This is a genomic window from Bifidobacterium sp. W8112, assembly GCF_016101425.1.
GTDB classification, from domain to species: Bacteria; Actinomycetota; Actinomycetes; order Actinomycetales; family Bifidobacteriaceae; genus Bombiscardovia; species Bombiscardovia apousia.
On the sequence record NZ_JACFQN010000001.1, the window covers coordinates 519,043 to 749,728 of the forward strand.

Annotated in this window: 191 protein-coding genes, 10 tRNA genes, 3 pseudogenes and 1 CRISPR repeat array (2 of these 205 running past the window's edge); of the genes and pseudogenes, 41 read left to right on the forward strand and 163 right to left on the reverse strand. The window is 61.2% G+C overall.

The features are described 5' to 3' along the window. A protein-coding gene (locus H3T92_RS02115) for an OsmC family protein (RefSeq protein ID WP_024626723.1) crosses the window boundary here: on the forward strand, positions 1–133 show its 3' portion. It extends 281 nt beyond the left edge of the window; only the last 133 of its 414 coding nucleotides appear in the window; its start codon lies off the left edge, out of view; the stop codon is at positions 131–133. 71 nt (positions 134–204) lie between these two features. Here the strand turns inward: H3T92_RS02115 and H3T92_RS02120 are convergent, their stop codons facing one another. The 4 genes from H3T92_RS02120 to manA all read right to left on the reverse strand — a co-directional run bounded on the left by H3T92_RS02120 (position 205) and on the right by manA (position 4,793). Continuing rightward, positions 205–1,251: a universal stress protein gene (locus H3T92_RS02120; RefSeq protein ID WP_101432730.1), complete on the reverse strand. Its 1,047-nt coding sequence runs from the start codon at positions 1,249–1,251 to the stop codon at positions 205–207. 171 nt (positions 1,252–1,422) lie between these two features. Next, a complete protein-coding gene (locus H3T92_RS02125; protein WP_232341825.1) occupies positions 1,423–2,136 on the reverse strand; it encodes a C40 family peptidase in 714 nt (237 codons plus the stop codon). Between the two features lie 69 nt (positions 2,137–2,205). Beyond that, complete coding sequence (locus H3T92_RS02130; protein ID WP_144085095.1) at positions 2,206–3,114, reverse strand: CHAP domain-containing protein; 909 nt, start codon at positions 3,112–3,114, stop codon at positions 2,206–2,208. A gap of 293 nt (positions 3,115–3,407) precedes the next feature. Further along, a complete protein-coding gene (manA, locus tag H3T92_RS02135; RefSeq protein ID WP_144085094.1) occupies positions 3,408–4,793 on the reverse strand; it encodes a mannose-6-phosphate isomerase, class I in 1,386 nt (461 codons plus the stop codon). A gap of 141 nt (positions 4,794–4,934) precedes the next feature. On the opposite strand from manA, the gene H3T92_RS02140 reads away from it, so the two are divergent. Then, entirely contained in the window at positions 4,935–5,222 is a 288-nt protein-coding gene (locus H3T92_RS02140) for a DUF2530 domain-containing protein (protein WP_144085093.1), read from the forward strand. Here H3T92_RS02140 and H3T92_RS02145 read toward each other — a convergent pair. Next, positions 5,155–6,405, reverse strand: coding sequence for a sensor histidine kinase (locus H3T92_RS02145; RefSeq protein ID WP_232341826.1), 1,251 nt, complete (start codon positions 6,403–6,405; stop codon positions 5,155–5,157). The two genes, H3T92_RS02140 and H3T92_RS02145, sit on opposite strands and share 68 nt — an antisense overlap. Positions 6,406–6,605: 200 nt before the next feature. Between H3T92_RS02145 and phoU the strand changes: the two genes are divergently transcribed. Next, positions 6,606–7,283: a phosphate signaling complex protein PhoU gene (gene phoU / locus H3T92_RS02150; RefSeq protein WP_101432733.1), complete on the forward strand. Its 678-nt coding sequence runs from the start codon at positions 6,606–6,608 to the stop codon at positions 7,281–7,283. A 93-nt stretch (positions 7,284–7,376) separates the two neighbouring features. Here the strand turns inward: phoU and H3T92_RS02155 are convergent, their stop codons facing one another. The 3 genes from H3T92_RS02155 to H3T92_RS02165 all read right to left on the reverse strand — a co-directional run bounded on the left by H3T92_RS02155 (position 7,377) and on the right by H3T92_RS02165 (position 10,554). Continuing rightward, a complete protein-coding gene (locus H3T92_RS02155) occupies positions 7,377–8,231 on the reverse strand; it encodes a carbohydrate ABC transporter permease (RefSeq protein ID WP_373924680.1) in 855 nt (284 codons plus the stop codon). Between the two features lie 53 nt (positions 8,232–8,284). Continuing rightward, positions 8,285–9,058, reverse strand: a complete 774-nt coding sequence (locus H3T92_RS02160) for a carbohydrate ABC transporter permease (RefSeq protein ID WP_198189320.1) — start codon at positions 9,056–9,058, stop codon at positions 8,285–8,287. Between the two features lie 137 nt (positions 9,059–9,195). Then, positions 9,196–10,554 carry an ABC transporter substrate-binding protein gene (locus H3T92_RS02165; RefSeq protein ID WP_101432734.1) on the reverse strand — a complete coding sequence of 453 codons (1,359 nt, stop codon included), beginning with the start codon at positions 10,552–10,554 and terminating at the stop codon, positions 9,196–9,198. 251 nt (positions 10,555–10,805) lie between these two features. Between H3T92_RS02165 and H3T92_RS02170 the strand changes: the two genes are divergently transcribed. Together H3T92_RS02170 and H3T92_RS02175 are read left to right on the forward strand one after the other, a co-directional pair. Continuing rightward, entirely contained in the window at positions 10,806–11,819 is a 1,014-nt protein-coding gene (locus tag H3T92_RS02170; RefSeq protein ID WP_144085091.1) for a LacI family DNA-binding transcriptional regulator, read from the forward strand. A 229-nt stretch (positions 11,820–12,048) separates the two neighbouring features. Then, the gene (locus tag H3T92_RS02175; RefSeq protein ID WP_232350332.1) at positions 12,049–14,280 is read left to right on the forward strand and encodes a hypothetical protein; all 2,232 of its coding nucleotides are present in this window, start codon (positions 12,049–12,051) and stop codon (positions 14,278–14,280) included. Between the two features lie 123 nt (positions 14,281–14,403). Here H3T92_RS02175 and H3T92_RS02180 read toward each other — a convergent pair whose 3' ends face one another. From H3T92_RS02180 to lysS, 4 genes are all read right to left on the reverse strand, one after another. After that, positions 14,404–15,144 (reverse strand): phosphoglyceromutase, encoded by a 741-nt coding sequence (locus H3T92_RS02180; RefSeq protein ID WP_024626731.1) that lies wholly within the window; start codon positions 15,142–15,144, stop codon positions 14,404–14,406. Between the two features lie 69 nt (positions 15,145–15,213). Then, entirely contained in the window at positions 15,214–16,161 is a 948-nt protein-coding gene (gene menA / locus H3T92_RS02185) for a 1,4-dihydroxy-2-naphthoate octaprenyltransferase (RefSeq protein ID WP_144085089.1), read from the reverse strand. Between the two features lie 66 nt (positions 16,162–16,227). Next, a complete protein-coding gene (gene menA, locus H3T92_RS02190; protein WP_144085088.1) occupies positions 16,228–17,208 on the reverse strand; it encodes a 1,4-dihydroxy-2-naphthoate octaprenyltransferase in 981 nt (326 codons plus the stop codon). 34 nt (positions 17,209–17,242) lie between these two features. Then, positions 17,243–18,871 carry a lysine--tRNA ligase gene (lysS, locus tag H3T92_RS02195; RefSeq protein ID WP_144085087.1) on the reverse strand — a complete coding sequence of 543 codons (1,629 nt, stop codon included), beginning with the start codon at positions 18,869–18,871 and terminating at the stop codon, positions 17,243–17,245. Positions 18,872–18,999: 128 nt separating this feature from the next. Here lysS and H3T92_RS02200 point away from each other — a divergent pair. The 6 genes from H3T92_RS02200 to H3T92_RS02225 all read left to right on the forward strand — a co-directional run bounded on the left by H3T92_RS02200 (position 19,000) and on the right by H3T92_RS02225 (position 25,590). Then, positions 19,000–19,073 (forward strand) — tRNA-Pro (locus tag H3T92_RS02200). 301 nt (positions 19,074–19,374) lie between these two features. Beyond that, complete coding sequence (locus H3T92_RS02205; protein WP_144085086.1) at positions 19,375–20,577, forward strand: AAA family ATPase; 1,203 nt, start codon at positions 19,375–19,377, stop codon at positions 20,575–20,577. Continuing rightward, positions 20,570–21,151, forward strand: coding sequence for a hypothetical protein (locus tag H3T92_RS02210; RefSeq protein WP_144085085.1), 582 nt, complete (start codon positions 20,570–20,572; stop codon positions 21,149–21,151). The genes H3T92_RS02205 and H3T92_RS02210 overlap by 8 nt, the downstream gene beginning before the upstream one ends. Positions 21,152–21,279: 128 nt before the next feature. Then, positions 21,280–23,319, forward strand: coding sequence for a DUF4037 domain-containing protein (locus H3T92_RS02215; RefSeq protein WP_144085084.1), 2,040 nt, complete (start codon positions 21,280–21,282; stop codon positions 23,317–23,319). Between the two features lie 12 nt (positions 23,320–23,331). Continuing rightward, a complete protein-coding gene (locus tag H3T92_RS02220) occupies positions 23,332–24,024 on the forward strand; it encodes a DUF4125 family protein (protein WP_144085083.1) in 693 nt (230 codons plus the stop codon). A 9-nt stretch (positions 24,025–24,033) separates the two neighbouring features. Then, a complete protein-coding gene (locus tag H3T92_RS02225) occupies positions 24,034–25,590 on the forward strand; it encodes an acyl-CoA thioester hydrolase/BAAT C-terminal domain-containing protein (RefSeq protein WP_260804367.1) in 1,557 nt (518 codons plus the stop codon). Here H3T92_RS02225 and H3T92_RS02230 read toward each other — a convergent pair. Together H3T92_RS02230 and H3T92_RS02235 are read right to left on the reverse strand one after the other, a co-directional pair. Then, entirely contained in the window at positions 25,540–25,800 is a 261-nt protein-coding gene (locus tag H3T92_RS02230; RefSeq protein WP_144085082.1) for a hypothetical protein, read from the reverse strand. The genes H3T92_RS02225 and H3T92_RS02230 overlap by 51 nt on opposite strands. A 139-nt stretch (positions 25,801–25,939) precedes the next feature. Further along, positions 25,940–27,844 carry a PspC domain-containing protein gene (locus H3T92_RS02235; RefSeq protein WP_198189322.1) on the reverse strand — a complete coding sequence of 635 codons (1,905 nt, stop codon included), beginning with the start codon at positions 27,842–27,844 and terminating at the stop codon, positions 25,940–25,942. 113 nt (positions 27,845–27,957) lie between these two features. Between H3T92_RS02235 and H3T92_RS02240 the strand changes: the two genes are divergently transcribed. Together H3T92_RS02240 and H3T92_RS02245 are read left to right on the forward strand one after the other, a co-directional pair. After that, positions 27,958–29,271, forward strand: a complete 1,314-nt coding sequence (locus H3T92_RS02240) for an ATP-binding protein (protein ID WP_232350333.1) — start codon at positions 27,958–27,960, stop codon at positions 29,269–29,271. A gap of 99 nt (positions 29,272–29,370) precedes the next feature. Continuing rightward, complete coding sequence (locus H3T92_RS02245; protein WP_198189324.1) at positions 29,371–30,072, forward strand: LuxR C-terminal-related transcriptional regulator; 702 nt, start codon at positions 29,371–29,373, stop codon at positions 30,070–30,072. A gap of 8 nt (positions 30,073–30,080) precedes the next feature. Here H3T92_RS02245 and H3T92_RS02250 read toward each other — a convergent pair whose 3' ends face one another. Beyond that, entirely contained in the window at positions 30,081–30,800 is a 720-nt protein-coding gene (locus tag H3T92_RS02250; RefSeq protein WP_198189325.1) for a hypothetical protein, read from the reverse strand. A gap of 172 nt (positions 30,801–30,972) precedes the next feature. Between H3T92_RS02250 and H3T92_RS02255 the strand changes: the two genes are divergently transcribed. Further along, positions 30,973–31,584 carry a Type 1 glutamine amidotransferase-like domain-containing protein gene (locus H3T92_RS02255; protein ID WP_198189326.1) on the forward strand — a complete coding sequence of 204 codons (612 nt, stop codon included), beginning with the start codon at positions 30,973–30,975 and terminating at the stop codon, positions 31,582–31,584. A 10-nt stretch (positions 31,585–31,594) separates the two neighbouring features. Here H3T92_RS02255 and H3T92_RS02260 read toward each other — a convergent pair whose 3' ends face one another. From H3T92_RS02260 to H3T92_RS02290, 7 genes are all read right to left on the reverse strand, one after another. Next, a complete protein-coding gene (locus H3T92_RS02260; protein ID WP_232341880.1) occupies positions 31,595–33,154 on the reverse strand; it encodes a ClC family H(+)/Cl(-) exchange transporter in 1,560 nt (519 codons plus the stop codon). 127 nt (positions 33,155–33,281) lie between these two features. Further along, positions 33,282–33,881, reverse strand: coding sequence for a YbaK/EbsC family protein (locus H3T92_RS02265; RefSeq protein WP_198189328.1), 600 nt, complete (start codon positions 33,879–33,881; stop codon positions 33,282–33,284). 10 nt (positions 33,882–33,891) lie between these two features. After that, on the reverse strand, positions 33,892–34,389 hold the full coding sequence (locus H3T92_RS02270) for a hypothetical protein (RefSeq protein WP_045924785.1): 498 nt from the start codon (positions 34,387–34,389) through the stop codon (positions 33,892–33,894). A gap of 189 nt (positions 34,390–34,578) precedes the next feature. Further along, positions 34,579–34,663, reverse strand: a tRNA-Ser gene (locus H3T92_RS02275). A 93-nt stretch (positions 34,664–34,756) separates the two neighbouring features. Then, positions 34,757–36,043, reverse strand: a complete 1,287-nt coding sequence (serS, locus tag H3T92_RS02280; RefSeq protein WP_198189329.1) for a serine--tRNA ligase — start codon at positions 36,041–36,043, stop codon at positions 34,757–34,759. Between the two features lie 143 nt (positions 36,044–36,186). Then, complete coding sequence (gene sdaAA, locus H3T92_RS02285; protein ID WP_101432753.1) at positions 36,187–37,062, reverse strand: L-serine ammonia-lyase, iron-sulfur-dependent, subunit alpha; 876 nt, start codon at positions 37,060–37,062, stop codon at positions 36,187–36,189. Between the two features lie 12 nt (positions 37,063–37,074). Next, on the reverse strand, positions 37,075–37,752 hold the full coding sequence (locus tag H3T92_RS02290) for a serine dehydratase beta chain (RefSeq protein WP_198189330.1): 678 nt from the start codon (positions 37,750–37,752) through the stop codon (positions 37,075–37,077). Between the two features lie 221 nt (positions 37,753–37,973). Between H3T92_RS02290 and H3T92_RS02295 the strand changes: the two genes are divergently transcribed. From H3T92_RS02295 to rpiA, 4 genes are all read left to right on the forward strand, one after another. Continuing rightward, positions 37,974–39,068, forward strand: coding sequence for a diacylglycerol/lipid kinase family protein (locus H3T92_RS02295; RefSeq protein WP_101432755.1), 1,095 nt, complete (start codon positions 37,974–37,976; stop codon positions 39,066–39,068). Between the two features lie 62 nt (positions 39,069–39,130). After that, a complete protein-coding gene (gene pgm, locus H3T92_RS02300; protein ID WP_198189331.1) occupies positions 39,131–40,804 on the forward strand; it encodes a phosphoglucomutase (alpha-D-glucose-1,6-bisphosphate-dependent) in 1,674 nt (557 codons plus the stop codon). Between the two features lie 60 nt (positions 40,805–40,864). After that, positions 40,865–41,908 (forward strand): ribonuclease H family protein, encoded by a 1,044-nt coding sequence (locus H3T92_RS02305; RefSeq protein WP_198189332.1) that lies wholly within the window; start codon positions 40,865–40,867, stop codon positions 41,906–41,908. Positions 41,909–42,015: 107 nt separating this feature from the next. Further along, positions 42,016–42,714 carry a ribose-5-phosphate isomerase RpiA gene (rpiA, locus tag H3T92_RS02310; protein ID WP_144085067.1) on the forward strand — a complete coding sequence of 233 codons (699 nt, stop codon included), beginning with the start codon at positions 42,016–42,018 and terminating at the stop codon, positions 42,712–42,714. Positions 42,715–42,799: 85 nt separating this feature from the next. Here rpiA and H3T92_RS02315 read toward each other — a convergent pair whose 3' ends face one another. Further along, positions 42,800–42,889: a 30S ribosomal protein bS22 gene (locus H3T92_RS02315; RefSeq protein ID WP_004268639.1), complete on the reverse strand. Its 90-nt coding sequence runs from the start codon at positions 42,887–42,889 to the stop codon at positions 42,800–42,802. 67 nt (positions 42,890–42,956) lie between these two features. Next, the gene (locus H3T92_RS02320) at positions 42,957–43,607 is read right to left on the reverse strand and encodes a hypothetical protein (RefSeq protein WP_198189333.1); all 651 of its coding nucleotides are present in this window, start codon (positions 43,605–43,607) and stop codon (positions 42,957–42,959) included. 90 nt (positions 43,608–43,697) lie between these two features. Between H3T92_RS02320 and radA the strand changes: the two genes are divergently transcribed. From radA to H3T92_RS02340, 4 genes are all read left to right on the forward strand, one after another. After that, positions 43,698–45,104: a DNA repair protein RadA gene (gene radA, locus H3T92_RS02325; RefSeq protein WP_198189334.1), complete on the forward strand. Its 1,407-nt coding sequence runs from the start codon at positions 43,698–43,700 to the stop codon at positions 45,102–45,104. A gap of 123 nt (positions 45,105–45,227) precedes the next feature. Beyond that, positions 45,228–46,091 carry an ABC transporter substrate-binding protein gene (locus tag H3T92_RS02330; RefSeq protein ID WP_198189335.1) on the forward strand — a complete coding sequence of 288 codons (864 nt, stop codon included), beginning with the start codon at positions 45,228–45,230 and terminating at the stop codon, positions 46,089–46,091. Between the two features lie 25 nt (positions 46,092–46,116). Further along, positions 46,117–46,974, forward strand: a complete 858-nt coding sequence (locus H3T92_RS02335) for an amino acid ABC transporter permease (protein ID WP_198189336.1) — start codon at positions 46,117–46,119, stop codon at positions 46,972–46,974. After that, positions 46,971–47,738, forward strand: a complete 768-nt coding sequence (locus H3T92_RS02340) for an amino acid ABC transporter ATP-binding protein (RefSeq protein WP_198189337.1) — start codon at positions 46,971–46,973, stop codon at positions 47,736–47,738. The genes H3T92_RS02335 and H3T92_RS02340 overlap by 4 nt, the downstream gene beginning before the upstream one ends. 21 nt (positions 47,739–47,759) lie before the next feature. On the opposite strand, the gene ribF is transcribed toward H3T92_RS02340, so the two are convergent. From ribF to nusA, 5 genes are all read right to left on the reverse strand, one after another. Beyond that, a complete protein-coding gene (gene ribF / locus H3T92_RS02345; RefSeq protein ID WP_198189338.1) occupies positions 47,760–48,893 on the reverse strand; it encodes a bifunctional riboflavin kinase/FMN adenylyltransferase in 1,134 nt (377 codons plus the stop codon). Positions 48,894–49,012: 119 nt separating this feature from the next. Continuing rightward, positions 49,013–50,071 (reverse strand): tRNA pseudouridine(55) synthase TruB, encoded by a 1,059-nt coding sequence (gene truB / locus H3T92_RS02350; protein ID WP_232341828.1) that lies wholly within the window; start codon positions 50,069–50,071, stop codon positions 49,013–49,015. Then, positions 50,055–50,558, reverse strand: coding sequence for a 30S ribosome-binding factor RbfA (rbfA, locus tag H3T92_RS02355; RefSeq protein ID WP_198189423.1), 504 nt, complete (start codon positions 50,556–50,558; stop codon positions 50,055–50,057). The genes truB and rbfA overlap by 17 nt, the downstream gene beginning before the upstream one ends. Positions 50,559–50,687: 129 nt before the next feature. Next, positions 50,688–53,459 carry a translation initiation factor IF-2 gene (gene infB, locus H3T92_RS02360; RefSeq protein WP_101432767.1) on the reverse strand — a complete coding sequence of 924 codons (2,772 nt, stop codon included), beginning with the start codon at positions 53,457–53,459 and terminating at the stop codon, positions 50,688–50,690. Between the two features lie 183 nt (positions 53,460–53,642). After that, positions 53,643–54,701: a transcription termination factor NusA gene (nusA, locus tag H3T92_RS02365; protein ID WP_101432768.1), complete on the reverse strand. Its 1,059-nt coding sequence runs from the start codon at positions 54,699–54,701 to the stop codon at positions 53,643–53,645. 140 nt (positions 54,702–54,841) lie between these two features. Here nusA and H3T92_RS02370 point away from each other — a divergent pair, with 140 nt between their 5' ends. Further along, positions 54,842–55,654: a hypothetical protein gene (locus H3T92_RS02370; RefSeq protein ID WP_198189339.1), complete on the forward strand. Its 813-nt coding sequence runs from the start codon at positions 54,842–54,844 to the stop codon at positions 55,652–55,654. A 432-nt stretch (positions 55,655–56,086) separates the two neighbouring features. On the opposite strand, the gene yicI is transcribed toward H3T92_RS02370, so the two are convergent. From yicI to H3T92_RS02425, 11 genes are all read right to left on the reverse strand, one after another. Then, positions 56,087–58,507: an alpha-xylosidase gene (gene yicI / locus H3T92_RS02375; protein ID WP_198189340.1), complete on the reverse strand. Its 2,421-nt coding sequence runs from the start codon at positions 58,505–58,507 to the stop codon at positions 56,087–56,089. A gap of 1 nt (position 58,508) precedes the next feature. After that, on the reverse strand, positions 58,509–59,432 hold the full coding sequence (locus tag H3T92_RS02380; RefSeq protein ID WP_144085057.1) for a LacI family DNA-binding transcriptional regulator: 924 nt from the start codon (positions 59,430–59,432) through the stop codon (positions 58,509–58,511). A gap of 111 nt (positions 59,433–59,543) precedes the next feature. Continuing rightward, positions 59,544–59,629 (reverse strand) — tRNA-Ser (locus H3T92_RS02385). A 108-nt stretch (positions 59,630–59,737) separates the two neighbouring features. Continuing rightward, the gene (locus H3T92_RS02390) at positions 59,738–60,700 is read right to left on the reverse strand and encodes a tRNA pseudouridine synthase A (RefSeq protein ID WP_144085056.1); all 963 of its coding nucleotides are present in this window, start codon (positions 60,698–60,700) and stop codon (positions 59,738–59,740) included. 78 nt (positions 60,701–60,778) lie between these two features. Next, positions 60,779–61,423, reverse strand: coding sequence for a 50S ribosomal protein L17 (gene rplQ, locus H3T92_RS02395; RefSeq protein WP_144085055.1), 645 nt, complete (start codon positions 61,421–61,423; stop codon positions 60,779–60,781). 128 nt (positions 61,424–61,551) lie between these two features. Further along, on the reverse strand, positions 61,552–62,547 hold the full coding sequence (locus H3T92_RS02400; RefSeq protein ID WP_015022327.1) for a DNA-directed RNA polymerase subunit alpha: 996 nt from the start codon (positions 62,545–62,547) through the stop codon (positions 61,552–61,554). 75 nt (positions 62,548–62,622) lie between these two features. Continuing rightward, positions 62,623–63,021, reverse strand: coding sequence for a 30S ribosomal protein S11 (gene rpsK, locus H3T92_RS02405; protein WP_015022328.1), 399 nt, complete (start codon positions 63,019–63,021; stop codon positions 62,623–62,625). Positions 63,022–63,101: 80 nt separating this feature from the next. Beyond that, positions 63,102–63,479 (reverse strand): 30S ribosomal protein S13, encoded by a 378-nt coding sequence (gene rpsM / locus H3T92_RS02410; protein ID WP_015022329.1) that lies wholly within the window; start codon positions 63,477–63,479, stop codon positions 63,102–63,104. A 132-nt stretch (positions 63,480–63,611) separates the two neighbouring features. Continuing rightward, entirely contained in the window at positions 63,612–63,725 is a 114-nt protein-coding gene (rpmJ, locus tag H3T92_RS02415) for a 50S ribosomal protein L36 (RefSeq protein WP_015022330.1), read from the reverse strand. A 25-nt stretch (positions 63,726–63,750) separates the two neighbouring features. Then, positions 63,751–63,969 (reverse strand): translation initiation factor IF-1, encoded by a 219-nt coding sequence (infA, locus tag H3T92_RS02420; protein ID WP_015022331.1) that lies wholly within the window; start codon positions 63,967–63,969, stop codon positions 63,751–63,753. 184 nt (positions 63,970–64,153) lie between these two features. Then, on the reverse strand, positions 64,154–64,615 hold the full coding sequence (locus H3T92_RS02425; RefSeq protein ID WP_144085054.1) for an Hsp20/alpha crystallin family protein: 462 nt from the start codon (positions 64,613–64,615) through the stop codon (positions 64,154–64,156). A 384-nt stretch (positions 64,616–64,999) separates the two neighbouring features. Between H3T92_RS02425 and gdhA the strand changes: the two genes are divergently transcribed. Then, complete coding sequence (gene gdhA, locus H3T92_RS02430) at positions 65,000–66,346, forward strand: NADP-specific glutamate dehydrogenase (protein WP_144085053.1); 1,347 nt, start codon at positions 65,000–65,002, stop codon at positions 66,344–66,346. A 457-nt stretch (positions 66,347–66,803) separates the two neighbouring features. On the opposite strand, the gene H3T92_RS02435 is transcribed toward gdhA, so the two are convergent. The 29 genes from H3T92_RS02435 to H3T92_RS02575 form a co-directional block, all read right to left on the reverse strand. After that, positions 66,804–68,819 (reverse strand): ABC transporter ATP-binding protein, encoded by a 2,016-nt coding sequence (locus H3T92_RS02435; RefSeq protein WP_198189424.1) that lies wholly within the window; start codon positions 68,817–68,819, stop codon positions 66,804–66,806. Next, positions 68,809–70,614: an ABC transporter ATP-binding protein gene (locus H3T92_RS02440; protein WP_415873689.1), complete on the reverse strand. Its 1,806-nt coding sequence runs from the start codon at positions 70,612–70,614 to the stop codon at positions 68,809–68,811. Before H3T92_RS02440 ends, H3T92_RS02435 begins: the two co-directional genes overlap by 11 nt. A 338-nt stretch (positions 70,615–70,952) precedes the next feature. Continuing rightward, positions 70,953–71,525 carry an adenylate kinase gene (locus H3T92_RS02445; protein WP_198189342.1) on the reverse strand — a complete coding sequence of 191 codons (573 nt, stop codon included), beginning with the start codon at positions 71,523–71,525 and terminating at the stop codon, positions 70,953–70,955. 243 nt (positions 71,526–71,768) lie between these two features. Continuing rightward, on the reverse strand, positions 71,769–73,097 hold the full coding sequence (gene secY, locus H3T92_RS02450; protein WP_024626782.1) for a preprotein translocase subunit SecY: 1,329 nt from the start codon (positions 73,095–73,097) through the stop codon (positions 71,769–71,771). Between the two features lie 185 nt (positions 73,098–73,282). Next, positions 73,283–73,747: a 50S ribosomal protein L15 gene (gene rplO, locus H3T92_RS02455; RefSeq protein WP_029676013.1), complete on the reverse strand. Its 465-nt coding sequence runs from the start codon at positions 73,745–73,747 to the stop codon at positions 73,283–73,285. 2 nt (positions 73,748–73,749) lie between these two features. Next, on the reverse strand, positions 73,750–73,935 hold the full coding sequence (gene rpmD / locus H3T92_RS02460; protein WP_045924814.1) for a 50S ribosomal protein L30: 186 nt from the start codon (positions 73,933–73,935) through the stop codon (positions 73,750–73,752). Next, entirely contained in the window at positions 73,935–74,696 is a 762-nt protein-coding gene (rpsE, locus tag H3T92_RS02465) for a 30S ribosomal protein S5 (protein WP_045924815.1), read from the reverse strand. Before rpsE ends, rpmD begins: the two co-directional genes overlap by 1 nt. Beyond that, positions 74,693–75,064, reverse strand: coding sequence for a 50S ribosomal protein L18 (rplR, locus tag H3T92_RS02470; protein ID WP_015022343.1), 372 nt, complete (start codon positions 75,062–75,064; stop codon positions 74,693–74,695). Before rplR ends, rpsE begins: the two co-directional genes overlap by 4 nt. 1 nt (position 75,065) lies before the next feature. Beyond that, positions 75,066–75,605 (reverse strand): 50S ribosomal protein L6, encoded by a 540-nt coding sequence (rplF, locus tag H3T92_RS02475; RefSeq protein ID WP_144085049.1) that lies wholly within the window; start codon positions 75,603–75,605, stop codon positions 75,066–75,068. Between the two features lie 16 nt (positions 75,606–75,621). Continuing rightward, a complete protein-coding gene (gene rpsH, locus H3T92_RS02480) occupies positions 75,622–76,020 on the reverse strand; it encodes a 30S ribosomal protein S8 (RefSeq protein WP_024626787.1) in 399 nt (132 codons plus the stop codon). 80 nt (positions 76,021–76,100) lie between these two features. Next, positions 76,101–76,286: a type Z 30S ribosomal protein S14 gene (locus H3T92_RS02485; protein WP_015022346.1), complete on the reverse strand. Its 186-nt coding sequence runs from the start codon at positions 76,284–76,286 to the stop codon at positions 76,101–76,103. A 1-nt stretch (position 76,287) separates the two neighbouring features. After that, a complete protein-coding gene (rplE, locus tag H3T92_RS02490) occupies positions 76,288–76,860 on the reverse strand; it encodes a 50S ribosomal protein L5 (RefSeq protein ID WP_024626788.1) in 573 nt (190 codons plus the stop codon). Further along, complete coding sequence (gene rplX / locus H3T92_RS02495; RefSeq protein ID WP_015022348.1) at positions 76,857–77,192, reverse strand: 50S ribosomal protein L24; 336 nt, start codon at positions 77,190–77,192, stop codon at positions 76,857–76,859. The genes rplE and rplX overlap by 4 nt, the downstream gene beginning before the upstream one ends. A gap of 1 nt (position 77,193) precedes the next feature. Next, positions 77,194–77,562, reverse strand: coding sequence for a 50S ribosomal protein L14 (rplN, locus tag H3T92_RS02500; protein ID WP_015022349.1), 369 nt, complete (start codon positions 77,560–77,562; stop codon positions 77,194–77,196). Between the two features lie 79 nt (positions 77,563–77,641). Next, on the reverse strand, positions 77,642–77,908 hold the full coding sequence (rpsQ, locus tag H3T92_RS02505; RefSeq protein WP_015022350.1) for a 30S ribosomal protein S17: 267 nt from the start codon (positions 77,906–77,908) through the stop codon (positions 77,642–77,644). A gap of 2 nt (positions 77,909–77,910) precedes the next feature. Beyond that, complete coding sequence (gene rpmC / locus H3T92_RS02510) at positions 77,911–78,174, reverse strand: 50S ribosomal protein L29 (protein ID WP_015022351.1); 264 nt, start codon at positions 78,172–78,174, stop codon at positions 77,911–77,913. Then, positions 78,174–78,593: a 50S ribosomal protein L16 gene (rplP, locus tag H3T92_RS02515; RefSeq protein WP_015022352.1), complete on the reverse strand. Its 420-nt coding sequence runs from the start codon at positions 78,591–78,593 to the stop codon at positions 78,174–78,176. Before rplP ends, rpmC begins: the two co-directional genes overlap by 1 nt. A 3-nt stretch (positions 78,594–78,596) precedes the next feature. Then, positions 78,597–79,442, reverse strand: coding sequence for a 30S ribosomal protein S3 (gene rpsC / locus H3T92_RS02520; RefSeq protein ID WP_029678066.1), 846 nt, complete (start codon positions 79,440–79,442; stop codon positions 78,597–78,599). After that, positions 79,442–79,801 (reverse strand): 50S ribosomal protein L22, encoded by a 360-nt coding sequence (rplV, locus tag H3T92_RS02525; protein ID WP_045924817.1) that lies wholly within the window; start codon positions 79,799–79,801, stop codon positions 79,442–79,444. The genes rpsC and rplV overlap by 1 nt, the downstream gene beginning before the upstream one ends. A 21-nt stretch (positions 79,802–79,822) precedes the next feature. Continuing rightward, positions 79,823–80,101: a 30S ribosomal protein S19 gene (gene rpsS, locus H3T92_RS02530; RefSeq protein WP_015022355.1), complete on the reverse strand. Its 279-nt coding sequence runs from the start codon at positions 80,099–80,101 to the stop codon at positions 79,823–79,825. Between the two features lie 15 nt (positions 80,102–80,116). Continuing rightward, on the reverse strand, positions 80,117–80,947 hold the full coding sequence (rplB, locus tag H3T92_RS02535; protein ID WP_015022356.1) for a 50S ribosomal protein L2: 831 nt from the start codon (positions 80,945–80,947) through the stop codon (positions 80,117–80,119). Positions 80,948–80,982: 35 nt separating this feature from the next. Further along, the gene (gene rplW, locus H3T92_RS02540) at positions 80,983–81,285 is read right to left on the reverse strand and encodes a 50S ribosomal protein L23 (RefSeq protein WP_015022357.1); all 303 of its coding nucleotides are present in this window, start codon (positions 81,283–81,285) and stop codon (positions 80,983–80,985) included. A 5-nt stretch (positions 81,286–81,290) separates the two neighbouring features. Then, complete coding sequence (gene rplD / locus H3T92_RS02545) at positions 81,291–81,965, reverse strand: 50S ribosomal protein L4 (RefSeq protein WP_015022358.1); 675 nt, start codon at positions 81,963–81,965, stop codon at positions 81,291–81,293. A 4-nt stretch (positions 81,966–81,969) separates the two neighbouring features. Beyond that, the gene (gene rplC, locus H3T92_RS02550) at positions 81,970–82,623 is read right to left on the reverse strand and encodes a 50S ribosomal protein L3 (RefSeq protein WP_015022359.1); all 654 of its coding nucleotides are present in this window, start codon (positions 82,621–82,623) and stop codon (positions 81,970–81,972) included. Positions 82,624–82,639: 16 nt separating this feature from the next. Further along, complete coding sequence (gene rpsJ / locus H3T92_RS02555) at positions 82,640–82,948, reverse strand: 30S ribosomal protein S10 (RefSeq protein WP_006295278.1); 309 nt, start codon at positions 82,946–82,948, stop codon at positions 82,640–82,642. 285 nt (positions 82,949–83,233) lie between these two features. Next, a complete protein-coding gene (gene adhE, locus H3T92_RS02560) occupies positions 83,234–85,999 on the reverse strand; it encodes a bifunctional acetaldehyde-CoA/alcohol dehydrogenase (protein ID WP_415873690.1) in 2,766 nt (921 codons plus the stop codon). Positions 86,000–86,303: 304 nt separating this feature from the next. Continuing rightward, on the reverse strand, positions 86,304–86,795 hold the full coding sequence (rpsI, locus tag H3T92_RS02565) for a 30S ribosomal protein S9 (protein ID WP_015022361.1): 492 nt from the start codon (positions 86,793–86,795) through the stop codon (positions 86,304–86,306). Between the two features lie 20 nt (positions 86,796–86,815). Further along, positions 86,816–87,265, reverse strand: coding sequence for a 50S ribosomal protein L13 (rplM, locus tag H3T92_RS02570; protein WP_198189344.1), 450 nt, complete (start codon positions 87,263–87,265; stop codon positions 86,816–86,818). A gap of 203 nt (positions 87,266–87,468) precedes the next feature. Further along, entirely contained in the window at positions 87,469–88,101 is a 633-nt protein-coding gene (locus H3T92_RS02575) for an AbrB family transcriptional regulator (protein ID WP_144085047.1), read from the reverse strand. Positions 88,102–88,209: 108 nt separating this feature from the next. Between H3T92_RS02575 and H3T92_RS02580 the strand changes: the two genes are divergently transcribed. After that, a complete protein-coding gene (locus tag H3T92_RS02580; RefSeq protein ID WP_198189345.1) occupies positions 88,210–88,845 on the forward strand; it encodes an IMPACT family protein in 636 nt (211 codons plus the stop codon). 48 nt (positions 88,846–88,893) lie between these two features. On the opposite strand, the gene H3T92_RS02585 is transcribed toward H3T92_RS02580, so the two are convergent. After that, positions 88,894–88,980 (reverse strand) — tRNA-Ser (locus H3T92_RS02585). 226 nt (positions 88,981–89,206) lie between these two features. Between H3T92_RS02585 and dinB the strand changes: the two genes are divergently transcribed. Next, complete coding sequence (gene dinB, locus H3T92_RS02590) at positions 89,207–90,478, forward strand: DNA polymerase IV (protein ID WP_144085045.1); 1,272 nt, start codon at positions 89,207–89,209, stop codon at positions 90,476–90,478. Here dinB and dapC read toward each other — a convergent pair. The 4 genes from dapC to H3T92_RS02610 form a co-directional block, all read right to left on the reverse strand. Then, the gene (gene dapC / locus H3T92_RS02595) at positions 90,475–91,629 is read right to left on the reverse strand and encodes a succinyldiaminopimelate transaminase (protein WP_144085044.1); all 1,155 of its coding nucleotides are present in this window, start codon (positions 91,627–91,629) and stop codon (positions 90,475–90,477) included. The two genes, dinB and dapC, sit on opposite strands and share 4 nt — an antisense overlap. A 70-nt stretch (positions 91,630–91,699) precedes the next feature. Further along, positions 91,700–92,017: a ferredoxin gene (gene fdxA, locus H3T92_RS02600; RefSeq protein WP_015022367.1), complete on the reverse strand. Its 318-nt coding sequence runs from the start codon at positions 92,015–92,017 to the stop codon at positions 91,700–91,702. 57 nt (positions 92,018–92,074) lie between these two features. Further along, positions 92,075–93,598, reverse strand: a complete 1,524-nt coding sequence (locus tag H3T92_RS02605) for an amino acid permease (protein WP_144085043.1) — start codon at positions 93,596–93,598, stop codon at positions 92,075–92,077. Between the two features lie 93 nt (positions 93,599–93,691). Continuing rightward, a complete protein-coding gene (locus H3T92_RS02610) occupies positions 93,692–94,921 on the reverse strand; it encodes an FAD-binding protein (protein ID WP_232341830.1) in 1,230 nt (409 codons plus the stop codon). Positions 94,922–95,291: 370 nt separating this feature from the next. Between H3T92_RS02610 and H3T92_RS02615 the strand changes: the two genes are divergently transcribed. The 5 genes from H3T92_RS02615 (at position 95,292) to H3T92_RS02635 (ending at position 102,646) form a co-directional block, all read left to right on the forward strand. Further along, positions 95,292–96,356 carry a uroporphyrinogen decarboxylase family protein gene (locus H3T92_RS02615; protein WP_198189346.1) on the forward strand — a complete coding sequence of 355 codons (1,065 nt, stop codon included), beginning with the start codon at positions 95,292–95,294 and terminating at the stop codon, positions 96,354–96,356. Between the two features lie 50 nt (positions 96,357–96,406). Then, the gene (locus H3T92_RS02620) at positions 96,407–97,597 is read left to right on the forward strand and encodes an ABC transporter substrate-binding protein (RefSeq protein WP_232341831.1); all 1,191 of its coding nucleotides are present in this window, start codon (positions 96,407–96,409) and stop codon (positions 97,595–97,597) included. A gap of 9 nt (positions 97,598–97,606) precedes the next feature. Then, positions 97,607–99,427 carry an ABC transporter permease gene (locus H3T92_RS02625; RefSeq protein WP_198189347.1) on the forward strand — a complete coding sequence of 607 codons (1,821 nt, stop codon included), beginning with the start codon at positions 97,607–97,609 and terminating at the stop codon, positions 99,425–99,427. Continuing rightward, positions 99,424–101,202 (forward strand): ATP-binding cassette domain-containing protein, encoded by a 1,779-nt coding sequence (locus H3T92_RS02630; protein ID WP_232341832.1) that lies wholly within the window; start codon positions 99,424–99,426, stop codon positions 101,200–101,202. The genes H3T92_RS02625 and H3T92_RS02630 overlap by 4 nt, the downstream gene beginning before the upstream one ends. A 112-nt stretch (positions 101,203–101,314) precedes the next feature. After that, positions 101,315–102,646: an O-acetylhomoserine aminocarboxypropyltransferase/cysteine synthase family protein gene (locus H3T92_RS02635; protein ID WP_198189348.1), complete on the forward strand. Its 1,332-nt coding sequence runs from the start codon at positions 101,315–101,317 to the stop codon at positions 102,644–102,646. A gap of 161 nt (positions 102,647–102,807) precedes the next feature. Here the strand turns inward: H3T92_RS02635 and rpmG are convergent, their stop codons facing one another. From rpmG to H3T92_RS02700, 13 genes are all read right to left on the reverse strand, one after another. Further along, positions 102,808–102,975, reverse strand: a complete 168-nt coding sequence (rpmG, locus tag H3T92_RS02640; RefSeq protein WP_015022386.1) for a 50S ribosomal protein L33 — start codon at positions 102,973–102,975, stop codon at positions 102,808–102,810. A 46-nt stretch (positions 102,976–103,021) separates the two neighbouring features. Next, positions 103,022–103,095: transfer RNA gene (locus tag H3T92_RS02645), tRNA-Met, on the reverse strand. Between the two features lie 4 nt (positions 103,096–103,099). Further along, positions 103,100–103,171: transfer RNA gene (locus H3T92_RS02650), tRNA-Thr, on the reverse strand. 1 nt (position 103,172) lies between these two features. Next, positions 103,173–103,254 (reverse strand) — tRNA-Tyr (locus tag H3T92_RS02655). A gap of 116 nt (positions 103,255–103,370) precedes the next feature. Then, complete coding sequence (gene nrdF / locus H3T92_RS02660) at positions 103,371–104,366, reverse strand: class 1b ribonucleoside-diphosphate reductase subunit beta (protein ID WP_024626806.1); 996 nt, start codon at positions 104,364–104,366, stop codon at positions 103,371–103,373. Positions 104,367–104,535: 169 nt separating this feature from the next. After that, positions 104,536–106,731: a class 1b ribonucleoside-diphosphate reductase subunit alpha gene (gene nrdE / locus H3T92_RS02665; RefSeq protein ID WP_198189349.1), complete on the reverse strand. Its 2,196-nt coding sequence runs from the start codon at positions 106,729–106,731 to the stop codon at positions 104,536–104,538. 51 nt (positions 106,732–106,782) lie between these two features. Further along, positions 106,783–107,280 carry a class Ib ribonucleoside-diphosphate reductase assembly flavoprotein NrdI gene (nrdI, locus tag H3T92_RS02670; protein WP_144085036.1) on the reverse strand — a complete coding sequence of 166 codons (498 nt, stop codon included), beginning with the start codon at positions 107,278–107,280 and terminating at the stop codon, positions 106,783–106,785. Between the two features lie 175 nt (positions 107,281–107,455). After that, a complete protein-coding gene (gene nrdF / locus H3T92_RS02675) occupies positions 107,456–108,451 on the reverse strand; it encodes a class 1b ribonucleoside-diphosphate reductase subunit beta (RefSeq protein ID WP_232341884.1) in 996 nt (331 codons plus the stop codon). 65 nt (positions 108,452–108,516) lie between these two features. Next, positions 108,517–109,005: a class Ib ribonucleoside-diphosphate reductase assembly flavoprotein NrdI gene (nrdI, locus tag H3T92_RS02680; RefSeq protein ID WP_198189350.1), complete on the reverse strand. Its 489-nt coding sequence runs from the start codon at positions 109,003–109,005 to the stop codon at positions 108,517–108,519. A 178-nt stretch (positions 109,006–109,183) separates the two neighbouring features. Beyond that, positions 109,184–110,284: a histidinol-phosphate transaminase gene (locus H3T92_RS02685; protein WP_198189429.1), complete on the reverse strand. Its 1,101-nt coding sequence runs from the start codon at positions 110,282–110,284 to the stop codon at positions 109,184–109,186. A 119-nt stretch (positions 110,285–110,403) separates the two neighbouring features. Then, positions 110,404–110,697, reverse strand: coding sequence for a co-chaperone GroES (gene groES / locus H3T92_RS02690; protein ID WP_015022393.1), 294 nt, complete (start codon positions 110,695–110,697; stop codon positions 110,404–110,406). A gap of 178 nt (positions 110,698–110,875) precedes the next feature. Then, entirely contained in the window at positions 110,876–112,303 is a 1,428-nt protein-coding gene (locus tag H3T92_RS02695; protein WP_198189351.1) for a hypothetical protein, read from the reverse strand. Positions 112,304–112,379: 76 nt separating this feature from the next. Next, a complete protein-coding gene (locus H3T92_RS02700; protein WP_198189352.1) occupies positions 112,380–113,033 on the reverse strand; it encodes a GNAT family N-acetyltransferase in 654 nt (217 codons plus the stop codon). A gap of 80 nt (positions 113,034–113,113) precedes the next feature. Here H3T92_RS02700 and H3T92_RS02705 point away from each other — a divergent pair, with 80 nt between their 5' ends. From H3T92_RS02705 to H3T92_RS02720, 4 genes and pseudogenes are all read left to right on the forward strand, one after another. Continuing rightward, positions 113,114–113,791 carry a 5-formyltetrahydrofolate cyclo-ligase gene (locus H3T92_RS02705; RefSeq protein ID WP_198189353.1) on the forward strand — a complete coding sequence of 226 codons (678 nt, stop codon included), beginning with the start codon at positions 113,114–113,116 and terminating at the stop codon, positions 113,789–113,791. 101 nt (positions 113,792–113,892) lie between these two features. Beyond that, positions 113,893–114,105, forward strand: coding sequence for an FmdB family zinc ribbon protein (locus tag H3T92_RS02710; RefSeq protein ID WP_198189354.1), 213 nt, complete (start codon positions 113,893–113,895; stop codon positions 114,103–114,105). A 72-nt stretch (positions 114,106–114,177) separates the two neighbouring features. Beyond that, positions 114,178–114,516: pseudogene (locus H3T92_RS08345) on the forward strand (SAF domain-containing protein); the annotation flags it as partial. 622 nt (positions 114,517–115,138) lie between these two features. After that, positions 115,139–115,552: an MscL family protein gene (locus H3T92_RS02720; RefSeq protein WP_415873673.1), complete on the forward strand. Its 414-nt coding sequence runs from the start codon at positions 115,139–115,141 to the stop codon at positions 115,550–115,552. Positions 115,553–115,561: 9 nt separating this feature from the next. Here the strand turns inward: H3T92_RS02720 and H3T92_RS02725 are convergent, their stop codons facing one another. The 32 genes from H3T92_RS02725 to H3T92_RS02875 form a co-directional block, all read right to left on the reverse strand. Further along, the gene (locus H3T92_RS02725; RefSeq protein WP_144085027.1) at positions 115,562–115,798 is read right to left on the reverse strand and encodes a hypothetical protein; all 237 of its coding nucleotides are present in this window, start codon (positions 115,796–115,798) and stop codon (positions 115,562–115,564) included. Further along, positions 115,798–119,508 carry a helicase gene (locus tag H3T92_RS02730; protein ID WP_232341834.1) on the reverse strand — a complete coding sequence of 1,237 codons (3,711 nt, stop codon included), beginning with the start codon at positions 119,506–119,508 and terminating at the stop codon, positions 115,798–115,800. Before H3T92_RS02730 ends, H3T92_RS02725 begins: the two co-directional genes overlap by 1 nt. Positions 119,509–119,516: 8 nt before the next feature. Continuing rightward, positions 119,517–121,091: a variant leucine-rich repeat-containing protein gene (locus H3T92_RS02735; protein ID WP_332460618.1), complete on the reverse strand. Its 1,575-nt coding sequence runs from the start codon at positions 121,089–121,091 to the stop codon at positions 119,517–119,519. 394 nt (positions 121,092–121,485) lie between these two features. After that, positions 121,486–121,866, reverse strand: coding sequence for a 50S ribosomal protein L7/L12 (rplL, locus tag H3T92_RS02740; protein ID WP_045924837.1), 381 nt, complete (start codon positions 121,864–121,866; stop codon positions 121,486–121,488). A 103-nt stretch (positions 121,867–121,969) separates the two neighbouring features. Then, positions 121,970–122,491: a 50S ribosomal protein L10 gene (gene rplJ / locus H3T92_RS02745; RefSeq protein ID WP_024626821.1), complete on the reverse strand. Its 522-nt coding sequence runs from the start codon at positions 122,489–122,491 to the stop codon at positions 121,970–121,972. Positions 122,492–122,868: 377 nt separating this feature from the next. Then, a complete protein-coding gene (gene mtnN, locus H3T92_RS02750; protein ID WP_198189356.1) occupies positions 122,869–123,603 on the reverse strand; it encodes a 5'-methylthioadenosine/S-adenosylhomocysteine nucleosidase in 735 nt (244 codons plus the stop codon). A gap of 64 nt (positions 123,604–123,667) precedes the next feature. Beyond that, positions 123,668–124,888 carry a 3-deoxy-7-phosphoheptulonate synthase gene (locus H3T92_RS02755; protein WP_232341835.1) on the reverse strand — a complete coding sequence of 407 codons (1,221 nt, stop codon included), beginning with the start codon at positions 124,886–124,888 and terminating at the stop codon, positions 123,668–123,670. Then, positions 124,869–126,029, reverse strand: a complete 1,161-nt coding sequence (locus H3T92_RS02760; RefSeq protein WP_198189357.1) for a 3-deoxy-7-phosphoheptulonate synthase — start codon at positions 126,027–126,029, stop codon at positions 124,869–124,871. The genes H3T92_RS02755 and H3T92_RS02760 overlap by 20 nt, the downstream gene beginning before the upstream one ends. Positions 126,030–126,174: 145 nt before the next feature. Further along, a complete protein-coding gene (locus tag H3T92_RS02765) occupies positions 126,175–127,539 on the reverse strand; it encodes a C1 family peptidase (protein WP_198189358.1) in 1,365 nt (454 codons plus the stop codon). A 114-nt stretch (positions 127,540–127,653) separates the two neighbouring features. Continuing rightward, positions 127,654–128,637 carry a CPBP family intramembrane glutamic endopeptidase gene (locus H3T92_RS02770; RefSeq protein ID WP_198189359.1) on the reverse strand — a complete coding sequence of 328 codons (984 nt, stop codon included), beginning with the start codon at positions 128,635–128,637 and terminating at the stop codon, positions 127,654–127,656. Between the two features lie 198 nt (positions 128,638–128,835). Then, positions 128,836–130,566 (reverse strand): cell division protein, encoded by a 1,731-nt coding sequence (locus H3T92_RS02775; protein WP_198189360.1) that lies wholly within the window; start codon positions 130,564–130,566, stop codon positions 128,836–128,838. Positions 130,567–130,710: 144 nt separating this feature from the next. Beyond that, positions 130,711–131,430 carry a pyroglutamyl-peptidase I gene (locus H3T92_RS02780; protein ID WP_198189361.1) on the reverse strand — a complete coding sequence of 240 codons (720 nt, stop codon included), beginning with the start codon at positions 131,428–131,430 and terminating at the stop codon, positions 130,711–130,713. A gap of 22 nt (positions 131,431–131,452) precedes the next feature. Further along, complete coding sequence (locus H3T92_RS02785) at positions 131,453–132,244, reverse strand: IspD/TarI family cytidylyltransferase (RefSeq protein WP_198189362.1); 792 nt, start codon at positions 132,242–132,244, stop codon at positions 131,453–131,455. A gap of 119 nt (positions 132,245–132,363) precedes the next feature. Then, complete coding sequence (locus tag H3T92_RS02790) at positions 132,364–133,344, reverse strand: polyphenol oxidase family protein (RefSeq protein ID WP_232341836.1); 981 nt, start codon at positions 133,342–133,344, stop codon at positions 132,364–132,366. Then, complete coding sequence (locus tag H3T92_RS02795) at positions 133,341–134,222, reverse strand: aldo/keto reductase (RefSeq protein WP_198189363.1); 882 nt, start codon at positions 134,220–134,222, stop codon at positions 133,341–133,343. The genes H3T92_RS02790 and H3T92_RS02795 overlap by 4 nt, the downstream gene beginning before the upstream one ends. Before the next feature lie 78 nt (positions 134,223–134,300). Continuing rightward, entirely contained in the window at positions 134,301–136,448 is a 2,148-nt protein-coding gene (locus H3T92_RS02800) for a DUF2207 family protein (RefSeq protein ID WP_198189364.1), read from the reverse strand. A gap of 101 nt (positions 136,449–136,549) precedes the next feature. Then, positions 136,550–137,134, reverse strand: coding sequence for a LemA family protein (locus H3T92_RS02805; protein ID WP_144085014.1), 585 nt, complete (start codon positions 137,132–137,134; stop codon positions 136,550–136,552). Positions 137,135–137,215: 81 nt separating this feature from the next. Then, positions 137,216–140,005, reverse strand: a complete 2,790-nt coding sequence (locus H3T92_RS02810; RefSeq protein WP_198189365.1) for a polyribonucleotide nucleotidyltransferase — start codon at positions 140,003–140,005, stop codon at positions 137,216–137,218. Positions 140,006–140,255: 250 nt separating this feature from the next. Then, a complete protein-coding gene (rpsO, locus tag H3T92_RS02815) occupies positions 140,256–140,525 on the reverse strand; it encodes a 30S ribosomal protein S15 (RefSeq protein WP_024626835.1) in 270 nt (89 codons plus the stop codon). Positions 140,526–140,690: 165 nt separating this feature from the next. Beyond that, positions 140,691–141,407, reverse strand: coding sequence for a hypothetical protein (locus H3T92_RS02820; RefSeq protein ID WP_144085012.1), 717 nt, complete (start codon positions 141,405–141,407; stop codon positions 140,691–140,693). Positions 141,408–141,893: 486 nt separating this feature from the next. Beyond that, positions 141,894–142,160, reverse strand: coding sequence for a hypothetical protein (locus H3T92_RS02825; RefSeq protein ID WP_232341837.1), 267 nt, complete (start codon positions 142,158–142,160; stop codon positions 141,894–141,896). Positions 142,161–142,416: 256 nt separating this feature from the next. Further along, positions 142,417–142,695, reverse strand: coding sequence for a hypothetical protein (locus tag H3T92_RS02830; protein WP_144085010.1), 279 nt, complete (start codon positions 142,693–142,695; stop codon positions 142,417–142,419). 406 nt (positions 142,696–143,101) lie between these two features. After that, positions 143,102–158,421: direct repeats of the CRISPR family, unit length 32 nt; unit sequence ATTTCAATCCACGCTCCCGTGAAGGGAGCGAC. Between the two features lie 446 nt (positions 158,422–158,867). Beyond that, on the reverse strand, positions 158,868–159,158 hold the full coding sequence (gene cas2, locus H3T92_RS02835; RefSeq protein ID WP_198189366.1) for a CRISPR-associated endonuclease Cas2: 291 nt from the start codon (positions 159,156–159,158) through the stop codon (positions 158,868–158,870). Positions 159,159–159,170: 12 nt separating this feature from the next. After that, positions 159,171–160,193 carry a type I-C CRISPR-associated endonuclease Cas1c gene (gene cas1c, locus H3T92_RS02840; protein ID WP_232341838.1) on the reverse strand — a complete coding sequence of 341 codons (1,023 nt, stop codon included), beginning with the start codon at positions 160,191–160,193 and terminating at the stop codon, positions 159,171–159,173. Between the two features lie 68 nt (positions 160,194–160,261). Beyond that, positions 160,262–160,702 (reverse strand): CRISPR-associated protein Cas4, encoded by a 441-nt coding sequence (cas4, locus tag H3T92_RS08305; RefSeq protein WP_332460619.1) that lies wholly within the window; start codon positions 160,700–160,702, stop codon positions 160,262–160,264. Continuing rightward, positions 160,639–160,980 (reverse strand): CRISPR-associated protein Cas4, encoded by a 342-nt coding sequence (locus H3T92_RS08310; RefSeq protein ID WP_332460620.1) that lies wholly within the window; start codon positions 160,978–160,980, stop codon positions 160,639–160,641. The genes cas4 and H3T92_RS08310 overlap by 64 nt, the downstream gene beginning before the upstream one ends. Next, entirely contained in the window at positions 160,973–161,905 is a 933-nt protein-coding gene (gene cas7c, locus H3T92_RS02850; protein ID WP_029678124.1) for a type I-C CRISPR-associated protein Cas7/Csd2, read from the reverse strand. The genes H3T92_RS08310 and cas7c overlap by 8 nt, the downstream gene beginning before the upstream one ends. Then, a complete protein-coding gene (gene cas8c / locus H3T92_RS02855; RefSeq protein WP_198189368.1) occupies positions 161,898–163,691 on the reverse strand; it encodes a type I-C CRISPR-associated protein Cas8c/Csd1 in 1,794 nt (597 codons plus the stop codon). Before cas8c ends, cas7c begins: the two co-directional genes overlap by 8 nt. Further along, positions 163,688–164,344 carry a type I-C CRISPR-associated protein Cas5c gene (gene cas5c, locus H3T92_RS02860; protein WP_198189369.1) on the reverse strand — a complete coding sequence of 219 codons (657 nt, stop codon included), beginning with the start codon at positions 164,342–164,344 and terminating at the stop codon, positions 163,688–163,690. The genes cas8c and cas5c overlap by 4 nt, the downstream gene beginning before the upstream one ends. Before the next feature lie 63 nt (positions 164,345–164,407). Further along, positions 164,408–166,534: a CRISPR-associated helicase Cas3' gene (cas3, locus tag H3T92_RS02865; RefSeq protein WP_198189370.1), complete on the reverse strand. Its 2,127-nt coding sequence runs from the start codon at positions 166,532–166,534 to the stop codon at positions 164,408–164,410. After that, the gene (locus H3T92_RS02870; RefSeq protein WP_198189371.1) at positions 166,521–166,769 is read right to left on the reverse strand and encodes a hypothetical protein; all 249 of its coding nucleotides are present in this window, start codon (positions 166,767–166,769) and stop codon (positions 166,521–166,523) included. The genes cas3 and H3T92_RS02870 overlap by 14 nt, the downstream gene beginning before the upstream one ends. A 572-nt stretch (positions 166,770–167,341) precedes the next feature. Continuing rightward, complete coding sequence (locus H3T92_RS02875; RefSeq protein ID WP_198189372.1) at positions 167,342–167,887, reverse strand: helix-turn-helix domain-containing protein; 546 nt, start codon at positions 167,885–167,887, stop codon at positions 167,342–167,344. Positions 167,888–169,003: 1,116 nt separating this feature from the next. On the opposite strand from H3T92_RS02875, the gene H3T92_RS02880 reads away from it, so the two are divergent. Then, on the forward strand, positions 169,004–169,972 hold the full coding sequence (locus H3T92_RS02880; RefSeq protein ID WP_198189373.1) for a hypothetical protein: 969 nt from the start codon (positions 169,004–169,006) through the stop codon (positions 169,970–169,972). Positions 169,973–170,354: 382 nt separating this feature from the next. On the opposite strand, the gene H3T92_RS02885 is transcribed toward H3T92_RS02880, so the two are convergent. The 7 genes and pseudogenes from H3T92_RS02885 to H3T92_RS02910 form a co-directional block, all read right to left on the reverse strand. Further along, on the reverse strand, positions 170,355–170,846 hold the full coding sequence (locus tag H3T92_RS02885; RefSeq protein ID WP_232341839.1) for a holo-ACP synthase: 492 nt from the start codon (positions 170,844–170,846) through the stop codon (positions 170,355–170,357). 338 nt (positions 170,847–171,184) lie between these two features. Continuing rightward, positions 171,185–171,258 (reverse strand) — tRNA-Gly (locus H3T92_RS02890). Positions 171,259–173,525: 2,267 nt separating this feature from the next. Beyond that, positions 173,526–175,541 (reverse strand): annotated as a pseudogene (locus H3T92_RS08350) (beta-ketoacyl synthase N-terminal-like domain-containing protein); the annotation flags it as partial. Positions 175,542–175,615: 74 nt separating this feature from the next. Next, positions 175,616–182,852 (reverse strand): annotated as a pseudogene (locus tag H3T92_RS02895) (fatty acid synthase subunit beta domain-containing protein); the annotation flags it as partial. A gap of 51 nt (positions 182,853–182,903) precedes the next feature. Beyond that, on the reverse strand, positions 182,904–184,475 hold the full coding sequence (locus H3T92_RS02900) for an acyl-CoA carboxylase subunit beta (RefSeq protein ID WP_198189375.1): 1,572 nt from the start codon (positions 184,473–184,475) through the stop codon (positions 182,904–182,906). Next, on the reverse strand, positions 184,472–186,307 hold the full coding sequence (locus H3T92_RS02905; protein WP_144085001.1) for an acetyl/propionyl/methylcrotonyl-CoA carboxylase subunit alpha: 1,836 nt from the start codon (positions 186,305–186,307) through the stop codon (positions 184,472–184,474). Before H3T92_RS02905 ends, H3T92_RS02900 begins: the two co-directional genes overlap by 4 nt. A 64-nt stretch (positions 186,308–186,371) precedes the next feature. After that, a complete protein-coding gene (locus H3T92_RS02910) occupies positions 186,372–187,133 on the reverse strand; it encodes a biotin--[acetyl-CoA-carboxylase] ligase (protein WP_198189376.1) in 762 nt (253 codons plus the stop codon). A 522-nt stretch (positions 187,134–187,655) separates the two neighbouring features. Here H3T92_RS02910 and H3T92_RS02915 point away from each other — a divergent pair. Together H3T92_RS02915 and H3T92_RS02920 are read left to right on the forward strand one after the other, a co-directional pair. Beyond that, complete coding sequence (locus H3T92_RS02915) at positions 187,656–189,548, forward strand: DUF6020 family protein (RefSeq protein WP_144084999.1); 1,893 nt, start codon at positions 187,656–187,658, stop codon at positions 189,546–189,548. After that, entirely contained in the window at positions 189,545–190,777 is a 1,233-nt protein-coding gene (locus H3T92_RS02920; protein ID WP_144084998.1) for a PucR family transcriptional regulator, read from the forward strand. Before H3T92_RS02915 ends, H3T92_RS02920 begins: the two co-directional genes overlap by 4 nt. A gap of 74 nt (positions 190,778–190,851) precedes the next feature. On the opposite strand, the gene rplA is transcribed toward H3T92_RS02920, so the two are convergent. From rplA to dapE, 12 genes are all read right to left on the reverse strand, one after another. Next, positions 190,852–191,541, reverse strand: coding sequence for a 50S ribosomal protein L1 (gene rplA, locus H3T92_RS02925; protein ID WP_029678147.1), 690 nt, complete (start codon positions 191,539–191,541; stop codon positions 190,852–190,854). Positions 191,542–191,605: 64 nt separating this feature from the next. Continuing rightward, positions 191,606–192,037, reverse strand: coding sequence for a 50S ribosomal protein L11 (gene rplK / locus H3T92_RS02930; RefSeq protein WP_015022451.1), 432 nt, complete (start codon positions 192,035–192,037; stop codon positions 191,606–191,608). Positions 192,038–192,175: 138 nt separating this feature from the next. Beyond that, the gene (nusG, locus tag H3T92_RS02935; protein ID WP_144084997.1) at positions 192,176–193,018 is read right to left on the reverse strand and encodes a transcription termination/antitermination protein NusG; all 843 of its coding nucleotides are present in this window, start codon (positions 193,016–193,018) and stop codon (positions 192,176–192,178) included. 30 nt (positions 193,019–193,048) lie between these two features. Beyond that, entirely contained in the window at positions 193,049–193,273 is a 225-nt protein-coding gene (gene secE / locus H3T92_RS02940; protein WP_024626851.1) for a preprotein translocase subunit SecE, read from the reverse strand. 44 nt (positions 193,274–193,317) lie between these two features. Further along, positions 193,318–193,393, reverse strand: a tRNA-Trp gene (locus H3T92_RS02945). A gap of 120 nt (positions 193,394–193,513) precedes the next feature. Continuing rightward, positions 193,514–194,722 carry a pyridoxal phosphate-dependent aminotransferase gene (locus tag H3T92_RS02950; protein WP_186279339.1) on the reverse strand — a complete coding sequence of 403 codons (1,209 nt, stop codon included), beginning with the start codon at positions 194,720–194,722 and terminating at the stop codon, positions 193,514–193,516. Between the two features lie 43 nt (positions 194,723–194,765). Continuing rightward, on the reverse strand, positions 194,766–195,908 hold the full coding sequence (gene proB / locus H3T92_RS02955; protein WP_144084995.1) for a glutamate 5-kinase: 1,143 nt from the start codon (positions 195,906–195,908) through the stop codon (positions 194,766–194,768). Next, on the reverse strand, positions 195,905–197,584 hold the full coding sequence (obgE, locus tag H3T92_RS02960; protein WP_144084994.1) for a GTPase ObgE: 1,680 nt from the start codon (positions 197,582–197,584) through the stop codon (positions 195,905–195,907). Before obgE ends, proB begins: the two co-directional genes overlap by 4 nt. 129 nt (positions 197,585–197,713) lie before the next feature. Next, entirely contained in the window at positions 197,714–197,965 is a 252-nt protein-coding gene (gene rpmA, locus H3T92_RS02965; protein WP_015022457.1) for a 50S ribosomal protein L27, read from the reverse strand. 32 nt (positions 197,966–197,997) lie between these two features. Next, the gene (gene rplU, locus H3T92_RS02970) at positions 197,998–198,306 is read right to left on the reverse strand and encodes a 50S ribosomal protein L21 (RefSeq protein WP_144084993.1); all 309 of its coding nucleotides are present in this window, start codon (positions 198,304–198,306) and stop codon (positions 197,998–198,000) included. A gap of 155 nt (positions 198,307–198,461) precedes the next feature. Then, entirely contained in the window at positions 198,462–201,107 is a 2,646-nt protein-coding gene (locus H3T92_RS02975; protein ID WP_144084992.1) for an Rne/Rng family ribonuclease, read from the reverse strand. Positions 201,108–201,343: 236 nt separating this feature from the next. Further along, positions 201,344–202,573, reverse strand: coding sequence for a succinyl-diaminopimelate desuccinylase (dapE, locus tag H3T92_RS02980; RefSeq protein ID WP_144084991.1), 1,230 nt, complete (start codon positions 202,571–202,573; stop codon positions 201,344–201,346). A gap of 143 nt (positions 202,574–202,716) precedes the next feature. On the opposite strand from dapE, the gene H3T92_RS02985 reads away from it, so the two are divergent. Next, positions 202,717–203,661 (forward strand): AEC family transporter, encoded by a 945-nt coding sequence (locus H3T92_RS02985; RefSeq protein WP_144085209.1) that lies wholly within the window; start codon positions 202,717–202,719, stop codon positions 203,659–203,661. Positions 203,662–203,683: 22 nt separating this feature from the next. Here H3T92_RS02985 and H3T92_RS02990 read toward each other — a convergent pair whose 3' ends face one another. From H3T92_RS02990 to H3T92_RS03025, 8 genes are all read right to left on the reverse strand, one after another. Beyond that, a complete protein-coding gene (locus H3T92_RS02990; protein WP_144084990.1) occupies positions 203,684–205,033 on the reverse strand; it encodes a Maf family nucleotide pyrophosphatase in 1,350 nt (449 codons plus the stop codon). After that, positions 205,023–206,075 carry a homoserine kinase gene (gene thrB, locus H3T92_RS02995; protein ID WP_144084989.1) on the reverse strand — a complete coding sequence of 351 codons (1,053 nt, stop codon included), beginning with the start codon at positions 206,073–206,075 and terminating at the stop codon, positions 205,023–205,025. Before thrB ends, H3T92_RS02990 begins: the two co-directional genes overlap by 11 nt. Next, complete coding sequence (locus H3T92_RS03000; protein ID WP_186279316.1) at positions 206,075–207,415, reverse strand: homoserine dehydrogenase; 1,341 nt, start codon at positions 207,413–207,415, stop codon at positions 206,075–206,077. Before H3T92_RS03000 ends, thrB begins: the two co-directional genes overlap by 1 nt. Positions 207,416–207,528: 113 nt before the next feature. Continuing rightward, positions 207,529–209,100 carry a diaminopimelate decarboxylase family protein gene (locus tag H3T92_RS03005; RefSeq protein WP_144084988.1) on the reverse strand — a complete coding sequence of 524 codons (1,572 nt, stop codon included), beginning with the start codon at positions 209,098–209,100 and terminating at the stop codon, positions 207,529–207,531. A gap of 27 nt (positions 209,101–209,127) precedes the next feature. Beyond that, positions 209,128–210,885, reverse strand: coding sequence for an arginine--tRNA ligase (argS, locus tag H3T92_RS03010; RefSeq protein WP_144084987.1), 1,758 nt, complete (start codon positions 210,883–210,885; stop codon positions 209,128–209,130). Between the two features lie 43 nt (positions 210,886–210,928). Then, complete coding sequence (locus H3T92_RS03015; RefSeq protein ID WP_144084986.1) at positions 210,929–211,318, reverse strand: Rid family detoxifying hydrolase; 390 nt, start codon at positions 211,316–211,318, stop codon at positions 210,929–210,931. A gap of 103 nt (positions 211,319–211,421) precedes the next feature. Further along, the gene (spxB, locus tag H3T92_RS03020; RefSeq protein ID WP_144084985.1) at positions 211,422–213,176 is read right to left on the reverse strand and encodes a pyruvate oxidase; all 1,755 of its coding nucleotides are present in this window, start codon (positions 213,174–213,176) and stop codon (positions 211,422–211,424) included. Between the two features lie 288 nt (positions 213,177–213,464). Then, positions 213,465–213,540 (reverse strand) — tRNA-Arg (locus tag H3T92_RS03025). A 365-nt stretch (positions 213,541–213,905) separates the two neighbouring features. Between H3T92_RS03025 and H3T92_RS03030 the strand changes: the two genes are divergently transcribed. Continuing rightward, complete coding sequence (locus H3T92_RS03030; protein ID WP_144085207.1) at positions 213,906–214,535, forward strand: hypothetical protein; 630 nt, start codon at positions 213,906–213,908, stop codon at positions 214,533–214,535. 12 nt (positions 214,536–214,547) lie between these two features. On the opposite strand, the gene H3T92_RS03035 is transcribed toward H3T92_RS03030, so the two are convergent. The 3 genes from H3T92_RS03035 to H3T92_RS03045 all read right to left on the reverse strand — a co-directional run bounded on the left by H3T92_RS03035 (position 214,548) and on the right by H3T92_RS03045 (position 217,738). Continuing rightward, positions 214,548–215,513: a tetratricopeptide repeat protein gene (locus H3T92_RS03035; protein ID WP_144084984.1), complete on the reverse strand. Its 966-nt coding sequence runs from the start codon at positions 215,511–215,513 to the stop codon at positions 214,548–214,550. Between the two features lie 117 nt (positions 215,514–215,630). After that, complete coding sequence (locus tag H3T92_RS03040) at positions 215,631–216,656, reverse strand: hypothetical protein (RefSeq protein ID WP_144085206.1); 1,026 nt, start codon at positions 216,654–216,656, stop codon at positions 215,631–215,633. 5 nt (positions 216,657–216,661) lie between these two features. Further along, complete coding sequence (locus H3T92_RS03045; protein WP_144084983.1) at positions 216,662–217,738, reverse strand: hypothetical protein; 1,077 nt, start codon at positions 217,736–217,738, stop codon at positions 216,662–216,664. Positions 217,739–217,820: 82 nt separating this feature from the next. Between H3T92_RS03045 and H3T92_RS03050 the strand changes: the two genes are divergently transcribed. Next, positions 217,821–218,756, forward strand: a complete 936-nt coding sequence (locus H3T92_RS03050; protein ID WP_186279315.1) for an FKBP-type peptidyl-prolyl cis-trans isomerase — start codon at positions 217,821–217,823, stop codon at positions 218,754–218,756. Between the two features lie 92 nt (positions 218,757–218,848). Here H3T92_RS03050 and H3T92_RS03055 read toward each other — a convergent pair whose 3' ends face one another. The 14 genes from H3T92_RS03055 to atpB form a co-directional block, all read right to left on the reverse strand. Beyond that, complete coding sequence (locus H3T92_RS03055; RefSeq protein ID WP_144084982.1) at positions 218,849–219,760, reverse strand: cysteine ABC transporter substrate-binding protein; 912 nt, start codon at positions 219,758–219,760, stop codon at positions 218,849–218,851. Between the two features lie 85 nt (positions 219,761–219,845). Beyond that, positions 219,846–220,700, reverse strand: a complete 855-nt coding sequence (locus H3T92_RS03060) for an amino acid ABC transporter ATP-binding protein (RefSeq protein WP_232341842.1) — start codon at positions 220,698–220,700, stop codon at positions 219,846–219,848. Between the two features lie 10 nt (positions 220,701–220,710). Further along, on the reverse strand, positions 220,711–221,385 hold the full coding sequence (locus H3T92_RS03065) for an amino acid ABC transporter permease (RefSeq protein WP_144084980.1): 675 nt from the start codon (positions 221,383–221,385) through the stop codon (positions 220,711–220,713). Then, positions 221,372–222,025: an amino acid ABC transporter permease gene (locus tag H3T92_RS03070; RefSeq protein WP_144084979.1), complete on the reverse strand. Its 654-nt coding sequence runs from the start codon at positions 222,023–222,025 to the stop codon at positions 221,372–221,374. The genes H3T92_RS03065 and H3T92_RS03070 overlap by 14 nt, the downstream gene beginning before the upstream one ends. Positions 222,026–222,398: 373 nt before the next feature. Then, positions 222,399–222,641, reverse strand: a complete 243-nt coding sequence (gene nrdH / locus H3T92_RS03075) for a glutaredoxin-like protein NrdH (RefSeq protein ID WP_024626874.1) — start codon at positions 222,639–222,641, stop codon at positions 222,399–222,401. A 226-nt stretch (positions 222,642–222,867) separates the two neighbouring features. Further along, a complete protein-coding gene (nucS, locus tag H3T92_RS03080) occupies positions 222,868–223,671 on the reverse strand; it encodes an endonuclease NucS (protein WP_144084978.1) in 804 nt (267 codons plus the stop codon). Between the two features lie 89 nt (positions 223,672–223,760). Next, on the reverse strand, positions 223,761–224,057 hold the full coding sequence (locus H3T92_RS03085) for a F0F1 ATP synthase subunit epsilon (RefSeq protein ID WP_144084977.1): 297 nt from the start codon (positions 224,055–224,057) through the stop codon (positions 223,761–223,763). A 2-nt stretch (positions 224,058–224,059) separates the two neighbouring features. Continuing rightward, positions 224,060–225,544 (reverse strand): F0F1 ATP synthase subunit beta, encoded by a 1,485-nt coding sequence (gene atpD / locus H3T92_RS03090; protein ID WP_101432899.1) that lies wholly within the window; start codon positions 225,542–225,544, stop codon positions 224,060–224,062. Between the two features lie 8 nt (positions 225,545–225,552). Next, complete coding sequence (locus H3T92_RS03095; protein ID WP_144084976.1) at positions 225,553–226,503, reverse strand: F0F1 ATP synthase subunit gamma; 951 nt, start codon at positions 226,501–226,503, stop codon at positions 225,553–225,555. Positions 226,504–226,506: 3 nt separating this feature from the next. After that, positions 226,507–228,165 (reverse strand): F0F1 ATP synthase subunit alpha, encoded by a 1,659-nt coding sequence (gene atpA / locus H3T92_RS03100; RefSeq protein ID WP_144084975.1) that lies wholly within the window; start codon positions 228,163–228,165, stop codon positions 226,507–226,509. Between the two features lie 46 nt (positions 228,166–228,211). Beyond that, on the reverse strand, positions 228,212–229,039 hold the full coding sequence (locus H3T92_RS03105) for a F0F1 ATP synthase subunit delta (RefSeq protein ID WP_144084974.1): 828 nt from the start codon (positions 229,037–229,039) through the stop codon (positions 228,212–228,214). Between the two features lie 51 nt (positions 229,040–229,090). Then, positions 229,091–229,633 (reverse strand): F0F1 ATP synthase subunit B, encoded by a 543-nt coding sequence (locus H3T92_RS03110; RefSeq protein WP_024626881.1) that lies wholly within the window; start codon positions 229,631–229,633, stop codon positions 229,091–229,093. A 50-nt stretch (positions 229,634–229,683) separates the two neighbouring features. Then, a complete protein-coding gene (gene atpE / locus H3T92_RS03115) occupies positions 229,684–229,911 on the reverse strand; it encodes an ATP synthase F0 subunit C (protein ID WP_015022486.1) in 228 nt (75 codons plus the stop codon). A 131-nt stretch (positions 229,912–230,042) separates the two neighbouring features. Beyond that, a protein-coding gene (gene atpB / locus H3T92_RS03120) for a F0F1 ATP synthase subunit A (protein ID WP_045924886.1) crosses the window boundary here: on the reverse strand, positions 230,043–230,686 show its 3' portion. Its footprint extends 172 nt past the window's final position; only the last 644 of its 816 coding nucleotides appear in the window; its start codon lies beyond the right edge, outside the window; its stop codon occupies positions 230,043–230,045.

Here is a 230,686-nt window from a genome sequence, read left to right on the forward strand (position 1 = left end):
TGCCAGGCTGGCCCAAGATGATGCCGACAAGCTGGAGGAGCGGGTCCGCCGCCATATAGCCAAGTCCTGCACCGTGGCACACACCTATCAGCGGGAGACCCCGGTCAGGATCTCCGTCAAGGTTCGCCACTGAGCCGGCAACATAGATGAGCGGGGACACCCGAGTTCATGGAACTTCGGGAATCCCCGCTCTTGTCGTTGCCCTTACTCCTTGTGTTCGGGATCGATGGTCGATTCCAGGTCAGCCAGCTGCTCGGGCTTGGCTGAATCCACGGAGATGCGCTCCACGCCGGTAATCTCAGCCACATCCGTGCTTTCCGCCGCCTCTGCTGCGGCCTTGAGCCCGGACTCCTCGGCCTCCACGTACTTGCGCGGCACCACGTAGACCGGGCTGACTGCATGCTGCAGGAGCCCCTGGCTGGTCGACCCCAGCAGAAGCCCTGTGAAGCCGCCGCGACCACGCGAGCCGACCACAACCACATCATGGGTCTTGCTGGCCTGGGTCAGCGCTTCCACAGCCGACCCCGGCACCACCGTCTTGTTGATGCGCAGATTCGGATAGGTCTTCATAAGCGGTGCGATTCGGGTATTGAGGTCATCCAGGTAGGAATCCATGACGCTGCGCTCCTCGGCCGAACCCGTACCGGTCAGTCCGGAAATGTTGGGCACTGCAGACATGACATCCAGCTCGGCATCCCAGCTGTCGGCAAAGGAGGCGGCTATCTGCAGGGCCTTGAGGCCCCACTTGGACTCGTCGGAACCCACGGCGACCCGCTTGATATCGTTGCTCAGATGCATCAGATTGCCGTCGTCGTCAGTGTAGGGAACAACCACGATTGGGCAGTAAGCATAAGCGGGCAGGCTGGAGCTGGTAGTTCCCAGCAGTCGCTCGGCCAAGCCGCCCTTGCCCCGGTTCCCGATGACGATCAGCCGGTAATTGCGGCTCAGCTCCACGAAGACCGAGGAGGGATCTCCCGTAACGATCAGCGTGGCTGCACTGACACCTTGCTCATCGGCAATGGCCTTGGCCTTGGAGAGGATCTCCTGGGCGTCGTTGTGAGCGGCCACGTCGTCACCCATGGTGGTATACGTCGCATCGAAAGAGACGGCCGCGTACGAGGGAAGGGAATAGGCGCAGACGATTTGCAGGGTCAACCCTGCATGCTTAGCGTAGTTGGCGGCCCACCACGCCGCCTTATAGCTGGCGTCCGAGCCATCGACGCCTACCAGAACAGCCTTGTCGTTGCTCATCCGACGACCTCCTTTACACTTGGCGATGACAAACCGACACCGCTCCTTCTGTCAGAATATCGCATGCAGGTCTGATCAATAAGTCTGCCAGGACCAACACGCGAGAAACCTCGACTCTGATATATGCAAAACGCCCCCGTAGGGGCGTTAACGCTGCATAAAACCTATGCCTCAGACCAGACGACGGTAGTTGAAAGTCTGATAGACCGCCTGAACCTTGACACTCTGGCCGGGAGCCGGAGCGTGGATCATGCGTCCGCCGCCGACGTAGATGCCAACATGGCTGCCATCGGGGGCTACCATCAGGTCGCCAGGAGCCGGATCCGTAACCGGCACACCCATCGAACCCTGAGCATCGGCTGTGCGGGGCAGGCCAATGCCGAAGTGGGCAAACACGTACTGGGTAAATCCAGAGCAATCAAAGCCTGTGGCAGGATCTGTTCCTCCCCATACATAGGGAATCCCCTGGAACTGAAGGGCATAGTTGACCACATCTGCACCCGTGCCGGTGGCCGGTACGTCAGCGACTCTACTAGCGGCACCGCTACGAGCAGCAGAGCGGCTGACTTGCGCGGCCTGGCGCTGGCTGGCCGCCGCCTGGGCCTGCTGAGCTCTGGCCTCGGCGTCCTTCTCGGCCTGGGACTTGGTGGCAGGGACGTTCAATGACTCGATACCGCCCCAGCGGCTGTCCTTTTCGACGGTGGTCGCTGTCGATTCGGTCAGCAGGTCGGCACGCACCTTGCTGCCGGGGGTGAATGAACGCGACGAAGTGGCTACGGCCTCACTACCATCACTGGCCTGGGCCACGGCGGGTATACCGATGAAGAGCGTGCCACAGATAGTGGCCGCTGCCATCATGCTCACATACTTGCGTGTTTTTTTCATCGTGCACAATTCTATCACGTGTAGGGAACAACAATGAACTTTGGGGAACACGATCCGCGCAACCAAGGATCAGTAATGGATATAGCGCAGAGCATGCACATTCGTCAGAGTGCGGGAATAGGTCTTCCCGTTCATCACGGCGCCGCACTCGGAGGTGACGATGGAGCCATCAGGATTGATCTTCTCTACAATGGCCACATGGCCGTAAGTGGAGTCCGAACCCTCCTGGCCGGCCTGGAAGACCACAATGTCGCCGACATTGCGCGGCGTGTCATCCACCCAGTAGCCTAAAGTGCGGGCCGAGCCTGACCAGTCCTTGGCATTGCCCATATGGGAGCCCACCGGCAGACCCAGCTGGTGACGACGAACATAGGCCCACCAGGTGCACTGGCTGAACTCGTAGGCGTTGCCCACATCACCCGTGGCATGGTTGGGGTTGAACCCTGCCGGCAGAACCGATCGGTCGGCATCCATCAGCGCTGCCACGGCCGGATTGTTTGCCGAGGATTTGGACATCTGCCCGGCATCGAGCGCCGATTCGCCCAGGTCCCAACTGCCCTCGTTGCGCTGTGAAGCCGTCGGCAAGGGCTGGCGGTAGTCGGAGCGAGAGACCCTTGAACTGTCACTGGCATCAGCGTAGCCGGCGGAGGATGAGGGGGTGACAAGGTTGATCGCGACACTGCCGGCCATAGGCAGGGACCAGTCGCCGCGAGCCTGGTTAACAGCCATTGAGGAAGCGGCCGCACCGACAAGGACAGTTAGGGCCGAACCAGTCATGATATGGGAGCGACGGGCTGAGGCCTTGGCCGCCAAACGGATAGAGCGTCGGGTTCGAGGGGCCACCTCGTTGAGCTTGGCCGCCAAGACATCATCAACGCCCTGAATGCCGGCCTCCCGGGTTGCACCCGTCGATCGGCTGGTCGGCGAACTGCCACCTGCGCCCCGCGTGGCCGAAGCCTTGTGCGCAGCATGCTTCATGTAGAATCACTCCCGTTTATGTTCCGACGCGACTTTCGTGCCGTATCACGGACCATCACAAGGGAACACCATAACGCAAGCGAGAACTCAGGCCAAATGACCTGAATTGTCCACACTGGTGTACTCAAGCATGGCTTCGGTGGCCGCTCATCTTCGACAACCACGGAATACGTTAGGATTATACGGACATAAGGCGGACATGAGCAAACCGGCATGCGTGCAATCCGCCACGGCGTGTCCCCCGGTTTTAAACCCCGCCTGGTCCACCCTGAGCGAACCAGGCTCATACGAGGTCAAACCGGAGTCGAAGCCAGGAGGAAGGACCCGCCAGCTTCGTCGGAATCTTCAGGCATGGTGATGTCGACACGGCCGTCTTGGGAGCGGATGAAGAGAGCCTGTCCTTGATCCAGTACACAGGACTGGTCGGTGGTTGCGCAACGGATTCGCCCGTCAGTACAGACGATGATGCGCGGCCCGCGGCGCGGAATCATCAGGTGACGAGGCCCTAGGCGCTCTATCAGATCCCCGTAACGCTGCTGAAGTCTGTTGAGCAGGGGCCAGGTGGCGCCACCCTCCTCCACATGCCCGTAGACCAGCATGTACTCGTTGATCTTGGGCCGGTAGGTCACCATATTATGCATGATCAGGGTGGCGATCATGGAGCTGGATGGGTCAATAGGGGCCGAGGGCTGGCAGTCCAAACTATGCAGGAGGTTGGGAATGTCCCGATGCTTGGGGGTCATGCCTGCCCTGAGCACGTTGTCGGAGTTGGTCATGATCTCTGCAGCAGTGCCGTGGATGTATGCGTGAGGAGTCCCGGCGGGAATATAGACCGAATCGCCCTCCTCCAGATCCACAGGGTTGAGCATGAGCAGACAGAGCACTGCCGGATCCTCCGGGAAAGCCCGCGCGGCACACAGGGCATGATTCAGTACGGCACCCGCTCGTTTCGAATGTAGCCGCCCAGCTGCAGCCTCCAAGGCTTCTTCCATGCCTCGGGCCGCCTCTGGCTCGGCAGTCACGGCGGCGTGGAAGGCCCGGAAAATACGTCGGCGAGAATCCGGCCAGATTAAAGAGGAGACCGGCATCATGGCATCAGCCGAAGCGAAACGGGCCGGCGGAACGCCCAAGTGGAAGGTGCGGGCGGTCAGCGCCTGGGTCATCAGCTCGGCCAGAGGATGATCCACAGCACGCAAAAGGGTCAGCTGAGTGGAAATGGTCGCGAAGCCTACACAGGCCTGGAAGGGCTCCAAGGCCACCACCATTTCGTTCTTGGCCAGACTGTCGTGAAAGGAGCGCCTCGGATCCTCGTCAGGCACCCCCTGGGCATTCTCACGGTTGAAACCGGCACGAGCCTCGAAATCCAGGGGATGCACCTGCAGGGAGAGAGGAATGCGGGCCGAGATGATCTTGAACAGGTAGGGCAGGGTAGGACCGAAGAGGCGAGAGTCGCGCTCTCCCAGCATGGCCATGGGATTGCGGCGAATGGCCTCGGTCAACGGCATGAGTGACCCGTCGGGCAGGGTCAGGGGCGAGGGGGATTCGGTATGCCCGCTGAACCACATCTCCGCCAGGGTATCCTCCTGGCCTTCGACTGACTCATGCAAATGGAACATGCGCTGCAGTCGGTCATGCGAGCCCCAGGCGTAGTGCTTCTCCACAGCTTGGATCGGATACACGCACTCCCCTTTCCACGGGAAATCCCTCCATGGGCCGGTGCATACGAACCCACCAATCCCCGTCATGATAGGACATGGGCCGAGGCCTGGGCAAGGCGATAGGGGTCGCCGCATGTCATTGCGAACGGTACAGTGGGGGGTATGAAGCTGGCTCCCATTTTCGATCCGGACGCCCGCAGGCCATCGCCGCGGCCCGTGCAGGTGGATCTGCGACGCATCTTTTTGTTCGGCACAGGAGCCTGGATTCTAGCGCTGGCCGTAGTGGGCATCCTAGCGCTGACCGGAATGACGGTCATCAAGCCCCTTATCGTCTGCCTTTCCGGGGTTGGCGTGGGCATCCTGCTGATGATCTGGGAGCACTTTAATCGCTGGGATTATCGCCGTCTGGCCCAGCAACCGGACCCTGAGCCAGAGGAAGCATCAGCGTAAATGTGCTCCCCTCTCCCGGCGCGCTCCAGACTGTGACCGACCCATGGTGGGTCAGGGCCACATGCTTGACGATGGCCAGCCCCAGGCCGATGCCCACTGCAGTCTGCTCATTCTGATTGTCCGCACGGTAGAAGCGTTCGAAAATCCTGCCTTGGTCCGCCTTGGATATGCCTTGGCCGTGGTCGACCACCCTGATGATCCCGTAGTGCCCGTCCTTGGAGGCCTGCGCCACCAAGGAGACAGTCGAGCCCGAAGGTGAATAGGATATAGCATTCTCCACCAGCTTGGCCAAAGCCACTCTGATCTGCTGCCCGTCGCCATGAATCGTCAGTGGTTGGTCGCATCGCCACCGTAGTGTCACATGGGCCTGATCAGCTCCATCCTGCTCATCCTGCACCACTGTCCTTATCTGCTCAGCCACGTCAAGCACGTTCTCTCTGCTGGGTTTGATCCGCTCCTGAGCACGGATCAGCAGAAGAAGATCCTTGAGCACATGCCCCAGATAGGCACTGTACCGCTGGACCGAGGAGGCATCCTTGGAGACGCTGCGCAGGTGGCTGCGTAGCAGATCCGGGTCATCCTCCTCCAAATGCGAGGTGGTTTTCAGTTGCGCCGCAAGCTCCTCAAGGGCCTGAACCGGCTTGAGCATCTGCTCGGATACATTGGTCATGAAGGCATCCCTGGTCCGAACGAACCTGACCGAATCGCTCACGTCATCGATGAGCACCACGACCAGGGACTTGTCGATACGTCCCAGGGTGACCTTGAGCCAGTTCCTTCTGGATACCGCCTGGGCCTGAACATGGGTCGCATCCCCAGGATCCTCAATCTCGTCAACATCCCAATCATCGGATTCCCGGCTCTCGGCTGCGGCATCCAGAGCGAATTCCGTAGGCGTTCGCGTGGTCAGATTGAAGGTGCGTCGACCGCCCGAACGGCGTACCTGCGCAATGGCCTCGATGATCTTCGGATCAGCAATCTCATCGTTGCTGACGATTCCCAGCCTGTATGCATCCGGACTTGAGCGAACAACCTCGTCATCGCCATCGACCACAACCGTGGCGGCAGGAATGAGCGCCAGCAGAGCCTGGGTCGAGCCCTCCAATGCCCCACCATCGGCCTGTTCACCATCCGTACTCCGGTTGCCCACAAGACTGCATAGGCGGTCCATGAACCGTCCCATAAGGACTTCCCTCCAGTCCGGCGCCGACCCCGGACGTGCGACATCAACCAAGTCTCATCGGCAGTTCCGGCTTTATTCTCGCATATCCGACTTCGATTGCCGCTCCCATGGCCCGACATTCTTCAGGACTGGCTTTTTCTTGCCATCCTGGTCACATAGACTGGAGCCGTATCGTTGACCGAGGCCGAAAGGGAAGAACAATGCGCGTGATTTTCAACGAGGAACTGGGGCTGGTGGCCGACGATCTGGATCGGATGGTTGCCAAGGTTCGCGATGCCATCAAAAAAGCCGGGCGATCCCTGATGGACTGCGACGTGGATACGGCCCAGGAGGTCATCGACGGGGATGCCGATATAGACAACCTGCAGGCCAGCATCATCGATCAATGCATCAGGCTCCTGGCTAAGCAGAGCCCTGTGGCCACTGATCTGCGGGTAGTGGTCTCCACGCTGAGCCTGTCAGCCACCTTTGAGCGCATGGGAGACCTGGCCAGGCACATCGCCGAGACTGCAAGGCGCTCCTACCCCGAACCGACCCTGCCCGACGAGGTCATTCCCCTGTTCAAGCAGATGCAGGACTTTCTTGACGTCATGGCTGACCGTCTGGTTGACATGCTCTCCGACAGGGACACGACTATAGCCGAGCAGATCATCGTCAGCGATGACCAGATGGACAAGCTCCATCAGAAAACTTTCAGCTATGCCCTCTCAGACGACTGGAAGGGGAGCAGGCAGCAGCTGATCGACCTGGTCCTGGTGGCACGGTTCATGGAACGTCTGGGAGACCACGGCGTCTCGGCGGCCCGGCGTGTGGTCTACATCGTGTCGGGCTTCGACCCCTCTAAGGATCCCAAGGATCTCGACCTCGATCTGGACTGAATGAACAACAAAGGAACGACCTACTGCCTGTCAGTTCATCGGGTGGCGGGCCGTTCCTTTTGTATGTTCGAGTGGTGTCGGACCCAAACTTGTTTATTTTACAGAGCCGCGCACCACTCCGGAGATGACCCACCGCTGAGAGAATATATAAACGATCAGCAAGGGAGCCATAGCCATCAGGTAGGAAGCGAAGGCCACCGTGTAATTGGTGTTGTATTGCCCCTGAAATACATACTGAGCTAATGGCAGGGTCCTAGCACCAGGATCCGTAAGTACCACCAGCGGCATGATGAAGTCGTTCCATGCCCATACGCAGGTCAGAATTCCCACGGTTGCATTCATCGGCATGAGAAGCGGAAAAATAATCTGCCAGAACACCCTCCAGGTCGATGCCCCATCAACCCGTGCAGCCTCTTCCAATTCCATGGGAATGGAATGCAGGTAAGTCGTATACAGAAAGATGTTCATCGAGAACCCGTATAGCGTATACAGCACAATCAGACCTGCCTGGTTATCAAGACCAAGCAATCCCGTTTCCTTGACGACCGGGAGCATCACAATAGGGAACGGGATGAACATGGCTGCCAAGAAGTAGTAGTAAGCGATCTTAAAGAAGGGCCTGTGCATATTCCGGGCTAGTGCATAGGCCAAGACCGAACTGGTCAGCAGCGTCAGCACAACTGAACACACCGTGATCATGGCCGTGTTCATAAGCGCTCTGGGGAAATTGGTCCGTGCCCAGGCCTCTGCAAAATTGCCCCAATGCACTGGATTGGGCCATTCAAAGCCTGTCCCCTTAGCCAGCTGTTCAGGACTCTTCAGCGCGACCGCCACTGCAAAATACAGCGGTACAAGAACAGTCAATGAGCATACTGCCACCAGGGCTGTCAACCACCAATTGACCCTATGGAGACGCCGTCCATGACCGTGTTGTGTATGTGGATTCATGCCTGAAGACTTTGCCGGAATGGCATTCATAACTTGACTTGAGGTCATGGCGCTTAATCCTCCTTCGGATTAAGGTAACGAAGCTGTATAACTGAAAGAGCCGTGATGATCAGGAAGAGAATGGCTGCATCAGCAGACTGGTAGGCGAATTCGCCGCCTGTGAATCCACCTTGATAAATCTGCAGAGTCACCGATTCAGTAGCCATCCCTGGTCCTCCATCGGTCAAGGCGACTATCTGATCGAATGCCTGCATGAAGTTCTTGATATTGAGCACCACATTTATGGTCACGTAGCCCATGATCAGAGGCAATGTAATGGACTTGAACGCCTTAAATCCTGTGGCCCCATCGAGCGAAGCCGCCTCATAGATATCGGCAGGAATGGTCTGCAGACCTGCCAGGTAGATGATGATCGCAAAAGCGCAAGCCTGCCATACCGTCACGATAACGATAGGCACCCAGGCCCAGTGCTCATTGGTCAGGATGTTATCCCTGAGCAGAGGAACTGCTGAGAAGATCTTCGGCACTGACTTGGAAAAGAAGAATTGGAAGACATATCCGATGATCAGCATGGACAGCACGTAGGGAATGAAAAAGATGCCCCTGAACAGATTTCTAGCCTTGATCCTGGCATTCAGGGCCAGGGCAATCGCCAAGGAAATGACATTGGTCAGGATCGTAGCCACCAGTGAAAAGAAAATGGTGAACAAATACGAGTGGAGAACCCTGTCATCCCCAAAGAGATTGACGTAGTTCGACAGGCCTACCATGTGCCATTTTCCGTAACCGGCATAGTTGGTGAAGCTGAAGAAGATGCCGGCCAGCATGGGGATGGTGTGGAAGATGGCGAAAAGGATGATAAAAGGCCATACCATCCAGTAATAAGTAGCCTCAGCAAATCGACGATGCCGGTGAGTGTCTGTGGCCACTGTCGTCTGTGTCATAGTCATGCGTTTGCCTCCGATCACTCGATGGTCCTGGCCGCGACCTTGCCCCACTCTTTGTCGAGTGTGGTGAGGGCCGAATCCAGGTCGCCGTCCAGCATGGCTTTGTTCAATATCGGGTTGTAGCTGATACTGGAGGGTATCTGGTGATCCGCATATCCCTGGATCCTGCCAGAATCTATCCAGTATTTGGCCGGCTTCATGGCCGGATTCTCGTCCACGGGGATCGACGAGAGTGAGGGAATAAGCTGTTGTGACTTGACGAAACGACGCTGAACTTCGTCCGAGTACAGATAGTTGATAAAGGCCATGGATTCCTTCTCATGCTTGGGATGCGCACCCATGGTGATCGCCACATCTCCGCCTGATACGAGAATGGCCTTGTCGGCCTTGTCCGTGGGATAAGGGAAGAAGCCTATATGCATCTTCGGATTGATCTGCAGGACCGGCGCCATTGACCAGTTCCCTGCCAGGAGCATGGCTCCCTCACCACGAGCGAAGGCTGAAGTTCCGTCCTCGTAAGTCATGGTTCTCACGTCTTTGGTCGAATGCTGGTAAATCCAATAGAGCCGTTCCATCAGAGGTTTGAAGTTTTTCTGGAAGGAAACGGGCGAATCCGGCCCTACCTTTTTGCCCTCGGTACGCATTTTGTCCCAGAACCCGTCGTTGTCATAGTAGGGAGCCAGACCGTCGAAAGGCGTTGAAACGCGATTGGGGTCGCCCAGTGTTCCGATAAATGGAGCAACGCCGTCGGCTTCCAGAGCGGCAGCTGCCTGCTCAAGATCCTTCCAGGTCTTAGGCACCTTGATGCCATGCTGCTTGAACAGATCGATGTTATACGTGATACCGCATACGTTGCCGGCATAAGGCACGATATTGATCTGTTGGCCATCTCGACCCAGTCCATTGATCACGGATTGCATGACCGGGCGGATCCTATGGCTTATCGACGTGTTGCTGAAATCATAAAATACCCCGGCCTTGGCCATCTTGCCCATGCTTCCATTAGGATTCAGCGCTATAACATCAGGCGTGCGATCCTTGACTAGAAGAGCCCTCAGGGCTGTGTCGGCTGAAGAGACCTGGTTCTGCACCACTTTGATGTTCGGATGCAGTCGCTCAAAGTCCGCGATAATCCTGGTGTAGTCTTCTACTGCTTCTGGTTTGGTTTGGAAGAAGCTGAGCGTCGTCACATTGGCGCCTCCGGATCCACCGCATGCCGACAGAGGTGCCAGAGCCACGGCAGTAAGAGCTGCCGCGAGCACGCGCACCAATGTGTTCTTCGTCATCTTCATTGACGTTTCTCCTCTGCCCCGTTCGAACCGCCGCGCTGCCATAAGACGGCTCGACCTGTGGTTAGACCAGTCGAAATGGAACATACAGAAACCATCATTGGCATTCCGACCAGCTGATGTAAACGTTAGCACGCCGGTTATCGCTCTGCAAGTTCTTTGGTAGCCCAGCTATTCAGCAATTTTCGGTATGTCAGGGCTAATCCAGACTTGTGAACCCCGTTTAAAAACACATCTCTCTTGCAAAGAATAAGTATGAGATGTATACGTATCCATGATTTGAGCAGCCGTGATAAGATTTTGCAGGCAAAAGCCCTAGGGAAAAACAGGAGGGCATTGTGGGCGCATCCATTCAAGACGTAGCAGATCGTGCCGGGGTTTCAATAGCCACGGTATCCCGTACTTTTACCCTCCCCGACAAGGTTCTCCCGCAAACCAGGGAAAAAGTCCTCAAAGTCGCACAGGACTTGGACTACACCATTTCACGATCTGCTTCAGCATTGAAATCGGGCAAGTCGGCACGAATCGCCTTCCTGACTGGCGGAGAATTGGACTCCTGGTATGACTCGCACGTTCTGGCTGGCCTCAATTCCGTCCTCCATGACGCAGGGTATGACATCGCTCTATACGCTGTTTCAGATGAGCAGGAACGCCATGCCTTCTTTTCGGACATGTCTATCAAACGCAATGCTGATGCTGTGCTTGTGGTCTCCTTTCAAATACCCTACACTGAGGCCGACAAATTAGCCACGACAGGCATCCCGCTTATCGGGATCAACACCGAACCGATTCCGGAATTTTCGGCAACCGTAGGCATAGACGAGACCAGCTGCATGGGATTGATCATCAATCATCTGGTCAACCTCGGGCATCGTAAAATCGCCTACGTCTGCTTGGACCCAGAGACTGAACATTTCAAATGGAATGGTCGGGCGCGTCTGCAAGCATTCCGTTCGATCTGCTCCCAACTAGGGGATCAGGTCAGTCCGACAGTCGTATATGCACCCAAAGACGATACTCGAGCAGACTTCGCCTTATCCCAGTTGGCCAGGTTGGACCAGTACCCGACAGCTGTCATCTGCATGAATGACGAATATGCCCTTCCTCTGCTTTTCTGCATGCAGCGCTCGGGATACACAATTCCCCGAGACGTATCGGTTGCAGGTTTCGACGATTCGACATATGCCCGTGAAATCGGGCTCACCACTATTCATCAGGATCCCTACGAGATGGGAAAGTCAGCCGCTCAGACGCTGCTGAATTTGCTGGAAGGCGAGAACCCTGAAAAGAACATGCAAATTCAGCCATCCTTTCTGGCTGTTCGCAGCACAACCGCCCCTCCGGAGCGCTGACTCTCCGCTAACTTGCCAAGGGGCAGGATTTAGTCCCCGCAATCCGGCGCCAGCTTCAGTACTTAATGGGCGAACTTGCCAAGATCTCTTTGTCCTTTGTTGATGTATACGTTATCATGTGCTTGGAAGCATGGATGTAGCCATGTGGACTCCATGACCATGGATGGGCCCTCGAGCGTGCTAATGAAGCGATACCCGCGTCCCACAGACTTGCTGAAAGGAGCAGTTGATGCCGTTGCCAACCTCGGATCAACAAGAAACCAAAACAGAGAACACCTTCATGGGTTTCAATACAAAAGGTGCCGCTGGCAATCGTGCAAGCTTGTTCGCCGCCGCAGGGCTCGAATGGCCTGACGACATGGTCATGGAATACGACCTGGGCAGATACACTGATTATCCTTTCAGCGTCGACATCTCCAACAATCGCCTTCTGGCTGCCCTGGACAGGACTGGACAGGTGCGACGCGCGGTTGTTGCAGTAGGACGCCAGGACATGCGAGGCAAGACCATTCCTGGTGTCTATGTGTACAAGAAGCTGGCCTTCTGCCAAGGGCACATTGGAATGCAGATCGATTGCATGAACCGTCAATGTCTATCGCCGGCGCTTAGCTTCATAGACGAACTCATACCTGTCTTCGATGCCTCGATAGGTGATCTGCACAGCCAGACCATCGTCTTCGCGCCCCAGGAAGGTGCCAGCAGACCCTTGTGCCTGATTCAGCTTTGTCAGCTTACCAATAGGGGGACGACGCCTTTAGACGTAAATGTATCTATGCTGTCGTCAACGCAGGGCAAGGATGGTGCGGAACTGTTACCCTTGAAATACAATCTTCTGGGCGAATCGGACAGTCCTGTCGCGCACGACACCTGCAAGGCCATGCTCCGGCTTGCTCCAGGAGAAAGTCGGAGCGTGGCCAGTGTCTTCGATTTTTCGGAGCAAGAGGATAACCTGCATACATTCGACTCCATTCAGGAATGCCGGAAAGCTCTGAACGTTACCTTGAAAGCCCGTAAGGGCAGCCTGGGCAAGGTACAGATTCCGGAAGACCCATGGTACGGTGAACTCATCACCCGGTCGGCGGAACTAGCCCGACAAAGTCTTCTTCTGCTGGCAGACGGCAAAGCAGCTGGCTCATTCTGGGGATCCAACGCCAACCCGCTCCCCGACGTATGGATCAGAGACTTCGGCTACTGTGCCATGGGTCTGGTCGACAGCAACCCTGACCTGGCCAATCCCATGATCGAATTCCTCGCGCAGTATGGCATTCCCGACCATGCTTGGGAACGCGAGTCCAGAATGCATCCCGAAGCCAGCGGATTCGAACATTCCTTGGGCAATTCCTGCCTCGCTGCAGTTCTGGCTTCCATGTTGGTTCACCGGCATGGCCGCAAGGCGTTCACTGCAGACCAAAGGACATTCACTCAGTACGTCCGTAGGCTGGCCGCAGATCTTATCGCCGAACGACCTGAGCAAGGTCAACTGTATGAGACCCTTTACATTTCTGACGGACCGTCACGTGGCGACTACCACACCGGGTCCAACATACTGGCCTGGAAGGCCGCCAAGGTCATGGCTGAGGACTTCTCGGATCTCTTGGATACCGGTCAGGCAGAACAGCTGGAACAGATAGCCGAGGAACTTCATCAGTCACTTAACGAGAAATGCGTCCGCAGCATTGATGGCAGCCCCATGTACGTGGAAGGGGCCAACAGGGATGGGAGCATCATCGGCGTCCATGACGGAGAGGAAAGCGACCTGACCATGGCCTCCGTTTACGGATTCACCAGCCGTGACGACGAGCGCATACGCAACCATGCCAGATGGGCCCACAGCACCAGAGACCCGTATTATGCCCCGATTACGGGCGGAATCGACTTCTGGGACTTTGACGACAGCAACGGAATTACCTATCCCGGCCAGATCCATGGCCTCTGCAGGGCGAATACCCGAGAAGAACTTAGCGATGCCCTGCTTGAGCTGCGCAGAACCACCGATCTGGATGGATCCTTCTGGTGGTGGCCCTTCGAGCATGCTGAGCAAGAACCCACCAAGGTCAAACGTGGCCTGGGCAAGTGCGGCTGGTGCGCGGGTGAATTCGTCAGTTTCTTCCTGCACGACATCATGGGAGTCGAGCGCGACCAGGAAACCCGCAGCATCAGAATCGCTCCTTACACACCCTGGCGCCACTTTAGCTGGAAGGACCTGGCCTTCTGCGGCGGCCAGGTCGATTTCGAGCAAGAAGACAACACGCTTCTCTTCACAAATAGAACCGATGAACCCCTGCATGTCTATTTGCAAATTGCCATGCAACCGAACACCATGCTGGAAGATGTCACGCTCAACGGTCAGAGCAGACGATACCAAGCCAGCGTCGTCCATCTGCACGATGGCTCCGCAGTCGGCGTGGAAGAGCAAGTCGAACCTAGGCAAAGTGTCGCTTTGACCATCAGAACCAGATAGGCACCCGCCAGCATCAGGAATGCAAACAGGTGGTGCCTTCCACAAGAGGAGACGACACCACCTCAATAACTTTGGACGCTCTGCATTCAAAGTCCGATTGAGATCATCGGATAGATTTGAATCTCACTTCTGGCCTTGGGCCGCCACAGCAGCAGCACCAGCAGCGGCTGCTTCCGGATCCAGATACTCGCCACGAGGCTTGATGGGCTTGAAGTTCTCATCCAACTCGTAGACCAGGGGGATGGCCGTGGGAATGTTGACCTTGGCAATCTCGTCCTCAGTCAGGTTGTCGAGCATCTTGACGATGGCCCTCAGGGAGTTGCCGTGGGCAGCAATCAGGACGGTCTTGCCGGTCTTGAGCTCAGGAACAATGTCGCTCTCCCAGTAGGGGGTGACGCGCTTGACCACGTTGGCCAGCGCCTCGGCGCGAGGCACTGGGGCTCCGGCATACCGGGGATCATGGGACTGCGAGTATTCGTCGTCAGGGTCGATTTCGGGTGGCGGGGTGGCATAGGAACGACGCCAGAGCATGAACTTCTCATCACCGTACTTCTCGCGGATCTCGGTCTTGTTCTTGCCCTGCAGTGCTCCGTAGTGACGCTCGTTCAGCCTCCAGTCGCGCTTGACAGGGATCCAAAGGCGGTCAGCCTCGTCCAAGGCGATGTTGGCGGTGTTGATGGCGCGGCGCAGCAGTGAGGTAAAGACGATGTCCGGCAGGACACCCTTATCCTTGAGCAGCTTGCCGCCTTTGCGGGCCTCCTGCTCGCCCTGCTCGGTCAGCGGGACGTCCACCCAGCCGGTGAACTGATTGGTGTTGTTCCATGCGCTCTGGCCGTGCCTGAGCAATACTAGTTTGTAGGTCATAGTGAAAATTCTAAGACCTAAGAGGGACTGTTTGGCGGATCTACAGCCCCCCCCCCGTAGAGCGGTCACTTAAAGCAGGCAGACACCCAGCCAGCAGAACCCTGTCAGCAGATCGGTATAGCCCGACAGCGCAAAGGCCCTACTGAAGCGGTTCCGACAGCTGGCCGCTGTGGTGGCAATGGCCAGAGCCAGGACAGGCAGCAGGCAGAGCAGACGGGGCCAGACGTTCGCAAGAGAGCCGTCAGACAGAGACCATGACTCAACCACGCCCAGGATTACAGCCAGGGCATAGCAGGACCCCATCAGAATCAGCGTGCCTCTGGCTCCGATGAAGGAAGACAGCGTGTACTTGCCGGCCAGAGGATCCGCATCAATGTCTCGATAGTTGTTGATCTCCAGAACAGGAATACAGATAAGACCGCCAACCAGGGCGCCGATGAACCCGTGACGGTCGATGCTGCCAGTCTCCAGGTACTGGGTGGCCAGCACGCCCACCAGGCCAAAGAAGATCATGATGCTCAGCTCGCCCATGGCCCTATAACCGTAAGGGTGCTTGCCTCCCGTGTAGAACCAGGCTCCCAGCAGACAGAAAATGCCGACCAGGATCATCCACCAGTGGCTAGTCACCCAGCAGAGGGTCAGTCCGGACAGGCAAGCCATAAGGATGTTGAGGTAGGCGGACAGCAGAACCTTGCGAGGCTCCACACCACCGGCCACCCCTCTTCTGGGCAGATCAGGCACCGAGCCGTCAGCGCCAGCTCCCGAAAGGCTGCTCCGGCCTTCGTCAGTGCCCCTGATGCCATCAAAGTAGTCATTGGCCAGATTGCAGGTGCTGTGGATGAACACAGCCGTCAGACAGCACAAGAGAGCGATCAGCCAGAAGCGCGCATCCGGCCTCAACCCTTGGCTGAACAGCTGCCGGAGGGCCACCGCCGTGCCGATCAGCACCGGCGTGGGCGAGCAAAGCAAGGCCGAGGGTCGCAGTGCGTCCTTGTATTCCTGAATTGTGATGAACATGATTGCCTGATTATCCACCAAATCGCTTGAAAGTCGGACTGCTCTCTTATGAGCGTATCAAGATTTTCACAGCTGCAGGAGCAGGCCCGCCGACCAGCACAGGGCGGAGACCAGAGTACCCTTGCCTGCCATACCGAAAGCCTTGGGCACCTGGCCGCGGGCAAAGGCTCGACAGATCAGCAGAAAGACAACAGCCACAGGCAGGAGGACCAGCACAAGGGGGAAGCCGGGCAGGCCACGCCGCATGACAGCCGGAACGAACTGAATCAGGCCCAGGACCAGGCTCAGGATGTAGACCAGGTAGATGGAGATAGCCGCAGCACGCGCCCCCACCAGAACAGCGTATGTGTGCTTGCCGGCTTGACGGTCATCATCCAGGTCCCGGTAATTGTTGAGCATGAGCAGGCCCACGGCATTGAGCCCGCAGACGCAGGCACCCAGGATGCCGGCGGCATCGACCCTATTAATGAGGAAGTACTCGGTGCCCAGGGTGGCCACCAGACCAAAGAAGATGAATACGCTGACCTCGCCCAGCCCGTGGTAGCCGTATGGATGCGGGCCGCCTACGTAACACCAGCCGGCTATCAGGCAGCAGACCCCGACCAGGATCATCCACCAATGACCGGTCAGAGCCATGACAATCAGGCCCATCAGGCAGGTGAAGGCCGCCGAGATCATGGTGGCGTACAGCACCTTCTTGGGCGGCACGCCGGCGGCCACCAGACGCCTCGGTCTGCCAGAGGCGGCCTCCTCGCCTCCACGGCCGGAGTCAGTGCCGCGAACACCATCGGCGTAGTCGTTGGCGAAGTTGGCTGCAATCTGCATAGACAGGGCGAGCAGGACCAGCAGGACCACGATTAGAGCCAGCCTTCCCGGTGTGGCTGCCTTCAGGGCAGGGTCGACAGGCGTGGGCGAACAGGAACTGGTGCACTGTTCCAAGAGCCGTGACCGCTCCAGGAGTGCTGCCGAAGCGCCCACGCAGACAGGCGCCACCGAGGCAGGCAGCGTCCTGGGACGCATGCCATCCATCCACAGCCTGATATTCATGACCGTCCCTCCCCCGTTATCATCTCATATCGTCTCAGACCAGCGGCTTGACCAAGGGGAAGGTGATGGTCTCGCGGATGGATGCGCCGGTGAGGGCGATCAGCAGCCGATCGATGCCCATGCCCATGCCACCAGCCGGCGGCATGCCTACGCCCAGGGCCTCCAGGAAGTCCTCGTCAATATCCATGGCCTCGACATCGCCGCGGCTGGCCATCTTGGCCTGCTCGACGAACCGCTGCCGCTGGACCACCGGATCATTGAGCTCGGAGTAGCCCGTGGCCAGCTCGAACCCGCGAACGTAGAGGTCCCACTTCTCAACCACTCCCGGCTTGGTGCGGTGGGCCTTGACCAGGGGCGAGGTCTCGACCGGGAAATCACGCACAAAGGTCGGCTCGTAGAGCTTGTCCTGCCAGAAATGCTCCCAGAGGTGTTCGACCAGCTTGCCATGGTTCTCGGCAGGCTCCTCCTCCAGGCCCAGTTTGTCAGCAATGGTCCGCAGATGGTCCACGCTGGTCTGCGGGGTGATCTTTTCGCCCAGGGACTCGGAAAGGGAATCGTACATGCTGATTTGGCGCCAATCGCCGCCGAAGTCGTACTGGCTGCCATCCTGCAGGGTCACCTTCAGTGATCCCGACGTGGCCATGGCCGCCTTCTGGATCAGCTCCTTGGTCAGTTCCCCGATGGTGTCGTAGGTGCCGTAAGCCTGATAGGCCTCCAGCATGGTGAACTCCGGTGCATGCGTGGCATCCACGCCCTCATTGCGGAAGTCGCGGTTGATCTCGAAGACGCGCTCAATGCCGCCGACCAGACAGCGCTTGAGGAAGAGCTCGGGAGCGATGCGCAGATAGAGATCGATGTCGAAGGCGTTCATATGTGTGGTGAATGGTCGGGCCGCGGCACCGCCATGCACGGTCTGGAGCATGGGGGTCTCAACCTCCATGAAGTCGTGATCCTCGAAGGTACGCCTCAGGGAGGAGACGGCCTTGGAACGGCGGCGGACCATGGCCCGCACATCCTCGTCGGCGATCATGGCCAAGTAAGGCTTGCGGGTGCGCTGTTCCTCGGTCAATTCCTTGTGAAGGGCAGGCAGGGGCTGTAAAGCTTTGGCTGCGATGTTCCACTCGGTTGCGAAGACAGAGAGTTCGCCGGTCTTGGAAGCGACCACGCGGCCGCGCAGGTAGAGGTGGTCGCCCAAGTCGACCAGCTGCTTGAAGCGCTTCAAAGAATCAGCGCCGATCTCACGCTTGGAGATCATGCCCTGGATGCGGGTGCCGTCGCCAGCCGCCAGCTGGACGAAGCAGAGTCCGCCACCGTTGCGCAGGAAGAGGACCCTTCCGGCAATGCCAACCACATCCTCGGTCTCCTGGCCTGGCTCAAGGCGGTCTTGATACTTGCGACGCACAACCTCGATACGGTCGGTCACATCCAAATGGACCGGGTAGGGCTCAATACCCTCCTTGAGCATGAGCGCCCTCTTGGCCACGCGCATGCGCACCTGTTCGGGATGGCCTTCAGCGCTCTCCGCTAGGTTGCCGGGATCAATGGCGTCATCCAACTGGGCGCCCTGATCAATCTTCTCCGTGATGGCCATATCCTGGTCAAGCAGTGCCTGAGCACGCTCGACCGTCGTCAGACGAGGGGTTTCTTCCGATGAGTCATTCATAAATCGCTATTTTACGCATGAGCCAGTACTTGGCCCCGGGTGCCGCCTGAAGGCAAGCGGTTGAATGGTCGCGCCGCGCAGACAATAGCGTTTGGCCGACGGTACGTGTACTATATAGTACGTTGTCACGGGGTATAGCGCAGCTTGGTAGCGCGCTTCGTTCGGGACGAAGAGGCCGGGGGTTCAAATCCCCCTACCCCGACAAGCATTCCGGTCCTTATGGGCCGGAATTTCTGTATTCGTAACTTTCAGAGATCAGTATGTGCAAGAACAATAACCTTGCCATGCTCTTTCTCTTCTTAAAAGCAAAAGTTAAAAGGCAAAAGCGATTCTCGTTTTTTTCTCGCATTTTTATCAGTTTGGGATCACAGCCCCAACGATCCTGAAATCTTCCGCTTTACCAATATCCGCTGCATCAATAATTGAGATTCCTCGGAACGGAGCGACAGATCATCAGCATTCAGATGTAGTATATAAACAAATATTCTGTTCAAAGGAGCATAATGCGGATCTTAGCCTTTGACCTTAAAGGACTTCGCTTATACGACAAGGGCGCACTACGCATGATCCTGTTCGCCGAAGATAGGATTACCGATGGCAGCTTCACCCATCGCCTTCAGAGCACCACCTCACCGCTTGGCATCGTCACAGCCATTGGCATCTCCGGTATCAATGCCTCCGGCAAAACCACTGATCTACGCCTGCTTTCTCTAATCATCAACATTGCCAGAGGCGCTTCATTGGGAACTCAACGCTCCACCATCGATCCGCTGATGGACATTCTTGAGCCCACGATTACAGCACGCATTATCTTCGAAGAAAACGGCGAGGCTTGGCTGCTCAATGCCACACTCCGTCGCGCCGACAAGGACGAGGCCACCGCCGACTCCCCCTTAGTTTTCGAAAAGGAACGGCTTTGCCAGTATGCAGGCAGAAGTCTGAGCAAGATTCGTTTGAAAAGAACCATAGATGGCGACGAAGAATCCTGGTGGACTGTAGCGACTCGAGGAATGAATAAGTCGGGCGACGAAAAGGAGCTGGCCGAGGATGTCAAGAGATTTTTGCCCCCCGATCGCTCTCTAACGACGGGGATTCTGCGCACCAAGGAGACCGTGGTCACCCTCTGTCTGCAAAATCCGCTGCAAATGTCCATTCCTGTCACTCCCCCATCGCAAGTGGTACGTCTATTCGATCCGACCATCGAACACTTGGAAGTAAGCGATCACCAGTTCCATATCAAGTTCCGCAATGAAAAGGTTGAGCGCGACTGTGATCCCTCGCAAGCTATGGCCATGATATCGGCGGGAACATTCCGCGGAACCTCCTTGGCACAACATGCTATCGAAACACTTGCGCAAGGAGGCTACTTACTATTCGACGAAATCGAAAACAGCATAAACAAGCAGTTGGTCTTCGCTATCATCGACTTGTTCTCCTCTCCTGCTACTAACCCGCATGGGGCGGTACTCGTTTTTTCTACGCACTATCCAGAACTGCTGGACCATTTCACCAGAAAGGACAACATTTGGTTCGCTGTCAGGCATGAGAACGCTGGATTCCAACTGATCCGGTATAACAAGCTGGTCACCCGCGGTGAACTGAAGAAGAGCGTCCAGTTCATGTCGGGTGCCCTGCAAGGAACCGCGCCCTCAGCCGCTTCCATCAGCGCCTTGCGGAGCTACGTCAAGGAAACGGTTCATGGATAGTCAAGCGATTTATAATGAACCTACCTTGGTTATCTGCGAAGGGTCTGCCGAAAGCGTCATCTTTGAACTCCTACTGACAGCAGGAAAACTGATCATCCCTAAAGATTCCCTTATTGAAGATCCGCAGACTGGTCGGTTTTATACCCGCTGCCGTAAAGATAGGGAAATCGAGGAACGGTTCCTTTCCGTGACCTATGGTTCTTCGTGCGTGAATATCGTCCGTATTATTGACTCGCCAAATGAACGCTTTCACTTGTCGCCTTTGTACCAGTCTAAAGCCCGTGTACTTACACTGACTACTCGTCCTGAGATCGAGATCCTGGCCATCATCAAAGAGGGGGCCTATAGGGACTGGACGCACGTCAATAACATGAAACCCAGCGAATTCTGCAAGGAGAAACTGGGGCTGCACAAGATCAAGCAGTATGCTTTCTTGCACCAATATTGGAATGACGCGGATGAGCTCTGTCGTGTCATCGAGTTGTATCGAAGAAACCATCACTTCCAAAATCATGAGCGCTGTTTGGCCGAGCTCCTCGTTACCCATTCAGGCAACTGCACCGGGCAGGTGTGACCTAGGCGACATAGCCGACTGAAGTCCATCAAAGACCATCAGTCTAGACTGATAGATAGAAGCGACCAGGGCGCTAGGGCTCCATGAGGAACCCGCACCTACAGATACCCTGACAGCAAGGGAGCCAAATGAGCCAGGACCAGACACCTATCCCAGACAGCAAGCGGGAAGAGCCTCAACAGTCCTACCTGCAACCGGACGGCAGCTTCGACACCCAAGCCTTCCTGGACGGACTGGATGCCATCTTCAGTGCGGGCAAGGCTCGCGACGAAGCTGAACCCTACCTGCAGCAGGCGCTGGTGGATGCGGAGAATGCGGGCAATGATGCCGGACTGCTGACCGTGCTGAACGAAATCATGGGCTTCTACCGGTCCCAGGGCCGCCACCAGGAGAACATGTGGATGATCCAGCGCGCCATCGAACTGGCCACACGCATGCGTATTGAGGGGTCCGAGGCCTGGACGACCACCCTGATTAATGCAGCCACAGGTCTGCGGGCAGCCAAGAAGTACGACCAGGCCGAAGACCTCTACCGGCAGGCGCTTGCCTCCGCAGCCAAGACCCTTGGGTCCAAGGATCGGCGCCTGGCGGCCCTGCACAACAACCTGTCCATGCTCTACAGCGAAACCGACCGACCCGACCAGGCCGAGCAGGAGCTGCGCCAAGCCATGGGCATCCTGGAGAATTCCAGCACTGACCCTTCCCAGGATCAGGATCTGGCCACCACCCACACCAATCTGGCCCTTCTGCTCATGCAGCGCAGCGACAGTCCGCAGGCTCTGCAAGAGGCCTGGGACCAGGCTCGCACAGCTCTGGATATTTATCGAACCGGCCACCTGGAAAACAGCGCACACTATGCCTCAGCCTTGGCCGGCTTTGCTCAAGTCTGTTATATGACCGGTCGCTTCAGTCAATCGGCAGACACCTATCGCAAGGCCTTGGCCATCATTGAGGATCGATACGGTAAGGGCAGCGACTACTACCAGATCACCAAGGCCAATCTGGGCCAGGCCCAGGCCGCTGCTGATAAAAACGGGGACAAGGACCAATCCGACCAGGCTAAGCAGGCAGCACCCAGCCAGCCAAAGACCGGTTCAAACCGGCATCCGGCCAGGAATCAGAACAATGACAACAATCAGCATGATTCCCGCACGGATATTCAAGGACTGGACCTGGCCAAGACTTACTGGGAGCAGGTGGGCCGTCCCATGCTGGAGGAACGCTACCCCCAATATCGCGGCCGGATCGCCGTAGGCCTGATGGGCCATGGATCGGACTGCTACGGCTTTGACGACGCCATCTCCCGGGATCATGATTTCGGCCCCGGCTTCTGCCTGTGGCTGACCAGCGAGGATTACCAGACCATCGGCGACCAGCTGCAGAAGGACTATGAGGCCCTGCCCACCGAATTCATGGGGTTCGGCTCACGAACCGACAGCGTCAGAGCTAAGGGGGCTAACCGACGTGTAGGCGTCTTTGAGATCGGCGCCTTCTTCGAATCCCTGACCGGCTACCGGCAGGCGCCCCCGGAAGATCACCCCCACGAGTGGCTGCTCCTGGACGAGGCCACACTGGCGGCGGCCACCAACGGCAGGATTTTCGCCGATCCTCTGGGACAGATGCTGGCCACCCGGCAAGGGTTCAAGGCCATGCCCGACGATGTGCGCTTCTGCCTGATCTCCCGTCGGCTGGGCATGATCGCCCAGGCGGGCCAATACAATCTGCCGCGGAGTCTGCAGCGGGGCGACGAGGCTGCAGCCATGCTGTCAATCAACGAGTTCATCAAAGCCTGCGCCTCCCTGATCTTCCTGATCAACAATCCGCTGACCGTCGGTTACCTGCCCTATTACAAGTGGACCTTCGCGGCCCTGCGGCGGCTGAGCGGACGAGTGGCCACCAGGCTGGCCGACCTGACCGAGCAGCTGGAGGACATCCTGCGCCTGGCATCGGCTGCCTGTTACGGGGGGCAAGGCTTTGGCGAAGGCGGCAAGGGGGCCCGGCCGGCCGCCGAACGCGTCACCGAGCTTGTGGAGTCCATCTGCGCAAGAATCGTGGAAGAGTTGCAGGCGGAGGGCCTGACCAACAGCCCCGAAACCTTCCTGGAATGGCAGCGCCCCTATGTCGAAGCGCACATTTCCAGTGACGACACGGTTCTGCACAGCATCTGAAAGGAGCCAAGGATGGCAAACGACGAGCAATGCCAGAATGAGGAATCCCTGCGCGAGCGGATCGTCCGCCACGAATGGGAACAGTTCCAACAGGTCAACAATGAGGGCGGTCCGGCCAACTGTCAGGGCAACTGGCCCATGTTCCACCAGATGCGCCTGAGCCAGTTCCTGACCTGGCCGCATCCCCTGCTGACCAGCTATGCGGACGACCTGGATCAGGCCGACAAACAAGGGCGCAACCTGTTGACCGAGAAGTATGGGCGGATGATGGAGTCCACAGCCCCAGACCAGTACCACAGCAGCATCGCCCCCTACCTGCCCCGGCTGGGCCTGGACCGACAGGGGCAGCAGGAACGCATCATCGACAGGCAGGTGGCCTGGGCCAAGGACTTTCGCGAGCGCTACCCCCGTCTAGGTCAGGAGATGCGAGTCCTGCGCACCAGTGAAGACACTCCGGAAGCCACCTCTTTCGAGACCTATCTGCGTGGCGAACTAGGCACCTATTCGGCCCGGACCCTGGATCTTTACCAGTCCATGGTGGACCAGATCGAGGCCCGTGGCGGCAACCTGACCGAGGAAACCATCCTGGCCACAGTGCAAATGAACGGCTTCGAGACCCTGGACGAAGCCGAACAGGCCCAGGACCGACCTCCTGAACCACAATCAGGAGCTTCAATCTCTTCAACTTGTCGAACGGTCAGGTAAAGTTGACGGGTGCAAAAGCTGAAACGGGCGGGCTTCACTGCCGCCTCCTTCGTGGTCATCCTGCTGGTCATGCTCCTTTTGGGCCAAGCCATGACACCCGACTGGCAGGTGGAACCCTATCGAGACCACATCAAGGTTCCGACCCGGTCCACAGCTATCGCCTCGCGCCTTGGAGCTACCACCCCTGAAGGTACTTATAAGGTCAAAGAACGGAAAATCAGCATTGCTCTGGATGGCGGAGTCCGCATCCAGGCCATCGTCAGACAGCCGCGCGATCGAGAGGGCACGGGGCCAGCCTGCTTGTTCATCCACGGCGCCGGAACCGGCAAATCCTCAGAAGTGTATGGCGATCTGGCCTCAGCCATGGCCTCGGCCGGCATCACCACCCTGGTGCCTGACAAGCGTTTGGATAACTACACCACCTTCCACCGCGACTATCATTCCTTAGCCGCCGACTACCAGCGATCGCTTGACCAACTACGCTCCTGGCCGGGTGTGGATCCAACCAAGGTAGGCCTGTACGCCGAGTCCGAGGGCACCTGGATATCGTCCATCATGACCGCCAAGGACTCCAGTATCGCCTTTTCCATCCTGACTTCGCCCCCCGTCTACCCGGGACGGCGGCAGATGGCCATGGCGGCTACCAACTACTTGGATCTGATTGGCGCGCCCAAGGGAATCCGCACTGTGATACCCCGGTTCATTAGCATGGACCTGTCCCTGCTGGGCCTGGAGTACGCCGACTTCCCCTCCCTGCCTTATCTGGACCAGCTGCGGATGCCCGTCATGATCAACTTCGGCACCATGGATATCTCCATGCCAATCGAGCAGGGTGCACGCGAAATCATCCGCAGAACTCATGCAAGCGGCAATGACAATGTGACCCTGCGCTACTACCCCACCAACCATCAGATTCGCACCGGCAGTCGGCTGGCCAAGGCCGGGTTGCCCTTGGAACCCCGGTATACTCATAATCTGGAAGACTGGATCAACGCTGTAGCCTTGGGCACCCAGGCCGATCAATGGTCCACTCCCATGATCGCCGGCAGCCAGCCCCACCAGCTCAATCAAGTACCTGATCGTACTGATTCCGGATTGATTTCCTCGCTGACCGCCCTGCTGACCTTGATGGCCAGTGGCCCCGTTCTGCTGGTTGCTGCCCTCATAACTGCCCTGATAGGAGCCTTGAACTCACATCTGCGGGCTCGAGGCAATGTCAGACAACGGTCCGGCTTCAGCAAAGGTCTGGCCGGACGGCTTTGGGCACTGGGACTGTTGGCCGCAGGACTGATAACGGCCCTGCTGGCCTATGCCTTCACTGTGGTCCGCCAAGCCTTCGGCCTGGTCCATCTGTCCTCGATGATGACATTCTCCTGGTTCCTACTATCAGGTCTCTGCCTGATGTTCATCCTGCTCTTGGCGAGCACCCTGACCTCCATCTTCAGCCGGCCTGACGGCAAACCAGCTGTAGTTGGCGCTGGCCACTGGCTGACCCTGACCCTAACCCTGTTGGGGTCACTGGCCATCCTTGGCAGCCTGATCTTCTGGAATATCTTGGTCTTTTGAGTCATGACGAACGCGCTTTGTTGATGCCAGCCAAGTTGATATAGCAGCGACAATCAGCACCAAGCCCAGGCCAGCAAAAATCAATGGAATAATCCGCTGCCAGGGTATGACTAGGGTCAGATCCGTACCGTAACGCAGAAAGACCAATCCTAAAGCCAACATGGTCAGAGCCAAAAGTCCAACCAGGACGCCAAAAATGATGGTAGGCATGCTGGGGCCGCTAGGACGGACCGGCTCCGGCGGCTGCATCCGAACCTGGTATATCGGGGGTGCCTGTGATTCAACCGGCATGACCTTGGTGGTGCGCTCCTGACGATCGAGCGGATGGCCTCCTTCTGGTTGCTGCATATCAGTCATCTTCCTGATCCTCCCCAAACTGCCATGGATTGTAGCTATAATCCCAATATTCATTGATCGATCCGCTGTAGAGCTGCGCCCGCTTCGGCTGGGTGGCACTCCCCTGGGCTTGCACGGTGACCCGCGCACCGGCCATGAGATTGGCTTCGACGATCAATTCGGGATCGTCGGGCATATGCCACTGATCCTCCTTGGACGCTCGCAGGGCTTCCTCCCAATTGCGTCGTTCAGCTGATGGCGACGTATTGCCCCACCACATCCGGTTTCCCTGTTCCGTCTCGGTTATCCAGTCAGCTGCGCCTGATCCCAAGACCCTGTAGAGGTCGGTATGTTCCCTATAGGACAGACTGCATCCCTTAGGAATGAGCAGGCGAACGTCAGCATAGGCCACAGCCAGGCGGACGGTGCCCGTCGGGCAGCCTGAGACTGTACTCTCCGCATCATCCATAATCTGAACACGATGGGTGCCGTGTTTCTGCTCATAACCAGTCAGGTCAATGACGGCACTTCCCTGATCCTGCGGGTCTCCGACCAGCGCGATTCCGCGGCGGTAACGCCTCATGTCTGCACTGTCCGCCCCCAACAAGCGCCCATGGTTGTTGCCGTTAACTTGAACTGTGGCGTATTCGGCCAGGATCCTGCGGTTCTGGGTTTGCTCAATGCCTGGTATGGCCGAACCAGAAGCCAGCATCAGGACAACCAGGCAGGCCATCAGGGCAATGGGGGTCAGTCCTCCAGACCTGCGGCCCATCAAGCCCAGGATCAGTATGACCACGCCAAGTATCAGCGTAACGCCTCCAGCCCAGATCAGAGCGAAAGTCAAGGCCACATTCAATCCGCGATAGGGGTTCGTGGCCATCCACCAGACCCCTGCGCCGGAGACCAGGATCAGTCCTGACAGAAGACTGACCAGCGCAGGTCCGGCGGGACGACGCCGTATCCGGGGCGGAACCGACGGAGTCTTACGGGCTATTCCCGGCCCTGTCGAGAATGACCCGGCTGTGCCATAGTCCGTCCAGTCACTGAATCCATATGCCTGATTCATGTTCCCAGCAGGTTCTGCAGGGCCTTCTGCCCCCGTCCAACCTCCGGGAGCTGCACCAGCGACAGGATTCTCAAAGCCTTGCGTATTGTTCGAATCGCTGGCAGCGTTTGCCGAATCCGCTGTCTCAAAAATATGTCCGGAAGCAGTCGCATCCCCTTGTTGTTCCCGAGTTCCATACGAATCGGAATCCCCTGGCTGGTTCCTGTATCCTTCTGTGCTCGCATTGCCGTCTGTCTGCGTATTGCTTCGCGTCCCTGTGTAATCCTGGTACCCCTCATACCCCGAAAAGCTTGGGTAGTTAGGCTGATTCGGATACCATTGCGAGCCTGCACCACTCGGCCGGTCCGAATACTGCGGTCCCATCACCCAAGGATCGCCCGAAACCGGTCTGCCGGCATCCGGCCCAGTCCAGTACCCTCTTTGGTACTCCAGGGCCTTGTTGCGGCTCCACCGGATGAACAGATACAGGACCAGGGCACCGAAGGCCAGTGAAAAGATTCCGACTCCAGGAATCAGGATGGCCAGCAGCCAGTAAATGATGATGCCCACCATGGAAGCATGCCAAATCCCGTGGATCAGCTCCTGGGCGATAATCACCCCACGCCGGTCCGGCAGGACGAACCAGGCAAAGCCGTAGAAGGCGGCACCGGCACCGAAGAAAAAGACCGCCAGAATCATCAACGCTCTGACCAGGGTCACGCTCCAACCCAGGCGACGGGCCAAGGCTACGCAAACTCCGCCTACCCATCCTTGGTCACGGATCAGATAGGACTCCCTGCAGGCGCGGAAGAACCTGTCGAACTTCCACTGCCAGCCGTTATCGGGGCCATTGCCATTCATGTCGCTACTCATATCTTCATTACAACACCCTGCGAGTGCAAATCTCATGGGGGAACACCCTGATTCGACCCTGATTTCTTCCCCTTATTGCCCTATCGGTACGATCCGAAACCGATAATAGAGGCATGAACGCAGCCATGCAGGAAGAACAAACGTTGAGGGAACCACCTCCTCTGCACCCTGCGCGCATGCCCCTGATGAGGCCACACAAGGGCAGGATCCTGTGCGGAGTCTGCAAGGGCGTCAGCCTACACCTGGGCATTCCCGTCTTCTGGATCCGCCTGGTCATGGTGCTTATGGCCCCCAAATTGATCACCTGTGTAATCTACTGCTTTCTGTGGTTGACGCTCCCCCAGGGCGACCCCACCCAGGCAGTCCAACCGAATGACCCGAAGTCAGCCCCGCTGGCGCCCAGCATCCTCACTGAACAGCCAGATCAGAGGGAGGATCACAGCATCAGTCCCGGGCGGATAACCAGACTGCTGGCAGGCCTGGGCATCATCCTTCTGCTGACCACTGTCTTTCTGCTCAACAGCGGCATGCGCCCCGCTTTTGTCCTCCCCTGCCTGCTTTTCTGCGCCGGACTGGTCCTGGCCTGGCTGAGGCCGGAAAACCAAGGAACCGGCTACCACCTGCCAGCCCTGATCGGTAGCCTGGCCCTGATCCTGTCTGCTGCGGTGATCTTCTTGCTATCGACCCAGGAATGGCATTGGGCCCTGACCCTGATAGTCTTGGCCGGCCTGCTTCTTGTGGGCGTAACCGCAGTGGTTGTGCCCTGGGTCGGCTCGATCCTCAGCCAACTGGGCGACGAACGCGCCATGAAGGAACGCGAGGAGGAGCGAGCCGACATGGCAGCCCACCTGCACGATGGCGTCCTGCAGACCCTGGCACTGATCCAGTTGCATGCCGACGACCCGCATACCGTCTTCACCCTGGCTCGCTCCCAGGAGCGCGATCTGCGCAACTGGCTCTACCAGGAACGCACCCCCTCAGACCGGTCAGTCAGCACTGGACTGAGCCAGATAGCTGCACAGGTGGAAGACGATTCCGGCAAGCCGATCGAGGTTGTCACCGTAGGCGACGCCATGCCCTGCGCCCAGACCGATGCCCTGCTCAACGCAGCCCGACAGGCCCTGGTCAATGCCGTCACCCACGGCGGAGAACCCGTCTCCGTGTATTGCGAGGCCCGCAGGAATCAGGTTGAAGTCTACGTGCGCGACCACGGTTCGGGCTTCGATATGGATGCGATTCCAGCTGACCGTCTGGGAATCCGCGAGTCCATCATCGGTCGGATTCGTCGGCGTGGCGGCAGGGTCGAAATCGTCTCCCGTCCTGGTTGGGGCACCGAGGTCAGGATGCACATGCCGCTGTCCGAGGCCAGCCAGCAGCAGGAAGGCAAGGTTGATCAGACTGAAAAAGGGACTGAGGCCCAGCAATGATAGGATGCATGGTGAACCATTCATTCACAGACGCATGCCGGTCCGATCCCACCAACACTTGAGGACCCCGCGCCGGGAAAGGCGGGCTGAACCACGCCCATGACCACGACTGCAGCAGATCCCCATCAAGCCGAGGATGGGCCCGCAAGCATCCGCGTAGCCATCGTCGACGATCATGAGATGTTCCGCACCGGCGTCATCACCACCCTGCAGCCGCATTTTCACATCGTGGGTCAGGCGGCGGACGTGGAATCCTCCATCGTCATGGTCAAACAGACCCGTCCTGATGTCGTTTTGCTGGATGTGCACGTGCCCGGTGGCCAGGGCGGTGGAGGTGCCGAAATCTTAAGCCGCTCCCATCCACTCTCCCCCCGGTCGGTCTTTCTGGCTCTTTCCGTATCCGACTCGCCCAGGGACGTGGGTTCGGTCATCCGCGCCGGAGCCCGTGGTTACGTGACCAAGACCATCTCCGCCAAGGACCTGGTCTCCTCAATCCGCCAGGTGCACGAAGGATACGCTGTCTTCTCCCCCAAGCTGGCCGGATTCGTGCTCTCCGCCTTCCAGGAGGACGAGGCTGCAGATGCCGGCCCGGCAGAAGATGACGAACTGGATCGGCTCTCTGCGCGCGAGCAGGAGGTCATGCGCCTGATCGCCCGTGGTTACACTTACCGCGAGGTAGCCTCTGAGCTGTTCATCTCCATCAAGACGGTTGAGACCCACGTCTCCAACGTCCTGCGCAAGCTCCAGCTATCCAACCGAACCGAACTGACCCGCTGGGCCGCAGACCGCCGCATCGTCTGAAAGTCCGCTCAACAGGCGATACCGCGCTGACGAAGAAGCTGACGCAGACTGCTGATGTCATGGGCAACAATCCCCTCCATACCTAGTCGGTCAGCTATAGCCACATGCTCAGAATCCGTATCAACGAAGATCGTATGCCCGGGGCTGATGGCGAAGCGACGAAGGGCCAGACGATAGAAGAGCGGATCAGAAAGGTCCAGATGCTCCTGTGATGAAATCAGGACACCTTTCAGGGCAGAGAGCGGCGAAAGCACCTTGGATACCGACTCGATCAATTGACGGGTCGTTGCCGACAGGCCCCAAAGCGTCAACCCGGCTCGCCGCAGATTTCCCAGCAGCTCCGATGCTCCAGGAAGCAGGCCCTTCACTGCCAGGGTGTAGTTTTCCAGACAGACCCTAACCACCCAGGCGACCGCAGGCCCGTGAGTAGTTTCATAGTCGGCCAGTGCCTGCTGTGGGTCCACTCCCAGATTGATCTGTCTTCTGACGCAGGCGAAACCCCAAGGGTCCTCCGGGTCCAGCACCATATCGACCACCCCGTCAGGGTACTGCCCAACCAGGGCTCGGCGCGGGTTCCAATCCACCAAGGTCCCAGGCAGAGCGAAGAGAATGCTGCCGCCGGGAGCTACTGGATCGGGGCGGTCGTCGCTGAATTTATCCTCGCCTGGCAGGTCGTCCAATACGCCTTGGCCGGATCCCTGCTGGAACTCCTTATGCTGCCTTGCCATGCCCCCAGAATAAACATCCGGACCTACAGGGCCTGCGCCGGATTCCAGTCGACATGTAGTCAATCACTATGTGGAAGCCATTGCATGGATATATTGAGGCCAGCAATGGTCGGGTTTTATACTTTGCGACCTGCCCAGGGCGGAAGTCCCGCCTGGCATGAAAGGAGCCGTCATGCATCGACTGCTGCTCACATCCTCATTCTCTGCTACCGCTGAAAGGTTGCCCACCTTTCTGGAAAGCTCTCCTAAGAATCGTACTGTGGCTTTCATCCCCACGGCCAATCTTCCACAGCGTTCGGATAGTTATGTCCAGGAGGCTCGCCAAGCTTTTACCGACATGGGCTGCAGGATCGACGACCTGGAAGTCTCAACAGCCGATCCGGAGACCATACGTCGCAGCCTGGAGGAGGACGACCTGATCTACCTGTCCGGTGGCAACACCTTCTTCCTGCTGCAGGAGTTGCGTCGCTCAGGTGCTGCTGATCTGATCAGACAGCAGGTGGATCAGGGCAAACCTTACATCGGCGAATCGGCCGGCGCTGTGGTGACCGGTCCCGATATCGGCTTCCTGGATGCCATGGATCCACGCTCGGCCGCCCCGGATCTGGACTCCACCGCCGGTCTGGGTCTGGTGGACTTCCGTCTCCTCCCTCACCTTGATTCTGAGCACTTCGCCGAGGTGACCAGGAAAATTCTGGACCGCTACGGCGACGATGCGCCCATGGTGGCCATCAACAACAGCCAGGCCGTGGCAGTCCACGGGCAGTGCCTGACCATCCTTTAGAGAACGTCAGTCAGCGACAGAGGCTTTCCATGACCCGTCGGGCCTGATCCAGACGATCACCGGGACAGAGCAGGATGACACCGTCTCCGGCGAGCAACCTCAGATCACCAGCAGGAATCAGCCGATGCTCACCCCGGCGAAGACCGATTACGGCGCATCCGTGCGGCCAGGGAACCTGCCCAAGCAGACGACCAGCCGCCGGACTGCCATGCTCTATGGGGAACTCCACAGTGACCCTGTCAGGAACCTGAGCATCGGGAGCACGTCCTCGGCGATAACGCTCCAGCAGAGCCTCGTAAATAGGCTGGACACCCAGCAAATCGGACACCATCAAAGCCGTAAAAGCGCACAGGGCCACAGGGAGCATGTGGACCAGAGAGCCTGACATCTCCACCGTCAGCAGGATGGAGGTTATGGGGGCCTTGACCGAGGCCGTCAGAGTGCCCGCCATGGCGCAGACCGCACAGACTGGAATAATCCTGACAGGCATTCCCAAGGCGGCCGCACCCATCCCGCACAGGGACCCAGTCAGTGTGCCGACTGCCAGGATGGGCATGAAGATGCCCCCGGGGGCACCGCTGCCGAAGGAGGTAGCCGTAAAGAGCAACTTGACCAGAAGCAGAACCAACAGGTTGATGGCCACCGACCAAGCCACCTCACGAACACTTTCCGCCTTGCCAATCAGGTCCTCGCCGCCACCCAGGACAGCAGGCAGCAACAATCCGACCGGCAGAGCCAGGAAGAGGGAGATCACCGGTCCCAGCTTCGAGGGCAGGTGGCTGTAAAGGCTCTGCGCGCCCAGCAGCAGACGGTTCATGGCAGCTCCCACAAGGCCGGCCACCAGCCCAAGGGGGATCATCAGCAGATACTGGGCAATGGTCAACTGGGGCATAGCGGTAAAGTCCAGGACCGGGCGCAGGCCGAAGCGGTTTTTGGCGATGAAATCAGCACTCAGGCAGGCCATGGCTGCTGACAGAAGAATCATTGGTGAAAAGGACCGGTGGATCTCCTCCAGAGCAAAGACCATCCCCGACAGAGGCGCGTTGAAGGCTGCAGACAGACCGGCAGCCGCGCCCGAGGTCACCAGGCAGGTCTCCTCCACACGATCCCGACGCAATCCTCGGGAAACCAGCTGGGAACCGGCTGCGCCGATCTGCACCGAGGGTCCCTCGCGCCCCAGAGACAGGCCGAACATGCCGCAGGCCAGACCGCCTATAAATCGCACGCCCAGCACGGGCAGGGCAGGCATGCGCATGCCGTGGATGACCACGCCCTCCACCTGCGGGATGCCAGATCCGGAGGCCATGGGAACCCGGCCGACCATCCAAGCCAGGGCCAGGCCTACCAGCAGGGCGACCAGCAGCCAAGGAAGAATTATCAGGGGCCGGTCACGCATCTGTGCATAAGCCCATCGGGCGAACTGGGTGCCGTAGCCAATACCCTGGCGGTAGAGCACCACCAGCACTCCCACCAACAGTCCGCAACAGGCGGCCCTGAACGCTACCAGCCATCGGCTGGCACGACCCGGCCTGGTCGCCGGCACTGAGTCGGAAGGATGGGTCTGATCCATCTCATCTGCCGACGACCCTCTGTTAGACAGATTCAGCCTCACCGGCCTGCTCCTTCCCGCCTTCGCACACAACGGTTTCCAGCATCCCCCAAGGCAGAGACCAGAAGCAATGACCCAGTCGACGACTTCAACTCTCCGGCAGTATGAACACCCGGGATACCAGCTTCCGAGCAAGTTCCGGCAGGCAGGAGGCAGGCAAACAGACGGATACATCGTCGGAGCCCAGCGGCAGAGCGGTCTGTTGAACAGTTGCTGTCAAGTTGCCGTCCAGAACGACGGTGTCCACCTGGCCCTGATGATCCACCAGATCCAGCAGCGAGACCCGGCCCGGCACCGTATCCAGACACTGGCGCAGGGTGGCAGCCGAGGCCATGTGCAGCCTTCGGCATCCGACCACTTCCCGCACCTGGCGCAAATCAGGCCGCACTATGCCCTTGGCCACCAGGAGTATCAGCAGACCTCCCGCATCCTCCAGCAGCAGGGACTTGGAGAGGTTTTCTACAGAGAGCCCCAGCAGGTCAGCAATGCCCAACTCCATACCTTGGTCGATAGTATCCAAAGGCGGATGCTGAACGACACGCCAATTCGTCTTCAAACCGTCCAGAAGATCTCGCACAGTCGTAGGAACAATCCGGTTTCCCGCGTTCACTGGTCTCTTGCCCATACTGCTCAAAGCGCCAAGATCTGCTCTTGCAGCAGGTTCAGCGTTGTCATTGTCTAGGCTCATGAGCACCTTGTCAGTCGTTGGCCACCTCCGAGTCGGGCTTGAGCTCCTTCTCCTTCTGGCCTATCCGCTTTCTGTCTATGCGATAGTAAGCGTTGAAGAGACCGCCGGAGGTCAGCAGGAAGACGAGGAGAACCAGCAGCCATATGTTCTCTTCGGCATCGTATGTCTCAAGCAATTCATAAGAGGAGGAGATCATCTTCAGCCAACCTGCAACTGACACGAAGTACCAGGCAGTCGCCTGGTCAAGGAAGCTCAGCGCCCGTCGACGCTCTGACCGGGTTCTGGTAGCCTGACGGAGAATTTCGTGCCCGCGTTTGCGTTCCAAGTGGATCTTGACGATGGGGGCCAGCCACCACCAGGGCGAGACCTCATCCCAATTCTTGCTGAGCTGATCAAAGTCGTCCAGGAGCTCCTGATATTCCTGCAGCTCCATCAGCCCCTGGAAGAGTGGGAATGTGAAAAGCAACCAATCTCCGATCAGAGAGACAATGGCGATGAATTGATCCACGACCCGACCTTTCCCTTGCAGAGCCGGCACCCAAGGGTCGACCCGCGTGATTAAGCATGGCTACCGTCCTTTATTGTAAGCACCGGGCTCCAACTCACACCGCTGCGCAACCGCTGACCTCCGGACTGGAAACATACGCGTCAGCGAATACAAGAATGCCCCGGAATGAGCTCCGGGGCATCCACCAGGCGGACAGGGCGGGATTCGAACCCGCGGTGGCTTGCGCCACAACGGTTTTCAAGACCGTCTCTTTCGGCCGCTCAGACACCTGTCCATAAGACGTGCCGATCAGGCACGCCACTTATCATACGACATCAAGGTTGGTCCAACCACCAACGGAATGTCGACCAACCTCGGCAGAGGCGGTTCAGGCCTCCCAGGTCTTGGGCTCGATGATCTCCTTGCCGCCCACATAGGAGCGCATGGCCTCAGGGATGACGATGGAACCGTCGGCGTTCTGGTGGTTCTCCAGGATGGCGACCAGCCAGCGGGTGGTGGCCAGGGTCCCGTTCAGGGTGCTGACAGGACGCGTGGAGCCGTCCTCCAACCGCTCGCGTTCGTTGAGGCGGCGGGCCTGGTATTCGGTGCAGTTGGAGGTTGACGTCAGCTCACGGTAGCGACCCTGGGTGGGCACCCAGGCCTCGCAGTCGAACTTGCGCGCAGCCGAGGACCCCAGGTCCCCTGCGGCGGTGTCGATGATCCTGTAAGGCACGTCCACCTTGGCCAGCATCTCCTGCTCCATGGCCAACAGCTGCTGGTGCTGATCACGGGAGTCCTCCTGCTTGCAGTAGACGAACATCTCCACCTTGTCGAACTGGTGGACGCGGATGATGCCCATGGTGTCCTTGCCAGCAGAGCCAGCCTCCCGCCGGTAGCAGCTGGACCAGCCGCAGTAGCGCAACGGGCCTTGGCTCAGGTCCAGAATCTCGTCCTCGTGCATTCCAGCCAGAGAGACCTCGGAGGTGCCCACCAGATACTGATCGTCAGGCTCACGCAGACGGTAGATCTCGTCGGCATGGGCATTCAGGAAGCCGGTGCCGGCCATGACCTCGGGCCGGACCAAGGTGGGTGTAATGGTAGGAATGAATCCGTGCTCCATGGCCTGGTCCACGGCCATGGTCAGCATGGCGATCTCCAACCGGGCCACGTCACCGCGCAGGAAGTAGAAGCGGGAACCGGAAATCTTGACGCCCCTGCGCATGTCGATGCCAGCCACGCCCACGCCCAAGTCCAGGTGGTTCTTGGGCTCGAAGCCCTCTTTGGTGAAGTCGCGCGGGGTACCGACCTTCTTGACCACCACGTAGTCGTCCTCGCCGCCCTCGGGCGCCTCGGGCTCCACTACGTTGCTGAACTTCCACATGAGATCGGTGTACTTGGCATTGGCCTCGTCGGAGGCTGACTTGCAGGCATCCACCTTCTCGGACAGGCTCTTGGTCCGGGCCAGAAGGTCGGCTTTCTCATCAGGAGACGCCGAACCCATGCGCTTGCCGAGCGACTTCTGCTCGGCCCTGCAGCTCTCGTAATCCTGGAGTGCAGCCCTGCGCTCGCTGTCCGCCTTCAGCACTTCGTCGACGAGTTCGACCGATTCGCCGCGTTTGCGCTGTGATTCACGGACAACATCCGGATGTTCCTGAATGAACCTGATATCTAACATATCTGAATTGTATGACTTTCAAAGGACACGGAAACCGGCCCCGCACACCTCTTTCCGAGTCCCATGGCCTCTGCTGCAACCGGCCCGGCCGCGGCGGGAAGGCAGACGCGAACCAGCCGTCCCTTATACGCGTCTGCCACGCATCACTGGCCGAATACAGTCTTGCGGAACCGTTTGCCGGTGGGGGTGCCCGCCAGTCCGCCGATGCCGGTCTCTCTCAGTGATGAGGGCATGCTTTCGCCGATGGACTTCATGGCTGCGATGACCTCATCGGGCGGAATCCTGCTGACACCACCCGACAAGGCGATGTCAGCAGCGATCAAAGCGTTGGCGGTACCGATGGCGTTGCGATTGACGCAGGGCACCTCTACCAGTCCGGCCACGGGATCGCAGACCAGTCCCAGCAGATTGCTCATGGCTATGGCGAAGGCTTGGGCGCTGGCATCAGGATCGCCTCCTGCACCCTCAACCGCAGCAGCGGCAGCCATGCCGGATGCGCTGCCCACCTCGGCCTGGCAACCGCCTGTAGCTCCGGAAATCATCGCCTTGTTGGCCGTGACCAGTCCGAAAGCCCCTGCCGTGAACAGGCAGCGGATCAGCCCATCGTCATCCAGCCCCAGTCGGTTCTTGAGCACAGTGAGCACTCCGGGCAGTGTTCCCGAGGAACCGGCCGTAGGCGTCGCGCAGATGATGCCCATGGCCGCATTGACCTCATTGGTGGCCATGGCGGCCTCGACAGCCTGCAGCATGGCATCGCCGCTCAGGCTGGTTCGCTTCTTCCGGTAATGATCCAGCAGAGCGGCCTGTCCACCGCTCAGCCCGGTCTTGGAAAACACGCCATCGCCCTGGGACCCCCTAGCCACAGCAGCCTGCATGACCTGCAGGTTCTTGGCCATTCTTGCCCAGATCTGCTCGCGCGTCTGGTGCGAACGCCGCACCTCCTCCTCGATGGCCACTTCGGATATCGACGAGCCGCGCTCTTGAGCCATACTCACGAGTTCAGCGATCGAAGTGAACATGCGCCATGCCTCCTAGTCGATATAAATCATGCGGGACGAGTGACCGGCAATCTGCTGCTGCCGCTGCGTGGACAGCGGATTGTCCAAATCGAACTCGTACACTGCCGTGCCGGCCGGACCCGCGGGCTCATACCTGGTCTGCTTGGTCACGCCCTCTTCCCGGAGCAGATCACGTATGCGCTCCAACCGCCGACTGGAGCCCTTGTCGGATTCATCCAGTTCCACCAGCAGGATGGGCAAAAGCCCTGGAGGAGTGATCAGGCAGCCGTCCAAGTTGATACGCCGCACTTCAATGGTTCCGCCCCCGATGGAACAAGCCGCGTAGATCACCCGACCGGCTGGGCCCCGCAAGTCCAAGACGGCGGTGTTCGGGTGGTCGATGGGACTTGGTTCATCCTCCTCGTGGAAGGTCAAATCCATGCCCTGCCTGCGGGCGATGCCGATGGCATCGGGCACCCGGGAGTCATCAGGCGCAAAACCCAACAGGCCGCTGATGATGGCATAGTCGGTGCCGTGACCGCTGTGCGTGCGAGCGAAGGAATCATAATAATGAATGTCGGCACGACTCGGAACACCGCCGGCAAGGATGTGGCCAACCCGACCGATGGCCACGGCCCCAGCCGTGTGCGAGCTGGAGGGTCCGATCATGATGGGTCCTATGATGTCGAACACGCTCTTGTACTTATCCATGCCTGCCTCCTCTTCCCATACCCCCGGGCTTTCCCAGACTTCCAGCGCACGAAGCCGTTGCAGCTCCAGACCGAAGGGACCACATGGACCGAATGACATCATAACTTTCCGGTTTTCATAACTCAATCAACTGATACTGTCAGCGTGATTGCTGTAGAGGGTTCGTTCACGTCGGACACACCCAGAGGGATTCGGGTCGACACCGCGCGCACAATAGAATCATGCCAATTCCAGCGGTCGTCATCCTCGGCATCCTGGCTGTGGCGGCCATTGTCGTCACAGCAGTGGTGTTGATCATCCGCGCCCAAAGACGGCATAGGTTCGCCATGCAGATCCTGGCCCGGGATGACGACCAGCTCAGCTACGCTTTCGTCATCAACCCCTCCAAGCCCCAGGCCGCCGCTGCCCGCGAGCGCATCCAGCAATACTGCCGCGACAAGGGCATCCGCGAATTCAGCTTCATCGAAACCCAGCTGGATCGGGACGGAAAGGCCTGCGCCCGCATGGCACTGGAGCGTGGAGCCAACGTAGTCGTTGCCGTGGGCGGGGACGGGACCGTACGTACCGTAGCCAGCGCCATGGCATCCAGCGACCATGTCATGGGCATCATCCCTATAGGAACCGGGAATCTCTTCGCGAGGAACATGGGCATTCCCGTTGGCGATCTGGACGCCGCCCTGGCCGTGGCCACCTCGTACGGATCCACCCAGGTCGACGTGGGCCGCATGGCTCTGCTGGACCAGGATGATCAGGAACAAGGCCGTGGTCATGCCTTCCTGATTATCGCCGGCATCGGCTTCGACGCCCTGATGATTGATGACACCGACCCCAATCTGAAGAAGACGGTCAGCTGGCTGGCCTACTTCATCAGCGGCGCCAAACATCTGTTCGCACCCAAGTACACGGCCGACATCACCATTACCCGGCCCGACCAGGTCACACAGACCAACACCTCGGTGACCTTCCGCACCTTCATGGCCGGCAACTGTGGGGAGATCCCAGGATTCTCCCTGATGCCCGACGCCTCCTACGAGGACGGCATCCTGGACTTCGAGATCATCGACACCTCCGCTGGCCTGATCGGCTGGGCCAACCTCTTCGGAGACGTCATGCATCAGACCATCACCCGAAAGGCCAGCCAGAGCCCCCTGTCGACCAACTCCACCATCGTCCAGCTGCAGGGAACCAAGGCAGAAATCCGCCTGGAAAAGCCCGCCTTGGCTCAGGTGGACGGCGACATTCTGGGCGAGACCTGTCACCTGGCACTCAGTGTTGAGCACCGGGCTCTGAACGTGCGGGTCCCCCAGTCCGACTGAGACCGAAGGAGTCTGTTCCCCATCTGCATGCTTTCTCATGCCGGGGTGGCATGATGGGAGGCATGACAGCACAGAACGCGGGCAAGCCTGCCAGCCCGGAAGATCTGATCAACGTCGACGATCTGATCGGCAGGTACTACGATCTCATCCCCGACCCCTCCACGCCCTCCCAGCGGGTGTCCTTCGGCACCTCCGGGCATCGCGGCTCCGCCCTGACCACCTCTTTCAACGAGGCCCACATCGTGGCCATCAGCCAGGCCATAGCCGAACAGCGAGCCAAGGATGGAGTCACCGGACCGCTCTATCTGGGCCGCGATACCCACGCCCTCTCCCTGCCCGCCTGGAAGACCGCTATCGAGGTTCTGACAGCCAACGACGTACGAGTGCGCATTGACGCCAATGATGACTACACTCCTACCCCCACCATCTCTGAAGCCATCCTGACACACAACCGAGCGGCCGACGGCACCCAGCGCTTCTCCGGCAAGGACCTGGCCGATGGCATCGTGGTCACCCCCTCCCACAACCCGCCCACCGACGGCGGGTTCAAGTATGACCCGCCCACAGGCGGCCCGGCCCCGGCTGAAACCACCAATGCCATAGCGCAACGGGCCAACGAGCTCCTGGGCGACTACAGGCGGGTCAAGCGGATCCCCTTTGAAGATGCCATCAAATCCGACCTGGTGGAGCGCTTCGACTACCGGGAACATTACGTGGCCGACCTGGGCAATGTCATCGACTTCGACCTGATCAGATCCTCTGGGGTCCGCCTGGGCATTGATCCGCTAGGCGGGGCCTCGGTCAACTACTGGCCGCTGATCAACGAAAAGTACGGGCTGAACATCGGCGTCGTCAACCCCGAGGTGGATCCTACCTGGCGGTTCATGACCATCGACCACGACGGGAAGATCCGCATGGATCCCAGCTCCCCCTATGCCATGAAGGGCCTGGTGGATCGCCTGAATGCAGGGGCTTGGGACTCCTACGACCTGGTGGGCGGCACTGATCCGGATGCCGACAGACATGGCATTGTCTGCCCTGGAACCGGGGTCATGAATCCCAACCACTACATCGCCGTCTGCGTGGAATACCTCTTCTCCGGCAACCGTCCCGGATGGCCCCAGGGCGCCGGCATCGGCAAGACCCTGGTCTCCTCCTCCCTGATCGACCGTGTGGCTGCCTCCATAGGCGCCAGGCTGATCGAGGTGCCTGTGGGCTTCAAGTGGTTCGTCGACCCCCTCTTCAAGGGAGAGGTGGCCTTCGGCGGCGAGGAGAGCTCCGGGATGAGCTTCCTGCGTCGGGACGGCCGCGTCTGGACGACCGACAAGGACGGGCTGATCCCCGACCTCCTGGCTGCCGAGATCACAGCCAAGACCGGAAAGAACCCGGCCCAGCTCCACCAGGAGCAGGTGGAGCGCTTCGGCCAAAGCTGGTACAAGCGGGTGGACACCCCGACCACATTGGAGCAGAAGCAGAAGTTCGCCCAGTTGAACGGCGACGATGTGACGGCCTCCACCCTGGCCGGCGAGCCCATCACCGCCAAGCTGACCGAAGCCCCGGGCAACGGAGCCAAAATCGGAGGCATCAAGGTAACCACCCAGAACAACTGGTTCGCCGCCCGCCCCTCCGGCACCGAGAACATCTACAAGGTCTACGCCGAATCCTTCGTTTCCCCCGAGGCCCTGGACCAGGTTCTGGACGACGCCGACCAGGTGGTCGCCAAGGCCCTGGGCTGAGCTGCAGACAGGACCATCGCTGGCGCAGGGGTTCTCTATCTGTTTGTCTAGGCTGGAACCATGACCAATGACAAGAATCTGGTCGTCTCCACCGACGGCAGCGCACTGAGCAATCCCAACGGCCCCATGGGCTGGGCCTGGGCCGATCACGAGGGCGGCGATGCGGATGCAGGCGGCGCAAGCAACGGCACCAATCAGATTGGCGAGTTGTGCGCCGTCCTGCAGGCGCTCCGAGCCCACCCAGGCGAGCGCCCGCTGGTCATCGAAACTGACTCCCAATACGCCATCAACTGCTCCACCACCTGGGTGCCCGGGTGGAAGAAGAAGGGCTGGAAGAACTCCCAGGGTAAGCCGGTCAAGAACCGTCCTCTGATCGAGGCTATCGATCGGGAGATCCAGACACGGCCGGGATCAGTCAGGTTTGTCTGGGTCAAGGGCCACGCCGGTGACACCTTCAACGAGAAAGTGGACACGCTGGCCCGCGGCTATGCCACAGCTGCAGGCAAAGGCGATCGGGAAGGCTGTCTGCCCGTTGAGGGCTGGCGATCACTGCTGGCCTCCCCCTACGCCAAGGGCACGCAGGTGCCGTCCACAGTCAAGGAGGAGCTGGACGGAGGACCCCAGGTTCTGGACGATCTTGGCCACAAGAAGGTTCGCCTGGACCAGAAAGAGCAGAAGGACCTGGCCGAAACCGCCGTCGAATCCGAGGCCGTGGATGCCGAGCAAGCCGAGTCCGTAGCCGCAACATTCTCAGGGTCGCCGGCCGCAGCAGCAGATGAGCGGGACGACGTGCCGTCTAAAGCCATCAATGACACGCCCGCTTCTGACATAGCCGATGATCAAAAAGACAACCCCTCGCCGGCTTTCAACGATACTTCGGACACCGACACGGTTGATCAAGAGACCAAGAATTCTGGCGCTCGAGGGCTGAGAGCCAGCGGCCGGATCCGCATCACGCCTCCTCCGTCTGGCAGCAGCATGTTCACCGGACAGGACCTGCATATAGTCGGCAGCATTGATCTGGACGCCGCCATCGACCCTGACGGCTACGTGAACATCCAGGAGGCCCCATTCCGTCTGCATGCCATCGAAGTCAAGGATTGAGCTGTTCATGGACCGTCAAGGGCCATCGTCTACACTGGAGTGAACCTGAACGAACAAGACCCGCGGATATCAGCTGTTAAAAGCATGGCGGGCATGAAGGAGCGTCTATGGACAAGACCGAGCAGGACAGACTGAAGAAGGCCGCCGGCATCGAGGCAGCCAAGCTGGTCGAGAACGGCATGACCGCCGGGCTGGGCACCGGATCCACGGTTCGGTTCTTCGTGGATGAGCTTGGACGGCGCGTCAAGGAAGAGGGCCTGGAGTTCACCGGCGTGACCACCTCTCGGCGTACCAAGGAGCAGGCTGAAGGCTACGGAATCCGTATCGTCGACATCGACCAGGTGGACCACATCGACGTCACCATCGACGGCGCCGACGAGGTCGACAAGAACTTCAACGGCATCAAGGGCGGCGGCGCAGCCCTGCTCTGGGAGAAGATCGTAGCCACCAACTCTCGAAAGATCGTCTGGATCGTGGACGAGTCCAAGGTGGTCGACACCATCGGCCGCTTCCCCCTGCCAGTGGAGGTCATCCCCTTTGGCGAGCGCCATGTCCTGGACCGCTTCAAGGAGCGCGGCTATAACCCGGTCCTGCGGATGGACGGCCAGGGGCAGCCGGTTCTGACCGACGAGCACAACCACATCATCGACCTGCATCTGGAGCGGATCGAGCACCCGCAGGATCTGGCCCAGGACCTGATCACCACTGTGGGCGTCGTGGAACACGGTCTTTTCCTCAACATGGTTGACACAGTCATCGTGGGCGACCCCAATGGTCCCCGGGTCATGACCAACGCCAACAAGTGAGGACAGACGGATATACACGAAGCCCCCCGCGTCCAATCGATGCGGGGGGCTTCGTCGGCCCTAGCGGGCCATAAGCCATAAAGAGCTACTTGCGCTGGTGACGAGTCTTGCGCAGCAGTTTGCGGTGCTTCTTCTTGCTCATCCGCTTGCGGCGCTTCTTGATGACAGAACCCATCCGAGCCTCCGATCCTTAGTTACCTGGAAGTGTCCAACTTGCTTATCGTACACCGCTTGGGGGACGATCAGAGCGGAAAGGCCTTGTAGAAAGCCTCCAGCGCTGTCCGCTGACCCTGGGCACGGAAGACCACCGTGTCGTTCTGCCAGATGACCAGCGCCTTGTGCTCGTCGTCACCATCCGCCTTCTCCAGGTAGGATCCGGTGACCGTGCCGCCGCTGCGAACCTTGCCAGAGGCCAGCTCCTTGCCGGACATGCCTGTGGACTGGCTGTCGTAGAGGGCCTTGGCATCCTCGCTCCTGGACCACTGGGCCAGGTGGAGGGTCACATCCCCGCCCGATCTGCCAGTGGAGTAAACCAGGCTGTACTCCTCTATAGGCGTACGGGTGCTCCACTCGCTGTCGGAATCAGCCTTGACTCGAGCGAAGCCGCCCACAGTGTCAGGCATGGCCTTGAGCAGCTCCGAGGCCGAATCCGGCAGGGGCGCCGCCGTAGCCTTTGGACTGGCCTGGGAGGGACGGGAAGAAGCGGAGGACTGAGCCTGTGCGTCTGGTTGTTGGCTGCGCACCGCCCAGTGCGGCCATACGAAAGCCGACAGGAGCACCAGAACCACTACCGCAGCCAAGGCGATGACCAAGCCTATACGTCGACGGCGTTGCCGGGCATGCGCAGAGGAATCGGGCGAAGAGGACAGGGGTGCAGAAGGATTGTCAGCCATGTCTCCATTCTCTCATGGGCAGGGTGTCGGCACTGCGAAGATGGCGTGAAAGCCCGGGTCCTCGTCCCTGAATCCCGATAGCGTGCAGGTATGGCCAAGACGACGACGCAATACGTGTGCACGGAGTGCGGATGGACCGGCGGCAAGTGGTTCGGACGCTGCCCGGAATGCGGCCAGTGGGGAACCATCGAGGAGTTCCACGAAGCCCGCGTGGGCGCAGGAGGGGGCTTGTCCTCCTCAGGAGGCAGCCATACGGCGCCTACACCTCCAAAGACCGGCCTGGCCCGGCCCATCACCAAGGTGGGCACGGACCAGGTCAGGCGCATCCCCACGGGATTCGAGGAGTTCGACCGGGTCCTGGGCGGGGGCATCGTACCCGGATCGGTCATCCTCCTTGCCGGCGAGCCGGGCATAGGCAAGTCCACTCTCCTGCTGGAGACCGCCGGCCGCGTAGCCGACCGGGACGGCCAGGGAGGCAAGGTGCTCTACCTGTCGGGTGAGGAGTCCCAGGCCCAGGTACGGATGCGGGCTAGTCGGGTGGGGGCCCTCAAGGACTCGCTGCTCCTGGCTTCCACAACCGACCTGGCCACAGTGCTGGGGCTGATCGAGCGTGAGAAGCCGGCACTGGCCATTGTGGACTCCGCCCAGACCATCGTCTCCAACCAGGTCGACGGCATTTCCGGAGGCTCCACACAGGTGCGTGAGGTGGCCATCAGCCTGATCGACATGGCCAAGTCGCACGACATCCCCATCCTCCTGGTCGGCCACGTGACCAAGGACGGCTCCATAGCCGGGCCGCGGACCCTGGAGCATCTGGTCGATGTGGTCTGCCAGTTCGAGGGCGACTCCCAGACCGCCCTGCGCCTGCTGAGGGCCGTCAAGAACCGGTTCGGCCCCACCGACGAGGTGGGCTGCTTCGACATGAGCGAGCAGGGCATCGAGGAGGTCAGCGATCCCACCGGGCTCTTCCTGTCCACAGCCGGGCAGAAGGTGGAGGGCACCTGTGTGACCTTCACCCTGGACGGCCACCGCAGCCTGCCCATCGAAATCCAGGCACTGGTCACCTCCTCGGTTCTGCCCACGCCCAGACGCAACACCAACGGGATCGATGCCAACCGCCTGGCCATGCTGGCTGCGGTGCTCTACCGTCACGGCCGGGTCAATCTGCTGACAAGGGATCTGTATGTGTCCACCATCGCCGGCGGGCTGGCCAAGGAACCCGGATGCGACCTGGCCATCGTGGCCGCCCTGGCCAGTGCAGCCAAGTCCCGGCCCATCCAGCGCACGACCTGTGCCATGGGCGAGATTTCGCTGACCGGACAGGTCAGGCCTGTGCCTCAACTCAACCACCGGCTCCAAGAGGCCGCTCGTCTGGGATTTAGGCGAGCGCTGGTCCCGCCCGACCGGCATTCAGGAGGCCGCAAGCCCATCCAGGGACTGGAAGTGATCGAGGTCACCTATCTGGCCGAGGCCCTGGAGGCTCTGGGACTGGTCTGAACCAGTGGCCGCTGGTCCCCTATCGCACCCTATGGCGCTCACCTGCCGACTCGTTAACCTGCCGGACTAGGATGGAGTCGCCGGAAGACCAACACCCATCACCATCGCGAGGAGCAGATCAGCATGACCATCTTCACCAGGAAAACCATACGCAGGCTGACGGCGGCCGCACTCACGACAGTCACCCTCATGGCCGGCGCGGCCTGTGGCTCCTCATCAAACGACAGCGGGCAGTCAACAGCCAAGCAGGACACCAGCCAGCAGACCATCCATCCCGGCACCCTGACCATTGCCACTGGAGACCCGGCTTATGCCCCCTACGTGGTGGGCAACAAGCCCGAATCCGGCAAGGGCTACGAGGCGGCCGTGGCCTATGCAGTAGCGGAGAAAATGGGCTTCGACAAGGCGCACGTCACTTGGACCAGGACCACCTTTGATGCCGCCATCGCCCCGGGAAGCAAGGACTACGATCTGAACATCCAGCAGTTCTCCATCACCTCGGAGCGCCGACAGGCTGTGGACTTCACGCCCAGCTATTACAACTCCACCCAGTCGCTGGTGGTCAGAAAAAACTCTCCATACGCTTCAGCCACCTCCCTTGCCCAGATCAAGGACGCCAAGATAGGAGCCATGGTCGGCTCCACCTCCTACGAGATGGCCCACAAGCTGGTCAAGCCTGACATCGACACCTTCAACGACGACGTGGCTTCGTCCCAGGCCTTGGATGCCAATCAGATCGACGCGCTGGTCGTGGACACCCCGTCAGCCGTGACCATGGTCGATTCCGGGCAGGTCAAGAACGCCAAAATCCTCGGGCAGATCAAGGGCTCTCAGGACCCGGAGGGCATGGGCATAGTCCTGCCCAAGGGCTCCAAGCTGACCCCTGCCGCTTCCAAGGCTGTCACGGCCCTGAAGAAGGATGGAACCTTGGACAAGCTGCAGAAGCAGTGGCTGCACGTCTACACCTCCCTGCCTACCCTGGGCTGAGAGAAGAAAGGAAACCTTGTCGTTCATGGCCCCCTCGGCACAGGACGCGGTCAGCGATATCCAACGGGAACGGGAACGCTACGGCCGTCGACAGAATCTGCGTTCCGTGGCGATCAGCATCGCCAGCACGCTTGTACTGGCCCTGCTGATTGCCCTGGGGCTGCACGCCTCACCTGGCTGGCCCCGAGTCAAGCAGTCGTTTTTCTCCGGCACCTACTTCGCCCAAGCCTTCCCCAAGGTCCTCCAGGGGCTCTGGCTCAATCTGGAGGTGCTCTTCTTCGCAGTCATCGGCGTAGCCCTGCTGGGCACCCTGCTGGCCATGATCCGCACCAGCCGGAACCCGCTGCTCTTTCCCCTGCGGGTGCTGGCCCAGGTCTATACCACGATCATGAGGGGCATCCCTATGATTGTGGTCCTCTACCTGATCGGCTTCGGCATCCCCGGACTGGCCATCTTCAATCGGATTCCGGCAGCCCTGCTGGGCACCGTGGCGATCATCCTCTCCTATTCGGCCTATATCGCCGAGGTGCTGAGGGCCGGCTTCCAGGACGTCGGCCCCTCCCAGAGGGCGTCGGCCCGCTCACTGGGCCTGACCTCGGGGCAAACCATGCGTCTGGTCGTCATTCCCCAGGCCCTGCGCAAGGTGGCGCCGGCTCTGATGAACGACTTCATCTCCATGCAGAAGGACGTGGGGCTGATTTCGGTTCTGGGAGCTGTCGACGCGGTCCGGGCGGCCCAGATCATCGTGGCCACCTCCTACAACTTCACCCCCTATGTGGTGGCCTCAGTGCTCTTCATCGCCACTTCGGTCCCCTTCATTCTTCTCAACGACTGGTATTCCAACCGGTTGCGCAAGCGCGAACAGAGCGGAGGCATGGTATGAGCGAACAGGCATGCGCCAATCAGGACCAACCGGTGCTCCGTCTGGAGGATGTACGCAAGACCTACCCTGGGGGCAACCAGGTCCTGCGCGGCATCTCCATGACCATCATGCCCCATGAGACCGTGGCCCTGCTGGGCCCATCCGGCTCGGGCAAGTCCACCCTGATGAAATGCATCAACCTGCTGGAGACCGTCAACGACGGCAGGATCTGGCTGGGCGGCACCGACATCACCGATCCGCGGATCAACCAGGATGCCTGCCGAGCCAGAATCGGCGTGGTCTTCCAGCAGTTCAACCTCTTCCCCCACATGAACGTCCTGAAAAACGTGACTCTGGGGGCCATCAAGGTTCATGGCATGCCCAAGGACCAGGCCAGGGAGCGGGCCCTGGAACTGCTGGACCGCATCGGCATGAGGAAGAAGGCCGGAGCATACCCCGACCAGCTCTCCGGCGGTCAACAGCAACGGGTGGCCATCGCCCGAGCGCTGATGACCGACCCGGAACTGCTCTTGCTGGATGAGATCACCTCAGCCCTGGATCCCATGCTGGTGGGCGAGGTCCTGGCCATGGTCTCGGAGCTGACCGCTGGTGGCACCACCATCCTCATGGCCACCCACGAAATGAGTTTCGCCCATCATGCCGCCAACCGGGTGGTTCTGCTGCTGGACGGTGTCATCGCCGAGAACGGGACGCCGCAAGAGGTCATGGACGAGTCCGAGAATCCGCGCACCAGGGAGTTCTTCAGCCACTTCCGAGGGCTGTGAGTTCCCAGGTTCCTGCAGTCTTCAGTTGGCGGTAAACGCTCTTTCTGCCGCCTTGGTCAGCTCCAGGGTGCGATCGGCGTCCAAGGCCAGCTGTCGTTTGAGGGGCTCCTCGCCCGCATACCGATGCTGACCGCGCAGGCTGCTGAGAAACTCCACGCGAACTCGGTGGCCGTACAGATCCACCCAATCCGGCCGCACGGCGTTGGCCTCCAGGACTTGTGGCATATGCTCACCCGGGGCCAGGAAGGTCTCCTTGGTGCCGATGGAGATAGCGGCAGGCATCCGCCAAGGCGAGCCCTGAGCCAGCCGACCCTCACGGCCCTCCGGCGTGGCCATGGGATCCATGGGCAGCCCCAGGTCAACCAGCCAGCCCGCATAGACCCCATCCGCGGGCATCATCCCCTGGCTGTCGGACGCAAGATTGGCAGTCGGAAATCCCAAGCGGCGTCCCCGCTGCTCCCCATGGATCACTGTGCCTTGAACCATGTGAGGCCGACCCAGAATATCCAGGGCCGTATCCACGTCACCGTCCTGGATCAGTTGCCGAAGGTGGGTACTGCTCCAAGCCCTGACCTGATGTCGCTCCAGGCCGTCAGCGTCAGGCAGCGTGCAGTCGCCGGGGCCCTGGTCATCCACGACTTCCAGGTTGAACAGTCCGGTGTCTGCTAGGGCGCCGATGGCTCCGATGTCGCCGCTTCGCCCTGCGCCCATTCGCGCATCGCGGCCCAAGACCAGGGTTCGCATGGCCAGTCGTTCGGTAAGCTGCTTGAGGAAGAACCGATAGGATTTGGCCGCAAAGGCCAGTGTGTATCGCACCACCACAACCTGATCCAGCCCCAGCTGGGCCATGAGCCGCAGGCGCTCCTCCATCGGCATGATCTGATCAGGATCGTGGCGAATCAGATCCGAGGGCGGTTCAACCATGTCATGGCTGTCGGCGTAGCTGTGGACCAGTTTGGGACTGGGGTCGAAGACCAGGGCCATGGGCCGATTCTGGCCCTTGGCCGCGAGCTCGACCACCCGGCGCAGGAGGGCCTGATGACCCCGATGCATGCCATCGAAGACACCGATGGTGACCACACTGGACCGGGCCCCCAAGGTTCCCGGCCAACTGACAATGCCCGACTCATCCGAACTGACCTGGCTGACCTTCATCCGCTTCCCATCACTTAGTCATGGCGGCCCCCGAACCCGGGCGCCGAAAATTCCTTAAGCACTGTATGCCCACCGTCGCACCCTGGCAAGACCCTGGGGCTCAACCCGAACCTGCACACTCAGGCCTCCGGATGGAAAACCACATCCGGTTTGGCCCCGCCTCGTGTACTGGGCACTAGGATAGCAGCCAGACGCTGTCTGCTCTCAGTTCCGGCCAGGGCGGCCGTGGGCCCGGCGACAGGCAGATCCAAGAATCCTCCGTTGGCCACTCTGGCAGCCTGGTCGGCATCCAGGTTCAGAGCGGGCATGGTCATGCGTGCTGCCTGCGCCAGGTCAAGCGAGCCATCCAAAATCGCCTGCCGGTCGCGGTCCAGGACCATACGACTGCGGACAACCGTCTCACCTTGTCGGTTCCGGTAGGTGTGAGGAACCACATGACCGCCCACAACCGTAGATGCCAGGCTGGGATTCTCCAAGTCAAAGGGGCCCACGCGAATCCGTCTTAAGGCAGTCAAGTGGCCGCCCAGATTCAGCTGCTCGCCCAGATCGCGAGCCAGGGCCCGGATGTAGGTGCCGCTGGAGCAGGTCACCTCCACATCCGCATCGACCGCCCTGGTGCCCTGGCCGGGCAGATCCACAGGGCGAAAGTCGAGCAGACGGAAGGATGCAATCCGTATGCGTCTGGGTTCCAGCTTGACCTCCTGGCCTGTGCGAGCCAGGTCATAGGCCCGCCTGCCCTTGACCTTGATGGCGGAGAAGGCATCGGGCACCTGGTCGATCCAGCCGGTGAAGCAGCGATCAATCAGATCCTGCAGACCCTGGGCTGTCAGCTCGTCCACCCTCTGCGCAGCTCCAGGACGCACCGGCAGCAGATTCCCGTCCGCATCGTCCGTGGTGGTGGCCAGCCCCAGGCGCATGGTGGCCCGGTAGGTTTTGTCATGGCCGACGATGACCGTCAGCAGCCGCGTGGCCTGTCCGAATCCAATGACCAGCAGACCTGTGGCCATGGGATCCAGGGTCCCGGCATGGCCCACGCGGCGCATGCCGAGGCTGGACCGGACGGCTGCCACCACGTCATGGCTGGTCACACCGCTCGGCTTGTCAACAAGGATGATGCCCGAGGTCGGTTCAGCGGTGCCGGACTCCATACCATCTGACGACTCAGCGGTTGGCTTCATTCGCATCCTCTGCAGCATGCTCATTAGGGGCAGAGCCCGAACCATCGTCCTCTTCCTCGTCCTCATGCCGGTATGGGTCGGGGTCGCCAGCATAGCTGGCATTGACCCGGGCCTTGGCCATGGCCTCGTCCCGGTGACGGGCTGCAGTCAGCACATCCTCAATCTCGGTCGCCTCGGCAGGCACCTCATCGTAGATGAAGCGCAGCGTAGGCGTCAGCCGCAGACCGGCACGGGCGCCGACCAGGGTGCGCAGCCTGCCGGAGGCCTGCCGCAGGGCTTGCTGGGCACGCTTGCGTTCCCCGGCCTCATGACCGGACCGACCCAGCTGGGTCCAGTAGATCTTGGCTATCTGCAGGTCGTTGGTGACCCGAACCTCAGTGACAGTGACCCCTGCCAGGCGCTTGTCGTGCATCTGGGACTCCAGCGCAGAAGCCACGACCCGTTGTATCAGGGCCGCTATGCGTACAGCGCGGGGATTTCCAGCCATCATGATTCCTTTCTCGAAGCGTCTATGACTCATCGTCGCATTCATGGACATCCGCCCCGGCCAGGGAGTACCCAGACCGGGGCGGATCGCCACAGATCCTCCGACATGTGGTCGGATGGTCGACAGGCTCTACTTGCGTTCCACTTCCTGCATCTCGTAGGTCTCGATGATGTCGCCCACCTCGATGTCGTTGAAGGAGCCCAGGTTGATGCCAGCCTCGTAACCTTCAGACACCTCGTTGACGTCGTCCTTGAACCGGCGCAGGGAGGATATCTCCAGGTCGTTGATGGTGACCACCCCGTTGCGGGCGATGCGCGCCTTGGTGCCCCGCTTGACGGTGCCGTCCTGGACCATGACACCCGCGATGTTGCCGAACTTGGAGGAACGGAAGATCTCGCGGATCTCGGAGTGGGAGGTGGTGACCTCCTCGTACTCCGGCTTGAGCATGCCCTTGAGCGCAGCCTCGATGTCCTCGATGGCGTTGTAGATGACCGAGTAGTACTTGATCTCCACACCCTCGCGGTCGGCCAGATCCTGGACCTGCCGGTTGGGCCGGACGTTGAAGCCGATGATAACGGCCTTGTCGACCGTGGCCAGGTTGACGTCGTTCTGGGTAATGGCGCCCACGCCCCGGTGGATGACCTGGATCCCGACCTCGTCGGAGACCTCGATCTTCATCAGGGAGTCTTCCAGTGCCTCGACCGAGCCGGAGGAATCGCCCTTGATGACGATGTTGAGCATGTCGACCTCGGACTTGGCGAACTGCTCCTTCAGGCTCTCCAAGGAGACTACCTTGCGGCGCTTGGCCAGCTGAGCGGCACGGGCCGAAGCCTCGCGCTTCTCGGCGATCTGTCGAGCGGTGCGATCGTCAGGCGCAACCAGGAAGAGGTCGCCAGCGGTGGGCACCGAGGTAAGACCCAGCACCTGTACGGGGGTAGACGGGCCAGCGGCATCCATCTGCCGACCGTTCTCGTCCAGCATGGCGCGCACACGGCCATAGGCCGATCCGGCCACAATGGCATCGCCCACATGCAGGGTTCCCTGCTGGACCAGCACAGTGGCCACAGCTCCGCGACCCTTGTCCAAGCGGGCCTCGATCGTGGCGCCGCGAGCGTCCATGTCGGGGTTGGCCCGAAGGTCAAGATCGGCGTCGGCAGTCAGCAGGACGGCCTCCAGGAGCTTGTCCACGTTGGTGCCCAGCTTGGCGGAGATGTCGACGAACATGGTGTCGCCGCCATACTCTTCGGATACCAGGCCGAACTCGGTCAGCTGACCGCGCACCTTCTGAGGATTGGCTCCCTCGACGTCGATCTTGTTGACAGCCACCACGATGGGCACATGGGCGGCCTGGGCGTGGTTGATGGCCTCCACGGTCTGCGGCATGACGCCGTCGTCCGCGGCCACCACCAGGACAGCCACATCCGTCAGCTCGGCACCACGGGCACGCATGGCCGTAAAGGCCTCGTGACCAGGGGTGTCCAGGAAGGTGATCTTGCGATCCTCCCCGTCCAGGGTGACCGTGGCCTGGTAGGCTCCGATGCGCTGGGTGATGCCGCCAGCCTCCTGGGTGGTCGTGTTGGTCTTGCGGATGGTGTCCAGCAACCGGGTCTTGCCGTGGTCGACATGGCCCATGACCGTAACCACCGGAGGCCTGGGCTGCAGGTTCTTGTCATCCTGGTCCTCGCGTTCTTCGTCCAGGTTGATGTCGAACTGCTGAAGGAGCTCCTTGTCCTCCTCCTCGGCGGAGACGATGCGAATCTTCCATCCGATCTCGTCGCCCAGGATTTGGAAGGTGGCCTCATCCAGGGACTGGGTGGCTGTGGCCATCTCGCCCAGGTGGAAGAGCACCGTGACCAGGGCAGCGGGGTTGACGTTGATCTTGTCAGCCAGGTCGGCCAGGGTGGCGCCCTGGCGCAGCTTGACGGTACGTCCATTGCCAGCGGGGATGCGCACGCCGCCGATGACGGGTGCCTTCATCTCCTGGAATTCATGCCTCTTGGCCATCCGGTTCTTGCGGGCCTTGGAGGACTTGCCTCCTTGGCGACCGAAGGCTCCGGCAGCGCCGCCGCGACCACGACCGCCGCGACCTGAACCGCCGCGGAAGCCGCCTGAGGGTGCCGACGAAGCGCCGCCGAAACGGCTGCCGCCCTGATGCGTCTGCTGGCCGGGGCGGCTATGGCCCCACTGTCCTGGACGGGCGCCCTGCCCGGAACGACCGCCACGGCCGTTGCGGAATCCGCCCCGGCCCCTGCGGGAGTCGTTGACGGTGGGCCTGGCCATGGGGTGTGGCCTGGGGATGTCTGAAGGCATGGGGGCCTTCATCCCCTGCTTGCGGCTGAAGGGATTGTTGCCTGGACGAGGCGTGGATGATCCCGGCCGTGCGCCATGACGCGCTGCCGCAGCGTTGGATCCGCCAGGGCGGCCGTTGTTGTGCGACCCCTGGGGGCCGGGCCTGCCCATGGCTGAGGGCTTGGGCCCACGGGACTGGTTGCGCTGCTCGTGCTCATTGTGGTTGCCTTGGGGGGCACCGGGCTTGGGGAAGTGGCCACCGGGACGCTGCTGACCCCGTGGCGCGTCGCCGCCGGCCGAGGGCCGATGGCCCTGTCCGGGCTTGGGCCCAGGCGTCGAATGTTGCTGGGTGCCGCCGGACTGCGAGCGGCTGCGTTGCCCCTGGCCGCTTCCATGATTAGGGCTGCCGGGGCGTGCATTTCGTGCAGCGGCCTGGCCAGCGTCGCCCTGTCCCTTCTGAGGGAAAGCGTTCTTGAGTCGACGAACCACGGGGGCCTCGACAGTGGAGGATGCGGACTTGACGAACTCGCCCATGTCCTTCAATTTCGCCAGAACAGTCTTGCTGTCTACGCCAAATTCCTTGGCCAGCTCATACACGCGTGCTTTGGGCACTTACTTTCTCCTTACCGGACCGCGCATATGACCGGCGCGATCACTCTTTGATGACGGCGAACATATCCTGTCTCATCGTGCGACCATGATCGTGTTACCTCGTCTCTGTGCCGGGGCCGACGGCATGAACCACCGGACTCGGGATACCGGATCCAGCATACTCGCGTCGTCGGATGTTTGCTCTCAGGCGTCTTCACCGGCAGCCGAAGCCGATTGTGCCTGCAACTCACGCAATTTTTGCTGGTGAGCCTCCTCGGACTCGATGCCGATCTTCCACCCGGTCAGCTTGGCGGCCAGACGGGCGTTCTGGCCCTCTTTGCCGATGGCCAGGGAGAGCTGGGCGTCCTTGATAAAGGCAATGGCTGTGCGGTTGGACTCGCTGACGATCTGCACCTGGCGAACCACGGCCGGGGACAGGGCCGCCGCCACAAACTCGGCAGGATCCTTGGACCAGTCCACAATGTCGATCTTCTCAGGTCCCAGATTCTCCATGACGGCACGCACGCGCGCGCCGCCCGGACCGATCAGCGCACCCTTGGGATTGACCCCCTTGGTGTTGGCTCGGACTGCGATCTTGGTTCTGGCCCCGGCCTCACGAGCAATGGCCATGATGGAGACTGCGCCGGAGACCAGCTCAGGCACCTCCCGCTCAAAGAGGCGGCGAACTAGCTCCGGGTGGGAACGTGACACGATGATTTCCGGCCCCTTAAGCCCGCGGGAGACATTGACCACGTAAACGCGGATCCGCTGGCCGTGCCGGTAATGTTCTCCAGGCACCTGCTCGCGGCGGGGCAGAATGGCCTCGACATTGTCCACGGCCACATGCACATTGCCGGGATCGCTGGCATCCTGCTGCACGACTCCAGTGATCAGATGGCCTTTCTGGCCCGAGAAAGCTCCGAAGACACGCTCGTCATCTGCCTGACGGAAAAGCTGGCGGATGACCTGGCGGGCCGTGGAGGCTGCCAGCCGATCGAAGTCCTTCGGTGTGTCGTCGTATTCCTCACCCAGATCATAGCCCGGCTCAGGCTCTTCTGGCGTGGGTTCGCGAGCAATCTCGTCCTGTGCCCAAATGGTGAAAGTCCCCGCACGCTCGTCCAGCTCCACCCGTGCGTGCTTGGCTGCGTGAGGCGACTTCTGGTAGGCCAGAAGAAGGGCCTCGCTCAGTGCTTGATCCAAGGTCTCGGCATCAATCCCTTGTTCGTGTGCCAGCTGATGAATTTCAGCCAGGTCCAGTTCCATGTCAAGACCTCCTATGAAGTTATTCAGACTGTGCTTCTTTTAGTCTGCAATGCCTACTATTCTAGCCTTTCATGCAGACACAGCCGGTTCCTGAATACCACGGGTGGGCGAGTCGTCGGCCGGCGATCCTGGCACGACGGATGCGAGCCGGCATCGGTGCACTGCTGCTGGCCGCCATCATCTCAGGATGCGCACCCTCAGCGGTGCATGTCAGTCAGCACGATCCCGACAATCTCCGCCCCACCGCCTGCGAGCAGGCATGGACGCGAGCACGGCAGTCGGAACGGGTTCAGCAGGATCAGGCAGACAGCCGCGCCCAGGCCTGGGTCCAAGCGGCTCGCGAGTGCCCTGCTCGTCTGGACGAAGCCACAGTGCATGCAGCCCAGGCTTTGACGGCCTCCCAGGGCGGACAGGCCAATCGCCAAACAGCTGCCTTGAGGCTGGTCCAGGCTGCACAGCAGTTGGATCCACTGGCCAAGGCACTGCCAGTCGAATTGGCCGATCAGGCCATCACCGGCGAGGACCGTTCCGGATTCGAACTTTCTGTGCTCGCAGCACGCAAGACGGATGCCGCATGGATGCTCACCCTAGCCGATGCACACACTGCGGCCGCGCAGATTCTGGTAGGTCACGCCAAGCACGATCCCCGGCAGGGGGTCTATCCCACCACTGATCTGCTGGCGCACCCCGACGAATGCACCGACCCCGCCAACGGCATACAGACCCCTACCCCTGCCCTGATCGAGATGGATGCGGCACGGACCCTTCTGGCCGTGGGGAGAAAATTGAACGGCCCCTCAGGCTTAACACGAACTGAGGCCAGCCAGAACGCGAAAAGCCGCCAAGAGGCCACATCGGCCCTGGTCGACATGATCGTAGCCCACATATCCATGGCCATGAACCTCGGCTACCCGGCCACATCGTCAGCCCTGCTGCAGGCGCCAAAGCGCTGACGTCCAGGACGGACCCTTCAGCCACAGGCTGCTCTGATCACACTCTCAGATTTCCTCATCCGCATAGACGAGCAAACCCTGCCCATGCGTGCTCAACACCTGATCGATCATGAAGATCAATCGCCGAACACAGCAAATGAACGCTCACTTACTGCAGATTTCACGAAACGTTGCGGGTGGCATTACCGGTTCAGGTGGTGATATTATAGAACGTGTTCCACAGGAGCATTCCCTAGGAACGCGGGGGGTATGAACCCGTGCAATGCAGAAGGCGACCCGGTGCTGACCACCACATCGCCTTCTGCATTGGACGGTCTTTTTATCGGCTCAGCATCAACGCCCGCAGCCACGCCAGACTGCCTGCGGTATTGCGCAAGCATTCGACCCAGTCGGCAAATCCACATCGAGCCGAAAGGGTGCTGCCGTCCTTGTTCAAGCTGCCGACAGAACCAGACGCCCGTTTCGGGAAGCCTTGCCCTCGCCCATTCCCAAGCAACCGGTGAATTCCCGACCGTCCGAGGAAGTGATGGTGACTGCGTTTCCTGAGCGTTCCGCCTGGAAGACCAGGCTGCTGCCATCTTCCTCGGTTACCGTCGCACTGGCTCTTCCATCGTGAGCCAGGAAGACTGAGACCCGGGAATCGGTTCCATAGGCATATTCGGTTGATTCCTGGCCCTGGCGAGTGACCAAAACAGTGCCATCACGCACCCAGAGCGGAACCGTGTCGAAGCCATGCTTTTCATGCATCCACTGGCCGGACTGTCGGCAGTCCACCTGGCGGCCGGTGAACCAATCCGTCCATACCCCCTTGGGCAGGTAGTATTCCACATCACCCGTGTAGGAAAAGACCGGCGCCACCAGAAGCGACGGCCCCAGCATATACTGGCGGTCGCAATCCAGTGCCGTCCTGTCATCAGGGAACTCCATGAACATGGAACGCATGACCGGGACGCCGCGCTCGTGTGCACCAAGTCCGACCTGGTACAGGTAGGGCATCATGGATATCTTCAACCTGGTGAACTTTCGCAGCACACTCACTGCGGTCTGCTCAGGAGGATTGACCACTCCCCTGCGCTCGTCCTCCTCATCGAAGAGCCAGGGTACTCGGTAGACCGTGGAGCCGTGCAGCCTGGAGTGAGAGGAGAGCAGACCGAACGCTATCCAGCGTTTGTAAACGGCAGGGTCAGGTCTTGCTCCTTCGAAACCGCCGATATCGTGGCTCCAGAAACCGAAACCGGAACTTACCAGCGACAGGCCAGCCCGCAAGGTCTGCGCCATGCCGTTGAAGGTGGACTCGCAGTCACCACCCCAGTGAACAGGCTGCTGCTGGCCTCCCACCGTGGCAGATCGGGCATACAGGCAAGCCTGCCCCTTTCCGTACACCTCTTCGATGGCCTTGAAGACGGTCTGATTGTACAGTTGCGTATACCAGTTATGCATGCTCGCCGGATCCGAGCCATCGAACCAGACCACATCGGCAGGGATGCGCTCACCAAAATCGGTCTTGATGGCATCTACTCCTTGCCTGAGGAGATGCTTGACCTGCTCTTTGAACCACTTGCAGGCGTCTGGATTGGTGAAATCCACCAGCCCCATGCCGGCCTGCCAAAGATCGGTCTGCCATATGTCTCCATTGGGCTTGCGAACCAGGTAGCCCTGGTCTGCAGCCTGGTCAAAGAGAACGCTTTCCTGCCCGATATATGGGTTGATCCAGGCGCAAACGTGCAGCCCCTTCTCACGGTGGAGACGTCCCAGGGTCCCCTCGATATCAGGGAAGAAGCGTCGATCCCATTGGAAGTCGGTCCAGTGGAATTCCCTCATCCAATAGCAGTCGTAGTGAAACACACTCAGCGGAATATGCCGTTGAGCCATGCCATCGATCATGGATGTCACGGTCTCCTCGTCATATTTCGTGGTGAAGGATGTGGTCAGCCAGAGCCCATATGACCAGGCGGGGACCTTGGCCGGACGACCCACCAAGGCCGTGTATCGCTCCAGGATCCGTTCAGGATTCGGTCCGGCGATCAGATAGAAGTCCAGAACCTCGCCGGGCACGCTGAACTGGACGGTCTCGGTGTTCTCCGTGGCCACTTCGAAGGAGACATGCCCGCGGTTGTTGACCAGAACACCGTAGCCCTTGCTGGTCATATAGAAGGGAATGTCCTTATAGCCTTGCTCGCTGGCTGTGCCGCCGTCTTCGTTCCAGATGTCTATGCTCTGCCCGTTCTTCAAATATGGGCCGAACCTTTCGCCGAAGCCGTAGACCCTTTCCCCGACTGACAGGCCAAGTTGAATAGCGGTGAAAACCGGAGACTCATCATAGGCCCTGGCCGTGGGCGCTACGCCGAACTCCCCCACTGGTTGCGTACTTACGGCAGCGTCGGGAGCCAAAGCGAACCTCGCCAGAGACTTGCCCCTGGCATGGGTGAGCTCCTTGCCCTCGCAAGCAAAAGCCATGTCGAAGACGGGACCCTTGGTCATGGTCAGGCTCAGGTTGCCCGAAGTCAGAGTCACCGAAGCCCCGTCTTCTCCGACTTCGCCGTCGCCAGCACCCTGGGCGCGAGCCTGGACGAATCCGGAATCCGGATCCTGCTCTTGAACAGGGAAGCCCGGACAGGTTCCGCTACCCTTCCAATGGGTTGCCTGCACCCGGATGATCCCTTCAGCCGGCGAAGTGGCATGGATCCGGAAGGTCGGCAGATTCAGGGTGTCGGCCCTGCCGGTCACGACCCTGGTCGTAGCCAGGACATCGATGCTCCTCCCATCTGGCCCTACCGACAATTCATAGGGAGAACGTGCGTAGAGAGCCTCGACGCCAGGCCGGGTCAGCCAATATCCATTGGTGAACTTCATATTATTTCACAGCTCCTGTAGTAATGCCCTTGGAAAGGGTTCTTTGGAAGATCAGATAGAAGATCAGCGTGGGCACAATGCTGATCAGTGAGGCCGCAGCCGTGGTGGTCACATCCATCAGCCTGTCCCCGGTCAGCGACGCTATGGCAATGGGGACCGTCTGCTTGGAATTGTCAATCAGGAAGGCCATAGGAATCATGTACTCATTCCAGGTCCAGATGAAGAAGAAGACCAGCATGACGCTCAGCGTGGGCTTGGAGATGGGGAAGACAATGTCCTTGAGAATTCTCCACCGGCTGGCCCCATCTATGGTGGCAGCTTCCAGAATGGCCTTGGGGAAGGTTCCGTAGACGCTGGACAGAAGATAGGTGCCGAATGCGCTCTGGATGACCGTGAATATGATGACGATCGACCATTGTGAGTTGTACAAGCCCATAGCATGAAAATCCACGTCAACGGAAAGCACATTGGACGGATCGCTGGCATATCCAATGGAGACATAGGGCACCAAGGAGGTATGTGCCTGGGCTACCCGCGGATCCTCCATGGTCACATCCAAGAGGAGGACACCGTCGATCATGCCACTGTATGACATTCTCAGGAGTTCGTCCGTATCGTCCTCATCCATCAAAAGGACCACGTTGTAGTGGTAGTGTCTGGCCCTGGCAACTACGGCGAAGAAAAAGGTGGCGTAGTTCGAATAGTCGGTATAGGGATGCATTGGCGAGCTCAGCACGATCAGATGGGTTCTGCGGTCCCTTCGGAGCATGGCGGCTCCTGATCCGGGGTGGTAATCCAATTGCTGGACTGCCTTGAGCACCCTGATCTTCGTCGCGTCGCTTACCGGTCGTTTGCCCGAGAATACATAGGAAACAGTGCTTATGGAAACTCCCGCCAGAGCGGCCACGTCTTTGATGCCGACCAAAGGACCTCCTTCAGCAGGAAGGCATGAGCCCCTTTATCGTAATCATGCACATGCCGTCATCAGACAGTATACGAAAAAAGGCCCCGACCGTGGGGCCGGGACCAGTGGGGGCGGTTGAGGCGAGATTCGAACTCGCGGAGGGAGTTGCCCTCACACGCTTTCGAGGCGTGCTCCTTAGACCGCTCGGACACTCAACCATGGTCGTTGCCCGACACTGCCGAACAACAACTTTTCTATTATGCCACAGAGTCCCTACCTGGCAAGCGGCGTGGCGCAGTCACCGATTGCCATGAACAGGCAGAGGATCATAATGTACGGCGGGCTCTGATAGCCTGCGCCCGTTCAGCCAGCTGGCCATCAGGCGGGTAGGCCACATGCTCCAGGGTCAGGCCCCGAGCATCTATGGGACCGGTGGAACCTTCGCGCAGGGGGCGGGCTACCTTGTCGACGAACCATGGCACTGACCGGCGTCCCAGGCCCACCTGAATGCAGGCTGCTACCAGTGAGCGAACCATATTGTGGGCAAATGCGTCAGCCACGATCCGAAAGACGGTCAGCCCGGATTCCATGAAAGTCGGAAGGTACCCGACAACACTCTGGTCCGGAGCCGCACCGAACAGATTCACGGCCGGAACCAGATCCCAGTGTGCGGCCAGGACCTTGCGGATGGTCGTGCCGCCAGGGTTTGGCCTGGCGAAGGATCCGAAGTCATGCAAGCCGATACACGCTCTTGCAGCCTCGTTCATAGCTTGCAGATCCAGGCTTCCCTCCAGGTCCAGCACATAGCCCCGCATGCGGGGATCCCCTGGCTGACCCCCCTGGCTGACCCGATACAGGTAGGTGCGTTCCATAGCAGAGAAGCGGGCATCAAAGCCCCTAGGGGCCAATCCGAGACCGAGCAGAACGATGTCAGCAGGCAGCAGGTGCCTCAGACGGCGTTCCAGGGCCACAACACCGTCTGCCTCCATATGGCCCCTGCAGGACTCGAGCACACCATCGGGAATGTCCAGGTGCGCCACCTGATGAGACGCATGGACCCCGGTGTCGGTCCTGCCAGCCACGACCAGTCTTGGTTCCCAGACGTCGTGGTTATGGGGAACGCCGCCTTGTGAGCTGCGGGCTCCAGTGATCAGAGACAGAGCCTGCTCAATGCAACCTTGGACCGTACGAAGCCCTGGCTGCCGGGCCCAGCCATGGAAGCCGCCACCGTCATAGGCCAGATCCATGCGCAGCCTGACAAGGGACATCTTCCCTTCCTGACCTTCCATCAAGACCTCCCTGGCAGCGATGACAAACGGGGCCGGAGAGCCATGCTCCCCGACCCCGTCATCGAATGCAATAGCCGATTACTCGGCAGTCTTCTCGGCATCCTCAGCCACGTCGGCATCTTCCTCAGCCTGGGCTTCGGCCTGATCCGCCTTGTCAGCGGTCTGTTCCAGATCCTCGGCGGCCTGGTCGGCCTGGGACACGTCCTGATCGGACTCGTTGGCCTCGACGGCCTGGTCGACAGCGTCCTTGGCAGCGCCTTCGGCGACGGCGGCGTCAGTGGCCGCAGCCACCTCGGCATTGTCGTCCTTGGCGGCCACCTTGGCTGCGGACTCAGCCTCCTTGACGACGGCCTTCTTGGCCGACAGGGGCTCGGTGACCAGCTCGATCACGGCCTGGGGGGAGTTGTCTCCACGGCGAGGCGCGATCTTGGTGATGCGGGTGTAGCCGCCCTCGCGCTGCTGCATCTGCTCGGCGATCTGCGTGAACAGGATGTGGACCACAGACTTGTCGCGGATGACGCGCATGACGCGGCGACGGGCAGGCAGATCCCCACGCTTGGCGAAGGTGATCAGCCGCTCAGCCAGCGGACGCAGGCGCTTGGCCTTGGGCAGAGTGGTCGTGATACGGCCGTTGGCAAAGAGGCTGGTGGCCATGTTGGCCAGCATCAGCCGCTCGTGCGCCGGGCTGGAGGCCAGACGTGGGCCCTTGCTAGGTTTTGGCATTGGATTATCTCCTTACGGCCCGGGAGGACAGGTGGGCATACGCCCGAACATCCGACTTCCCGGAATTGCTGTCAGCAGGCGACGGAACCCTTCCCCTCGCCCGCTCATACGAAGGCTGCGATCCTTCTTCACTCGTCGTCAGGCGAGAAGAAGGTGCCTCCCTCGAGATTATTGGTGTCGAAGCCCAGCGGGGAGGCCTTCAGCGACAGCCCCATGCCCTCAAGCTTCTCCTTGACCTCGTCGATGGACTTCATGCCGAAGTTGCGGATGTCCAGCAGATCCTGCTCGGTATGCGAGACCAGTTCGCCGATGGTATGGATTCCCTCGCGCTTGAGGCAGTTGTAGGAACGCTGCGTCAGGTTCAGGTCCTCAATCGGCACGGACATCTGCGGATCGGCCTCTTCCACCACCGGCTCGGGTCCGACTTCCACGCCCTCAGCCTGAGTGTTGAGCTCGCGGCAGAGGCCGAAGAGCTCGACCAGGGTCGACCCTGCGGATGCCACCGCGTCGCGCGGCGAGATGGCAGGCTTGGTCTCCACATCCAGGATCAGCTTGTCGAAATCCGTGCGCTGCTCGACGCGGGTGGCCTCGACCTTGTAGCTGACCTTGAGCACGGGAGAGTAGATGGAATCGACCGGGATGCGGCCAATCTCATCGTTGTCCTGCTTGTTGAGCTGGGCCTGGACGTATCCACGCCCACGCTCCACCGTAAACTCAATCTCCAGCTCGCCATCCTCGGCCAAGGTCGCGATATGCAGATCAGGATTGGCCACGGTGACACCGGCCGGCGGGGTAATGTCCCCGGCGGTGGCCTCGCCCTTGCCGCTCTTGCGCAAATACATGACCACAGGCTCGTCGTACTCGCTGGTCAGCACGATGCCCTTGATGTTGAGCAGGATCTCGGTGACGTCCTCCTCCACACCAGGCAGCGTGGTGAACTCGTGCAGGGCACCCGAGATGCGAACCGAGGTCACAGCCGCTCCCGGTATGGAGCTCAGCAGGGTACGACGCAGGGAGTTGCCCAGGGTGTACCCGAATCCGGGCTCCAGCGGCTCGATGGTGAAACGGGAGCGCTGGGCATTGACGACTTCTTCAGTAAGAGTCGGACGCTGTGCAATAAGCACTGTTGCTATCCTTTCAGCTCCGACCGGTGGTGCACTCACCGGTCTTCGCGGGTGGATTCATGGGTTTTTTAGTGCTCAGACGCGACGGCGCTTGGGAGGACGAACGCCATTGTGTGCCTGTGGGGTCACATCAGAGATGGAACCGACCTCCAGGCCTGCGGACTGCAGGGAGCGGATGGCGGTCTCGCGGCCCGAACCCGGGCCCTTGACGAAGACATCCACCTTCTTGACCCCATGCTCCATGGCCTTGCGGGCTGCGGATTCGGCGGCCATTCCCGCTGCGTAAGGAGTGGACTTGCGGGAGCCCTTGAAGCCTACGTCGCCGCCTGAAGCCCAGGCCACTACAGCACCGGAAGGATCGGTGATGGAGATGATGGTGTTGTTGAATGTTGACTTGATATGCGCCTGCCCGACCGGAACCGACTTGCGATCCCGACGACGAGGCTTGCGCGCGGCCTGCTTTGCTGCTGCCATTGATCCTCGTTTCCTTGTCACGAATAACTGATTGCTCGTGCGAATCCTCGGGGACCCTCATCCCCGCTTCGCATTCGGCCTTACTTGGTCGCCTTCTTCTTTCCGGCGACGGTGCGCTTGGGTCCCTTGCGGGTGCGGGCATTGGTCTTGGTCCGCTGGCCACGCACGGGCAGGCCCCTGCGGTGGCGCTGGCCCTGATAGCAATTGATCTGGATCTTACGGCGAATATCGGCGTCGATCTCACGACGCAGATCACCCTCGATCTTGTAGTTTCCCTCGAGGTAATCACGCAGCGTAATGAGCTGCTCGTCCGTGAGATCCTTGACGCGGGTGTCCGGATTCACTCCGGTCGCGGCAAGTGTTTCCTTGGCGCGAGTACGGCCCACACCGAAGATGTAGGTGAGGGCTATCTCTATGCGCTTCTCGTTGGGGATGTCGACTCCGGCAAGACGTGCCATTGCGATTCCTTTTTGTTCTACGCAGGTCGTGCACCGAGTCTTCCGGTCTCCCGGCCCGGGCCTGCGCACCCGGGGTTCAGCCTGTCGGCTGTGACTCAGCGCCTTTGGTGTTCGTTGCCGCTGGGAATCCGCTCAGCCCTGGCGCTGCTTGTGGCGTGGGTTTTTGCAGATCACCATGACGCGGCCGTGACGACGAATCACGCGGCAGTTCTCGCAGATTCTCTTCACACTAGGGCTGACCTTCATGGTTTTCCTTTGCTTGTGTACCTTGTTACTTGTACCGGTACGTAATCCGTCCGCGGTTCAGATCGTAGGGACTCATTTCGAGCACCACCCGATCCTGGGGCAGAATGCGGATATAGTTCTTGCGCATTTTGCCGGAAATGGTGGCCAGCACCAGGTGCTTGTTCTCGAGCTCGACGCGGAACATCGCATTGGGGAGGGCCTCGACCACACGCCCTTCCACCTCGATCACACCATCTTTTGCCATAAGCCTTCTATCCGATCCTCGGCCGGTTACACAGCGCGCCGAAAGACACGCCAAATGGCAAGTATAGCATTGATGCACCCAAAATTGGGCAATAGCGTGTTGACACGACAAAAGGGCCGTCTGAACGGCTGTCGCTCAATCAGTATAGCAGTCGTTCAGGCGGTCCGATGAGGACCCGAATCCCTCAGTCCTCAATGGCGATGTTCTGCGTGTGGTCAGCCGGCTCGATGCTGGTCTTGGGCAGGGTCACCTCCAGGGTGCCGTTGGCATAGTGGGCATGAATGTCCTCCTGGCGGACCTTGTCGCCCACATAGAAGCTGCGGGAGCAGGACCCGGTGTAACGCTCACGCCGAATCCACCGTCCCTGGTCGTCCTTGTCGCCCTGGTCACTGTTCTTCTGGGCGGAGACAATCAGGTAGCCATCCTCCAGACGCAGACCGATGTCCTTCTTGTCGAAGCCGGGCATGTCGATGGAGAGCTGGTACTGCCCGTCCTGCTCACGCACATCCGTGTTCATCAAGGGGCTGTTCAGCGCGTTCTTGGCGCCCTGACCCTGCCGACGCCCGTCACGCCAGTTGTTGAAGAAGGGATCGTCGAAGAAGTCGCCGAAGATCGAATTGTTCATCAATGCGGGAAACATAGCCATAATCGCATCTCCTGATTCTCAAAGTCAATAGTTTCTGCGGACCGGAACCCCGGGTGGACATCCTGACCTGTCCTCCCGGGCTCCCTGCCCTTCACTTTGTCCAAACCGCAGGCGCCGGGTTCCATGCCCACTGTTCACCCAAGGAATAAAAGTTGAGTCTAGGAGACTCAACTTTCGTCAGCAGTTTTGCTTGCTCGTTCTTGTTCTCTCATTCTTCGGGCCTTGAATGACCACATGCCAGACATTGCGGGCCGGAATTCTTGTGACGTAACTTTGAGACCTTTACCATAGGATAAGATTCCGCCAGCCCCCGCAGGCTCTTGAGGGCGGACCCAATCGCATGTGGACCGGACGGACCGGCCATTCCTAGTCAAAGGAGCTCAGATGCTCACCAACGAATACATCAAGCGCGTATACCAGCAGGTTGAGAAGCGCGACGGCGACCAGCCGGAATTCCTGCAGGCTGTCCGCGAAGTTTTCTCCAGCCTGGAACCCGTGGTGGAGCGGCATCCAGAGTATGAGGCCAACGGCGTGCTGGAACGTCTGGTCGAGCCCGAGCGTGCAGTCAAGTTCCGTGTGGCCTGGACCGATGACCAAGGCCATGTGCAGGTCAACCGCGGCTACCGGATCCAATTCAATTCGGCCATCGGCCCCTACAAGGGCGGCCTTCGCTTCCACCCGACCGTGACCGAGTCGGTCATCAAGTTCCTGGGCTTCGAGCAGATTCTGAAGAATTCGCTGACCGGGCTGCCTATGGGCGGCGCCAAGGGAGGATCCGACTTCGACCCCAAGGGCCGCTCGGATGCCGAGGTCATGCGCTTCTGCCAGGCCTTCATGACTGAGCTGCAGCGCCACATCGGCCAGTTCACCGACGTGCCCGCCGGCGACATCAACGTGGGATCCCGCGAGATCGGCTACCTGTTCGGCCAGTACAAGAGAATGCGCGACGAGTACTCGGGCGTGCTGACCGGCAAGGACCTGACCTTCGGCGGCTCCCTGGCCAGGACCGAGGCCACGGGTTACGGCCTGTGCTACTACACCCAGGAGGCCCTGCAGACGCTGCGCAAGGATTCCTTCCAGGGCAAGACCGTCGTCATCTCCGGTTCGGGCAACGTGGCCATCTTCGCCACCGAAAAGGCCCAGCAACTAGGCGCCAAGGTGGTAACGGCATCCGACTCCAACGGATACGTCTATGATCCCAAGGGGATTGACCTGGATGTCGTCAAGGACATTAAGCTTGGTCACCGCGGCCGAATTCGCGAGTATGCGGACCGTGTGGACTCCGCTGAGTACCACGAGGGCTGCAAGGGCGTCTGGACTGTGCCCTGCGACATCGCCCTGCCCTGCGCCACGCAGAACGAAATCGACGAGGAATCAGCAAAGACCCTGGTCGCCAACGGATGCACCGTGGTATGCGAAGGCGCCAACATGCCCTCCACCCCCGAGGCCATCCAGGTCTACCAGGATAACAAGGTGCTCTACGGACCCGCCAAGGCCGCCAATGCCGGCGGCGTGGCCGTCTCCGGCCTGGAGATGAGCCAGAATTCGCTGCGCCTGCAGTGGACCTTCGACGAAGTGGACCAGCGACTCAAGGACATCATGACTGGAATCTTCCAGAAGTCCTACCAGGCCTCCCAGGAATACGGGCATGAGGGCGACCTGATGCTGGGCGCCAACGTGGCCGGCTTCACCAAGGTGGCCGATGCCATGGTGGCCCAGGGGATCCTCTGAGATCGAACCTGATTCCTGTTCGTATAGGGCCTGACCTGCTGATTTGTGGGTCAGGTCCTTCTTTTAGTGGGCCAACTACCAGCAGCTCAGACGAAGATCAAACCGCCAGGCTCCAGTCAATGCCATCTTGCCCGTGCCTTCGCGCAGATACGAATTGCCCTGTGGCCCAATTCATCAGACAGCCAAGCACTGATCGCCGAAGTCCAGCAGCCGGTAGTGGCAGACGTTGGATGTACCCGCTCCACATGTGCCTCATGAACCAGCACGCGGAAGAAGTCTTGCCATATGAGGTTTGAGCTGGGTGAAATCAGGTTGGTTGTCGGCGAAGTTCCCAGCCATCAGCTACACTCAGGGGCGGGGCATCAGTCATGTGCCGCCCCGCCCCACTGGTTTTGCTTATTGCCGAATCAAAAAGCCCACCGTACCTTCTGCTAACGTTCGGCAATCCCAGAGTGTCTTACTCCAGTTCCAGGGCTCCGGTGTAGAGCTGGTAGTACTCGCCATGCCTGGTCATCAGCTCATCGTGATTGCCGCGCTCGATGATCCGCCCGTGGTCCAGGACCATGATCACATCGGAGTTGCGAACCGTGGAGAGCCTATGGGCGATCACGAAAACCGTCCGGCCGCGCATCAATGCGTCCATGCCCTGCTGGACCACCTCCTCGGTACGGGTGTCGATTGAGGAAGTGGCTTCGTCCAGGATCATGGCCGGAGGATCGGCCACCGCCGCCCTGGCAATCGAGATCAGCTGTCGCTGACCCTGGGACAGTCCGCTTCCATCCCCCTCAAGAACGGTCTGGTAGCCCTGGGGAAGCATGCGGATGAAGCTGTCGGCGTTGGTCATCCTGGCAGCCTCGATACACTCTTCGTCTGTAGCGTCCAGGCGCCCGTAGCGGATGTTGTCCAGGACAGTGCCTGTGAAGAGGTTGACATCCTGCAGGACAATGCCCAGGGAGCGGCGGAGGTCAGGCTTGCGGATATTCCTCACATCGATCCCGTCATAGAGGATCTGGCCCTGCTGGATGTCATAGAAACGGTTGATCAGGTTGGTGATCGTGGTCTTGCCGGCACCAGTGGCACCGACCAGCGCCACCTTCTGCCCGGGCTTGGCGAACCAGGTGATGTCGTGCAGGACAGGCTTGCTCGGGTCATACCCGAAGCTGACGTCGGTGAATCGCACATCCCCCTGGAGGAGGGTGTATCGCCCATCCGGGGAGGTGATGGCCTGATCCTTGGCCTTCAGGGCCACATCACGGGCATCGCCGGGAAGCTTCATGGCGGCCTCCAGCGAGCGCCTGCCGTCGTCATCCGCCTCGCGCTTCCAGGCCCAGTGCCCTGTCTCATGGTCGACTGGGGTCATGGTCCGGCCGTCCGAGGCCAGTTCGACGCTGACCAATCTGACCGTGCCCTGGTCGGACTCGACGGGCTGATCCATCAGGTCGAAGATCCGGGAGGCGCCTGCCAGGGCCATCATGACCATGTTGAACTGCATGGAGACCTGGCCGATGGGGTTGATGAAGGAGCGGGACAGGGTCAGAAGGGAGACGATGGTTCCCAGGGTCAGCGGCCCAGCCCCGGTCAGTCCTACATTGCCCATGCCCGCGATGCCGGCCAGACCGCCCACGATGGCCAGGATGACATAGAGCAGGTAGCCCATGTTGCCCACGACCGGCATGGTGACGTTGCCGTAGGTATTGGCCTGGGCCGAGGCCTGGAAGAGCTCCTGGTTCCTCTCCTCGAAGACCTTGGCGGTGGCATCCTCATGGTTGAAGACCTTGATGACCTTCTGCCCGTTGACGGCCTCTTCCACAAAGGCGTTCACCTGGCCCAGATAGCGCTGCTGGTGAACGAAGTACCGGCCGCTTCGGGTGACCAGAACCCGGACCACCACAATAAGGACCGCCGCGAAAACCAGGGTCAGGACGGTGAAGGGGATGGAAAGCCAGAGCATGGAGATCAGGGCTGCCAGGGCGGACAGGACCGAGGAAACCATCTGCGGGAAGGACTGGGAGATGGCCTGACGGAGGGTATCCGTGTCGTTGGTGTAGCGACTCATGGTGTCGCCATGCTCATGGGTGTCGAAGAAGCCGATGGGCAGCTCCTGCTGGTGGGCGAACATCTGGTCGCGGATGGTCTTCAGGGTGCCCTGCTCCACCTTGACGATCAGCCAGTTCCAGAACCAGGAGCAGAAGGTCCCCACTGCATAGAGGCAGCCCATCAGGATCAGGGTCCTCATCAGCGGTCCCCAGTCAGGGTCGGCGGCCCCGACCAGCGGCAGGATGTAGTGGTCGATCAGCGGCTGGAGGAAGAAGGCCGATGCCGCCTGGGCCCCGGCGCTGATGATGATGCAGACCACGATCACCGCCAGCTGCCAGCGGTAGGCAAGCAGGTAGCCCAGGATGCGACGGGTCGTTCCCGGCGCGGCCTTGTCCAGGCGGGGCTTGCGGTCCTTGAATGATCCGTCACTCATGATCCTTGTCCTCCTCGCTCTGGCTCCTGGTCTGTGATTCATAGATGGATCGGTACTCCTGACATGTTTGCAGGAGTTCCTGGTGGGTGCCCTTGTCGAGAATCCTGCCCTCCTCCAGGACCACGATCATGTCGGCGTCCTCCACAGAGGCCAGACGCTGGGAGATGATGATCTTGGTGGTGTCAGGGATTTCCTGGCTGAAGGCGCGGCGGATCAGCTGGTCGGTTTTGGTGTCCACAGCGCTGGTCGAGTCGTCCAGAATCAGAATGTCGGGCTTCTTCAGCAGGGCCCGCGCTATGCACAGACGCTGTCGCTGGCCGCCAGAAAGGTTGGTGCCGCCCTCGTCCAGACAGGTCTGATAGCCATCAGGAAACTCCCGCACGAAATCGTCGGCCTGGGCCAGTGTGCAGGCGCGCACCAGATCTTCGTCCGTGGCCTCAGGGTTGCCCCAACGCAGGTTCTCGGCGATGGTCCCGGTGAACAGGACATTCTTCTGGAGCACCATGGCCACCTGGTCGCGCAGGACGGTCAGGTCGTACTGGCTCACGTCCACGCCGCCCACCTGGAGGGACCCCTCGGTCACGTCGTAGAGACGGGGGATGAGCTGGACCAGGCTGGACTTGGAGGAGCCGGTCCCGCCCACGATGCCCAGGGTGGAGCCCGAGGGAACCTGCAGATTGATGTGGCTCAGAACGGGACGTTCGGACCGCTCCGAGTAGCGGAAGGTCACATCCTGGAAGCTGATGGAGCCGTCGGCCACCTTCATGACCGGCTTGGCGGGATCATGCACGGTGCTGACCTCGTTGAGCACCTGGCAGATGCGCTCGGCCGAGGCCTGGGAGATGACGACCATGACCACGATCATGGAGACCATGTTCATGGCCATCATGATCTGGATGGCATAGGTGACCAGGGCGGTCAGATCTCCTGTGGTAAGCCCCAGGGCGGCATTGTTCCCGGATGCCACAATTTGGGAGGCGCCCATCCAGGATATGACCAGCAGAGAGGCGTAAATACAGAAGTTCAGCAATGCCGGGTTCAGGCTCATGATCCGCTCGGCCTTGCAGAAGGCCCGGTAGATGGCCGAGGAAATACCGTTGAATTTGCGCTCCTCGTAGTCTTCACGGTTGTAGGACTTGACCACTCTGATGCCCTGAAGGTTCTCGTCTACCACGTTGTTGAGGTGGTCGTAGGTGTGGAAGACCCGCTCGAAGATGGGATGAACCAGCAGGGACAGACCAATCAGACCGAAGCCCAGGATGGGGATGGCGACCAGGAAGACCAGGGATATGGGTCTGGAAATCCTATAGGAAAAGAGCCAGGCCACAATGACCATGATCGGCGCCCTGACTCCCACTCTGATAACCATCTGATAGGCATTCTGCAGGTTGGTCACATCGGTGGTCAGCCTGGTGATGATGGATCCGGTTGAGAAGCGGTCGATGTTGGTGAAGCTGAAGGACTGCACCTTGGCGAACAGATCGCTGCGGACATTCTTGGCCAGGCCGGAAGAGGCGATGGCCGCATACCGCCCGGACATGAATCCGGAGAACAGGGAGACGGCCGAGCAGGCCAGCAGGATCAGCCCGAATTTGAAGATGGCCGGCATGGACCTCCCCGAGACCCCTTGGTCAATCAGGGAGGCCATGATGGTGGGGATCACAATCTCAAGGACGCTCTCCAAAAAGACGAAAGCCGGAGCCAGAAAACTGGCCTTCCGGTATTCGCGCAGGGAGCGCAGAATGGTTCGGATGGTGTGCTTTGGACGCGCTGGTTCCTGCTTATCCGATCTGACCACGGATACCGTAGACCCCTTCAAGTGGACCTCTTCTGTTTCTATACTGATTGCTCTATCTTTTACGGCCTATCACCGACATGCATTTACCCCCTAGCAAGAGGGCATGAATGCCCCAAGGCTATCACCCTGTCCGCCGGTGTTGGGCGGACGCACATGGATTTCCGCCCTCCACAAAAAGAAGCTGTCATGCCCCTGGGGGTCATGCAGCTTCTGTGCCTCATATAGTCGTATCAGCAAGTCTTACCAGTGTGTTCTGAACAAGGCACGCTTGGTCTTGCTCATCACCTGGCATCAGTTGATTGCGGCGGCGGCAAGCCTCTCGCCTGACAAGCTATGAATTAACGCTTGTCCAGCTGCGCGATAATCTCCTTGGATATCTGATCGACCTCACCCTGGCCGTCCACTGCGACCAAAAGGCCACGGCTCTTGTAGGTATTCAGCAGGGGGGCAGTCTCCTTGGCATAGATATCCAGCCGCTTGGCTATGGCCTCGGGGGTATCGTCTGCTCGCCCCTCCTCCTTGGCCCGCTTGGCGATGCGCTGCATGAGCACGTCATGGTCGGCGTCCAGGGCCACCACAGCCGTCAGCGGAGTGCCCAGCTCTTCGAGCATCTTGTCCAGCGCCTCGACCTGGGATGCCGAACGGGGGTAACCGTCCAGAATCCAGCCCTGGGCCGCATCATCCATGCCCAAGCGGTCCTTGACGATCGTATTGGTCAGCTCGTCTGGAACCAGCTCGCCCTTGTCGGTGTAGGCCTTGGCCTGCTTACCCAGCTCGGTTCCGTTCTTCAGGTTGTAGCGGAAAATGTCACCAGTGGATATGGCCGGAATCCCATAATGCTTGCTGAGCAAGGCCGCCTGCGTGCCCTTGCCTACACCTTGAGGTCCCATAATCAACAGTCGCTGTGCCATTCCCAATCCTTTGCTTGATGTTCTTGGTCTGCAGTCCTAGGCGGACCAACCGCGAAGAACCCTCTTTACCGTATGCTAGCGGCTGCCCGCTCCAAGAGCAGGTTCCGCTCGCTAAAACTCACACGAACAGTCTTCCTGACGCAGGCCTGACACACAATGGTCCGGCTCCCTGCCAGCAAGTGACAGGGAGCCGGACCTTCATCTGTTTGGATTGATACCACCTGCAGGTATTCGACCGAAGGGTCAGCCCTCCTTGTGATCGCCCTCCAGCAGGAAACCGGTGTACTGGAACTGCTCGGTCTGCGCCCTGGCCTGGCGCAGGGTGTCCAGACCGACGCCGGCGATAATCAGTATGGTGGTCCCGCCGAAGGGCAGCTTGGAGTTGATCTTCAGCAGCATGATCAGCACCGTGGGAATCAGGGCCACAAAGAGCAGGTAGATGGCTCCGACCGTGTTCAGCCGGTTCATCACGTATGACAGGTACCGGCTGGTGGCCCGTCCGGCCCTGATGCCGGGGATGAAGCCGCCGTACTCCTTCATGTTGTCGGCCGTCTCATCGGGGTTGAAGGTGATGGAAGTGTAGAAGAAGCAGAAGAAGACGATCATGACCGAGTAGAGCACGATGTACCAGACCGAGGTCGTGTTGGCCATGTTGGCATTGATCCACTTGACCCAGTTCTGATCGGACTTGCCGAACTGGGCGATAAGGGTGGGAATAGCCAGGATGGAGGAGGCGAAGATGGGGGGAATCACGCCTGACATATTGATCTTGAGCGGCAGGTAGGTGGAGGACCCGCCGTACATCTTGCGGCCGATCATCCTACGGGTGTACTGGACGGGAATGCGGCGCTGCGCCAGCTCCACGTAGTCGACCAGAATCAGGATGACCACCAGGACGGTCACCACAATGCCGAATTTGACCCAGTCGCCGTTCTTGCCGTTGGTTCCCCAGCCGATGTTCCAGAGCTGCGGCAGGAAGCCGGAGCAGATGGAGATGAAGATCAGGACGGACATGCCGTTGCCAATGCCCTTGTCGGTGATCAACTCGGCCATCCACATGATCAGACCCGTGCCGCCGGTCATAATCAGGACCATGACGACCAGATTCCAAACGGAACTGTCAGGAATGACCTGTTGCTGGCAGGCCCCGTTGAAAAGCGCACCGTTGCGGGCTGTGACCAGAATGGTCGTGGACTGCAGCACGGCCAGACCGATGGTCAGATACCTGGTGTATTCGGTCAGCTTGGCCTCGCCGGACTGCCCCTCCTTGTGCAGAGCCTCGAAGCGGGGAATGACCACGCGCAGCAGCTGCACCACGATGGATGCGGTGATGTAGGGCATAATGCCCAGTGCGAAGATGGACAGCTGCAGCAGTGCTCCGCCGGAGAACAGGTTTACCAGACCGATGAAGTCCTCATTGCCGGCCGTGGTGATGCACTTCTGCACGGAAGGATAATCCACGCCTGGGGTAGGTATGAACGACCCAATGCGATAGATGATGATGATGCCAAGAACGAAGAAGATTTTCTTCCTCAGCTCCTTGGTCTTGAAGGCCTGGATTAACGTCCTCACCTAAGTTCCCTCCCTACGCGACCGCGCGTTGGTCTCGGTGCATCGCACCTTCTTGCTCCGACCAGCTTAACCGATGGTTCCGTCAAATCATGATGGCAACCGGGTCGGAAACGAATTCCGGCCCCCGCCCGCTTGGAGCGGGGAGGGCCGGAATCATCTGCCTTGCGGTCTGTCCCCTGCGAGTATCAGTTCTCGGAGACGGACCCGCCTGCGGCTTCTATCTTGCTTCTGGCCGAGGCCGAGGCCTTGACGCCCTTGAGGGTGAAAGCGGCCTTGACGTCGCCGTCACCCAGGACCTTGACAGGGCGGCCCTTGCGAACGGCTCCCTTGTTGACCAGATCCTCGACGGTGACCTCGCCGCCCTTGGGGAAGAGTCCTTCCAGGGCACCCAGGTTGACCACCTGGTACTCCTTCTTGAAGGGGCTCCTGAACCCGCGCAGCTTGGGCAGCCGCATGTACAGGGGCAGCTGGCCGCCTTCAAAGCCCGGACGGACCTGATAGCGTGCCTTGGTGCCCTTGGTGCCACGACCGGAGGTCTTGCCCTTGGACCCCTCGCCGCGACCTACACGGATGCGGTCGCGCTTGGCGCCCGGAGCCGGACGCAGGTCATGCATCTGCAGGATGGTGGGCTCTTGCTTGTCGCTGGCCATAATCAGTCTGCCTCCTCTACGTTCACCAGGTGGCGGACCTTGTCGGCCATCCCCCGGTAGACGGGGGTGTCCTCACGCAGGACGGTCTGGCCGATCTTGTGAAGGCCCAGCGACCTGACGTTCTCCTTCTGGCGGTCGGTGGCATGAGCCACGCCCTTGACCAGGGTGATCTTGATCTGCTTGGTCATCACTCACCTGCCTTCGACTGCTCGTCAGCCTTGGCCTTGGCCTCTTCGCGCTCCTTGCGCTCGTCGGCGATGCCGGCGGCACGTGCGCGCAGGAGGGAGTCGGGGGCGACCTCCTCCAGAGGCAGACCACGGCGTGCCGCGATCTCCTCGGGCTCCTCCAGCTGCTTCAGGGCAGCCACAGTGGCCCGCACCATGTTGACGGCCGTGGCCGATCCCATGGACTTGCTCAGGATGTCGGTGATGCCGGCGCACTCCAGGACGGCGCGGACCGGACCGCCGGCGATAACGCCGGTTCCGGGGGCCGCAGGCCGCAGGAGGACAGTGCCGGCCGCATCGTGGCCTATCACGGGGTGGGTGACGGTGCCGCGGATGCGGGGAACAGTGAACATGTGCTTCTTAGCGTCCAGCTGACCCTTGGAGATGGCTGCCGGAACCTCGCGGGACTTGCCGTAGCCAACGCCCACAGTGCCCTTGCCGTCGCCCACGACCACCAGAGCCGCGAAGCTGAAGGTTCGACCGCCCTTGTGGACCTTGGACACACGGTTGATGGTCACGACCCTGTCGAGCATGTCGTCACGGTCGTCGCGATCGCGACGGCCACGACGACCATCCCTGCGGCCGTCACGGGAACCGCCACGACGACCACCGCGGCGATCATCGTTCCGGTCGTTCCGGTCTCTTCTGCCACCCTGGCTGGACTGAGCGTTTGTGGAATCTTCAGTCACCTGGGTTGTTTCCTTTGTCGTTTCGTTGTCGCTCACAGTGCCAAACCTCCCTCACGGGCGCCTTCCGCAACCGCTGCGACCCTTCCGTGGTACTTGTTGCCACCACGGTCGAAGACCACGGTGGTGATGCCGGCCTTCTTGGCCTTGGCCGCGATCTGCTCGCCCACCTTGCGGGCAGCCTCGGTCTTGGTGCCCTTGAAGGAGCCGTAGTCCGAAGCCATGGTCGACTCGCTGACCAGGGTGACGCCCCTGGTGTCGTCGACGATCTGGGCGATCATGTTGCGGTTGGTCCGTGTGACCACCAGACGGGGACGCTCTGCCGTGCCGGAGACGTGCTTGCGCAGACGGGCATGGCGGCGCAGACGGGCGATCTTCTTGCCTTTGCCTAGTATCGAGACCGTCATATCACTTACCAGCCTTTCCAGCCTTGCGCAGGATGTGCTCGTCCGCGTACTTGATGCCCTTGCCCTTGTAAGGCTCGGGTGCACGCAGGGCGCGGATATTTGCCGCAGCCTGGCCGACAGCCTGCTTGTCGATGCCGGAGACGACCACTTCGTTGGCGTTCGGCGTCTCGAAGGTGATGCCCTCCGGGGGGTCGACAGTGATGGTGTGCGAGTAGCCCAGCGAGAACTCCAAGGACTTGCCCTTGGCGACCACGCGGTAGCCGGTGCCGACGATCTGCAGGTGCTTGCTGTAGCCCTTGGAGACGCCTTCGACCATGGAAGCCACGATGGAGCGGCTCAGTCCGTGCTTGGCCTTGGTGGTGCGATCCTCGTCGGCCGGGGTCATGATGATCTCATTGCCCTCGACCTTGCCGGTGATGCCATCGGGCAGCGTGTACCCGTCGGAGCCCTTGGGGCCCTTGGCGGTGAATTCCTGGCCCTTGAAGGCCACCTCCACACCTGCCGGAACGGCGATGGGGAGCTTACCAATATGCGATGCCATGTTCAGCTCTCCTTTCTCACCATACGTAGGCGACGATTTCGCCGCCGATGCCCCTGTCGAGGCATTCCTTCTGGGTCATCAGTCCCGAGCTGGTCGAGATGATGGCGATTCCCAGCCCGCCCAGGGGCATAGGCAGGGAATCCGACTTGGCGTAGCGGCGCAGACCGGGCTTGGAGACACGCTTGATGCCCTGAATGGACTGGCGTCCATCGGGACCGTACTTGAGCGTGATCTCCAGATCCTGCCCGACACGCGCCTCCTTGGCACGGTAATCGGCGATGAAGCCTTCGCGCTTGAGGATCTGCGCGATGTTCGCCTTGAACTTGGAGTACGGCATGTCGACTGTTTCATGCTTGGCCGCACTCGCATTACGCAGACGTGTCAGCATGTCTGCGATGGGATCTGTCATTGTCATGTGGGCTTATGCCCTTCCTCGCCGTGGTTTCCGCCGCCGGGCAGCAAACTGCCGCGACCGCGGACCTTCAGCGTCGATCTTTACCAACTGGACTTCGTCACACCCGGCAGCTCGCCGCGATGGGCCTTCTCGCGAAGGCAGATGCGGCACAGGCCGAACTTGCGATAGACGGAATGAGGACGACCGCAGACCTGGCAGCGCGTGTATCCACGCACCTTGAACTTCGGCTTGCGTGCCGCCTTGTTTCTCAGAGCGGTTTTTGCCATATCAGTTCTCCTTGAAGGGGAAGCCCAGCTGCTTGAGCAGCGCCCGGGCCTCCTGATCGTTCTTGGTGGAGGTCACCACGGTGATATCCATACCACGCTGGTGATCGATCTGATCAGGATCGATCTCGTGGAACATGGACTGCTCCGTGAGACCGAAGTTGTAGTTGCCCTGGCCGTCGAACTGACGGTCGCTGATGCCGCGGAAGTCACGAATGCGGGGCAGGGCCAGGGTCAGCAGACGATCCAGGAACTCCCACATGCGCACGCCGCGCAGGGTGGCGAAGGCGCCGATGGCCTGTCCCTCACGCAGGTGGAACTGCGCCACAGACTTCTTGGCCTTGGTGATCTTGGGCTTCTGGCCGGTGATGGCCGTCAGGTCCTTGACCGCGCCCTCGATCAGCTTGGAGTCACGTGCCGCGGCCCCCACGCCCATGGAGACCACGACCTTCTCGATCCTGGGCACCTGCATGGGGTTGGAGAACTTGAACTCCTTCTCCAGCTCGGGCACGATGCTCTCGCGGTACTGCTGCAGCAAACGAGGGACTGCCGGTGCTTCAACGGTGGTATCGCTCATGACAGCTCCTTGCCTGACTTCTTGGCGAAGCGGGTGCGCACGACCTTGACCTTGCCGTCACGCGCCTCCTCCTTGATGTTTACGCCGATGCGAGTCGGCTTCTTGGTCTCCGGGTCGATGACCATCACGTTTGAGCGATGGATGGGCGCCTCGGTCGGGACGATGCCCGACTCCTGACCCTGCTGGGTGGCGCGCACATGCTTCTTGACGATCTGAATACCCTCGACGATCAGACGGTCATTGGGCAGAATCCGCAGGACCTTGCCCTCCTTGCCGCGATCCTTGCCGCGGATGACCTTGACCTGGTCGCCTGTCTTGATCTTGGCTACCACTTCAGATCACCTCCGGTGCCAGGGACACGATCTTCATGAAGCGCTTGTCGCGCAGCTCACGACCGACCGGTCCGAAGATACGAGTGCCGCGGGGCTCACGGCCGGTGCCGAGGATGACCGCCGCGTTCTCGTCGAACTTGATGTAGGAGCCGTCGTGACGACGATGCTCCTTGACCGTACGGACGACGACCGCCTTGACGACCTCGCCCTTCTTGACCGACCCGCCGGGAATGGCATCCTTGACGGTGGCGACGATCACGTCGCCAATGCCGGCATAGCGTCGCTTCGACCCGCCGAGCACGCGGATGGCCAGGATCTCCTTGGCACCCGTGTTGTCGGCGACCTGAAGCCGCGATTCCTGCTGAATCATTGATTCTCCTTAGCCGCGCTGGTTCTCCGCAGACACCCCGCAACAAGGCGGGATGAAATGCGGAGCCTGGCCGAACTTGTTACTTGGCGCGCTCGACGATGGAGTCGAGACGCCAGCGCTTGGTCTTGCTCAGAGGACGGGTCTCCATGATACTCACGAAGTCGCCCACATGGGCCTCGTTCTTCTCATCATGGGCCTTGACCTTGCGGTTGCTGCGGACGACCTTGCCGTACAGGGGGTGGGTCGAACGCTGCTCCAGCTCTACGGTGATGGTCTTGTCCATCTTGTCGGACACGACGTAGCCGCTGCGAACCTTGCGGAAGTTGCGCTCCTGCTTGTCAGCCATGCTTACTTCTCCTCAGCTTTGCTCTCGGCCTTTGCTTCGGCGGGCTCCTGGCTGATGCCCAGCTCGCGCTCACGCAGGACGGTGTACATCCTGGCGATGTCGTGCTTGACGGCCTTGAGGCGGGAGGTGTTCTCCAGCTGACCGGTGGCCGACTGGAAGCGCAGGTTGAACAGCTCTTCCTTGGACTTCTTCAGGAAATCCTCGATCTCCGCATTGGTCTTTTCATTCAGATTCTTGATGGAATACTCGGCTGTTCCGACTGACATCAGATGTCACCGCCTTCACGTGCAATAATCCGGCACTTCATGGGAAGCTTGTCAGTAGCGCGGCGAAGGGCCTCGCGGGCCACATCCTCGCTCACGCCGCCGATCTCGAAGAGCACCCGGCCGGGACGGACATTGGCCACCCAGAACTCGGGCGCGCCCTTGCCGGAACCCATTCGGGATCCCAGGGCGTGCTTGGTCAGGGGACGATCCGGGAAGACCGTGATCCAGACGCGGCCACCACGCTTGATGTACCTGGTCATGGCGATACGGGCCGCCTCGATCTGCCGGTTGGTCAGGTAGGCCGGAGCCAGGGCCTGGATGCCGTAATCGCCGAAAGCGATCTCGTTTCCGCCCTTGGACATGCCCGAACGACCCGGACGATGCTGCTTGCGGTATTTAGTCCTCTTTGGGATAAGCACGGCTCACTCCTTTGCTTCGGTTGCGACGGGGGCCGAGGCGGTCTGCTCCTGAGCCGCCGCTGGCGGCGCGGCCACACCGCTGTTCTGCTTGGCTGCATCCTGCTCGCGGCGGGTGCGTCCCTCAGAGGGACGAACACCACGACGGGGACGACGATCGCCACGCCGACCGGGGCGGTTGTTCTGCTGAGCCTGCTGCTCCTCGAACTGACGCTCGGTCATGTCGCCCTTGTAGATCCATACCTTGACGCCGATGCGGCCATAGGTGGTCCTGGCCTCGAAGAAGCCGTAATCGATCAGGGCGCGGAGCGTCTGCAGGGGCACGCGGCCCTCGCGGTAGAACTCCGAACGGCTCATCTCGGCTCCGCCCAGGCGGCCGGACAGCTTGATCCTGATGCCCTTGGCTCCGGCGCGCATGGCATCCTGCTGAGCCTTGCGCATGGCCCTGCGGAAGGTGACGCGGTTGGTCAACTGCTCGGCGATGCCCTGAGCCACCAGCTGGGCATCGATGGAGGCGTTCTTGACCTCGAAGATGTTCAGCTGGACCTGCTTGCCGGTGATCTTCTCCAGCTTGGCGCGCACGCGCTCGGCCTCGGCGCCGCGACGGCCGATGACGATGCCCGGCCGGGCGGTGTGGATGTCGACGCGCACACGGTCGCGGGTCCGCTCGATGACGATCTTGGAGACGCCTGCGCGCTCCAGATCCTTGTTCATCTCCTTGCGGATCTTGTCATCCTCAAGGACGAAGTCGCTGTAACGCTCCCCCGCCTTGTTGGAGTCGGAGTACCACTTGCTGCGGTGCTCCTCGGTGATGCCGAGTCGGTACCCAAACGGGTTGATCTTCTGCCCCATTATCGGGCTCCTTCCTTGTCGGCCACCACGACGGTGATGTGGCTGGTCCGCTTGTTGATGCGGGCCGCACGACCCTGGGCGCGGGCTCGGAACCGCCTCAGGGTGGTGCCCTCGTCCACGTAGGTCTCACGAACCATCAGCTCGTTCTCGCGGAAGGGCTGGTTGGCCTTGTCCGCCTTGACACGCGCGTTGGCGATGGCGCTCTCCAGGCACTTGCGAACCGGAACGGCCGCGTCCTGGGGGGCGAACTTCAGAATGGTCACGGCCTCGGTCGCCTGCTTGCCTCGGATGAGGTCGACGACGCGGCGAGCCTTGCGAGGCGTCACGCGAACGTGACGTGCAATTGCCTTAGCTTCCATGTGTCTCTACTCTCCCTCGCCTCAGCGGCGTGCTTTCTTGTCGTCCTTCACGTGACCCCTGAAGGTCCTGGTGGGGGCGAATTCGCCGAGCTTGTGGCCGACCATGGCCTCGGTGACGAAGACCGGGACATGCTTGCGGCCATCGTGCACAGCAAAAGTGTGCCCGATGAAGTCCGGGGTGATCATGGAACGACGGGACCAGGTCTTGATGACGTTCTTGGTGCCCTTCTCGTTCTGCTCGTCGACTTTCTTCTGCAAGTGGGCGTCGACGAATGGGCCCTTCTTGATGCTACGAGTCATCTTTCCGACACTCCCTTACTTGCGGTTCTTACCATTTGGACGACGACGCACGATCATCTTGTTGGAGGCCTTCTTGGGCCTGCGGGTGCGAACCTCGCCCTTGCCCCAGGGAGACACTGGCGGCTTGCCGCCACGAGTACGTCCGCCATGCGGGTGGTCGACCGGGTTCATGGACTCACCACGGGTGATGGGCCTGCGACCCATCCAGCGGGCACGTCCTGCCTTGCCGAGCTGGACGTTGGCGTGGTCGTTGTTGCCGACCTCGCCCACCGTTGCACGGCAACGGGAATCGACGTTGCGGATTTCGCCGGAGGGCATACGCAGCTGGGCGTAGGCCCCGTCCTTGGCCACCAGCTGGACGGCAGCGCCGGCCGAGCGGGCGATCTTGGCGCCGCCCAGGGGCCGCAGCTCAATGGCATGGACGATGGTGCCGGTGGGGATGTTGCGCAGAGGCAGGTTGTTGCCGGGCTTGATGTCGGCCTGGGGACCGGTCTCGATGACGTCACCCTGCTTAATGCCCTGCGGGGCGATGATGTAGCGCTTCTCGCCGTCTGCGAAGTGCAGAAGGGCGATGCGGGCCGAGCGGTTGGGATCGTATTCGATCTCAGCCACCTTGGCGGGCACGCCGTCCTTGTCCCAGCGACGGAAGTCGATGAGGCGGTACTGGCGCTTGTGTCCGCCGCCGCGGTGACGGCTGGTGACGCGGCCATAGGAGTTGCGTCCGCCGGTCTTGCTCAGCTTGCGAACCAGCGACTTCTCGGGCTTGGAGCGCGTGATTTCGGCGAAGTCCGAAACCGAGGCGTTGCGACGGCCCGCGGTCGTCGGCTTGTATGTACGGATAGCCATAATCTAGTTCTTCCTTAACTTTTCTCGGCTAGCCTTCAGTTGTTGGTACCGAAGACATCGATCGACTGGCCCTCGGCCACCTTGACGATGGCGCGCTTCTCGGCGGCGCGACGACCCCAGCCTGTACGGGTCCGGGTCCGCTTGCCCTGCCGATTGAGGGTGTTGACCGATGTGACCTTCACATTGAAGATCTGCTCGATGGCCTGCTTGATGGCGACCTTGTTGGCATCAGGGTCCACCACGAATGTGTACTGGCCGCGGTCCGAGTTGGCGTAGCTCTTCTCGGAGACGACCGGGCGCAGAATGATGTCGTGTGCTGGCTTGTGAATAGCTGCCATGAAAATCAGGCCTCCTTGACGGTCTCGGACTTGGCGCCGCCCTTGACAGCCAGGAAGGCATCGAAGCCATCCTTGCTGAAAACGACATCCTCGGCCGTGACCACATCGTAGGTGTTGAGCTGATCGGCGAAGAGGACATGGACGGTGGGCAGGTTCCTGACGGAGAGCCACTCGTTGATGTTCTCGCGGGACAGCACGACGGTGGTGAATCTGTTGTCGACCAGGGGCAGCAGGGCTGCTTTGGCGGCCTTGGTAGACGGGGTCTCGCCAATGCCGAAGTCGACCACGTGCACGCGCCCGGCGTTGACCCGGTCGGACAGGACGTAGCGCAGGGCTGCGGCCTTCATCTTCTTGGGGGTGCGCTGGGAGTAGTCACGCGGCTGCGGGCCGTGGACAATAGCGCCACCAGTCCACTGGGGAGCACGGATGGAGCCCTGACGAGCGCGTCCGGTGCCCTTCTGCTTCCAAGGCTTGCGGCCGCCGCCGGAGACGGTGGACCGGGTCTTGACCGAGTGCGTGCCCTGGCGGGCTGCAGCCAGCTGGGCGACGACCACCTGGTGGATCAGCGGCACGTGCGAGCGGACATCCTCCTCGGCAATGCCGAAGATCTGCTCGGGTGCATCCACGGTCCCGGTGTTCTTGCCCTGGGCGTCGGTGATGTTCAGAGTCAACTTAGCCATGGTTTCAGGCTCCCTTCACTGCCGAACGAACCAGGACGATGGCGCCGCGGGGCCCGGGCAGGGCACCCTTGATGGCGATGACGCCCTTCTCGGCATCTGCGGAGACGATGGTCAGGTTCTGGACGGTCGAGGTGTCGTGGCCCATGCGGCCGGCCATCCGCTTCCCCTTGAGGATGCGGCTGGGGGTGGCGCATGCGCCGACAGAACCGGGACGACGCTCGTTCTTGTGCGAGCCGTGGGTGCGGCGATAGGACTTGAAGCCCCAACGCTTGATGGTGCCGGCAAAGCCCTTGCCCTTGGTGGTGCCGGTCACATCGACCTCGCTGCCCTCAGGCAGCAGGTCCAGGCCCAGCTCCTGGCCGGGCTGATAGCTGTCGGCATCGGCGGTGCGAACCTCAACCAAGTGACGACGCGGGGTCACTCCGGCCTTGGCGAAGTGGCCAGCCAGCGGCTTGGTCACCTTGGTGGGGTCGATCTGCCCGTAGCCGATCTGGATGGCCTGGTAGCCGTCCTTCTCCTGGTTCTTGACCGCGGTCACCACGTTGGTAGACACATCCACCAGGGTCACCGGGACGAAGAAGCCGTTCTCGTCCCAGACCTGGGACATGCCCAGCTTGCGGCCCAGGAGAGCCTTGCGGTTCCTCTGCTCTTCAGCCATGCGGTTTCCTCCTCCCCTACAGCTTGATCTCAATGTTGACGTCCGCTGGCAGATCGATATGCATCAGCGAATCCACAGCCTTGGGCGTGGGATCCACGATGTCGATCAGACGCTTGTGGGTGCGCATCTCGAAGTGCTCGCGGGAGTCCTTGTACTTATGAGGAGAACGGATGACAACATACACGTTCTTCTCAGTCGGCAGCGGAACGGGGCCAACCACAGTTGCGCCCGCGTTCGTCACCGTCTCGACGATCTTCTTCGCCGATTGGTCGATGACCTCATGGTCATAGGACTTTAGCCTGATGCGGATTTTCTGTCCCGCCATTGCCGTCCGCCCTTTCTAGCGATCTATGAACTGATTACCCAGTCTGTTTCGAGGGCACGGAACGACAGCCGCAGGAGACATTCCTCCCGACAGGCCTCAGCCGGATCCATGCGCAGCCGTGGAGAATCCCGTGGGGATGGGACTCCTCGCTGCACCCGCTATTGTGATTGACAAAATGCGAGCCCAAAACAGGCAACTTTCTTATTAAAGCACGAGGGTTCCCCTAGAAGAATCCGGGCGTGTCGCTCCGCTTCCAGGGGAACCCTCTGCTCAATTCCAGCCCTGTCAGGCCCGCTGGGAGGCCTCCTGGACCACATCCTCGCCCTGGCGGGCAACCCTCATCCGGTGGCCCTCCTCCTGGCTGACCCCGTAGTAGGCAGCCACGGCGATGTCCTTCATGTCTTCAATCAGCGGAATGCGTGGGTTGGCGGGCGTGCACTGATCCTCATAGGCGCGCATGCCGATCTGATCCAAGGACTGCCAGTAGAGGTCCTCGTCCACCCCTGCGGCCTGGAAGGAGGCATCCATGCCCAGGCGCTCATCCCTGTAGGATTCCACCGCACGGGCCAAGAGCTCCACGCCCTCCTCGGGAGTAGCGGATTCGATGCCCAGTACATGGGCCATCTGCCTGTAGCGCTCAGGGGCCACATACTCGCTGTACTTGGGCCAGCTGGTGGGCTCGTCCGGGATGCGTCCGTTGTAGCGGATCACGTAGGGCAGGAGGATGGAGTTGGCCCGCCCATGGGCCACGTGGCAGAGGGCTCCGATGGTATGCGCCATGCCGTGGCACATGCCCAGGAAGGCCGAACCGAAAGCCATCCCAGCCATGGTCGCCGCATTGTGCATCTTCTCCTGGGCGCGCACCTTGGCCTCGCCGCCAGCGGTGCCCACGGCAGGCTCCAGGTTGTCCCAGATCAGCTTGGCCGCGTGCAGGGCCATGGCGTCGGTGTAGTCATTGGCGTAGACCGAAACGAAGGCCTCCATGCAGTGGGTCAGGGCATCGAAGCCCGAGTCGCAGGCCAGCCTCTTGGGCTGGGTGCGGGCCAGTACCGGATCCACGATGGCCACGCTGGGAGTAAGGGCATAGTCGGTGATGGGGTACTTGTATCCGGTTTTATGGTCGGTGATGACCGCGAACGGGGTGACCTCCGAACCCGTGCCCGAAGAAGTGGGGATGCAGACCAGCCTGGCCTTGGTGCCCAGGGGCGGAATCTTGAAGGCCCGCTTGCGGATGTCGAAGAACTTCTCTCGAACATCGGCAAAGGAGATCTCCGGATGCTCATAGAGCAGCCACATGATCTTGGCCGCGTCCATGGGGCTGCCGCCGCCCACGGCGATAATGGTGTCGGGGCCGAACTCATCGCGCATCATGGCCGCACCGCGCTCCACCGTCTCGACGCTGGGCTCCGGCTCTACGTAGTCGATGATGCGGAAGGTGACGGGCTCGGACCTGGCCCGCAGCTGATCGATGATCTTGTCGACGATCCCCAGCTGCTCCATGACCTTGTCGCATACGATGACGGCCCGGCGGATGCCGAACATGTCGCGCAGATAGCGGACGGAGTTGGGCTCGAAGTAGGTCTTGGGGGGCACCTTGAACCACTGCATGTTGTTGTTCCTCCGCGCGATCCGCTTGATGTTGATCAGATTGACCGCCTGAACGTTGCCCGAGACCGAGTTGCCGCCGTAGGAGCCGCAACCCAGGGTCAGGGAGGGGGCGATGGCATTGTAGATGTCGCCGATGCCGCCCAGGGAGCTGGGCTGGTTCCAGACGATCCGGCAGGCGTGCATGCGCTGGCCGTACTCGCGCACCAGCCTCTCGTCGTCGGTGTGGATGGCTGCCGTGTGCCCGGCGCCGTAGCGCAGCATCTGCTCGCAGAGGGAGAAGCCCTCGTCCTTGTTGCGAGCCTTGAGCACGGCCTGAACCGGAGCCAGCTTCTCCAGGGTCAGGGGTTCCATGGGGCCGACCTGGTCGCATTGGGCTGCCAGGATGGTCGCGTCCTCGGGGATCTCGAACCCGGCTTGACGGGCGATGAACTGTGGAGACTTGCCCGGAACCTCGGAATTGAGCCTGGGAGCGGGAGCGTCGGCACCGGCATGGGCCCGTACGCCGAACATGTACTCCTCCAGCTTGGCCTTCTCCTCGGGATTGACGAAGTAAGCCTTGCGTCGCTTCATCTCCTCGATCACCCGGTCATGCACATCCTGATGAGCGATGATGGCCTGCTCTGTGGCGCAGATCATGCCGTAGTCGAAATGCTTGGACAGGATCAGGTCGTTGACGGCCCGGGGCACGTTGACCCTGCGGTCCACATAAGCCGGGGCATTGCCGGCTCCCACACCCAGGGCAGGCTTGCCTGAAGAGTAGGCGGCCTTGACCATGCCGGGGCCGCCCGTGGCCAGTATGGTGGCCACGCCGGGATGCTGCATCAGGGCGCCGGTGGCCTCGACCGAAGGGTGCTCGATCCACTGGATGCAATCGCGCGGAGCGCCTGCCTCAATGGCCGCGTCGCGGACGATCCGGGCCGCCTCCACCGAGCAGCGCTGGGCGTAGGGGTGGAATCCGAAGACGATGGGACAGCGGGTCTTCAGGGCCAGCAGTGATTTGAAGATGGCAGTCGAGGTGGGATTGGTCACCGGAGTCACGCCAGCCACGACCCCCACCGGCTCGGCCACCTCGATGATGCCGTCCACGTCGTTCTCGCTGATGATGCCCACGGTGCGCTGCCTGGCCAGGTAATTGGTCACATGCTCGCAGGCGAAGATGTTCTTGGTGGCCTTGTCTTCCACCAGGCCGCGTCCGGTCTCCTCCACGGCCATCTGCGCCAGCGGCAGGTGCTTGTTCAGGGCCGCGATCGAAGCCTTGGCCACGATCCGATCAACTTGGCCCTGGTCGAGCTCTTCAAAGGCGCGCAAAGCCGACTGTGCGCGGACGACCAGGGCATCAACCTCCCTGCGGGCCATCTCACCACTGTCCGCCCGGCCTTCTTTCCCGCCAGCTGCCGGCTCCTGTACTTGATGCTCATGCTTTTGCTTCTGCGTTCCAGCCACGATATTGGCCCTCCTCATGTTCCGCGGATGCCAGTCAGCACGGCAGACAGTCTCAGACTGTGCCGGTCCACGAAGGACATCCGTCATAACGTGACGAAAGTCACAATATAGACCAGAGGGGGCACTATTGAGCCCCAGGATGAGCGAACGTTCGCTTGAAGCGTGTCGTGTGGGAATTCGTGGTTTTTCTGGTCATTTTCCGCACGCCAACGTGCGCTTTGCCGTTCGCTTCAGCAGGGACCGTCAAGGCATGAAAAATCCCCGGGGTCCATGAGAACCTCGGGGATGGAAGAAACTGCGAACGTCAGCGCTTGGAGAACTGCGGGGCGCGACGGGCCTTGTGCAGACCGGCCTTCTTGCGCTCCACCACGCGGGCGTCACGGGTCAGGAACCCGGCCTTCTTCAGGGCAGGACGGTTGGCGTCCCGGTCGATGGCGTTCAGGGCGCGTGCTACGCCCAAACGGACTGCGCCGGCCTGGCCGGTCACGCCGCCGCCCTCGACGCGCACGACCACGTCGAACTTGTTCTCAAGCTTGAGCAGCACGATCGGCGAGTTGACCTCGCGCTGGTGCAGCTTGCTGGGGAAGTACTCCTCCAGGGTGTGTCCGTTGATGCTCCACTTGCCGGAGCCCGGGATCAGACGGACACGGGCGACGGCCTCCTTGCGGCGGCCGGTGCCGTAGCCCGGCTCGATGGCGGAGGTGCCGGTGCCTGCGCCGGCGTTGGTCTCGGAAGTGTAGGAAGCGCTGGTCTCCTCGGCCTCAAGAACCGCGGAGCTGTTGTTGTTGTCAGCCATGGTGATTATCTCCTCTGGTCCTACTTGGCCTGCTGGGCGACCTGATGGATCTTGTACTCAATAGGCTGCTGCGAGGTGTGAGGATGCTCCTCGCCTGCGAAGACCCGCAGCCTGGTCAGCTGGAACTTGGCCAGCTTGTTCTTGGGCAGCATGCCCTTGACCGCCGTCGTGATGATGCGCTCGGGGTTGTGCTCCATCAACTGCCCGTAGGAGTCGCGACGCAGACCGCCAGGGCGGCCGGAGTGGGTGTAGAGCACCTTGTCGTTCTTGTTGCCCGTCAGCACCATCTTGGACGCGTTGATGACGATGACGTTGTTGCCGGAGTCGGCGTATGGCGCATAGGTGGGCTTGTTCTTGCCGCGCAGCAGATCGGCCACCTGGGCTGCCAGACGCCCCAGCACCACACCGGAGGCATCGACGATATACCAGTCATGTGTCAGATCGGCTGGTTTCGGGGTGAAAGTCTTCACGATTCAACCTTTTCCTTGCATTGTGTTTCGGGCTCTCCGCGCCGCATGCTGCCATGCTGGCCGAAAGCCATGTATTCCGTGGGCTCCCTGAAAGTCCTAGACGGCGAGTGGGAAAAGCGCTTTGAGGACCCCTTAGGGAAACACAACAATCCATTATTGTAACGCCTGAGTGCCGTTCGTCAAAATTCGCGTCGGCCCTAGTTTCAGCGGGAGGCGGCTGCCCGTGCCACCTGCCCGTCCGGATCCTTGCGCAGAGCCTCAAGGGTCGCCTGCCCGGTGTTAGGATTCAGGGCCACGGCCCGGCGCACCATGGCGGCCAGCACGTGGGGGGCATCCTGCTCGTCGCGAGTGCCCAGAGCCCCTAGAAAGTCGAGGGTATCGGCATCGGTGCGCTCGTCCTGGGCGCCCTCCAGACGCATTTTCCAGGAGGTCATGGGGTTGGTCAGCGCGGCATCCCTGACACCGGCGTCCTCGTCCTTGGTGAGCAGACCGGCCAGCCAGTTCTTGTCGTCCTTGTTGGCGGCCACCGCCCGGCGGACCTCAGGGCTGGAATCCTGGGAGAGCTTGACCAGGATATTGGGGAAAGGCATGGTCTGTGCCAGGTAGACCCTGTCCTCCACGGGCGTATGCTCATTGCCGGCCACCGCCTCCAGCAGTGCCGTGAAGCGTGAGAAGGCGGCCTGGTCGGACCTGTCGGGCAGGGGGCTGCGGGCGAACTCGTGCAGCTCGGCCGTATCCGTGGAGTGCCTGAGCCTTTCATAGAACACGGTCAGGGCCTCGTGGGGCTTGCCGGCTGATGGGGATTCGGTTTCCGGTTGGTCCTGGGGATTGGTCATGCGGCCAGCTTAGGTCGTCTCCTTGATATCAGACCCGGCCCGGGATCCCCTCTAGCATGGAGATAATGCAAGCACCGAGGAGACGATAGGCATAGGAGGCAAGCCGATTTGCTCACCATACTGGATACGCCGCAGAAACCGGCTACGGGCTCTCTGACCGAGCGGAAGTCCGAGTTCATCGGCCAGGCCTGCCATGTGGAGGACCAGGAGGCAGCCATGGCCTTCGTCCAAGAGGTCCGTTTACAGCACCCCAAGGCCCGGCACGTCTGCCACTGCGCGATCTGGGGACCGGAGGGCCGCACCAGCGAACGCATGAGCGATGACGGGGAGCCCTCCGGGACGGCCGGCAAGCCCATACTTGAGGTCATGCGTCGGCAGGGGCTGACCGACTGCGTCCTGACGGTGACCCGTTACTTCGGGGGGATTCTCCTCGGGTCAGGGGGGTTGATCCGGGCCTACTCCTCAGCAGCCTCCCTGGCGCTGAAGGCGGCAAAACAGGCACGCGTGCTCCCTACCCAGCGATTCACGATCACCGTGGACTATCCAGAGTACGATCCCCTGCGCCGTCTGATCCGCACCTCCGGGGGGCACGTGGAGACCGAGGACTTCACTGATCGGGTCCGATTGACCTACGCCCTGGAGCCCGCCGCTGTGCCAGCCTTTCATGGTCGGCTGGACGACCTTCTGCAGGGCCGTGCCCAGCCGAGCGCGTTGGGCCAAGGCCGCAGGCTGATTCCCCAGTAATGAATAAGACCGGCGATCGTGCAAGATCAGCGATCACCGGTCATCAGGCGGAGACGAGGAGATTCGAACTCCTGGACCGCTTGCGCAGTCAACACCTTAGCAGGGTGCCCCTTTCGGCCACTCAGGCACGTCTCCATGCAGGCTCCCGATCCAGGGTCCGAGCCCCATAGTTTCGAGAACAAAACAATAGAATACCATGATTGACCGACCTGACTCGCCGGTGCGGCAGGATGCAATACAGCACAGGACAGATTCATCCATTTTCATGGATAAAAACCAGAGATGTGAATCTTTTCCAAGAATTTGCGTTTGAGAATAATTTATCGCATGTTCCTCTGGGACCCCCTTATATCATGGAGCCATGAGTACCGCACCAAGGCTTGCAGCCGCCAAGAAAGACTGGGGACATGACGAGACCGGCTGCACGGTGCTGCACATTGACATGGATGCCTTCTACGCCTCCTGCGAAGTCGCCCGACACCCTCAATTGCAGGGCCGGCCGGTCATCATCGGCACCGGACGGCGGTCGGTGGTCTCCGCAGCCAGCTATGAAGCCAGGGCTTTCGGCATCAACTCGGCCATGCCCCTGGCACGTGCCGAGCGACTGTGCCCTCAAGGGGTGTTCCTCCCGGTCGACATGACCTATTACCGGAATATCTCACGAAGGATATTTGATACGGTTTTCTCACGAATTACTGATCAGATCGAGCAGGTCTCAGTAGATGAATGCTATATGGACGTGTCCGGGGCGCTCATGCGCTGGGGCATGCCCACGGCCATCGCCCGGTGGATTCGAGCCAGCGTGGCCCGACAATTCCACGTGACCTGCTCGGTGGGCATCGCCACCAACAAGCTGGTAGCCAAGATGGCCTCCACCAACGCCAAGCCCGACGGCATGCTGCTGATCCCCAAGGCCCGGCAGGCCGAGTTCGTCCAGCTGATGCCCCTGCGCGGCATCCCCGGCATCGGACCGGCCCTGGAGAAGCGGCTCAACGCCTGGGCCATCAAGGATGTGGCCGACCTGGCCACCATGAGCGAGCGGGATCTGACACGGGCCACAGGTTCGAGCCTGACAGCCAGGAAGCTGGCACAGGCCTCACACGGACTGGACGACGATCCGGTCCAGCCGCGAGCGCCAGAGAAATCCCTAGGCGCGGAACGCACCTTTCTGCACGACACCACCAGCATGAAGCAGGTCTGCGACCTCCTGCGCGTCTGCAGCAACGAAGTGGCCACCGGACTGCGATCGCATGACCTGATCGCCCGAACCATCACCGTCAAACTCCGCTTCGATGATCTGCGCTATATGACCAAGGCCCACACCCTGGAGACACCGGTCAACTCAGCCAACCGCATCTATCCGCAAGCAGTCGGTCTGCTGAAGGCCATGCTGGGGCTGCCCGATGGCGTGCCCATGGACACACCCCTACCCAGGTTGATCCGCCTGGCCGGCGTCAGCGCATCCGGCCTGAGCCGGGTGGAGGACACGCCCATCCAGCCGTCCTTGGACGACATCATCCACGAGAGCAAACGTAGCACCGGCAGCGAGGCCCAGCGCCTGGACCAGGCAGAGGCCACCATGGACTCCATCAGGAACCGCTACGGCAAGGGCTCGGTCAGCATGGGCCTCTAAGCGGCGCTCCGCAGACGCCCCAAGGCCAGCTCCAGCTGCTCGTCATTGATGGTTGACGAGAACCGCAGATAGCGGCCATCCCCGTAGAACTCCCCGGGACTAGCCAGAATGCCCAGACGGGACAGGTCTGCCATATCGGCCCAACAGTCTCCCGAGCGGGCTGGTGCCCAGATATAAAGGCCGCCCTGAGGCATGACGGCATCGTATCCGTAAGCTCCGAGAGCTTCAGTCAGGGCATGCAAGCGACGAGCGTAGACATCGCGCTGGGCCATCACAGCCTCGCCATCCTCCAGAGCGGCCCGCATAGCCCCTTGCACTGGACCTGGCACAATCAGTCCCACCTGCTTGCGGTAGGCGGTCATGGCCTCCACCAGCTGAGCATCGCCAGCCACCAGGGCCGCCCTGTATCCGGCCATGTTGGACTGCTTGCTCATTGAGTACAGGCAGAGTATCCCGCTGGCATCGCCGCCGCAGACTTCAGGCTCCAGGATGCAGGGCGAGGCGGGGATCGGCGCATCCTGCCCCGTTTGGTCCGGCCCAGACCAATGCAACAAGGCATAGCACTCGTCGCTCAGAACCGTGGCCCCTATCGAACGGGCCGCCCGTACAATCCTGGCCAAGCCGGTTCGGTCGATGATCTGCCCGCCGGGGTTGCCCGGCGAATTGATCCATATGGCTCGCACGCCGGGCAGGTCCACCCATGAATCCGTGTCAGCCGGATCCTTCACGGTCGTCACCTGGGCCCCGGCCAGCTGGGTTCCGATGGCATAGGTGGGATAGGACACCGCCGGTTGCACCACCCGGTCCCCCGGCCCCAGATGCAGAAGGGAGGCCATGAGCGCCACCGCTTCCTTGGATCCGACCGTGGGCACCAGATCCGCTCCCAAGGCATCCAAATCGACCCCGCGACAACGACGGAACCAGTCGGCTGCGGCCTGCCTCAGGAGACCATCACCGGCAGTCTTCGGGTAGCCTCGTGCCTGGCCATCATCCGCAGCAGCCGCCAAGGCCTCCCTGACCGACCTGGGTACAGGGTCCACCGGCGAACCCACCGACAGGTCGACCAGACCGCCGGGGCATTGCTCGGCACGCCGCCGATAGGAGTCAATCCTTGACCAGTCGTAGGGGGATGCGAAAGAGTGGAAACCCATGGTCCGCCTTTCTCCTATAAGTAAGCCGCGGTGGGATGGCTCCCATCCGCGGCTCGTCAGCCTTCATCGACTACTTGTTGGGTGGCAGGGCTGCCACACCCTCCGGATCATGATCGTAGGGACCGACCGCAGCGGCGCCGCCGGCATCCCCCACCTGGGCGAAGAAATCAGTAGCCGCATCCTTGTACCAGGTCCACTCCTCGGGCAGGTCGTCCTCGTAGAAGATGGCCTCCACCGGGCAGACCGGCTCGCAGGCGCCGCAGTCCACGCACTCGTTGGGGTTGATGTAGAGCGAGCGGACGCCCTCGTAGATGCAGTCCACTGGGCATTCATCCACGCAGGCCTTGTCCTTGACGTCCACGCAGGGCTGAGCGATGACGTAGGTCATGGGTTACCTCCTGAGTATGCGAATACTCACTTTACACTGCAGCGCCGACGCTCCGGGTCAGTCCAGACCGGCCTGGGTGGCCTCGGATATCTTCCCGCTGAGCTGATGACGGCCGAGCAGAGAGTGCCGGTAGGAATAGGCGAAGTAGATGGCCAGTCCTGCAGCCAGCCAGACCACGAATCGAATCCAGGTCAGCACGGTCAGGTTGAGCATGAGCCAGAGGCAGGCCAGGGCGATCAGTATGGGAACCCAAGGGTTGCCGGGCATCTTGAAGGACCGGGGCAGGTCAGGCCGGCGCTTGCGCATGATGGGCAGGGAGATGGCCACCAGCAGGAAGGCCGAGAGCGTGCCGATGTTGACCATGTCGGACAGGACGTCTATGGGGAAGCAGGAGGCCACCACAGCCACCACGATGCCGCCCAGGATCTGAATGCGGGCCGGCGTGCCATGACGGCCGGTGCGGGAGAGGGCACGTGGAAGGAGCCCGTCGCGGCTCATGGCGAAGATGATGCGGGTCAGCCCCAGCAGGAGCACCATGACCACAGTGGTCAGCCCCACCACGATGCCGAAGGAGATGATCTTGGCAGCCCAGGGAGCCCCGACCATCTCGAAGCCGGTGGCCAGTGAGGGGTTCTTGGCCTTGGCCAGATCCTTGTAGGAGACCATGCCGGTGGTGACGATGGCGACCAGGATGTACAGGGTGATGACGATCAGCATGCCCAGGCCGATTCCACGAGGAATGGTCTTATGGGGTTCCTTGGCCTCCTCGGAGGTGGTGGCGACAATGTCGAAACCTACGAAGGCGAAGAAGACCAGGGCTGCGCCTGAGAGGATGCCGGGGATACCGTAGATGGTGGGCTGCATGCCTGAAACCCACTGCCAAAGGGGCTGGCCCATGATGCCCGGCACGCTGGCCCCCGGAACGGCAGAAGCCGGCTCAGAAGGCGGGATGAAGGGCCGGTAGTTGTCCAACTTGACGTAGAAGAAGCCCACTACGATGACGAAGACCACGATGCCGATCTTGAGGACGGTCAGGGCGCCGTCGAACCGGGCTGAAAGCTTGGTGCCCAGGACCAGCAGGACCGTGAAGAGGGTGACGACCGCCAGCGGGGCCAGATCCACATCCAGGCCGCCCAGATGGAAGCTGGAGCTGAAGGAGGTGCCGCCCATCAGATGGATGAAGTCGTTCAGGTAGACGCCCCAGTACTTGGAGATGACCGAGGCGGCCATGAGCATCTCCAGAATCAGGTCCCAGCCGATGATCCAAGCCACCAGTTCGCCCATGGTGTTGTAGGTGAAGGTGTAGGCCGAGCCTGAAACCGGGATCATGGAGGCGAACTCCGCGTAGCACATGACGGCCGCTGCACAGACGATGCCTGCGATGACGAAGGAGATAATGACGGCCGGACCCGCATGGAAGGCCGCTGCCTGGGCCCCCACCGAGAAGATGCCCGCGCCCACAGCCACTGCGACGGCCATGATGGCCAGATCCCAGGTGGTCAGCGTCCGCTTGAGCGACCTGCCCTCCTCCCCGGTCTCTGCCAGGGTCTGTTCAACCGATTTCTTCCTGAATAATTCCATCTTGCTCCCGACTCACGAGTCCCGCTCCGGCGAGTAATCATAGGATATGGTGCCATACAAAACCGAAATACGCTCATTACGTGAAAGCAGGAGCTACCAGGCCAGGTCGATGCCTGGGGTAACGGGCTCGGGAATCAGATGGATGCCGAAGGTGGAATCCACGCCTTTCTGGATGGCACGGGCCAAGGCCACCAAGTCGTCTGAGCGAGCACCTCCGCGGTTGGTCAAGGCCAGTGTATGCACATCAGACAGGGCGGCTGCCGACCTCTCCTCCAAGGCGAATCCCCTGTGGAAGCCTGCATGATCGATCAGCCAGGCTGCTGAGGTCTTGACCAATGCCGAGTCTTCGACAGGATAGCGCGGGGCATCCGCCGGCAGGGCATCCGCGGCCTTGCGACTGATGATCGGATTGGTGAAGAAACTCCCGCAGCTATGACGGTCAAGCAGCACCCTTTCGCCCCTGGGGCCGTGAAGGTCATCCTGGACTGCCTCCAGAGCCTCTTCCAGGTCGGAGGTCCGACGGCAGGATCCCATCCAATCGGTCAGGTACCGGTAGGGATCCTCCAGCATCCCCTTGCCTGCTCTGACGCTCAGAACCGCCTGACGGATCCGCTCTAGGGGAAGGGTTGCCCCGACCTCCACACCCAGGGCCCTGGCCAGCTGGGCGGAACCCACCTGAGCCGCGGATCCGTGTCGCAGGACCAAGGTGACCGAAAGGACCACGTAGCGCGGCGTGGGGAAGAACCGTGCGTCGGGCACAGCCGGCTCCTGGTACATGGTCTGCTTGAGGAGGGAGGTCCTGTATCCGAAATCCAGATCCGAGGCCCGCAGATAGGCAGTGACCTTGTCCTGACGATCCCAGACCTCGACCGAGTCGACAAGGCGTCCGACCTCCTGGCCGTAGGCGCCGATGTTCTGGACCACCGAGGCTCCGACAGTCCCGGGGATGCCGGATAGGCCCTCTACCCCGATCAGATGCATGCGCACGCAGTAGGAGACCAGATCATCCCAGTTGGTCCCAGCCGTAGCGTTGATGTGAACGACGGGAAGGCCGCCCTCAGGCGGAGCCACCTCGTCGGGCACGCTGATGTCCTGACGGGTGTCGCGCACAACCACGCCGGGAAAATCCTGGTCGGAGGCCAGCAGGTTGGATCCCCCGCCGATCAGGCAGAGGGGCAACCCCTTGGAATCCGCGTCCTCCACAGCCTCGATCATGCCCACACGGCTTTGAGGCTGAACGAAGGCGGCCATGCTCCCGCCCACACCCACAGTGGTGATATCGGCAAAGGTCGGAATGGTGTCTCTGGAGGATACGTCAGACATGCAATTCACTGTATCATCGTCCCCTTGCCATGCCAGACCTGAAATGCCCCCTGTCGCCCTTGGCGATCATCGATCGGTCATACTCGGATAGCAAAGCAAGGGCATCAAGGTGACTGCGAAGTCCTGTCTGACCCCCCTATCAGCTTTTCCTATAGCTTTCGCAAGACCCGCGCAGGGTCAGGGGACGATTAGCGGCGATAGATATTACCTATATGCCAGGTCGTTGACGGGCTTGCTTCCTGGGGGTTTTATGTGACAAGAGCTTTGGGAAGGGGAATCTCCAAAGCCCTGTTTCCGGACGAAGGGCACCGGAACCACCTGGACACCTGACCGGGCGTTCAGAAGACACATACCAGGAAATGAGCATGCAATGACAGAAGACAGAAGAACCCAGTTCCACCAGATAGCCCATGGCCAGACAAGCCGCCCCTGGCTGACCTCTGCCTGGCAGCACCACATCGGTCACGAGTACGGGGCCGAGCATTTTGCCGCAGCCACCTTGAACTTCGTTCGCAAGTGGGATTGGGACTGGGTCAAGATCAATCCGAGGGCCATCTACTATGCCGAGGTCTGGGACGCAGTCTACGACAGGGATCACTATGATTGGCTGATCCCACGCACCGTCCGCACGGCCATCCAGGAGGCAGGGGACATCGCCCGCATCGACTATCGCGACCCTGAAACCAACAAGGTCCTCCAAGAACAGATCCAGGCTGCCAGGGCCATCCGCGACGGTCTTGAGGACCGAGCAGTCATCGACACGGTCTTCTCCCCGCTCTCGGTCCTTCTGCAATTGGCCGATCTTCCCCTCTATCCCGAGGGGCAGGGCTCCGCGCAGGAGGACGACAGGGGCCTGAACAGACAGACGCTGATCTTCGACCAGCCCGAGGCGGCCAAGTCAGCGCTGGACAAGATCACCCGGACCCTGGCCGACTACGCAACCCTGCTGGTCAGCCCCAAGGAGCAGGGCGGAGCCGGTCTGGACGGCATCTTCTTCGCCGAAACGGGGCTGGCCAGCCATGGCTACTTCAACCAGGCGCAACTGGAGGAATGGGCCAAGCCCTATGACCGGATCGTGATCGAGGCGGTCAGACAGGCCGATCCCGAAGCCCTGGTCCTGGTGCACACCTGCCGGGAGGATGCGCACCCCGAAGAATTCACCGACCTGAATCCTGATTTTCTTCATTGGGATCAGTTCCGCCCAGGCAATCCTGAAATCAGCACCGACTTTCCAGCGGTGCCCGTGGGAGGAGCCGACTTCGAACTCTTCAACCCGGGCAGCGATGTGGACCAGATCCGCCAGGAATTGGATCAGACCATCCAGGCCAGTCAAGGCCGTCCCTTCCTCCTGGCGCCCTCATGCACCATTCCGACGCCCGCCGACGAGGAGGCCCTGCGCCTCCTGAGCGGAACCCGGGCCCCCAAGCAACGCTGAATCCACACACAACCCACCGACATCAACCGTCAAACTCCAAGGGAGACATCATGGTCATCACATCAAAGCAGCACCAGCCGCATCATGGCACCATCAGGGCAATGGTTGCCCTCATGATCACCATGGCCATGGCCGGGGCGCTGTCGGCCTGCGGATTGGGAGGCGACCAGGGCTCCTCTGCAGGATCGTCGGATCATGTGACCGTCGCTGCCATCTACCCCAAGACCGGTCTCTACGCCGAGTACGGCAAGATGTTCCAGCAGGGCTTCGACCTGGCCAAGGACCAGGTCAACAAGAAGGGCGGCATACAGGGCAAGCGCCTGGACATCGACTACTACGACACCCAGTCAGACGCCAAGCAGGATGCCGCCGTCGCCCCCAAGATCGCCTCCGACAAATCGGTCATCGCCGTTGTGGGAGACTACTCCTCGCCGGCCTCCTCAGCCGCATCGCCCATCTTCCAGCAGGCCGGGCTGGTCCATTACGGCTTCAACAACTCCTCGCCGACGTTCACAAATTCGGGTGATCATGTCTGGACACCGCAGATCTCGCAGAAGATTAACCAGGAAGTCAACGCTGAGGCGGTGGCCAAGCGAGCCAAGAAGATCTCCGTCGTCTATATAGAAAACGACTGGGGGAAGGAATCCTTCCAGTACTTCAAGGAGGCTGCGGAACGGCTCGGGGTGCAGATCGTCTACCAGTCCTCCTATCTGCCCGATTCCACGGACCTGACTCCAATACTGATCCCGGCCAAGAATGCCGCCCCCGAGGCCGTCGTGAACATCGGCTACGGACCAGATGGGGCGCTGGTCGCCAACACCCTGCGGGACAAACTGGACTATAAGGGACCCTTCTTCGGCGGTCAGGAGACCAAGGAGTTCCTCTCCCTGACCGGAGCGAACGCCCAGGGGGCCATCATTACCGGCGTCTTTTCAGCGACAGGCACCAAGGACGCGAAAGCCAAGGCTTTCGTCAAGAGCTTCGAGGACCGGTATCACACCGTTCCGGGCAACTTCGAAATCACTGCCTACCAGGCCATTATGGATCTGGCCTACGCGGGCGAGAAGACCAGCCCCACCAGGGAGGGCATCCAGGAGGCCCTGGGCAAGGTCAAGGACTTCCCGCTCTACCAAGGCCGGGGAGGAACCTTCCGGTTCAATACCAAGACCCGACGGGCGGATACGATCAAGCCCATCCTCCTCCAGGTGGATCAGGGCAAATTCAAACAGATCGAGGAGTGAGCAGCGATCATGGTCGAGACGCTCTTTTCCGGACTCATCCACGGCGGTGTGTACGCTCTGGCCGCCGTGGGGATGTCCCTGGTCTTCGGAGTGACCAATGTGGCCAACTTCGCACAAGGATCCCTGGTAGCGGTCGGCATGATGACGGCCTGGTGGGTAGGCTCCTCCCTAGGCTGGGGACTCGTTCCCACCATATTGGCCGTCGTCCTGGTCACGGGCCTGGTCGGCCTGATCACCAACCTCCTGGTCATCACTCCCCTGGAAGGCCGGCAACCGATCGCCGCTCTCCTGGGCACCGTGGGTCTAGGACAGGTCCTGGATAACGGGATGCAGCTGATCTTCGGCTCTCAGACCAGGCCCTTCCCCCAGCTGCTGCCCACCCACAACCTGCATGCGTTAGGCATCAGCTTCGGCACCTCCGACCTGGTCATGGGTCTGGTCGCCCTGGCCAGCATGGTTGCGCTCTGGGCCTTCTTGACCTACGGCAGGACCGGACAGGCAATCAGGGCCACCTCCCAGGATTCCCAGGCCGCATTGCAGATGGGGGTGCCGGTCACCTCCATCCGCACCATTGCTTTCGTCATCGGTTCGATCCTGGCGGGCATCGCGGGAATTTTCATCGGCCTGTTCAAGACGAACATCAACCCCATGGATGGCAACGCCATCGGCATGACGGCCTTCGTGGCCGCAGCCATCGGCGGGCTGGGTTCCATCCCCGGAGCCATCATCGGCGGCCTGGTGCTGGGTTTGGCCGAGGCTGTCGGCGTAGGACTCTTCGGCGATGGCGTGCATGACCTGATCACCTTCGGCACCCTCCTGCTGGTGCTGATTCTCAAGCCTTCAGGCTTCCTGGGCCGCAAGGCGGATATGGGCAAGGAACCCATGACCGGAACCCTCCCGGAAGCCGCCAGACCCATCCGACTGCCGCTTTGGGCCAATCTCGGCCTTGCGGCAGCCGCTCTGGCCACCCCCTTCATTTTCTCCGACCACCTGGCTGGGATCGGGACCCAGGTTGCCATCTACGCCATTGCCGCAGTGGGCCTGACCTTGATCTCGGGCTCGGCCGGTCAGACCATCCTGGGGTTGGCGGGACCTGTGGCCGTGGGAGCCTACGCTTCGGCTCTCTTGACCATGCGTCTGCATTGGCCTTTCACGCTCTCCCTGCTGGGCGCGGCCGTCATCGCCGCCCTGGCCGCATCCCTGCTGACATTCCCGGTATGGAAGCTCAGTGGCCACTATGTGGCTATCGCCACCATAGGGGTGGGAGCAGTCATGGTCGCCGTCATCCGCATCTGGGAACCGCTGACCAGGGGCTCGCTGGGTCTGCAGGGCATTCCCCTGCCGACCTTCCTGGGCAAGCCGCTCTACACCCAGCAGATGCAGTACCTGCTGGACCTGGTCGTTCTTCTGCTCGTCCTTGCGGTGACCTCTCGGATCCGGTCCTCACACCTGGGTCACGTCTTCGAAGCCATCGGCGAGGACGGCCAAGCGGCCTGGTCCCTGGGGATCAGGACAGGGGCCTACAAGGCGCTGGCCTACGCCCTGGCATGCGGGTCGGCAGGTATCGCAGGAGCCCTGCTGGCACACCAGTACACCTATATCGACCCGACCCTCTTCAACCCGACCATGTCGACCCTGATCCTGACCATCATCGTCCTGGGTGGGATGAAGTCCCCGACCGGAGCCGTGATCGGCTCCCTGATTCTGGTAGGCGCCCCTGAACTGCTGCGCATCCTGCCCGAGGTGAGAATCATGGCCTACGGACTCGTCCTGATCATCTTCATCATCTGCAGACCACAAGGCCTGTTCTCAACCAAAAGGAGGGCATGATGACAGGCAGTCAGCATAGTCCCGAACCCGCACGCGACAATCCCGATCAACCCCTGCTCAGCGTGCGCGATCTGAGCAAGAGCTTCCAAGGACTACAGGCGGTGGCCGACGTCAACATGGATCTGGCATCCGGCCAGGTGATAGGCATTATCGGCCCCAACGGATCAGGAAAGTCCACGACCATCAACCTGATCTGCGGCTTTCTCAAGCCCGACTCGGGCCAGATCAGCCTGAGGGGACGCACCGTGACCGGCCTGCCCGCCACGGACATGGCCGAGCAAGGGGTGTCCCGCACCTTCCAGAACGGCAGGGTCTTCCCGACCATGAGCGTTGAAGAGAACGTGGCCGTAGGATTCCATAGGCGCCTGGAAGCCCGCAGGCCCTTTCGCCGTCTAGAGAGGTGGCCCATCCTGCGATGGATTCCCCTGCTGGCGCAGACCTGGCTGACGCTGGTGCCCGGTCCCGCCTGCCGGAGGGAGGCGGGCGCCGAACGCAAGGCCGTCCAGTCCGAGATCGACAGATTCAGCAAGCGCCTGGAGGAACATCGCACCCAGGCCGCCTATACCCTGTCCTACGCCAACCGGCGACGCACCGAGATAGCCAGAGCCCACGTCAGCTCCCCCGACATCCTGGTTTTGGACGAACCCACCGCAGGAATGAACCAGTCGGAGACGGCCGAGGTGTTGCAGCAGCTCCTGGAACTCAAGGCCCAGGGGCAGACCATGCTTCTTGTCGAGCACAAGATCGATCTGATCGAAGCGCTTTGCGACCAGGTCATCGCCATGGACGGCGGCCGGATCATCGCTTCCGGACTTCCCAGGCAGGTCAGTGCCGACCCCCGCGTCATCACCGCATACCTGGGCGACCGCAGACCCCGCAACGATGCCCCCATGAACGGGCAGGCGGATGTTCTGGCCCGGCAGAACGCCCTGGCTCCGGTCACCGCTGCGGAACCGATTGATGGCCAGGATCCCGACAGCACGGGAACCAGGCTGAGAGCCAAGGCTGAGGCCTCTGATGATGAGGGGAAGCCGACAGCCGAGGGGGAACGAACATTGCTCTCCCTGGATGGAGTCGATGTGAGCTATGGCCCGGTCAAGGCCTTGGACCATGTCAGCCTTCGCGTCCCCCAAGGCGGCATCGTTTCCCTTCTGGGCGGGAATGCGTCGGGCAAGTCCACAACCATGAAGACCATCCTGGGCCTGCTGGCTCCAAAGGAGGGGACCATCCGTTTGGATGGACAGGAAATCACCCACACCCCCACCAAGGATCGGGTCCGTTCCGGAATCGCCTCAGTTCCGGAGGCAAGAAGGGTCTTCGCGGCCATGAGCGTGGAGGAGAACCTGCGTATGGGCGCCTACACCCAAAGGGAGCGCAATCAGATCGAACAGGATCTGGATACCATATATGAGCGCTTCCCCCGCCTGGCCGAACGCCGCGGGCAGCAGGCCGGCACCCTTTCAGGAGGCGAGCAGCAGATGTTGGCCTTCGGCAGGGCTCTGATGAACCATCCCCGGCTGATATGCATGGACGAGCCGACCATGGGCCTCTCGCCCAAGCTGGTCGACCAGGTGCTTGAGCAGATCGCCTCCCTTCGCGACCAACTGGGCATCTCCATCCTGCTGGTCGAGCAACAGGCCGAGCTGGCCCTGTCCATCGCCGACTACGGGTACGTGCTGCAGAACGGCCTGATCCGTCTGGAGGGGCCCGCCCGACAGCTCTTGAATGATGAACGTGTCCGCCAGGCATACCTGGGCAAGGCAACCTCCCGATAGCGGGCGATAAGGAACACCTATGGGGGCAACCTTGCCTGAGACTCTGAAAGAAGATTCGATGGTGGGCTAGCAAGGGATTCCCAACCGGACACAAGCAGAGGGGCACAACCGTATGAGCAAAGGATTCGCAACAAGAGCCGTCCATGACGGCTATGACTGTCAAAGCCAGGGCGGGGGCGCAGCCAGCGTCCCCATCTACCAGTCGGCCGCCTTTGACATGGTCACCGCCGACCGGGGAGATGCCCTGGCCGCCGGCGAAATTCAAGGATTCTCATACTCTCGCCTGGCCAACCCCACGGTCAAGGTCCTGGAGGACCGCCTGGCCAGTCTGGAGGGGGGCAAGGGGGCTGTAGCCATGGCCTCGGGGATGGCCGCCGTGTCGTCCGCCCTCATGTGCGCAGCCGAAGGTGGCGGGAGGCTGATCTCCCCTGTCGATCTTTATGGAACATCCGTGGATACCATGAAGACCTTCTTTCCCAACTTCGGCATCGAAACGGATTTTGTGGACGACATCAACGACCTTGAGGCAGTGGAATCCCTGATCCAGGACGGCACCAGGGCCATCTTCGCTGAGTCCGTGGCCAATCCGTCCACAGCCATCGCCGACATCCCCGGCCTGGCCGACCTGGCCCATCGGCATGGGTTGGCCCTGATCATCGACAATACGGTGCCCACGCCCTACCTGCTCAAGCCGATCGACTTCGGCGCCGACATCGTCGTCCACTCGACCACCAAGGGGATCAGCGGCCACGGCAACGCCCTGGGTGGGGTCATTGTGGATGCAGGACGGTTCGACTGGGGCAACGGCCGCTTCCCGCAGATGAGCCAGCCCGAGCTGATCATCAGCGACGAGCGGCACGGGTCCATGGTCAGCTTTCTGGATGCCTTCGGCAAGATGGCCTTCCTGCACAGGGTCCATACCAAGTACCTGCACACCTTTGGGGCGGTCATGAGCCCCTTCACCGCCTACCTGCAGCTGACCGGCCTCGAGACCCTGGCCCAGCGGGTCGCCACCGAGGTGAAAACGGCAACAACCCTGGCCCGCCACCTGCTGACCATTCCCCAGGTGGAGCAGGTCAACTATTCGGGCATACCCGAGGGCCGGCACCAGGGCGATGCAGACCAGCAGGACCGCCTGGCATCGACCCTGCTGCCCAAGGGCATCGGCACGATCCTCTCCTTCAGGGTCCAAGGGGGCTACGAGCAGGTCAAGCGCATCGTGGACTCGGTGCGTCTCATGAGCTACATGCCCAACATCGGCGACTGCCGCACCCTGATTGTGGACCCGGCCAGGATCACCCACAGGGAGGTTCCAGAACCCTACCGCCTCAGCGCCGGTGTGGGCGACGACCTGATTCGAATCTCCGTAGGCCTGGAGAACCCGGACGACCTGATCGCCGATCTGGATCAGGCCTTTGCGGCCGCCTACCAGGGCGCTCTCTGAAGGCTGAGCCCCCTACATCGCCAAACCCGTTCTGCTTCCAACACTATCCGCAGATAATGCGGGGCAGGAACATAGGCGGATTTGCATAAGGAAGAACGCCTGTATAAAAAAGAACCCGACCAGATGGTCGGGTTCCGATGAAGCCAAAAGACGGGAAGAACTCAGCGGGTCTCCCGGTGCAGGGTATGCTTGCCGCAACGGGGGCAGAACTTCTTGAGCTCCAGACGGTCAGGAGTGTTACGACGGTTCTTGGTCGTAATGTAATTACGCTCCTTGCACACGGTGCACGCCAGCGTAATGCCAGGACGGATATCTGCGGCTTTTGCCATGGTTCACCTCTATAGTCGTTGCACGACCGACGTATGTCGGCCACAGTAGCGAGGAAGAGACTCGAACTCTTGACCTTACGATTATGAGTCGTACGCTCTAGCCAGCTGAGCTACCCCGCCAGAGAGCCTCGGGTGAGAATCGGACTCACGACCTCTTCCTTACCAAGGAAGTGCTCTGCCACTGAGCTACCGAGGCGTGGCGGATAGAGGATTCGAACCTCTGAAGCATTACGCGGCTGATTTACAGTCAGCTCCCTTTGACCGCTTGGGAAATCCGCCATGCCGCACTAGAACCGGAGCTCCGTACGGCAACTTGCCTATAATGACATGTTTTTCTGTTTTCCGCAAGTCCCGCTCCAACGTCGTGTCTTCCCCGTCAGAGCGGGACGGATGGGTCAGAAATCCCAGTCCTCGTCGTCCGTCTCCACGGCCTTGCCCATGACGTAGGAGGAGCCCGAGCCGGAGAAGAAGTCGTGGTTCTCGTCGGCGTTGGGGCTCAGCGAGGCGATGATGGCGGGATTCACATCGGTGGTGTCCGAGGGGAAGAGGGCGGGATAGCCCAGGTTCATCAGGGCCTTGTTGCCGTTGTAGCGCAGGAACTTGGTGACGTCCTCCACCAGGCCCACCCCGGAGTACAGGCTCTCGGTGTATTCCACCTCGTTGTCGTACAGGTCGCCCAGGAGCTCGTAGGTGTAGTCGCTCATGGCCTGGCGCTCGGAGTCGGAGACCTTGGCCAGCCCCTTCTGGTACTTGTAGCCGATGTAGTAGCCATGCACGGCCTCGTCCCGGATGATCAGACGGATCAAATCGGCCGTGTTGGTCAGCTTGGCATGGCTGGAGAAGTACATGGGCAGGTAGAAGCCCGAGTAGAAGAGGAAGGACTCCAGCAGGGTGGAGGCCACCTTGCGTTTCAGGGGGTTGTCGCCCTCGTAGTAATCCAGGACGATCTGGGCCTTGCGCTGGAGGAACTCGTTGTGCTCGCTCCACTCGAAGGCAGCGTCGATCTGAGGGGTGGAGGCCAGGGTGGAGAAGATGGAGGAGTAGGACTTGGCATGGACCGACTCCATGAAGGCGATGTTGGTGTAGACCGCCTCCTCATGGGGGGTCAGTGCATCCGGGATCAGGCTGACGGCACCCACGGTCCCTTGGATGGTGTCCAGAAGGGTCAGGCCGGTGAAGACCCGCATGGTCAGGGTGTGCTCCTCCTCGCTCATGGCCTGCCAGGAGGGCAGATCATTGCTGACGGGAACCTTCTCAGGCAGCCAGAAGTTGCCAGTCAGACGGTCCCAGACCTCCAGGTCCTTCTCGTCCTCCAGACGGTTCCAGTTGATGGCAGAGACCCGGTCGATCAGCTTCAGCGGCTGCCGGGGAATGGAAATGGGTGGGACCATGGTTGATTGCTCCTTGTTGGATGGGTGTTCGACAGTGCGAAGCGGATCATGACAGGACCGTCAGTCTACCGCATGGACGGACCCAACCTGTGGATGTGGATACCAAAGGGCCGGCGCCGCCCCAAAGACGGCACCGACCAGTGATTGCATAGGCCTGAGGACAGATGCCTTAAAGCATGCAGCTGACGCAGCCTTCGACCTCGGTGCCTTCCAGCGCCTGCTGGCGGATCCTGATGTAGTAGAGGGTCTTGATCCCCTTGCGCCAGGCGTAGATCTGAGCCTTGTTCAGGTCGCGGGTGGTGGCCGTGTCGGGGAAGAAGAGGGTCAGCGAGAGCCCCTGATCCACATGCTGGGTGGCCTCGGCGTAGGTGTCCACGATCTTCTTCCAGCCGATCTCGTAGGCGTCCTCGAAGTAGTCCAGGTTCTCGTTGGTCATGTAGGGAGCCGGGTAGTAGACGCGCCCGATCTTGCCCTCCTTGCGGATCTCGATCTTGGAGGCGATCGGGTGGATGGAGCTGGTGGAGTGGTTGATGTAGGAGATGGACCCGGTCGGGGGGACGGCCTGGAGGTTCTGGTTATAGATGCCGTCCTTGAGGATGGCCGCCTGGAGTTCCTTCCAGTCCTCCACCGTGGGGATGTGGACCTGATACTGGTCGAAGAGGTCCTTGATTCGCTGGGTCCTAGGCTCCAGGGAACGGCTACCCTCGGTGTACTTGTCGAAGTAGTTCCCCTGCCCTGCCGGCTTGGCATAGTCGGACTTGGCGAAGGAGGCGAAGGCCTTCCCCCGCTCCACGGCCAGGGCATGGGAGGCCCTGTAGGCGTGGTAGGCCACGGTCATGAAGTACATGTCGGTGAAGTCCAGCCCCTCCTCGGATCCGTAGTGGATGCCCTCGCGGGCCAGGAAGCCATGGAGGTTCATCTGGCCCAGGCCGATGGCATGGCCCTCGTCATTGCCCCGCTTGATGGAGGGGACGGCCTCGATGTTGGTGTGGTCGGAGACGGAGGTCAGGGCCCGCACCGAGGTTTCGACCGTGTCAGCCAGGCCGCCGTCCATGGCCTTGGCGATGTTGAGGGATCCCAGGTTGCATGAGATGTCACGGCCGATATGGTCGTAGTTCAGGTTCTCGGAGTAGGTGCTGGGCTCCTGGACCTGCAGGATCTCCGAGCAGAGGTTGGACATGGTGATCCGGCCGTCGATGGGGTTGGCCTTGTTGACCGTGTCCTCGAAGAGGATGTAGGGATAGCCGGACTCGAACTGGATCTCGGCCAGGGTCATGAAGAAGTCGCGGGCGTCGATGTACTTCTTGTGGATCCGCTTGTCCTTGACCATCTCCTCGTAGTGCTCGGTGATGGGGATGTCAGCAAAGGGCTTGCCGTAGACCCGCTCCACGTCGTAGGGCGAGAAGAGGGCCATGGGCTCCTTGCGCTTGGCCAGCTCGAAGGTGATGTCGGGGATGACCACGCCCAGAGCCAGGGACTTGATGCGGATCTTCTCATCCGCGTTCTCCCGCTTGGTGTCCAGGAAGCGCATGATGTCAGGGTGGTGGGCCGACAGGTAGACGGCGCCGGCACCCTGACGGGCGCCCAGCTGGTTGGCGTAGGAGAAGGAATCCTCCAGGAGCTTCATGACCGGGACCACGCCGCTGGACTGGTTCTCGATGTGCTTGATGGGCGCGCCCATCTCGCGCAGGTTGCTGAGCAGCAGGGCCACGCCGCCGCCCCTCTTGGACAGCTGCAGGGCGGCGTTGACACCGCGGGAGATGGACTCCATGTTGTCCTCGATGCGCACCAGGAAGCAGGAGACCGGCTCGCCGCGCTGGGCCTTGCCCAGGTTCAGGAAGGTGGGGGTGGCGGGCTGGAAGCGGCCGGAGATGATCTCGTCCGTGTACTTCATGGCGGCCTGCTCGTCCCCGTCGGCCAGTTCCAGGGCCACGGCCACGCAGCGCTGGGGGAAGTCCTCCAGGTAGCGCTTGCCGTCGAAGGTCTTCAGCGCGTAGGAGGTGTAGAACTTGAAGGCGCCCAGGAAGGTCTCGAATTCGAAGCCGCTCTCGGCCGCATGCTGGTAGATCCTGTCCAGGAACTCAGGGGTGTAGCGCTCGAAGACCTTCCGATCGTAGTACTCGTGGCCCAGGAGGTAGGCGATCCGCTCGGCCGTGGAGGGGAAGGTCATGGTGTTGGGCCCCACGTGCCGGTCCATGTACTGGCGCTCGGCCTCGTGGTCCTTGTCGAACTGGATCCTGCCGTCCTTGTCGTACAGGTTCAGCATGGCGTTCAGGGCATGGTAGTCGTGAGCCGGATCGAAGGTCTCCTCATCCTCGGATGCGGTCCTGTCCAGGGCCAGGGACGTGTCCTCGTTTGCTCCCATCGGGTGTCCTTTCATGAAAATTACAGTGATGGTACGTGTAATGCAATTGGCTCAGGACTCGGGATGGTTGCGGAAGAAATCCACAACCCCACGGCGGACCTTCTCCTGGTCCTCCTTGGTGCCCATGAGCTCGAAATAGTAGAGGAAGGGCACATTGCACTTGCGGGAGATGATGTCCCCCGCCATGCAGAAGGCCTCCCCGAAGTTGGTGTTGCCGGAGGCGATGACCCCGCGGATGCCGGCCCGGTTGTCCGGGTCGTTCAGGAAGCGCTTGATCTGCGGCATGACCGCCTTCTTGGCCGATCCGCCCCCATAGGTGGGGACGATCAGGATGTAGGGCTGTCGAATGTTGAGCGGCGGGTCCTTGGGCCTCAGAGGGATGCGGAAGACATCAATCCCCTCCTCATCCAAATGGCAGTTGGCGATGAACCGGGCGGTGTTGCGCGAGGCCGATGAGAAGTAGACCACAGCCCCCAGGCGCTGACCCTGGGCGGCGAACTCGGGAGCGCTGAGCTCCGAATCAGTTCCGGCGGTCTGCTGTTGCTCCATGCTTCCTCCTGATCAGGCCATCCAGAGCCTGTCTTGACGGTGATGCCCGCCCTGAGGACGGACCGATCAGAACCCGCCCAGCGCGAGCCTGAACTACTATATGTGCTGTTGATCTTGAAAACGGTGAGCATATCTAGGGTTTTCTGTGCCCAATATCACACCGTCTCCACCTGGCCTAGAAGTCCCAGTCATCGTCGTCCGTGGACTCGGAATGCCCCATGACGTAGGAGGAGCCCGAACCCGAGAAGAAATCATGGTTCTCGTTGGCCGATGGCGACAGGGCCGCCAGGATCTCCGAGCTGACATCGGTCTGGTCGGCTGCGAACCGGGCCGGGTAACCCAGGTTCATCAGCGCCTTGTTGGCATTGTAGCGGACGAAGGCGAAGACATCATCAACGAAGGGGAAGCCCTCATAGATCTGCCCGGAGTAGACCATCTCCAGGTCGTAGAGCTTGTCCAGCAGATCATTGGTGAACTTCTCCAGCATGGCCTGGTCGGCCTGGGTCCTCTCCTCCAGACCCCGCTGATACTTGTAGCCCGAGTAATAGCCGTGGATGGCCTTGTCGCGCAGGATCAGCCGGATCATGTCAGCCGTGTTCATCAGCTTGGCATGGCTGGAGAAGTAGAGGGGCAGGTAGAAGCCTGCGTAGAGCATGAGGGAGGAGAGCATGGTGGAGGCCACCTTGCGCTTCAGAGGATCCTCGCTGACGTACTCGTGCAGGACCGTGTGGACGCGCTCCTGGAGGACGTCGTTGGCCACGGCCCAGCGGTAGGCCTTGTCGATCTCCTCGCTGGAGCAGAGGGTGGAGAAGACCGAGGAGTAGGACCGGGCATGGACCGACTGCATGAAGGCGATGTTGGTGTAGATGGCCTGCTCCTGCTCGGTGCGGGCGTGATCGATCTGCACCAACTCGCCGATGGTGGCCTGGGTGGTGTCCAGCATGGTCAGTCCGGTGAAGACGCGGACCGTGGTCTGGCGCTCATGATCGGTCAGGGTGTTCCAGGATGGGATGTCATTGGACAGCGGCACCTTTTCGGGCAGCCAGAAGTTGGAGACCAGGCGGTTCCAGACCTCGAGATCTTTTTCGTCGGTGATCTTGTTCCAGTTGACCGGGCGGATCCTGGCCTCAGGGGTGACCCGGTACTGGGGCGGGGTGATGGATTGGCGCATCATCTCGTCGTCGGCATAGACACCGGCCTCTGCCTTGGTGTTTTCTTTGGTGCTTTCCTGCTGGCTCATGACAAAACCGCCTTTCGTGAATCAGTCGACTGCTGCTGGAGCTGCACTCCCATTCCGGCCAGAATGGCCCTGACCGCTTGAACATCCTCCGCGGTGCCCAGCAGCTCGAAGCGATAGAGCTCAGGGACGCCGCACCGGTGGGCTATCAGCGGTCCGGCCGCGCAATAGGCGCTGCCGAAGTTCCGGTTGCCCGAGGTGATGACCCCGCGGATCAGCCCGCGGTTGACCGGATTGTTCAGGAAGTGGATGACCTGTTTGGGCACGGCCCCCTTGGCTGACCCGCCGCCATAGGTGGGCACCAGCAGAAGGTAGGGCGCATCCATGACGAGCATGGGCTGGCGCCGCTCGTACAGGGGGATGCGGAGAGGCTCCTCCACACCCAGCCGCTGCACAAAGCGGTGGGTGTTGTTGGAGACGCTGGAGAAATACACCAGCCTGAAGGCACCATCGGGAGGATCGTGCCGATCCACATCTGCTAAGGACATAGGGACTGCTGCTCCTTGGTAAACACTATATATTGGATTGACTTGGCCAGCCAACCACAATATATAGGTTTATCCAAGACGACACAAGTTCACAGGAGCAAAACCGTCCCCGCTGTGACATTCCATACAAGAACGGAGACGGCAGTCGAATGCATTGACGATTGCGCCAGTGCAACCTTCAGTCGGAGATCAGGTCCTGCGGCAAACCCTGTCGACGCAGGCCGGCGCAAACCTCCAGGACCCGGTCGTTGGCCTCCCGCTCCCCCACAGTGATGCGAATGCCCTCGCCAGGGAAGGTTCTGACCGATAGGCCTGCGTCGCGGAAATGCTGATCAGCCTGCGCCGCAGCCTGGCCAAGAGGCAGCCAGTAGTAGTTGGCCCGAGGTTCAGGAATCTTCCACCCCTGCTCCTGCAAACCAGCCAGGATCCTGGCCCGTTCCTGCTTGAGTGCCTGGACCCGTTCGGCCAGGCGGTCCTGTGCATCCAGGCTGGCCATTGCCGCCGTCTGGGCCGCATCGGTGACGCCGAAGGGCAGGGCCACCTTGTTCATGCCGGCAATGATTGGCTCGGCAGCCACGGCGTACCCGATCCGCAGACCGGCCAGTCCGTAGGCCTTGGAGAAGGTCCGGGCCACGATCACATTGGGATGCTCGCGCATGAGCGACAACCCGTCAGCGCGATCAGGATCGTCGTTGAACTGTATATAGGCCTCGTCAAAGAGCACCGGCAGATCCGCAGGCAGGGCCTGCAGCAGACGTTCGGCCTGGTCGCGGTCGACGTTGGTCGCAGTCGGATTGTTGGGATTGTTGACGATGACCAGTCTGGTGTGGTCGTTGACCGCGGCGATCATGGCATCGATGTCATGCCGCCCCTCGGTATCCAAGGGCACGGGCACCCCGGTGGCTCCAGCCGAGGTGACGATGATGGGATAGGCCTCGAAACTGCGCCAGGGATAGACCACCTGATCGCCATGACCGGCCACCAGATCAACCAGCTGGGTGATGACCTCGGTGGACCCGCATCCCAGCTGAATGCATGCAGGATCCACCCCGTGCAGCTGGGCCAACCGCTCCACCAGACGGGTGCCATGCATGTCCGGATAGCGGTTCAGATGGCTCAGGGCCTGCTCGGAGACGGTCTGAATCACGCCGGGCAGGGGCGGGTAGGGGTTCTCATTGCTGGAGATCTTGTAGCTGGTGAACCCGGGAACAGCTGGTGCCGGACTGCCCTGCCGGTAACCGGGCAGGGCATCAATGCTGAGACGATGACGATAGTACATGGGCACCATGCTAGCGGCCGCCATATGTCCCTGCGGGGTCTGTTCCGCTGCACGGTCCTCCCGAGACGCGAATGGCCCCCGGTCCTTCCGCAGGACCGGGGGCCACAATCACCCTCTCTTTACTTGAGGATGGCCAGAACGTCGCGCGCGGACACGATCAGGTAGTCCTCGCCGCCGTAGTTGACCTCGGTGCCGCCGTACTTGGAGTACAGAACCTTGTCGCCAACCTTGACATCCATGGGGATGCGCTCGCCCTTGTCGTCACGACGGCCGGGACCCGCTGCCAGCACCTCGCCCTGCTGGGGCTTCTCCTTGGCGGTATCGGGAATGACCAGCCCGGAAGCGGTCTTGGTCTCCGCCTCAGCCTGCTTGATGACGATCTTGTCTTCCAACGGTGTGAGTGAAATCGACACTGTGGACCTCCTACATCTTGTGAGAACAGCCAATGAACCCACGCCGGAACGTCGATGAGAGGCTGACGAACACTCACCACGCATTCCTTTGCGCTACAAGTCATAGTAGCGCGAAATTAGCACTCTGCCAACTTGAGTGCTAACGCTGGTGGTGAAAGATCAATACCCGATCGGCCCCTCAGGACTTAGATGCCGGACGCCGCCGGGCCAGGATGGCCTCCACGCCGATGGACAGGGAGTCCTCGCTGCGGTCGGGCACCTCGACCTGGGCCTGCATTTCCTGCTTGTGAAAGTCGTCGGGTCGCTTGTCGGCTTTCTTCTGATCCGCCTGTTTCTTTTCAGGGGGACGGGCCACGGAGACCTGCCGGGTGGACTTGATCTCCAGGCTGTGAGGACCCTCATCCTCGCTCTTCTTGCCATCCATGTCCGATCCCTCGCCACTGGCTGATCCTAGGGAGAAGGAGATCAGATCCTGGCCCGCCGCCATACCGAAGGCATCCAAGGCCGGAGAGGGACTGATGCGCTTGAGCTCATTAGTGGCATCGTCCTGGGCCGACGAAGCTGGGCGCGCATTGCCAACGGACGCAGAGACCGGTCCCGACTTGCCCGACTGGGCAGCGGCGGATTGCACGGATGCCGACTGGGGAGAGGCGGACCGGGCTGCAGGCTTGGAGGCAGCGGACTTGTCCACCGACGACTTGGGCGCTGCGGGCTTGGAGGCAGCCTTTGCGGCCGTTGAGGATTTGGTGGTTGCCGGTTTGGAAGCCTTCGGCCGAGAAGCCGCTTGTTTGGATGGGGTCCGATCAGAGGCCTTCTTGGCAGCGGATGGCCTGCTCGTCGCATGCCCGGTTTGCGCAGCGGCCTTCTCGGTCGACTTGACGGACCCAGCCGAACCTTGAGTCTTACTGCTGCCGACTGCCGGATTTGCAGGCTTGGAGGAATTGTGCTGTCTGGCCTGAAGAGCTGCCTGCTGATCAGCCTTGGCCTGGGCCAGCGTTCGACGGATCTCGCCCTGGTCCAACACATCCGTGGCAGTTTCCGTGCGGCCCTCACTCTTGGCCTGACCGGGTTTGCCGGAGGTCTTGCTCTTAGTCAGACTGGCTGCCTGCTGACGACGCTGCCGGGCACGCCGCTGGGCTAAATTGCGCTCCCAGGCCCGGGCCTGGGCCGAGGCATGCGCGCCGGCGGCCAACACCACTACCACCAGCGCCAGAGGAATCAGCGTAAACCATGGGCTGTAGTCCACAAGGAAGGAGCAGCCGGCCACCAGCAGGGTGATGACCAAGAGGGCAAGAACCAGGATGCGACGACGACGTATGGCCGCGCGGCGCAACTGTCTGATCTGCTTGATGCGCTGGGCTTGACTGCGCCGGTTGCCATCCTGCTGCCCTTGCTGCATGACCAACCCTTTCACCGTCCTCGACTGCCTGTCGCAGAACCTCATGCCGTCTTCCCGACCCACCATGTGCAGGGAGGTGGAAAGCCTGTCCTGGCGATGCTCCGAGGCCCGCTTCATGCCCTTGACGGTGCGAAACGGCAGCCAACCCAGCACCAGAATCACCGCAATCACCAAAACCACGATGCTGCTGAGTGATTCATAAACCATAGGTACTACGTTAGTTGACGGTATGCCCCAAGCGGCAAGTCAAACCCAGCGTGTCGACCATGTCCGTCCCAGGAGCTCATAGACGAGCCAGCAAATCCGGATCGAATTGGTCACTGATCCAGGCAAAGGTCAGGTGGTCCCGCCACTGTCCGTTGACGTACATGTAGCTGCGGCGCAGCCCCTCCGGCTCCATGCCCAGCTTCCGGACTACGCGCAGGGACCGTTCGTTTTCTGGCAGAATCGCCACCTCAAGCCGGTGTAGATGGGGGCCCCTCCTGTCTCTGAATGCCCAGTCAGCCAGCATGGCCAGAGCCAGGGGCGCGAACCCATGACCAATCCAATCCTGGTCCACCCAGTAGCCCGCTGTCGCTGTACGCATGGACCCGTAGCGGATGGCACCCAAGGAAATCTGCCCCACGATGCTCTGATGAAACTCCATCAGAAAGACCGCTGAAGTGCCCTCCTGCCGGGCACGTTCCAGCTCCTGCATCCACTGGGCATAGGTCATGCCAGGTCCGTGGCGGGGATCCCCTGACTCCCATGGGGCCAGCCAATCGCGATTCCTCCATCGGACCGCGTTCCAGGCTGCTTGGTCGCCCTCGCGGATGGGCCTCAGCAGGAAGTCCCCATGGCCCGGGGGCGAAGTCAGACGATCAGGCAGATCCAGGGCATGGTCCGAACGGGCTCGGGAACCCTGCCAGACCTGGCGGAAGGTATGCAGAACCGACATGACTCCATGTTCTCACCGAACGGCAGCCGAAGCGGGCATGCGTCCACCAGGGAGAGCCCCCTGCTGGTAGAACTGAGGGCATGAACGAGCAGGAACGCATCGATGTGGACAAGCAGGATCGACGCGGCCGGTTGCTTGAAGCCCGACGGCGTATCGACCCGGCCCAATGCCTGGACGCAGGCCGCAAGCTTGCCGACCTGCTGGCAGGCCAGGTGCTTGCCAGGGTCGAACGCTCCCGAGGCGGCCAAGGCCTGACCGTGGCTGCTTTTGCCTCCATTCGAGGGGAGATAGCCATGGACCCCAGCCTGGAACTCCTCCTGGGCCGGGGCGACCAGGTGCTCATTCCAATGCTGGGTACAGGCACCGAAGTAGGTTGGGGTCGACTGCAATCACGGCAGGATCTGGGTGACATGAAGCGGATTCCAGGTTGGCGGCCTGACGAACCCGATATGCCTGCCCTGTCGGCACAGGCCTTGGGTACGGCTGATCTGATTCTGGTGCCAGCGCTGGCCATCGACCATGCCGGCATTCGCCTGGGTCGGGGTGGAGGCTGGTATGACCGTGCTCTGACCCTGCGTGCAGACCGGACCCCAGTAGTAGGCATCTGCTGGCCCGGCGAATTCGTGGAAGCCCCTCTGCCCCATCTGGACCATGATCTCCCCGTGGATGCAGTCCTGACGCCTGCAGGTTTCACGCCCACAGCCACAGGTCTGTCACGAAGGCCCGGCACAGACCATAATGGTGATGAACAAGGCTGACGAGAGGCCCGGTGCCGATTCTTCTGGTCGAAGCCACCACTAGGATATTGGGTATTGAACCAATCGTCGCGCGAACCGACCATCAGCGGAGGGAAAGAACGGTGCCCACCTATCATTATCGCTGCAAGAACTGCGGATACGACTTCACCAAGGAGCAGTCCTTCAACGACGAACCCATCACCATCTGCCCCAAGTGCGGGCAACAGCAGGTCCGCAAGATCTTCTCCGCAGTGCCCATCGAGTTCAAGGGTCATGGCTTCTACCGGACCGACGGGGCCTCATCCTCCTCTTCGAGCTCCACCAGCGGCAAGTAGACCGAGAGGCACATTCGACCACATCGACCATGCAGACCCATAGGCCGGCCAAGAACCTGGCAGGCTGGGGGCATGGTCGATTTTTCCATCTTCAGCAAGAAGGATAAGCCTTCATCGGCAGTCGGATCCCTGACCCGCCGGCGGCGACTTTTTCGGCTCAGGCGTGTGGGGACCGCCCTGGCATTGGGGCTGGCAGTGTTCTGTACCCTGCAGATCCTGGTCCAGGCCCAGGGCCGCCTGTCTATACTGGTCGCCGCACGGCCCATTGCACGCGGATCAGCCATCGAACCTGCCATGGTTGAAAGGCGGACCCTGCATGGCAGGGAGCGGCTGCCCGGCCTGATCTCCTCATATGAGCAAGTCCGTGGACGGCGGCTGATGATCAGCGTCCATACGGGGCAACCGCTAACGACGGCCATGATCAGCGCCAGACCGACGCAGCCGCCCGGGACCACTCCGGTGACCGTCCGCTTGACCGACGATCCGGGAGACCTGCAGGCTGGGGACCAGGTGAGTTTGCTGGCTTCAGGGGACTGCCCTGCTGATGCCGGCCCGCACCCTGTCCAGCCGAATTCCGGGCAGGCCTCAGGCGGCGGACACTGCATGATAGCCGAGAAAGCTCTGGCTCTACAACCAGCGCAGACAATCCCCAGGGACCGATCCGACCCGGAAGGGCGGGAGGGCAACCAAGTCCGGCAAGCATCCCAGGCCGTCTTCGCTCTGGATGCCGGCCAGGCTCTGCTCTTGCTGTCGCTGGATCCATCCACCCCTGTCATCGCCATCCGCCCCGACAGCACTTCTGCACCGACACCCTCCGATCATGTCGGAAAACCGAAACCATTCTGGGCCCGCGATAATGGAGGAAGAAGCAGGCATGGGCGCTCCATGCCTCACATCAGCTACGGAAGGATGCAGAATGGCCTCGATCAATCAGGTGGCGGCCAAGGATACCGCCGAAGCAGTCCACAAAATCTCGCAGATCAGCAACAAGGGCGTGCTGGGCGAGTTCAAGCAGTTCATCTCACGCGGTTCCATGGTGGATATGGCCGTGGGCGTGGTCATGGGTTCGGCGGTGACCAGTGTGGTCAACGCCATCGTCAACAATCTGATCAGCCCGCTGATCGCCATGATCTTCGGCAAACCGGATCTGTCGGGACTCCTGACCATCAGCTACCGGAACGCCACTATTTCCTTTGGCGCCATTCTGACGGCCCTGCTCAACTTCCTCTTGATCGCCATCGCCGTCTACTTCTGCATCATCATGCCCATCAACAAGCTGCGGCAGCTGAGCCGGGCAGCCTCGGGGATCAAGGATCAGCCCAATGCACCCAGCCCGCAAGACCAAAGCCTGCAGCTGCTTCGCCAGATCGCCGACGACATCCACCGGTCAACAGGTGCAGGCGACAGTGAACAGACCGGAACCGAACTGCCCAAGGGCCAGGATTAGGATCAGCGGTCAGTCGCCGCGCTCATGGGGAAAGAGCCCCCAATGCGGGGGCAGCTCGCCCAGGATCCGCCGATCATCCCCGTCAAGACGATCCTGCGCACAGACCCGATCCTGAGGATCTTCCTCGGTGCCATCAACATCAAACCGTTCCCTGCCTGGACGAACTACCCGGCGATGCCGACGCGGGTGCGAAGCTGCAGGCTCACCAGGCTGCTTCCCGCGCTCTGGTTGGTCATCCTTCGCCATTAACGCGCCTGCTGGTAGATATCGGCAAGGCGGGCGACGATCCTGTCGGCTTCTTTGTCAGGGTTGACAAAGGCCGAAACGCTCCAGACGGTCATGACCGACCATCCAAGATACTGCAGGTCCTCGGTGGTGAACCGGTGACGTTCCCGGGTGGACTGGGTGTGCATGAACTCGGCGTCGTCTGTCAGCACCGCCAAAGCATAGGGCTTGTTCTTGAGCCCGACCACCAACGGAACTCGGGGCGCCTGGTCGTACCCGTAATCCAGGGCTACATCCAGCCCCCGGGTTCGCAGCCGCTGGGCCAGATCCCGGAAGAGCACATTAGTGGACTGCTCGGCCTGCTCGGGCCGGACCGGTTCCGCGTCGGGGTGCTCAGCCCAGGTCAGCAGATCCTTGAGCAGACGCGGCCCAGGCTGGTGAAGACGGTCGTCTTCCAGGTCCTCAGCGGAAAATGCCGCGACGATGTCCAGATTCCGATCCGGCAGAACGAGAGCATCCAGCAGCATGCCCTTGCCCCCTTCGCCTTCCAGATCGCCGAACTGCTGCAGGAGACGGCCGTGAGTGGTCTTGGCAAACCCCAGAGTCAGGATTACGTCCGTGGCGCGAGCACCACAGACCTCGTCAATGCCGACGATGCGTACATGCCGCAGGAACTTGGCGAAAACCCTGTCCTTGGCTGCCGCCGATTTGAGTTCGGCGCCCAGCCGGGAGCGATGGGTTGCCGACAGCGTGACCACAGTCAGCAGATAACTGTTCGGCACCAGGGAGAAGGATCCGGCCCTGCGCTTGAGCATGTCGACAACGGCAGCGACCTCCTGTTGGCTGGACTCGACCAGCCCGGTGGCCATGACCGGGACGCCAGCGCCCTCCACCCTGGTCAGGGTCACCCTGCCAGGTTCCCGACAATCAGGGACAGGTGCCGGCAGATCCCCATAGCCGTGATCCTTCAGGAAGGTGTCCAAGCGAACCGAGCGGCGCGAGGGGCGGGCTTTGACGGTGACCGGGACCAGATGGCCGACCAGTTGCAAAAGGCCATCCGAAGTGATGGTAGGCCGGTGGGCGATGACTGCCACCTGCCGGGCCCGAGCCAACACAGTCAGCACCTGGATGGAAGGCATATGGGCTCCGGCATCGATGATGACCGTGTCGGCCAGCTGTGTCGGATTGGTCCTGGTTGCCAGCGTGGCCGGAGTCGCGATGATGATGGGCTTGGCCGCCGACAGGATGCCAGGGTGGGCCTGTTGGAAGACCGTAAGGGAGGCACCGGGGTTGCCGGCCAGCATGGTGTGCAGCTGATTGGCCTCCTGGGTGCGCGAGAAGAGCAGCTCGGACAGACGCTTTTCGCTCTCCTGGGCAACCATGGGGCCTACGCTGGCCACGTGCTGAGCATCCACCTGGCTGAAGCGGTCGGCTGCGTTGGACAGGGCGGAACCATCCTGGTTGGAGATGATCTGCGAGGAGCGCATGATGTCGTCGAAGACCGTGGTCCACCAGGCCAGTTGCAGCTCGGCCCGCACCGCCTTGCCTTCAACCTGACGGTTGCGCAGGTCCTGGACCAGCTCCTCCAGCCCTGCCTTGCTGAATTCACCCTCCAAAGCGCAGCGCTCAGGCAAGGTATCCAAGGCTGTATGGTCGTCAAAGAGCGCCTTGAGCCGCTCCTCCACCTTGTTGAGATCCATGGTCTCCAGATCGCCCCCGGCCGGAGTCGAGTCCAGGACGGTGTCCAGAGCTGTCATGTCGCGGATCAGGGATTCCTGCGTGTCGATGATGACGTCCAGTTTGGGCGGCAGGACCGGCCAGCCGCCGTGGGGGACGAAGGTCCGCCACTGCTCGGCCTGCTTGGAGACCACCACCAGCGACTCATGCAGATCCTCGACCTGGGCCCCGGGCCTGAGCAAGCTCTTGGCCTCCTTGACCAGACGTCTGCGTTCCCAGAATCCCAGGTTGGTGCCGTTGGCCTTGCGATCGGCCTTGGACTTGGTGGCCTCGATCATGGCGGGAATGTCGCGCTCGAATATGGAAGGCTGGAAGACATCCAAGACCCGGCGCAGGTTCTTGAGGACCACCACCTGCCGTCCCCAATCCTTGACGGTGGCAGGCACAGGGAATCCGCAGGTCTCTACCGTGGATTTGACCTGCTCACGGGTGTCCGGCAGAAGCCGCTGCAGAAGACGGACCACACGGGAGTACGCGTCCACAGCCTCGTTCTCGTTGACCAGGGTGGCTCCGAACCAGGGGGTGTCCTGGGGGCCGATGACGAATTCGCCCAGCTCGGCAGCCCTCTCCAGCTTGTCCGCCCACGTATCCAAATCGGGTTTCAGATCGTGGGCGGTGGCCGCGCCCAGACGGACACGGGTGGCAGGGTGCGTAGGCATATTGGCGATGTTGGCCAGATTCTGAATGGTTTGGTAGGCCGAAACCCCCCAGCTGGAATCCACCCCATGCAGATCGCCCAGGTAGCGGGTCAGTCGGGAACGGACACCCACAAGCTCATCAGCCACCTGGTCAAAATGCTCGCTGGCCTTGCCGGGTTTGAACCCCACTGCATCGATCAGCCGTTGGTCCAGGACCCTGCCCAGTTGATCATCGGTCAGATCGAGGGCCATATCAGCCATCCCAGCGGCATCCAAACGATGCTGGAAACGCCGCTTCTCCTCCACCACGCAGGGCACATAGAGCACGGTCCTGCCGGCGGTGACGCAGCGCGAGGCGATGGCCAGGGCATCGTCGGCGCTGTGGAGGCCGGTCTGCTCATCCACAAGCACGCTGTGCCCGGTCGCCACCAGCTGGGCGGCATAACGGACCCGGTTGTCCACGTCTCCAGCCTCAAACTCGCTGTGAGGGTCAGCATCGAAGGGGCTGTAGTCGGGCACTGGTCCGCCCTTGAGCCGCTCGGAGGCTGCCTGGTCGCCAGCCAAGGCATCCAGCAGATCGTTGCCGGTGGACCCAGCGGTCATCCGGTCCAGAATCCGAAGGCTTTCGCCCAGCAACTGGGCCGATGGCTCGATAAAGCACCCCAGAACGATTTTCCGCTCAATGGTGAAGTCACTGATATGCGGCGTGATCAGAGCCGTCATGTCCTTGAAAAGCGATGAGGTTTCAGGGGTGCCGCCCTGATAATGGGAGGCAGAAAACAGGCGATCCGGATCCAGGGTGATGCCACGCTCGCGCATGGCCGAGATCAAGGCAGGATTAAGATCCACCTTGCCTGTGAATCTGATGGAAGCCCTGGAGGCCCCCTGTGTGCTCTCATCGATGCGCACGGGATAGAGCAGTACGGGCATGTCGCGCCCCTGCCAGGCAGCCACCCCTACGACCATGGAAAGCTGGGCGAAACCGCTGGCACGCTCCTTGGCGGCCTGGTCGTCCAGAACCCGCTCCATACGGCGGTGGGCCGCACGCAGCATGCCGCGGTCCCGGAAAAGCGCATCCAGATGAACCTGGCCGCTGGCGAAAAGCTGGGCAATGCCTGAAGGATGCGCGTGCGTGAGATCCATCTGCGCCGCCAGTTGCGACACATTCTCCAGTGGGGTCAGTCCCACCTGGTTCTGGTAGTCCTGGCGCCATCCCCGGATTCGCTCCAGTGGAGTCAACGGGGCCTTGACTTCTTCTGCCGTACGGTCGGAGGAGGACCCGGCCGTCGATGCCTGTGCATCTTCGGCCCGTTTGTCTTCTTCCGATCCCCCGGTGCTCATTACCGTCTCGCTCATCCGTCCACTCACTTCCGCACGGCGTTCAGATATTCGTGATACCCGTCATTGTTGCGCAGGGCCGCGTCGATGTCCTGATCGCCCTGAGCCTCCAACCAGGCGTACAGATCATCATAGAGGGCCGGATTCATCGCCAGAAAGGGCAGCAGCTGGCGATGCTTGGCCATGGCGAACTGCAGGGCGAAGTCACCAGTACGCTTGGCATCATCGGAGCTCATTCCGTCCACCACGATGGCCTCCTGGCCACGGTCATAGTCACCCTTGGAGACCCGCTCGAAGACCGATCCGGGCTCGAAGGCCGGCTGATACTGCTGGTCATCATCCGGCTGATCCGCTGGCTGAGGACGTCGGGCCTGATCCGATTCCTTCTTGGAAAGGCGGGCCAGCTCTACGGCTCCCAGCGGGGTGAATCCCTGGGCGGTGTCCGCTTCCCTCCCCCGGCCTTGCCGTGATTGACCATCTGCATAGCCCCTGCGGCCGGAAGCTGCACGATCATCGCGATGCCGACGATCATCACGGGCATCGCGAGCATCCTGGTCGTAGCGATCCTGATCAGGGGCGGATTCAGCGGAACGGGAACGACGAGCATCAGCGAAAAGATCGCGGTCGACCGGCTGGCTGTCCTCCTGCCGAGTGCCGACCAAGGGCAGACTCTGCTCGGATTCGTGTTCCTGCCATGGCAGAGGCTGGCGGGCTTCGCCACCACGCCGATCACCTTCGCGGTCTTCGAATGCTCTGTCATCCGGCTGGTCGGCATAGGCCCTGCGAGGGTATGATCCCTGACCATCAGCCGAGCCGGCATCAGCCGGCCCCCTGTCAGTCTGGCCATGCTCAGCTGAATCAGAATCGTCAGAATACCGAACCTGCGGGCCTCGCGAATCTGTGGGCTCTGCTCTTCCGGAGAAAGGCGGCGACGGATTGCCCTCCGAACCCTGAGCGGCTGGGGCAGTCTTGGGACGATCCTGTGAAGCACCGCCGGCCTCTTGGGAAGAATCGGCTGTCTTGGCAGCGCCCAAGGCCATATCGTGAAGGGCAGTGACCCGGTTGCGGACCCCGTCGGCCTTGAAGATGCCAGTGGGCTCGCCGGCGCGCATGTCCAGAATGTCGTCGACGGACATTTCAGCCGCATCAGGCTCCACCATGCCCCGGGGCTGTGTGGAGTATGAGAAGAGGTCGGGCACCCGGGGCGAGGGATCGGTCTTATCCTCTTCGGGATTGTTGATGCGCACGAAGTCGACAGGGACATCTCCGAACTGGAAGCGGGCCGAGCTGCTGGACAGGGGGAAGGCGGCGTCCACGGGCAGCCTGACCAGGGAGCCGTCGGACTGGATCAGATAGGAGCCATTGGTGGAACCCATGTCGCGCAGGGTGGCCAGACCGTCCTGGTCGACGGCGAAAATGGCATGCCGCTTGGACATGGATTTAGTCTGATCGGGCACCTCCAGACGACGCCGACCGTCATCGGCCAGCGGACGCAGAGGCTTGCGGCCGATCTCGACGGTCTCGCCAGGCTTGAGCCGGGTCTCTTCCGCCCCATTGAACTTGATTATCCACACCTGCCCCGGTCGCCGATCGTCACTCACGTTTTCGACCTCCCAAATCTGCAGCCGCCTTCACTCGGTACTATCGCCTATTCTGTCATGAAACCCAGAGATAGGATTGATTGCGTGCCGAATTACCTGATAAAGGACACATGAGAGGCTCGCAGGCATAGCGCACCTCTTGGAGCCGTCCGGATCGGGAGTATCTGCAGGCCTGATTGTGGTAAACGGCAGGTGGCTCATTGCCTGCCATGAATCAATTCAGACACTTCGATCCACTATTGTGCGGAAAGCAAGCGACTCATAATCGTTTGGTCCAAGGCCGACCCAACAGGCACACCCATCCCCCATGGCATGGCCGGATATGGGAAAGCCCCGGGCCGTCGGTGACGGCACAGGGCTTTCCAGCATGCAAGGGCTCAGAAAGAGCCGATGACTACTTGAGCTCGACGGTGGCGCCGGCCTCTTCCAGCTGAGCCTTGGCCTTGTCGGCGTCCTCCTTCTTGGCACCTTCCAGGACGGCCTTGGGGGCACCGTCAACCAGAGCCTTGGCGTCGGCCAGGCCCAGGTTGGTGATGGCCTTGACGGCCTTGATGACCTGGATCTTCTTGTCGCCGATGGCGGAGAGGACGACGTCGAACTCGGTCTTCTCCTCCTCAGCCGGAGCAGCGGCACCGGGGGCGGCAGCGGCCACGGCCACGGGGGCGGAGGCCTCGACGTCGAACTCGTCCTCGAACTTCTTGACGAAGTCGGACAGCTCGACCAGAGTCATTTCCTTGAACGCGTCGATGAGCTCGTCAGCGGAGAGCTTGGCCATAATGGCTTCCTTTCATTTGTGGCGACCGGCATTGACTGGTAGGCCGATCACCGAACATCTTCTTTTGTATTTGCCGTATGGATCCGGGCCAGTGGCCGTGGACTCAGGCGGCCTTTTCCTGCTTCTCGCGCAGGGCGTCGAACGTGCGCACGGCCTTGGTAGGCACAGCGACGAACAGGTTGGCGGCCTTGGACATGGTGCCCTTGAGCGCGCCGGCCATCCGGGAGAGCAGAACATCGCGGGATTCCAGATCCGCGATCTTCTTCATGGCATCCGCGTCAGCAACAGCTCCATCAATGAAGCCGCCCTTGACGATCAGTGCCGGGTTGTCCTTGGCGAAATCACGCAGCGTCTTGGCGGCATTGACGTAATCACCCTTGACAAAGGTAATGGCGCAAGGGCCGGCAAGCATCTCATCGAGACCCTCGATTCCAGCCTCTTTGGCCGCAATCCGGGCTAGCGTGTTCTTCGCCACGTTGTAGGAAGTATCGCGGCCTAGCTTGTTTCGCAGATCGGCGACCTGCGGAACACTGAGCCCGCGGTACTCGGTGAGGATGATGGCGTCGGCGTCACGGAACTTGTCCGTCAGCCTGGCGACAGCCTCTTCCTTTTCGGGCCTTTTCATGGCGTTCCTTCCTAGACAGACCTCTGGAGGGAGCCGGGCGACTGAGCATGACAGGCAAAAAGAAAGCCCTGCCGACAGGCAGAGCAGAAAACAGGTCACGAGGACCGATTGGAAACTCAACCTGTGCTGGCTCGATCAACCGAACTTAGGAGACCCAAGGGTCCCGACCAACGGTCTTTGGTATGCAAGGGGCAATATTACACAGGTCGTCTGCAGCCGTCAAGTTCATAGACACGGCAAGTTGGGAGCCAGCCAGATCCGGGGACTGCAGAACCACAGCAGACTCACGGCATCCAAGCCTTGACGGGCGCAACCCATCGGATCGCAGGCCCATAGGTGCCAGGCCGCACGGCCGAGGGCTCCTTGCTGACCTGCGCTCAGAGCTCGCGCACGATGCCCAGCACCAGCCTGGCGGCCGTGTCGGCATATTCGGAGATGTCGAACTCCCGGAAGACCTCGTAGTCGGTGTCGGCGTTGTCGCTCAGAGCGCGGATGACCAGGGCTGGCACCTTGTTGCGGGCCGCCACGTGGCAGACAGCCGCTCCCTCCATCTCAACCGCGTCGGCCCCGGTCTGCTCCTTGACTTCGGCGATCTTCTCTGGGCTGTCCACAAAGTAGTCACCTGTCGCAATGGTGCCGACGATGTGCTTGATCCCCATGGAGTCCAGGGTCCGGCTTGCCAGATCCAGCAGGTGAGGATCCGAGTGGAACTCCTCGGTGCCGGGGGCCGACTGGGCCACCAAACGCATGTCGGTATCCAGATAACGCAGAGTGCCTCCAAGAACCACGTCGTTGATGTGCAGGTCCTTGTTCAAGTTGCCCGCAATACCGGAGAAGATAACGGCCCTGGGATGGAAGGCATCGATCAGATACTGTGTGGTGGCGGCGATGTTAACCGTGCCCATGCCGCCTACAGTGGCAGCCAGACGAACCGGGCCGTGTGACCCATTCAGGGTGCCGCATATGACCTTCAGGCCAGCATCACCGGCCTGGGAATCCTGATCCGCCTGCTGCAGACCTCGACCGATCAGGGCCACCTCCTCATCCATGGCCCCGATGACGGCAACCGGCCGCCGATCCTCACCCTTCAGGGAGGCATCCGCTTCGTTCATACCTGACTCCTTATCCAAGATTTCACCTGCAACTGCAGCCCGACCAGACTACTGCAGGCGCAAGTCAACGAGCCGTGTTTCGACGACGGTCCACGGCTCCTGCCAGCTCCTCCAGCAGGTCCTGGGTATCAGGCCAGGAGATGCAACGGTCGGTGATCGAACACCCGTAGACCAGCTGGTCCAATGGGGCCGGCTGCTGATTGCCTCCACGTATGAAACTTTCCATCATCAGGCCAGTGACGCCTTCCTCACCGTCACCTATCCGCTGGGCCAGCTCATGGACAACCTGGATCTGGCGTCGCTCGTCCTTGCCGGAATTGCCATGGGAAGCATCGATGAGCAGTCCGTGGGCAGCCGCGCTGTCCTCAGGCATGCGCTGGCGCAGCACGGCAAGTGCTGCCCGCACCGAATCCTGATCATAGTTGGGGCCGGACTTGGAGCCGCGAAGGACCAGATGACAGTCGGGGTTGCCCATGGTCGCCACGGCCGCAGCCTGACCCTCATGGTCTATTCCGAAGAAGGTGTGGCGCTGAGAGGCCGCATAGCAGGAATCAATGGACACATCCACGCTGCCATCCGTGGCGTTCTTGAAGCCGATGGGCATGGACATGCCGCTGGCCAGCTGCCGATGAACCTGGCTCTCCGTGTTCCGTGCGCCAATGGCCCCCCAACTGACCGCATCGGAAATGTACTGCGGCGATGTGGGCTCAAGAAATTCCGTGGCCGCCGGAAGTCCGGTTTCCAGCACACCCAGCAAAATGCGCCGCGCCAGGACCAAGCCCTTCTGGATGTTGTAGCTGCCATCCAGGTCGGGGTCGTTGATCAGGCCCTTCCAACCGACCGTGGTCCGAGGCTTCTCGAAGTAGACTCGCATGACGATCAGCAGCCGATCCCTCAACCGCTCATTGACGGCCGACAGACGACGGGCATAGTCCAGCGCAGCATCGGGGTCGTGGATGGAGCATGGACCCACAATGACCAGCAACCGATCATCCCGCCCATGCAGGCAGTCCACGATTTCCTGCCGGGAGCGGATGACCAGATCCTTGGCCGACCCGTCCAAGGGATATCTGGTCAGCATCTGCGCGGGCGAAGGCAGGCGGTCAAGCTCAAAGACCCTCCTGTTGACGATCCGGCCTATGCCTACCTCGTCCTCCCACCTGGGCACGTTCCCGGTCTGCAGGGGGTTGACGCCTGCCGCCAGCGCCTTGTGGACCAGTTCAACCTCGTAGGCCTTGCTGGGTCGGGGCAAAGGCTCCTGTGGCTCATCCTTGATCCGGCTCATGCCTTCTCCTTTCCCGACGGGCTTGCACAGCATCGGCCAGGATCTGCAGCAGTTCCTCGGTCCTGTCCCAGGAAATGCAGGCATCGGTGACTGATCGGCCGAAGACCAGCTGATCCAGCGGGGCCGGTTTCTGGTGACCGCCCTCAAGGAAGCTCTCCATCATGATGCCTGACAGGCCCTGCTCACCCTTGGCGATACGTTCTGCCAGCCCTTCGACCACCTGGGCCTCACGCACTGGATCCTTGCCACAGTTGCCATGGGCTGCGTCGACGATCAGCCCCCGGCAGGCACCAGGGCCCAGCGGGGCCTGGTGCATGGCCTCCAGGGCGGACCGGACGGACTCCGAATCGTAATTGGGGCCATGACTGGAACCGCGCAGAATCAAGTGACAATCTGGATTGCCCCTGGTCTCGGCAGCGATGACATGGCCGTCCAGGTTGATGGACAGGAAGTGATGCTCGGATGCTGCGGCCAGGCAGGAATCAACCGCTGCCTTTACGCTGCCCTCGGTCGAATTCTTGAAACCCATGGGCATGGACATGCCGCTGGCCAGTTCCCTGTGGACCTGGCTCTCCGTGTTCCGAGCACCGATGGCCCCCCAGCTGACCGCGTCGGAGAGATACTGCGGGGTGATGGGATCCAACCATTCTGTGGCCGCCGGAATCCCTTGTCCCAGAACCTGCCAGAGCACTTGACGGGCCAGGCGAATCCCCTTGCGAATGTTGAATGTTCCATCCAGATCGGGGTCATTGATCAGGCCCTTCCAGCCCACCGTGGTCCGGGGTTTTTCAAAGTAGACCCGCATGACGATCAGCAGCCGATCCTTCAACCGCTCATTGACGGCCGACAGACGACGGGCGTACTCCAGAGCAGCCTTCGGGTCGTGAACTGAGCAGGGGCCGGTAATGACCAGCAGCCGGTTGTCTCGGCCATGCAGAACATCCCGAATGGCCTGACGGGAGTCCCGCACCAACTCCATACGCTCCGGATCCAGGGGCCGCGAGCGCAAAAAGACCCTGGGGGCCGGGATGGGATCCAGCTGACGAATGTTGACGTCCACTGTTTCGGGAAAGACGGCCGTATCGGCAAAATACTGCCGCTCCTCTTCCGGGATGATATCCGGTTCCTTGACGAATGCCACGGTCGCTCTCCTCTCTGTCGTACTTCGACGATCTTGCCCGAATTCCTTATGACCATCCGCGTCCGGGCCGATGCGGACGGTCCGTTCCCGCGATCCATGCAGACCACGGGAACGAACAGCTCAATGGATAAATTGGTGACGTTGCTCAGGCTAGGGCGCCCATGGGATCCCAGGCGGGCAGCATGATAGCCTCCTGGTCAAAGGCCCGGCGATACTCCTCGGACAGCATGGACTTGGGCACGGCCACCTCATAGACATACTGGCTGAACCAGTCGTCGCTCATGGTGAAGTAGCCCTTGTTGGCGATGTCCCCGCCCCAGGAGTTCTCCACCCGCCAGCGGTTGGTGGTCCGGCCGTCGTCGGCCACATCCACGCCCACGAATGCCATGGCATGGTTCTGGGCAGAATCTCCGAAACGCACCCGCTGCTCCTTGTCCATGTCGAAGTCCACACCGTAGACCCGGCCGTACTCGAACAGGTCAGTGGCCCACTGACCGGCCTTGCGGTCCATCATGGGATGGCAGTCGGCGCCGAACCAGACCGGCAGGCCCTGCTCGCTCATCAGACGACGGGCGCAGTCCTTCATGACCTCCACCGGAACGTTCAGATACTCGGTGGGATCGCCGCCAGCCACGTTGCCCAGATGCTCGATGCCGATCTTGCGGCCCTTGGGGTGCTCGGGACGCGGATCGTCGACCAGGCAGACATAGTCTTCGAGTCCGGCATTGACGTAGCGCTTCCAGAACTCCTGCGGGGTGATCCGCCCATCCCTGTGGAAGACGCCGTCCTTGTCGGTCCACTCCCAGTCGAAGCTGGTGGGCGGGGTGCCCAGATGAATGGTCAGCATACGGTGCCCGGCCTCCATGGTCCGATCAATGATCTCGTCGATCCCGTCCGGATTGGCCACCATGTGAGCCGTGGCCTGGTGGAGCAGGCGACGCAGCTGATCGTTCATCTGGCTGGTGTTCTGGGAGGAAGCGGTCTCGGGATAGAACTGCTTGGGCACTGCGCCGTACTTCTTGTAGATGTTCATGGCCATGATCCACTGGCCGCCATCGCCCATGACATCGCCCATCAGGAAGCGCATGAGCTGGGAGTCGACGGGCTCGCCGGCGCGCACCAGAGCCGCCACGTCGCGCAGGAAGTAGTTGACGCGCTCAAGCTTGTCATAGTACATGGCATAGTTCTGGGACAGCTCGAAGTCGCCCATGGGGTTGGCGGTGCTTTCACCATCGATGTTCAGAGCCTTGCGGGCCACGAATCGGGCCACGTTCAGCGAGCTGAAGAGCCAGCAGCGGCCAGAGTGCGCCTGCGAGGTGACCGTGCCATTGTCGATGCTGACCGAAAAACGGTGCTGGAGCAGACGGGAGCGGTTATAGTTGTGGGCCACTTCGTCAATGCCTACCTGAGTGACGGCATTCATGGCGACATGGTTGGCCTCGCGCTCATCGAAGGCGGTGCGCAGGCCCTCCAAACGGGTCTGATCCAGTGGTGTCAGTACTGATGTCATGCGGTCTGTCCTTGTTTCCTTTCATGCGGATGTATCTGCATCCCTGTATTCAGCATAGCGGGAATCGGTCCTCATGGGTTCGCCTGGCGGATGATGTGGACAACTGTGCCTTTGTCAAGCCAGGGAGAAGCGCTGGGCCGCATTGACCACGGCCAGGGCCACTAGGACCGCCAGACCAAGAGAGATCCAGCCCCTATAGGTTCCGGGGCGTGAGCGATTGGCGCGCAGGCGGTCTGCCAACTGTCCGCGAATCAGCCAGAGGACGACCAGTCCCCCGATCAGGCCCAGCAGGGTCATGCCCTGGTTGATCATCGAGCCGGTGCGGGCCGGCACTGTCTGGGTCAGCCACATCATGGCGTCAGCCAGGACCAGGTTGTTGAAGATATGCAGTGCCATGGACCAGAGGATGGAGTATTCCATGGCGATGACACCCAGAACCAGGCCCAGCAGGAAGGTGAACAGACTCTGGGTGATGTCTCCGTGCAGGCAGGCGAAGATAAAGGAGGAGGTGACGATGGCGAAGGTTCGTCCGTAGGGCTTCAGTCGGCCCATGACCACGCCGCGCAGCAGGAACTCCTCGACGACGGGGACCAGGATAGCCGTGTCCAGGGGCGACAGGAACCCGTGCTGGCCCGCCGCGATCTGGGAGGTGGTGGAATGGTAGACCAGCCCCAGGGCCTGGGATCCTTGGTTGACCACCCAGGTGAAGCCGGTCTCGATGCTGCTGGCCAGCATAATCAGCAGGATGGCCCCGATCAGCACGACCGAGCCAGGATTGGTCTGCGCCTTGTACTGCACAGGGTTGGTCCCGCGCCCGCGCAGATCCTGGCTGCGGGTGCCGAAGAGAAAGACCAGCATGACCAGATCGCCCAGCAGATCGGCCAGCCCCGGCTGACGGGCAATGCCCAGGGCCGCGGCCACCGAGGGCAGATTCAGAACCCCGGCGATCAGGTTGGCCGCCACCAGATACACCAGGGCATAGAGGGATTGCAGGTCCACCCCACGGCGCACCTGGGCACTCCATGGGCGTGAAGCCGCAGCCGACCCGGATGACCCCGTGGCGGACACATGTGATGATGCGTGCTGTGATTGATGCATGACGCTCTCCCAACCCTGTGACCCTTGGCCTGCACCTCTTCACCATCGACTCTAGGCCTCGGCAGGGGTTCGGGCCGAGATTGACGGCCACGCCGGTTCGGCAGGCAGCCACCCGGCTTCCAGGCAAGGCAGAACGTCAGGGCCGGATCGCAGACCATGCCTGCGATCCGGCCCTGACGAACAAATGTCCTTTGCTGATCAGTCCCGATCAGTCGGGGCAGCGTCGTCGTTGATGGGCGGAATAACCGTCGTTTCCTGATCGGTGACCGCCTTCTCCACCTGTCCGTCCTCACGCTGAGCCGGCGCGTCGTCGGCCTGGACGGAGGCATCGGGAAGGGCACTCGGCGCTGGGGAGGGCAGAACCTGAGTAGGCATATTGGCTGAGGGCCTGACAGCCGCAGCCGCGCTGACATCATCCCCGGAATTATCGGCAGAGTCAGTTGCCACACCATCGGCTGGCTGGCTGGCTGGGGCCGGATCGACTGATGTCTGAGGGGCCTCTTCCTGGGTGTCGGCAAGGGGCTGCTCGACGGCTTGATCCTCCCCTTCAGCCTTCGAGGACGCCGCCGGAGCCGACGCAGCAGGAGTCGGCAACGGATCTGCGGCAGGCACAGCATTGACCACGGGCACGCTGGGCGCCTGTCCCTCGTCCTGGTCATTGACCACAGCCTCATCGTGGAAGCCATCGAAGTTGCCGAAGGACTTGGAGAAGATGTTCCGCAGCTCGTCGACCCGGGAGGTAATGGTGGCCTCCCGGTGCTGCAGCTTGGTGATGTGGTCCTTGAGCCCGTCAAGCTCGGCCTGGGCGGCCTTGCGATGGGCGTCGACTTCGGCCTGGGCGCGCTGCTTGGCCTCCTCCAGCAACTGGTTGGCCTTGCGCTCGGACTCCTCACGCTTGAAGGATGCGAACGAATCGGCATCCTTGCGAGTGGCCTTGGCCTGTTCAATCAGCTCCTGGGTCTCCTTCTCGGTCTTGACCCGCCGATCCTCCAGGCTCTTGAGCAGCTCGCCCACCTTCTTGGTGGCATCCTCCTGCTGGGCGGCGATGTCGGAACGGACCTGCTCGGCCTCGGCGTTGACCTTGGCCATGGTCTCGGCGCTGGTGACCTTGGACTCGTCCACGATCTGCTGGGCCTCGGACTTGGCTTTGTCGGTGATCTCCGAAGCCTGCCTCCGGGCGTCATTCAGGCTCTTGGAGACCTGCTCGCGCACGTCGGCCAGCTTCTTGTTGGCCTCGGCCAGGGCCTTCTGAATCTGATCGTTGGCCTCTTTCTTGAGCTTGGCGATCTCCTCGTCGTTCTTGCGCCGCTTGTCGGCAATCTCCTTGGCGGCCTTGGCCTTCTGCTCGGACAGCTCCCTGTCCTGGGTGGCCTTGCTGGTGGCCAGCCGCTTCTCATGCTCCTCGCGGGAGTTTTGCAGCTCCAGATCCAAGGCCTGTCGACGTTCGGCTACCACCTTATCCGCCGCTGACTTGCTCTGTTCGCTCTGCTGCTTGGCGGTGGTGGTGACGGTCCTGGCTTCGTCGTTGGCGGCCTCAACAATGGACTTGGCTTTGGCGTTGGCCTCGTCCACAATGTGTTTGGCTTCAAGCCGAGCCTCGTTGACCAGGGTCGTCGCCTTCTCCTGGGCGGAGGTCTTGGTGGATGCCGCATCCTGCTTGGCGCGGTTGAGCAGCTCGGTGCTGGTCTGCTCGGCCGAGGCCAGCAATTGCTGGGCGTTGGCTCCCAGTGAAGCAAAGGAGTTGCGCGGCTGTTCGGGCTTACGGGACTTGGCCTCCTGGAGTTCCGCCTCCAGCTTCAGAATGCGATCGTCATCGGCCTTGATCTGCTGACGCAACCGGGCCAGATTGCTCCGCGAGGCCGCCAAGGCCTGGTCGACCCGCTCCTTGTCATAGCCTCGCAGGACAACGGGAAACTGATCTTCGGCCATGGAAACACTCCTCTTCGCCACCAGGACATGCCGGCCCGTGACAGAAATGTCTTCGGTCCGGTGGATTTACCTCGACTCTACCCCATGACCGGCCGAAAGTCGCCGTCTGACCTGCCGCCGACACATTGGCCTTACATACGGGTCTCAGGCGATAAGAATGGGACTGGAGGAGGGCCTGCGGTAGTAGCGAATGGTCTCATTGACCACCTCGCGCACAGCCTGTATCTGCTGATCCAGGGGCAGGCCGCACTCCTGACCGCCGCTTTCGTTGACCAGGGGAAGGCTGACGAACCCGGCCAGGACATCCTTGTGTCCTGCAGCCCATGCCAGCAGGTTGTAGAAGAGCGCGTTGCAGACATAGGTGCCTGCGTCCGAGCTCAGGGTGGCAGGAATGCCGCAGGTGCCGAAGTCATGCAGGATGGCCCTCAGCGGCAGTCGGGTCCAGTAGGCGGCTGGGCCCTGGGGGTCGATGGGCTGGCGGCTGGCATGACGGACCGCATCTCGAGACTCCTGCTCCCCAAGATTTTCACGGTCGTCAGCGTCGTCCTCCTTGAGGTTGACGGCGCAGCGCTCCATGGCGATGCCGCGAGCCCGACGCTTGAGCCCTGTGGCGATGATGATATCAGGGCGCACGCGCTCTATGGCCTCATGCAGGATGGGCCAGGCCTTGGCGAAGCTGACAGGCATGGTGACGGAGGAAATAGCCAGATCCACGCCCTCCAAGGGATCCTCTTCGGTGGGGCCGACTGGCCGCATGCCTTCCATGCCATGCTCGGCCAGAGCCTGTGAGACCTGATAGGAGGGGTTGACATCAACACCCTCGTAATGATCGTATCCGGCGACGATGACCTTGATCTGCTCCATGTGCCCCATGGTACACAGGGCTTCACCCGGCCAGGGAGTGCGCTATCCATTCAGCCATGGGCACGTCCGAGGGCAGGGTGATCTTCATGTTGGTCACACTGCCGGCCACGATGGCCACCGGCTCCTCGGGCAGGCGATCCACCACCACCCGGGTGTCGTCAGTGGGATGGAAGTCGGGGTCTGCGGCGGCCAGGTCGTAGGCCTTGCGGAGGGTGCCGAAGCGGAAGGCCTGCGGGGTCTGGGCCCGGAACATGTTGTCTCGGTCGGGCACCTGGCGCACCACCTTGCGCTCGCCCAGGTCGCCGGCCATCAGCATGGTGTCGGTCGAGGCCACGGCCACGGTTGCGGCGTTGAAGGTATCCAGGGCATCGATGCAGCCATTGATGGACTCCTGGCTGACGAAGGGGCGTACGGCATCGTGGATGAGCAGCTTGGCGTCCTGGGGGATCTCCGCTTCGGCCAGGGTCTGCAGGGCCGCCTCGGTGCTGTCCATGCGCTCGATGCCGCCCTGGATGACCGTGCGGACCTTGTCGTAGGTGTCATCGCCCACGATGGCCTCGACAGCCTCCCGCACCCGATCGTTGACCACGACCAGAATGTCGGTGACCCGGGCATTGAACTGGAAGGCATCAATTGACCAGGCGATGATGGGTTTGCCGCCCACCTGCACCAGCTGCTTGGGGTTGCTCTCGTCAAACCGAAGGCCCAGCCCGGCTGCCAGAATCACCGCCACAACTGGCTGAATCTGCTCCTCCGGCTCTGCGTTATCCTGACTGACCTCGGACGGGGCTGCTGATGCTCTGCTCTCACTCATAGACTCAACGGTACTCACGCGGGGACAGGAAGGGGCGCAGACCCGGCGCTATCTGCACCGAACATCTGCACCCGAGGCCTGCTCCAGCTGCCGGAAGCCGGATCAATCAACATACTGCATCAGTCGTCGGCCAGGATAAGGGCCAGCATGCGCCCCTCCCCCGCCTTGCTGGCCAGCGAGGCCCGGCGGTGGGAGTACCAGAGCGGATTCTCCAGCGTGCACAAGGGTCGGCGCAGATCCTCCAGACGCCTCGACAGGGAGGGACCCTCACTGTCATGGCTGCAGAGCTCTTCCAGATCCGGATCCTGGCAAAGGTAGCTGGTGGCGGCACCGACCCGGGGGGCAGAGTCCACGATGCGGGTCACTCCGGCCGCCTTCAGTTCCATCCTGGCTGCAGCGGCGATGTCGATGGCGATTCCGCCGAATCGGCATGGTCCGGATGCGCCGGGGAAACGCTTCTCGAAGTCATCAGCCAGGTTCGAACACACCTGATAGCAGTCTGCGCAGATCCGAGGCCCCAGCGTTGCCACGATCCTGGACGGGTCGGCGCCCTTGTCGGCCATGGCCTGGACTGTGGCTGGAATGACACCGGCCACCAGACCACGACGACCGCAATGCGCCGCCCCCATCACGCCGGCCTGGGGGTCGGCCAGCAGCACGGGGAGGCAATCGGCGGCGAAGATGCCCAGGGCCAGGTCACTACGGGTGGTCACCTGGGCATCAGCCTCGCAGCGTCCCTGGGGCTGACCCTGGTCGGCATCCCAGACCCGGGCTGAGTGAACCTGGTCCACCAGGACCATGGGACGGTCCAGCTGGCGGCCCAGGGCCTGACGGTTGGCAGCCACCGCCTGTGGGTCGTCGCCCCCCTTGCCGCCGAGATTCAGCTGGGCATAATCGCCCGAGGAGACACCGCCCAGCCTGGTGGTGTAGACCACTTTGATCCCAGGCGCTAAGGCTATGGGAATGGTGACTGGGATCGGCCGGCCTTGATCGTCCAGTGACGGCAGGGAACTGCTGTCCAGTAGGGTCCTTTCCCGATCCCAGGCTTGGCCCTGAGCGCTCTGGGTGCCCTGCTCTCTTGGTTCAGACTTGGGACTCATGCAGTCGCCGCCCGGTTCAGGCGGTCCATCTCGTCCTCGCTCAGTTCCATGTCAGCCGCCTGTAGGGAATCCAGAATGGTGGCCGCTCTGTGAGCCCCGGGAACCACAAAGACGTTGCGGTTCTGGGACAGTTCCCAGGCCAGGACCACGCGCTGGTGGGAGACCCCGCGCTCCTGAGCCACCTGCCGGAAGGCATCATAACGGGTTTCGTCCTTGGGCGCTCGGAAGCCTCCCAGGGGGCTCCAGCAGACGAAGGCCAGACCCAGTTCGGCCGCATGGTCCAACTCCTGGCGGGAGCTGGTGAAGGTGGGCGAGAACTGATTCTGCACGGCCACAAGGTCATCGCCCAGAATCTTGCGAGCCAGGTCCATCCGCTCGATGTCTACGTTGGAGACGCCCAGGGTCCGGGCCACGCCCTGCTTGGCCAGTTCAGCCATGGCCTCCAGCGACTCCTGGTAGGGCACCTGCGGGTCAGGACGGTGCATATAGAGCAGATCGATGGTGTCCACGCCCAAGGCCTGAGCGGACTCCTTGGCGTGCCGGATCAGGCTCTCCGGCCGACCGTCCACAGCCCAGGTGGGCCGTCCGTCAGTGAAGTTGCGGTAGTGCCCAACCTTGGTGGCCACCAGCACGTCCTGACGAGGTCCCTGCCAGGAGTCCAAAGCCTGGCGAACCAGCCGCTCGTTGGTCTGTTCGGGGCCGCCCGATTCGTAATATGACCAGGCGGTATCCAGATGTCGGCAACCGGCATCCAGGGCCTGATGGATGACGTCGATGGCCGTTGCCTGGTCCGGCTTGCCCTCGATGGACAATCCCATGCAACCCAGTCCGACCGCTGTCGTAGTAAAGGGCCCCAAGGCCCGCATCGACGATGTCATGGATGTACTCCCGTCTTGTAGATTGATGCCGGCTTCAATGCCGCCGGCTTCCTATCGAGCTTAGCTTGTGGCCCAGTATCAACGACCGCCGAAGGAACCACCACCGGAGCCGCCACCGGAGCCGCCGAAGGAACCACCACCGGAGCCAAACCCACCAATACCACTGCCGGAACTGTTGCCGCTGGCCTGGCCGATCAGGCCGCCGATCTGTTCGAGTCCCTGGGTCAACTGAGTACCCAGATCAACCACCCCGCCTTGGCCAAGCATTGAATTTGCAGCCAATGTTTCAGGGCTACCCTCGGAGGAAGCCACCGGAACATTCTGGCTGTAAGGCAGGAAGGTACAGTAGAGCAGGCTCCCGCGCGCATTATTATTCAGCCAGTCGAAGTCGGTCAGTTCAGGGCTGGCCTGTGCCAGCTGAGCGACAACCCGGTCACTTATACCGAAGGCCGCAGCGTAAACCAGGTAGCGGTCCCAGAGCACCAGGTCCTCCACGCCCCGGTGGCTAAAATCGCTGAAGTCCAGCAGATAGCGCCGAAGCCCTGACACCTGACCAGCCATGAGCTGTCCATTCCTGCTGAGCACTTGCGAACTACCATAACGAATGGAGAATGCTGCAACAGCCACCAGAAGCACGGCCAATGGCGCACGTACCAGCACGGTGCCCGGCAGGAATCCAGCCAGCAGGATGAAAGCGGCCAAGAGCACGGCCAGGAAGGGCAAGACCTCTATACCATGACGATAGGCACGCAGGTCAGCATTGTTGGTCTCATACTTGACGGCCTTGTCGAAAGCCTCCAGATAGGCCTTGCCATGATGAGCTTCGGTACTGGAGAAGAGAGCAATCATCTCGTACAGGTCGAAACGTTCATCCTTGGAGCCCATCAGAGCAGAAGCACCTTCCAGCATGGTCAGGCAGGCTTCCTCGCTTAAGGACAGGGCCAGGGAGGCTCGATCCTGACTGCAGACCGGATTAATGACCACCTCCATGGACTGCCGTTTGCCTTTGTGGAGCAGCGAGCGCATCACCTTAGTCAGGGAACCTCCGCCGGAATTCGCCTGGTCCTCATACTTGACCGGAATCAGAGCGATGGCCCGCTTGGAGGCCAGGGAGAGAATGGTGGCTGACAATTGCCTGCCAATAGGGGATTCTCGGGTCAGCATCAAATCGTTGATAACAGCGGCCACGGCCGGTGACAGATCAGGAGGCTGACGGTAGTAGATAATATCGCCTCGGTACTGGGAGTCTCCATAGGTGCGGAAGGCCTGCCAGAGCATCACTACAATCAGCGCGATAGCAGCTAAGACGGTCAGTACTCCAGCCAAAAGTCCGATCCGCGCCCATCTGGTCTGCTCGGCGTGCCAGTGCTCATACTGCTGGCGCTCCTGCTTGATGATGCGGTCACGCGCCGGTTGAGAGTCGGTCCTGACTACCGAGGAAACCCTCTTCGCATCGAAGAGAGCCACCAAATCCAGATGCTGACCTGGCCCGATCTGGTCAGCTGAAAAGTGGATACTGCTGTCATCGTCCACCTGGTAGGAACCCTTGCCAGCGAAATGGAGCCAGGCCTTGGCATCCTTGTCCTTCTCTGTTCCTATAAGCTTGGGAAGCCTGACATCAGCGCTCATATGCTCGACGGAAATCTGGTTGGTGTCGCCCACGGGCTCCCATTGGAATTCAGCCACATCGGGATGGGCAGTAGTGACACCGTGGAAGGTCATGTCGATGCGGAAGCGCCGACCTGAATCCTCGGCAATCTGCGGAATGTTCCAACCCAGCTCCACCTGACACCGGTTCCCCTGGGCGCCGCAGGCGGATCCTTGGTCCGAGTCGCCCGGCTTGTAGGATTCCAATCCTGAGTCCGAGACTGTGCCCATATACCAGGTGCCAGCCATGGTCTTATCCCAGTCGGGAACCTGATCGAGGTTATCAGGATCCGTCGGCGGATCGGCTTGCCTATATGTAGAGCCATTGGTCAGGTCGCGCACGCTTATGTCACTGATGCCCGTCAGCCGGTCAGGCTTGATCTGATAACGCTGGTAGAGCTCCCTCCAAGGACGTTTATCGCCGTTGTCGTCCTCACGGGAGTTCATGGTTACGGTCAGGTTCTGACTGATGCGCAAATCGCCGTTATCCAGGACCTGGACATCATAGTCCACTGAATCGTATACCAGATCCGGCCAATTCTTGTTGAAGATAAGCAGAGCAGCGACTATGGACGTCACCAAGGCTGCCACCAAAGCCAGTGCCAAGGCTCGGAAAAAGCGGGAAGTGCTCCAGGAGGGATGGCCTGAGACCGGTTTTCCAGAGGAGGCCACTGGGGCGTTCACTGTCCGAAGTCCACTACGGGCGCCTGGCGGCTACCCTCGTCAGCCTGGAAATACTGGGCCTGACGGAAGTGGAAAAGGGATGCGATGATGTTTGAGGGGACCGTCTCGATGCGGGTGTTGAACTTCTGAACCACATCATTGTAGAACTGCCTGGCGTAGGCGATCTTGTCCTCCAGGTCCTTGAGCTGACGCTGCAAGTCCAGGAAGTTCTGGTTGGCCTTGAGCTCAGGGTAGGCCTCCGCCCGAGCCATCAGAGTGACCAGGGATTGGCCCAGCCGCTGCTCGGCATCGGCACGGGCCTGCATCTGGTCCCCGCCAGCCGTCTGGGCCTGGGCCACGTCGGCGCGGGCTTTGGTCACCTCCTCCAGGACGGTGGACTCGTGTGAGGCGTAGCCCTTGACCGTCTGGACCAGGTTGGGCACCAGGTCGGCACGCTGCTTGAGCTGGACGTCAATCTGAGCCCAGCCATTGGCCACCCGGTTGCGCAGATTGACCAGACCGTTGTAGATACCGATTCCCCAGATAACCAGCAACACGACCAGCAAAACGATGATGATGAGCACGATCATTGATACGGACATGCCCTCATTCTCTCACTAAATTCAGAGGAGACAAAAACGGGACCCCGTCCAATGGAACGGGGTCCCGGCATCAGTTAGGAATCAGTCCTCACTGTCGAAGGGATCGAAGTCCCTGCGCACCCGGCGACGGGGACGCTCGGAACGCTCCTCCCTGTCGGCCCGGTACTCGTCGTAGTGCTCGTCGGCCGCATAGCGCGGGTTCTCCCTGCGGCCACGATAGCCGCCACGTCCGGAAGAACGACGCTCATGACGACCGCCACGGTCACTGCGGTCATCACGCTCGGCACGGCTGCCACGGCCCCGACGCTCGCCACGGCCCCGGCCGCCACGATCCTCGTCATCGTCGCGGGAGACCCGACGACGATCGCGACGGGAGCCGCGGTCCTCGTCCTCGAACCAGTCTCCGCCATCCTCATAGTCGCGGTCGCGGCTCTGACGACGGTGCCGGGGACGATCCTCCTGATCCTCGTCGTCGTAGTAGCGATCATCACGCTCGGAGCGGGAACGGCGCGGGGCCTCATACCGATCCTCGCGGTCGGAGGAACGGCTGCGGCGATCACGACGATCACGGTCACCACGGCCGCCACGCTCACGACGATCGCCACCACGGTCACGACGGCCGCCACGACCACCGCGATCACCGCGATCACGGCCGCCTGCGGACTCCTGGTCCTCGAAGCCGGGGATGGCCAGAGAGATCTTGCCGCGGTCGTCCACACCCTGCACGATGACCTCGACGGTGTCGCCCTCCTTGAGGACGTCCTCCACGGAGTCGATGCGCTCGCCGTTGGCCAGGTTGCGGATCTGCGAGATGTGCAGAAGTCCGTCGGTGCCGGGGGTCAGGTTGACAAAGGCGCCGAAGCTGGTGATCTTGACCACCTTGCCATTGAAGGTCTCCCCCGCCTCGGGCACATGCGGATTGGCGATCTGGTCGATGACCTCCTTGGCCTTGGCTGCTGCCTCGCCGCCCTCTGAGGCGATGTAGACCGTGCCGTCGTCCTCGATGGAGACATCGGCGCCAGTATCCTCCTGGATCTGGTTGATCATCTTGCCCTTGGGGCCGATGACCTCGCCGATCTTGTCAACCGGGACCTGGGTGGTGATGATGCGCGGCGCATAGGGGCTCATCTCGGCGGGCCCGTCGATGCACTCGTTGATCACGTCGAGGATGGTGGCCCGGGCTTCCTTGGCCTGCTGCAGCGCGGCGGCCAGGATGTCGGCGGGGATGCCGTCCAGCTTGGTGTCCAGCTGCAGGGAGGTGATGAATTCGGAGGTGCCGGCCACCTTGAAGTCCATGTCGCCGAAAGCATCCTCGGCACCCAGAATGTCGGTCAGGGTCTTGTAGGTGGGCCGACCGTCGACCTCGCCTGTGACCAGGCCCATGGCGATGCCCGCCACAGGGGCCTTCAGAGGCACGCCGGCAGCCAGCAGGGACAGGGTGGAGGCGCAGACGGAACCCATGGAGGTGGACCCGTTGGAGCCGATGGCCTCGGAGACCTGACGGATGGCGTAGGGGAACTCCTCGCGGCTGGGCAGAACCGGGATCAGCGCGCGCTCGGCCAGGTTGCCATGGCCCACCTCGCGGCGCTTGGGCGAACCCACGCGGCCGGTCTCGCCGGTCGAATAGGGCGGCATCTCGTAGTTGTGCATGTAGCGCTTGGTGGTGGGGCCGGACAGAGCATCGATAGTCTGCTCCATCTTCAGCATGTTCAGGGTGGTGACGCCCAGCACCTGGGTCTCGCCGCGCTGGAAGAGAGCGGAGCCATGCACGCGGGGCACCACGTCCACCTCGGCGGACAGGGTGCGGATGTCGCGCAGGCCACGGCCGTCGATGCGGTAGTCCTGGGTCAGGATGCGGCGGCGGACGATCTGGCGCTGCAGCTCTTTGAAAGCGTTGCCCAGCTCCTTGTCCTTCTCGGCCTCGTCCATGTCGGTGAACTCGTCGGCCAGAGCCTCGCGGACCTTCTCCTTGATCTCGTGGATGCGATCCTGGCGGGGCAGCTTCTCCGCGATGGAGAGGGCCTGGTCCAGGTCGGCGTGGGCCACCTGGTCGATGCGAGCGTAGAGCTCGTCGGTGTACTCGGGGAAGAGCTGGAAGTCCTTGGTGGGCTTGGCGGCCTTGGCCTTGAGCTCGCTCTGGGCCTCACACAGAACCTTGATGAAGGGCTTGGCGGCCTCAAGACCCTGGGCGACCACCTCTTCGTCGGGCTTGATCTGGCCCTCGTCATAGATCAGGCTCCAGGCGTTCTTGCCGGCGCCTGCCTCGATCATGGCGATGGCGACATCCCCGCCCTCGACCACACGGCCGGCCACGACCAGCTCGAAGACGGCGCGCTCGCGCTCGCTCCAGCGTGGGAAGGCCACCCACTGGCCATCGATCAGGGCCAGGCGCAGACCCGAAACCGGGCCCTCGAAGGGCAGACCGGAGATGAGGGTGGAGGCGGAAGCCGCGTTCAGGGCCAGCACGTCGTAGGCATCCTCGGGGTTGACGGCCAGGATGGTCTCCACGACCTGGACCTCGTTGCGCAGGGTGTGCGGGAAGAGGGGGCGCAGGGGGCGGTCGATCAGCCGGCAGGCCAGGATGGCCTCGTTGGAGGGCCGACCCTCGCGGCGGAAGAAGGAGCCGGGGATCTTGCCTGCGGCGTACATCTTCTCTTCCACATCGACGGTCAGCGGGAAGAAGTCATAGTTCTCCTTGGGGCTGGACCCGGCGGTGGTGGTGGACAACACCATGGAATCGTCATCAAGATAGGCGGCTACTGCCCCATCCGCCTGCTGGGCGAGACGACCCGTCTCGAAGCGCACCGTGCGCTTGCCATATGATCCGTTATCGATCGTGGCTTCTACAGCCGTGATTTCGGGACCCTCCATAGGGTTCCTCCTTTTGTTTACTGCTTGTTTACTACCTGATGTCAGGATGCTCGGCATCAATAGAATGCCGGAGATCCTTCTACTTCGGTCTGGCCCTGCCGAACCCCATGTCCGGCCATCTTCATGCCTTGCGGACCAGCCTTGCATTTCAGCTTGGCACCATCTTCTGCAACCCCATCCCGGGGTCGACAGTGCCTGGTTCAGTCATGCAAAAGCGCCCGAGCGCTAGGCCCGGGCGAAAGCATGCGTATCAGTGGCGCAGTCCAAGACGCTCCACCAGGGAACGGTAGCGGTTGATATCCACCTTCTTGAGGTAATCCAGCAACCGGCGACGATGGCCGACCATGAGCAGCAGGCCACGACGCGAATGATGGTCGTGCTGATGCTGCTTGAGGTGCTCGGTCAGGTCGGAGATGCGCTTGCTCAGCAGAGCCACCTGGACCTCGGGGGAACCGGTGTCACCCTCGTGGGTCGCGTATTCCTTGACGATTGCCTGCTTCTGCTCACTCGTAAGAGCCACGGCTCCTCCTCTTGCATTCTTCCGTTACGCGGTGCACCAGCCCTATGCTGAAGCGCTCTCGATCCGCGGGCGAAACACGCCAAAAGTCCATTATACACAGCGATGGGACCGAAGGCGGGAATGGGAGGAGGAACACATGCATCCCTGACGGACTCGGCAATAAGGTCATGCCGCGGTGATCAGGCCTCCGAAAAGGACGATGGCGATGGCCACCAGCTCGATGATGAAGAATAAGGAGAGGGCCGACCAGCTGTGGGTCAGCGTGTTCCAGGGGGAATCCTTGCGCACACAGACCAGGATGGCCACAAAGATAACCGCAAAGACCGCCACGCCCAGACCGGCGGCGATGATGCCCAGATTGGCCGCGTTGGCCAGGATAGCCTGATGCTGGTAGACGACGAAGGTGCTGTACCAGAAGTTCATCTTGAGCAGGCAGAGGCCGGCGATCAGCTGTTCGGCGGCCAGGCCCAGCACGAAGACCACCCGCCAGAACCAGGAGGATGACTCGATGATGGACATGCCGATGCCCATAAAGGTCAGCACGGTCACTGTCCAGGCGATCAGGGCTATGCCGCGCGGATCCAGGACCGAAGCATAGTGGAGCACGCCCTGGGTATGGTTGATGGCCAGCGAGCGCCCGTATCCATAAGGAATGACGATGGCCAGAAGTACCGCCAACGCGAAGACCACCCAGCGGACCGGGCGAGCACGGCGCTGCTCAATCTCAGCCAGAGAGTATTCAGAGTCCGGAATGGTCGCCTCAGGATGAGCCGAAACCTTGTTCACTGCGGTCGCCTCATCTGGATGCGGTTGCACGACTGCGGAATCCGTTGCATCGCTTCTGCCGGATTCCGCGCCATCTGCATCGTCGAATTGCTCCATCGGCGACCACACCTCCAAGTCCGCTGCTCGTGGACACATCGCCTACAAGCTTATACCGGGCAGCGCACCCGCGCCCAAGAATGCAAAAGGTCAATTCACTGGCACTCGGCATCCAGGCAATAGCAGATAAATGGAGTCGTTCTGACAGCGACACGGCTCACCCACGCAGAAGCGAGGAACACCTGATCTCTGCGACCGAAAATGCTGCAGACCCAGACTCATCCCCCACGTATCCGATGAGCACCCGGGCCGCGTCTTCTGACCAGCCGATCATGCACATCTGAAAACCATGACAATCCGTATTCAAACACCGTGCTAGTCATCTGCAAAGCAGACAAACCCTCAATCAGGGCACACCAATGCGATTACTCCGGCTGGAGAGGATCAAACACTCATGTACGGACTAAGAAGCGGTTATGGATTTTCCCCGGCGCTCCAATAGCGATTTTTACTGATTGCAACGGCCTGCGGAGCTTGGTGGGTGAATCAGTCGAACTGCCTGATGCCGATGACATCACGGAAACTCACATACTCGTCACCGGGACCGCAGCCTGTACCGTAATTTGTACCGTAGTAGACGCGATCCGACTGGATCATTCTCCTGTCCTCATCATCCAACGAATCCCAGACCCGCCGCTCGGCTTCATCCATTTTCTCAGTGATGGGATGCCTAGACGCATAACTGTCGATCAGATCCTGGGGGATGTTGTGATGAGTGGTGCAGGCCTTATCCTTGGTTGCCATGTCTCTCATGAAATCCTCATCCATGGCCATTCATCTCCTCTTATCTTTGCGAACCTGCAGGGCATCCATCCGATGTCCCACAGGATCATCCCCGCGCCTGCTGGGGACACAGAGCATTCTCATTTTTGGCCGAACAGACGGCTGGACCATCCCCAGAGAATCAAACACTCATGTAAGAACTATGAAGCGGTTATGGACTCTCCCCCAGCGCTCCCGTGGCGATTCTCTTGCTGATTACAACAGCATACAGGAATCCGGGGATGAATCAGTCGAACTGCCTGATGCCGAGGACATCGTAGAAACTCACCTTGGTGTCGCCGCCGAAGCCAGCACCATAGTTTGTCCCATAGTATGTACGATCCGACTGGATCATTTGCCTGTCCTCATCATCCAACGAATCCCAGACTCTGCGCTCTGCATCATCCATGTCATCAGTAATGGGATACTTTGACGTATAGTCATCAATCCTCTTTTGGGGAATAAGGTCATAAGTGGTACAGGCCTTATCCTTGGATGCCATTTTTCTCATGAAATCCTCGTCCACAGCTATTCATCTCCTCTCAACTTTGCGAACATGCGGGCATCCTTCCGATTCCCCTGCAGGATTGTCCCCGCATCTGCAGGGAGGGCCAGTAGTATTTCTATACTACGAAAAGACCCGGTCACTGCTTGGGATCATTCTCGCGAATGCCGGGAGCACAGCACTCTTGCAGCTAGGAACAAGAGAATGGCATAAAAAGATTGACACTATACCGGAGCAGCAACTCATACTCATGTTTAGAAGGAATACAATTCTTAACAGAGTTCTGAGGAAAGAACAGTTTTAATACATGTTCCCGCTAAAAGACAGTGTTGTCTGGTTGATTCAGAGCAGCATAATCGGTTTGCCAATTCAGGCTTCTAGGGGGGGGGGGGTACATACCGCAGGCAGAAAACCATACGTAGTGGCATTCCTAATCCACGCTCCCACGAAGGGAGCGACCGAGTGTTGGAGACCAGAGCCGCCTGCCTTTGCAATTTCAATCCACGCTCCCGTGAAGGGAGCGACCGTTGAATCTATTGCCGTTGTAGTTGTAGTTGAGATTTCAATCCACGCTCCCGTGAAGGGAGCGACAGTCCGGCCAGTCACAGACCAGCGTGTGCGCCTGATTTCAATCCACGCTCCCGTGAAGGGAGCGACTAGCCGGCTGGGACGACCAGGCCGCAAAGATGCGATTTCAATCCACGCTCCCGTGAAGGGAGCGACCAGGTCGAGGATCTGCGTGTTCTCCTCGTCGGTATTTCAATCCACGCTCCCGTGAAGGGAGCGACCTGCGGCAGTCCCGGCTGGAGATGGATCGTGTCATTTCAATCCACGCTCCCGTGAAGGGAGCGACCTGCAGGGTCGCGTCGGCTCGCAGCTCCTCGTTATTTCAATCCACGCTCCCGTGAAGGGAGCGACGTGCGTGGTGGTGCCGTCCGCCGTGTCCTCGCGATTTCAATCCACGCCCCCGTGAAGGAAGCGACCGGGCACCTTCCTGATCACCGTCAACCGGACCTTCTATTTCAATCCACGCTCCCGTGAAGGGAGCGACATCTTGTCCTTGAAAATCCACCCTTCCTTAGTGATTTCAATCCACGCTCCCGTGAAGGGAGCGACGCAGCAACATCGTAGGCTGGGCCAAGTCAGTCCTATTTCAATCCACGCTCCCGTGAAGGGAGCGACCTGCGGCGCCCGTCACGTCAGCCACGTCATTGCAGATTTCAATCCACGCTCCCGTGAAGGGAGCGACAGACCAGGAGCAGCAGGCAGGACTCAGCCGGTATATTTCAATCCACGCTCCCGTGAAGGGAGCGACTTGGAATTGGGCCAAATGGTCGGATGGACGTGTGATTTCAATCCACGCTCCCGTGAAGGGAGCGACCTCCCGCATGACCATAGCCCAGCTAAACGAGTGGATTTCAATCCACGCTCCCGTGAAGGGAGCGACAAACCGGGCAGGGCTTATCACCCTGCCCACCATTATTTCAATCCACGCTCCCGTGAAGGGAGCGACCTCTGATAGGAGCGATATGGCACAGTTGAAACAGATTTCAATCCACGCTCCCGTGAAGGGAGCGACCCGACCTGGACGGGAGCCACGCAGGTTATCCAAATTTCAATCCACGCTCCCGTGAAGGGAGCGACCCATGACGACCTCCTTTCCGCCCTTATCGGGCATATTTCAATCCACGCTCCCGTGAAGGGAGCGACTAGGCTGGGTCTTGCCGTGCCGTCCGACTCCCCCATTTCAATCCACGCCCCCGTGAAGGGAGCGACACCTGGCCTTTGAGTCGATGGCGCGATCTCTCCGATTTCAATCCACGCCCCCGTGAAGGGAGCGACGCCAGCATTGCGCAGCAGGGCCACGCTCTGCGGGATTTCAATCCACGCTCCCGTGAAGGGAGCGACCACTAAGGTCAAAGTAGCCATTGCCGACTTCCAGATTTCAATCCACGCTCCCGTGAAGGGAGCGACGAACGCCATCAGCGGCATAGTCGATAGTTTCTGATTTCAATCCACGCTCCCGTGAAGGGAGCGACCAACGTTCTGCCAGGATGTCTGCACCCAGGAAGTATTTCAATCCACGCTCCCGTGAAGGGAGCGACTCTCAACATATGTATTTGCACACCGCGAGACCGATTTCAATCCACGCTCCCGTGAAGGGAGCGACGTCCACCCGCGTGGAGCGTCCCCCGGCTTTCACATTTCAATCCACGCTCCCGTGAAGGGAGCGACCCTTGCGCCACTCGCCCAGCTGATCCATGCTGGTATTTCAATCCACGCTCCCATGAAGGGAGCGACGCAGACAGGATTGGAGTACTGATGCCAGCAAGCATTTCAATCCACGCTCCCGTGAAGGGAGCGACCGCTGTAGCCGCCGCCCTGTGGGCGTTGGCCTGCTATTTCAATCCACGCTCCCGTGAAGGGAGCGACCCGGATGGCTGGATGGATGCTGGACAAGACGGGAATTTCAATCCACGCTCCCGTGAAGGGAGCGACTCGGGTGCTGCCACAAGTAGTTGGCGAAATCGTCATTTCAATCCACGCTCCCGTGAAGGGAGCGACCTCATGCGGCCACCCCCATCTCTTTCTTGTCAAGATTTCAATCCACGCTCCCGTGAAGGGAGCGACATTTGTTCTCATAGTGGTTGGTCACCTGTCCTGTCGATTTCAATCCACGCTCCCGTGAAGGGAGCGACCTTCGTCGTAGAAGCCGGTCATGCCTGCTGGCAATTTCAATCCACGCTCCCGTGAAGGGAGCGACAGAAGCGCCATGCCGCCTGGATTGAATCGAGAGAATTTCAATCCACGCTCCCGTGAAGGGAGCGACTCATGAGGCCGCCCAGCACATCTGGCCCGAAAAATTTCAATCCACGCTCCCGTGAAGGGAGCGACCTCACATAGTCCTGGGCTGCTTCTTCAAATTCGTAATTTCAATCCACGCTCCCGTGAAGGGAGCGACCAGGGCCCGCATGATGGCCGCGTAGGAGTCGGCATTTCAATCCACGCTCCCGTGAAGGGAGCGACGATTGCTGGTGTCTTATGGGGGGCATCGAGAGCCTATTTCAATCCACGCTCCCGTGAAGGGAGCGACTTCTCGCAATCCGGCGAATCGGCACGGTCAGGTATTTCAATCCACGCTCCCGTGAAGGGAGCGACCTGGCAAGAATGCGGGAATGGACGTATCCCATGTATTTCAATCCACGCTCCCGTGAAGGGAGCGACGAGCGACTTGTTGGAATTTAGTTATATTAGACTATTTCAATCCACGCTCCCGTGAAGGGAGCGACTGGCCTTGCGCAGCCATCCCAGATTGTTGTCTACATTTCAATCCACGCTCCCGTGAAGGGAGCGACTCGCAGTAGAGGCCTTTCCCTCCTATGCAAAGCCAATTTCAATCCACGCTCCCGTGAAGGGAGCGACCTGTCGGTTGGTCGATGTTGACACGGTGCATGAAATTTCAATCCACGCTCCCGTGAAGGGAGCGACCAACAGCGGAAAACTCAACAATGTCGTCATTGTTATTTCAATCCACGCTCCCGTGAAGGGAGCGACCCGTGCTCCAGACGCGTGCCCTCCACATGCGTCATATTTCAATCCACGCTCCCGTGAAGGGAGCGACTTCGTCATTCCATTCGTTGCTGTGCAGTTCCCGGATTTCAATCCACGCTCCCGTGAAGGGAGCGACTCATTGGCATGAGAGCGGTCGCTATGGATATGGCATTTCAATCCACGCTCCCGTGAAGGGAGCGACCCGCCGAATTTCTTATATGGATTCCCTTCCGTCTCATTTCAATCCACGCTCCCGTGAAGGGAGCGACCACCGCCAGCAAGTGGCTGCACGACGGCGGCTGATTTCAATCCACGCTCCCGTGAAGGGAGCGACGTGCGGGTGGACTTCATCCTCGACCCGCATTCCGTATTTCAATCCACGCTCCCGTGAAGGGAGCGACGATAACCGTGGAGGTGCATTTTGGCGCTCAATCAATTTCAATCCACGCTCCCGTGAAGGGAGCGACGTATTCGCAAGGGCATACGTGGTTTCAGGCTTGGATTTCAATCCACGCTCCCGTGAAGGGAGCGACCCTACCACAGCACCGTACTTATCGCCATTGATATTTCAATCCACGCTCCCGTGAAGGGAGCGACATATGCATTCAGACGATGAATTCCATGAGATAGCATTTCAATCCACGCTCCCGTGAAGGGGGCGACGCCATTCTGCTCAGCATGACCACGACACCAGAAGATTTCAATCCACGCTCCCGTGAAGGGAGCGACTCATACTCGCGGATTGTGCCGTTGTCGGTACTCCAATTTCAATCCACGCTCCCGTGAAGGGAGCGACCTTGGCTGTGTGTGGCTTCCCTTTTTCATGCCTAAATTTCAATCCACGCTCCCGTGAAGGGAGCGACATCTACGGCACCAACGTGCACGGTGAGCGCGAAAAATTTCAATCCACGCTCCCGTGAAGGGAGCGACACCAGCAGCTGGTCAGCCACCAGGGTCTGCCGGTTATTTCAATCCACGCTCCCGTGAAGGGAGCGACCATGTCGGTCAGCGACAGATACCGGAACCTTGTCATTTCAATCCACGCTCCCGTGAAGGGAGCGACCCTGGCTGGTGGGCACCGTGCTGCCTGCCCTGGATTTCAATCCACGCTCCCGTGAAGGGAGCGACTTGCAGACAATGAACCACTGCAATTCATGGGATTATTTCAATCCACGCTCCCGTGAAGGGAGCGACGAGAGAGGACCACGTTGTCGGCGGTCATATCCCCATTTCAATCCACGCTCCCGTGAAGGGAGCGACTCTGACGATTCGGAAGAGTCTGAAGAGGATTATAATTTCAATCCACGCTCCCGTGAAGGGAGCGACCGGTATCGGGCGTAAGGCACGCGCACGTTGCCGAATTTCAATCCACGCTCCCGTGAAGGGAGCGACATATATCATGACAAACAAGACACTTAATCTGAGCATTTCAATCCACGCTCCCGTGAAGGGAGCGACCGTCCAGTTCCGTCCGATTGCTGGCGTTGATGATATTTCAATCCACGCTCCCGTGAAGGGAGCGACCCAAGACCGGCAGTATCATCAGCCCCGAGGAGTGGATTTCAATCCACGCTCCCGTGAAGGGAGCGACGAATAACACAATGGATGAACCGGACTGGTTCAAATTTCAATCCACGCTCCCGTGAAGGGAGCGACGGACCCGGGATGATGTCTTCTACCATGTCTATGGATTTCAATCCACGCTCCCGTGAAGGGAGCGACGTTCCCATAGGCCTTCATCAGGCCCTCGTAGACATTTCAATCCACGCTCCCGTGAAGGGAGCGACGGATCATGCGCAGGTCACGAGCCAGGTTTACCCGATTTCAATCCACGCTCCCGTGAAGGGAGCGACTGCTCATTGGTGGCGTGACCAATGATGATAATGAATTTCAATCCACGCTCCCGTGAAGGGAGCGACCAGCGTCCAGGATCGGGTCAAAGAGCAGCGGATATTTCAATCCACGCTCCCGTGAAGGGAGCGACCCTGCCTGCGGGACACCAGCAAAGGCGAGCGATCCAATTTCAATCCACGCTCCCGTGAAGGGAGCGACATGTCAGGGTCGCTTCAGCGCCGCCCACCTCGGCATTTCAATCCACGCTCCCGTGAAGGGAGCGACCAGAGTCCCCATAGTGCCCGTGCTGGCCCAGGTGCTATTTCAATCCACGCTCCCGTGAAGGGAGCGACCATATTGCACTTATCGATTTTGATAGTAATATATATTTCAATCCACGCTCCCGTGAAGGGAGCGACAGGCTCAGGCCGGCCCTCGCGCTATTCTGCCCGGAATTTCAATCCACGCTCCCGTGAAGGGAGCGACTGATTGCAACTTCTACCTCTCAAACAATCTTGGAATTTCAATCCACGCTCCCGTGAAGGGAGCGACGCCTTAAAATTACGTTTACCCCACTTGCAAGGCAAGATTTCAATCCACGCTCCCGTGAAGGGAGCGACCGGCGCAGCCATGCGACATGGCAACCGACAAGGAATTTCAATCCACGCTCCCGTGAAGGGAGCGACGGCTCCCAGATCCAGTTTGTAGCCCTGGATGATATTTCAATCCACGCTCCCGTGAAGGGAGCGACCATCACGCCGGTAGGCAGCAACGGTTTGGATATATTTCAATCCACGCTCCCGTGAAGGGAGCGACCTGCTCGTCGGTGGCTCCCTGGGCTGCGGCCTTGAATTTCAATCCACGCTCCCGTGAAGGGAGCGACCCGGGGTCTTGTACACGTGCAGCTCGTCGCAGATATTTCAATCCACGCTCCCGTGAAGGGAGCGACCTGGTCCTTGTACTCCTCGACCTCGGTGCCGGCATTTCAATCCACGCTCCCGTGAAGGGAGCGACTCCGTAGTCAGCTGTATAATAAGAGGAGATTTGGATTTCAATCCACGCTCCCGTGAAGGGAGCGACACATGCAGGCCTCCAACATCCAGGCAGGCGACTGATTTCAATCCACGCTCCCGTGAAGGGAGCGACGATTTCCAAGCAGGGCAAGTACGCCTACTACACATTTCAATCCACGCTCCCGTGAAGGGAGCGACAAACGTCCTATGAGGCGGCGGAAACCGTGAACATATTTCAATCCACGCTCCCGTGAAGGGAGCGACCCGTAATTGGACCCCTTGATGGCCATGCCGTTCAAATTTCAATCCACGCTCCCGTGAAGGGAGCGACCACCGGGCCGCAAGGGCCTGCAGGCAAGGACGGCATTTCAATCCACGCTCCCGTGAAGGGAGCGACGCTGGACGATCCGAAACAGGATGCGCGCATCGAATTTCAATCCACGCTCCCGTGAAGGGAGCGACCTAGTATTGGCCTGCACGGCGCTCATCGAGGCATCATTTCAATCCACGCTCCCGTGAAGGGAGCGACCCAAGACCTTCACACCGTCCAGCCTTTTGTTCCTATTTCAATCCACGCTCCCGTGAAGGGAGCGACCAGCTCCAAAGGCAGACTGCCGTCGAAGCAGATATTTCAATCCACGCTCCCGTGAAGGGAGCGACGCGGCACGGCAGCTTGCCCTGGCACAGAGCATGGATTTCAATCCACGCTCCCGTGAAGGGAGCGACCTGTTTGCGGGACACCAGCAGAGGCGTACGATCCAATTTCAATCCACGCTCCCGTGAAGGGAGCGACACGGGTCGTGGCCATCGACATCCCACGGTTCCTTATTTCAATCCACGCTCCCGTGAAGGGAGCGACCGGTCATGAGGCCGCCCAGCACATCTGGCCCGAAAAATTTCAATCCACGCTCCCGTGAAGGGAGCGACAGCTTTATGGGCCGACAGTGGGCCGCTATCAACCTATTTCAATCCACGCTCCCGTGAAGGGAGCGACCATTGAGGACGCCAAACGAATCGTCCGCAACCAATTTCAATCCACGCTCCCGTGAAGGGAGCGACTATCACATGCATGTAGTTTGACACAGCGACTTGGGATTTCAATCCACGCTCCCGTGAAGGGAGCGACTTGCCAGTCCTGACGACTCTGCTCCGCTTACGGATTTCAATCCACGCTCCCGTGAAGGGAGCGACGAGCGAGTCGAGTACAGTGGTGCAGGTCACAGAATTTCAATCCACGCTCCCGTGAAGGGAGCGACGACAAGGTGAGCCAGGTCATGGAGCAGGGCCGGCAATTTCAATCCACGCTCCCGTGAAGGGAGCGACGGCATGGACACCGCCTGACGGGGTTTTTACCAGATTTCAATCCACGCTCCCGTGAAGGGAGCGACCACCTGGGCTATCCGGATGGTGGCGTTGGAACCGATTTCAATCCACGCTCCCGTGAAGGGAGCGACTGGTGCCAGGCATCGGCGTCCAGGCCATCGTCCTATTTCAATCCACGCTCCCGTGAAGGGAGCGACACGTGCGAGAGATCAAAGGAGACAAGTGATGGGCATTTCAATCCACGCTCCCGTGAAGGGAGCGACTCGCTTGTATGCCACCATGTGTTTGTGACTGCTGGATTTCAATCCACGCTCCCGTGAAGGGAGCGACAAGCATAGAGGACGTGTCAGTAACCCGTGACACAATTTCAATCCACGCTCCCGTGAAGGGAGCGACTTGTCCTTGGCCTTATCATCGTCTACCAGCATGACATTTCAATCCACGCTCCCGTGAAGGGAGCGACATCAATATTGCGGTGGCTGGTGCTATAGGAGACAAAATTTCAATCCACGCTCCCGTGAAGGGAGCGACTAGTGCCACATAAGACCCTTGGCGATAGCACCCGCCATTTCAATCCACGCTCCCGTGAAGGGAGCGACTTTCATCATCCAAAACATGGCTGGGATCGCCCCAATTTCAATCCACGCTCCCGTGAAGGGAGCGACCTCCCTTGTGTGAGGCTGGAGGCTCCCAGTCCAGATTTCAATCCACGCTCCCGTGAAGGGAGCGACTCCGGCTGTGATTCAAGTGGCCGGCAGGGCCTCGGATTTCAATCCACGCTCCCGTGAAGGGAGCGACCCGATACTGGGATCTGTTTGACTGCCCGGAGGTCGATTTCAATCCACGCTCCCGTGAAGGGAGCGACCAGATGGAGGCGTTCTCGGCATTTGACGATGATCATTTCAATCCACGCTCCCGTGAAGGGAGCGACACACCGGGCCGCAGGGACCTGCCGGAAAGGACGGCATTTCAATCCACGCTCCCGTGAAGGGAGCGACGGTGAAAACCACGACCTTGCATGGCGTGTCATTTATTTCAATCCACGCTCCCGTGAAGGGAGCGACCCACGCTGCCCCAAGGGTCCAACGCCACTGTGGAATTTCAATCCACGCTCCCGTGAAGGGAGCGACGTGGCCATCAGCATCGCCTTCAGCTCCGGCACGCTATTTCAATCCACGCTCCCGTGAAGGGAGCGACTCAACACCGGCATCAGCATGACGACATGGGGCGAATTTCAATCCACGCTCCCGTGAAGGGAGCGACCGGGGTCCATCCCGGCCTTGGTGAGCAGGGCGCGATTTCAATCCACGCTCCCGTGAAGGGAGCGACCGTGACCGCGCGTGTCGGATAGCTGCAAGATGGGATTTCAATCCACGCTCCCGTGAAGGGAGCGACCGCAATTTTCCCGTCTCCTTGAGCCCATAGGTATTTCAATCCACGCTCCCGTGAAGGGAGCGACCCGTCTTCCACGCCCTCACGGCCACCCGGTGAGGACATTTCAATCCACGCTCCCGTGAAGGGAGCGACCGCCTTTCGCCTGCCACTGGGCCAGGGTGTCGGTATTTCAATCCACGCTCCCGTGAAGGGAGCGACGGCAGGTCAGCTTTGAACAGCTCGACCGCATAGCCATTTCAATCCACGCTCCCGTGAAGGGAGCGACTCGTGGGGGATGTCCAGGTGTTTGACGATGCACTGATTTCAATCCACGCTCCCGTGAAGGGAGCGACCCGATACCGCCAGCATTAGACCCGTCAGCAACCAATTTCAATCCACGCTCCCGTGAAGGGAGCGCCCCACCTCCATGCACCCGTCGCGGCCGGAGCTCAGAATTTCAATCCACGCTCCCGTGAAGGGAGCGACAACAGCGATCTGAGCGGCCATCTCTGGCCCTCCGATTTCAATCCACGCTCCCGTGAAGGGAGCGACGCGCATTGTTTTCCCCTCCTCATCTAATCGGCATATTTCAATCCACGCTCCCGTGAAGGGAGCGACAGGCCATCGACCAGCTGGGCGCCCACGGCTGGCAATTTCAATCCACGCTCCCGTGAAGGGAGCGACCAGGAGCCTGGACAGGCGGGGCGACAGGCCCGGCCATTTCAATCCACGCTCCCGTGAAGGGAGCGACCGGATGGGAAAAATGCGCAGGCGAAGATGTTCGGATTTCAATCCACGCTCCCGTGAAGGGAGCGACCCCCCGAGCGTTCGTCTCCCCTGGTCACCGAGAGATTTCAATCCACGCTCCCGTGAAGGGAGCGACAAGCTGGGGCCGCCCCCAAAACTGGGGCCTGCGCCATTTCAATCCACGCTCCCGTGAAGGGAGCGACAGGCGTTGAGGGCCCGCAGGGACCCAAGGGCGAATTTCAATCCACGCTCCCGTGAAGGGAGCGACACCATGGCGCGACAGGCTCACGCCGAACAATGAATTTCAATCCACGCTCCCGTGAAGGGAGCGACATGCTTGGATTGCGTCAAGTGCAACCGTGTAATCATTTCAATCCACGCTCCCGTGAAGGGAGCGACGGCCCTTCCTGGTGGCCAGTCCCGGATACTGCATATTTCAATCCACGCTCCCGTGAAGGGAGCGACTGTATCTACAGCCATTGAAGCCGGTGCATTTCGAATTTCAATCCACGCTCCCGTGAAGGGAGCGACAGCCGCGTGGAAATAACCGTGCAGCCCCAGACAATATTTCAATCCACGCTCCCGTGAAGGGAGCGACCCAGTCTGTACGGCCTGATGGACAGGGACATTGCAATTTCAATCCACGCTCCCGTGAAGGGAGCGACAAGTAAGATGCCCGCAGGGAGATGTGAAAGGGGATTTCAATCCACGCTCCCGTGAAGGGAGCGACCTCCCCTATCACACCCCAGACGGCCGGATCCCCGATTTCAATCCACGCTCCCGTGAAGGGAGCGACATGAAGCCTCCGATCTCAGGATAGCCGAAGCACATATTTCAATCCACGCTCCCGTGAAGGGAGCGACTTGCGGTTACGGTCGAGCGGGAAGCGCCAGCTGCTATTTCAATCCACGCTCCCGTGAAGGGAGCGACTTGCTCAGATGGATGGAATCGGTGTCCGAATACATATTTCAATCCACGCTCCCGTGAAGGGAGCGACTTCGGCTTGCCCATGTACTGTGTCCCATCGGTATTTCAATCCACGCTCCCGTGAAGGGAGCGACTTCTCCACCACCTTGGCTGCAGTGGGATTACCAATTTCAATCCACGCTCCCGTGAAGGGAGCGACTACACACGGTACATGGCGGTCTTGCTGGCGAGATTATTTCAATCCACGCTCCCGTGAAGGGAGCGACGGGTGCGCCTGTTTCGGATAGGTATGGTGGTCGTGATTTCAATCCACGCTCCCGTGAAGGGAGCGACTGGGGATGACGAAATCAAGGTCGGCGTCGGTGATGATTTCAATCCACGCTCCCGTGAAGGGAGCGACCGGTGACGGGCTGCAGCCTTACGCCGTCCAGCGTATTTCAATCCACGCTCCCGTGAAGGGAGCGACACCTTGCGATAGGGGGTGAATTTTGGACAACGTGCTATTTCAATCCACGCTCCCGTGAAGGGAGCGACACCAGCTAAACCGGGAGTCGTCGAGGACTTGCCGATTTCAATCCACGCTCCCGTGAAGGGAGCGACGGCTCTGTTGGCTGATCCTTTCCGGCTTTTCCCCATTTCAATCCACGCTCCCGTGAAGGGAGCGACTAGCCTCATCCACAGCAGCCGCAACCAACGCTATATTTCAATCCACGCTCCCGTGAAGGGAGCGACGGTCGTCACGCCGACAGGGTGTGTGCTAAGGCCGATTTCAATCCACGCTCCCGTGAAGGGAGCGACCGCCGATGCCGTCCACAAAAGCCTGCAGGGACAAATTTCAATCCACGCTCCCGTGAAGGGAGCGACCGGATCCGCGTGGTATGTTGGTCGGCGCCTCCGAATTTCAATCCACGCTCCCGTGAAGGGAGCGACGGACTTCGACCCGATGTAATGCACCTTGATGTTATTTCAATCCACGCTCCCGTGAAGGGAGCGACTGGGATGTAATTTTTTATTGTCTTTAGGCATGGAATTTCAATCCACGCTCCCGTGAAGGGAGCGACCCTTGGTAACTTTCATGTGTTTGCTCCCTTTGCAATTTCAATCCACGCTCCCGTGAAGGGAGCGACCTGGCCCCGAACCGTGCCGGCAGGATGTGCCTGTGATTTCAATCCACGCTCCCGTGAAGGGAGCGACGCTTAAGGCATGCAGGGCAGACCTTATGGTCATTATTTCAATCCACGCTCCCGTGAAGGGAGCGACGGGAGAGGAACTCGTCCAGGCTGTCCAGGATGTTATTTCAATCCACGCTCCCGTGAAGGGAGCGACCCTCCACGCCGTCCACCAGGATGCTGACGTGGTCATTTCAATCCACGCTCCCGTGAAGGGAGCGACCTGTCCACCCGCGTGGATCGTCCCCCGGCTTTGACATTTCAATCCACGCTCCCGTGAAGGGAGCGACGGGCGCAGCACGTCCTGCATTTCGCTTTCGCCCGTATTTCAATCCACGCTCCCGTGAAGGGAGCGACCTGCCGGTGACCGTCACCTGTTCGCCGTTCAGCCGACATTTCAATCCACGCTCCCGTGAAGGGAGCGACGCCCATGCTGCTGATAAGATTCCTGATCCACCCATTTCAATCCACGCTCCCGTGAAGGGAGCGACCAGCCTGCTCCAGCACCGCGTCCTCCACGTCACCGGATTTCAATCCACGCTCCCGTGAAGGGAGCGACCCATCTGCTGCAAGGCGGCTATCTGGTTGTCGGTATTTCAATCCACGCTCCCGTGAAGGGAGCGACTAAGGCCGCCAAGGCGCAGACCACGGCCGACGGATTTCAATCCACGCTCCCGTGAAGGGAGCGACATCTATCTACCAAAGACTACATCAACCGAATCGAATTTCAATCCACGCTCCCGTGAAGGGAGCGACTTCCACGTTTGCCGGCATTGCCACTCCCCCAATGAATTTCAATCCACGCTCCCGTGAAGGGAGCGACCCACTTGGTATCCGCATCAAAGGCGCTCAGTTTATTTCAATCCACGCTCCCGTGAAGGGAGCGACATCTGAGCCAGGCGTATCGGGCAAAAGCCACGCGGATTTCAATCCACGCTCCCGTGAAGGGAGCGACTATATTTGTCATATCAGCTTGCGCAAAAGCTCAAAATTTCAATCCACGCTCCCGTGAAGGGAGCGACTTTGGGGCGGCATAGATGTGCGCAAAAGTGATTGGATTTCAATCCACGCTCCCGTGAAGGGAGCGACGAGGCTGCCGAGCTCAGACGCGAGCAGGATGCCATTTCAATCCACGCTCCCGTGAAGGGAGCGACCATCACCGACAAGCTATACCCATGCTCACGCCAGATTTCAATCCACGCTCCCGTGAAGGGAGCGACCTGCCTGACGGCAAGACCATCCAGATCACCGGCAAATTTCAATCCACGCTCCCGTGAAGGGAGCGACAACAAATTGGAGGCACCCATGCCCGACACCATTGCATTTCAATCCACGCTCCCGTGAAGGGAGCGACAAGTACTCTCTTTGCCGTATCAACTAGGGTCTTATTTCAATCCACGCTCCCGTGAAGGGAGCGACGATTCATTTGCCATGAGGGTGCCGGTAATCTGGAATTTCAATCCACGCTCCCGTGAAGGGAGCGACGGTACACCCGGGCCGAGCTTGAACAGCAGGAGATTATTTCAATCCACGCTCCCGTGAAGGGAGCGACATAGTCCTCCGGAGCTTCTTTCTTGATTACCTCGGTATTTCAATCCACGCTCCCGTGAAGGGAGCGACCGGCCATGGTGCGTTCCCGGATCAGGTCCCGTTCATTTCAATCCACGCTCCCGTGAAGGGAGCGACATGCGCGTGCGCCGGCAGAGCGTCCAGCGCTGGGAATTTCAATCCACGCTCCCGTGAAGGGAGCGACTGGCTTTCTGCTTGTCGTTCAGGTCCGGCGAGGAATTTCAATCCACGCTCCCGTGAAGGGAGCGACGGGATGGGCGACAAGCCCGGGGCGATGACTTGCAATTTCAATCCACGCTCCCGTGAAGGGAGCGACACCCGCTTGGACCTCTCCCAGCTCCCCGACGATGAATTTCAATCCACGCTCCCGTGAAGGGAGCGACTGACCCTTCAATCAATGACATGGGCGCTGGCAATATTTCAATCCACGCTCCCGTGAAGGGAGCGACTCACCTGTCCTGTCGGAAGCATGGCGGAAACGATATTTCAATCCACGCTCCCGTGAAGGGAGCGACCCGCTGCGTGCTTAGGGAGTAGGCGTCGGCAGGGAATTTCAATCCACGCTCCCGTGAAGGGAGCGACCTGGCTGCTCCTGAGCGCCGGCCAGCTCGCCCAGAAGATTTCAATCCACGCTCCCGTGAAGGGAGCGACCTGTAGCCAGCTTGACCATTGCGTCTCCTGAACTATTTCAATCCACGCTCCCGTGAAGGGAGCGACAAGGCGCGAAGCTCCGGGGGGACGGCGATGCCGAATTTCAATCCACGCTCCCGTGAAGGGAGCGACGCATGCGACTGCTTCAGGTCGTAGCCGCATTTGTCATTTCAATCCACGCTCCCGTGAAGGGAGCGACTGAATGCAAAAACCGCCCCCGCTCCGGTCTCCCATTTCAATCCACGCTCCCGTGAAGGGAGCGACTGGCCTTCATCGACTGGTAGGCCTTGCTGCGTATATTTCAATCCACGCTCCCGTGAAGGGAGCGACCGGCCCGAGACTCCTGACGGCCCCCGTCCTTGGCATTTCAATCCACGCTCCCGTGAAGGGAGCGACCACGGCAGCCAACATCATCTTCACCAACGGCATATTTCAATCCACGCTCCCGTGAAGGGAGCGACCAGCTGTCCGGCTGGCCCAGCATGTGCAGGGCCTATTTCAATCCACGCTCCCGTGAAGGGAGCGACGATGTCTTCAGCCGCCGTACATGGGTCCTCTTTGATTTCAATCCACGCTCCCGTGAAGGGAGCGACCTCCACGCCGTCGGCCCGGGCCGCCTGCTCCTGATTTCAATCCACGCTCCCGTGAAGGGAGCGACCAGCCGGGCCAGTCACAGGCCAGGGTGTGTGCAGATTTCAATCCACGCTCCCGTGAAGGGAGCGACTATTTGTAAGGAGGCGACCATGGCCGGAGGATCCATTTCAATCCACGCTCCCGTGAAGGGAGCGACGTGGACGACGAGTGGATCGACCATAACGTTTTGCAATTTCAATCCACGCTCCCGTGAAGGGAGCGACTTTTATATCCACAGCACACCAAATTCCGGCTTTTATTTCAATCCACGCTCCCGTGAAGGGAGCGACCGCACCCCCTGGCCGAGTGGGCCAGGGACCACAGCATTTCAATCCACGCTCCCGTGAAGGGAGCGACTGGTGCTCTGCTGGTTTTCGCTCATGTCTACTCTGATTTCAATCCACGCTCCCGTGAAGGGAGCGACGGGACACCCGGTTCACCGAGCCCGCCCCCGGCAGATTTCAATCCACGCTCCCGTGAAGGGAGCGACTGGCGAGGATCTGCGCCCCGTTGAGGAGGGCGGCATTTCAATCCACGCTCCCGTGAAGGGAGCGACACGCTCGGGCCTGCGAAGCCGACCTCACGAGAGTATTTCAATCCACGCTCCCGTGAAGGGAGCGACCCGCAGTCCGAAACAAGCATTCCCAGTCAGCCCCATTTCAATCCACGCTCCCGTGAAGGGAGCGACTGCGTGAGACGGCCTACTCGGACACGGACACCGAATTTCAATCCACGCTCCCGTGAAGGGAGCGACATCCAGGCCGGCAAGGAGGAGATCATCGCCGACGGTATTTCAATCCACGCTCCCGTGAAGGGAGCGACCCGCACCCAGGCCTGCCGGCATCCCCTCCGGGCCGATTTCAATCCACGCTCCCGTGAAGGGAGCGACAAAAGCAAATCGGCAAGCGCCTGCTTTGGGCAAAAATTTCAATCCACGCTCCCGTGAAGGGAGCGACTGCTCAATGATACATCCCTTGACCAATATATGGTCAGCTTTTAATAGCTAGCGAGTTCCAACAGCCGAACATACGTACACAGATTCTGTCTCTAGCCGAGCAATTGAGATGATGCCTCAAATCGACAACATCACTATTTAGTTATCAAACAACCGTTCATATGTTTCACTAAAATTCTAGCTTTCCTCCCATCTACAAACATCTGCTTGGAAATTCAAAAAAGAACTCAGCTCACTAAAACATGCGAAATTAAGACTGAATATCATATAAAAGCAGCGATTCGTAGCGCGAAGGATCAGACGAATACATGATTGCTAGCGTTTCGCGCCTCTGAGGATTTGCAACAACAGTCAGCATACCGCACTGTTTTCAGAATTACACCAACTACTCAGCCATCGTCTAATTTCGTGGCACAGACAATACAGTGCAGCCATAACCCAGCGATTCTATAACATCATCACTTGGTCAACAGGAATATGCCGCCTCACCCCGTAATAATGGATTCTTCGGGAATATCTGGCACCCAGGTCGTACATGATCAAGCTGTCTTCCTGAGGGTCGATCAGCGTCATTAGCCGCTGTTTTAGAAGTTCACGGTCGGCAGGAGTGACCATGCATTCAAACACACTATTTTGCACACGCTGCCCAAACTTCATGCACTCATGGCCGACCTGCCGCAACCGCCTCCGACCAGCCGCCTCACAGGTGTCGACATCATAAGCAACAACCACCATCATTATTCTTCCACCCTACTTCCAAAACATTGGCGGATAGGCATCCATGTCCCCACGTATGTATCTAGCCAGCAATAGTGCCTGCACATAAGGCACTAAGCCCCAAGGCACTTTCTCCTTAAGAAAGGGGTGCATGATTTGCTCATTTTTACGCTTCTGCCAGGCAGAGAGCACCTGCTTCCTACCCTTGTCGTTAAGATAAGTTCCTCCGTTCTCTCGAACCTCAAAATCACCAGCCTTAACCACATGGGTGTTGACCAGGGACAAAGCCAGCCGATCCGCAAAGACAGGCCGCAATTCTTCAACAAGATCCAGGGCCAGGGAAGATCTACCCGGCCTGTCTGTATGCAAGAAACCGACATAAGGGTCAAGGCCGACACCTTGAAGTGCAGAACGACAATCTCCGGAAAGCAGCACATAGATAAATGAGAGCAGGGCATTCATTCTATCCATCGGTGGCCTTCGGCTGCGTTGCTCGAAGTAGAAATCATCCTTGTTCGTGAGGATGAGATCATCAAAAGCATAAAAGTAGCACTTGGCGGCATCCCCCTCCACACCGCGAACCGAATCCGCCGTCTGGCAGTCGTCCAATTCTCGAAAAGCTGCCAACAGACGGGCGCTCTGCTTTTTCACACGAGGCACGTTGATCCGTAAAGCGTGGTCTCGGGTAGCACGCTCCAGCACCTGTCGTGCATTGAATATCTTGCCCATGACGAATGAAGCTGCAATCGAACAGACCTCATTATCGTCATCGGCCATATGGTACTGACGGCGTCGCAAAAGTACATTTCTGTTAGCCTCTCCAAGCACTGACCCATAGTATTTGCCCTGAGGGGAGTAGAAGGCGAATGAGACACCAAATTCATTGCACTTGCCCAGCAAGGCTGGCGAAGCACCCTTGTAACTGAAGCAAAGAATAGACTCCAAGGCACGCAGAGGTATCCGTCCCATGACGCGATCGCCCTCATTCACCACAACGTTCTCCTGCTCTAGGGAAAGGTAGGCATCCTCTGTAGTGACAAACAAGGTGTTTAACATCTGTCTCAATGGATCATCGCTTCCCTCCGGGGCTTTTCCTCAATAAACTCTCATTGCCCAAGTTACCTCTACAACTCTTTCAAGGTCTTTCGAATATAGTCAGCAGCGGAAGACTTATGCACAAGTTCAGGCAGACAGATATCTTTCAATGAGCATGACCGGCACCCCGTCTTTGGCTTCACCTTGGGAGTATGACCTCGCCGATAAAGGTCCCGCATCTGCGCCAGATCATGGACTACCTGAGCGCGAAGATCATCATTGAGTTCGACCGCTTCACGGCGCTTGGTCCGCTGATAGAACAATGCCCCCTGGCTGATGTTACAGGAGAGCATTTCTTCCAAGCACATAGCTTCGCCGCACAATTGCAAACGATCAGCATTATTGACCTTGCTGGAACCATGCTTGTATTCAACAGGATAGGGTTGCCAACGTCCTCTCCTGCCTATCAACGAAACTCCATCCTGAGCTGCGTGAAATTCGACGATGTCACAATCGCCGACGACTCCCAAGTTCGAGAGAATACACGCAGATCGCGCAGTATCAAGGTGTCGCCGCGTTTTTCAGAAGCATGGTAGTCGTGAGCACGCCGGTGCTCGAAGTCTCCTGCATACGTTCTGGTGTTGTCACGCCATTGCTCCTCTATGTGGATCAACGCCCATTGGCGCTTGCAGAATTCGAAATGTTGAATGCCAGACAGGGCCAGCCATTCATCCTCAGGATATTCGGCCGGCCCTGTGGCCATGGACGAGTCCATGGAATTCTCAATCATTGCAGTAGACTCAGCCATCGACCATTTCAGTCAGTTCGACCGACTGCGGAATAGCTGAAGTATCGACCGTCACATCGTAATCCGAGAAACTGCGCGGGGTCTCGACCTCAGGCTTATGAGCCACGTGAATGCTATCGAACAGTTTATAGGAGGGAGCATCGCCAAGATCGTTGCTGTGCTTAAAGACATAGAGCTTGCGAACCGCCATCTTGCCCCTGGCTGCGGAATGATCAAACTCGAACATGTTGAGAATAGCCTGCCAAAGCATAGCCAGGTCTTCCTCGCTAAATCCGGTGGTCTTTTGTGCAAGCTTGGCATTCACATAGCCATCAGCACGATATAGACCGTAAGGAACGATTGACTTGTTGCCCATCTCGTTGTTCTTGTTCTCTTGGTCTTTTTCCGTAGTAATGGCCACCCTGGTGATGGTGACAGACTGCGGGAAGATCGGATCGATGGACCTCGAGAATCCAAGTTGCACAGGACCACGCACCTGGCCACAGGCCAACCCGCCCTTGACGAAGGTGGTCATTACCGCGCCAAAGGTCCTGATATCGAAGAAATTGGAGCACATGTAATCGAGAATTAATCTATCCAGCTCGCCGTTTTCCTTCTTGGCTTTCTTCAAGGCTTTCCCGATACTGTCCACATCGGGATCCCCATTGACGCCAACCGCTTTCAGCGCCTCAGCATCGAGGCGGTTCAGCGGAACCTGCTGCTTGATATAGATACGCCAGGGTGCCTTATCCCCATTAATCAGTTGCACATAGTTACGTATCTTCCTCTTCAGGCAAACATCAGTGACAATTCCGATCCCGGTCTCACTATCAGTTCGTGGCATATTGCCTGACTCTGGATCGCCGTTGGGATTGCCATTCTCAACATCATAGAGAATGGAAAAATCGTACCTATTTTGGATAGCCTTAGCAGTTTGTTCACTCATTTACAACTCCTTCTTCCTTGCTGGTTTCCTTATTGTCGTCCTTGTTCTTCCCCTTGTAGCGTTCCTGAGTTTCGAAATAGTATCCGAGCTGGAAAGCACCCTGTTCAGGCAACGATAACCTTGTCGGGAAGTTCTCACCGATTCTGGTCATCAGATCGGCGATACGCTTGGTATAGTAAATGCGCGTTCCCGTCGGCAGTTTTCGCAGGTGCTTTTTCGCCAAATCGCCCAAGTGTGGGAAAACCACAGCTGGCATGGTCGATGCGTTAGTAAAGAACCGGTCACCAATCGTGGTATTGATACCAGGATTTGCAGCATGTTGTATGTCCTCATATAGGGCGAACAGTCGTCCTAGGACATAGGGCACATTAGTGCTTTCTTTGTTGATGGACACTTGCAATACCTCCTTAGGGCATTGGTTGTTTGGGTGACGAAGAAAATACGCTTTGATGATTGCCGCCTTGGCGCGAGGTACGTCATGCTCAACACCAATCCGGTTTTCAACAGCAGTCAAAAGCGACGTAGGATAGGGCGCACCTATAAGAATGGCCTTAAACAGATCGGAAACCGTATGAGGGGAAGCTGGAATCCTCTTTTTCCCACCAGTAGCAGATGGCACAGTTTGCGCAAGGAGCATCCACACAGGTAGATAGCGACGCTTGTCAAATTTCGGGCGTTCGATATCCAGATCTTCATAATGCCGACGTACATGCTCCATGTAACTGCCATAAGTGTCCTTCAAGAAAAAGGACACCGAAAGCCTAGCAGCATTGGGAGCAAGTCCGAGGATGTAGAAATGCTCATCCGGATTAAGCCTGACACCATTGAAATCAACTGGGTTTCCTTTAGACAAGGCCGTGACAGTGGCTATCAGGTCCTGTTGGTTAACCCCCGCAGCGCCTTCAATGCACATGTTCATCTCAGCTGAATACTCAGCCTGTCCCGATTCTGCCCAGGAGACAATCGTCAAGGAGCCATCATTGATGGTTCTTGTATACTGTTCGTCCTTCAACACGGTATTTAAGGCTGTAGTGTAAGCAAAGGCTTCACGTTTGCTCATAGGAGCATTTTGATCCTGCTTTTTATTGTAGGAAAGATATGCTGGGGCATTGAAAGACACCAGTGCGGATCCGCTGGATTGTGCGTTTCGGACGCCTCTGATATTTGGATGAGTAAGAGCAGGGACGACAGCTTGACCTGAAACAACACTTTGCATGGTTTCAGAACTAGGGGCCGCCTGATCACCATCCTCGTCACCCGAAGAGAACCATGAATCCCAGTATTGCTGCATGGTTGGGTTTTCAGATAAAGGTAAGCCGTTGCGGCAGAGGACGAAATTACCGGTCAAGGCCTTCTTCCAGTCCCCTTCGCCCAATTTCTCCTCGACAACTGTCGCCTGAGGCGTCCGGGAGAAGAAAGCGAGCACTGCGCGGGCTTCAGCTTCATCGGCATTTGCAAGCACCTGCCGATGCAATTTAGCAGCAGCTGCAAAGCGCTTGGCCGCCTTGTCTGTTGCACCGTTGGCATCTGAACCTAGCAGGTAAGAGGAGTTGTCGCAGAGGAAATTGGCCTGAATTTTCACCGTTCGTAATGCATGTGCTGGAACAGGCATCATACGTCTGAACTGCTTGTTCTTTGTCAATGTCCCAAACGGAATGACATGGGTTATGGCCCCGTCATCTGCTATGTCCAGTCCCCACGGAACATTTTCAACGCTGTATCCATACCGCGGTGCCTGACCAGTCTCCACCAGCCGTTCGTAAAGTCTGACTAGTTCGCCAATCATGAGCTCACCTTCGGATCAGTAGCATCCAGCACACCATTAATCAGCTCAGCTCTGAAAAACATAGGTTGCGGGTCCGCAGGGTCTCGATAGTCCATGTCATATAACATGTACCCCAGATCCCGACGACCATTTTCAAAACCCTTGGGCTGACCTTTATCGACATCCCAAAGCCGAAAATCGACAGGGAACTCCCGAGTTCCAAAATAAGGGTGGTGATAGTATTGCCCGTTCTGAGCCCGCCTATTGAACATGCTGATGAATTTAGCCGGGGTATCCCCAGCGGCAGCTTTACTATTCATATCAAAGTGGGCCTCAATCACATAGTGAACATCCCGCAGAATGGTGGAGGCACGCTGCTGAATGTCTGAGGAAGTATAGATCGCGCTGTCTTTGGACGGATCATTGATCATCGACCTGATAGTATCGGCCGAAATCACGCTGCTGACCTCATTGCGACGAACACTGGTGAACCTGATCGGATTCATAACCACGATCCTGTCAATCCGCCAGACCATGCCTGGATGCCAGAACACAGCCTCCAGAATTCCCCGTGCCGCCGACGGCGTCATCACGTCGTACGAGACCCTCTCTACTTTCATTTCAGGTCTGGTGAAGAGGGCGTACGGACCCCAGACCTCAAGTTGTACTGTCATTGGTCTCCTTTCTTGTTGCCGGTATTGCTAATTACGATTCAGTCATCAATACAGCAGACCGTTTTAAGGCAGCTGATCTTCATCGACTTGCAAACCTGTAGCACAGTCGTACATGCCCATATCCAGCAGAATAAATGCGTCGTCATCCGACTTGGCACCATGCTCAGCCAGAGCGGATATCTTTCCAGCCTCTTTGAGCCTGTCCAACTGCCTAGGCCAAACATTGACCGCGTACCGACCCAATCTGCGGAACAGCCCTCGCGTATAACAACGAGGATCAGTCAGTTGAGCACACAGGTTCCTTGCTTCTTTGTTGACAGGTATATAAACAGGAACAGTTGGAGTATCAATCAGCTTGAACTGCTCAGCAATCTGAGCGAACGGCATACGGCATCCTGATATTCCACGTTCATGAGCCTTAAGAATCTGATGCTGATCAAGACTCTCGTCCCCACGCATTCCAAAGAGTCTGGTGAAGTATTCATGAATCGCTTTTGATGATGCCAGGTCAGCATTGTCTTCCCGCACCAATTCGAAAGCCAGCATATTCTGTTTCAAAAATGAAACCTGGCCCTCATCAGTCGAAAAAACATGAACCAATGAGGCATCCGCATCACGTCGACCTTCTCTATTGCAGCGGCCGGCTGTCTGAAGAATCGAATCAAGACCAGTCTGTTCCCTATATGCCTCAGGGAAATCAACATCCACTCCGGCCTCTATCAGAGACGTGGATACGACCCTGCAAGATTCTCCTTGGGCGAGACGTTCCCGTATCTGCTTCAGCAACCGTTCCCTGTCATAGGCACATTGCAGCGTAGTCAGGCAGAAAGTGCCGTCTTCAAAGCCATGCTTTCGCACCGCTCCGGAGATGTACTGCGCTTCCTTACGTGTGTTGACCACGCACAGGACCTGATTATGGCCTTCCACTGCCGCAGCCATCTCATCCATGTCCTTATGACCATCATCGACGATTCGGTTGCGTCGGAATTCCAGGCGTTCCTTTTCGTTCAATGGCGCAATTTCTGGAATTGCCAGAGTTGGACGTCGAAGAGCCTGGGCAAACAGATCCTGCAAGGCCGGCTGTGTGGCTGTGCACAGTACCGCAGTGACGTGATAGTTGGTAACCAGCTCAGCTATGGCCTGTACACATGGTTTCAGTTGGGGCAAGGGCAAGGTCTGGGCCTCATCGAAGATCACAACAGAGTTGGCTATATTATGAATCTTCCGGAGTTTAGAGGCCTTGTTGGCAAACAGGCTTTCGAAAAACTGCACAGCGGTGGTTACGATAACCGGCATGTTCCAGTTCTCGGCTGCAAAACTGCGATGCAGATCGTTTGCTGTAAGCTCGTTCTCCTCCTTTAACTGGAAAGCCGCATCTGCATAGTGTGGCAGAACCGCATCTGGCCCAAGGAGGGCTTCGAATTCCTTTACCGTCTGATCAATGATTGACGTGTACGGGACGACGTAAATAACCCTGTCCATATGATGCGTTTTGGCATGTTCAAGCGCGAAAGTAAGTGAGGAGTCTGTCTTGCCACCGCCTGTAGGAGCGGTCAACGTGTATAGACCTGGTTTCCATTCAGGATCGGCTCCGTGAGTTAGGCAGTCACGCAATATGGCATTGCGCTTTTCATTCAACGACGTACTCGCCTTCGCCGACAGAAAGGATTCAGCCCTACGTTCCATGATTTCAGTAAGCGCCATGATTCTGACCGACTGATGCTCACGCAGCTGCTCAGCCAGCGCTTTGCTGATCCCACGTAATTCCTGTGGAGGCGGCATGATCGATTTGGACAGACGATCAGGACCGAGATCCTGAAGCAGCTGCTCGAGGAATGGCGATTCGTCGCGCTCTACTTTGCCATTTACAAAGAACTCAGCATCCAGCCGGTCCGCATCCACTAGCGCTGATTCGTGCATACGGATACGCATCATGTCCGAGAAATGTGAGCCCAACGAAGCAAGCGGTTTGACTTCGGGAAGGGTAATCTCATCCTTCCAATGCGAGGCATCAGGGTTGGGACGCTTCATTCTGCCGACCAAGGTGCTTGCATTCTCGGTATCAATACGATTGCCAAAATCCGGCAAACCAGCATGATGCCCTGCAATGGCAAACGTGGCTTCTTGAAGATGAAGCTTATACGCTACTTTCATCCCGTATGAAGAGTGATTGACACTACTGCTCATCATAGGCCTCCCTTATCATCCTCTGGAACTCCTCCGAATACTTGCCTATGTCGTGAAGAAGGCCTGTATCCAGACCCATATCAGCCTGATCCTGGTCATACAGATAGCCGGCCAGCCTGCCGGCGAAGGCTGCATCAAGGCATCCCGTCATCACCAGATGCTGCACGCAGACCTCGAAACCATGGTCTTTCGAAGTACGGGCCAGATACTCGTTAACCTCATCGCCTTCGGCCGTCATGCGATCATCTCTTCTCGACTTCGATCACTGTTTAGCGGTTGCGCTGTATTGACCTGAATCCAAGCCGTCAATCGCCATACGCAAACCGGCTTCCCACATATAAACGTAGAATCATCAACCATCGCCTCATCTCCTTCGTATAGGCGATTAACTCATGTACTAAAATAAAAATATACTTATACTTCCAGAAAGTCAACTTCTATTAAGTAGTAGTGATCGAAATATGATATTTCTATGAATCAGATGTTCACGGGGGGGGGGGGGGCTAGCTAATAAAAAGCAAGGGGCTCATCGGATATATCCGATGAGCCCCTTGATGCAGAAATAACTACATAATAGTTTCAACCCACGCCTCAAGGCGACTATCCGTCCATAAATATCAATACTTACAAACACCATAGATGATGGAAAATGGAGCACAGACTGGCTGCAAACATGAGCAAGCAACTAGGTCCGCCCCGTTTGAACCGATCTGTATCACATTACGGATACGCTCTACTCTACTCCCCACAGCACAAGCACTTGATATGTTCATTGACCTTATCCGCTATCTACAAAGTACGACGATGGTTCTACATAGGAGACATCCCTACATTGGATTCAGGAGCGCTGCAAAAGACGGACAGCTTGGAACATCCGCAATCCAGAGCTATCTGCTCGACAGGCTTAGAGGAATTGTTGAGTATGCTTCGAGTTGCATTGATTAGCGCGTCCATAACATAGGCATGAGGCGTATAACAGGTTGCCTTTTTGAATACCCTAATGAAGCTACGCTCACCGAGACCAGTCATAGCGGCTAGCTGATGATTGGCAATATATGTCATCACCATTTGAATGTCATGGCCGCTCCTGTCAATGTCACCCTGCCCCACCGGCGCGTCAACGAGCCAGGTCAGAATATCCGTCACATATTTCGTAAGCATTGTTTCGGATAAATAGGTGCCGGACCGAAATATGTGGTAAATGGTCTTTAGCGGGTGCAATGCCTTTTCGCCCTGCTCCAGGACGAAGATCGTCCCTAGCTTGGCAATTATCTGCTGATAATAAACCGTGCCGCCTGTCCATCGAAGTGCATCCAAAGCATCTCTGTCGGCCCCACAGACTGGTAGCGATGGCATTGGTAGCAATCCAAAAGTTCAAACTAACCACCTTGGGCAACGCTCTTCATAGCATTGGTATGCAGTGTGAGTTCGCCTGATTTCAAATACATGACTTGAAAACTAGGATAGGTGTCGCGCTCGGTGCGATGACCGTTGAGCATATAGTAAGACCTTCTTGGCATTGAGACTGCGAGCAAGGGTCATGAATGCTTGGCATTTACTTGTTCGTGAAGCCAAAGCCCTGCAGCAGAGTGCTCAGAAATCCGGGGATTACCCTATTCAGGATGGCAAAGCCAATGATAACGACCACCACGAAGACGACGATTCCTATTAGCTCATCACGCTGTCGCTGACGGCGTTCAGCCTCACGCGCCGCAGCCATCCTCTTGCGGTAAACCACCGGACACGTCGTCCCTGGACGATGACGATGTACAGGACACTCTGGATCATACTGACACACACCATTAGCATAAGTCTCCTCGCCGGATCCATGCATTGGTACTAGCCCGTAAGTTCCACTTGCTTCGTCCTTGTCTGGCCACACCACACAACCCCAAGATTGGGCGCGATCCAGTCAAAAACATCTTTAGCAGGGTTATACGCTAGCCAAACCAATCGCCCGAAAACGTTTATCTCCTTCAAAGACAAGGATGAAGATGTAAACTCGGTTGCATTTACCGCAGCATTCCCTATGCCTGCCCTCATCGATAAGCCCAGAGGCACCAGCAACGACCCCATATATGCAAGTACGGAAGTCAAAGACAAAGAAGCGAAAGACATACCTGCTGCACTCCCACGCGACGACAGAACGATTCGAAATCACTCTGGTTGTTGGTTTTGAATTATCGTGGCGAACCTACCAGCTATACGTTCTGAAATCTTTAAACTCAGAGTAAGCGAAGAGGATTGGACCAATGACAACGATGTTCCCCTTGATGGAATCACGCCCGCGGATGCAGGGAACGCATGAAGTCCAGTCCGGCGAGCCTGCTACAAATGTGATTATTCACACGTATGCGGGGAATGCGCGTAGTATGCACAAAAAAGTTTGCATCAGTAAGGATTATCTTCGAGGATGCAGGCGTTCTGTCGCAGACCATACAAGGCCTGCACCATGAGGGAAGGGAATCAGTCATGGCATGGAAGGGGAATGCGCAGGGCGCATCGGCGAAGGCCGACCATTGGCATTTCATCGTCGGCCTCGTGGCCGTCCTGGTGGTCGCCGCGGGCCTGTTGCTAGGGGTTTGGGCTTGGTCTTCGCACGTCAAGGCGGAATCCCTGGCCGACTGCCGGTCGCAAGCGGCTTCAGCGGCTCGGAATGTGAAGGCCTACAAGACGGACCGGGCTGCGGCGCAGCGGCGGGCCCGGGCCATACCCCAGGGCGACGTGTCCGACGTCAAGGTCGTGGCCGCCGTGGACAAGGCCGCCAAGCCCTCCGTCCCCGCAGTGCCTTCGTGCAGCGTGGACGACTCGTGGAGTTCGTTGAGAGCCTTGTCACAGCAGGCCGCCCAAGTTGCCGCCAAGGCTGATGCCGCCGACCGCGGCGTCAAAGCGGCCTCGGAGAAGGTGGCCCATGACGAGGCCAGGACAGTCAAGGCGCACCTGGACAAGGCAATCGCTGACGGGGACTCGCTGCTCTCGGGCAGCGACGGCCAGGTGGCGGACAACGCTGTGCGCGACGCCCTGAAGACGGTGCTCGACCAGGCCAAGGCCGTGCAGGCCGACGCCAAGGCAGACACCAACGCGCGGCGCAAGGCCATCCAGGACCTCGCCAACCAGATGCAGGCGGTCAATGACTCGAAGACCGACAAGGCCAATGCCGACCAGGAGGCCGCCGATCAGCAGGCCCAGCAGGCGGCCGTTGCGGCTCCGGCGCCTTCCTCGGGCCACACACGAGGCGGCTCTGCCAGCACTTCGGCCCGTCCCAACGGCTCCAGATATACACGAGGCGGATCAGGAGGCGGCTATACCGCTCCCGCGCCTTCGTCGGGAGGTAGCGGCTCCAGCTACGCTCCCGCCCCTGATCACTACACCCAGGAGCAGATCGACGGGGCCCATCATTATCTGTGCATAATGGAACCTGACATCACCAGCGGATGCTGAGCTTCCCGTTGCATGCAAAAGGGCCGTCTCTTCGGCTTCGGAGGGGCGGTCCTTTGCGTCTTCGGCCCAAACCACGCCTCTGGCCATGCCGCACCTGAATTCCTTTGCAGACGCACAACCGAACGCTGCGCCGGGATCATCTCCACGTAAGTAGGGAACACACCTCAAGAAGAGGCTGTATGTAGAGTCTACACGCGAACCACAGTCAACCCTTAGAGCGACGCATGTAATACATAGAACTGACTGCATTTGTAGCCTTGAACGTCGAATTCGACTTCGACACAGTAAAAGCATCACCCCCACATGCCGAGGACTTCTATTTGGTTGTCGAACACGACAACTAGGAATTAACGCCACATGCGACACATGTCTTAGCCTAATTTCAGACACGCCTGCACAAAAGCACAACCGCAGAAGCCGCCGGCCCGTCATGGCTGAGAGCGATGTGCCAGCACAACTGCACTCGATCGACCTGACCACCGGTTAGAGGCAAGGAATCGTAAAGCTTGGCTTCCACGGAGGACTCTAGATTTACGCTCGGCCGACCTCGGCCGTCGTCCAGGATCTCTACCCCGCTCCAAGGAAAATCATCCAAACCATAGGGCGACGGCTCAGGCCCCAGCGCCTGCGACCAGGCTTTGAGCACCGACTCCTTGCCAGCCCAGCGCACCGCCAAGTGCGCCGCTGTGTCGTCATGCTTGAGCAGGGCGCGCTGCTCGGCCTGCCGCCGCTCCCTTGGCGAGAATAAGCTTGTCATGCGCGTGCCTGGCATAGCCAGCTGTCGGCCGAACTTCTCCAGATCGACCAGATCATGTCCCAACCCCAGCACCTGTCCGAACCCGGCATCATCCATAGGCCCGAGTATGCCTCTCATCGGCCAATGCAGCAAATCACCCAGTCGGAAATTGAGTACTTCGCGCTCCCCAACTGCGTCATTGATAGCTCTATTTCTGTGTGAGCGACCGTAAAAAGGAGAGCAAAGAATAAGGGAGGTTTCGCCGTATCAGCAGCAGGAGTCACAACGCTGGCATGACGCTGTTGGACAGCCCTGTAGCCAATGCCATCCAGAGCCTCCACGTGTACCCTATCGTGTACCCATTGAGCCCTAAATCGCCGATTACTGGGGAAAAATCTCACTCAGTCAGGCTTGATACTGACCGCTCCGAGTGACTGGAAAACCCGCCAAGAATGGCGGAATATCAGCGATTATCGTGGAGCGGGCGACGGGAATCGAACCCGCGTAATCAGTTTGGAAGACTGAGGCTCTACCATTGAGCTACGCCCGCAAAGCCGTTGGCTCGGTACAGAGCATAGCACATGGGCTGGCCGGAACATGCAGTACATCGGTCATCGCCGGGTTGAACCTGGCAATAAACGTACGTATACATCACTGGGGAGAACCCCCCTAGGCGCCATGGAAACCGGCGCTGATTACCCCTCCTCTTCGAATAATCGGAAGATCCGTACAGAAATTCTGATCCCTCGACAGGTGGACTAGTCTCAGGCGGTTCATCCACCTTGAATAAGAGATCGCGCCGTCGCCGGTATAGCTTCTTTGAGTATCCATGGATCAATCCCGTGGATCTAAAAAACCTTGCACATACCAGCGACTGCCCGATTACTGCGGGATCATCCATGCTCACGCGGTAACCACTCTTTATCGAATGATGTGCATGGGAAGAATAAACGTTCTGCACGGAACTTGGCTGACAGATTTCCACAAGATTATTCATTCTTGCAGAGCAAGGGGAATCAGACTGGTAACGTGCTGCCATCCGATGTTAGAGAATGAAAATCAGAGATAATTGACATTGGCATCGACAAATTCTCCACACACAACAACTTTATCTTTCGAGAATGGGAGTTCCACTATGCCCGAGCATCGATTGCAAAAGTTGAAATCATGTTGGCGATAACAGTATGAGCATCAACTCTTCTGATAGCATTTACAGCAACATCAGTAGATATTTATTACGCGGTTCTCAAAAACGAGAACGGCGGGAAACAAGTAGCTGATCACAGTTCAGAAGGGAACTATAGCCGAATATAATTGACAAGAAGTTAGCCAGGTTCTTCTGCTTTGACTAACGAATAGATGAAACTTGTTTGCAGATAAGGTCAAATGCTAGCTTGCTGATGCGGAGCTACCACCATAACCTATGCCACGACTTGTTCTGCTTTAGCGTCGACGATTTGACACTACCTATTTTGACAGCCTTGCATCTTGCAGCTCCTTCTTAAGAAAGGGAATGAAATGATGTCGATGATTCAACATTGTCTGTCAGCATGTTCGGATGACCTCAAAAACAATTGGGGCAAGCCGGATTACATGAAGCGACTCGCTGGGGCTACGATATTCGGATTTTGCGGTGTCGCTTTCGGTGTCGCAATGTTCCTTGTATTTCCTTAGACATGAACGATAACTTGCTGCAATATGACTATGCACGCGAGCGCAGTGAGCACCGATGAGTGCGGTTCCTAAGCGGAAACGCTCGGTCAGTACGAGTTACCCTTATTCACTGGCTGCCGCTTCCTATGAGGGGCGCCTATCCGTGTGGCGTCAATAATTAGTGAGAGCTGGGCGACGACATCGTGCACACGCGGGGTTTGCCTGCCTTTGTTCCGAATAATAAAGCGGTACTCCTTACAAATCACTTCATGCAGCATAGGTGCCTTCCATTCCCAGGGCCTTGCTCCAGACATAAGGACTCATGTCCAGAAAACAAATCCGAATAGACCACCGGAGACAGGCAACTCCCCCAACGCAGTCAATCGCTTCACCGCCGCAATTCCTTTTTCCTGCAAGCGGTGTGCCCGCTGAGGTGATCCTTGGCAGAAACAGAAAACCTGACTGAAACAAAACGGCGATGGCATCTGGACTGTCACCCCCAACCCCCGCATACAACCAATTATGGCGACAGTGGCCATCCGCTAAACGTTCAATTCGATCGACCGATCCGGCGACATCAACAACCAGCGACTCTCCCTGTCTGCAGGCGTCCAGCCCACAGCTGAAGGGGAAAATATCGGCGTGGCTATGATAGTCGGGCTTCTTGCCATGAGTATTATGGCAGCAAACCTCAGCAGTAGGAATTCCATTACAGCGATCACTAGCACTAAAACTTCGCACGAGTAAGAGGCCGGACACTCCCCCAAGACGAGTTCGGCCATTTGGGTGGCCCAGCAATAATCCCAAGTAAAATCTGGGTCACCCATCTACTTTTTATACCTTTTTGTGAAAAGGCTCCAATCGCAGCCTGGCAATAGCACACCGGCGGTTGAGCAACATGCGGGCAATATTCGGACAAAATCCCTTATGCGCAGCCATTACAACAGCTCCAATGACCAAGAAGTTCCTACGACCAGATAGCTCGCATACCTGCAAGGGAGCCCTTGTGCATATGGCATGAAGACAAGGGACAGCCGCACCCAATGGCGAGACAATAAGGGAGGCAAGCCGTCTGGCCCACCTCCCCGATCATCGCAATGACTGTTCCCTCACCGGACTCCCGCCTATTGCTTCAGACGGAAGTCCAGCCGGTTCACACTGCTCTCATCCCCGGTCGTAGTAGCCGTCGGCACCCAGGCGAGCCTGGGGATCCAGCAGCATGGCCTTCTCGACCTCATGGCCCACGTACCCGTGGCCATCCTCATGGAAGCGGCGGTTGTCGATGGGCTCATAGAGCGGGGCCCGACCCATGCGGCCCTCCTCCAGATGGCGCTGACCAGCGGCCAGACGGTCGTTGGCCCGGCGACGCCACTCATCAAGGGCCTCCTGGCCGGAGGTCTGGAGCACGGCTGCCTCAAAGGCTCCGGGGCTGACGATGACCCCGATGCCGGAGACATGGCCGAAGCCCAGGGAGGTGACCAGCCCAGCCTTGATCCTGCCCACCTTCAGAGGCTGCTCCAGCCAGACCAGATGGTCGTCACGCCTCAGGACCGGATCCACGCAGTCCAGGGAGGCATTGGCCGGGATGACCCCGGACCGGAAGAGCTGGGTGAGCCCGTTGATCTGGAAGATGCAGGCGCCGCCCTTGGCATGGCCGGTCAGGCTCTTCTGGGAGATGACGTAGAGCGGGTTGCCGTCCGTCCGCCCGATGGCGTGAGCCAGGGTGTTGTGCAACTCGGACTCGTTGGGGTCGTTGGCGTTGGTGGAGGTGTCATGCTTGGAGACCACGGCGATGTCGTCGGGGCTCACGCCCAGCTTGGCCAGCGAGCGCACCAGGTCCGAGTCCCTGCCACCCATGCCGGCGGCCAAAGCCCCCAGCCCGGGTGCGGGGATGGAGGTGTGGGCGCCGTCCGCGAAGGAGTGGATGTACCCGACCACGCCAGCCACAGGCAGGCCCATACGCAGGGCGATGTCGCCTCGGGTCAGCAGGATGGTCCCGCCGCCCTGGGACTCCAGGAAGCCCCCGCGCCGACGATCGTTGGCCCTGGAGAAGAACCGGGGCTGGATGCCCTTGGCGTACATCTCGGCGGAGTCGGCGGTGGCGTTCATGTTGCCGAAGCCGATGACCGACTCCACGCCGATGTCGTCGATGGCGCCCGTGACCACGAAGTCCGCCTTGCCCAGGGCGATCTTGTCGGCGCCCTCCTCGAGGGAAACCGCAGCCGTGGCGCAGGCCGAGACCGGCTGGACCATGTTGCCGTATCCGCCGATATAGGACTGCATGACGTGCGCGGCCACCACGTTGGGCAGGGCCTCCTGGAGGATGTCCGTGGGGATCTCCTTGCCCAGGAAGCGGTCCAGGTAGAGCTTGCGCATGGAGGCCATGCCGCCGAAGCCGGTCCCCTGGGTGGAGGCCACCTTGGAGGGGTGCACGGCCTGGAGGATCTCCACCGGGGTGAATCCGGCCGAAAGGTAGGCATCCACGGTGGTCACGATGTTCCAGAGGGCGATCTGATCCACGTCCCCGACCATGGAGGCGGGGATGCCCCACTTGACCGGGTCGAAGCCCTGGGGGAACTGGCCGCCAACGGTCCTGGACATGGTGGCCCGGCGCGGCACGCGGATGCGGGAACCGGGCAGGCGGGTGACGGTCCACTCGCCGGACTGCTCGTCGCGGGCGATGCTGGTGTGGTCAGGATCCTGGGCCACGTACTCTTCGGCCATGTCCTTGGTGGGCACCGAGAAGGCCACGTCGTGATCCAGGAAGACATCCACCTCCTCTTCATTGGTGCCCTGGCGGTAATCGGAGCCCATGCCGTCGTCGAAGGGACGGATGCCGGAGCGGGCCACCACCTGGTCGTGGTAGCGCTCGGCGATGTCCTGCTCGGGCACCAGCTCGCCATCAGTGTCGTACCAGCCCGGCTTGGGGCTGTCCTGCCATTCGACCAGACCCATGTTCCAGGCCAGTTCGAGGACGGCTGCGGCGCTCAGGTCGACCTGGCCATCCGAGTGGATGCCCATCTCGGCCTCGAAGCGGGTGCGGCCGGAGCCCCAGGGACCCATCTCGCCGATGGAGACGATGACGATCTGATCCTCGGGCCGAGCGGTCACGCCCTGCCAGTCCTGCAGATCCACCGGGGCCTGGGCAGGCACACGAGGTGTGGGCAGGGCCTTGATGACCCGGTCCGGGTCCTTGTCGGCATCTGCGGATGCATCCCCGGACTTTCCGGCTGGAGTCGGTGTCGACGGATCGTCGTCCTGGGCAGCCTCGGCCTTCAGGGCCTTGAGGTCAAGCGGGCTGGAGCCCAGGCCGCCGGTCAGGTCGGCCTGGAGCGGGGCCTGGAGAGCCTGGTGGCGGGCCTCTACAGTGCAGAGCTCCAGCAGGGAATCAGCCATCTGCCCGGTGGAGTAGGTGTGGATGCCGTGGCGCTCTACCACCCGGACCAGCGGATCATTGCCGCCCATGAGCCCGGTGCCCCGGACCCAGCCGATCAGCGGATGGGCGAAGGTGACCCGGCCCGACCAGTCCTGCTCGGGGCGGGACCGGTTGACGATGGCATCCAGGGCGGCCTTGACCTCCCCGTAGGCTCCGTCCCCGCCGAACATGCCGCGGTTGGGCGAGCCAGGCAGGACCACATGCAGACGGTGGTCGACATCGGTGTCCGCCCCGATGCCGGCAAACCCGGCGATCTGGCGTTCCAGGCTCCAGAGCATGAGCCGGGCCTGGGACTCGAAGAGCCGGCCCGAGTCGGCCATGGTCCCGTGCATGGCAGGGGCTGCGAAGGGCAGCAAAAGGGTGGGCTCGTAGGCGGGCTTGAGCACGGTGGTCGTGGCTCCCGTGGTCTTGCGCTGCTCGTTGCCGACCCAGTCGACCAGGGCATCAACATCCCGGTAGCTGGACAGGTTGGCGGGCACGATCCAGAGACGGGCACCGCTCACGGCATGGCGACGGTAGAGGTCGCGGGCCCAGATGACGGTCTGGGGCTTCAGGGAGTGGCAGACGGCGATGACCGTTGCCCCGCCCTCCAGGAGGCCGGCAGTCAGCGATCCCGCGATGGACTTGGGAGCCACGCCGGTGACCACGGCTACGTCCTTGGCGAACCGTGCGGTGGTCTGGTCCGAGTCGGCTGGGGTCATGGCCTGGTCGGCGATGCCGCTGAAGACCCGGGCCAGATCCTGCTCGCCACGGTTGCGCGCCTGTTCGGCGTACCAGACGGCCTGATCGTGGACCTCGCGTCCGGCTCCTACGAAGCTCAGGCCGCTGCGGTCGTCATCATGCTCGTGGTAGATGTGAGCCAGATCCTCGCGGGCGCTGGCCCAGCGGTCGTCGAAGAGGACGGCGCGCGAGGCCTCGAACCGTGGCGCCACCTGCTCGGGCCAGTCGCTGCCCAGCTCGGCATCGACGGCGGCCACGACGGCAGCGTCCTCATTCTCGCCAGGCTGGACGGTCGGAGGCTTAAGCCCCAGCTTGTCCAGGAGGAATCGTGCAGTAGAGGCCAACACACCCTCAGAGCCAGTCACCTGAGCAGCGAAGGCATCAAGGGCAGCGGAGTCGACCACAGCACCGCCAGCAGCACCGCCTGCAGAGGGCATAGAGACCGTGACGCCGTGACGCTGGGCCACCTGCTGAACGGCCTGATCGATCAGTGCATTGGCCGCAGGCACAGTGGAGACAGCCTCGGTGGGCAGGAGCGCCAGGTCGCCGCCACGCGAGGAGGCGCCCTGGCGGGTGTCCAGGACCAGGCTGGCCACGGTGGCCGAGACCCAGCCGGCACCCAGCTGCCAGACATCGGAGACCCGCTGCTCCACCTGCTGCAGCTTGAGGCCGGAGGGGCCGAAGAGGTCGCGGATGCGCTCACGCACGATGTCGGAGAGCACCGGGCCGAAGGGCCGATAATTGGGGGCCACCTTGTTCACCAGGGCGCTCAGATCGGTCATGCTGGCCTCGGCGGCGCCGTCCACGCTGGCCACGCCCAGCTCGGAGCTGATGTCCATCAGCAGCTGGTTGCGCCTGGAGGAGACGCCGTTGGTCAGGGTGTCGGTGGTGTCGGTCTGCCCGATCTGCTCGGGGCGGATCTTGGTGGAGTAGGCCAGCAGGACAGCGATGGCATCCGAGGCCTTGAAGGGCAGGTCGGCCACATCGGCACCCGATGGGCCGCCGGTCGCCGGGGCCGGAGCGGGGGCCGAGTCCTCGGCTGCTGCAGGGGCAGGCGCGGGCGCAGCAGCCTGAGCAGGTTCAGGGTTGGATTCCTTGACCGGAGCTGCGGGCTCTTCCTGAACCGGGGCCATGGGATCAGTGTCGGTCAGATAGACCCGGCTCTCGTCCCTGCCCAGGTTGTAGACGCTCACGTGACGCTCGCGGAAGTCTGGCAGCTTCAGGGTCTTGGCGCCCAGGTTGGCCAGAGTGGGCGAGTGGCCCAGCCCTACCTCGATCAGCTGCTCCACGCCCAGGCCGCCCTGCTCGGGGGCGTCGAACATGATCGCCTGGGTCTCGATCCAGCGCACAGGAGAGGCGAACTGCCAGGAGAGCAGCTCGGTCAGCAGCAGACGGCCCAGCTTCTGGTCGTCGGCCGCATACCGGTCCCAGACCCGAGGATCGTCCAGAGCCTGCTTGATGCGTTCGGAAGGAACCACCTCCAGGATGGAGGCCGCGAACTCCTTGGTCATCTGGAAGGGCCGTGCAACCAGGTTGGGTATGTAGCGACCCTCCAGGCGGGAGTAGTCGATGTGCTCGGGCAGCAGGGCATCCAGGGTGTCGCGGAACTCGGGCACACCCTTGCGCAGCAGTGTGGAGTGGAAGGGCACGTCGATGCCGGGCACGTACATGAAGGCCGGCTTGCCACCCGCCTCCTTGGCCCGGCGGTTGGCGTCGGCACGCAGGTACTCCAGACCGGAGATGGTTCCGGCTATGGCGTACTGCTGGCCGGCCAGGTTGTAGTTGACGATCTCCAGGAATTCGCCGCACTCCTTGGATACGGACTCCACATACTGCTTGACCCCGGAGTCGCCCACGCCGAACTGGTTGGGACGCAGGGCGCCCATCTGGTAGTTGCTGCGCCCCTGCTCGTCGCGTTCGATCAGGGAGTGCATGGTGGAACCGCGGTGGAAGACCAGCTCCAGAACCGTCTCCAGGGACATGACCCCGGCGAAGGAGCTCAGGGCGTTGTACTCGCCCAGGGAGTGGCCGGCGAAGTAGGCGGGCCAGATGTCCATGCCGGACTCGCGCAGGCGAGCGGTCTGGGCGAAGGCCACGGTGGCCAGGGCCACCTGGGTGAACTGGGTCAGGTTGAGCAGACCCTCCGGATGGTGGTAGGTGACCCCCTTGGCCGTCAGGGTGTGCGGGTTGTCACGCACCACAGCCAGGATGGAGAACCCCAGCTTGCTGCGGGTCAGGGCATCGGCCCGTTCCCAGGTCTCACGGGCGGCCGGGGACTTGGCCCGCTCGTCCAGGACCATGCCCTGCTGCTGGATTCCCTGGCCAGGATAGACGTAGGCGGTTCTTGGGGCACGAGCAATCGCCGTGCCGCGGGAGACCAGCTGGCCGTCGATCCTGCAGGTGACCTCCAGGACCAGGCCGCTATGGCGGACCTTGCCCACGCGCTCCAGGCTGATCTCCACCTTGTCGCCCAGCTGAACCATGCCGTACATGTTGTAGGTCCATCCGGCGATCTCGTAGTGGACGCCCTGCTCGTCGGTGGCCTGGGCCGCGTATTGGGCGGTGGCCGACAGCCACATGCCGTGCACCAGCGGCGCAGACAGGCCCGAGACCGCGGCACCTCGCTTAGAAGTGTGGATGGGGTTGAAGTCCCCGGAGGTGCGGGCGAAGGCGGTCATGTCCTTGGGGGCGGTGACGGTGACGCGGCGCAGCAGCCTGCGGGGTGTGTCCACCGTGTCGGCGCTGATGCCGCCGTACTCGGGAGCCTCCTGGGGCAGCTGGTCGCTGTAGGCGCGGCCACGGATGGCGAAACGCTCGACCTCGCGGGCCAGCACAGTCCCGTCCTGGGCAGCGTGGACCACATGGATGGTCACCACCCGGCCGGAGGAAGATTCCTGGTAGGGCTCGGCCCAGCTGGTCAGCTCGATCCGCTGGCCGGTATGCTCCAGCAGGCGCTTCTCGCTGACCTCCAGCTCGATCAGATGGTCCAGGTGGACGGCGTTGAGCAGGCCCTCGATGATGGGGAAGCCATCCACATAGACGGATCCCAGAGCTGCATAGATGGCCGGCCAGGCCGGGCCCACCAGCGCGTCGGGGGCGAAGCCGGAGGGGATCAGCGCATCGGGCAGGGCGCCCCCGGTGGCCGCCTCATGGTCGAAGCCCAAGTTGGCTGCCAGAGTGTAGCCGCTGTGGGCCAGGCCGAAGGGGTGCTCGGGGTCATCGTCCTTCTCGATGGCAGGCATGGCCGCCAGCTTGTCGCCGGTGATGGTGGTGTTGCCGATGCCGGCAGTGTCGGCCAGCAAGGCGTAGACGTCCTTGGGCAGGCGGGTGCGGTCGACTACCGGGAAGAGGCCGACCTGGTCGCTCTTGATGGTCAGCGGCACGACGATGTGGCGCACCGCATGCCGGTCCAGGCCGCCGTCGGGGTCGTCGTCCCAGTAGGTGTCCAGATGGATGTCCAGGTCGTAGTGCTCGCCCAGGTCGTCCTGGCCGGTGGCGGTGATGGTGTAGTTGGGGTCGTCCATGGCCGTCCCGTAGGCCGGATTGGCCATCAGATGGCCCACCCAGGAGATGTTTGGGCTGCGGCGGATGAACTCCTGCGCATCAGCAGCGCCTGCCAGCTGGCTGTAGGCCTTGGCGGGACCGCTGCCCAGGTCGCGCACCCGGCCTATGGCCGCCTGCTCGAACCGTCCCAGAATGGAGGCTACCGGCTCGTCCACCGTGGTGATGCCTGCCACGGAGATGGGTCCGGGGATGGCCCTGACCGAGTCGGCGCCGTAGCGGGGGTCCTCGGACTGCCAGAGCTGGTCCTGACCCCACCAGCGCAGCAGATCGTTGTCGATGACCGGCACGAAGGGCATGGGCTTGGGGTACTCGCGCACCAGAACAGGGAACCAGGCCACATCGGTGGGCACCACCTTGAGCTCGGCTGCCTGGGGGTAGGCCTCATGCAGCCGGCGAAGCGCCTGCTCCGGCTCGGCCACATCCTGCCTGGAGGCGAAGATGGAGTCGAACTCGCCGCTCTGACGCTCGCAGACACGGGCCTCGATGCGCCGCAGCAGGTGCAGGAAACGGTCGATGTAGGTGTCGTCTGCCCAGGGGTAGGCCAGGTCGGCGAAACGCTGGGCCCAGTCCTGGTAGGTCATGGTCTCCAGATCGCCGAAGTAGGGCTTGGCGGTCTTGTTCAGGGCCTCGATGATCTCCCCGCGGCGGGTCTCCAGCTCCTCCGGATGCTTCATGACCCGGACCAGCAGGCGGCCGCACTCGGCGGAGGAGTTCTCCATCTCGTAGATGTCGGCGTGCAGGTGGCTCAGGCCGGAGCCCACGCCCCCCACGGACTTGCCGCTGGGCACCCACTTCTCGCCCATGGGAGCGAAGGGATCCGGATCAGGGGTGGAGCTGTCGATGCCGGGGGTGGCCACCAGAGCCCGCTTGATCTCGGGATTGGTGTGGGCCTCCTTGGCGGTCATGGCCGCTGTGCCGATCATGACGCCGTCCACGGGCATGTCCGGCAGGTGGTAGGCGCGGGACCACTGGCCGCTGATGTAGTCGGCCGCCCGCTCAGGGGTGCCGATGCCGCCGCCGGCCACCAGAACGATGTTGGGGCAGGCGCGGACCTCGGCGTATGTGGTCGAGAGCAGGTCGTCCAGGGACTCCCAGGAGTGGTGACCGCCAGCGGCTCCGCCTTCTACCTCCATGAGAATATGGGTGGGGGCGACCTTGCGGGCGATGGCCACGACCTGGCGGATCTGATCCACCGTGCCGGGCTTGAAGGCCACGTAGGGGAAGCCCTCTTCGTTGAGCTGATGGATCAGGGTCACGGCCTCGTCCAGCTCAGGGATGCCGGCAGAGATGACCACCCCGTCGATGGGGGTGCCGGAGGCGCGCTTCTTGGGCACGATGTGCTGACTGCCGAACTGCAGATTCCACAGGTAGCGGTCCATGAACATGGCGTTGAACTCGACCGTGCGGCCCTCCTGCAGCTGGTCCTCCAGCTGGGACACATGGCGGTCGAAGACCTCGGCGGTCACCTGGCCGCCGCCGGCCAGCTCGGCCCAGTAGCCGGCATTGGCGGCCGCAGCGACGATCTCGGGCTCCACGGTGGTCGGGGTCATGCCGGCCAGCATGACCGGGGGCTTGCCGGTCAACCGGCTGAAGGCCGTCTCCACCCGGGGACCGGCAGGGGTCTCCAGCAGACGGGGGGCCAGCTTGGACCAGTCCTGGGTCCTGGCCGGATCCTCCTCCATGGTGGACAGCTGCGCGCGCCGGGCCTGGTTGGAGGCCTCGACCACGCCTACTCCGGTGCCTTGGACCAGGTTGTCCACCAGCTTGCCCAGGGTCTCGCCCGGGCCCAGATCCACCAGCCAGAGGGAGGCGGCATCCTGCTGGTCCATGACCTCGGCGATCCGGCCGGCCCAGTCGGCATGGTTGAGCAGGACCTCTTCGGCAAGGACCCGGGCACGCTCGGTGTCCAGACCGCAGCGGGAGGCCCAGTCCACGCTCAGATCCACAGCCTCCTTCATGAGCGGCGAGTGGAAGGGCAAGGTCACATCCAGGTACTCCAGAACCGGCGAGAAGGCGGTTCCGCCACGGACCTTGTCCTCGCGCAGTTGGCGCTGGTGCTCGCTCTCCTTGCCTGCCTCGATGGCGAAGGCGGCCAGATCCTCCGGATAGCCGGACAGAACCAGGTTGCGATCCGAGTTGGTCACGGCCACGCTGATGGGGCCGCGAGCGCCAGGCACCCGGTCGACCAGGACCTCCACCTGATGGCGGGTGGCGCCGCGCACCGAAAGCATAGGGGTGGCCTCACCCTGGCGATGGATGCCCAGACGACGGGCCTGACGGGTGCCGGCCGCGCCGATCAGCATGGCGGTGGCCAGGATCTGGTCGATGGCGCCCTGGGCAGCCTTGAGGGATCCAGCAGCTTGGATCTCCTGGACCATGTGGACGCCGATAATGCCCTGGGAGTGCCCCAGCAGGGCCACCGGGCGGGCCTGGGCTGCGTCGTAGCCCAGCTGGTCCATGTCCATAAGGGCGCCCAGCTGCACCAGGGCGATGCCGGGCACGCTGACAGCCGCGTCGGCAGCCGGCCCCAGCCTGACCGGGTCGGGCTTGTAGCCGAACAGGTCCAGCTGACGGCCGTTGGTGGCCAGCAGGTCGGGCTTGACCGCCCTGAGCAGGTCGGTGGCCGCAGCCATCCGCTCCCTCAGGGCCTTGTCGATGTCGGGATCGCCCTGCAGATCGGCCAGAGCCACGGTCCAGGGGTTGGACTGGCCGGCGAACATGAGCGCGTGCGGTTGCTCGGCGAGACGGTTGATGAAGAATGTACTGGTCATGATGTCCTATTCATAGAGAGTTTGGGATTGCTGATGATGACGAGGGGAAGCTCATAGAGGCTGGTTGCCGTGGTGCTTGTCGTTGACCCTGACGCGTTGCTTGTCTGCCAGGAGGTCCATGGCCTGGACCAGGACCGGTCTGGTCTGCTCCGGGTCGATCATGGCGTCCAGCTCGCCCATCTCCAGGGAGAGATTGGCGTTGACGGTGCTGGTTTCGTACTCCTGGGCCAGCTTGTTTCGCAGCTCATCCACGTCCCGGCCGGCCTCCTTGGCCTCCTGCAGGTCGCGCCGGTGGATGATGTTGACCGCGCCCTGGGCTCCCAGCACGGCAATCTGCGAGGAGGGCCAGGCGTAGTTGAGGTCCGCGCCGATGGCCTTGGAGCCCATGACGATGTAGGAGCCGCCGAAGGCCTTGCGCAGCACGATGGTGACCATGGGCACCTGGGCGTTGGCGTAGGCGTAGATGACCTTGGCCCCACGACGGATGATGCCGGCGTGCTCCTGGTCCGAGCCCGGCTTGTAGCCAGGGGTGTCCACCAGGGTGATGACCGGCAGGTTGAAGGCGTCGCAGAGGCGGACGAAGCGGGCCAGCTTCTCGGAGGACTCCACATCCAGGCTGCCCGCGTCCACCATGGGCTGGTTGGCCACGATCCCCACCGGCCGGCCCTCCAGGCAGGCAAAGCCCACCACGATGGACCGAGCGTAGAGCTCCTGGACCTGGACCAGCTCGCCGTAGTCGACAATGGCGTGGATGACATCCAGCACGTCATAGGGCTGCCGGTCGTTCTCGGGAATGACCGTGGCCAGTCGTTTGGCGGCCTGGCGCTCGGCATGGCCGGAGATGAAGGCGTACCGGGGAGGCTCCTGGTCGCTGTTGGCAGGCAGGTAGGCCAGCACGGTCCGGGCGTAGTCGATGGCGTCGGCCTCGTCCTCGCCCAGGTAGTGGGCCACGCCGGAACGGGTGTTGTGCACGTAGCCGCCGCCCAGCTGGTCCATGCTGATGGTCTCGCCGGTGGCCGCCTTGACCACGTCGGGACCGGTGACGAACATGTCCGAGTTCTCCTTGGTCATGATGATCAGGTCGGTCAGGGCCGGGCAGTAGACGGCACCGCCTGCGCAAGGGCCCAGGATCAGGGAGATCTGCGGGACGAAGCCGCTGGCCTGGCAGGTCTTGCGGAAGATTCGGCCGTACTGGGTCAGGGCAGCCACACCCTCCTGGATGCGGGCGCCGCCCGAGTCGATCATGGCCACGATGGGGACCTTGATCCGCAGGGCCATGTCCATGAGCCGGCAGATCTTCTCGCCCTCGGCCCGGCCCAGGGTGCCGCCGCGAACGGAGAAGTCCTGGGCGTAGACGCCGACCTTGCGCCCGTAGACCAGGCCGAAGCCGGTGATGACCGCGGATCCCGCCCGGTCCCCGGCGATGTCGCCGCCGGCGAAGCGGCCCACCTCCTCGAAGGTGTCCTTGTCGAAGAGCAGGTCCAGGCGCTCACGGGCGGTCTGCTTGCCCTTGGCGTGCTGACGGTCGCGGGCGTGCTCCTCGGCCTGCTTGGCCAGGGCGGCGGCCCGATGGATGCCCTGGCGCACCGGCTGGGAGCCCAAGGCGGATTCGGTGACGCTCATGCCTGCTCCTCCCCGCCCAGATCCAGGGTGACCAGGGTCTGGCCCGGATCCACCCCCTGTGCCACGGACACGTCGATGGTCTTCACACGGCCCTTGGCCGGGGCATAGACGTAGTTCTCCATCTTCATGGACTCCAGCACCACCAGCAGGTCGCCCTTGTCCACCTCCTGGTCGGGGGCCACGTTGATGCGGGTGACCACCGCCTGCATGGTGGCCACGATGACGCCGGACCGGGCCGCATCCTGCCGGGGTGCGCCGGGCTCCTGATCCCGCAGCCCGCGCCCACGCAGGGGCTGCCGGGGCCGGGCAATGCCGCCGTGGCCGCCGACGCCGCCCATGCCGCCCAGCAGCGACTGGGGCAGAGCGAGCCTGACCCGCTTGTCGTCGATCTCCACGTTGTAGGTCTCCATGGGATCGCTGTCCCGATCCTGTTCCTGGGCCGAAGCACCGGAGACCGAGGCGGGCTGGCCGCTCCCGTTGGAGGCAGGCTCCACGTTCAGGTAGACCCGTTCCAGCCACTTGGTGGACACATCGAAGGAGTGCCCGTCCTCGGCGGTGAACTCGGGGTTGGTGAAGATCTTCTGGAAGAGGCCGGCCGGGGTGGGGACCCCGCTGATGCTCATCTCGCGCAGGGCCCGACGAACCCTGGCCACGGCCGCCGGACGGTCCTGGGCGGTCACGATCAGCTTGCCCATCATGGAGTCGTCCCTGGGCGAGACCGTGTCGCCCACCTCGACGCCCGAATCCACGCGGATGCCGGGGCCGGAGGGCCACTGAATCGACTCGATGGTCCCTGAGCTGGGCGTCAGATTGGTGGCCGGATCCTCGCTGGTGATGCGCAGCTCGAAGCTGTGGCCGCGGGGCGGGGGCGCCACGTTCAGGGAGCCGCCGTCGGCGATCCGCAGCTGCTCGCGGACCAGGTCCAGTCCGCAGACCTGCTCGCTGACCGTATGCTCCACCTGCAGCCGGGGGTTGACCTCCATGAAGTAGACATCGTCCCTGGGGGTGACCAGAAACTCGCAGGTGCCCAGGCCCACGTAGCCCACCGTGTCGAACAAGCGGCGGGAGAATCCCTCCAGCTGGGCGATCACGTCGTCGGACAGGAAGGGCGCAGGAGCCTCCTCCACCAGCTTCTGGTTACGGCGCTGGACCGAGCAGTCCCTGGTGGAGTAGACGGTGAACTGGCCGTGGCTGTCCCTGCCGGACTGGGTCTCCACATGCCGGGCCCGGTCCACGAACTTCTCGATGAAGTAGTCGCCCAGGTCGCCGCCCTGAAGGGCATCATGGTTCATGTAGAAGGTGCGCAGCTCGTCGCTGTCGTTGATCAGGGTGATCCCCCGGCCGCCGCCGCCGTCAGCCTTCTTCATCATGACCGGATAGCCGTGCTCGTCGGCGAAGTCCAGCAGGGGGCGCATGTCGGTGACGGGTTCGCTCAGGCCTGGCACCACGGGCACTCTGGCCCTCTCGGCCACCTTGCAGGCGGTGATCTTGTCGCCCAGTTCATCCAGGACCTCCGGGGCCGGACCCACCCAGGTGATGCCCGCCTCGATCACCTTGCGGGCGAAGGAGGAGAACTCAGACAGAAAGCCATAGCCCGGGTGGAGGGCGTCAGCGCCTGACCGTCGGGCGATGGAGACGATCAGGTCCTCGTTCAGATAGGTCTCCATATTGGTGTCCCCAGGCAAGAGGTAGGCCTCGTCCGCCATCTGGGCATAGGGGGCGTCCCGATCCTGGTCGGCATAGACGGCCACGGTGGCGATGCCCATCTCCTGGGCGGTGCGCACGACCCGCAAGGCTATTTCGCCGCGGTTGGCGATCAGCAGTTTTTTCATTCCCCTCTCCTCACTGGTTGATCAAGGGCGATTGGACTGACGAAAAGCATGAACAAGGCAGGAATTAGGCTCCCACAACGGCCACTTCAGGCAGGACGCCCACATCGGCCGTGGACACGTCAACCTGGCTGCCGTCGGGCAACCGCACCCGCAGGGAGGCATCCGGATTGATCTCCAGGGCACGGCCCTCCACGGGCTCACCGGCTACGGGGACGACCCTGACCCGCCTGCCCAGCGTCCAGCTGAGCGCGGCAATCCGCGAGCGCAGCCCCTGCGGCCCGTTCAAGGCCCTGTCCAGCGACCCGTCAAAGCCAAGGGGGGCCATCTCCCCGCTCAGGTGCCAGCTGATGGCATCGACCAGGTCGTCGCGCAGGGTCTGGTAGTCGGGCAGGTCCTGGTAGTGGAATTGCAGGGAGGTGGACTCCGCAATAGGCAGCACCTGCCGGGGTAGCAAGAGGTTGATGCCGATGCCGACAGCCAGGGCCGACCAGTCCTGATCCACCCGAACCAGCTCGCAGAGAATGCCGCCCAGCTTGGCCCCGCGGCAGAACAGATCGTTGGGCCACTTGAGGGCCAGGACCCCCTCAGGGTCGCCGCCGTCGGCCAGCCGGCAGCCATGGTACGCAAGCACATCCTGCAGACCTTCCAGAACAGCCAGCCCCGCTACCATGGGCATCCATCCGCCAAAGGGCCCAGTCAGCAAACTGGTGGGCAACGGCAGGGCCCACGTGGCCAGCAGGGAGCGTCGGGGCTGATTGACCCAGGTTCGGGCAAGACGACCGCGGCACCGGGACTGCGCATCGGCAACCGCTACGCTCAGCGGCATGGTGCTCCCCCCGGCGCCCGGCCATCGCCGAATACCTTTACTTGCGACTCTTCCCTCGTACCGTGTAGTCGTAGAAACACCCTGACGGGCATTTTTTCGAGGCGTATTTTCGGCTTTTCCCCATGTGCCAGAGGCCAGTCCCTTCACGGTCTCCGTGCTCGTTGTCGATTCACCGCCCCCAAACAGCCGCTCGACCCGGTCGCGCGCATCCGAATACGTCGAGGCTTCCAGAGCATGAGCCACGAGCGTATTGGTCGAATCGACGGTGTCGAGCACCACGATCGAGGAGAGTACGCCACTGTCCAGCGATGCCGATGGCTGCCACTTGATATTCTGATGAGGCACGCGTTCCACTATACGGCACAAGGGGTCAGCCCCGGTAGCGAACCATCCACAAAAGCGGCGGCCGGTTTTTGTATCTTTTCACAGGAGACCCTTGGACAGCTTTGAGCGCATCCTCGGATGGGCACTGGATAAAATGGGGAAGCCGTAGACCAGGCACGACCCGCGAAAGGGGTTCTTTTGAGCGCAGACAGCGGAAGGACGCAACCGAGAGAGGCGGGCGAACAACCTGTTCAGACTTCGGCCTTGCAGACCGGAAGGCCTGGATCCCGCGCATCTCGGGCCGTCGGCCTGGTCCTGGCCCTGCTGGCCTGCCTCTGGATCGCTTTCTGCACTGGTTTGGGCCCCATCTACCGTCAAGAGGGTTCGCTGACACAGGTTGGCCTGGCCCAAGTGCTGATCATGCTGGGAACCCTGGCTATCTGCCTGGCCCTGGTCCTGGCCTGCCGCCGGATCCTGCTGGGCGGCGCACCCCTCCGGATGTCGCAGCGCTTGACCTCCCTGGCACAGCGCCCACGGATGCGTGCCTACGCGGTCTTCATCACCCGGCAAACCAGCGGCTGGCGGCCCATCATGCGTCTGCTCCTGCTGGGCTGGGCCTGGGCCTTTCTCACCCTGCTGGCCGCCTATGGGGCCGACCTGTACGCGCAGGCCCAGGAATGCGCCAACTTCCTGGCTCAGCTGCAGGGCGATCAGCCCCCCTACGGCGGCAATGCCTTCACCCAGATGGACGTCTACCCCATCGGCCACTATCTGCTGCCAGGGCACCCGGTCTTCCTGACCGACCAGCACAACATGGTGTTGACCCTGGTCTACGGGATGACCATCATGGCCTCCAACCATCTGACCGGATCCTATGACGCGGGCATCGTGCTCCTGGCAGGGCTGCAGGTGATCTTTGCGGCCTTCTGCTGCGCCGTCACCGCCGACCGCTTCCTGCGCGGCAGCGGAACCGAACACGTCGGTGCCCTGGCCCGCACCCTGGTCATGCTCTTCTTCCTCTGCTCCCCCTTCGTGGTCTTCAGCACCTTCAGCCTGACCAAGTCCCCCCTCTTCGCCTTCGCCTTCATCTGGTGGTTCGGCATCTGGCGCCAGCTGGAGTCAGGGGACAAGGACTCGCCGCTCTACGCCAGCCAGGCGGCAAAGTTGCGGCCCGGCCTCGCCTTGAGCACCCTGATCATGCTGATCAGCGCCAAGTACGCCCTCTACATTGTTCTGGTCCAGTTGGTCCTGGCTCTGATCATCCGCCGTCGCCAATGGGCCACCATCCTGATAGGACTCCTGCTGCCCCTGGTCCTGTTCACAGGGGTGACCGGAGCCCTGACAGCCACGGGGACGGTCATCCAAGGTGACCCTGTGGAGAGCCGCAGCATCCAGCTGCAGCAGATCGCCCGGGTGGCCCAGCGCAACCCCCAGGGGATTCCGGCCCAGGCAAGGGCTGATCTTGAGCCCATCATGGACCTGGACAATGCCGCCATCCAATACACCCCCTGGGAGGCCGACCGGGTCAAGTCCTCGGGCAACCAGCCCAAACTGATCGTCTATCGCTGGAGGACCGTCACGCCCGAGCAGATATCCCGTCTCAACCGGGCCTGGCTCCAGGTGGGACTGCGCAATCCGGTGATCTACCTGGACGCCTTCATGGCCGAGGCCTACGGCTACTTCGACCCCGGCGACCCTGCCTACGTGGCCATGTCCTACTACCTCAACAATGGCTATGTGCAGAACTCGGGCTCCTGGCTGGCGGCCTGGTGCCACGACTGGCGCAACGGGGTGACCGGATTCGTCAGGACCTGGGCCGACACCCCCCTGCTGGGCCTGGTGGCACGGGCCAACTTCTGGGTGGTGGCCGCCCTGCTGCTGATCGTCGCCCGCCTGGCGGCCGGTCACTGGCGCGGGGTCCTGTGCTGGTTCCCCCTCCTGCTGATCATGGGGGTCATGATCACCGCCCCGGCCAACAACTTCGAACGGCACATGCTGCCGGTGGACATGGTGGTGCCCTTCCTGATCCTGGACATGGTCCGGCAGAGCCGCCGTGCCCGCGCCGAAAATCTGATGGACCGGCCGTCATGATCGGCAAGTCGAAACGGTCCAGACCGCCGGACGAAGACCCTGCCGAGGCGCAGCAGGCTCGCCAGGTACCTGCCGCATCCGGTGCCGCCATGGAGCAGATTCTCCTGAAGACGCTGGATCATCTGGATGAGGCGCTGCCCTGGACCAGGTCCCTGCCCGCCGATGGACGCAGAACCTTGGAAGGGGCCGTTCGAACAGCCCTGGACGACCTGCGCTCCCGACTTGACTCCCAAGGCGCGGAAGACAGCGAAGTCCCCTCCCCCGTCCCAGCCGAGCTCTCCCGGAGCCTGGGCCCCCACCGGGCCATGGAGCTGACCCAGGTCATTCTGGACATGCTTGAGGAGGCCGGCCGGACCATGGGAGCCGAGGAGGAACGGTCCACGCTGGTCTACACCCGTCATGCCGCCACCGCAGCAGCCGCTCTCTATGCCGACCTGGCCGAGGCAAGAAACGGACGCAAGGCCACAACGGAGTCCAGGATCATCCGGCATTTGATTGAGCAAACGGCGGATACACGGACCGTTGACGATCTGGCCCGGCTGGGCTGGCCGACCGAATTCGACTGCTTCGCCGTCGTTGGCGAGGCCCAAGGCAACGATGAGGGACAGGGCATGGAGAACGCCCGCCAGCCTATCCACACCACGGTGGCCCGTCAAGGCGGCAGGGCGCTGGTGGGCGAGAACGAAGGGCTCATGGTGGTTCTGATCGATCCCAACCGGTCGGGTACCCCGGCCGACTTCTGCGCATCCATCCTGCGCTTCTTCGCCGATGAGTCAGCTGTCTGCCTGGGACCTTTCCACCATGGAATCTCCGGTGCGGGAGCCTCCATCCGAGCCGCCCTGAGCACGCATGCGGCAGCCCCGGCAGTGGCTGACCCCATCACCGCCGCCCTGCCCAGGCCACTGCACGCCGACGACCTGCTGCCCGAACGAGCCCTGAACGGGGACGGGGACGCTGCCGACCAGCTCTACCAGGAGGTCTATCTGAGCCTGACCGGCCAGGATCCGGACGGGCCCCTGCCGACCACCCTGCTCACTTTCCTGCGCTCGGGCAACTCGCTTGAGGTCACCGCCAAGAAGCTGGGCATCCATCCCAACACCGTGCGCTACCGGCTCAGGCGCTGTGTGGAAGTAACTGGCTGGGATGCCATGGACCCCCGAGAATCCTTCGTCCTCCAAGCGGCCCTGATCATCGGCAGAATCCGCAGGTCGCATCCGGGCGCCGACTGACTGGCACCTGGCCAAGATATAAAAAGAGCGGGGACCCGAAGGTCTCCCGCCCTGGAAGTATCAGCCGAACCGGCTCAGAGCACCGCGATGTCCAGGGGAACGCCCGGGCCCATGGTGGTGGTAACGGTGGCCTTGGTGATGTAGCGACCCTTGACCGTGGCCGGCTTCAGGCGCTTGATCTCCTCGTCGACCGCGTGGAAGTTCTCCTCCAGAGCCTGCTGCTCGAAGGAGACCTTGCCCACGGGGAAGCTCAGGTTGCCGTTCTTGTCCACACGGAACTCGATACGTCCGGCCTTGATCTCGGTGACCGCCTTGGCCACATCCATGGTCACGGTGCCGGTCTTGGGGTTGGGCATGAGGCCACGGGGGCCCAGGACACGACCCAGACGGCCGACCTTGCCCATCATGTCGGGGGTAGCCACCACGGCATCGAAGTCCAGGTAGCCGCCGGCGACCCTGGTCACCAGCTCGTCGTCGCCCACCTCGTCAGCTCCGGCCTCGGCGGCTGCGGTCGCCTGGGGACCACGAGCGAAGACCAGGACGCGTACGGTCTTGCCGGTGCCGTTCGGCAGGCTGACGGTGCCGCGGACCAGTTGGTCGGCCTTACGGGGATCCACGTTCAGGCGGTAGACGGCCTCTACGGTCTCGTCAAACCCGCGCTTGGGCATGCTCTTGAGCAGGGCGATACCCTCCTCGGGGGTGTACAGGTTGGTGCGATCGACCTTCTCGGCCGCCTCGCGGTACTTCTTGGAACGCTTGGTCATCTGCTTCTCCTATCAGCAGTCGCGGTGCGGGCAAGCGTATGCCCTACCGCTCACAACGAAAATTTCAGTCGGTGACGGTGATGCCCATGGAACGGGCGGTGCCTTCGATGATCTTCATACCGGCCTCGACGTCACGGGCCGACAGATCCTCCATCTTGGTCTGGGCGATCTCGCGGACCTGGGCCTTGGTGACGGAACCCACCTTGGTGGTCAGCGGGTTGCCGGCACCCTTGGAGACACCGGCGGCCTTGCGCAGCAGGTCAGCTGCCGGCGGAGTCTTGGTGATGAAGGTGAAGGAACGATCCTCGTAGACGGTGATGATGCAGGGGATGACCTGGCCCATCTTGTCCTTGGTGGCATCGTTGTACTGCTTGCAGAAGTCCATGATGTTCACGCCGTGGGAGCCCAGTGCGGGGCCCAGCGGGGGCGCGGGGTTGGCCTTGCCGGCCTCTATCTGCACCTTGATCAGCGCGGTGACTTTCTTCTTTGCAGCCATATGCTGGTTCTTCTTTCTACGAAGCGGTGATGTCGGAGACCATGGATCCCCTCCCGCAACCTGTTCTTTCCAAATGCGCTCCACAGGAGAGCACAAGCTTGATGATTATCGCATCGACCGAGGACCGACCGAAGGCTTTCAGGCGATCTTTTCGACCTGGTCGAAGCCCAGCTCCACAGGGGTGTCCCTGCCGAAGATGGAAACCAGAACGGTCAGCTTCTGGGTGGTGGGCTCCACGTCGGAGACCACGGCAGCCATGGTGGCGAAAGGCCCTTCGGTGACGGTGACCTGCTCGCCAACGGCGTACGAGACCTCCACCGTGCGCTTCTTGGCGGCCTCGGGCTTGTCGCCAGCGGCCTTCAGGGCCTCGGAGGCGATCATGGGGGCCATCATCTGGACGACCTCCTTGCGGGTCAGCGGGGCCGGCTCCTTGCTGGGGCCGACGAATCCGGTGACGCCCTCGGTGTCGCGGATGATGCGGCGGGCGTTCTCGTCGGGCCACATGCGAATCAGCACGTAGCCAGGCACACGCACACGGGTGACGACCTTCTTGCCCTTGTCGGTGTGCTTCTCGACCTCCTCCATGGGAATCTCCACCTGGAAGACCTTGTCCTCCAAGCCGAAGGAGGCTACGCGGGACTCCACGTTGGCCTTGACGCGCTTCTCGTAGCCGGAGTAGGTGTGCAGAACATACCACTTGCCCTCGAGGGTGCGCAGCTTCTTAGAGAACTCGTCCACGGCACGCTGACCGGGATCCTCCTGGTCGGGCTGGTCGCCGGAATCGGAAGAATCGTCCTGAGTGTCCTTGGCCTGGGCGGATTCGGCGGGTGTGCTGTCCTGCTCGGCCTGCTCCGAAGAGGTTCCGAGCTGCTGATCCTGGACCTGGGCATCCTCCTGCGTGGGGGCATCATCGGATGCCGACGGGACCGACTCAGCGGCCTGATCGGGGTCCAGTCCCTCTCTGGTCAGATCATCACTCATGGATCACTCCACCTTCTACCTTGTCACAGCTCAGCCGAATATCAGGAAGGCTAGTTTGCCCAGTCCGAAGTCCATTACGGTTACGAAGATCATCAGCAGCAGCACGAAGATGAAAACCGCCACGGACCAGCCCACCAGCTCCTTGCCCGTGGGAGTCACCACCTTGCGGATCTCATCGATGACCTGCTTGATGAAGAGCCCGATACGCATAAAGAAGTTCGGCCTGGCTTCCTCAGCCCCATCCTTCTGTGCCATGGTCATCCGTCCTTCGTTTGTTCTGCATCATCTGCTGCAAGCCTTGGCAGGGAAGGCGGGACTCGAACCCACAACCTACGGTTTTGGAGACCGTTGCGCTACCAATTGCGCCACTTCCCTATCGGAACTTCCCACCAGCCTACTCGACCGGGAGGAAAAACCGCCAAATCGCAAGTTTAGCCTAAAGGGCGGATTGCGTCCAACCGTGTTGCCTCCACAGCATTTCGCCCAGGAGCCGGATCAGGCGCTGACCCAGGCCCCAAGGCGCCTCATGCCCTCGGCCAGGTCATCGTCGGCCAGCGCGTAGGAGAAACGCAGGCAGCCGGGCGCGCCGAAGGCCTCGCCTGGTACGGCCGCCACCTGGATCTGCTCCAGGATGACCTCGGCCAGCTCACCCGAGGTGGCGCAGACCGTGCCTTGCGGGCCCACTGGCCGATTCAGCAGACCGGTCACGTCGGCAAAGGCGTAGAAGGCGCCCAGAGGCTCAGGGCAGGTCACCCCCTCCATGGCGTTCAGGGCATCCACAATGGCCCGCCGACGCAGGGCAAAGGCCGACCGCATGGCTTCCACGTCCTCCAGGCCCCCGGTCAGGGCAGCCAGGGCCGCCTGCTGGGAGACGTTGGCCACGTTGGAGGTCATATGCCCCTGAAGCTTGGCAGCCGCCTGGGCCACCGGCAGGGGGGCGACCAGCCAGCCCACCCGCCAGCCGGTCATGGCATAGGTTTTGGCCACGCCGTTGACCACGATCAGCTGATCGCGTACCTGAGGCACCAGAGCGCCCGGATAGGGGGTATGCGCCCCCTGGTAGGTCAGGTGCTCATAGATTTCATCGCTGATCACCCAGATCTGGTGTTCGATGGCCCAGCGATCCACGGCAGCCACCAGGCCGGCGTCCCAGACAGCCCCGGTTGGGTTGGCGGGCAGGTTGAGGATGATGGCACGGGTGCGCTCGGTTCGGGCCGCCTCCAGCTGCTCCAGGCTGGGGATATAGCCCTGATCGGCTCCGCTGAGCACCGGTACCGGATGGCCGCCAGCCAGCAGAACCATCTGGGGATAGCTGGTCCAGTAAGGGGCGGGAATGATGACCTCATCGCCGGGGTTCAGCAGGATCTGGAAGGTCTCATAGACGGCCTGCTTGCCGCCGTTGGTGACCACCACCTGATCCGGGTCGATTCGATAGCCCGAATCGCGCAGGGTCTTGTCGGCGATGGCCTGCTTCAGCTGGGGCAGACCAGCCGTGAGCGTATAGCGGTGGTTGCGCGGGTCCAGACAGGCGCGGGCCGCCGCCTGCACGATGTGGTCAGGCGTGGGAAAGTTGGGTTCGCCGGCGCCGAAGCTGATCACATTCATGCCTTGGGCCTTCATGGCCTTGGCTTTTGAATCCACGGCCAGAGTGGCACTGGGGGCCACTGCGTCTATGCGTCTGCTCAGGGTCTGCCATTGCGCCATAGTCATGCTGCCATGCTACCGCCCAGCACCCCCAGGGCTGTGCTCAGACCAGTACCAGAGAGTCCCGATGCACCAGCGGGTGGGCATAGTGGGCGCCCAGTCGGCGGCGGAGCTCCTTGGTGTTGAGGCCCAGCATGTCCTGGGCCTCCTCGGAATCGTAGCCGGACAGGCCCTTGGCCACCTGATGACCGGACTCATCGTGAATCCAGACCGGATCCCCGGCCGAAAACTCGCCCTGGACCGATCTGGCACCAGCCGCCAGCAGGCTGGCCCGACCGCCGCGCAAGGCTTTGACAGCCCCCTGATCCACCAGATAGCCGCCCCTGGGACGGGAGGCGAACTTGATCCAGAGCCGATGCGAGGAGCCCCGCGGACGGATGGGGGCGAAGAGGGTGCCCACCCTGTCGCCGGCCAGAGCAGGACCTGCAAGGTCGGCGCGGGTCAGCACCACAGGCATGCCGGAGGCCGCAGCAATCCGCGCCGCCTCCAGCTTGGTGGACATGCCCCCGGTCCCCAGCCCGGAGACGGACCCCTGGGCATCCACCTGGTCCATGATGGCCGCCACATCGGGCACGAAGCCGATTCTGCGGGCCCCTGGCCGGGATGGGGGTTCGGAGTAGAGGGCGTCCACGTCAGTCAGCAGAACCAGGGCATCGGCGCTGACGATGTTGGCGATCAGGGCCGAAAGGTGGTCGTTGTCGCCGAAACGGATCTCGTTGCTGGCCAGGGCATCGTTCTCATTGACGATGGGGATGACCCCCAGATCCAGCAGACGGCAGAGGGTGCGCCGGGCGTTGCGGTACTGGACGGCATGGGTGGTGTCACGGGCGGTGATCAGGATCTGGCCCACACGCAGGCCATAACGGGCGAAGGCAGTCTCGTACTGGGCCATGAGCAGACCCTGGCCCACTGAGGCCGTAGCCTGCTGGGTGGCCACGTCACCGGGGCGTTGGTCAAACCCTAGGGTGCCGAAGCCGGCCGCGATGGCCCCGGAGGTGACCAGGACCAGGCGGGCGCCATCCACAGCAGCCGAGGCCAGGGCGCCTACCAACGAACGCAGGCGGCCAAGGTCCAGATGCCCGTGGGGATCGGTCAGGGAGCTGGAACCTACCTTGACCACCATGGTGCGGGCCTGGGCCACACGGGAACGGACCGCGGCCTCGTCGGATTCCTCCCCGTCGGTCATTGCCCGGCCTCTTCCGAACTGGCGGTATCCGTATCCCCGCGCCCCAGCAGGCCCTGCCTGTCGTGGGGATCGTCATCCACGGAGGGATCGGCCCAGTGACCCTGGCGCCGTTCCTGCTCCATGACTTGACGCACCGCCTGCCTGGCGTCCATCATCTGATGGTACTGGCGGCGGCGTTCGCTGTTGGTGCGGCGGCGGTTGAGCCCCTGGCTCTCCTCCAGCCGCAGGTCGCGGCCCCGGGCCACCTGGGGGGTGCCATCCAGCATTTCGGCACCGGCCGCCACGCTCGGGTCCCAGTCGAAAGCCACCGCATCGTCGCCAGGACCGATGCGGACCTCGTCACCTGGTCTGGCTCCGGCCTTGCGCAGGGCATCCTCCACACCCATTCGGGCCAGGCAGTCGGCCAGATAGCCCACGGCCTCCTCGTTGTCGAAGTTGGTTTGGCGAACCCAGCGCTCGGGCTTGGCACCGCAGACCCTGAACCAGGTCTGCCCGGATCGGGTCTGATGCCGCTCAAGAGTGAAGTCTCCGGACTGGTCGGCATTCCTGCGCCGCCGCTCCAGGGGGCGGATGACCACACGCTCCTCCTGCCTGGCCTCCTGCTGCTCCCGCAGCTGCCTGCGTAGCCGATCCACCAGACCGGCCAGGTAGTAGCCCAGTTCCCTGAGGCCCTGATGCGAGGCTGTGGAGACTATGAAGACCTTGAGGCCCAGGGCTTCGAAGTCGGGACGGACGAATTCGGCCAGTTCGCGAGCCTCCGGCAGATCGGCCTTGTTGAGGATGATCACCCTGGGCCGCTCGGCCATGGGGATGACCCCCAGCGGAAGCTCCAGGCGGTCGGCATAGCGGGACAGCTCCTCTTCCAGGGCCCGATAGTCGCTCATGGGATCCCGATCAGACTCCAGGGTGGCGCAATCGATGACGTGGGCGATGATCTCGGTGCGCTCGATGTGCCGCAGAAACTCCAGCCCCAGGCCCTTGCCCTGGGAGGCTCCCGGGATCAGCCCTGGCACGTCGGCCATGGTGAAGCGGCTCTCCCCTGCCTGGACCACGCCCAGGTTGGGCACCAGGGTGGTGAATGGATAGTCGGCGATCTTGGGCCTGGCCGCGCTCATGGCTGCCACCAGACTGGACTTGCCTGCGCTGGGGAAACCCACCAGGGCCACGTCGGCGATGGATTTGAGCTCCAGCACCAGGTCACGCTCCTGACCGGGGTCCCCCAGCAGGGCGAAGCCGGGAGCCCGCCTGGCCTTGGTGGCCAGGGAGCGATTGCCCAGGCCGCCCACGCCGCCTTGGGCCGCCACGAACCGGTCCCCCGCATGGGCCAGGTCAGCCAGACGCTCGCCCGGTTGCTTGCGCTCGCCTTGGCCTCCCTTGGCAGTGAAGACCACGGTACCCACCGGCACCGGCAGAATCAGATCCTGGCCACGGCTGCCATCCTTGTCGCCGCCCAGACCCATGGTGCCTGACTCGGCCTGGCGGTGCGGCAGGAAGCGGTAGTCCAGCAGGCTGGTGGCGTTGGCGTCGGCCTGAAGGATGACCGAGCCGCCCTGGCCGCCGTCGCCCCCATCGGGCCCGGCCAGGGGCTTGTACTTCTCGCGGCGGATGGAGGACGCCCCATTGCCGCCGTCGCCACCCTTGACATGGACGGTGACCTGATCCACAAATGCGCTCATAGGGGCCCATGGTACTCAATCCGGCCTGACATGCGGCCCCTGAGAGCTGAATGCCCGGCATCTCCATACATATGCAAAAAGGCCACCCCTTGACAGGGATGACCTTGGGCCGATGCCGATAACGGGCAATCAGGCGGTAAGCACGTCAACAACCTTGCGGTCGCGCCGGTTGGCGAACCGAACGGTTCCGTCCGTCAGGGCGAAGAGGGTGTGGTCCTTGCCCAGACCGACGTTCTGGCCGGGATGGAACTTGGTGCCACGCTGGCGAACGATGATGTTGCCGGCCACTACGGCCTCGCCGCCGAACTTCTTGACGCCCAGGTACTGTGCATTCGAATCGCGCCCGTTGCGAGAGCTGGACGCGCCCTTCTTATGTGCCATGTCTGGTTCCTTTCCTACCTCGACCTAGGCCCTCAGGCGATGGCCGTGATCTTGACCACGGTCTGCTTCTGGCGGTGGCCCTTGCGGCGCGCCACGCCGGTCTTGTTCTTGAACTTCTGGATGTTGATCTTGGGGCCCTTGGCCTCGTCGTCCACAACCTCGCCCTTGACTGAGATCTTGGCCAGATCCTTGGCGGCCATGGTCACCTTGGGTCCATCGACGACCAGCGCGACCGGAAACTCGACCGACTCGCCCTTCCTGGCAGCCAGACGGTTGACCGTGATCTGGTCACCGACCTCGACCTTCTCCTGATGGCCTCCGGCCTTCACAATCGCGTACATAGCCCTACCTTGCCTGTTGTCCAAAGCTGTTTGCGCCCGGCATCCGAGTCCCGCCATACGATTGACGAACCCGTCCAGACACCAGCTAACCAGTATAGAAGCAAACACACCGCATCGTCAAATGTGCCTGCCCCGCTGACAAAACGAAATTCAGTTTATGACTCCTTGGCGACATCCGCCGTCTCAGCCTGGGCATCGTCCTCGTCCGACGCCGCCTGGGCCGCCGCAGCGATCCTGGCCAGCTTGGCCTTGACTGCAGGAGTCGAGCCTGTGGACAGGGTCTCCTTGGAGGAAGAGCCATGCCCATGCTTGTTGGTCTTGACGAAGGGGTCGCCGCCCTTGACCGCATAGGGGTCGGCATAGGAGGCGGAAATGGTCGGCTTGTCGTGGAGGATGAAGCCTCGGCCGTGGCAGGTGGGGCACTCCTCGGAGAAGGCCTCGACCAGCCCCTGGCCCACCCGCTTGCGGGTCATCTGGACCAGCCCCAGGGAGGTGACCTCGGCCACCTGATGCTTGGTGCGGTCCCGTGCCAGGCACTCCACCAGGCGGCGTAGGACCAGGTCGCGGTTGGCCGGCATGACCATATCCACATAGTCGATCATGATCATGCCGCCGATGTCGCGCAGGCGCAGCTGCCGGGCGATCTCCTCGGAAGCCTCCAGGTTGCAGCGGGTCACCGTCTCCTCCAGGGACTTGCCCTTGCCGATGAAGCGGCCCGTGTTCACATCGATGGTGGTCATGGCCTCAGTGCGGTCGATGACCAGGGAGCCGCCGGAAGGCAGGTAAACCTGACGCTCCATGCCCTTGCGCAGCTGGCTGTCGATGCTCCAGCGGTCGAAAACATCCTTGCCCTGGTGCTCGGCAGGGTCCCAGTGCTCAAGCTTCTCCTCCAGGTCGGGGGCCATGGTCTCCAGGTAGTTACGGACCCGCTCGTAGACTCCTTCCCCCTGGACCACCAGCTTGGCGAAGTCGTCGTTGAAGATGTCGCGGACCACGCGGATGGCCACGTCCGGCTCGCCCTGCAGAAGCTTGGGGCGCTTGCCGTGCAGGAACTCCTTGCGCTTGTCCTCGATCTTGCTCCACTGACGCTGCAGGTTCTCCAGATCCTTGGTCAGGGCCTCCTCGCTGGCCCCCTCGGCCGCGGTGCGGATGATGACGCCCATGTCCTTGGGAGCCACCCTGGAGACGATGCTCTTGAGGCGGGAACGCTCGCGGTCGGGCAGCTTGCGGCTGACGCCGGTCATGCCGCCCGAGGGCACCAGGACCAGGAAGCGGCCGGCCAGCGTGACCTGCGAGGTCAGCCGGGCGCCCTTGTGGCCGATGGGATCCTTGGTGACCTGGACCAGCACGGGGTCGCCGGACTTAAAGGCCAGCTCGATCCGGCGGGGCTGGCCCTCCAGGCGGGTGGAGTCCCAGTTGACCTCGCCGGCATAGAGCACGCCGTTGCGGGCCTGGCCTATGTCCACGAAGGCGGCCTCCATGCTGGGCAGGACGTTCTGGACCCGGCCCAGGTAAATGTTGCCGACAGTGGAGACCTCCTGGATGTCGGAGACATAGTGCTCGACCAGGATGTCGTCCTCGATGACCGAGATCTGGGTGTGGTGCTCCTTCTCACGCACCACCATCAGACGGTTGACGTTTTCACGGCGGGCCAGGAAGTCCTGCTCGACCAGCTGGGACTGACGGGAGCGCTCGCGGCGGTTGTCCCGTCGACGCTGCTTCTTGGCCTCCAGGCGGGTGGAGCCCTCCACGTCGGTGATCTCGTCAATATACTGCTGCTTGCGGGAACGGCGGGTGCCGGACACCTCCGGCTCGCCCTCAGCGGACTTGGCACCCCTGCGACGACGGCGACGGCGGGTCAGCGGGACCTCGTCCTCATCATCCTTGTCCTTCTCCTGCTCGTGCCCGCGATGGCGACGACGCGTGGAAACGGACTTCTCAGCGTCCTCCTCGTCGCTCTTGGCACGGCGGCGACGACGGGTGCGGGTGCCGGACTCCTGCGGTTCCTCGTCCTGCTCCTGGTCCTCGTCGACCACGAAGGTGATGCCCTCGTGATCCAGATCCTCCTCGATGCGCTCCACCTCGTCGGCGGCCCTGCGCTCCTCGGCGTTGAGCCTGCGGGAACGGCGTGAACCGCCCTCCGAAGTGTTCCTGGACCTGCTGCGGCGAGAGCTCTTGGGCGAGTGCTCGGCATCCTCGTCCTCATCATCCCGTTCTTCGCGCTCATCATGCTCGGGCCGGGAGGCGGGTATGACGGGCTCCTGGAAGAGCAGGGATGTCATAGGACGGGGACGGGAGGCGCGCGGGCGCTCATCCTGCTCCTCGGCCTTCCGGCCTGCCCTCTGGCTGCGGCCCGAGGTCAGTGCCTCCACAGCCTCAATGGCACGCTCCTGACGCTCCTGATCAGCCTCACCCTCCTGGGTATGCTCCTCATCGCGTCGGCGGGCAGCAGTTCGGGTACGACGACGAGTGGTCGTCCTGGTCGGCTTGGACTCGCTCTCATCCACCTGGACGTCCTGATCGGCCGCCTGATCCTCCTTGGGCTTGCGGGTGCGACGGCGACGGGTGGCGGAGGGCTTGGACTCGTCGTCCTCCTCCTTGGCCTTGCGAGAGGTCTTGCGCTTCTCGGCCTCGACCTTCACGGGCACGTCGGCGCCGGCGGCGCCGGCCACTCTGACCACACGCCGTCCAGCACGGCGACGGGTGCCGGAGCCAGCGGTCTGCTCGACCTGCCCTTCCTGCCCATCCCTGGTGGCGGACCTATTATCCTGGGTATCCTCAGTATTCGTTTTTTCGGGCACAATGCTCCTTGCGGCACGCCGCCTCGCGCCGCTCTCACGGTTCCGATCCGTCCTCACGCTGCACTCTCACTGCAGCCGCGCACCTGCGTGCGCCCGATCGAAACGCCTTGGCAAAAAGTCTTCCTGACGCAGGCGGACACCGACGCCCGCACGGATCACTGGGTCTCCGTCCGGGGGGATCAACGCCTACGCTGCAAGTGGTCAGGCAGAACCACCGTCCTCTAGTATGTCACAGATCAGCGGCCATCAGGTCCATTGAGCCACTCGACCAGTATGGCTTCCAGCCGAACCAGGTCATCCAAGGGCACCTGTTCGTCGGCCTTGTGAGCCAGCAGGGGGTCCCCCGCCCCCAAATTGACAGCCGGTAGGCCAAGGGCTGAAAACCGCGCCACATCGGTCCATCCCAGTTTGGCGCGAGGCTGCTGACCCGTGGTCCGGGCGACCAGATCCGCCAGCGAACGCGCCCAAGGCGAGTCCAAACCAGGACGGGCCGCGGGCGATTCGTCGCACATGCGCACCGAAAATCCCTGGAAGACTCCGCCCAGGGCCACATGCTCGCCATTGCCGAGCTCGGCCCCCGTCCCCTGGCCCATCATCAGCTCCTTGGCCTGGGACAGGCTCTTGTCGGGGGCGAACCGGTAATTGACATGCACCCGGCAACGGTCGGGGATGACGTTGGTGCCTAGGCCGCCCTCGATCATGGTGGCGTTGAGCCCTTCCCGATAGTCCAGGCCATCCACCTTCACCGTGGCCGGACGGTACTGCTCCAGCCGGTTCAGAATGGGTGCGGCAGCGTGGATGGCGTTGCTGCCCATCCAGGCCCGGGCGGAATGGGCCGTCGTGCCGTGGGTGATCAGGTCGAAGCGCATGGTTCCGTTGCAGCCGGCCTCGATGGCACAGTCGGTGGGCTCGCCGATGATGGCGAAATCCCCTCGCACCCAGTCAGGATGGGCAGCCACCACCCGGCCCAGCCCGTTCAGATCGGCCTGGACCTCCTCATGGTCGTAGAAGACGAAGGTCAGGTCATAGACCGGCTCCTGCATGGTGAGCGCCAGGTGGAGAAAAACGGCATCAGAGGCCTTCATGTCGGCGGCGCCCCGGCCGTACAACACCCGGGATCCGGGGTGGGCGGCGGCCAGGTCGGCGCGGATGGCCGGGTCGCCGGGCTCCAGCCAGCGCGGGGGCAGATTCCCATCCACGGGGACGGTGTCCAGATGACCGGCAAGGACGATGCGGTGGGGACGGCCCAGCTGGGTGGAGGCCACGACCGTGTCGCCCAACCGTTGGACCAAGAGGTCAGCCCTTGACGACAGGGCCCTCTGGACGGCATCAGCCAGGGCGCCCTCCTGGCCGCTGACCGAGTTCAGGGCGGTCATGGACTCCAGTATCCTTGCCAGGGACCGGGCAGGTTCAGCCCCCTGTACGCCGGTGAGAAGATCAATATCGGTCTGTGTGTTCTTGGCCATAGTGCCATGCTAGCGGGCCGGGAATCGCAGGTGGACTTGCAGCCGCAAGCATGAGGCCCGGGTGGCACAATGGGGACGACAGAAGCGGTGGCACTCCGCCTGGGAGGCCGCCGTCCACCATGCGAGACGAGGAGGATGCCGGAGTGCCTGGACTGCTCAGTGCCATGGAGGGGTTCTTCATCATCGGCGTGGTCATCGCCGTGGGGTATGTGGCCGCCCGCTTCCATGTAGGCGGTCCCACAGCCCAGCTGGTGCTCAACAAGTACTCCTTCTTCGTCTCGACGCCCTGCCTGATGTTCGCCATCCTCTCCAAGCAGAAGCTGTCGGTCATCTTCCACCCCAGCATCATCGTGGCCTTCCTGTCGGCGGCGGCTGTAGGCCTGCTCTTCGTGGCCCTGAACGCGGCCAGCTTTCACCTGCCGGCTGCCGAAGCCACCATCGGCGCTCTGGACTCCCTGTATTTGAACTCCAACAACATCGGGCTGCCTGTAGCCACCTACATTCTGGGCAATCCCACGCTGGTGGCACCCATCCTGGTCATGCAACAGGCCCTGTTCACTCCCATCGGGCTGACCGTTCTGGACGCGACCACCTCCGGCAAGCTCTCGGTCAAGACCATCCTCAAACAGCCCCTGAAGCAGCCCATCCTGATCGGCTCCATAGGCGGCATAGTGATTTCGGCCATCAGCGCCCAGGCCGGCCATTTCATCATCCCCGACTTCGTCTACAAGCCCATCGACATGATCGGGCAGTCGGCCGTGCCCATGATCCTCATGGCCTTCGGCATGTCCCTGCGGGGTTCGCGGCCCATGGGCCAGGGCACCGACCGTCGTGCCACCCTCTGCGCGGTGATCCTGAAGAATCTGGTCATGCCCATAATCGCCTACCTGCTGGCCCGGTTCATGATGGGCTTCAGCGGGGCGGAGCTGTACGGGTGCGTGGTTCTGGCGGCCCTGCCCACCGGCCAGAACGTCTACAACTACGCGGCCCGGTACGAGGTGGGGACCACCTTCGCCAGGGACGGCATCCTGCTGAGCACGATCAGCTCACCCGTAATCATCGCCCTGGTCGCCCTGCTCCTGAGCTGACTCGTCAGACCGGGCCTTCTGTTCAGCCTTCGGCCGCCAGAGTCTCCAAGCGTTGCCGGAAGTGCGGCCAGTCCTGACCGAAGGCCTTCAGCAGGGGCAGATCCCCGACCTTGTCCAGATCCACCCATTCCAGGGCAATGCTCTCATCGTCATTCATGCGCGGCTCGACCTGGTGGCCTGGACGCTCGAAGGCCAGGATGGTCGTATAGCCCCAGGGGCCGTGATCCTCCAGGTAGGAACCCACCACCTGAATGTCCTCCGGGCGGATGTTGGCCTCCTCATAGCTCTCGCGCAGACCGCCCTCCAGCGGATTCTCCCCGTCGGAGATGGCGCCGCCCGGCACACCCCAGGTGCCGCCCTCGGCGCTCCAGCGTGCCCGGTGCTGCAGAAGCACGCTGACCGGTGCGCCCGTGCGGGCATCACGCCGGGCCAGCAAGACGCCGGCAGCCCCGTTGAGCCCCCAATGACGTCTGCCGCAGGCGCAGTCCACCCACCCGTCGCCAGGCTGGTGGACATTCTCCACGGGGGCGACCAGTCCTTCAGGCCCATGCGTCGATCCGGCGGTCTGCCGCCGCTCGGGCATGACTCGTCCGGCCCATAGGTCAGGCCAGGAGACGCCCAGCTCCTGGGCCAGAGCGCGCAGGGTGGGCATGCTCAATCCCATCACTCCACTGGGATCGCCCTGGATGCCCTGGATGAAGGCGCTGCCCAATCCTTCCAAGGTGAAGGATCCGGCCACCTCCAAGGGTTCGCCGGTGGCTACATAGGCCTGCATGGAGGCCCGATCATAGTCTCCGAAGGTCACCTGAGCGCTGCTGACCGCTCGGGCCCGTTGGCCGGTGGCCAGATCGATCAGACAGTGGCCGGTGACCAGGGTGCCGGTTCGGCCACGCATGGCCATCAACCGCTCCAGAGCACGCTCCGGCTGGTGAGGTTTGCCCATGACGGCCCCGTCCACGCTGAACAGCGAGTCGCACCCCAGCAGGAGGGGCCCACGCCCGGCGCCGAGCATCCCGCCCCAGGCTCCAATGACCTGGCTCATGGGATCCCTGGAGGATGCATCCGAATCACCCTGGCTCAGAGGCCTAAACGTGACCAGATCGCCCCGCGAGCGCCGTTCGGCATCCTTGACGGCATCCATGGTCGCTTGGACAGCCGAAGCCTTGGCCTCAGCCAAAACACTGACCCGTTCGCGCGCATCCAGGTCCTCCAGGTGGCGGCCCAGTTTACGGGCCCGTTCCGCCAGCACAGCCGGCTCATCCACCTTTGAGGGTCGGATGATGGGGTCGATGCCCGCCTGGACCAGAAGCCGCCGCCTGGAGGGCGAGGACGAGGCCAGAATGAGCGGGATATGCCTGTCTTCAGTGTTCACGATTGCCTTCCTGGTCCCCTTCCACATGGACCCCCCGGCAGTCCACGTCCAGCGACAGGACCCGCCAGCGGCCGGAATCCAGATAATCCTTGGCAATGGTCCGCAGCTCATTTTCGGCATCACCGTAATGCAGGACGATAATGCAGGGCCCGGCTCCGGAGACCGCCGCCGCGTAGCCCCGACCGCGCAGGAGCTGCAGGAGCTTGGTTGAGGAGGGCATGAGCCCGGCCCGGTATGGCTGATGGAGCCGGTCCTGGGTGGCTACGAAGAGCAGGGCGTTGGCCCTGGCAGCCTGCTCAGCCGCCTCGGCCCCCAGGTCATCCAGGGACTGAGGGTTCAGAGCGCCAGGAATCAGGGCCGCCCTTGACAGGTTGTGAACGGCATCCGCGTAAGGCACCCGGTTGGGCAGGGCCTGTCGGGCCTTCTGTGTGGACAGATGGGCGCCGGGAACAAAAACCGTGGCTTTGATGGCCGGGTCCACCTGGTAGCGCAGGGTGTGGTAGCCGCCCTCCAGGGGCGCGCCCCCGGCTATGGGCAGGGAACCCACCCCCTCGCCAGTGGCCAGATCATAGGAGACGGTCAGCCCCCCGTAGACGGCAGGCGCCACGTTGTCGGGATGCCCCTCGATCTGGGCTGCCAGCGCGAAGACGGCATCACGGCGCAGTGGGCCAGTGTGGGCGAAGGCCGCAGCCGCCGCGATTCCGGCCACGATGGCCTCGGCGCTGGATCCCAATCCCCTGGCCTGGGGGATTCGGTTGACCGCGCGCATGATGAAGCCGAACCTTGGCAGTCCGAAGACCTGGCAGGCCCGCCTGAAGGTGGAGACGACCAGGTGGGTCTCGTCTCGGGGCAGGGTCCGCTCCCCCTCGCCCTTGATGACGACATAGGCGGTGGTGTCGCCCGGATCCACGGAACGGGTGAAGACGATCTCGTCATGGTAGTCCAGCGCCAGCCCGACCGCATCGAAACCTGAACCCAGGTTGGCGCTGGTGGCTGGCACACGCACCCGCACAGTAGACGGGCCCTCTGTTGCAGCGGCCATCATTGGGCCTGCCGATCGAAGACGCGAAGGATAGAGGCCTGCCCAGTGACCGAGTCGAAGGTGGAGATCCGCTCGACCACCTGCCGCAGGGTCACCTCGTCGCACAGGTGGGTGACCACGCGCAGCTGCTGGATCTCGCCGCTGTAGCCCGGGTCATGCAGGGTGGGCTTGATGTCCTGGTTGACTCCGTTGATGGAGATGCCCGCCTCGGAAAAGACCTGGGCGATGGCCGCCAGCACGCCAGGCTTGTCGTGGATCAGGAAACGGACGGCAAAGGCGGCGCGGGATGCATCCAGCGGGGCCATGGGGATGTTGGCGTACATGGGGATCCCCGGACCCATGCCATGCTGGACGATGTGGCGGGCCTCGGTGACCACGTCCCCCAGAACGGCTGATGCTGTGGGCGCCCCGCCGGCACCCCGACCATAGAACATGAGGTCGTCGGCGGCCTTGGCGGTGACGAAGACGGCGTTGAAGCTGCCATGGACCGAGGCCAGAGGGTGGCTGTCGGGAATCAGCGCCGGGTAGACCCGGGCGGAGATGCCCTGTTCGCCGCGCTCAGCCACGGCCAGGAGCTTGATGACCCGGTGCTCGGTCTGTGCGGCCGCTATATCGTCGGCGGTGATGGTGCGGATGCCCTCCACGGGTACATCATCCATGCGCACATCAGTGTGGAAGGCCAGCGTGGCCATGATGGCGGCCTTGGCGGCTGCATCCAGCCCGTCCACATCGGCGGTGGGGTCCGCCTCAGCGAAGCCCTTGGCCTGGGCGTCGCGCAGGGCCTGGTCGAATTGAAGACCCTTGGTGGTCATCTCATCCAGAATGTAGTTGGTGGTCCCGTTGACGATGCCCACCAGGCTGGTGATGCCGTCGCCCACCAGGGATTCGCGCAGGGGACGGACGATGGGGATGGCCCCGCCCACGGCCGCCTCGAAGTAGATGTCAACGCCCTGCTTTTCGGCAGCCCGGTAGAGCTCGGGGCCGTGCTGGGCCAGCAGGGCCTTGTTGGCGGTGACCACGCTGGCGCCCGACTCGATGGCCTTGAGCAGCAGGGTGCGGGCCGGCTCGATGCCGCCGATCAGCTCGATGACGATATCCGCCCGGGTGACCAGGTCGGCTGAGTCTGTGGTCAGCAGGGACGGATCGATCCAATCAGCCTTGACCTTGTCAGGATGAAGGACGGCGATGCCCACCAGCTGCAGGGGACGGCCCACTCGACTGGCCAGGTCCTGGCTCTGCTCCACCAGGAGGCGGGCGGTCTGGGAACCCACGGTCCCAGCCCCCAGAAGTGCTATGCGGATGGGCCTGACGGCCTCCTGCTGCTGCATGCGTTCAGGCATATGGATCCTCCATCCGCCCCATCGGGGCCTGTCGCAGGGTGTTGCTCCATCTTAGAAAGCCAATCCGACACCCGTATCCACCCCGGCGCCTGCTTCCGCCAAGACGGGGCGCATCATCCCTGATCCAAGGCCAGCAGGTCATCCATGGTCTGCCGCCGCAGCATCAGATGGGCACCGGACTGGTCCAGACCTACCACGGGAGGGATCAGAGCCTGGTTGTAATTGCTGGCCATGGTCCGCCCGTAGGCGCCGGTCACCGGCACCATAAGCAGATCACCCCGGCGAATGTCCGCTGGCAGGGCCACATTTTGCACCAGGATATCCCCCGATTCACAGTGCTTGCCGACCACACGGGCCTGGATACGGTCCCCGCTGCCATCCCGGTTGGCCAGGACAGCCGTGTATTGAGCTTCGTAGAGGGCCGGACGAATGTTGTCGCTCATGCCGCCGTCAACCGAAACGTAGGTGCGCACGCTTCCGTCAGACAGGGGGACGGGCTTGACGGTGCCCACCCGATACAGGCTCATGCCGCAGGGTGCCACGATCCAGCGGCCGGGCTCGAAGGCGATGACCGGCATGGGCATGCCCAGGCGACGGTTGATGGCGACCATGTCAGCCCCCAGGCTGGTCAGGGTCTGGTCCAGGTCCATCCGATCCTCATCCGGGGTGTAGGGCACGGAGAAGCCGCCGCCCAGGTCCACCTCGGGCATCAGGTAGCCGTCGGTGGCCCAGAAGGTGTGCCGCAGCAGCATCATGCGCCGGGCGGCCTCGATGAAGGCCGAAGAGTCATGGATCTGGGAGCCGATATGGGTATGGATGCCCACCAGCTCCAGTTCCTTCTCGTGGGAGCGAATCTCCTTGAGCAGGGCGATAGCCGGTCCGTCAGCCAGGGCGGACATGGCTTTGATCCGGGCGGGATCAGCAGGTTCAGCGGGCCCGTTGGCGGCCGAATACAGGGCTGAAGACGACCGGGAGACCACGGAATCGACAGGAGCCGAGGAGCCGTCATTCCTCGTAGCCGCCAATTCTGCTGCCCCAGCCTGTCCGGAGGATCCAGGCTCAGGCCCAAGGTCCAGCAGGCCCACGTCGGTGCCCTGGGGCAGCAGGGGGATGCCGAACTTCTGATCCTCATGGGCGGTAGAGATGTACTCGTGGCCGCCGGCGTGCACACCCACGGTCACCCGGAGCATGACCTTGGCGCGACGCCCCTGGGCCCTTGCAGCAGCGACGATTCGCGCAGGCTCGTCGGGCGCATCGATGACGATGGCCCGGTAGCCCTCCTTCACAGCCAGATCAATCTCCTGGTCGGACTTGTTGTTGCCATGCAGGACCAGACGACGGCCAGGGGCGCCAGCGGCCCGGGCGATCAGCATCTCGCCCAGGGAGCAGGTGTCGATATCCAGCCCCTGGCGCAGCATGATCCGCACGGTCTCCTTGCTGAGGAAGGCCTTGCCCGCGTAGCTGACCCTGGTGGTCGCACCGCCCAGGTCTCGCAGAGCCGCCTGGCGGAAGGCCGAGGCCCGTTCCGCCATCATCGCGGTGTCCATCAGATACATAGGAGTGCCGTAACGCTTGGCCAGGTCCTCCACAGAGCACCCATGCATGGTCAGCGTGCCCTGACGGTCCCGCTGCAAAGCCTCGGGCCAGAACCCGTCGGGCCCCAGCCCGCACATCCCTGTTTCCATCAACGACCTCCTGGTGACCTTGAGGGCTTACATACGGTCCGGAGCCTGGACGCCCAGCAACCCCAGACCGTTGGCGATGACCTGCTGCACGGCGTCATTGAGCCGCAGACGCGCCGCTGCCCGGGCCGGCTGTGGATTCCTGTCCTCGTCCTGGTCCAGATCCGCCCGGCCGGTCGGCTCCATGGGCACCACGCGCTCCAGGTTGTACCAACGGTGATAGACCCCAGCCAGCTGCTCCAGGTAGTGGGCCACCCGGTGGGGGGCCTTCTGGTCGCCGGCAGTCTGAACCACATTGGGATAGAGTGCCAGGACACCCAGAACCTCGTTATCGGCGGCAGTGTCCAGCAGGGACAGGTCGGCCGCGGACGGGTCGATGCCCGCCTGGGCTGCGTTCCGATCCACATTTTTCGAGCGGGCGTGCGCATACTGCACGTAGTAAACGGGGTTGTCGTTGGTGTGCGAGGCCAGCAGGTCCAGGTCGATGTCCACGCTCTGGTTGTAGTCGGTGCGGGCCAGGGAATACCGGGCGGCATCCACCCCCACGGCATCCACCAGATCGTCGATGGTGACCACGTTGCCTGCCCGCTTGCTCATGCGCACGGCCTGGCCGTCCTTGATGACATTGACCAGCTGGCCGATCAGGATCTGCATGTTCACGCCGGGAGTGTCCCCAAAAGCCGCGCAGATGGCCATCATCCGGCCGATGTAGCCATGATGGTCGGCACCCAGCATGTAGATGGCCTCGTCGCAGGGATCCTTGGCCCTGCGTCGCTTGTTCAGATAGTAGGCGATGTCGGCCGCCACATAGGCTGCGTGCCCGTCGGACTTGATGATCACCCGGTCCTTGTCGTCGCCGTAGGTAGTGGAACGGAACCAGGTAGCCCCGTCCTTCTCGAAGATGTCGCCCTTGGCCCGCAGCTCGTCAATGGCCCGCTCCACCTGACCGGACTCATAGAGGCTGTTTTCATGGAACCAGACATCGAAATTGACCCGGAAATCACGCATGGACTGCTGGATCTCGGCGAACATCATGGGCACGGCCCGGGTGCGGAAGGCCTCGCGCTGGGGACTGTCACCCTCGGCGCCGTCCTGGTCGCGCACCCTGGGCATGGCCAGGATGTCCTGCCCTTCGTCGGCGGCCTCCTTGACCACACGCGAGGCAATCTCGTCAATATATGAGCCCTTGTAGCCGTCGGCAGGCACGGGCTCGCCATGGGCCGCCGCCACCAGGGAACGGGAGAAACGGTCGATCTGCGTGCCGTGATCGTTGAAGTAGTACTCCCTGACCACCTTGGCGCCGTTGGCCTCCAGGACGCGGGCCATGGAGTCGCCCACAGCCGCCCAGCGTGTGCCGCCGATGTGGATTGGACCCGTGGGGTTGGCCGAAACGAATTCCAGATTCAGGGTGCGCCCGCTCAGATGATCGTTGCTTCCGAAAGCAGATCCCGCCTCCAGGACCGCATCGACCACAGCAGCCGCCGAAGCCGAGTCCAAGGTTATGTTGATGAAGCCGGGGCCGGCCACATCCACCTGGGCGATCCCATCGGCCTCCCGCAGCGCCTCAGCCAGGGCCTGCCCCAGTTCGACGGGCCTCATGCCGGCCTTCTTGGCCAGCTGCATGGCAATGTTGGTGGACCAGTCCCCGTGGGAGCGGTCCTTGGGGCGCATGACCGCCAGATGGTCGGCATCAGGAACCATGTCAGGCTCCAGGCTTCCCAGGCGGCCTGACTGGGCCATCTTGACGGCGGTCGAAGAGATGATACGGGCAAGTGCTTCAGGACTCATGCCCTCAAGTCTAGCGACGGCGGCGACCAGCAGCCGTCCTGTCTCAGGCCAGAGCCACGACCTCGATCTCGACCAGGGCCCCCTTGGGGATGTCCGCGCCGCCGAAAGCCACACGGGCCGGCCGCACCGAGCCGATAAAAACCTGGGAGTAGGCCTGGTCCACCAGGGTGAAATCCTCCACCCGCCGCATAAGAACGGTGGCCTTGACCACCTTCTCCATGCCGCTGCCGGCTGCATCCAGGATGTTCTTGACATTCTTCAGGGCCTGGGTGGCCTGGTCAGCCGCCGTGCCCTCCACCAAATCCCCGGTGTCCGGGTCGATGCCCAGCTGTCCGGAGACAAAGACAAAGCCCCCGGCCTTCACAGCCTGACTGTAAGCCCCCAAGGCCTGGGGCGCATATGGCGTGCCGATCTCTTCAGGTCCGTCTTCCATGGATCCGTCCTTTCTTCAGGTCCGCCACACCCATGCCGGGCCGAAGCCCCGGGCGGACACCGTCCACTATAGGAGTGCCCGCCCGGCGCAAGCGGCATCAGTCTCAGCCCTTGCGAGCCTCCTGACCCATCCAGTAGGCCAGGGAGCGCAGATCGCCAGCCTCGTAGGTCTTGACGAATTTCTCGACCTGGTCCGGATCCGAGCAGGTCTCCGGGAACCGCATGTAGCGGGTGTCCAGAGGGCTGGCTCCCGTCAGCTTGACATCGATGACCGAGGACCTGTCGGCCTTGCGAGCCTCGGAGAAGGCGTGGCGGGCATCGGCCACCGTGCGCACAGTGAAGCCCAGAGCGCCCATGCCCTCGCCGACCTTGGCCCAGTCGGTGTCGGGCAGATCCACTCCGCTCAAGGGCTGATGGCTGTCGTCGCGCTGCTCGGCCTCGATGTAGCCCAAGGACTGGTTGGAGAAGACCACGTTGATGACCGGAGCATGGTACTTGAGCTGGGCCAGCACCTCCTCGCCGAGCATGGCGAACCCGCCGTCGCCGCTCAGGGAGTAGACGGTCGATTCCGGATGCTCCAGCTTGGCAGCCAGGGCGGCCGGCACGGCGTAGCCCATGGTGGCATGCTTGCCGGAGACGGTCCAGCGGTTGGTGGGCTTCAGATGCAGCAGACGCAGGAAGTCAATATCCACATTGCCCACGTCGGGGATGACGATGTCATTGTCCTCAAGCTGCTGATCGATGACGTGGTAGACGGGCTCAGGCCGCAGGGGCGTGCGAGTGTCCTCGTTAAAGGAGGCCACCCACTGGTCCCAGTTCTCCTTGCTGCGCAGGCAGGCCCTGTAGAAGACGGACTCCTCCTGGTCCTGGCCGGCGGCGGTTATGGCCTTGAGGGCCTCGCGGGCGTCGGCCTGGATGGCCAGGACCACATTGGCCTGGAAGCGCTTGCCCAGCTTGACCGGGTTCAGGTCGATCTGGATGACCTTGGTGTTGGGGGTGACGAACATGGACCCGAAGGGGTTGTCCGAACCCACCCAGACCGTCAGATCGGAAGTGTAAATGGCCTCGGTGGCGGTCTTGGTGGCCACGCGGCCGGCCGACTGCAGGTAGGCAGGATAGGTGTCCTCCACAATCCCCTTGGCCGGGAAGGTGGAGACCATGGGCATCTTGAAACGCTCGGACATGGCGACCAGCTCATCGCGAGCGCCGGCAGCGCCCTGGCCGAAGTAGAGCAGCGGGGCCTTGGCGGACTGGATGATCTCCACCGCCTTGCTGACCTGGTCGGCCGCAGGCTTCAGAGGCTCCGGCTTGCGGAAGTTGGGCGCAGAAGCCACCGGGCGGTCGTCGATCTCGGCCCAGGCCAGGTCCTTGGGGATGATGACCACGGAGACCCCGTGGCTGGCATAGGCGCGGCGGATGGCCTCGTCCACCAGGGCCGGCAGCCCCTGGGCGTTGGTGGCGGCCCTGGCGAATACGGCCACATCGGTAAAGATAGGCACCTCGTCCATGGCCTGGAAGAAGTCCATGTTCATAAAGGCCTGGGGCACCTCGCCCACCAGGGCCAGCACCGGCACGCCGTCCTCGCGGGCATCATAGAGGCCGTTGAGCAGGTGGACAGCCCCTGGGCCCGACGAGCCGAAGCAGACGCCAATCCGGCCGGTCAGCTTGGCCTCGCCGGCAGCAGCCAAGGCTCCGGCCTCCTCATGACGGACCTGGATGAAGTCGATGCGCTCGCGCTCGTTGTGGATGGCGTTCATCATGGAGTCGAAGGAACCGCCGGGCAGGCCATAGATGCGCGGCACCCCCCACTGCTCCAGGACGTGAAGGACAGCATCCCCTGCATTGATTCGATTGGCCATGTGAACTCCTTTGCTTCACCGGGGAAAGGAGGCTCCGCCACAACGCGGAAGCGTCGGTCCTCCCCGACGTTCGGTCTTACCCTTTCACTATGACACCTGAGAACGAGGACACGAGCGGGCCAAGGGCCATGTTCCTCAAAAGCTTAGTGATTCACCACACATATCGTGACGCATATCGTGCGCTTATTTCGTCCAGTAAATGCTCTGATCATAATCCCGGGCACGATGACAGACGGGAGTCGTATAAAGAAAACCCCCACGCTCTTCCTGGCCGCAGGGATTTCATCTTGGTGGGCTCGAAGGGATTCGAACCCTCGACCTTCTGTTCCGGAGACAGACGCTCTATCCGCTGAGCTACGAACCCGACAGCCACTTTCCAGTGGACAACAGAGACCATACTAGGACACTTTGCGCATTTTCGCACCCATGCGCGTCCTCACGTGTCGGTCCAGCCCCCGCCGTTCTCGGCGTGTTGCCCCAAGATTTCAGGCGTTTCATAGGTATCGTGATGGCATGGCTTCGTGTCACCGCCCCGGTTGCGCCATTGCATCCTCATGCGGTGGCGCGAAGCCGCCAACATTCCCGGATGATCTTCTCTCGGGATGATTCACACTCTAGTTCCTTCACCCGGCCATCACAAGCGACCTTCACATACCTGGACAACTCGGATGCGCTGTGGACAGCGCACAGTGACCGCACCCGGCCTACCGTACCATGGGATGCATGGCCATGAATGAGGATGAGGACGATTTCGAGTTCGAGCGCAGATTCTTCTGCCGGAACCTCCCCCGGGAGCTGCTCGGGGAGAGTCGGCCGACCCTGATTGTGCAGAGCTACTACGTGCATGAGGACAACTTCGCCCTGCGGATTCGCCTTCAGGGGCAGGTGGACCCGATGGTGCCCATGACGGCCCGGACCGATGCCCTCCACACCCTGCTTGAGGAAGGCGACCACTTCGAGGCTGCCTCAATGACGGCCAAAGGCCCCTCCGTCGGCGGCACCCGCTACGAGGCCGAACGGGCCATCGACCCGGGCATCGCCCTGGAGCTGATCCTGCGCGGCGGCATTCCCATCGTCAAGAACCGGTATGGAGTCTGGCTGGACGAGGACTGGTGGAACCTGGATGTCTTTGGGGACGGCAACGCCCCCCTGGTAGTGGCCGAGGTGGAGCGGACCGGGCCGGTGACCGACCTGACCATCCCTGATTTTTGCGCCACGGAGATCACCGATGACCCACGATTCTCCAACGATGGGCTGGCCGACCATCCCTTCGGCGACTGGGCGGCCAACTTTGACCGGGAGCTGAAAGCCAGCGGACCGCGCTTCCTCACCAACTTCGACGAGAACCGGGATTCCTGACCCAGGAGCGGTTCAGTACATCAGTGTGGACAGACGGCGACGGGCCTTGGCCAGCCGAGGATCGGTCGGCTCGGGAATGACGAAGTACTCCAGCAGACGGCGGCGGATGGGATCAGTCTGATCCCGGTGCCCGGCCAGAAAGTCCAGCAGACGATCGAAGGCATCCTGGATCTGGCCGCCGATCATGTCCACATCGGCCACATCCAACTGGGCCTGCAGGTCGTCAGGGGCGTCGGCGGCCGCCTGACGGACCCTGCGGACATCGGCCGTGGCTGAACGGGCCATCAGCAGGCACTTGGCCTGTTCCCGCTTGGCCAGATCGTCGGTCGCGTCAGCCTGGACCAGCTTGTCATAGGCTTCGGCCGCAGCTGCATAGTCGCCCTCCTGGGCCAGCCGGTGGGCCTCTTGATGGGCAGGAGGGATGGCATCAGCCGCTGTCTGGCCATCCTGCTCCTCTTGCCCCTGGTCGTTGGTCTCCTGGTAGGGGGCGCTGCCGGTGATGCCGGCCTTCTGCGCCATTTGAACCACCTGTGGGATGAGCTGATCGGTGATCTGGTTCATCTCCTCATCGGTGGGCATCCCCTGCAGGATTGGCATGGGTCGGCCTGCCAGCAGGGCAAAGAGGGCCGGAGCACCCTGCACCTGAAAGGTCTGGGCGATCTGCGGATTGGACGCGATGTCGATGCGGGAGAGTTGAACGCGCCCCTCCTGGGCATTGACGGCCTGGGCCAGGCGGGTGGCCAGGGGAAAGAGACGGTCGTCTGTGGGCACCCAGAGCAGGATCAGAATGGGGAAGGTGGCTGAGGTCTGAACCATAGCCTGAAAGCTGGCCTCCGTAGTATCGATCACGTAGCCGCCGGCAGCGGGTGCGCCTCCCTGCTGGCCTGGCTGAGCATCGACCTGATGCTTGAGCGCGCCCAGGTCGACCGCTCCTGCCAGCGAGACGCCCGGCTGCCCCTGCCCGTTCTTGTTCGCCATGTCAGTCCTCCTAAACCTCGCGGCCGCCGACTGCAGCTTCGGCTCGCCCTCGATTGCATACTCCTGGAAGCCAATCTAGTCCAAGGGTCGGGCGTTCACCCAGCGCAATCCCGCCCTTCAGACCGCTTCCACCTTGATGGGTTCACGCTCGGCGCCCACGGCCCTGATGGGTTCATGCGAGTCCGCCGAAGGTATGTACAGGGCGATCACGTTGACATAGGTGACCTTCATGGTGCTGGTGGGCTTGCCCTGTCCGAAGAGGGCCTTCTCGGCATCCGAGGCCGGCGAGGACTCGCGGCCCTCACCCGCCTGCCTGGTCCAGACCGAATCGATCCGGGCCACGACCAGATCGCCTCCATCGGAGGAGTGCATGACCCGCAGCTGCCCCTGTGCCGGGGTGAAGGTCTGCGACTGGTTGCCCTTGTTGGCTTCGATCCCCTGCTGGACCACCTGGGTCAGCGTGCCCAGGGAGGTGCGGAAGTCATCCTGGGCGAACTCCTTGGCATACTTGCTGCCCTGGGGATTCTGCAGGAGGTCGGCATAGCGGCGCACGGCCTCCACCGGCGTAGCCTTGAGCCCCTGATCGTCGCCCTGCCCCATCCTGGCGCCGATGGTGGCCACCGGGAACTTGGGCAGCTGGGCTCCCTGGAAGAGCCGGGCCACCCCCCAGAGCTTGTAGTTTTCATGGGCGGACTCCTGGTCCAGCACCAAGAGACGTTTGGACTGCTGATCCTGCGTGGTGGTGGTGATCGAAAAGACCGAGCGCGGCCAGCCAGGATCGCCGGGGATCACCGTCTGAGCGATGGTAGTAGGAATGGTTGTCTTCGGATCCAGCTGCCCGGTGGCCTGGGCAATGGTCAGTTCGCTGGTGCGGATCTCCAGCTGGGGTCCGGTGACCCGCTGGTCCAGCCCGGCCGGATCCTTGGCCTCGTTGGCCTGGTCCAGAACAGCCCCGATGCTCTTGCGTATGCGGGCCTCTTGGGCAGGGGTCAGATTGGGCTCAGGAGCCGTGGTTGCGGTGCTCTGAGGCTCGGTCCGGCGAGCTTGGGGAACCTGCCCCTCGCAGGCAGACAGCCCCGGCAGAAGGACCAGGGATAAGGCCAGTGCCGCTGCAGCCGCCACCCTGTTCATCGGCTTGTTCATACTCATCAGCGCTCCTCCTCCCCTTCGTGGGCAAGCCTGGCCAGGTAGGAGGCCATCTCCTGACTGCTGATGACCCTGGTGGACGACATATCGTCGGCTCCCCGATCGCCGCTGACGGTGCGGCCGTCACCATCTTCCTGTTGGTCGGCGACCATATTCCGATTGCGCGGGTCAATCACCACGGGCGGCCTGGGCGGGGGTCCTGGATCCCCCTGTCGTGCCTGGCCGCGGGCATGACGCCGACGCCGACCCGAGGTCGAGCTACGCCGTTGCCCCAGGCCAGGCAGAATGGCGCTTCCCAGGGCCTGGGCCACGCTGACTTCGGGAGTTTCCTCAGACTCCTGCTCGGGCTCGGTCTGCTTGCGGCGCTTGGCCGGATCCATGGCGAAGACCGTAGCCGAAAGAACGGCCAGCAGGGCCAGCAACCCACCGGCAAAGTAGAAGGGCATGGCAAAGTTAGGCAGCTTGTCCCGCTGCCAGAGCATCTCCAGCCCCAGGGAAGGGGAGCCCTGGGGGACCGCCACCAGCAGGACGGCCTGAGGGTCGTCGGTCTTCAAGGACATCGACACGCTGCTGTCAGAACAGGTGACCTGTTTCCACATATCCGAATCCTGAAAGGCCACGCCCTGATCACGTTTGACGGCCTTGCCGGGGCTGGTGTCACTGCCAACGGACAGGGTCTGCCAATCATCCAGGCCACGCACCCGGGCCACATCATGCCCGGCCGTCCAGCCGGCTGCATCTTTGGCCGTGGTCAGGGCCATGCAGATGGTCGGCTTCTGCGACTTGTGCGCTGTGGACCCGGAGACCCCGGCAGAGGCCGCATCCACACGCATGGTCACCCTGCTGTCCACCAGGGGAAGCACACCTGGATCGGTCACCACATAGGCTGCCTTCGTGCGCCCATGCGCATCCACGTGAGCCGAAGGCTTCCAGACCGTGGCGTTCATGATGCCCAGCACAATGGCCGCCACAGCCAGCAGTCCGAAGATGGGGGTGACGATGCCGCGCATGATCATGCTGTGACGCGAAGGCTTGTCAGGCCGCGTCATCTCATCTTGTTCTTCGGGTACTTGCTCCATATTATCGACATTCTACCGTCGGCTCCCTATGATCTGGTTTCCGGCACTGGGAAATCACCCATAAGCCCTAAACTGGGCTTCTATGACCATCATCGCAAGAAAATCAGGCAGCAAGCGTCTGCTGGGCGCCATGACCGCTCTGGCCCTATGTCTTGGACTGTCAGCCTGCGGCGGGAAATCTGACGGGGGCAGCCGCTCGGGCGACACCATGCAGGGCGTATCAGCCAGCGGCAAACTTGGCAGCAAGCCCGACATCAGCTTCAAGACTCCCTTCAAGGTCGAGAACCAGACCCATCAGGTCATCCAGAAGGGCGATGGCGAGGTCATCCGCGACGGGGATCGCGTATGCACAAGGAGCCTGGCCCTGGATGCAAAAACCGGCAAGGTGATCAACTCGACATGGGACCAGAGCAGCCCGGAGTGCTCCATCGTCATCAGCAAGAAATCCATCCCGGCATACTATGACACCTTCAAGGGCCTCAAGGTCAACTCGACCGTTGCCGTAGGCATCGATGAGTCAGGTTCCGGCAGCAGCAAGGCGACCGAGTCCTATATTATGGCCCTGACCTTCGTCTCCCGGTCCAAAAACCTGACCCGCGCCCAGGGTCAGAAGGTGACCGACCTGCCCAGCGACCTGCCGAAAATCAGTTTGGACGACAAGGGCAAGCCCTCCCTGGACCTCAACGGGTACCAGCCCAAGGGAGGACTGGTCGTCCAGCCCCTGATCAAGGGCAAGGGGGCCAAGGTCGGCCAGCATCAGAGCGTCAGCGCCAACTACACCGGATGGCTGGCCTCCGACGGCAAGCAGTTCGACTCCTCCTGGGATCGGGGGCAGGCCAGCGACTTCAGCCTGGACCAGGTGGTCAAGGGCTGGCAGCAGGGTCTGGCCGGCCAGACGGTGGGCTCTCAGGTTCTTCTGGTAGTTCCGCCTGACCTGGGCTACGGCAGCCAGCAACAGCAAAAGATCCCGGCCAATTCGACCCTGATTTTCGTGGTCGACATCCTGGCCGCCTACTGACCAGCCAATCCTCCAGCTCAGGCAAATAGGGGCCGTACCCATCCAGTCGCATTCGGATGGGTACGGCCCCTGTCACAAGCCAGACGGCCGGTTCAGGCCTTGCCGCCCTCGACTACGATCTCGTCGGGGTTGGCTGCGCTGCCGTAGACCGGTTCCAGGGTCTTGCGGTAGTCCTCATGGAAGAACCGCTCCTGGCCCAGCTTGTCCAGCTCTTTGTTGATGTAGTCCAGCAGGGGCTTGTTCCCCTTGCGCACAGCCGGGGCGATGACCGCCTCATCCCCCAGCTTGGTGATGCCCACCGAGAAGCCCTTGTTGGCCTTGGCCCAGGCCAGCACCTCGGTGTTGTCGGTGCTCATGGCGTCTCCGCGGTGGTCCAGCAGGGCGTTGTAGGCATCTGCGTACTGGTCGTACTTCTGCAGCTTGACCTTAGGATAGTGCTGCTCGAAGTAAGGCTCGGCCGTTGTCCCCTTGGCGATGATCAGAGTCTTGCCCTCCAGCTCCTTCACATCTTTGATCAGCGCCGAATCCGGGGAGACCACGCCCAGGAAAACCTTCATATAGGGCTTGGCGAAGTCCACCTTGCGGGCGCGATCATCGGTAACGGTGAAGTTGGCCAGGGTCACGTCCACCTTATTGCTGGACAGCACATCCACACGGGCGGCCGGATCCACCGAGGTGTACTCGGGCTTGACGCCCAGATCCTTGGCCAGACGCTCGGCAAAAACGATGTCGTAACCCTGGTTCTTGCCATCCTTGTCCACGTAGCCGAAGGGGGCCTTGTCGGTGAAGACGGCCACTCTGAGCTTGCCGGACTTGGTGATCTGCTCCGGGGTTCGTGCAGACCCGGATGCTGCCGAGGAGCCGGAATTGCCCCCCGAGGCGCTTCCGGCATCACTGGGGGTGGCCGCCGAAGGACCGCAGGCTGCCATGGAAGCCATCATCGCGATCGTCGCCCCCGTGGCCAGCGCCGCCCGTATCAATCGGTTCATTACCCTTGCGGTCATGATCCCTCTTTTCCTCTTATCTTTCTTATGGCCGCCCCAGTGGGCGGTTCCGGCGATTGCCGCCGGACGAATATGCGCAGTCCCATCAGGACTTCTGATCCTGGTCCTGTTCCCGCCTGCGCTCATAGGTGAAGGTGGACAGGAAGCGTTGCGCCCGGTCAGTGGCCGGGTGGGTGAAGAAGGCCTCGGGGTCGTCGGACTGCTCGACCAGGACGCCCTCGTCCAAGAGGACGATGTGGTCGGCGATGCCCCTGGCGAAGGCCATCTCGTGGGTGACGATCATCATGGTCAGCCCCTGGTCGGCCAGCTCCAGAATGACCTGGAGGACCTCGCGGACCATCTCCGGGTCCAGAGCCGCGGTCACCTCGTCGAAGAGCATGATCTCGGGATGGAGGATGAGCGCCCGGCAGATGGCCACCCGTTGCCGCTGGCCGCCCGAGAGCTGGCTGGGCCAGGCATCCCGGCGGTCGGCCAGACCGACCCGATCCAGCAGCTCCAGAGCCTCCTGCCGCGCCTGGTCCCGCTTGCGCTTCTGCACCAGGACGGGCGCCAGAGTCACGTTGTCCAACACGGTCCTGTTGGGGAAGAGGTCGTAGCTCTGGAAGACCATGCCGATCCTGGTGCGCAGGTCGGAGCTGCGGCTGCCTGACATCAGGCCGCCAGGACCTCCGCCGTGCTTGCCCAGAGGACGACCGGTCTCCACCACCTGGCCATCCAGAAGAATCCGGCCACCCTGTATGGGCTCCAGTCCGGCTATGGTCCGCAGCAGGGTGGATTTGCCTGAACCCGAGGGGCCCAGGACCACAAAGACCTTGCCCTTGGGCACCTGGAAGGAGATGTCATTGAGCACAGGGCTTTGCGCCTGCGGATACTGCTTGACCAGGTGCTCGACGGTCAGCACCGCCCGCTCCTCCTGCTCGTCCTGTGGCTGGTTCGCCATCGTTTGCCCCTCAGTCATGGGCCCACCTCTTTTCCAGATGCCGGGCCACCAAGGACAGGGGCCAGCAGATGAAGAAATACATGAAGAAAATCACCCCGTAGATCCAAAGGGTCGCCTGAGGATAGGCGAAACGGTTGGCATCAATGATCTGCTGGCCGACCTTGATGACCTCGATGACACCCAGCAGGGCTGCCAGGGAGGTGGTCTTGACGATCCTGGTGGCCAGGTTGACGCTGGCCGGCAACAGTCGGCGCAGGGCCTGTGGAAGGATGATCCTGGAGAAGGTCTGCCAGGAGCTCAGTCCCAGCACGTAGGCCGACTCCACCTGGGTGCGGGGGATGGACTCCAGGGCCCCGCGGACCAGGTCACCCAGCTCGGCCCCGCCCCAGAGCACAAAGACCAGCAGGCAGGCGCCGGTGGCATCCAGATTCAGGTTCCATGCCCTGGACAGCCCGTAGAAGGCGATGAAGAGCAGGGCCAGCTGGGGCATGATGCGGATGAAGTCCAGATAGACCCTCATCAGGAACCGAATCAGACGGTTGCGCAGGGTCATCAGCCATCCGACCACCAAGCCCAAGGGCAGGGAGAGCAGAACCGAGACGCCGGCTATCCAGACGGTCACCCAGAGCCCCTGGAAGAGCCTGGGCATGACCCCTGGCTGGAAGAGCACCTCAACGCCGTGCATAGTCGAACCTCCGCTCAAGAATGGTTCCGATGACGGAGATGGGCAGCAGGATGACCAGGTAGGTGACGATGAGCAGGGTCAGCGACTCGTAGGTGTCGTATGAGGTGCCCATCAGATCCTTGGTGACATACATGACATCGGCCAGAGCGATGGCCGAGACCACTGAGGACTCCTTGATCAGGAAGATGATGTTGGCTACCACGCCCGGTATGGCGCTGCTCAGGGCTTGGGGCAGCACGATCCTCGACAGGGTCTGCCCACGCGTGAATCCCAGGACGCGGGCCGACTCGATCTGCACCTGGGGCACCGCCTCCAGTCCGCCGCGCATGGCCTCGGCCATGTAGGAGCCGCCCAGGAAGGCCAGCCCGACGATGGCGCAGGTCTGGGCGCTCCAGTTGACACCAAGCTTGGGCAACCCGAAATAGAGGAAGTAGAGCTGAACCAGGAGCGGGGTGTTTCTTGACAGCTCGATGTATACCCTGGCCACCTGCGAGAGCAGGGGGATCCTGAAGGCCTCCAACCCGGCGCAGACCACCCCGATCAGCATGGAAAACACCACGCCAAAGAAGGAAATGAAGACCGTCACATAGGCCGCATTGACGAAGAAGTGCAGATTCTGCGCCATGAAAGTCCAATTCATGCCCTCACCTCCCTACTTGCTCTGGTCCTGTTCATCGTCTCCTCTTCACTGCTTCTCACCCGCTTCACGCCGACTGCGGCATTCAGTCGACAATCCTAGAGAACGCGAGCCGCTTTTCTTTGTTTTTCGATATACGAATGCTGGATACCGCGTTATCATCCGCTCTCACAGCAACACGGACAGCGATCCACCATGATGCTGAAGCCATCCAGCAACCGGACAGTGCGGGCGAGATGGCCCTAGCCGACCAAACTGACCGACACCTGCAGATCCTGCCTACCTGGCATCTGTGTTTTTGATCATCCCTACTGCTCACCAAGCTAACAAAAAAGCCCGATCCACATATCCGTGAACCGGGCTCCGAGTGCTGTGATCAGGCAAAGACCTTGGCGCTCTGTGCTGCCTTCCTGATCAGATCGGGGCGATACCCGCTCCACGTCTCCTGGTCAGTGACTACGATGGGGGTCTGCTTGAATCCCTGGGCGATGAACTGGTCGATCAAGGTCTGATCCTCGGTCAAATCCACCTGCTCGAATTCCAGCCCTTGCTTGGTCAACTGACGCTTGGTGGCATCACACTGGGGACAGTGCGCCTTGGTGTAGACCGTGATGGACATGATCGCCTCTCCCTTACATGTTGCCGTGATGCTCCAAGCTCTATAGCTCTCTGCTTGGAACCTAATGATTGCACTCTACACACTCCAAGGCTCAAGCACAATACCACCTGTAGTGGCGTGTCAGGCCAAAAACCCCAATATCTAGTAGCTTTTCAGGTCTTGTAGGCTCTGGTGGAAATATATGTGAGCTGCCTGACATACCGAATGCGCAGGACTGAAAAATGCCTTAGAAGAGGGTCAGTTCATCGCTGTCGGCGCCCTTCATGGCCTCGTAGTCCAGAATCAGGCACTCGAATCCCCTGTCCTCGGCAAGGACCCTGGCCTGGGGGGTGATGGTCTGGGCCGCAAAGATCCCGCGGACAGGAGCCAGCAGGGGGTCGCGGTTGAGCAGGCGGCAGTAGCGGGTCAGCTGTTCCACCCCGTCAATGCCGCCATGCCGCTTGATCTCGATGGCTACATGCCGTCCCTGGCCGTCGACGGCCATGATGTCCACTGGGCCGATGGGCGTCGGATACTCCCGGCGCACCAAGGTGGCCCCCGGGCCGATGCGGTCGATCTGTTCAGCCAGATAACGCTGCAGATGTGCTTCCACGCCGTCCTTGACCAATCCCGGATCCGTCCCCAGGTCGTAGCTGTCGTCGGCATAGACCTGGTAGAGCCTGATGGTGAGCACATCGCTGGATTTCACGGCTGAAACACGCAGAACCTTATGGACGGGCCGAGTCTGGTCCTGATCTTGCTCCTGAGCGATCAGAGCATCGGGCGCGGCAGCTTCGGCTACCTCGTCCAGCCCGGTTTCAGCCACGGAATCAGCTTTGACGCCCGCACTGTCCTTGCCCGTCTCCTCGGGTTCGATCTCCCTGATGGTGCAGGGGGCGCACATCCAGTTCAGGGGCTTGTAGGAGCCTAGCTCCGAAAAGATCAGACAGCTCATGTCGGCCTTGATCAGCAGGACACGCCTGGCCGGCGGCAGGCTGGCGTTGAGACGCCCGGAGTATTCGGCTGAGCAGTCGGCAACAATGATTCGCACAGATGCCAATATATCAGTCGCTGTCCCGGGCGAGAAAGAAAAAAGCCCGGCCGATGCAAGAGCACCAGCCGGGCGGAAGAGGAAGGGAGTCAGGACTGCTGTCCCTGACCAGCGTCCTCCAGGTAGTGATCCACGGCCACAGTCAGCTTGTTGCTGTCGAAGGAGGCGAATCCGCTGTCCACATGGAAGGACTGACGACCGCCATCGGTGGCCTGAACCCGGATGTTGCCCTCCTGCAGCAGGGCCAGCACCGGCTCGTGGTCGGGCATGATGCCCATGGACCCCTGGGTGCCAGGCACGGTGACCGACCGCGCCTGACCCGACCAGATGGGCCTGTCCGCCGATACGATGTTGACCTGCATGGAGGCCTTGCCCGTGTCCGCCATGACTACCGGTATTCCTTCTGCATATCGTGCCACTTGTGCTCAAGGTCGTCGATGCCGCCGATGCCGGAGAAGGCCTGCTCGGGCACGTCGTCATAGGCGCCGTCGCAGATGCGGGTGAAGGCCTCAATGGTCTCGTCCGCAGGCACGTAGGAACCCTTGCGACCGGTGAATTTCTCGGCCACGTAGAAGTTCTGGCCCAGGAACTGCTCGATCTTGCGGGCACGGTTGACGGTGGTCTTGTCCTCCTCGCCCAGCTCGTCGATGCCGATCAGGGCGATGATGTCCTGGAGCTCCTTGTTCCTCTGCAGGATGGCCTTGACCCGGTTGGCGCAGTCGTAGTGGGCCTGCCCCACGTAGCGCGGATCCAGAATCCTGGAGGTGGATGCCAGCGGGTCCACAGCCGGATAGATGCCCTGGGAGGCGATGTCACGGCTGAGCTCGGTGGTGGCGTCCAGGTGAGCGAAAGTGGTGGCCGGGGCCGGGTCGGTGTAGTCGTCGGCCGGCACGTAGATGGCCTGCAGGGAGGTGATGGAGTGACCCCTGGTGGAGGTGATCCTCTCCTGCAGGGCGCCCATCTCGTCGGCCAGGTTGGGCTGGTAGCCCACAGCCGAAGGCATGCGGCCCAGCAGGGTGGAGACCTCGGAGCCGGCCTGGGTGAACCGGAAGATGTTGTCGATGAAGAGCAGCACATCCTGATTCTCCACGTCGCGGAAGTACTCCGACATGGTCAGGGCGGTCAGAGGCACGCGCAGACGGGTCCCCGGGGGCTCGTCCATCTGGCCGAAGACCAGTGCGGTCTTCTCCAGGACGCCAGCATCGTCCATCTCGCCGATCAGATCGTTGCCCTCACGGGTACGCTCGCCCACGCCAGCAAAGACGGAGACGCCGCCGTGGTTCTGAGCCACGCGCTGGATCATCTCCTGGATGAGCACGGTCTTGCCCACGCCTGCGCCGCCGAACAGGCCGATCTTGCCGCCTTCCACGTAGGGGGTCAGCAGGTCGATGACCTTGATGCCGGTTTCGAACATCTGGGTCTTGGACTCCAGCTGATCGAAAGCAGGCGGGTTGCGATGGATGGGCCACCGCTCGGTGACCTTGATCTGCTCACCCTCCTTCTTGTTGAGGATGTTGCCGGCCACGTCGAAGACGTGTCCCTTGGTCACGTCGCCCACGGGCACCATGATGGGCCCGCCCGTATCGGTGACGGTAGCACCGCGGACCAGGCCGTCGGTGGGCTTCAGGGCCACGGTGCGGACCGTGGAATCGCCCAGGTGCTGCTCCACCTCCAGCATGATGGTGGTCAACGACTCGCCCTCGGTGTTCGAGGACTGGCTCAGGTCCACGGTCAGGGCATTGTAGATGTCCGGCAGATGGCCTGCCGGGAACTCCACATCGATGACCGAACCCTGGACTCGGGTGACACGCCCCTTGGAGGCCGAATCCGGCTTGCGGCTCGCTGTGGTCGGCTGTTCTTGCTGTGCAACCATTGGCGTTCCTACTCTTCCTCTTTGTTGAGCGCATCGGCGCTGCCGACGATCTCGGTAAGTTCCTGCGTGATGGCCGCCTGACGGCTGGCGTTGAGCTGGCGGGTCAGGTCGTCGATCAGTCCCTTGGCGTTGTCAGTGGCGGTGTGCATGGCGTTCTGCCTGCTGGCGGTCTCCGAGGCGGCCGAGGTGAGCAGGCATTCATGGATGCGCGACTGAATGTACTTGGGCAGAACGGCATCCAAGACCTCCTGAGAGCTGGGCTCAAAGTCGTAGAGAGCCGCATAGCGGTCGCTCTGGCGCCCATGCCCGTCGTCCGGCACGGGGGCATCGATGGCCTCCTCAGGCTGCTCCTGGTCAGGCCTGATCAGCTCCAGGGGCAGCATGCGCAGCACTCGAACCTTCTGCACCACCATGTTGATGAATTCGGTGAAGACGATGTAGAGCTCGGAGACGCCCCCCTTGGCCGCTGGAGTCATATAGGTATCCAGCAGTGCCTGGGAGATCTCCCTGGCTACATCCACACCGGGCCGATCGCTGTGACCCTCCCAGGTCTTGACGATGCTGCGGTTGCGGTAACGATAGTAGGAGACACCGCGGCGACCGTAGACGAAGAGCTGAGGCTGTCGGCCCTGCTCGTCCAGGCGGGCCAGCAGAGACTCCGTCTCGCGGATGACCGAGGAGGTATAGGCCCCGGCCATGCCGCGGTCGGCCGTCAGCGCCAGCACAGCCACGCGTGGGTTCTTCTCGTCCTTCCTGACAATGGGGTGGCGGATATCATCCGTGTGGGCCACCAGTGCCTGGACTGCATCGAAGATCGCATCGGAGTAAGGCTTCGCTTCCAGGGCCACGGTCCTGGCCTTGGCGATATGCGAGGAGGCTATCATCTCCTGGGCATTGAAGATCTTCTCCAACGCCGAGGTGGAGGCGATCCTTGACTTGAATGCGAGTTGTGAGGCCATGGTCTACCGCTTCCCGGCCTTGCTGCCGCTCTTGCCGTCGGCCACCAGCTTCTCCTGCTGGACGGCCACTGGCTGCTCCTGCTCCTGGTCGGCCTTGTGACCGTCCAGGGTCTGGCCCTTGTGGGTCACGAAGGTCTTGGCGAACTCGTCCACGGCCTGGTCAAGAGCCTTTTCGGTATCGTCGGTAAAGTCCTCCGTATCGCGGATGGTCTTGAGGATGTCCGTGTTGTGGTCCAGGTAGTCCAGAAGGCCGGACTCGAAGGGCAGCACGTCCTCCAGATCCAGATCATCCAGTTTGCCATGGGTGCCCACCCAGACGGAAACGACCTGCTTCTCCATGGCGTAAGGCGTGAACTGGGGCTGCTTGAGCAGCTCGGTCAGCCTGGCGCCACGGGTCAGCTGGGCCTTGGAGGCCGCATCCAGATCCGAGGCGAACATGGCGAAGGACTGCAGAGAACGATACTGGGCCAAGGAGATCTTCAGGGTCGAGGAGACCTTCTTCAGAGCCTTGGTCTGTGCGGCGCCGCCCACGCGGGAGACGGAGATGCCCACGTCCACGGCGGGACGCTGGTTGGCATTGAACAGATCGGACTGCAGGAATATCTGGCCGTCGGTGATGGAGATCACGTTGGTCGGAATGTAGGCCGAAACATCGTTGGCCTTGGTCTCGATGATGGGCAGACCGGTCATGGATCCGCCGCCCAGATCATCGGAGAGCTTTGCGCAGCGCTCCAGCAGACGCGAATGCAGGTAGAAGACGTCGCCAGGATAGGCCTCGCGCCCCGGCGGACGACGCAGCAGCAGGGAGATGGACCGGTAGGCCTCGGCCTGCTTGCTCAGGTCGTCGAAGACGATCAGGACGTGCTTGCCGCCGTACATCCAGTGCTGGCCGATGGCCGAACCGGTGTAGGGGGCTATGTACTTGAAGCCTGCGGAATCAGAAGCCGGGGAGGCCACAATGGTGGTGTACTCCATGGCGCCGGCCTCTTCCAGAGAGGAACGAACCGAGGCGATGGTGGTGCCCTTCTGGCCGATGGCCACGTAGATGCACCGCACCTGCTTCTTAGGGTCTCCGGACTCCCAGTTGCGCTTCTGGTTGATGATGGTGTCGATGGCGATGGCCGTCTTGCCGGTCTGCCGGTCGCCGATGATCAGCTGACGCTGACCGCGGCCGATGGGAGTCATGGCGTCGATGGCCTTGATGCCAGTGGCCAGGGGCTCGTCGACGGGATGCCGGTGCATGACATCGGGAGCCTGCGCCTCCAGGATTCTGCGGCCCTCGCTCTTGATTTCACCCAAACCGTCAATGGGCTCGCCCAGAGGGTTGACTGTACGCCCCAGATAACCGTCGCCGACGGGCACCGAAAGCACCTCGCCGGTCCTGTGGACTTCCTGGCCCTCTTCGACACCTGCGAAGTCGCCCAGGATGACCACGCCGATCTCTCGGGCGTCCAGGTTGAAAGCCAGACCCAGCGTGCCGTCCTCGAAGGTCAGCAGCTCGTTGGCCATGCAACCAGGCAGTCCCTCCACATGCGCAATGCCGTCACCGGCCGTGCGGACATAGCCCACCTCCTGGGTGGGGGTGTCCGTCGGCTTGTAGGACTCGACGAACTGGTCGAGCGCCTTGCGCACCACGGCGGGATCAATGGTCATTTCTGCCATGATCACTCCTTATTTCTGTTCTTGTTCAAGTCTGTCGGTTCTCCGCTCATCCTGCCACGGCCATCCGCCGCTTCAGATGCTTCAGTTGCGTAGCCACCGTGCCGTCTGTGGAGACCGAGCCGTACTGGACTTTCATGCCGCCCAGAACCGAGGGATCGACCACCGAGTTGATGTGGACCGGCTTGCCCAGCTTGCGCCCGTAGACCTCCTGCAGGCGGCTGACCTGCTGGTCATTCATGGATACCGCCGTGGTGACGGTGACCATGACCTGGTCCATATGCTCAGAGAAGCGGTTCACCAACCAAATGATGGTGTCAGGGAAGCGACGTCCACGCAGATCGATGGTGGCGTTCAGGGCCATCTGCTCGGTGACCGGATGCATGTGCTGCCCAACCAGGAGCGCCCTGAGCAGGTCGGCCCGCGCTGTGGAATCACTGTACTCGTCCGAGAGCCTGAAGAGCACCAGCGGCATGCCCAGCAGGGCCGAATGGATCTCAGCCAGCTCGCCTGCCACCTGGTTGGTGATGCCCAGAGCATCGGCGTAATAAGCGATGGCATCCACCGACATGTCCTCGGCCGCGTTGGCAATGTGCACCACACGGCTCCACTGATGATCAGTCAAATCATGAAGGATGTCCACGGTCAGCGGATCGGCCTTGTCAGCCAGGATGGTGTCGATCACCTGCCACTTGTCCTCAGCCGGACGGGAGGGGTCGGTCAGCGCACGCTCCAGGGGCCTGTTGGCATCGAGCAGGGTCACGAAGGTATAGAGCTCCATGGCCACGCGGAGGGCATCATTCCCCTTGCTCTTCAGCAAGGGGGCATACTTGGCCCTGGTCTCCTTGTCGGAGCTCAGCGAAGTCTCTCCTCGCATGTCACCTCCCCTTTCGCGGAATCAACGTTCCCGTCATCCGCCAATCGGTCATTATGCCTGCCGCTTGTCCGAGGACTGCCCGCCTTGGTCCGCGATGATCGAGTCGATCATGGAGGACTGTACGGCATCATCCTGAAGCTGCGAGCCCAGGATTTTGCCGGCAAGAGCCGTAGCCAGCGTGCCCACCTCGCCCTTGAGCGAGACCAGCGCCTGCTGCTGCTGGGACTTGAGGGATCGCTGGGCGTTCTCGGTGATCTGGTTGGCCTCGGTCTCGGCCCGGGTCCTGGCATCCGCCACGATCCTGGAGGCCTCAGCGCGGGCGTCATCCCGGATCTGGGAAGCCTCAACACGAGCCTTGCCCAGCTGATCCTGATACTGCTTGCGGGCCTGATCCGCCTCTTCACGAGCCTTGGCGGCCTTCTGAATATTGCCCTCGATCTTGGCCGAGCGCTCATCGAAGATGGCCTGGAACTTGGGCATGAAGAACTTGTAGAAGAAGACGGCCAGGATGACCAGGATGACCAGCGACCACACAATGTCATAGAGCTGGGGGATAAATAGCTGGATCCCCTTGCCTGCCGCTAGAGCGTACATTGGCTCCTCCTTTCCCTTATCGAAGCCGGATCATGCAAGAATCACACGGCTCAGGCGATGAAGAGCGCCACGAAGCCCAGCAGGGCCAGCACCTCGATCAGAGCCAGGCCGATGAACATGGTGGTGCGCAGCTGTCCGCTGATCTCAGGCTGGCGAGCCATGCTCTCGACGGTCTTGCCGACGGCGATGCCCAGACCCAGCGCGGGGCCGAGAGCTGCAATGCCGTATCCCAGGATGCTCAGATTGCCGGAGACCTCAGCAAGTGTGATGATGTCCATTTATTTTCCTTTCCTCCACCGTTGCCGGTTCTTGGATTGTGGTTCGGCCCCGACCCCCGTCTACTGGTCGGAACCAACGAATATGTGGGCTGCGACCGCTTAAAACGCCGACCGCGGCTTGTTCTTTTCGCTCAACCTTCTTCAGGGTAACTCATGGAGATGTAAACCGTGGTCAGGATGGCGAAGATGTAGGCCTGAAGGGCCGCCACAAAGATTTCAAAGGCCGTCAGGGCGAAGCCCAGGACGAACCAGCCCACACCAGCGAAGGCCAAGAGCTTGTTGCTGGCCTCGATGATGTAGAACTGGGTGAAGGCCAGGCTGACCGCAACCAGCAGATGGCCGGCGATCATGTTGGCAAAGAGTCGAATGGTCAGGGAGGCCGGCTTGACGATGACCATCTCCAGAAGCTGGATGGGCGTCAGAATGATGTAGAGAGGCCAAGGCACTCCAGCCGGGAAGAGCTCAGACTTGAAGTAGCCCCAGACGCCCTGCTCACGGAATCCCGTCACCATGTACTGGCAGAAAGTCCAGATGGCGAAGACCAAAGGCATGGTGATGGTCGCTGTTGCCGCGATGTTCATGCCAGGCACGATGCCGCAGAGGTTGAAGACCAGGATGGTCAGGAAGATGGTCGTGATCATGGGCACGTAGCGCTTGCCCCGAATCTCGCCCAGGGTGTCGTAGACGACCGAGTCGCGGATGAACTCGATGACCCACTCGATGGCCCCCTGCCAGCGGGATGGGATCAGCTTGGCCCTTGCAGCAGTGATTCCCA

Coding starts and splice junctions, on each gene's coding strand:
- H3T92_RS02765 (WP_198189358.1), bottom strand. CDS start 127,539: ATGACATCAGTACTGACACCACTGGATCAGACCCGTTTGGAGGGCCTG.
- rplK (WP_015022451.1), bottom strand. CDS start 192,037: ATGGCTGCAAAGAAGAAAGTCACCGCGCTGATCAAGGTGCAGATAGAG.
- nusA (WP_101432768.1), bottom strand. CDS start 54,701: ATGGAACTGGACCTGGCTGAAATTCATCAGCTGGCACACGAACAAGGG.
- H3T92_RS02330 (WP_198189335.1), top strand. CDS start 45,228: ATGACCATCTTCACCAGGAAAACCATACGCAGGCTGACGGCGGCCGCA.
- nrdF (WP_024626806.1), bottom strand. CDS start 104,366: ATGGTCCCACCCATTTCCATTCCCCGGCAGCCGCTGAAGCTGATCGAC.
- H3T92_RS02210 (WP_144085085.1), top strand. CDS start 20,570: ATGGATAGTCAAGCGATTTATAATGAACCTACCTTGGTTATCTGCGAA.
- cas5c (WP_198189369.1), bottom strand. CDS start 164,344: ATGACAGTACAACTTGAGGTCTGGGGTCCGTACGCCCTCTTCACCAGA.
- rpmG (WP_015022386.1), bottom strand. CDS start 102,975: ATGGCAAAAGCCGCAGATATCCGTCCTGGCATTACGCTGGCGTGCACC.
- dapC (WP_144085044.1), bottom strand. CDS start 91,629: ATGGGTTTCCACTCTTTCGCATCCCCCTACGACTGGTCAAGGATTGAC.
- H3T92_RS02230 (WP_144085082.1), bottom strand. CDS start 25,800: ATGCCTACCATCATTTTTGGCGTCCTGGTTGGACTTTTGGCTCTGACC.
- H3T92_RS02255 (WP_198189326.1), top strand. CDS start 30,973: ATGCATCGACTGCTGCTCACATCCTCATTCTCTGCTACCGCTGAAAGG.
- nrdE (WP_198189349.1), bottom strand. CDS start 106,731: ATGGGAGCAAACGAGGACACGTCCCTGGCCCTGGACAGGACCGCATCC.
- spxB (WP_144084985.1), bottom strand. CDS start 213,176: ATGGCCAATCGAATCAATGCAGGGGATGCTGTCCTTCACGTCCTGGAG.
- rpmD (WP_045924814.1), bottom strand. CDS start 73,935: ATGACCAAGCAGATCAAGATCACCCTGGTCAAGGGCGTGGCTCATGCC.
- H3T92_RS02575 (WP_144085047.1), bottom strand. CDS start 88,101: ATGACCAATCCCCAGGACCAACCGGAAACCGAATCCCCATCAGCCGGC.
- H3T92_RS02625 (WP_198189347.1), top strand. CDS start 97,607: ATGGTCGAGACGCTCTTTTCCGGACTCATCCACGGCGGTGTGTACGCT.
- menA (WP_144085088.1), bottom strand. CDS start 17,208: ATGAATATCAGGCTGTGGATGGATGGCATGCGTCCCAGGACGCTGCCT.
- H3T92_RS02140 (WP_144085093.1), top strand. CDS start 4,935: ATGAAGCTGGCTCCCATTTTCGATCCGGACGCCCGCAGGCCATCGCCG.
- phoU (WP_101432733.1), top strand. CDS start 6,606: ATGCGCGTGATTTTCAACGAGGAACTGGGGCTGGTGGCCGACGATCTG.
- dinB (WP_144085045.1), top strand. CDS start 89,207: ATGAGTACCGCACCAAGGCTTGCAGCCGCCAAGAAAGACTGGGGACAT.
- H3T92_RS02620 (WP_232341831.1), top strand. CDS start 96,407: ATGGTCATCACATCAAAGCAGCACCAGCCGCATCATGGCACCATCAGG.
- H3T92_RS02485 (WP_015022346.1), bottom strand. CDS start 76,286: ATGGCAAAAACCGCTCTGAGAAACAAGGCGGCACGCAAGCCGAAGTTC.
- H3T92_RS02885 (WP_232341839.1), bottom strand. CDS start 170,846: ATGAGAGGCATACTCGGGCCTATGGATGATGCCGGGTTCGGACAGGTG.
- dapE (WP_144084991.1), bottom strand. CDS start 202,573: ATGGCCAAGAACACACAGACCGATATTGATCTTCTCACCGGCGTACAG.
- H3T92_RS02795 (WP_198189363.1), bottom strand. CDS start 134,222: ATGACATCGTCGATGCGGGCCTTGGGGCCCTTTACTACGACAGCGGTC.
- H3T92_RS03045 (WP_144084983.1), bottom strand. CDS start 217,738: ATGGAGCAAGTACCCGAAGAACAAGATGAGATGACGCGGCCTGACAAG.
- mtnN (WP_198189356.1), bottom strand. CDS start 123,603: ATGAACGAAGCGGATGCCTCCCTGAAGGGTGAGGATCGGCGGCCGGTT.
- H3T92_RS02905 (WP_144085001.1), bottom strand. CDS start 186,307: ATGAAAAAACTGCTGATCGCCAACCGCGGCGAAATAGCCTTGCGGGTC.
- H3T92_RS02705 (WP_198189353.1), top strand. CDS start 113,114: ATGAACGAGCAGGAACGCATCGATGTGGACAAGCAGGATCGACGCGGC.
- H3T92_RS03000 (WP_186279316.1), bottom strand. CDS start 207,415: ATGCCTGAACGCATGCAGCAGCAGGAGGCCGTCAGGCCCATCCGCATA.
- rplW (WP_015022357.1), bottom strand. CDS start 81,285: ATGGCAGCTATTCACAAGCCAGCACACGACATCATTCTGCGCCCGGTC.
- secE (WP_024626851.1), bottom strand. CDS start 193,273: ATGGCACAGAAGGATGGGGCTGAGGAAGCCAGGCCGAACTTCTTTATG.
- H3T92_RS02265 (WP_198189328.1), bottom strand. CDS start 33,881: ATGAGCCTAGACAATGACAACGCTGAACCTGCTGCAAGAGCAGATCTT.
- nrdH (WP_024626874.1), bottom strand. CDS start 222,641: ATGTCCATCACGGTCTACACCAAGGCGCACTGTCCCCAGTGTGATGCC.
- sdaAA (WP_101432753.1), bottom strand. CDS start 37,062: ATGTTCACTTCGATCGCTGAACTCGTGAGTATGGCTCAAGAGCGCGGC.
- rpsK (WP_015022328.1), bottom strand. CDS start 63,021: ATGGCAGCAGCAAAGCAGGCCGCGCGCAAGCCTCGTCGTCGGGATCGC.
- H3T92_RS02160 (WP_198189320.1), bottom strand. CDS start 9,058: ATGCTGGCCGGCATCTTCTTCAGCTTCACCAACTATGCCGGTTACGGA.
- H3T92_RS02920 (WP_144084998.1), top strand. CDS start 189,545: ATGATCGGCAAGTCGAAACGGTCCAGACCGCCGGACGAAGACCCTGCC.
- H3T92_RS02340 (WP_198189337.1), top strand. CDS start 46,971: ATGAGCGAACAGGCATGCGCCAATCAGGACCAACCGGTGCTCCGTCTG.
- rpiA (WP_144085067.1), top strand. CDS start 42,016: ATGGACAAGACCGAGCAGGACAGACTGAAGAAGGCCGCCGGCATCGAG.
- H3T92_RS03095 (WP_144084976.1), bottom strand. CDS start 226,503: ATGGCCTCACAACTCGCATTCAAGTCAAGGATCGCCTCCACCTCGGCG.
- H3T92_RS02605 (WP_144085043.1), bottom strand. CDS start 93,598: ATGGAATTATTCAGGAAGAAATCGGTTGAACAGACCCTGGCAGAGACC.
- H3T92_RS02390 (WP_144085056.1), bottom strand. CDS start 60,700: ATGGAAGGTCAGGAAGGGAAGATGTCCCTTGTCAGGCTGCGCATGGAT.
- H3T92_RS02755 (WP_232341835.1), bottom strand. CDS start 124,888: ATGAGCCGGATCAAGGATGAGCCACAGGAGCCTTTGCCCCGACCCAGC.
- H3T92_RS02775 (WP_198189360.1), bottom strand. CDS start 130,566: ATGGCCGAAGATCAGTTTCCCGTTGTCCTGCGAGGCTATGACAAGGAG.
- H3T92_RS03015 (WP_144084986.1), bottom strand. CDS start 211,318: ATGGAAGACGGACCTGAAGAGATCGGCACGCCATATGCGCCCCAGGCC.
- atpD (WP_101432899.1), bottom strand. CDS start 225,544: ATGGTTGCACAGCAAGAACAGCCGACCACAGCGAGCCGCAAGCCGGAT.
- H3T92_RS02370 (WP_198189339.1), top strand. CDS start 54,842: ATGCGAGCCGGCATCGGTGCACTGCTGCTGGCCGCCATCATCTCAGGA.
- infA (WP_015022331.1), bottom strand. CDS start 63,969: ATGGCAAAAGATGGTGTGATCGAGGTGGAAGGGCGTGTGGTCGAGGCC.
- rpmJ (WP_015022330.1), bottom strand. CDS start 63,725: ATGAAGGTCAGCCCTAGTGTGAAGAGAATCTGCGAGAACTGCCGCGTG.
- rpmA (WP_015022457.1), bottom strand. CDS start 197,965: ATGGCACATAAGAAGGGCGCGTCCAGCTCTCGCAACGGGCGCGATTCG.
- gdhA (WP_144085053.1), top strand. CDS start 65,000: ATGCTCACCAACGAATACATCAAGCGCGTATACCAGCAGGTTGAGAAG.
- H3T92_RS03005 (WP_144084988.1), bottom strand. CDS start 209,100: ATGGAAACAGGGATGTGCGGGCTGGGGCCCGACGGGTTCTGGCCCGAG.
- pgm (WP_198189331.1), top strand. CDS start 39,131: ATGACAGCACAGAACGCGGGCAAGCCTGCCAGCCCGGAAGATCTGATC.
- atpA (WP_144084975.1), bottom strand. CDS start 228,165: ATGGCAGAAATGACCATTGATCCCGCCGTGGTGCGCAAGGCGCTCGAC.
- H3T92_RS02305 (WP_198189332.1), top strand. CDS start 40,865: ATGACCAATGACAAGAATCTGGTCGTCTCCACCGACGGCAGCGCACTG.
- fdxA (WP_015022367.1), bottom strand. CDS start 92,017: ATGACCTACGTCATCGCTCAGCCCTGCGTGGACGTCAAGGACAAGGCC.
- rpsH (WP_024626787.1), bottom strand. CDS start 76,020: ATGACAATGACAGATCCCATCGCAGACATGCTGACACGTCTGCGTAAT.
- H3T92_RS02820 (WP_144085012.1), bottom strand. CDS start 141,407: ATGGAGCAATTCGACGATGCAGATGGCGCGGAATCCGGCAGAAGCGAT.
- thrB (WP_144084989.1), bottom strand. CDS start 206,075: ATGGCCGCTGCAACAGAGGGCCCGTCTACTGTGCGGGTGCGTGTGCCA.
- H3T92_RS03035 (WP_144084984.1), bottom strand. CDS start 215,513: ATGGCGAACAAGAACGGGCAGGGGCAGCCGGGCGTCTCGCTGGCAGGA.
- H3T92_RS03065 (WP_144084980.1), bottom strand. CDS start 221,385: ATGCACGGCGTTGAGGTGCTCTTCCAGCCAGGGGTCATGCCCAGGCTC.
- ribF (WP_198189338.1), bottom strand. CDS start 48,893: ATGAAGGTCAGCCAGGTCAGTTCGGATGAGTCGGGCATTGTCAGTTGG.
- cas3 (WP_198189370.1), bottom strand. CDS start 166,534: ATGATGAGCAGTAGTGTCAATCACTCTTCATACGGGATGAAAGTAGCG.
- H3T92_RS02805 (WP_144085014.1), bottom strand. CDS start 137,134: ATGTCCGTATCAATGATCGTGCTCATCATCATCGTTTTGCTGGTCGTG.
- rpsS (WP_015022355.1), bottom strand. CDS start 80,101: ATGACTCGTAGCATCAAGAAGGGCCCATTCGTCGACGCCCACTTGCAG.
- atpE (WP_015022486.1), bottom strand. CDS start 229,911: ATGGACATCATCACACTTGCTGAGGTCTCCGGCAATCTGAGCATCCTG.
- H3T92_RS02880 (WP_198189373.1), top strand. CDS start 169,004: ATGGCATGGAAGGGGAATGCGCAGGGCGCATCGGCGAAGGCCGACCAT.
- H3T92_RS02610 (WP_232341830.1), bottom strand. CDS start 94,921: ATGTCTGACGTATCCTCCAGAGACACCATTCCGACCTTTGCCGATATC.
- H3T92_RS02685 (WP_198189429.1), bottom strand. CDS start 110,284: ATGTACTATCGTCATCGTCTCAGCATTGATGCCCTGCCCGGTTACCGG.
- rplB (WP_015022356.1), bottom strand. CDS start 80,947: ATGGCTATCCGTACATACAAGCCGACGACCGCGGGCCGTCGCAACGCC.
- rpsQ (WP_015022350.1), bottom strand. CDS start 77,908: ATGGCTGACAAGCAGGAGCGCAACTTCCGCAAGGTTCGCAGCGGCTAC.
- H3T92_RS02780 (WP_198189361.1), bottom strand. CDS start 131,430: ATGGAGCAGATCAAGGTCATCGTCGCCGGATACGATCATTACGAGGGT.
- rplA (WP_029678147.1), bottom strand. CDS start 191,541: ATGACCAAGCGTTCCAAGAAGTACCGCGAGGCGGCCGAGAAGGTCGAT.
- H3T92_RS02900 (WP_198189375.1), bottom strand. CDS start 184,475: ATGAGCGTCACCGAATCCGCCTTGGGCTCCCAGCCGGTGCGCCAGGGC.
- H3T92_RS02220 (WP_144085083.1), top strand. CDS start 23,332: ATGGCAAACGACGAGCAATGCCAGAATGAGGAATCCCTGCGCGAGCGG.
- radA (WP_198189334.1), top strand. CDS start 43,698: ATGGCCAAGACGACGACGCAATACGTGTGCACGGAGTGCGGATGGACC.
- H3T92_RS02315 (WP_004268639.1), bottom strand. CDS start 42,889: ATGGGTTCTGTCATCAAGAAGCGCCGCAAGCGGATGAGCAAGAAGAAG.
- H3T92_RS02295 (WP_101432755.1), top strand. CDS start 37,974: ATGCCAATTCCAGCGGTCGTCATCCTCGGCATCCTGGCTGTGGCGGCC.
- rplR (WP_015022343.1), bottom strand. CDS start 75,064: ATGACGGTCTCGATACTAGGCAAAGGCAAGAAGATCGCCCGTCTGCGC.
- H3T92_RS02770 (WP_198189359.1), bottom strand. CDS start 128,637: ATGCATCAATCACAGCACGCATCATCACATGTGTCCGCCACGGGGTCA.
- H3T92_RS02260 (WP_232341880.1), bottom strand. CDS start 33,154: ATGGATCAGACCCATCCTTCCGACTCAGTGCCGGCGACCAGGCCGGGT.
- H3T92_RS02825 (WP_232341837.1), bottom strand. CDS start 142,160: ATGAGAGACATGGCAACCAAGGATAAGGCCTGCACCACTCATCACAAC.
- nusG (WP_144084997.1), bottom strand. CDS start 193,018: ATGAGTGATGATCTGACCAGAGAGGGACTGGACCCCGATCAGGCCGCT.
- H3T92_RS02290 (WP_198189330.1), bottom strand. CDS start 37,752: ATGGATAAGTACAAGAGCGTGTTCGACATCATAGGACCCATCATGATC.
- rplO (WP_029676013.1), bottom strand. CDS start 73,747: ATGGCCAGCGACAAGCAAGAGCCCACCATCCTGCAGATGCATGACCTG.
- H3T92_RS02335 (WP_198189336.1), top strand. CDS start 46,117: ATGGCCCCCTCGGCACAGGACGCGGTCAGCGATATCCAACGGGAACGG.
- rplF (WP_144085049.1), bottom strand. CDS start 75,605: ATGGCATCGCATATTGGTAAGCTCCCCATCGCCGTTCCGGCAGGTGTG.
- cas2 (WP_198189366.1), bottom strand. CDS start 159,158: ATGATGGTGGTTGTTGCTTATGATGTCGACACCTGTGAGGCGGCTGGT.
- H3T92_RS02615 (WP_198189346.1), top strand. CDS start 95,292: ATGACAGAAGACAGAAGAACCCAGTTCCACCAGATAGCCCATGGCCAG.
- H3T92_RS02870 (WP_198189371.1), bottom strand. CDS start 166,769: ATGACGGCCGAAGGCGATGAGGTTAACGAGTATCTGGCCCGTACTTCG.
- rplC (WP_015022359.1), bottom strand. CDS start 82,623: ATGGCTGAAGAGCAGAGGAACCGCAAGGCTCTCCTGGGCCGCAAGCTG.
- nrdI (WP_144085036.1), bottom strand. CDS start 107,280: ATGGAGCAACAGCAGACCGCCGGAACTGATTCGGAGCTCAGCGCTCCC.
- rpsI (WP_015022361.1), bottom strand. CDS start 86,795: ATGGCTGACAACAACAACAGCTCCGCGGTTCTTGAGGCCGAGGAGACC.
- obgE (WP_144084994.1), bottom strand. CDS start 197,584: ATGAGCGCATTTGTGGATCAGGTCACCGTCCATGTCAAGGGTGGCGAC.
- H3T92_RS03110 (WP_024626881.1), bottom strand. CDS start 229,633: ATGTACGCTCTAGCGGCAGGCAAGGGGATCCAGCTATTTATCCCCCAG.
- rbfA (WP_198189423.1), bottom strand. CDS start 50,558: ATGGCTGGAAATCCCCGCGCTGTACGCATAGCGGCCCTGATACAACGG.
- H3T92_RS02235 (WP_198189322.1), bottom strand. CDS start 27,844: ATGAGTAGCGACATGAATGGCAATGGCCCCGATAACGGCTGGCAGTGG.
- H3T92_RS02635 (WP_198189348.1), top strand. CDS start 101,315: ATGAGCAAAGGATTCGCAACAAGAGCCGTCCATGACGGCTATGACTGT.
- H3T92_RS02875 (WP_198189372.1), bottom strand. CDS start 167,887: ATGCCATCGCTACCAGTCTGTGGGGCCGACAGAGATGCTTTGGATGCA.
- H3T92_RS02810 (WP_198189365.1), bottom strand. CDS start 140,005: ATGGAGGGTCCCGAAATCACGGCTGTAGAAGCCACGATCGATAACGGA.
- proB (WP_144084995.1), bottom strand. CDS start 195,908: ATGACCGACGGGGAGGAATCCGACGAGGCCGCGGTCCGTTCCCGTGTG.
- H3T92_RS02425 (WP_144085054.1), bottom strand. CDS start 64,615: ATGGCTATGTTTCCCGCATTGATGAACAATTCGATCTTCGGCGACTTC.
- H3T92_RS02145 (WP_232341826.1), bottom strand. CDS start 6,405: ATGGGACGGTTCATGGACCGCCTATGCAGTCTTGTGGGCAACCGGAGT.
- rplQ (WP_144085055.1), bottom strand. CDS start 61,423: ATGCCAAAACCTAGCAAGGGCCCACGTCTGGCCTCCAGCCCGGCGCAC.
- H3T92_RS08310 (WP_332460620.1), bottom strand. CDS start 160,980: ATGGCTGAGTCTACTGCAATGATTGAGAATTCCATGGACTCGTCCATG.
- serS (WP_198189329.1), bottom strand. CDS start 36,043: ATGTTAGATATCAGGTTCATTCAGGAACATCCGGATGTTGTCCGTGAA.
- nrdI (WP_198189350.1), bottom strand. CDS start 109,005: ATGTCCTTAGCAGATGTGGATCGGCACGATCCTCCCGATGGTGCCTTC.
- rplV (WP_045924817.1), bottom strand. CDS start 79,801: ATGGAAGCTAAGGCAATTGCACGTCACGTTCGCGTGACGCCTCGCAAG.
- H3T92_RS02950 (WP_186279339.1), bottom strand. CDS start 194,722: ATGGCGCAATGGCAGACCCTGAGCAGACGCATAGACGCAGTGGCCCCC.
- H3T92_RS03070 (WP_144084979.1), bottom strand. CDS start 222,025: ATGAATTGGACTTTCATGGCGCAGAATCTGCACTTCTTCGTCAATGCG.
- H3T92_RS02120 (WP_101432730.1), bottom strand. CDS start 1,251: ATGAGCAACGACAAGGCTGTTCTGGTAGGCGTCGATGGCTCGGACGCC.
- H3T92_RS02910 (WP_198189376.1), bottom strand. CDS start 187,133: ATGCCGCTGAGCGTAGCGGTTGCCGATGCGCAGTCCCGGTGCCGCGGT.
- H3T92_RS02700 (WP_198189352.1), bottom strand. CDS start 113,033: ATGTCGGTTCTGCATACCTTCCGCCAGGTCTGGCAGGGTTCCCGAGCC.
- H3T92_RS02630 (WP_232341832.1), top strand. CDS start 99,424: ATGATGACAGGCAGTCAGCATAGTCCCGAACCCGCACGCGACAATCCC.
- H3T92_RS02245 (WP_198189324.1), top strand. CDS start 29,371: ATGACCACGACTGCAGCAGATCCCCATCAAGCCGAGGATGGGCCCGCA.
- yicI (WP_198189340.1), bottom strand. CDS start 58,507: ATGAAGTTCACCAATGGATATTGGCTGACCCGGCCTGGCGTCGAGGCT.
- rplE (WP_024626788.1), bottom strand. CDS start 76,860: ATGAGCGATACCACCGTTGAAGCACCGGCAGTCCCTCGTTTGCTGCAG.
- rpsJ (WP_006295278.1), bottom strand. CDS start 82,948: ATGGCGGGACAGAAAATCCGCATCAGGCTAAAGTCCTATGACCATGAG.
- H3T92_RS02695 (WP_198189351.1), bottom strand. CDS start 112,303: ATGGTTTATGAATCACTCAGCAGCATCGTGGTTTTGGTGATTGCGGTG.
- menA (WP_144085089.1), bottom strand. CDS start 16,161: ATGTTCATCACAATTCAGGAATACAAGGACGCACTGCGACCCTCGGCC.
- H3T92_RS03040 (WP_144085206.1), bottom strand. CDS start 216,656: ATGAACAAGCCGATGAACAGGGTGGCGGCTGCAGCGGCACTGGCCTTA.
- H3T92_RS02175 (WP_232350332.1), top strand. CDS start 12,049: ATGCCGTTGCCAACCTCGGATCAACAAGAAACCAAAACAGAGAACACC.
- H3T92_RS02785 (WP_198189362.1), bottom strand. CDS start 132,244: ATGAGTGAGAGCAGAGCATCAGCAGCCCCGTCCGAGGTCAGTCAGGAT.
- rpsM (WP_015022329.1), bottom strand. CDS start 63,479: ATGGCACGTCTTGCCGGAGTCGACATCCCCAACGAGAAGCGCATAGAG.
- H3T92_RS03105 (WP_144084974.1), bottom strand. CDS start 229,039: ATGCGAGGAGAGACTTCGCTGAGCTCCGACAAGGAGACCAGGGCCAAG.
- H3T92_RS02130 (WP_144085095.1), bottom strand. CDS start 3,114: ATGAAGCATGCTGCGCACAAGGCTTCGGCCACGCGGGGCGCAGGTGGC.
- H3T92_RS02250 (WP_198189325.1), bottom strand. CDS start 30,800: ATGGCAAGGCAGCATAAGGAGTTCCAGCAGGGATCCGGCCAAGGCGTA.
- H3T92_RS03050 (WP_186279315.1), top strand. CDS start 217,821: ATGACCATCATCGCAAGAAAATCAGGCAGCAAGCGTCTGCTGGGCGCC.
- rpmC (WP_015022351.1), bottom strand. CDS start 78,174: ATGTCAGTCGGAACAGCCGAGTATTCCATCAAGAATCTGAATGAAAAG.
- argS (WP_144084987.1), bottom strand. CDS start 210,885: ATGAGTCCTGAAGCACTTGCCCGTATCATCTCTTCGACCGCCGTCAAG.
- H3T92_RS03085 (WP_144084977.1), bottom strand. CDS start 224,057: ATGGCGGACACGGGCAAGGCCTCCATGCAGGTCAACATCGTATCGGCG.
- cas7c (WP_029678124.1), bottom strand. CDS start 161,905: ATGAGTGAACAAACTGCTAAGGCTATCCAAAATAGGTACGATTTTTCC.
- H3T92_RS02165 (WP_101432734.1), bottom strand. CDS start 10,554: ATGTTCCATTTCGACTGGTCTAACCACAGGTCGAGCCGTCTTATGGCA.
- rplL (WP_045924837.1), bottom strand. CDS start 121,866: ATGGCCAAGCTCTCCGCTGACGAGCTCATCGACGCGTTCAAGGAAATG.
- H3T92_RS02215 (WP_144085084.1), top strand. CDS start 21,280: ATGAGCCAGGACCAGACACCTATCCCAGACAGCAAGCGGGAAGAGCCT.
- H3T92_RS02730 (WP_232341834.1), bottom strand. CDS start 119,508: ATGAGCGAGACGGTAATGAGCACCGGGGGATCGGAAGAAGACAAACGG.
- cas1c (WP_232341838.1), bottom strand. CDS start 160,193: ATGTTAAACACCTTGTTTGTCACTACAGAGGATGCCTACCTTTCCCTA.
- rplN (WP_015022349.1), bottom strand. CDS start 77,562: ATGATTCAGCAGGAATCGCGGCTTCAGGTCGCCGACAACACGGGTGCC.
- H3T92_RS02125 (WP_232341825.1), bottom strand. CDS start 2,136: ATGAAAAAAACACGCAAGTATGTGAGCATGATGGCAGCGGCCACTATC.
- H3T92_RS02155 (WP_373924680.1), bottom strand. CDS start 8,231: ATGAATCCACATACACAACACGGTCATGGACGGCGTCTCCATAGGGTC.
- rplU (WP_144084993.1), bottom strand. CDS start 198,306: ATGTACGCGATTGTGAAGGCCGGAGGCCATCAGGAGAAGGTCGAGGTC.
- rpsC (WP_029678066.1), bottom strand. CDS start 79,442: ATGGGGCAGAAGATCAACCCGTTTGGGTACCGACTCGGCATCACCGAG.
- H3T92_RS02445 (WP_198189342.1), bottom strand. CDS start 71,525: ATGGCACAGCGACTGTTGATTATGGGACCTCAAGGTGTAGGCAAGGGC.
- H3T92_RS02240 (WP_232350333.1), top strand. CDS start 27,958: ATGAACGCAGCCATGCAGGAAGAACAAACGTTGAGGGAACCACCTCCT.
- H3T92_RS02790 (WP_232341836.1), bottom strand. CDS start 133,344: ATGAGTCCCAAGTCTGAACCAAGAGAGCAGGGCACCCAGAGCGCTCAG.
- lysS (WP_144085087.1), bottom strand. CDS start 18,871: ATGAATGACTCATCGGAAGAAACCCCTCGTCTGACGACGGTCGAGCGT.
- H3T92_RS02720 (WP_415873673.1), top strand. CDS start 115,139: ATGGTGGATATGGCCGTGGGCGTGGTCATGGGTTCGGCGGTGACCAGT.
- rplJ (WP_024626821.1), bottom strand. CDS start 122,491: ATGAAAAGGCCCGAAAAGGAAGAGGCTGTCGCCAGGCTGACGGACAAG.
- H3T92_RS03030 (WP_144085207.1), top strand. CDS start 213,906: ATGAATGAGGATGAGGACGATTTCGAGTTCGAGCGCAGATTCTTCTGC.
- rplD (WP_015022358.1), bottom strand. CDS start 81,965: ATGGCTAAGTTGACTCTGAACATCACCGACGCCCAGGGCAAGAACACC.
- truB (WP_232341828.1), bottom strand. CDS start 50,071: ATGAAGCCAACCGCTGAGTCGTCAGATGGTATGGAGTCCGGCACCGCT.
- cas8c (WP_198189368.1), bottom strand. CDS start 163,691: ATGATTGGCGAACTAGTCAGACTTTACGAACGGCTGGTGGAGACTGGT.
- nrdF (WP_232341884.1), bottom strand. CDS start 108,451: ATGCGCCAATCCATCACCCCGCCCCAGTACCGGGTCACCCCTGAGGCC.
- H3T92_RS02205 (WP_144085086.1), top strand. CDS start 19,375: ATGCGGATCTTAGCCTTTGACCTTAAAGGACTTCGCTTATACGACAAG.
- H3T92_RS03060 (WP_232341842.1), bottom strand. CDS start 220,700: ATGGCGAACCAGCCACAGGACGAGCAGGAGGAGCGGGCGGTGCTGACC.
- H3T92_RS02180 (WP_024626731.1), bottom strand. CDS start 15,144: ATGACCTACAAACTAGTATTGCTCAGGCACGGCCAGAGCGCATGGAAC.
- H3T92_RS03055 (WP_144084982.1), bottom strand. CDS start 219,760: ATGACCGCAAGGGTAATGAACCGATTGATACGGGCGGCGCTGGCCACG.
- H3T92_RS02320 (WP_198189333.1), bottom strand. CDS start 43,607: ATGGCTGACAATCCTTCTGCACCCCTGTCCTCTTCGCCCGATTCCTCT.
- H3T92_RS02725 (WP_144085027.1), bottom strand. CDS start 115,798: ATGGCGAAGGATGACCAACCAGAGCGCGGGAAGCAGCCTGGTGAGCCT.